Source organism: Pseudomonas sp. MF6394 (assembly GCF_002018845.1).
GTDB lineage: Bacteria > Pseudomonadota > Gammaproteobacteria > Pseudomonadales > Pseudomonadaceae > Aquipseudomonas > Aquipseudomonas lactis.
In genome coordinates, this window is sequence record NZ_MVOJ01000009.1 from 1 (window position 1) to 191,650 (window position 191,650).

The window sequence follows — 191,650 nt, forward strand, 5'->3', positions numbered from 1 at the left end:
GGGCACACCGAGCCTAAGCGAGGTGCCGAGTGGTGGGGCAAGAGCGTTTTGCTTACTTTTGCGCTGTTCAAAAGTGAGCCGCCGTCAGGGCGGAACCCTAAGTGGCCGTTACCTAAATAACGGATATCTACCCGGTCCAACGGTGTTGACTGTTAGGCCGCCTTCGCAGGCAAGCCAGCTCCCACAGTTTGATCGCGGGGTGCCAGGTAGATGGGTGTTGGCTGTGAGGTCGTCACGGGAGCAAGCTCCCTCGCCACAGGTTTAGCGTTGTGCCGAAGTTGTGTAGATACCTCTGCTGCGATGGCCATATACCAGCGCCCGATGGGTAGACTGCCAGGCCGCCTTCGCAGCCAAGCCAGCTCCCACATTTGACCCGTGGCATGTCAGTTAATAATTGTTAAGGCACATGCGCTGAAATGGAGCCGGGATTAACCGGCGCCAGGCAGGTACAATAGTGGCCCCCTTTTGTTACGGCCCTTGTCATGACTGACCCCATACGCCTCTCCAAACGCCTTATCGAACTGGTCGGTTGCTCCCGTCGGGAGGCTGAGCTGTTTATCGAAGGCGGCTGGGTCTCGGTGGACGGCGAAGTGATCGACGAGCCGCAGTTCAAGGTCACTGACGAGAAAGTCGAGCTGGACCCGGAAGCTAAAGCCACCGCGCCAGAGCCGGTGACCATCCTGCTGCACGCCCCCGCAGGCGTGGATGCTGAAACCGCCATGGCCTCGATCAGCGCCGATACCCTCTCTGAAGAACACCGCTTCGGCAAGCGTCCGCTCAAGGGCCACTTCCTGCGCCTGAGCGCCAGCGCCGACCTGCAAGCCAAGGCCAGTGGCTTGCTGGTGTTCACCCAGGACTGGAAGATTCTGCGCAAGTTGACCGCCGATGCCGCCAAGATCGAGCAGGAATACGTGGTGGAAGTCGAAGGCGACATGGTTGCCCACGGCCTCAACCGCCTGAACCACGGCCTGACCTACAAAGGCAAAGAGCTGCCTGCCGTCAAAGCCAGCTGGCAGAACGAAAACCGCCTGCGCTTTGCGATGAAAAACCCGCAACCCGGCGTCATCGCGCTGTTCTGCGAAGCGGTTGGCCTGAAAGTCATCGCCATCCGCCGCATTCGCATCGGCGGTGTGTCCATCGGCAAGGTGCCGGTGGGTCAATGGCGTTACCTGTCCGGCAAAGAGAAGTTTTAAGCCGTTCCCCTTTTCCCGACACCGCCTGATTCCGGCGGTGTCATCCGTTGAATACCAGGATTGCCCACCATGATTCACAACGACGTACTGCGCAGCGTGCGCTACATGCTCGACATCAGCGACAACAAGATGGTCGAGATCATCAAGCTCGGCGGCATGGACGTGACCAAGGACGATCTGCTGACCTACCTCAAGAAAGACGAGGAAGAAGGCTTCGTGTTCTGCCCGGATGACGTCATGGCCCACTTCCTTGATGGCCTGGTGATTTTCAAGCGCGGCAAGGACGAAAGCCGTCCACCACAGCCGATCGAAACCCCGGTGACCAACAACATCATCCTGAAAAAGCTGCGCGTGGCCTTCGAACTGAAGGAAGACGACATGCATGCCATCCTCAAGGCAGCGGAGTTCCCGGTGTCCAAGCCAGAGCTGAGCGCGCTGTTTCGCAAGTTTGGTCATACCAACTACCGCACCTGTGGCGATCAGTTGCTGCGTAACTTCCTCAAGGGCCTGACCTTGCGGGTCCGTGCCTAAGCCATGAGTTACCAGGTCTCGCCCATCGGCTTCGTACGCTCCTGCTTCAAGGAGAAGTTCGCCATCCCGCGCCAACCGCAACTGGCACCGGCTGCCCGTGGCGTGCTGGAGTTGGTGGCGCCGTTCGACCAGGGCGAGGCGGTGCAGGGGCTGGAACAGGTCAGCCATGTGTGGCTGCTGTTTCTGTTTCATCAGGCCCTGGAAGACAAACCACGCCTGAAAGTGCGCCCACCACGCCTGGGCGGCAATACGTCCATGGGTGTGTTTGCTACCCGTGCGACCCATCGTCCCAATGGCATCGGCCAGTCGGTGGTGAAACTGGACAAGGTGGAGCCGGGGCGGCTGTGGATTTCCGGCATAGATTTGCTCGATGGCACGCCGGTGCTGGATATCAAACCGTATGTGCCGTATGCCGATAGCGTTGATGCGGCCACCAACCACATCGCCAGCGATGCGCCCGCGCTGATCGGCGTGCAATGGCTCAAGGCTGCACTGCAACAGGCGCAAGGTCACGCCCAACGCCTTGGTGAACCGTTGGTAGAGTTGATTGATCAGTGCCTGGCGCAAGATCCGCGACCGGCCTACCAAACGCCCGGCCCTGAGCGTGAATACGGTGTGCGCTTCTGGGACGTGGATGTGCGCTGGCACTACCCGGAGCCGGGGATGATTTGTGTGCTGGAAGTGGTTCCGGCGCAGTAAATCGCAGAAACGCAAAAGCCCGCGCTGCCTTCACAGGCAACGCGGGCTTTTCTTTGCAACACATTCAACTGTAGGAGCGAGCTTGCTCGCGAAAAACGAGCAGGCACCGCGTTCAGTCAAGATGCCAGCGTTATCGTTGACGGTCTTCGCGAGCAAGCTCGCTCCTACAAGTGACCCGAAGTCACTTTTCGACGAACGCACGCTCGATCAGGTAGTCACCCGGCTCACGCATCCGTGGCGAAACCTTCAGGCCGAAGCTGTTCAGCACTTCGCTGGTCTCATCCAACATGCTTGGGCTGCCGCACAGCATGGCGCGGTCGTCCTCGGGGTTGATGGGTGGCAGGCCGATGTCGCTGAACAGCTTGCCACTGCGCATCAGGTCGGTCAGGCGGCCTTCGTTCTCGAACGGTTCGCGGGTCACGGTCGGGTAGTAGATCAACTTGTCACGCAGGGCCTCACCGAAGAACTCGTTCTGCGGCAGGTGCTCGGTGATGAATTCGCGGTAAGCGACTTCGTTGACGTAGCGCACGCCGTGGCACAGGATGACTTTTTCGAAACGCTCGTAGGTCTCTGGGTCCTGGATCACGCTCATGAATGGGGCGAGGCCAGTACCGGTGCTGAGCAGGTACAAATGCTTGCCCGGCTTCAAATCGTCAAGCACCAGGGTGCCTGTCGGTTTTTTGCTGATGATGATCTCGTCGCCTTCCTTCAGATGCTGCAACTGGGAAGTCAGCGGGCCATCGGGCACCTTGATGCTGAAGAACTCCAGATGCTCTTCCCAGTTCGGGCTGGCAATGGAGTAAGCGCGCATGAGCGGGCGGCCGTTGGGCTGTTGCAGGCCGATCATCACGAACTGACCGTTCTCGAAGCGCAGGCCCGGATCGCGGGTGCACTTGAAGCTGAACAGAGTGTCGTTCCAGTGATGAACACTGAGGACACGCTCGTGGTTCATGTTGCTCATGTACGGGGGACTCCTGGAAATGGGTCTGCGCCAAAGGTAGGAATGCGCAATTGCACAGCATTCTAATGGCGGCGACAATATCTGTTAACTGGATTATTAAGATAAGGGTTATCGGTTATATCGATATGCGATTTACTCTCCGTCAACTGCAAGTTTTCGTCGCCGTCGCCCAGCAGGAAAGCGTCTCGCGCGCTGCTGGCCTTCTGGCCTTATCTCAATCCGCCGCCAGCACCTCAATTACCGAGCTGGAGCGTCAATCCAGCTGCCAATTATTCGACCGCGCCGGTAAACGCCTAAGCCTCAACGCCCTTGGTCATCAGCTATTGCCCCAGGCTGTGGCATTGCTGGACCAGGCCAAGGAGATCGAAGACCTGCTCAACGGCAAGTCTGGCTTCGGCTCCCTGGCGGTCGGCGCGACGCTGACCATCGGCAATTACCTGGCGACGCTGTTGATTGGCAGCTTCATGCAGCAACACCCCGAGAGCCAGGTAAAGCTGCATGTGCAGAACACTGCGCATATCGTGCACCAGGTGGCGCACTACGAAATTGACCTGGGTCTAATTGAAGGCGACTGCAGCCATCCGGATATCGAGGTGCAAACCTGGGTAGAAGATGAGCTGGTGGTGTTCTGTGCGCCCCAGCATCATTTGGCCAAGCGTGGCGTGGCCACCATGGACGAATTGACCCACGAAGCGTGGATTCTGCGGGAACAGGGCTCGGGCACGCGTCTGACCTTCGACCAGGCCATGCGTCATCACCGCAGCGCACTGAATATCCGCCTGGAGCTGGAGCACACCGAGGCGATCAAACGGGCAGTAGAGTCGGGCTTGGGGATTGGCTGCATTTCGCGGCTGGCGCTGCGCGATGCCTTCCGCCGTGGCAGCCTGGTGCCGGTGGAAACCCCGGACCTGGACCTGGCGCGGCAGTTCTACTTCATCTGGCACAAACAGAAGTACCAGACCTCGGCGATGCGCGAGTTTCTCGAACTGTGCCGCGCCTTCACCGCTGGGGTGCAGCGCAGCGACGAGATCGTGCTGCCGAGTATCGCCTGATCGTCAGATCAGGATCACGGCCCATACCAGGGTGATCATGGTCAGTGCCACGAATTGGGCGGCGCTGCCCATGTCCTTGGCGTTCTTGGACAGCGGGTGACGGTCCAGGGAAATACGATCAATGGCCGCCTCTACCGCTGAGTTGAGCAATTCGACGATCAGCGCCAACAGGCACACTGCAATCAGCAGCGCCCGTTCAACCCGGCTGACCTGCAGGAAAAAGCTCAGGGGGATCAGGATGACGTTCAGCAACACCAATTGGCGGAATGCCGCCTCGCCAGTGAAAGCTGCACGCAGGCCATCCAGGGAATAGCCCCCTGCGTTGAAGATACGTTTGATACCGGTTTGACCCTTGAAAGGCGACATAGATGTAGGCAACTGAACCAAAGAAGTGGGGAAGCTAGATCACGCAAAGTCAAAAAAGCGTGAAGCGGCTGTAACTTAATGTTGCGAGATCGACTCAAGTTGCTGCAACAGCAACGCCGCCTGGGTGCGCGTACGCACGCCCAGCTTACGGAAAATCGCCGTAACGTGGGCCTTGATGGTCGCTTCGGACACACTCAACTCGTAGGCAATCTGCTTGTTCAACAACCCTTCGCAAACCATGGTCAATACCCGGAACTGCTGGGGCGTCAAGCTGGCCAGGCCATCGCGGGCGGCCTTGGCTTCATCGGACACATTGATTTCTTCAAACGCCTGGGGTGGCCAGGACACATCGCCGTCCAACACCGTACGCACGGCTTTCTGGATATCTTCCATCGCGCTGGACTTGGGAATGAAACCGCTGGCGCCAAACTCTTTGGAGCGCACCACCACATCGGCTTCTTCCTGGGCCGAGACCATCACCACCGGTATTTGCGGGTATTGCCCACGCAGCAGCACCAATCCGGAGAAACCGTAGGCGCCCGGCATGTTCAGGTCGAGCAACACCAGGTCCCAGTCGGATTTTTCGGTGAGGCGGGCTTCCAGTTCGGCAATGCTGGCCACTTCGACCAGACGTACATCGGGGCCAAGGCCCAAGGTTACGGCCTGATGCAGTGCGCTGCGAAACAGCGGGTGGTCATCGGCAATCAGGATTTCGTATGTGGCCATTGGTTAAATGATCCTGTTTTTTATGGGAGCCCTGATGGGTTCAGGGTTCACCAATACACGAGGCGACGGCCAGGCAGCGATCGCCACAGGGCCCGTTCAACGTCAAAAACACCTGAAACGACGTCGATAATTCACGGTTGCACCCAATCGGCGCACAGCATGCCCAGCGTAGCCTGGAGGGTCAAGCACTACGCCCGTGGGGATTTTAGCGGGTTGCGGGCTTACAGTGCCATCATGCAAACGTCGTCTGGTTATACCGCCGGGATGTAGGGTGCAAGGCGCGTATGCACGGTGTCCGCTGCATCCAGTGGCAGTTGAAACTTGGCAGCCAGGTAATGGGTGCTGAACACATCAAGGTAGGCATCCAGCACTTCGCTGGCGGCCAAATCATCGGCCAGTTCCAGGCACAGCGCCGCCACCTCGGCGGTGCAGAAATGGTCATCGCGCTTGGAGCGCCGTAGTTTGTAGCGCGACAACTGCTCGGGCGCCAGGCTCAGCACGGGTAAATGTTCCAGATAGGGGCTTTTGCGAAACATCTTGCGCGCTTCGCTCCAGGTACCGTCCAGTAGAATAAACAGCGGGCGCTTGCCCTCCTCCACGCACACTTCACTGACCACCCGTTGCGGCGCCACGAATTCACCGGGGAATACGATGTACGGTTGCCACTGCGGGTCGGCCAGCAACCTGAGCAGCTCGGGGTCGACTTCGGTGCGCGACCAGGCGAACGCGGTGGTGTCGTGTATGACATCGGCGATCAGCCAGCCCGTGTTGCTGGGTTTCATCGGCTCTACGTCATGCATCAACAGGCACATGGCGGACTTGGCTTCTACCTGCGGCCGCCAGGCACATAGGCAGTATTCAGGAATGACCCGACAGCCGGGACAGCGCTCAGCACGCGAACCCCGATTGAGAAACGGCCTGACGGCACGCGCCAGACGCTGGGTACGCAAACGGGAGACGGCGTGGCTCATCGGGCACGCGGCGAAGAAAAGGAAATCGACACGGAACAAACTCGTGAAAAACAGAAGTCCCGCAGTTTACCAGCGATACGCCTGGCTGTAGTGGCAAGGGCTCACCTATAATTGCGCGCCACTGAACGCACAGCCCAGTGGCTGGTCTATGCACCAGTAACCGAATCAGGAGAGTTTCATGCTGCGTTCCATGCTGCGCCTTGTTGCCCCATCCGTCGCCCTTGCGCTGGCCTTGCCTATGGGCGCCCATGCGGCCTCGCTGCTGGAGGCTCAAATGAACAAGAAGCTGCAAAGCGTCGCGGCTGAAAGCAACAAGGACCTGCCCCGGGAAATCGATGAAAAAACCCTGGAAGTCGCCTACACCGTTGAAGGCATGCAGTTGATCGATCACCTCAGCGTGCTGCCTGACCGTGCCGAACAAATGCGCGCCAACCCCAAGGCTGTGTATTTCCAGCTGGGCCGCAGTGTGTGCACCAACCCAGGCTATCGCGAGCTGATGGCCAAGGGCGCAGTGATGCGCTATGAAATCACCGAGAACAAGACCAATCGCCCGGTGGCTTCGGTCAAGTTCGCAGAGTCCGATTGCCCGGCGCCAGCGAAGAAGAAAAAGTAACCTCTGCTTGACCCTCCCGCGCTGCTTCCCAGCGGCGCGCACGCTTGCTCTGCGTTTGCCACCAACGACTAAACTGCGTAATGAGCCACCAATAAGCGGTTGCCAGCCAAGGGTTTTTCGGCCCATGATCAGTTCATCCCAGATGCCCGCCCACCACAGTTTTTAATGCTGTTCTGTCATATTTTCAGGGCAAAAAAGGCCTGCCCTCCTGCGGCATGCCGCGACACAAGCAGTGTCGTGGCCCAGGCGACGTTTTCGTCGACTACCCAGGCCCTGTAAAGAAGGAGAAATTGAATGCCTTATGAATCAGATGATTTGCTGCTTCGTCATTTTGAAGAAAACGGGACCGACCTCACTCAGCAGGTCGACGCACAAATTCAGTTGATCGCCCCCAACAGCCCGAATATCCCTCTTTATCGAGACATGATCCTCACCGTCCTGCGCATGGCCCAGGACGACCGTGATCGCTGGAACGCCAAGATCACCCTGCGCGCCATCCGTGAACTGGACCATGCCTTTCGCGTTCTCGAACAATTCAAGGGCCGGCGCAAAGTCACGGTATTCGGCTCGGCGCGTACACCAGTGGAAAGCCCCCTGTATGCGCTAGCCCGAGAAGTGGGTGCGGCGTTGGCACGTTCCGACCTGATGGTCATCACCGGTGGCGGTGGCGGCATCATGGCTGCTGCCCACGAAGGCGCGGGCCTGGAGCACAGCCTGGGGTTCAATATCACCCTGCCCTTTGAACAGCACGCCAACCCGACCATTGATGGCACCGACAACCTGCTGTCATTCCACTTTTTCTTCACCCGTAAGCTGTTCTTCGTCAAAGAAGCCGACGCGCTGGTGTTGTGCCCTGGCGGTTTCGGCACCCTCGACGAGGCATTGGAAGTGCTGACCCTGATCCAGACCGGCAAAAGCCCGCTGGTGCCGGTAGTGCTACTGGATGCGCCGGGCGGTGGGTTCTGGCAAGGCGCCCTGGACTTCATCCGCAGCCAGTTGGAAGCCAATCGCTATATCCTGCCCACCGACCTCAAACTGGTCCGCCTGGTCTACAGCGCCGAAGAGGCCGTGGACGAAATCAACCAGTTCTACGCCAACTTCCACTCCACCCGCTGGCTTAAGCGTGAGTTTGTGGTGCGCATGAATCATCCCCTGAGTGAGCGCGCCCTGGCCCATATGCAACAAGCATTTGCCAGCCTGCGGCTCAGCGGCGAGTTCCAGCAACTCGCCTACACGGGCGAAGACCATGACGAACCGAGGTTCAGCCATTTGACGCGCCTGGTGTTCAATTTCAACGGTCGCGATCAGGGGCGGCTGCGGGAGTTGGTGGATTACATCAACCTGCCGGAGAACTGGGCGCAGGCTCAGGGCAAGGCGCAGCAACGGATGACGCCAGAGACAGCGTGATTTTTTACAGGCGAAAAAAAAGGCCCACTATTTTCATAGTGGGCCTTTTGTTTTTTGGTGTTCAGTCGTCCATACCCCGACCGCTCAATAAGCGGCTGATCATGTCCATCGAAAACCCGCGATAACTCAAGAAACGACCTTGCTTGGCACGCTCCCTGGCATCAATTGGAAGGTGGCCCGCAAACTTGCGGCGCCAGGTTTCCTCCAACTGCGACTGCCAACTGATACCGCACTCACGTAGCGCGAGGTCGATATCGGCACGTTGCAGGCCACGTTGGCTCAGCTCTTCACGAATCCGCGCAGGGCCGTAACCGGAGCGCGCTCGGTAAGACACAAAGCTTTCAAGGTAACGGGCTTCCGACAACAGCCCTTCTTCCGTCAACCGGTCGAGGGCTGTTTCGATCATCTCAGGCTCTGCACCGCGCTGACGCAGCTTACGTGTCAGCTCGACTCGACCATGCTCGCGGCGAGCGAGCAGGTCCATCGCAGTGCGCCGAACGGCGACGAGTGTATCCAGTACAACAGTCATCGTTTGCTTCAGATGTCAGTGTCGGCTTCTTCCACTTCTTCAACCGGCTCACGGTTGGCAGCCGCTTTTACATCTGGCGCGGCAGTCAGCAGCTTGTCGCGGATCTGCTTCTCAAGCGTGGCAGCGATATCCGGATTGTCCGCCAGGAACTTGGCCGAGTTGGCCTTGCCCTGACCGATCTTGCTGCCGTTGTAGGCATACCAGGCACCGGACTTCTCGACGAAACCGTGCAGCACGCCCAGGTCGATCATCTCGCCGTTCAGGTAAATACCCTTACCGTAGAGAATCTGGAACTCAGCCTGACGGAATGGCGGCGCCACCTTGTTCTTCACAACCTTGACGCGGGTTTCGCTACCAACAACCTCGTCGCCTTCCTTCACCGCGCCGGTACGGCGGATATCCAGACGGACCGAAGCGTAGAACTTCAGCGCGTTACCACCGGTGGTGGTTTCCGGGCTACCGAACATCACGCCGATCTTCATACGGATCTGGTTGATGAAGATCACCAGGCAGTTGGCGTTCTTGATGTTACCGGTGATTTTACGCAGCGCCTGGGACATCAAGCGGGCTTGCAGGCCCACGTGCATGTCGCCCATTTCGCCTTCGATTTCAGCCTTGGGCACCAGGGCCGCCACGGAGTCGACCACGATCACGTCGATGGCGTTGGAGCGCACCAGCATGTCGGTGATTTCCAGGGCTTGCTCGCCGGTGTCTGGCTGGGAAACCAGCAGGTCATCAACGTTGACGCCCAGCTTACCGGCGTATTCAGGATCCAGGGCGTGCTCGGCGTCGACGAACGCACAGGTGGCGCCCATTTTCTGCGCCTGGGCAATCACCGACAGGGTCAGGGTGGTTTTACCGGAAGATTCAGGACCGTAGATTTCAACGATACGGCCTTTTGGCAGGCCGCCAATGCCGAGCGCGATGTCCAGACCCAGAGAGCCAGTGGAAATAGCCGGGATCGCCTGACGGTCGTGATCGCCCATACGCATTACGGCACCCTTGCCGAATTGACGTTCGATCTGACCCAGGGCCGCAGCCAAGGCTTTCTTCTTGTTGTCGTCCATTAAAGTCCTCACGTAATCAATAAGGCCTGACGGCCAACACCTGTATAAGTAGACAGTATTGTTCCACAAAGATCGGTGATCGCCTACCCCTGATTGTCTATTTCTGCTGCAGCTCGTCGCAACAAGCCCTCCAGCGCGGCTTTCACCGTTTGTCGGCGGACCTCGTCGCGGTTGCCGGGGAAGTGCGCAAGCTCGGCGGTCACCTCGTCGCCCACCGCAAAGGCCAGCCAAACGGTGCCCACCGGCTTGTCCGGCGAGCCGCCATCGGGGCCGGCCACACCGCTGACCGCCACGGCAAATCGCGCCAGGCTTTTTTCCTGCGCGCCGCGGGCCATCGCTTCCACCACTTCCTGGCTGACGGCCCCGACTTTGGCAAACAGCTTTTCCGGCACATTCAACTGTCGGGTCTTCTGTCGGTTGGAATAGGTGACATAGCCCGCCTCGAACCAGGCCGAACTGCCCGGGATCCGCGTGATGGCTTCGGCAATACCGCCGCCGGTACAGGACTCGGCAGTGGTGACGTGGGCACTGAGCACCTGCAAACGGCGCCCCAGTTCGGCAGCCAGTTGAGTGATTTCCTTCACGGTCGTCTCCAGGAATGGGCGGGGGTTCGCCTACCCTACAGGAGCCTATCGGCCATGCAAGATACAGAGTGCATCAAGAGGCTAATGCGCGACGGCCTGCACCTGCCACACATGCACCATGCGCCGGCACACACCGACCGAGCGAAACGCACCTAGGAAACGCATAGCACTGCCTTCGCCCGCGCCCACAACTGCAAACGGTCGTCCAGGCCATTGAGGCCGCCATTGATGCGGCGGGTGATGGTGGTGAACTGGTCTTTGTCGGCGAGCTCGTTGAGACCGTTGCTTTGCCAGAACCAGGCGGCGGATTCGCAGGCCCATTGTGGCTGCTCCAGCAACTGCGGTTGTCCAAGCAAGCGATCGTCACCGAACAGCGCTTGGCTGCATGCCATGTAATTGCGGCGCCCGGTGATCTGGATCAGCCCCCTGCCCCGATACATTTGCCCATCTCCGTCCGCTTCGGGGGTGTTGCCCAACCGCGCGGCCAAGCTGCCAGTGTCGTACTTGCTCAGGTATTGATCACTGCCCAATTCGCGCACGTACTGCAACTGGGCAGACTCGTGGCCAACTTGGGCGAGGAAGGCGGCAACGCGACGGGCCGTATTGATCTGGTGTGCAGCGAAGGCCGCATTTAGAAAGGTTAAAAAAAAGCCCGCGCGAAGGCGGGCTCCAGGCATGACACCCAGAAGCTGAGCATGTGTGATGACCATGGGTTTTACTCTAAGGAAGCCTCTACACCGACAAACCGCTGGCCTGGACCGTACTCCGATAGCCACCTTTGCGTTCGCCCCTGGATTTCACCGTTTTAATCGACCAGCGCCCTTGCATGAACCCCGGCCACGACTCATCCAGCAGCAACAGGCCTTCAGCAGCCAACGAAGGATTGCCAGGGCAGACCACATCAATCTGCAACCCTTCACGCCCCACGCGGCGCATCTCTCCCTGCGCCGCTGAGCGCGCTTCGTCCTCGCTCTGGTATCGCTGTGTCACCACTTTGAAGGGAGCGACGCCCACCTGGACGACATGCTGTTTGCCGCCTGCGGCATCCCACCATGAGGTTTGCGCGCCGTTGTATTTGGCACGGCTGGTGTCGGTGAAACTGGCGCTGATGAACGCACGCTCGCCTGGACGATTGTCATGAGTAATCGACAACCGCACATCCGGCATTGCCTTGCCCGACAGTGTCTTGATCTGGCCTTTACGCCCCAGTACATACAGCTCATCGACAGGCTTGGCCACCGCATCGAAGCGCTTGGCCAAGCGCGTGAGAAAAGCCATGTCGCTTTCATTGGTCTGATCGATGTGTGCGATGGGCTCACCGTCGAGTTCAGGCGCCACACGCGGTGAAAAACCGTACCGAGTGGTCAGTTGACGAAACAGCGCACCCAGGGTTATCGGCCCATGGCTGGCGGTGCGGCGCTGTTTGAATTCGTGCTCGTCGAACGGTGCCGCCGTGGCCACCAGCACCAGTCGCAATGGGAACATCGAGGGCGTGCGCTGGGTGATCTTGAACACGCCCTTATCCACCAGGCCCGATTCCAGGTAGCCGATACGCAGGCCAATTTTGCCGCCCAGATCGGGCAGCCCTTCAAGCCCCTCGATATCGAGGGTCAACTTCAGTTGATCAGATACAAACCCCGATGCGTCGGTGTGTTCCCATTCCAATAGCCGCTCGTTAAATAGCGCGGCATTGGTTCCGTAAAGCTCCACTACAGGTGTAAAACCGAGTGCCATAATGGCTCCTTAATCCCAGGCGGAAACCGGTCGACTTGCGACCGGTTGCGCATCCAATTCGGGCACCAGCACACTGACGCCCGCAGGCAGTACTGCGCCCTGTTCGGCCAACTCCGGATTCAAGCGCCACAACGCCTCTTCTGCGGCATCATCACTGCGCCCCAGTTGGCGGTAGAGCAACAGGTTCACCGAGTCGCCGGCAATACTTCGAACCCTACGCATTGACGAACTCCTCCAGTACCAACGACCAATTGATCACCATGGCCGTACCGTCGTCGATCACGCTGGTTTGTTTTTCACTGATCGACTTGATGGTCCATAGCCCCCAGTTACGCCCTAATCCGTCCACCAAAGGCAACGGCGTCCGCAGGGCCTGCAGGGCGCGCAATTCATCCAGGCGCGCCATGCCCTTGGCGCGCGCAGCCTTGCCGCCCAATGCCAGCGTTTCGAGCCCCTGGCCGACCTGGCTGGATTTAGGTTTGCCGGCAATGATGTCGAGACTGACCCAGCCCCCGCTGCTACCACGATCAAGCGTGTCGTAGGCGAATCCACGGGACAGCCCGAAAATAAAAGTACCCAAGACCATCTGTTGTCGCATCACACAGCTCCATCGGTGAGTGCTGCGCCGCGTCGGGTCGCCAGCAGGTTGTCCATCGACAGCGGGGTAAATTGCGCTTCGATCTGTTGCACCACGAGCGCCGCCAGTTGTTGATGGCTGGCTTGCTCAGGCGCGGTGATGGTGATTTGCGGGGCGAAGTTGATTTGGCGGTTGTCGGCTTGAGGGGCGTTGAGGTTTTTGCTGACCTCTGTGGGGGATGGCAGGCGATCGCCCGTCCCCATCACTTTTTCAGCAAGCCACGCACCGACGTCACTGCCCACGAAAGTGCCCACGGCACCACCGACTACCTTACCGATTGCGCCCCCGGCGACGCCGCCCATCACCCCGCCCAACACTGTGCCGGCACCCGGAACGACCGAACCGATAACAGCTCCCGCCAGCGTGCCGACCGCACGACCAATCGCCATCCCCGCCACATCACCAACGACACCGCCGGCAACACCGCCGCCGATAGAGCCCACGCTGGTGCCAACCGCTTGCCCCAGGTTTCCGGTCATCGCGCCTCGCGTCATCTCGACACCGGCCTGGGCCACCACCAAACCCAGGGCCCCCCCTTTGGCCAGCGTGCTCACCTTCGCCGCTTTGCCAGAGATGCCAGGGCCGGAAGCAGGCGGGCGATTACCGCTGTGCTCGTCATTGCTCGGGGCTTTGCGCTGGCTGTCCGGCGGTGTGGTTTTATTCCCTGCTGCCGGCCCCTCTCCGAGCACTTTCCCTGCGACCTTTTCGAAAATCTTGTCCTTCACGGCACCGAAAACACCGGAAACCACCGGGATCAGCACCGCCCCCGCCAGGGTGACGGCTGCGGCAGCCTTGGGCAGGCCTTCCGCGAGCCAAGCCACGCCACTGACCAGGCCGTTCATTGCGGTCAGCGAGGTATCCACAACGGGGGCCAACGCTGTATCAGAGGCGGTGCTCAAGCGTGTGGTACTGGCTTCGTAGGCTTGCCGACGTGCGTAAGTAGAGTCCGCACGAACCGCGGCCGAACGCAGCACCGAACCTTGGTCGCCCAGCGTCGAAGTGGCGTAGGTGGATTTTTCTGCGACCAGCGAAAAGGCCTGTTTCACGCTGTCGATCACCGGTACCAGGCTCAGAATCGTCTGGTTGCCGTCGAACAACTGCGTCGCCAGCACCGCCTGCCTTTCAGCGGGTTGCGACTTGAGCGCCTCCAGCACCGTAAGCACGGCCTGTGGGGCGTCCTGTTTCATGCCCGCTGCGAGTACTTTTGGATCAAGCTTGAGCTCTGCCCAGGCACTGCGTTGCCCTGCAGAGGCGTTGTCGCCTTTAGCCAGGACGGCGCTGATTTTTTCCAGCCCGGCACCAGCAACAGCCTTGCTGTTACCTGCGCTCAACAATGCCGCCGAAAGCGCTGCTGCCTGTTCGGGGCTCATGCCCGCAGCCTTCGCGGCAGCGCCCTGGAGTTGCACAATAGCGCCGATATCCGCCGATTCGGCCTTGAGCGATACCTGAGTGCCCAGCACGTTTGTTGCGTCGGCAAGGTCCAAGGCTTGTGCGCGATCAAGGTGCATGGACTCGCGCCAGCCGCCCATGAGTTCGCCGGCATTTTTGACGTCGATCTTGAACGCGGTCGCCATGATTGCGGCGTCGCGGGTGAACTGCTGCAGGTCTGCCTGGCGCCCAACGGGGTCAATATTGCCTGAAGCGTCCTTACGATCGCTGCCAATACCTGTGCGGGCGGCGGCATACTCGACCTTAGCGAGGTCGACGGCGCTGGCACCACTGGCGGCCACCACCGGCTCAGATGCCATGGCAAGGTTGGCTTCGCGCAATGCCTTGCGCTCATTGCGAGTAAACCTCAACAGTTGATCAAGGTCGGTCATCGCGGCGTCCAGCGCCTGCGAGGGTGTACGCTTGTCGGTAGCCGCGGTGGTCTTCGTACCCTCTGCGTTCCCGGCAGCTTCGGCTTGCCGGGCGTCCATCACCTTGAGCAACGAGACGTTGAACAGCTCCAGCGTATCGACCAACCGTACCTGCCCGTCCGCCAGATGCTTGATCTGCAAGCTGGCATCGGCCAATGCCAATGCCAAATTCGCCGCACTCCCCGGTGCCTCCAGCGGGCTAGCCAGGGTTTGCGCCATAGGCTTGAGGCTGGCTTGTGCCCCTGCCATTGCAAGTGAGCCCTGAGTCATCACGCCTTCCTTGGCAATGGCTGACCCCGCTCCATGGTTACTGTCTGCCATTGCGCTCTACTCCTGTTTAACGCCAAGACGACTGATTGCGATGTCGTAGCGGCGCATTGCTTTGCCGGCTTCCCAGTCGAGGATTTCCGCTTCGCTTACCGAGTAAACCAGCGGCACTACATCGAGGATCACTTCGATGTCGCGGTCCGAAAGAAGTCCGCCGGTTTGTTTAAAAAATCGTCAATGCGCTCCTGCAGTTCGGACCAGTCGGGCACGGTCAGGCCGGCAAGATCGGGAATCATCAGGCCGGTGCAGTGAGCGGTGATGAACTCGGCCCGGTCTTTGTTAGTGGCGAGTTTTTTCATCACCTTGGTAGCGCGCAAGGCGGGCATTTCCAGGGTGACGCTGGTGAGAGTGCGACCGCTCGCGTCCAGCGGCAGCAGCAGGGCAACCTGTTCGCACGTCAACGACTCGCGCGGGCTATCGGTTTGCGCGAGAAAAAACGATGCAGGTCGGGTCGACATTTCGTGTACGTACTGCGCAATGCTCACGTAGTCCGGGCGCTTGAGTTGGTCGAGCTCTTTTTCCGACAGGCCGGTGGCGAGTTTCGCCAGTTCAAAGAACTGGTCGTCCTCGTCATCACCGGCCCGGGCCAGCGCGTCTTTTTGGGCGGCGTAGAACAACGGTTTGAGTTGAACCTGCTCGATCGTCGCGCCGGTGTCGGCGGTGATCGGGGACAGCAGGACGTGCAACGGAGGCATCCAGGCCATGGGGCAATTCCTTGTTGAGCGGTATGGAAAAGTGCGAAAAATCTAAACCTGAGCACGGCCCCTGTGGGAGCTGGCTTGCCTGCGATGGCATCCACTCGATGCTCCAGGGATACCGAGTCGCCTGTATCGCAGGCAAGCCACCACCTTGACCGTGCTCGCTTCAGATTGCGCCGGCCCTTAAGGCATCAGCACAGCGCGGCGGGCATCGCCAAGAATGTCGACGCCGTTGAGCACGAACTTCTGGGTGCGCACGTCGATGTCGATCACTGGAATGCCATTTTCCAGACGGTTGTAGGTACGGCAGGACAATTCCAGAGTGGTGACCGGCTTGGCGTTCATCGTCAGCGCCGTCTCGGCCAGGGACTTCAGCTTGCCGCCCACGGTGTGGTACGTGAAGTAGGTCTTGCCGTCCTGATCCTGACCGGCTTCACGCACGTTCAACAGGATGTCGTCACCCTGGGTGACGCCAAGCGCCAGCAGGACTTGGGCGCCAACACCTTGCAGTACCAGGGTTGCATTCAGCACCTTGGCGCTTTTGGCGACCTCCTCGGCGATGAAGCGTCCGCCAGTCATCGGGTCCATCTCGAACTCGATTTTCGGCGGCGTAAAGGAATCGACGGTTGCCGACAACGGCAGGCCTTGAAGGGTGGCCGCAATGGCCTGTCTGACTCGGTTGGTAAACATTAGAGAACGTCCTCCAGGAACTGCTCGATGATTTCATCGCGGGCGTTGAGTTGATAAACCATGTGTTCGTTCGGCGCGTAGCGGCCGTAGTCGATAACGATGAACCAGGTGCCGTTCTTGTACTTCTCGACGCTGTTCAGCTCCGGGTGCAGGTACACGCTGCCGCCGGGAATGGTTTCGTCGGCCACCAGGGTTTGCAGCCAGTCATTGATGCGCTTGACCTCCTGGTCCATGAAGGACTTGGTGAGGTTCTTGGCCATGGCTTTCTGGCCGGCCTTGACCAGCTTGCGGCTGATGGCATCTTCCAGGCCGACGTAGCTGATGAACTTGCCGGTGATGGAGCGGTTACCCAGCAGCGAGAAACCGCCGAGGATGGTGCGGGCGTAGTAGCTCACGCCGTAGCGGTTGAGCAGGTCGCCTTCGGTGGAGGTGTCGAGGATGTTGTACTCGACCACGCGAGAAACGTCCTCGGCGAAGGTCACCTGGTTACCTGGGCTTTCCCACTGCTTGACCTTGGCCAGTGCGGCGATGGCCAGCGAGGATGGCGACAGGAACACGTTTTTCTTCGCGGCTTTGGAGTACACCGACGGCATGTTGTGCACCAGCAGGCAACGGTCGAAGCCCAGGTCAGCCCCGCCCAGTTCGCCGCTGTAGGTCACTTGGTCGGCAACGGAAGCGTCCTTGCCATCGAGCACCACACGGGCCTTGATGCGTTTGCCGAACGAGGCGAACTCACCGGCTACGGCTTTGGTGCCCGTGAAGCCAGGGGCGCCGATGATGGTGAGGTCTTCAGGGACGCTGCTCAGGGCAGCCAGGCCCAGTTTGCGACCGGTGACCGGGTCGTTGCCGCCGATCACATTGTTGATCGTGTCGGCCGGGGTGGCGCCCTCTTCGACGATGACTACATAGACCGGCACCTTGACCACTTTGAGGATCTGGTACACCGCCTGGAACAAGGTGCCCGACTCAGTACCGGTGGGGTCCAGCAGCGCCTGGGTGGTGAAGCTGTTGATACGAAACGGCGCGTTTTTGGGGATCGACGCATGGGCATTCGGCGCAGTGCCGACCAGGCCAATGACGTTATCACCAAGGCCACCCATGGCCTCGGGGGATTCAGTGGCATTCACAGTGATGCCGTTGTGCTCGAAGTTCAGGACTTCTGCCATGGTTATTCAGCCTTCTTGGGGGTGGAGTTGAGGACGCTGGTCAGTTCCAGGCGGCCGGCGGTGCGCAGGGCGGATGCTTCGACGTCGAGCAGTTCCAGCTCCTCGCCAGCGGTGGACCAATGGCCGTTGCCGATGGGGAATGGGATGAGGACGGTGTAGGTTTGGCGGGTGGGCATGGGTGAAAATCTCCGGGTGGGAAACGCAAAAGCCCCTGCGGGGAGGGGCTTTGGGGAGGCGAAAAAAAACCGCTTTCGCGGTGGGGGTTACTTTTCTTCTGGCAAGGGGTAGCGCGCCTTGATTTCGGCTACTTTGGCTCGCCATTCTTTTTCCTTCTCAGCCGTACCGTCGAATTGCCATTCGAGGTACATCGGGTCAGCTTCGCTGACATAGGCAGAACGGCGGGCAGCAATAGTGCTAGCGAGTGCGGCTGCGGCCGTGGCGTTCTCGATCAGCGTCTGAGCGGCCTCATCGCTAAAGCCCAGACCTTTGAGGGTCTGCGGGCTGGCGGGTACGTTGATCAACGAGTCGCCCGCAGGGGTTACCAACTTTTCGATAAACAAAGTCATTTGATCACTCCTTAAACCTTGGCGGTATAGCGAATGTCGTTATCGTGGGAATAAGCCAAACGCTTCTCTTCGAGGGTTTTACCGAGCGCAACCTCTGCCTGAGCCAAGGAATAAGGTTTCACCGCCCAACGAACTTCCCAATCGGCGTTAACGTCATCCTTCATAGTCACTTCAGTGTCTAACTTGCTGTAATTAACAGGATAATCAAATGTTTTGGTGATGGTATAGCTCAGCCCACCCCTCAGGTACATCCCAGAAAACTGCGGAGCATTCGTTAGTTGTCCAGCGACCAAACCCAAGTACATGGGCTTGAGCCCAGTAACGGCACGTGCTGTACAAACCATGCCAAACGAAACACCTCTCACCGTTTCACGGTAAGTCTGGGAGATGCGCTTGATAGCTAGGAAGTTAGCATCACCGTTCCATATATACCCGACGCCCTCGAGTTGCAAGTTCAAGCCAGCGATGTGATAAATCCCCTCACCGAAGGGTGCTTTGTCACTGTCTCGATAAAATACCCGCGAGACGGTAATTTCTGTTTCACCCGCCTCGTTACCAGGCATAGTCCACCAAACAGGATAAAACACCTCGGTGGACAATCCAGTGAGGTCAATATCCTGTTTATAAAGCGCACGACCATTAATATCCTTAGCCTGCACACTATTACGCCAAGCAGTAAACTGACTCGAAGCGGCCTCTACCCGCGCATCAATCTTCCCAATTTGGTTGGTAACCGTCTCCGTAAGCTTATTACATGCATCCACAACTTTCGTGATAGTCGTTTCAAGTCCCATCATCAACTCCCTGTCAGTTAATCTTTCCAGCACTTTTGTCAGTGCTACTACTTCGCTTCAAGATGCATAACCCGAAACATCAAATCAACGTGGCGGGACATATTGCCAACCGAAGCCGCGGCCATAATCGCGATCTCCTCCGCCAACAACAGATTCAAGTTCTCACTCCCCACCACAATCGTCACGCTATCCGCCGGCAACGGCGAAACATCCAGCGTAAACTTCTGCAGCACTCTTGCCGCCGCCGCTTTATACGTCAGCAACTTCCCCGCCACGGAATACACCGCCAGCAACGTCCCACTGGCGAGGTAAAACCCGAACTCGCCAATCTCATACTCGCCGTCGCCGTCAAACAGCGCAGCCATCCTGAGTTGGCGTTCGCCCAGGTCTTCGTAATCGACGATGGCCACCCGTTGGCGCTCGTCACGCAAGGCCACTTCCGTGCCGTCGGGGTTGTAGCGGCCGGTGCCGGCGCCGATGTGGGTGATTTCGCCTTTGAGGCCCTGGTTCTTTGCCTGCAGCACTTCATCCAAACCTTTGGAGGTGAAGCGCACCAGGCGCGTGATTTCATCTGTCATGGCTGCGCCCTGAGGTCGTAATCGTTAATGGTGTAGTGCTGGGCAACCCCGGCACTGTTGAGCCGAGCCACCAGCGCCAATTCCGGCAACGCGCCGTTCAGATAGAACTCGCCGTCGCTTAAAGGCGCGTCGAGCACTTGCGTGAGCGCGAGTTGGCCTTCGGTCTCATGCACGATGGTGATCGTCGCCTGATCGCGCTCACTTTTTGCCGCGTTGATGCGGCGGATCAGCCGGTTGTGGTCGCCGCTGGACCAACTGCGCCCGATGATCGCCTGCACGTCGAAGGTGTAAGGCACGCCGAGCGGACGTTGCTGGTACCAGGCGCTGATATTGGGCGTGAAGCCCAATGATTCCACCGCATGGCTCAGTGCCTTGGGTGTGCCGGCCTGGCGCTGGATCTGCCAGGACAAGGCTACGGTCAGGCGCTTTTCCGCTTCGCTGGCCTCGGCATCCCATTCGCTGACGCCGCGGTCGGCGGCCAGGTAAGGCAGGAATTCGCTGGGGGCGTACAGCGGGTTCATCAGCGCCGGAAACGGCGGGGTGACGCGCTCAAGCAATCTGCCGAAGCCCAGGTCCAACGCCTTTTCCAGCGGTGAGCTGTTGGCGGGCAGCAAACTCGCCTTGGGTTCACTCATAGCGTGCGCACCTCCACCTCGACGCCCGTGCAATACGGGGCCTGGAACGCGGTACTGACAATCGGCGCCAGCGGTTCGAGGATGTGCAGTTGCGCAGCGCCGGCACTGTGGATGGCGTAGTCGATCCAGCTGGGGTCCACCCGCCCTTCGAGGCGGTGGCAGGACTCTGCGTAGTCTTGCAGCAGTTTCTGCGCCGCCACTTGGGTCAGCCCCGAGTCCGGGCCGGCGTTGATCTTGGCCACCACACGAATTTTATAGGGTTGAATCTGCGCGCCTTGGACGCTGACTAGATCGGTTTCCGGCCTTACATCTGGCCGTGCGAAATGTCGACGTACGCCGTCAAGCAAGTCGATAGATGGCGTGCCGTCGCCTTCCCTGGAAAGCACGGTGACCATGACTTCACCCGGTGCGGTGCGGCGAGCGTTGCCGTCCTTGACCTGGGCTGCGTAGCCGTCGGGGTCGAAGGTGTAGGTGACCGTGACCACACCGGGCGTCGCGCTTTGTACTTTCACTGCTGGGCGCTCGCCCAAGGTGAACACTTCGCGGCGATACTGCATGCGCGAGCCCGCCGCTGGGGCGTGGGGTGCCAGGTAGTAGCGCAGGCGGGCGTCGTCGTCGCTTTCCAAGGTGGGCGGCACCGGCGGGAACGCGGCCGGGTCGCCTGGGTCGAGTACTTGGCGTTCCAGGCCCATATCGGCCAGGCGCGCATCGAGGTTGCTGCCGGTGGCCCACCACGCCAGCATCTGCTTGATGCGGGCGTTGTATTTGCGCTCATGGGTTTGCAGACGCACGCAAAAGGCTTCCAGGGCCAGGGTCAGCAGTTCGCTTTCGTTGTCGAGGCTGACCTGGAGTTTGGCTGCGCTTTGCGGCGCGCGGGTGGCGACATAGTCGATGACAAACGCTTTGAATTCGGCCAGCAACGGTTCGAACTCATCGACCTTAATGATGGCCGGTTCCGCCAGTTGGTTCTGGCCGGGGATCAGCATGCTCATGTCACGACCTCGAAGGATTGTTGGCGGTTTTTCCAGGTGCCGGCAAACCGCAACAGCAGGCCGGCGCCTTGGCGAGTGGCGACGATGACCTGAGGGTCGAAGTCGCCGATACCGTTGTGGGTGTTGTAGAAGGCCTGCGCGGCGTGGCTCTGGGCGAGGATCAACAGGTCGTCGCCGAGGTTCTGGCCGAGCAACTGTGGGATCAGCGAGCCGTACAACGGGCGCTTTTGCCGCGTTCCGATGGGGGTGGTCAGCGCTCGGGTGGCGCGCTGCACAAATTGCAGCCAGTCGTCGACGGCCGCCCCGGTGTTCCTATCGATTCCGAGCATGGGGTGTCCTTATCGGGGGCTGATGACGCGTCCTTGATGGTCCACCACCGGGCCGCTGAAGTGCGCGCCGCCGGCATCCAGCAACAGGCTGGTGCCGCCGACTTGCAGGGTGATGCCCTGGGCGCTGAGGGTCAGGCTGGCGGCGCCGACTTTGACGTCAACCTGTTCGCGGGAACCGCTGAAGGTGGTGGGGCCGTTGACCCAGTTAAAGGTGTGGCTGGCGTCGTCGTATTCGCTTTGGGTGCCGTCTTGATGTCGGCGCCGGGTCAGCGTCGCAACGCTGGAGACCGGCGGGAAGCGATCACTGTTGAGGCCGAACAGAGCCACGGATTGCACACCGCCTTCTCCCCCGCCGTAGTTGAGCAGCAGGCATTGCTCACCCACCGTGGGAATGCGGGTTTCGGTTTGTGCACCGGCACTGGGGTTGAAAAAACGGATCGCCGGGGTGAGCAGGTCACCGTGGCTGACCTTGCAGGTGTTGCTGGCCGCATCGACCTGCTGGCAAATACCGATCCGACAAAAGCTCTCGGCGCGGCGGTAGAGGTCCTCGAGCTGGGACTCCATCTCGGCCAGGCGTTCGACGATCGGTCCCAATTGCATGCGTAACAGCGCGTCGAACATGGGCTACTCCGCCAGTGGCTTGTATTGGGCCGGGTCGTCGATGTTGGAGACGTCCCAGGTGCAGGCAAATAGCGGCTGGCCTGTGGGATCGTCGAGTAACGCCGGCCCCAGATAGAGGGTTTGCGTGAAGGAAACCGTCCAGGTGTCGTAGTCCGTTTGCACGGAAGTGCGCACAGCGGGCGCAGCGACGATATTCGCCGGCAAATCGCACTGTGCCTGGGGTAGGTTCCAACGGTTATCCAGCACCAGGTCCATCAGTTGGCTGGCCAGGTCGCAGGCATCGAACGGCAATGCACCGGGGGCGACCATGGCCCTGAGTGAAATGGCCAGAACGTGGGCCTTGCGCCCTTCACGGGAGCGAATGCCCGGGCCATTGCCTTCGACCGTAACCATTACGCCGGTTTGTTCAGCATCGCCTTGAAAGTCCTGGTGACTGCCAACCTTGATGTCCGGGAAGGCCGCATGCAGCGCCGTGCCGATGGTTTGGGGCAGTTGGGATGGCTTTTCGATAAACGTCATTTTAAGTCGCGTCCTTGCAACGATTAGTGCGGGTCCTGGCCGGAGCCTTGGTTGATCCCGATGCGCTTGGCCGCCCATCGCTCATAAAGGCCGATGGCCACGTCGGCACCGGCCATGGCGGTCAGGCAACCAATGGCGCCGGCGGTCCAGATCGACATGCCGGCGGCGTAGCACAGCATCAAGGCCGACACCCCGCAGACCATGCATGCCCCGGAACGCAGGGCCAGACGGCGGATCAGCGACCAGCCACGTGCGCCCTCTTTATCGGCGCGCCACATTTCACCTGAGACCCCGCCGATCACCGCCAATACGATCACCAGCCAGATAGGCATTTCCGCTAACGCTTGCTGTTCATTTGTCATGTCACGCCTCCTGGCTGAGCAATAAATAGTCCGTATTTCATTTACAAATGCTTGGATAGGTAGGCATTCCAAAAAGCCCGGTCGCCCGGGCTTTTCAGTAATGATGTCCTCGGACTTTCGGCGCTACTGGCGCGGTACGGTCCTTTCCTCAATGTTTTTCCGACCACGATCCCTGTCTGCCGGATAACTGCTTCTGGTGCTTTACGCTGCACACCCGGGTCAGTTGCCAACCCTCTGAACCGTTAAGGCCGGTTCATCGCTGCCTGTTGTTGAAGCGTTGAAACTAAAGAGCGTCGGCATCCTTGCCGGTGTTGCCTGGCATCCCTGCCATCGCTTCGATGGCGTCCTTGCCGATGTTGCGTGCCTTCCTTGTCTTCCTTGGCAGCATCCTTGCTGCCTCCACCAGGCCTTGTTGGCTGGCTTGGGATGAAGAATATGCATGTATGCATATACAGTCAATGCATAGATGCATTTATTTTTGCTATTAAAATGCATTGATGCATTGAAAGCCTTACGGGCTTGGGCTTGGCCGGTTTTCTAGGGGCGAAAAAAAACCCGCACATGGGCGGGTTTCTTCTTACGCGTGGAGGTTAGCGGGCGTACATGCCCCACCAGAAAACATGACCGAGGATACTGATCTGCTCATCCTGGATCTCCTGGAAGCTGTAGTCCTCATCGGGGTGCTCATCACGGTTGAAGCTGCGCAGGCGAATGCCGGAAGGCAGGCGGTAGAGCTGTTTAACCCGCAACTGGCCGTTGTGATTGATGGCATACAGGTCGCCATCCACAATATCGCCAATGCCGCTCTTGCCGGCATTCACCCCCACCGTGGCGCCGTCGCGCAACACCGGCAACATACTGTTGCCGCGCACCGTCACGCACTTGGCCTGGTCGAACTGCACACCGTTATGCCGCAGGCTGCGCTTGCCGAACCGCAGGCTGGCCTTCTCGCTTTCCTCGATGACGAATCTTCCTGATCCAGCAGCCAATTCAACCTCGCGCAGAAAGGGGATCGACACCTCGTCATCATTAACGGGGGTATCGTCGTCCCACAGGCTTATGTCCTTGAGTTCCGAATGCATCGGGTCGCGCCCGTCATCGCGCAAAGCGCCCACTGCTGCGCGCCCGCGCAGGTAATCAGTGCTCACGCGGAAATACTCGGCGATACGGGAGATGTGTTTATCCGACGGATCAACGATCTTGCCGCTGAGGATCCGGGACAGTGTGGATTGAGGCACGCCAGTGCGCCGGTGAAGCTCCGTGGGGGAGATCCGGTCGCGGTCCAGCAGTTCTCTTAAGACGATAGAAACGTTGCGTTTTTGCATAGCGCGGATAGTGACGGGAGTTTTTGGGGTTGGCAAATGCTAATTTGCATATCTATACATAAAACGGATGCATTACGTGACGTTTCGGCCAGTAAAGGAGCTGGAATCGCGTGATAGTCTCTACCTCACCACCGAAACAGATGGGGATGTTTAATGGAACAGACCGCATTTCCCGAAGCAGGGAGGATGACACCGGCAGAGATTGATATTTCAGAAGAAGCACTGCGCTTTGCCCGCTCAAATAAAAAATCAATTGCCAAACGGCTGACAGACAAAGCTATCTATCCATCAGAAGAGTCGCCGGTGTCCGTCTTCATGGCAGGATCACCCGGAGCAGGAAAAACCGAGGCCTCAATCGCTCTCGTGAACCTGTTCGCCGACACCCCCATCCTAAGGATCGACCCCGATGAGCTTCGCAAGGAGTTTGCAGCGTATCAGGGGGCGAACTCGTGGCTGTTTCAACCAAGCGTATCTATTTTGGTCGAAAAAATCGTCGACCTCGCATTGGATCAACGACAATCCTTCCTGCTCGATGGCACCTTTTCGAATCTAAAAATAGCTAGAAGCAATGTGGAACGCTCATTGAAAAAGGGCAGATTCGTACAGATCTTGTATGTGTATCAAAACCCCATGCTTGCTTGGGATTTCGTGAACGCTCGCGAGGAGGCCGAAGGTCGGAGAATTCGTAAAGAGCATTTCATCGAGCAGTACTTTGCGGCACGTGACGTAGTGAACGCCCTTAAGCTAGAGTACGGAGGCGACGTTCACGTGGATTTGCTCATCAAGCATATCGACAACTCTGGACGACTTTACAAAGCAGGTGTCGACAAAATTGACTACCATATTCCCGAGCAGCATACACGGGCCGATCTAGCGGCTAAGCTCGGGCCACCATCAGGAGCGCGTTGATGATATCGATCAAGCTGGGCTTGTCCAAAGGCGCAAAAAGCTCCTTTGCCGACTTTATCCGTGACGCAAAATCCGAGCAGAAAAAGCGCGTCTACAGTGAGGTTCTGACTGAAGCGACCAAGCAGCAGAATCTCGTGATGATGAAGGCAGAAGCGAAAAGAGCTTGATTGCACACCGCCTTTCGAAGCCCGGCCCTGTGCCGGGCTTTTTATTGGGTTAATTTGCGTTTTACCTAGCCGTTTGCAACCTGCGAACCCGCCACCTCGCGTGTTAACCTTGCCGCCATCGCAAAAAATGCTGGGCCAAGCGCCCCCTTTGCCCCATCACTTTCAACGAATTTGCCTATTACCCAATGAGTAAAAACACCTCCGATCTGTCCTCCCACACCCCGATGATGCAGCAGTACTGGCGCCTGAAAAACCAGCACCCTGATCAGTTGATGTTCTATCGCATGGGCGACTTCTACGAGATCTTCTATGAAGACGCGAAGAAGGCCGCCAAGCTGCTGGACATTACCCTGACCGCGCGCGGGCAGTCGGCGGGGCAGTCGATTCCGATGTGTGGGATTCCTTATCACTCGCTGGAAGGCTACCTGGTCAAGCTGGTGAAGCTGGGCGAGTCGGTGGTGATCTGTGAGCAGATCGGCGACCCGGCCACGAGTAAAGGGCCGGTGGAACGTCAGGTGGTGCGCATTATTACGCCGGGTACGGTGAGTGATGAGGCGTTGCTGGATGAGCGTCGCGATAACCTGATTGCGGCGGTGTTGGGCGATGAGCGTTTGTTTGGCCTGTCGGTGCTGGATATCACCAGCGGCAATTTCAGCGTGCTGGAGATCAAGGGCTGGGAGAACCTGCTGGCGGAGCTGGAGCGGATCAATCCGGTGGAGTTGTTGATTCCGGATGATTGGCCCAAGGACTTGCCGGCAGAGAAACGTCGTGGGACCAAGCGTCGTGCGCCGTGGGATTTTGAGCGCGATTCGGCGCTGAAAAGTCTTTGCCAGCAGTTCTCGGTGCAGGACCTTAAAGGCTTTGGTTGCGAGACGCTGACCCTGGCCATCGGCGCCGCAGGCTGCTTGCTCAGCTACGCCAAGGAAACCCAGCGTACTGCCCTGCCACATTTGCGCAGCCTGCGCCATGAGCGTCTGGACGATACCGTGGTGCTCGATGGCGCCAGCCGTCGCAACCTGGAGCTGGATACCAACCTGGCCGGTGGGCGTGATAACACCCTGCAATCGGTGGTGGACCGTTGCCAGACCGCCATGGGCAGCCGTTTGCTGACCCGTTGGTTGAACCGTCCGCTGCGGGATTTAACGGTGCTGCAAGCGCGCCAGTCTTCCATTACCTGCCTGCTGGACGGCTACCGCTTTGAAAAATTGCAGCCGCAACTCAAAGAGATTGGCGATATCGAGCGCATCCTGGCACGGATCGGCCTGCGCAATGCGCGGCCCCGTGACCTGGCGCGCTTGCGTGATGCCCTGAGCGCCCTGCCACAGCTGCAAGTGGCAATGACCGAACTGGACACACCGCACCTGCAACAGCTTGCCGTCACCGCCGGCACTTACCCGGACCTCGCAGCGCTGCTAGAAAAGGCCATCATCGACAACCCACCGGCGATCATTCGTGACGGCGGCGTGTTGAAAACCGGCTATGACAGCGAGCTGGATGAGCTGCAATCGCTGAGCGAAAACGCCGGGCAGTTCCTGATCGACCTGGAAGCCCGCGAAAAAGCCCGCACCGGCCTGGCTAACCTGAAAGTCGGCTACAACCGCGTGCATGGCTACTTTATTGAGCTGCCGAGCAAACAGGCCGAGTCGGCGCCTATCGATTATCAACGTCGCCAGACGCTCAAAGGCGCCGAGCGTTTTATCACCCCCGAGCTCAAAGCGTTCGAAGACAAGGCGCTGTCGGCCAAAAGCCGCGCCCTGGCGCGGGAAAAGATGCTCTACGAAGCCTTGCTGGAGGACTTGATCAGCCGCCTGGCGCCGTTGCAAGACACCGCCGCCGCCCTGGCGGAACTGGATGTACTGAGCAACCTCGCCGAACGTGCGCTGAACCTCGACCTCAATTGCCCACGGTTTGTCAGCGAACCGTGCATGCGCATCGTGCAAGGCCGTCACCCGGTAGTGGAGCAAGTGCTGACCACGCCTTTCGTCGCCAACGACCTGTCACTGGACGACGATACTCGCATGCTGGTGATCACCGGTCCGAACATGGGCGGTAAATCCACCTACATGCGCCAGACCGCGTTGATCGTGTTGTTGGCGCATATCGGCAGCTTCGTACCGGCAGCCAGTTGCGAATTATCCTTGGTGGACCGTATTTTCACACGGATCGGCTCCAGCGATGACCTGGCCGGTGGCCGTTCGACCTTTATGGTGGAAATGAGCGAGACCGCCAACATCCTGCACAACGCCACCGAACGCAGCCTGGTGCTGATGGACGAAGTGGGCCGCGGCACCAGCACCTTCGACGGCCTGTCCCTGGCCTGGGCGGCGGCTGAACGCTTGGCGCATTTGCGTGCGTACACGCTGTTTGCCACGCACTACTTCGAGCTGACGGTGCTGCCGGAAAGCGAGCCGCTGGTGGCCAACGTGCATCTCAATGCCACTGAGCACAACGAGCGCATCGTGTTCCTTCACCATGTGCTGCCAGGGCCGGCAAGCCAGAGCTACGGCCTGGCCGTGGCGCAGTTGGCCGGTGTGCCGAACGAGGTGATCACCCGTGCCCGTGAACACCTAAGCCGCCTGGAAACCACGGCGCTGCCCCATGAAACCGTGGTCACCAGCCCTGCCAAGACCAGCAAGAAACCTGCCGCGCCGCATCAGAGCGATATGTTCGCCAGCCTGCCCCATCCGGTGCTGGATGAGTTGGCAAAGCTTGACCTGGATGACTTGACGCCGCGTAAAGCGCTCGAAATGTTATATGCACTGAAGACTCGGATATAACGCAGACGCTTGCAAGCTGATAGAATCTCGCGCGGTTTGGGATGCTGCGGGCTTTTAGCCTGGTCCGCAGACTATCGCTCTCAAACCTCGCGAACCCCACCATAAGGGGTTTCGCTGCCGCCGCCTGAGGAGAAAATTAGAAATGACCTTCGTCGTCACCGACAACTGCATCAAGTGCAAGTACACCGACTGCGTAGAAGTCTGTCCGGTGGACTGCTTCTACGAAGGCCCGAATTTCCTGGTTATCCACCCGGATGAGTGCATCGACTGCGCCCTGTGTGAACCAGAATGCCCGGCCGTCGCGATTTTCTCCGAGGACGAAGTGCCTGCGGGCATGGAGCAGTTCATTCAATTGAACGTCGAGCTGGCCGAAGTGTGGCCAAACATCACCGAGCGCAAAGATCCGATGCCGGATGCTGCTGAATGGGATGGCAAGCCCAACAAAATTGAGCAACTAGAGCGCTAAAGCGCCGCTGCCCAACAAAAAAAGGCCCCTTGAGGGCCTTTTTTGCGTTCGGGTGCCTGCGTTTACTTTTCTACAGGCAAAAAAAGGGGCGGTATGACCCGCCCACATTTTTTCCCTAGTCCCTGTATTCCTTTTCATCATCCTGATGAATCGCATCCTGCGACGTTCCTTCAAACCATCGTTCCTTGATGGCTGTGCCAATCCGTGGACACAGGGCTGATGTTAGAGCGTTCCGAGGGAAGTTCAACGCGATGCCCTCAGCGGTCTGACAAACTCTACCGCTCTCACTCGCGAAAATAATCGTTATATTTCAATAATATAGATAATAGCTTCGTCATTTCAAGACGTACGCAACCGCCAAAAAAACCAAACACTTACGAAAAAGTAAGCGAATGCTTACACGCGCATTACGCAAAGTAGCAACAAGCCCTATTGGCGCCCCACCTGTAGGAGCGAGCTCGCTCGCGAAAAACCCGAGAGCACCACTGGTCGTCAGACTTTTCGCGTGTATCCGTTACAGCCTAATCAATCGTCGCTCACGGTAATGGTCGGCATCCCCGGCGCCGCCGCTTCCTGCAATACAATCCGCGCACCCACATGACGGGCCAACTCCTGATAGATCATCGCGATCTGCCCATCAGCCTCGGCCGCGACGGTAGGTTTGCCACCATCGGCCTGCTCACGAATCTCCATCGCCAATGGCAAAGATGCCAACAGTTCAACGCCATACTGAGTAGCGAGCTTCTCGCCCCCGCCCTCACCGAACAGATGCTCGGCATGCCCGCAGTTGGAACAGATATGCACCGCCATGTTTTCCACAACGCCCAGCACCGGGATGTTGACCTTGCGGAACATCTCCACACCTTTGCGGGCATCCAGCAGCGCCAAGTCCTGGGGCGTGGTGACAATCACCGCACCGGCCACCGGGACTTTCTGCGCCAGGGTCAGTTGGATATCACCGGTGCCTGGCGGCATGTCGATCACCAGGTAGTCAAGGTCGCCCCACGCCGTTTGTGTGACCAGTTGCAGCAACGCACCCGAGACCATCGGCCCGCGCCAGACCATCGGCGTGTTGTCATCGGTGAGAAACGCCATGGACATCACTTCCACACCCAGCGACTCGATGGGCACAAACCATTTCTGATCCTTGACCTTCGGCCGTGTGCCTTCGGCGATGCCGAACATCACGCCCTGGCTTGGGCCGTAGATATCGGCGTCGAGAATCCCCACCCGCGCGCCTTCACGGGCCAGGGCCAAAGCCAGGTTGGCCGCAGTGGTGGATTTGCCCACGCCGCCCTTTCCAGAGGCTACCGCCACCACGTTCTTGACGTTGGCCAGGCCCGGGATCTGCGCCTGGGCCTTGTGCGGGGCGATCACGCACTGGATCTCGACCTTGGCCGATCCCACGCCATCAATGCCTTCAATGGCCATTTGCAGCATCTGCGCCCAACCGCGCTTGAACAAACCTGCGGCATAACCCAGTTGCATCTGTACCGACACCTGGTCGCCCTGGACCTCGATGTTGCGCACACAACCGGCACTGACCGGGTCCTGGTTCAAATAGGGGTCGGTGTACTGGCGAAGAACGGCTTCCACCGCTGCGCGATTGACGGCGCTCATGGGCTACTCCCGAAAAAAGACTGACTGAAACAGGCGGCTATCCTAACCGTTCCGACGGTTGAACGGCACGCTTTCGAGGTTCCGGAAGATTCTGAAACAGCGTCACGGGGTGAAATAAATTTCCCGGCGCTTTATAGTGGCCGACCTCCGTTTCATCAAGTAGCCGAGCCCCATGTCCGAGCCACGCAAGATCCTCGTCACCAGCGCCCTGCCCTATGCCAATGGTTCCATCCATCTTGGCCATATGCTTGAGTACATCCAGACCGATATGTGGGTGCGCTTCCAGAAGCATCGCGGCAATCAATGCATTTATGTCTGCGCGGACGACGCCCACGGTTCGGCCATCATGCTGCGCGCCGAAAAGGAAGGCATCACCCCGGAACAACTGATCGCCAATGTGCAGGCTGAACACAGCGCCGACTTTGCCGAGTTCCTGGTGGACTTCGACAACTTCCACTCGACTCACTCCGACGAAAACCGCGAGCTGTCGAGCCAGATCTACCTGCGGTTGAAAGAAGCCGGGCACATCGACCAACGTTCGGTGACCCAGTATTTCGACCCGGAAAAGAAAATGTTCCTGGCCGACCGCTTCATCAAGGGCACCTGCCCGAAATGCGGCACCGAAGACCAGTACGGCGACAACTGCGAAAAATGCGGCGCGACCTACGCACCGACTGACTTGAAGGATCCCAAATCAGCGATCTCCGGCGCCACGCCGGTGCTCAAGGACTCGCAGCACTTCTTCTTCAAGCTGCCGGATTTCCAGCAAATGCTGCAAACCTGGACGCGCAGCGGCACCTTGCAGGACGCCGTGGCCAACAAACTCTCCGAATGGCTCGACAGTGGCCTGCAGCAGTGGGACATCTCCCGCGACGCGCCGTACTTCGGCTTCGAAATTCCGGGCGAGCCGGGCAAGTACTTCTATGTGTGGCTGGACGCGCCGATAGGCTACATGGCCAGCTTCAAGAACCTGTGCGATCGCACCCCAGAGTTGGACTTCGACGCGTTCTGGGGCAAGGACTCCACCGCCGAGCTGTACCACTTCATCGGCAAGGACATCGTCAACTTCCACGCGCTGTTCTGGCCGGCAATGCTTGAAGGCTCGGGCTACCGCAAGCCGACAGGCATCGCCGTACACGGCTACCTGACGGTCAACGGCCAGAAAATGTCCAAGTCCCGTGGCACCTTTATCAAGGCGCGCACCTACCTGGACCACCTGTCGCCGGAATACCTGCGCTATTACTACGCGTCCAAGCTGGGCCGTGGTGTGGACGACCTGGACCTGAACCTGGAAGACTTCGTACAGAAGGTCAACTCGGACCTGGTGGGCAAAGTCGTCAACATCGCCAGCCGTTGTGCCGGGTTTATCCACAAGGGCAACGCCGGTGTACTGGTAGCCGAGAACGCCGCACCGGAGTTGACCGACGCCTTCCTGGCCGCCGCACCGAGCATCGCCGACGCTTATGAAGCCCGCGACTTTGCCCGTGCCATGCGCGAGATCATGGGCCTGGCCGACCGTGCCAACGCCTGGATCGCCGACAAGGCACCGTGGTCGCTGAACAAGCAGGAAGGCAAGGAGGCTGAAGTCCAGGCGATCTGCGCCACCGGCGTCAACCTGTTCCGTCAGTTGGTGATCTTCCTCAAGCCGGTGCTGCCGTTGCTGGCCGCCGATGCCGAGGCGTTCCTCAATGTGGCGCCGTTGAGCTGGAACGATCACACCACCTTGCTCGGTAATCATCAGTTGAACGCGTTCAAGCCCTTGATGACCCGTATTGACCCGGTGAAAGTCCAGGCCATGACCGACGCTTCGAAAGAAGATCTGGTGGCCAGCCAGACCGATACCGGCCAATCTGCGCCGGCGGGTAATGGCGAGCTGGCCAAGGACCCGATTTCCCCGGAAATCGATTTCGACGCCTTTGCCGCCGTGGATTTGCGCGTGGCACTGATCATCAAAGCCGAAGCCGTGGAAGGTGCCGACAAGCTGCTGCGCCTGACGCTGGATATCGGCGACGAACAGCGCAACGTGTTTTCCGGCATCAAGAGCGCTTACCCGGACCCGTCCAAGCTCGATGGCCGCCTGACCATGATGATCGCCAACCTCAAGCCACGGAAAATGAAGTTCGGCATTTCCGAAGGCATGGTGATGGCGGCCGGCCCTGGCGGCGAAGAAATCTACCTGCTGAGCCCGGACAGCGGCGCCAAGCCGGGTCAACGCATCAAGTAACCTCTGCAAAATGCCCCGCTGTCGCTACGGCGGGGCCTCTCAGCTTGCCCTTCTCCCTGGGCCGGGCGTCAACGCTATGATCACAGCATGAACCTCATTCAACGTATCGACGCGCTGCTGCCGCAGACTCAATGCGGCAAGTGCGGGCACCCGGGTTGCAAACCTTACGCAGAAGGCATCGCTAAAGGCGAAGCCATCAACAAGTGCCCGCCCGGTGGGCAGGAAACCATTGCCGGGCTTGCGCAACTGCTGCGCCTGCCAGTACTGGACCTGGACACCCGCCGTGGAGAAGCGCCCGCCCAGGTCGCCTATATCCGCGAGGCCGAATGCATTGGTTGCACCAAATGCATCCAGGCTTGCCCGGTGGACGCCATTGTGGGCGCCGCCAAGCTGATGCACACCGTGATTGTCGATGAGTGCACCGGTTGCGACCTGTGTGTTGCGCCCTGCCCTGTTGACTGCATCGAGATGCGTCCGCTCGCTGAGGTTTTGCCTATCGTCGGTGACTTGGCCAGCAATGATGATGAACGGCGTGCACGCGACCTCAAACGCGACAGGGCGCGGCGGCGCTTCGAGCAACGTAACGCCCGCCTGCAACGTGAAGAGGCTTGCAAGCTCGCCGAACGCGTGGCACGAGCCAAGCGCACAGCGCCGATGGAGGTAGCCCCGGTCAATAACCCTCAGGCCGCTCAGGACGCCGCGATCAAGCAGGCCAAAACCAACGTCGCCATGAGTCGCGCTCAGTTGCACAAATCCTTGAAAGCGTTTGGGCATCCGCCGACCTTTGAGCAGCAGTCGCAATTGATTATGCTGCAGCGACAGTTCGAGGCATCCGAGCAGGCGCTTGCCGCACTGGAGGCCAACAGCTCACCACAGCCACCAAAGACGGCCGCTAAAAGCGCCGAGTTCAAGCGCGCAAAGATCCAGTTGGCCATGCGCCGGGCTGCGTTGAAAAAGGCTCAGGATCAGCATGCTGACGCGCATGAAATCGCAACCTTGAAAACCGCCTTGAACGCCGCCGAGCAAACGCTGCAGGATGCCGAGGCCAACGGCTGACCCACTGCACTGTGTATTGCTAACATCACGCCGACCGCCTGCAAGGAAACGTCTGTCCCTATGAATGCCGCAAAACGCCTGGAAATTTTCCGCAGGTTTCACGAAGACAACCCGGAACCGAAAACCGAATTGGCCTACTCCTCACCGTTCGAGTTACTGATTGCGGTGATCCTCTCGGCTCAATCCACGGACGCTGGCGTCAACAAGGCCACGGCCAAGCTGTATCCCGTAGCCAATACACCCGCCGCGATTTACGCCCTGGGTGTGGAAGGCCTGTCCGAATACATCAAGACCATCGGCCTGTATAACAGCAAGGCCAAGAACGTGATCGAGACGTGCCGCCTGTTGCTGGAGCTGCATGGGGGTGAGGTGCCACAAACCCGCGAAGCCCTGGAAGCCTTGCCAGGCGTGGGCCGCAAAACGGCGAACGTGGTGCTCAATACGGCCTTCCGGCAGTTGACCATGGCAGTGGACACGCACATTTTCCGCGTCAGCAACCGAACCGGCATTGCACGGGGCAAGAATGTGGTTGAGGTGGAAAAGCAGTTGATGAAGTTCGTGCCCAAGCCCTATTTGCTCGACTCCCACCATTGGCTGATCCTGCACGGACGCTACGTTTGCCAGGCCCGCAAGCCGCGCTGTGGCAGCTGCCGCATCGAAGATTTGTGCGAATACAAGGACAAGACCTCCGACGATTGAGCGATCATTGGTTTTTATGATCAGGCGATTGAAAAAATCTTTTTTACCCGTTCGCGGATTATCGCTATAAGGGGCCCCAACGGCAGTCTTAGCCTGGAGTTGACCTTATGAGCGCTGGCAGCAAAGAAGACCTGGAAGTGGAAGACGACCTCGTTGCGTCGGATGACGATGAGGTGGTAGAAACACCTGTGCCAGAGGTGGCCAAGACCAATTTGAGCAAACGCCGCACTATCGACAATCTTCTGGAAGAGCGACGCTTGCAAAAACAGCTGGCCGATTACGACTTCGATTTCTGATCGAGCCGTTGACGGCCGGAAGCCTCCCTGACGGAGGCTTTTTTCTGCCGGTTACACGGGTATTCAAGGGGTGCAATATCCTCCTAAACCAGGCCGTTGCGCTGGGCCAGTTCGATCAGGTCCACAAGGGATCGGGCATTGAGCTTAAGCAGCAAGCGCGTCTTGTAGGTACTGACGGTTTTGTTGCTCAGGAACATGCCATCGGCAATCTCCTTGTTGGTTTTGCCACGGGCCAGTTGCTGTAGCACCATCATCTCCCGCCCCGATAAACGTTCGACCATGTCGGCTTCACTGGCATTGCCCATGGTTGAGCGTACCGAATTGAGCGCCTGGTTCGGGAAATAGCTATAGCCGGAAAGCACCGCCTTGATGGCACTGAGCAACTCTGTCAGATCCTGCTGCTTGCACACATAGCCGGCGGCCCCCGCCTGCATGCAGCGCATGGAAAAATGGCCGGGGGCTTGGGACGTCAGCACCAGTACCTTGAACGAGACGGCTTGCTTGGTCGAAGCCAGCCGGCAAATAACTTCCAGGCCGTCGAGCTTGGGGATTCCGATATCCAGTATCACAATATCCGGCATATGTTCCCGTGCAAGTTGCAACGCATCGACACCGTTATCGGTCTCGGCAACGACCTCATAACCATGACGCTCCATTAGCATGCGCACAGCAAGACGAATGACGGGATGATCATCCACGATCAGCACTTTATTCATGAGAAAGTCCAATTTCGCTGTTCGAATTATTTAGAGCAAACACAATAGCCTAGTCGATTACTAGTTGGCATAGCATTCCCCCCCGAACGAGAGCAGGCAGAGACCCAACCCACAAGAAGATAGGAATTAACCTACAAAAAATCGCCAACTTAGATGCATAGAGCTTTATGGTTGCTTTCAGACCTTTCTCGACGCGTACATATTTTGAGTGAAATATCGTGCCCATCAGCCCCTGAAAGTAAACGTGCCGCACAAGACTTTCAGGAAATGCCCCTTGCTTGTCGCCATGACGCGCACAAACCAACCCGGAACAACCGTTCCCATTAGTTCCATTTAACATATTTCAGCACTTCCATAATTCCTACAGAAAATTCAACAATTCACATATCCGTTGCAACTACATGAGTGAATTTTCTGTCAGACATAGTTCCTCCCCAGATGTAAAAAATCATTCAAACTTAAAAACAAATGACAAAAACGGAAAATAATTGCGCAAGTTACGAAAAAATCCTTAAACACAGGCTAAACATTAATAAACAGTTCTGCTTTTAAAGCGCCCATAAAAACCCAGGCAAAAAAAAATGGCCCCTTGCGCAAGGGGCCATTTTTCACAACAGGCGCACGACTCAGAACAACGAGCGGCCCTTGTTGGCAGCAATGCGCATGCGCAGTGCGTTCAACTTGATGAAGCCTGCCGCGTCCGCCTGATTGTAGGCCCCGCCGTCTTCTTCGAAGGTGGCGATGTTGGAGTCGAACAGCGACTCATCGGACTTGCGGCCGGTGACGATCACGTTGCCCTTGTACAGCTTCAGGCGTACGACACCGTTCACGTGAGCCTGGGAGGCGTCGATCATCTGTTGCAGCATCAGACGCTCCGGGCTCCACCAGTAACCGGTGTAGATCAGGCTGGCGTACTTGGGCATCAGCTCGTCTTTGAGGTGAGCGACTTCGCGGTCCAGGGTGATGGATTCGATGGCGCGGTGGGCGCGCAACATGATGGTGCCGCCTGGGGTTTCGTAGCAACCACGGGACTTCATGCCCACGTAACGGTTCTCGACGATGTCGAGACGGCCGATACCATGCTGGCCGCCGATACGGTTCAAGGTCGCCAGTACGGTGGCCGGGGTCATTTCAACGCCGTCCAGCGCGACGATATCGCCGTTGCGGTAAGTCAGTTCCAGGTACTGCGCCTTGTCTGGAGCGTTCTCCGGGGAGACGGTCCATTTCCACATGTCTTCTTCGTGCTCGGTCCAGGTGTCTTCCAGCACGCCGCCTTCATAGGAAATGTGCAGCAGGTTGGCGTCCATCGAGTACGGCGACTTCTTCTTGCCATGACGCTCGATCGGGATGGCGTGCTTTTCAGCGTAATCCATCAGCTTTTCACGGGACAGCAGGTCCCACTCACGCCACGGCGCAATGACTTTCACGCCTGGCTTGAGTGCGTAGGCACCCAGTTCGAAACGGACCTGGTCGTTGCCCTTGCCGGTGGCGCCATGGGAAATGGCGTCGGCGCCGGTTTCGTTGGCGATCTCGATCAGGCGCTTGGCGATCAATGGACGTGCGATGGAGGTACCCAGCAGGTACTCACCTTCGTAGACAGTGTTGGCGCGAAACATCGGGAAGACGAAATCGCGGACGAACTCTTCGCGCAGGTCGTCAATGTAGATCTCTTTCACGCCCATGGCTTGCGCCTTGGCACGTGCAGGTTCGACCTCTTCACCCTGACCCAGGTCAGCGGTGAAGGTCACCACTTCACAGTTATAAGTATCCTGCAGCCACTTGAGGATCACCGAAGTGTCCAGGCCGCCGGAATACGCGAGAACGACCTTGTTTACGTCGGCCATGCCATCACTCCACGGGGTTGTACGGAAAGGCGACGATTCTACCGATCAAAACCGCGAAATTACAGGGGCGCGACAGCAAATGAAGATAAAGCGACAGATTATGTCGAGTGGGCGACCGATGGTCGCCTCGATGGAGCATAGGTATTTACACACCCTAGTAGCGTTCAACGGTAACCACGATGCGAAGCGAGTCGCTCTTGATCTTGATCTGCTTTTGATCTCAGGCGCCCCGTTAAACCACGCTGGCCGAACGCAGGCTTGAATTCGTGGGTAACCCGGCAGGACGCCGGGTTAGCCGCCCCGCGCCATGGATGGCGCGTGGCGGCGGCCCACGGATTCAAGCCTGCGTTCGGGCACACCGAGCCCAAGCGAGGTGCCGAGTGGTGGGGCAAGAGCGCTTTGCTTACTTTCGCGCTTTTCGAAAGTGAGCCGCCGTCAGGGCGGAACCCTAAGTGGCCGTTGCCTAAATAACGGATATGTACCCGGTCCAACTGTGTTGACTGTTAGGCCGCCTTCGCAGGCAAGCCAGCTCCCACAATTGGATCGTAGGGTGTCAGATAGATAGGCGTCGGCTATCCGGTCGTCACGGGAGCAAGCTCCCTCGCCACAGTTTCGGCGTCATACCGAAGTTGTGCGGTTACCCATGCTTATGAGGTAGCCGCCGGGTTGCTCGGCGCAGTGGCCTGGGGCGCAGGTTTCTCAGGCGCGGCCACGCGCTCAAGCTGAATATTCACACGGCGGTTACGCGCACGGTTGGCGGCATTGGTGTTGGGCGCCAAGGGGTAGCTTTCGCCATGGAAGCGCATCGTGATCTGCGATTCCTGGATGCCGTTGGCCTTGAAGTAGTCCATCACCGCCAGGGCGCGACGGCGCGACACGTCGCGGTTGGTCAGACGGTTGCCACTGTTGTCCGAATGGCCATTCAACTCGACATGATTGACCGTGGGATCGGCTTTCATGAAGGCCAGGATCACGGACAACTTCTTCTTGGCCGCCGCGTCCAGCTCAATGCCGCCACCGGGGAAGCCGACTTCGGTCTGTTTGACCTGGTCGTAATTCATGGGCAGCAGCTTGGTGGTGCACAGCTGATAATCGTTATAGGCCTTGTTGAACTTCACCGGCAGCAGGCGAATTTCCGAGTAACCGCCTTCACGCCCGTAATGCCGCACCGTCGGGCTGCGCCCTTCGAGCAAGCCGGTGAACAGGCGACCGGCCTGGGCCTGGGAGCTATTGAACAGCACGTCGCCGCTGCCGACACGCACGGCCCCAAGGTTGATATCACCTCGGCCCGGTTGCCACGGCGCAGCAGCGGCCAACAGGGTTGCCGAGCCGGCGCCGAGGCTGCTGCCATAGGTTTTCAGACGAAACGTCGCCTGTTCGCCGGCCCGGCGTACGAATTCACCGGAACCGAAATCGGTGATCGGCTGGGTCAAGCGGCACTCGAACTGATCGCCCTCTACCTTCCACTCAATATTCTCCAGACGTGTCTGGAACGTGAGGGCCGCCGCAGGCAGGCTAGCGAACACACTGAGCAGGGCTAGATAATACTGGCGCACGGGAGGCTCCATGGGTTTCTACAACACTTCACAGCGTCATACATCGTTAAGGCATACCCGGAGATATCGGTAGCATCCGGCAAAACTTGATAGCGAGTGCCTGCAAGAGTCTTTTCCGGTAGCATTCCCACCAGATTGACCCGCCTGGAATCCCCAATGTCCGACCGCCTGACCCTGCTGCGTCCCGACGACTGGCATATTCATCTTCGCGATGGTGCTGCGTTACCCCAAACCGTGGCCGACGTGGCCCGCACGTTTGGCCGTGCCATCATCATGCCTAACCTGGTACCTCCGGTGCGCAATGCCGCAGAGGCCGACGCCTATCGCCAGCGCATCCTCGCTGCACGACCGGCCGGCAGCCGCTTCGAACCGTTGATGGTGCTCTACCTCACCGACCGCACCCAGCCTGAAGAAATCCGCGAAGCCAAGGCCAGCGGTTATGTGCACGCCGCCAAGCTGTACCCGGCAGGCGCAACCACCAACTCCGATTCCGGTGTAACCAGTATCGACAAGATCCTGCCGGCGATCGAAGCCATGGCGGAAGTCGGCATGCCGTTGCTGATCCACGGGGAAGTCACCCGTGGCGATGTGGACGTGTTCGATCGCGAAAAAATCTTCATCGATGAACACATGCGTCGTGTGGTCGAGCTGTTCCCCACGCTCAAAGTGGTGTTTGAACACATCACCACCGCCGATGCCGTGCAGTTCGTCAGCGAGGCGTCGGCCAACGTTGGCGCGACCATCACCGCCCATCACCTGCTCTACAACCGCAACCACATGCTGGTGGGCGGGATTCGGCCGCATTTCTATTGCCTGCCGATCCTCAAGCGCAACACCCATCAGGTAGCCCTGCTGGATGCCGCCACCAGCGGCAGCCCGAAGTTCTTCCTCGGTACCGACTCGGCGCCCCACGCCCAGCACGCCAAGGAAGCCGCATGCGGCTGCGCCGGCTGCTACACCGCGTTTGCCGCCATCGAGTTGTACGCCGAAGCGTTTGAACAGCGTAACGCGCTGGACAAGCTCGAAGGTTTCGCCAGCCTCAACGGCCCGCGTTTCTACGGCCTGCCGGCGAATACCGACCGCATTACCCTGGTTCGTGAAGACTGGACCGCCCCTGCCAGCCTGCCGTTTGGCGAGCTGACCGTTATCCCGCTGCGCGCCGGTGAAACACTGCGCTGGCGCCTGCTGGAGGAAAGCAAGTGAGTGAAGATCATTACGACGACGAACAAGAGCACGGCGGTGGCGGCTCGCGCCATCCGATGGCCGAGCGTTTTCGCGGCTATCTGCCGGTCGTCATCGACGTAGAAACCGGTGGTTTCAACTGCGCCACCGATGCCTTGCTGGAAATTGCCGCAACCACCATCGGCATGGACGAACAAGGCTTTGTGTACCCGGAGCACACGCATTTCTTTCGCGTAGAGCCCTTCGAAGGCGCCAATATCGAAGCCGCTGCCCTGGAGTTCACCGGGATCAAGCTCGACCACCCCCTGCGCATGGCGGTGAGTGAAGAAGCGGCACTGACCGATATCTTCCGTGGCGTGCGCAAGGCGTTGAAGGCCAATGGCTGCAAACGCGCAATCCTGGTCGGCCACAACAGCAGTTTCGACCTGGGTTTCCTGAACGCCGCCGTGGCGCGGCTGGACATGAAGCGCAACCCATTTCACCCGTTCTCCAGCTTTGACACCGCCACCCTTGCCGGCCTGGCCTACGGTCAGACCGTTCTGGCCAAAGCCTGCCAGGCAGCCGGTATCGACTTTGACGGGCGTGAAGCCCACTCGGCCCGCTACGACACCGAGAAGACTGCCGAGCTGTTTTGCGGCATCGTCAATCGCTGGAAACAGATGGGTGGCTGGGAAGACTTCAACGACTGAGCCCCGATGAGCATAGGTATCTACACAATTCTGTAGGTTGTCGCAGCCCACGGTAACCACGATGCGAAGCGAGCCGCTCTTGATCTTGATCTGCTTGTGATCTTGATCTGGCTTTTGATCTTAGGCGCCCCGTTAAACCACGCTGGCCGAACGCAGGCTTGAATTCGTGGGTAACCCGGCAGGACGCCGGGTTAGCCGCCCCGCGCCATGGATGGCGCGTGGCGGCGGCCCACGGATTCAAGCCTGCGTTCGGGCACACCGAGCCCAAGCGAGGTGCCGAGTGGTGGGGCAAGAGCGTTTTGCTTACTTTTGCGCTCTTTTCAAAAGTGAGCCGCCGTCAGGGCGGAACCCTAAGCGGCCGTTACCGCAGAAATGGATATGCACCCAATCCAACTGTGTTGACTGCCAGGCCGCCTTCGCGAGCAAGCCCGCTCCCACAGTTGGCTTGTGGGGTGTCAGGTAGAGAAGTGTTGGCTGGTAGGCCGCCATCGCAGGCAAGCCAGCTCCCACAGTTGGATTGTGGGTGTCAGGTAGACCCACCAGCGTAGGCTGTCAGGCCGCCACGGGAGCAAGTCCCCACCCATAAAAAAACCGGCCTTCTCAGGCCGGTTTTTTTATACCGTGACGTTGGCTTACAGCTTGCCAGCGTTCTCGGTCAGGTAAGCCGCAACGCCTTCTGGCGAAGCGTTCATGCCTTTGTCGCCTTTTTTCCAGTTGGCAGGGCAGACTTCGCCGTGCTCTTCGTGGAATTGCAGCGCGTCGACCAGGCGGATCAGTTCTTCCATGTTACGGCCCAGCGGCAGGTCGTTGATGATCTGCGAGCGCACAACGCCCTTGTCGTCGATCAGGAACGCGCCACGGAACGCCACGCCGCCTTCGGACTCAACGTCGTAGGCCTTGGCGATGTCGTGCTTCATGTCGGCAGCCATGGTGTATTTGACTTTGCCGATGCCGCCATCATTGATGGCGGTGTTGCGCCAGGCGTTGTGGGTGAAATGGGAGTCGATGGAAACCGCGACCACTTCAACGTTGCGCGCCTTGAAATCGTCCATGCGGTGGTCCAGGGCGATCAGCTCCGAAGGGCAGACGAAGGTGAAGTCCAGCGGGTAGAAGAACACCAGGCCGTATTTGCCTTTGATGGCTTCAGACAGTTTGAAGCTGTCAACGATTTCGCCATTGCCGAGGACAGCTGGTACGTCGAAATCCGGGGCTTGTTTACCGACGAGTACGCTCATTGGATATCTCCTGATGTAGGGGGTGACGATTGAAGTAAAAGGACAGGTCGAGTCTGCCGGTGAAAATCGACAGAAACATGACGCAATCACGCTTCGTAAAGACCGACCATCATACACCGAAAAAACCGTTCGTCAGCGCATGGGCGATGCGCGCTGGATTGTCGATGAAACTATTTTGACAATCATTCTCGTTAACATTAAGATCCATCGCACTTAAGCCATAAACCCGCGACGGTTCTCACTTATGTATGTCTGCCTCTGCACTGGCGTCACCGACGGACAAATCCGCGAAGCAATCTACGAAGGTTGCTGCAGCTACAAGGAAGTACGTGAAACCACCGGCGTAGCCAGCCAGTGTGGCAAATGTGCTTGCCTGGCCAAGCAAGTGGTACGGGAAACCCTGACGCAGCTGCAGACAGCCCAGGCCGCGCTCCCCTACCCAGCAGAATTTAAACACGCCTGAATAGGCCTGTTTTGAAGAACCGGACCTAGTGTCCGGTTTTTTTATGCCATTAATTCAATTAGTTAGCGCTTAGACGCGGAACACAAACATTCTTATTCCGATTAATTTTCATTTATTATTCAATAACTTAGGTTTGACACTAGGATTTTCACCGCTCAGACTCCGCCTTATACACAGCTATTACAGGGCAGGACCCCAGTCATGAAAGGCGACATCTCAGTCATCCAGCAACTCAACAAAATCCTTGCCAATGAACTGGTCGCGATCAATCAGTACTTTCTGCATGCACGCATGTACGACGATTGGGGCCTGGAAAAGCTCGGCAAGCGTGAATACAAAGAATCGATCAAAGCCATGAAGGACGCCGACGCGCTGATCAAGCGCATCCTGTTCCTGGAAGGCCTGCCGAACGTGCAAGACCTGGGCAAGCTGAACATCGGCGAGCACACCCAGGAAATGATCAGCAGCGACCTGGGCTTTGAGCGCAAGAGCCACAGCGACCTGAAAGCCGCGATTGCCCACTGCGAAACCAAGGGCGATTTCGGCAGCCGTGAACTGCTGGAAGATATCCTGGAAGACCAGGAAGAGCATATCGACTGGCTGGAAACTCAACTGGGCCTGATCGACAAGGTCAGCCTGGAGAATTACCTGCAATCGCAGATGGGTGAATAACTGCCCTTGTTATCACTGTAGGAGCGAGCTTGCTCGCGAAGAACGTCAACGATCACGCAGCGCATCTGATTTAACGCGTTGCCTGGGCGACCTTCGCGAGCAAGCTCGCTCCTACAGAAAAGCTCAAAAAAAGCCCCGCTCTCTTGTGAGAAGCGGGGCTTTTTATTGCTCGCCAATTAGGCGTCAGTCTTGGCCGCTGCTTTTTCCGCTGCGCCCTTGATCAGCGCTTGCAGCGAACCATCAGCTGCCATTTCAGTGATGATGTCGCTACCGCCAACCAGCTCACCGGCTACCCACAGCTGCGGGAAAGTCGGCCAGTTGGCGTACTTTGGCAGGTTGGCGCGGATTTCAGGGTTTTGCAGGATATCCACGTAAGCGAACTTCTCGCCGCATTGCATGACAGCCTGGGACGCTTTTGCGGAGAAACCGCACTGAGGCGCGTTAGGTGCGCCCTTCATGTAAAGCAGAATGGTGTTGTTGGCAATCTGCTCTTTGATCGTTTCGATGATATCCATGGAACACCTCTGCAGGAACTTTGCGACTCACGGGTCGGCACGGTGGCGCATTGTAACGCAAAAATCCAGCAGGATGCTCAGGCCGCCGCCACCTTCACCGGCACGCCGTTGAGCGCCGCATTACCCGACAACTCATCCAATTGCCGCTCGTCGGTCAAGTCATTGACACTCGCGCCCGGCTGGCTGTTCGCGATGCTCATCTGCACGCCCGGGCGACCGTGGCCCCAGCCGTGAGGCAGGCTGACCACGCCCGGCATCATGTCCGCACTGGCCACCACTTCCACTTCGATCATGCCGGTGCGCGAACTCACTCGCACCCGCTGGCCATCGCTCAGCTGCCGACGGGTCAGGTCGTCGGGGTGCATCAACAGTTGATGGCGTGGCTTGCCCTTTACCAGCCGGTGATAGTTATGCATCCAGGAATTATTGCTGCGCACGTGCCGTCGGCCAATCAGTAACAGTTCGTCGGCCACCGGCACCGGCTGCGCGGCGAAACGCGCCAGGTCTGCGAGGATCACGGCCGGTGCTGCTTGCACCTTGCCATCCGCGGTTTTCAAACGTGCCGCGAGGTTGGGCTTGAGCGGCCCCAGGTCCATGCCATGGGGATGATCTGCCAACATCGCCACCGATAACTTATGACTGGATGCGTCACCGTAGGCACCCGCGCGCAGCCCGAAGTCGATCATCTGCGCCGGTGGCAGGGTGGGCTTGAGCACCGCGCCAGTGTGCGCCGCAAATGCCTTGGCCAGGCCGACAAAGATCTCCCAGTCATGCAACGCGCCCTCAGGCTTGGGCAGGATGGCGCGATTGAAGCGCGTGACATTGCGCACCGCAAACAGATTAAAGGTGGTGTCGTAGTGATCGTTTTCCAGCGCCGAGGTGGAAGGCAAAATCAGGTCGGCATAACGCGTGGTCTCGTTGATATACAAATCGATGCTGACCATGAACGCCAACCCGTCCAGGGCTTGCTCCAATTGGCGACCGTTAGGCGTGGACAGCACCGGGTTGCCGGCCACCGTCACCAGGGCGCGGACCTGGCCTTCACCCTCGGTGAGCATTTCTTCGGCCAGCGCCGACACCGGCAGTTCTCCGCCGTACTCCGGGAGCCCGGACACGCGGCTCTGCCAGCGATTGAAATGGCCGCCGCTGGTGGAGGCCACCAGGTCCACCGCCGGGCTGGTGCAGAGCGCGCCGCCGACACGGTCCAGGTTGCCGGTCACCAGGTTGATCAGTTGCACCAGCCAATGGCACAGCGTACCGAACGCCTGGGTCGAGACGCCCATGCGGCCATAACAGACAGCCTTATCAGCGCCGGCGAAGTCCCTGGCCAACTGGCGAATCTGTTCGGCAGGCACCGCACACTGGCGGCTCATGGCCTCGGCATCAAAGCCGGCGATCGCCCTGCGCACCTCGTCCAGGCCTTGCACCGGCAAATGGCTGTCGCGTGTCAGCCCTTCAGTGAACAAGGTATTGAGCACGCCGAACAGCAACGCCGCATCGCCGCCCGGACGTACGAACAAGTGCTGGTCGGCGATGGCCGCCGTCTCGCTGCGCCTAGGGTCGACCACCACCACTTTGCCGCCCCGTGCCTGGATGGCCTTGAGGCGTTTCTCGACATCGGGCACGGTCATGATGCTGCCATTGGAGGCCAGCGGGTTGCCGCCGAGGATCACCATAAAATCGGTCTGGTCGATGTCAGGGATGGGCAGCAATAGGCCGTGGCCGTACATCAGGTGACTGGTGAGGTGATGAGGCAACTGGTCTACCGAGGTTGCGGAGAAACGATTGCGCGTCTTCAACAGCCCTAGAAAGTAGTTGCTGTGGGTCATCAAGCCATAGTTATGCACGCTGGGGTTGCCCTGATACACCGCCACCGCGTTCTGGCCGTGCCGCGCCTGAATGCCCGCCAGCCGCTCAGCCACCAGGGCAAAGGCGTCATCCCAGGCAATCGGCTGCCATTGGCTGCCCACGCGCAGCATGGGTTGGTGCAAACGGTCCGGGTCGTTCTGAATGTCCTGCAGGGCCACGGCCTTGGGGCAGATGTGGCCGCGACTGAAACTGTCCAGGGGGTCGCCCTTGATCGAGGTGATCGCCAGGCTACCGTCTTCGGCTTGGGTGGTTTCCAAGGTGAGGCCGCAGATGGCTTCGCACAAGTGGCAGGCACGGTGGTGGAGAGTCTTGGTCATGGCCAGTCTCTTTTATAGGGGCTTTGGCTCAACTATGGGCCGCGCCCCCTTGGCGCGCCAGCAACCTTCGCGTTGTGAATCGACAGGCATAGGCCAGGGCATGGCCAAGCATGAGCAAATGTTTCAGAAACCTTGCCCACAGGCGCTGAAACCGACGCGACCTGGCCCACGCCCGCCCCCGCGCATTGCAAAAGGCCTGGACGCCAGTGTACAAATGGCTCGCTGCTGTCAGGAAATCGTCTTCAAACGCGCGCCAGCGCCCTGCTTGAACACCCCTAAAACCGTAGCCCTATTGGTAAAACGCGACATTTAATGTCAATATCGCGTCTCCCCCTATTTCGTCGCCCCGTGCGGCTTTCGCCGCAGGTCTCGCCCGTTGTCGCAATAAACAAGGCTTTGAGTATCTGCGGTCTGTTGCAAAAGGTAGTTAATGATGAGCGCAAGGCACTTTCTCTCCCTGATGGATTGCACGCCCGAAGAGCTGGTCAGCGTGATCCGTCGAGGCATTGAGCTTAAAGACCTGCGTAACCGCGGCGTACTGTTTGAGCCTTTGAAAAACCGTGTACTGGGGATGATTTTCGAAAAGTCCTCGACCCGCACACGCCTGTCGTTCGAGGCCGGCATGATCCAACTGGGTGGCCAGGCGATCTTCCTGTCACCGCGCGACACCCAATTGGGCCGTGGTGAGCCGATCAGCGATTGCGCCATCGTGATGTCGCGCATGCTCGACGCCGTGATGATCCGTACCTTCGCCCACAGCACCCTGACCGAATTTGCCGCCAACTCCCGTGTGCCCGTGATCAACGGCCTGTCCGATGACCTGCACCCCTGCCAGTTGCTGGCCGACATGCAAACCTTCCTCGAACACCGTGGCTCGATCCAAGGCAAGACCGTGGCCTGGATCGGCGATGGTAACAACATGTGCAACAGCTATATAGAAGCGGCGATTCAGTTTGACTTCCACCTGCGCATCGCCTGCCCTGAAGGCTACGAGCCCAGCGCCGAGTTCATGGCCAAGGCCGATGGCCGTGTGCAACTGCTGCGCGATCCAAAAGACGCAGTGGTCGGCGCTCACCTGGTCAGCACCGACGTCTGGACCTCCATGGGCCAGGAAGACGAAACCGCCAAGCGCCTGGCCCGGTTCGCGCCGTTCCAGGTGACCCGCGCATTGCTCGACCTGGCCGCGCCGGACGTGCTGTTCATGCACTGCCTACCCGCCCACCGGGGCGAAGAAATCAGCCAGGACCTGCTCGACGATCCGCGCTCAGTCGCGTGGGATCAGGCCGAGAACCGCCTGCATGCGCAAAAAGCCTTGCTCGAATTCCTCGTACCACCGTCGTACCACCACGCATGAGCCAGCCATTACTGCTGAACCTGCGCAACCTGGCATGCGGCTATCAAGACCAGCGCGTGGTGCAGAACCTCAACCTGCACCTCAACGCCGGCGATATCGGTTGCCTGCTCGGCTCTTCGGGCTGCGGCAAGACCACCACCCTGCGCGCCATTGCTGGCTTTGAGCCGGTGCATGAAGGCGAAATCAGCCTGGCGGGCGACGTCATCTCCCGTGCCGGTTTCACCCTGGCACCGGAGAAACGTCGTATCGGCATGGTGTTCCAGGACTACGCGTTATTCCCGCACCTGAGCGTGGCTGACAACATCGCCTTCGGCATTCGCAAACACCCGCAAAAAGAGCGCGTGGTCGCCGAGTTGCTCGAACTGGTCAACCTGAAGAACCTGGGCAAGCGTTTTGCCCATGAGCTTTCCGGTGGCCAGCAACAACGTGTCGCCCTCGCTCGCGCCCTGGCGCCGGAGCCGCAACTGCTGTTGCTGGATGAACCCTTTTCCAACCTCGATGGCGAACTGCGCCGCAAGCTCAGCCATGAAGTGCGCGACATCCTCAAAGCGCGCGGCACCAGCGCGATCCTGGTGACCCATGACCAGGAAGAGGCCTTCGCCGTCAGCGATCACGTGGGGGTCTTCAAGGAAGGCCGACTAGAGCAGTGGGACACGCCCTACAACCTCTATCACGAACCGCAAACGCCTTACGTCGCCAGTTTCATCGGCCAGGGGTATTTCATCCGTGGCCGGCTGAACTCGCCGGAATCGGTCAGCACTGAACTGGGCGACCTGCGCGGCAACCGAGCCTATACCTTGCCAACCGGTGCTGCGGTGGATGTACTCCTGCGCCCGGATGACATCGTGTATGCGCCGGACAGCGCGTTGAAAGCCCGGATCGTCGGCAAGACCTTCCTCGGTGCCTCGACCTTGTACCGATTGCAACTGCCGACCGGCGCGCAATTGGAATCGATTTTCCCCAGCCATGCCGATCACCAGGTGGGCGCAGAGGTGGGGATTCGTGTGGCGGCTGAACACCTGGTGTTGTTCCAGGCATCCGGCAGCACAGCGGCGCAGATTCCCGCCGTTGAGTCAGGCGTGCGCCGCCACAGCGTCGCTCACTGATAAAGCCGGATCAAACTGTGGGAGCTCTTGCCTGCGATAGCAGACGGTAACCACGATGCGAAGCGAGCCGCTCTTGATCTTGATCTGCTTTTGATCTCAGGCGCCCCGTTAAACCACGCTGGCCGAACGCAGGCTTGAATTCGTGGGTAACCCGGCAGGACGCCGGGTTAGCCGCCCCGCGCCATGGATGGCGCGTGGCGGCGGCCCACGGATTCAAGCCTGCGTTCGGGCACACCGAGCCCAAGCGAGGTGCCGAGTGGTGGGGCAAGAGCGTTTTGCTTACTTTTGCGCTTTTCAAAAGTGAGCCGCTGTCAGAGCGGAACCCTAAGCGGCCGTTACCGCAGCAATGGATATGTACACAATCCAACTGTGTCGCCTGCCAGGCCGCCTTCGCGAGCAAGCCCGCAGTTTGATCTCTGAGTGTCAGGTAGGTAGGTGTTGGCTGGCCGTCATCGCAGGCAAGCCAGCTCCCACAATTGGATAGCAGTGTGTCAGGTAGGTCAGCGTCGGTTGGCATTCCGTCACGGGAGCAAGCTCCCTCGCCACAGGTTCAGCGTCACTCCAAAGTTATGAAGATACCTATGCCTATCTCTGTCAAACCACGCATTTGAGAGCCACGGCCTTCAAAAAATGATTATCAGGCCCGGCCAATCGGTGCAAATTTGGCCTGGGTGTGTTCCGCTAACACCGCCGCCGGCAATTCAACTTCCAAGCCCCTTCTGCCCGCACTGACAAAAATCGTTGCAAAGGGTTGCGCCGTTTCATCGATAAACGTGCGCAGCCGCTTCTTCTGCCCCAACGGGCTGATGCCGCCCAACAGATAACCCGTGGAGCGCTGCGCCGCTGCCGGGTCAGCCATTTCGACTTTCTTCACACCCGCAGCGTGAGCCAGAGCTTTCAAGTCCAGACTTCCGACGACCGGCACCACCGCCACCAACAACTCACCCTTCTCACTGCTCGCCAGCAGCGTCTTGAACACCTGGGCCGGGTCCAGGCTCAATTTTTCCGCGGCCTCCAGCCCATAGGATGCTGCCTTGGGATCATGTTCATAACTGTGGATGCGATGTTCGGCGCGAACTTTTTTCAACAGGTCCAATGCGGGGGTCATAGCGGCTCCAGGCGGGCAAACTGATGGCCAATTCTAGGCCAAGACCGCCTGAAACGCTCTAGCACAGCCCTATTACCGCTAAAGCGACGCGCCCTGCCGATGATCATTCACCACACCAATAGTTCGGAAATGACCAATGGTTCACTTTCGACCTTTGACAGCGGTCATTCTTGTCTATATTTTTTCGTTTCCGAATACCGTAGGAATAATCCTCTGGTACTCCGCAGTAAGCCGCGATCCAGGATGGGGATCCTTCTCGCGGTGAATATCGCGCAATTGCCCGTTGAGGCGGTGCGCAAGACAAGAACAACAATTGAGGTTTTCCATGACAACTGCTCTTCAACAGCCTTCACTTTCGAGCCAATGCATGGCCGAATTCCTGGGCACCGCGCTGCTGATCTTCTTCGGTACAGGATGCGTCGCCGCGCTCAAGGTCGCGGGTGCGAGCTTTGGCTTGTGGGAAATCAGTATCATCTGGGGGGTCGGCGTGAGCATGGCGATCTACCTGAGTGCCGGTATTTCCGGGGCTCACCTCAACCCGGCGGTCAGTATCGCCCTGTGCATCTTTGCCGATTTTGAAAAGCGCAAACTGCCCTTCTATATTCTTGCCCAGGTCGCCGGCGCCTTCTGCTCCGCCGCCTTGGTGTACACGCTCTACAGCAACCTGTTTTTCGATTACGAACAAACCCACCACATGATCCGCGGCTCTCAAGCCAGCCTGGAATTGGCCTCGGTGTTCTCAACCTACCCCCATGCACTGCTGAGCACGGCCCAGGCATTTCTGGTGGAGATGGTCATCACCGCCATCCTGATGGGCGTGATCATGGCCCTTACCGATGACAACAACGGCCTGCCACGCGGCCCGCTGGCGCCCCTGCTGATCGGCTTGCTGATCGCGGTGATTGGTAGCGCCATGGGCCCGCTGACCGGCTTTGCGATGAACCCGGCTCGGGATTTCGGTCCCAAGCTGATGACCTTTTTCGCCGGTTGGGGTGAAATGGCCTTTACTGGCGGTCGCGATATTCCTTATTTCCTGGTGCCGATTTTCGCCCCGATTGTCGGTGCATGCCTCGGTGCTGCGGCCTACCGCGGGCTGATTGCTCGCCACCTGCCAAGCGCCGCACCGGCTATCGCTGAAGAAACACCTGACACGGCTGTCAACGGCAAGACCCGTATTTCCTGAAAGCGCCAGCCTGGTCCCCTGCCCTTCGCGGCCCAGGCTGATTTCTGACTTCCTTATTTCGTCCAAGGCAATTGACATGACCGACCTTCAGAATAAGAACTACATCATTGCCCTTGATCAGGGCACTACCAGTTCCCGGGCGATCATCTTCGATCGTGACGCCAACGTGGTGTGTACCGCCCAGCGCGAATTCGTCCAGCATTACCCGCAGGCTGGCTGGGTCGAACATGACCCGATGGAAATCTTCGCCACCCAGAGCGCGGTGATGGTCGAAGCGCTGGCCCAGGCCGGCCTGCACCACGACCAAGTGGCCGCCATCGGTATCACCAACCAGCGTGAAACCACCGTGGTCTGGGACAAGATCACCGGCCGCCCGATCTACAATGCCATTGTCTGGCAGTGCCGCCGCAGCACCGAGATCTGCCAGCAACTCAAGCGCGATGGCCACGAGCAATACATCAGCGACACCACGGGTCTTGTGACCGACCCGTACTTTTCCGGCACCAAACTCAAGTGGATCCTCGACAACGTCGAAGGCAGCCGCGAACGTGCGCGCAATGGCGAACTGCTGTTCGGCACCGTCGACAGCTGGCTGATCTGGAAATTTACCGGCGGCAAGACCCACGTCACCGACTACACCAACGCCTCGCGCACCATGCTCTTCAACATCCACACCCTGGAGTGGGATGCGAAGATGCTGGAGATTCTCGACATTCCGCGGGAAATGCTGCCGCAAGTGAAGTCGTCATCGGAAATCTACGGCCGTACCAAGAGCGGTATTGCCATCGGCGGCATTGCCGGTGACCAGCAAGCCGCCCTGTTCGGCCAGATGTGCGTGGAAGCGGGCCAGGCCAAGAACACCTACGGTACCGGCTGCTTCCTGCTGATGAACACCGGCGACAAGGCGGTCAAATCCAAGCACGGCATGCTCACCACCATCGCCTGCGGCCCACGCGGCGAGGTGGCCTACGCATTGGAAGGCGCAGTCTTCAACGGCGGCTCCACCGTGCAATGGCTGCGTGACGAGCTGAAGATCATCAACGATGCCCACGACACCGAATACTTTGCCGGCAAGGTCAAGGACAGCAACGGCGTGTACCTGGTACCCGCCTTCACCGGCCTCGGCGCGCCCTACTGGGACCCGTATGCCCGTGGCGCGCTGTTCGGCCTGACCCGTGGCGTACGCGTGGACCACATTATTCGTGCAGCCCTGGAGTCGATTGCCTACCAGACCCGCGACGTCCTCGACGCCATGCAACAGGACTCGGGCGAACGCCTCAAGGCCCTGCGCGTGGACGGCGGTGCGGTTGCCAACAACTTCCTGATGCAGTTCCAGGCCGACATCCTCGGCACCCAGGTAGAACGCCCGCAAATGCGTGAAACCACTGCCCTCGGCGCGGCCTACCTGGCTGGCCTGGCGTGTGGTTTCTGGGGCAGCCTGGACGAGCTGCGCGGCAAAGCGGTAATCGAGCGCGAGTTCGAGCCACAGCTGGATGAAGCGGCCAAAGAGAAACTCTACGCCGGTTGGCAAAAAGCTGTGAGCCGCACCCGTGACTGGGAGCCGCACGAAGGCGCCGAATAAGCCAAGCGCTGGCTTGCGGTAGGTTGTAACTGGCAGGGAGCGGATTCCTGCGTCATCATGGGCCACTTTTGTATGGCAGCCCAAAGGACGCCCCATGAATCTGCCTCCCCGCCAACAACAAATCCTCGAACTGGTCCGCGAACGCGGCTACGTCAGTATCGAGGAAATGGCGCAGCTATTCGTTGTCACCCCGCAAACCATCCGCCGCGATATCAACCAGTTGGCGGACGCCAACCTGTTGCGCCGCTACCACGGCGGCGCAGCCTATGACTCCAGTGTCGAGAACACCGCGTACGCCATGCGTGCCGACCAGATGCGCGACGAGAAGCAACGCATCGGCGAAGCCATTGCCGCACAGATTCCCGATCACGCCTCGCTGTTCATCAACATCGGCACCACCACCGAATCCATCGCCCGTGCGCTGCTCAATCACAACCACCTGAAAATCATCACCAACAACCTCAACGTCGCCACCATGCTCAGTGCCAAGGACGACTTCGATGTGTTGCTCACCGGCGGCAATGTGCGCCGTGACGGTGGTGTGGTCGGCCAGGCCAGTGTCGACTTCATCAACCAGTTCAAGGTCGACTTTGCCCTGGTGGGCATCAGCGGTATCGACGAGGACGGCAGCCTGCTGGACTTCGATTACCAGGAAGTACGGGTTTCCCAGGCAATCATCGCCAATGCGCGACAAGTGATTCTGGCGGCAGACTCCAGCAAATTCGGGCGCAATGCCATGATTCGCCTGGGGCCGATCAGCCTGGTGGACTGCCTGGTGACTGACCAACAGCCGGTGCCGGCGTTGGTGCAGGTGTTGAATGAGCATAAGGTGCGGCTGGAGGTCGTGTAGCGCCTGTACCGCCGCCTTCGCGAGCAAGCCCGCTCCCACATTTGATCGAGTTCCAACATGGGAATGCGGTCAAATGTGGGAGCGGGCTTGCTCGCGAAAGCGATCTATCCAATAGCCCATACCTCAAGCCTGTCACAGGCTCATGTTCACAAATTTTCCTTTCCCCACCCTTCGATGAGTTTTTTCAATCGAAGTCGGGTGGCTGTGCCCGCAATTATCAGCTACCATTTTCGCAAATGAACATTAATGTTCGAATTCCAAGACGAAAAGATCGCGAGGCCAGCCGATGAACCCTTCCACCTTGCCTGCTCCACCGCTTGCCGAAGTCTATGACGTTGCCGTAATTGGTGGCGGGATCAATGGCGTCGGGATTGCAGCAGACGCAGCCGGTCGCGGTTTGTCGGTATTCCTTTGCGAAAAGGATGACTTGGCCAGCCACACCTCATCGGCCAGCAGCAAGCTGATCCACGGTGGCCTGCGTTACCTGGAACACTACGAATTCCGCCTGGTGCGTGAAGCCCTGGCAGAACGTGAAGTGCTGCTGGGCAAAGCGCCGCACATCGTCAAGCAAATGCGCTTCGTACTGCCGCACCGCCCGCACCTGCGCCCAGCGTGGATGATTCGCGCCGGCCTGTTCCTGTATGACCACTTGGGCAAGCGCGAGAAACTGGCAGGGTCCAAAAGCCTCAAGTTTGGCGCCGACAGCCCGCTGAAAAGTGAAATCACCCGAGGCTTCGAATACTCCGACTGCTGGGTCGATGACGCCCGCCTGGTCGTGCTCAATGCCATGGCAGCCCGCGAGAAAGGCGCGCACATCCACACGCAGACCCGTTGCGTCAGCGCCCATCGCAGCAACGGCCTGTGGGAAATGAACATGGAGCGTGCCGACGGCAGCCTGTTCTCGATCCGCGCCCGCGCGCTGGTGAATGCTGCCGGCCCTTGGGTGGCCAAATTCATCAAGGACGACCTGAAGCTGGATTCGCCCTACGGCATCCGCCTGATTCAAGGCAGCCACCTGATCGTGCCGCGCCTGTACGAAGGCGCCCATGCGCACATCCTGCAGAACGAAGACCAGCGCATCGTCTTCACCATTCCGTACCTGAACCACTTGACCATCATCGGCACCACCGACCGCGAATACACCGGCGACCCGGCTGCAGTGGCGATCACCGAAGGTGAAACCGACTACATGCTCAAGGTGGTCAACGCGCACTTCAAGAAACAACTGAGCCGTGACGATATTGTCCACACCTACTCCGGCGTGCGCCCGCTGTGCAACGACGAGTCGGATAACCCATCGGCCATCACGCGTGATTACACCCTGGCCTTGTCCGGCGGCACCGGCGAAGCGCCGATCCTGTCGGTATTCGGCGGCAAGCTGACCACCTATCGCAAACTGGCTGAGTCGGCCATGGCCCAACTGGCGCCGTACTTCACCCAGATGCGCCCAAGTTGGACTGCCACGGCGAGCCTGCCCGGCGGCGAAAATATGAGCACCCCTGAAGCCCTGGCCGACGCCATCCGCGCCAAGTTCGACTGGGTACCGAGCGAGATCGCCCGCCGCTGGTCCACCACTTACGGCAGCCGCACCTGGCGCTTGCTGGAAGGTGTGCAATCGCTCGCCGACCTGGGTGACCACCTGGGTGGCGGCCTCTATACCCGCGAAGTCGACTACCTGTGCGCCGAAGAGTGGGTGACACAACCGCAGGACGTGCTGTGGCGCCGCACCAAGCTTGGCCTGTTCACCACCGAGCAGGAACAGGAAAACCTGCAACGCTACCTGTCCAAGGTCGAGCAGAGCCGCGGCAAGATCGAAGCCGCCTGACCGCCCTACCGTGTAGGAGCGAGCTTGCTCGCGAAAAACCTGAGAGCGCCGCGTTTATTCAGCATAAACGCGGCGCTTTTGCGTTTTTCGCGCGCAAGCTCGCCCCTACGGACTATTCGGTTTTCCGAACGCGCCCCTCTGCCCTATTCGGTTTGCCGGACTATCGACCGAAAATATCACCGAAACAAAAAGTTAATTTCCATATAAATCATGAAGTTATCCTTTTGTTTTCGGTATGGCACGACTCATGCTCTACACTCTTCAACGATTGCCTGAGGCGCCTTAGGAGCCGTCACGGGCAGTCGCTATACAAGAGAGCCGTTCAGCTGGCTTCATAAAAAAAACAAATGTCGAGGAAGTATTGATGCGCATCGTTCCCCATATCCTGGGCGCAGCTATCGCTGCTGCTCTGATCAGCACTCCAGTTTTTGCCGCCGAACTCACCGGCACACTGAAGAAAATCAACGACTCCGGCACCATCACTCTCGCTCACCGCGACAGCTCCATTCCGTTTTCCTACATCGCGGATGGTTCGGGCAAACCCGTGGGCTACTCCCACGACATCCAGTTGGCCGTCGTCGAGCAGCTGAAAAAAGACCTGAACAAACCCGACCTCAAAGCCAAGTACAACCTGGTGACCTCGCAAACCCGTATCCCGCTGATCCAGAACGGCACCGCGGATCTGGAGTGCGGCTCCACCACCAACAACACAGAACGCGCCCAGCAAGTTGATTTCACCGTCAACATCTTCGAAATCGGCACCCGTTTGCTCGTCAAGAAAGACAAGGAAGGCAAGCCGTCCTACGCTGACTTTGCCGACCTGAAAGGCAAAAACGTGGTGACCACCGCCGGCACCACGTCCGAGCGCATCATCAAAGCGATGAACGCCGACAAGCAGATGGGCATGAACGTCATCTCCGCCAAAGACCACGGCGAATCCTTCCAGATGCTCGAAAGCGGCCGTGCCGTTGCGTTCATGATGGACGACGCCCTGCTGGCCGGTGAAGAAGCCAAGGCCAAGAAGCCTGATGACTGGGTCATTACCGGTACTCCACAGTCCTTCGAGGCCTACGCTTGCATGGTTCGCAAAGGCGATCCGGACTTCAAGAAAGCCGTGGATGACGCCATTGTCGCCCTGTACAAGTCCGGCGAGATCAACAAGATCTACGCCAAATGGTTCGAAAGCCCGATCCCACCGAAAGGCCTGAACCTTAACTTCCCGATGAGCGACAAGGTCAAGGAGCTGATCGCTAACCCTAGCGACAAACCAGCGCCAGAAGTAAAAATCTGATACCTGACTAAGCTTATGTCCTGAGGGAGCCAACCCTCCCTCAGGCGTCTGTAATTACCTGCTGGTTTTAACTTGGAACACTCGACCTGGCGGTTTTCGAGCCGATCGTGTGTGCCTGGCGTTCAACGTCAGGCGGGAACGGATCTTCCCCAAGCGGGTGCTTGTACATCGATCGATCTCGAGGGGAGACCCTAATGAATTACAACTGGGACTGGGGCGTGTTCTTCAAGTCCACCGGCGTGGGCAGCGAGACTTATCTCGACTGGTACCTCTCCGGGCTGGGCTGGACCATCGCCATCGCTATCGTGGCATGGATTATCGCCTTGCTGCTGGGCTCCATTCTGGGGGTCATGCGCACTGTGCCAAACCGCCTCGTATCGGGCATCGCGACCTGCTACGTGGAACTGTTTCGTAACGTGCCGCTGCTGGTTCAGCTGTTCATCTGGTACTTTCTGGTACCGGACATGCTGCCGCAGAACCTGCAGGACTGGTACAAACAAGACCTGAACCCGACTACCTCGGCCTACCTGAGCGTCGTGGTGTGCCTGGGCCTGTTCACCGCCGCCCGTGTGTGTGAGCAAGTGCGTACCGGTATCCAGGCGCTGCCACGCGGCCAGGAATCCGCGGCACGCGCCATGGGCTTCAAGCTGCCGCAGATCTATTGGAACGTGCTGCTGCCCCAGGCTTACCGCATCATCATTCCGCCGCTTACCTCCGAATTTCTCAACGTGTTCAAGAACTCCTCCGTGGCGTCCTTGATCGGCTTGATGGAACTGCTGGCGCAAACCAAACAGACCGCCGAGTTCTCGGCCAACCTGTTTGAAGCCTTCACCCTGGCCACGCTGATCTACTTCACCCTGAACATGAGCCTGATGCTGCTGATGCGCGTGGTCGAGAAGAAAGTCGCAGTGCCCGGCCTGATCTCCGTGGGGGGCAAATAATGGACTTCGATTTCAGCGGCATCATCCCCGCCATTCCAGGCCTGTGGAACGGCATGGTCATGACCTTGAAGCTGATGGTCATGGGCGTGGTCGGCGGCATCATCATCGGGACCATCCTGGCCCTGATGCGCTTGTCGTCCAACAAACTGCTGTCCCGCGTGGCCGGCGCCTACGTGAACTACTTCCGCTCGATCCCGTTGCTGCTGGTGATCACCTGGTTCTACCTGGCGGTGCCGTTCGTGTTGCGCTGGATCACCGGTGAAGACACCCCGATCGGCGCGTTCACCTCCTGCGTCGTGGCGTTCATGATGTTCGAGGCCGCGTACTTCTGCGAAATCGTCCGAGCCGGTGTGCAGTCGATTCCCAAGGGCCAGATGGCGGCGGCACAAGCCATGGGCATGACCTACGGCCAGACCATGCGCCTGATCATCCTGCCCCAGGCGTTTCGCAAGATGACGCCGTTGCTGCTGCAACAGTCGATCATCCTGTTCCAGGACACCTCCCTGGTCTACACCGTGGGCCTGGTGGACTTCCTCAACTCCGCCCGCTCCAACGGCGACATCATCGGCCGCTCCAATGAGTTCCTGATCTTTGCCGGTGTCGTCTACTTCATCATCAGCTTTTCCGCCTCGCTGCTGGTCAAGCGTCTGCAAAAAAGGTTTGCCGTATGATCTCTATCAAGAACATCAACAAGTGGTATGGCGACTTCCAGGTGCTGACCGATTGCAGCACCGAGGTTAAAAAAGGCGAAGTGATCGTGGTGTGCGGGCCATCCGGCTCGGGCAAATCCACCCTGATCAAGTGCGTCAACGCACTGGAACCGTTCCAGAAGGGCGACATCGTGGTCGACGGCACCTCCATCGCCGACCCGAAGACCAACCTGCCAAAACTGCGCTCGCGCGTGGGCATGGTGTTCCAGCACTTCGAGCTGTTCCCGCACCTGACCATCACCGAAAACCTGACCATCGCGCAGATCAAGGTGCTGGGCCGCAGCAAGGAAGAAGCCACCAAGAAGGGCCTTCAACTGCTCGACCGCGTGGGCTTGTCGGCGCACGCCCACAAGCACCCTGGCCAGCTCTCCGGCGGCCAGCAACAACGTGTGGCGATTGCCCGCGCCCTAGCCATGGACCCGATCGTCATGCTGTTCGACGAACCGACCTCGGCGCTGGACCCGGAAATGGTCAACGAAGTGCTCGACGTGATGGTGCAACTGGCCCACGAAGGCATGACCATGATGTGCGTGACCCACGAAATGGGCTTTGCGCGCAAAGTGGCCGACCGTGTGATCTTCATGGACGCCGGCAAGATCATCGAAGACTGCCCCAAAGAAGAGTTCTTCGGCGACATCAGCGCCCGCTCCGAGCGTGCGCAGCACTTCCTTGAGAAAATCCTGCAGCACTAAAAGCAACACATAGCTTGCCCTGTAAAAACTGGACCAATGTGGGAGCGGGCTTGCTCGCGAATGCGGCATGTCAGTCACTGATGCATCAACTGGCAGACTGCATTCGCGAGCAAGCCCGCTCCCACACTGAACCGCGCAGGTTGCACGCTCTGGTTGACCCAAGGCATCTGTGATGAAATGCGACCCCAATCAATATCGCGCCGCGCCGCCATCACTTGCCGTGAAGCCTCGTCTGATACGCCAACTGTTCCTGCCGCCGTTGATCATCGCCCTGATGGTCGGCCTGGGTTATATCGGCTTCTGGGTCAGTGACTACTACGGCATCCGCACCCTCAGCGACAATGGCGAACGCCAGTTGGAGTTGCACGCCCGTACCGTCGAAAGCGAACTGAGCAAGTACACCTACCTGCCCAGCCTGCTGGAACTGGAGTCCAGTGTTTCCCAACTGCTCGCCGACCCGAACCAGGAAACCCGCAAGACGGTCAACGACTACCTCGAAGGCCTGAACCGCCGCAGTCGCAGCCGCGCCATCTATGTGATGGACACCACCGGCCGCGTGCTGGCCACCAGTAACTGGCGCGATGCCGACAGTTACCAAGGTGAAGACCTGTCCTTTCGCGCCTATTTCCAGAATGCCGTACGCGGCCAGCCTGGCCGTTTCTACGGCATCGGCAGCACCAACGGCGAACCCGGCTATTACCTGGCCCATGGCCTGGAAGAGCACGGCAAGATCATCGGCGTCGCCGTGGTCAAGGTGCGCCTCGAAGCCCTTGAAGAGCGCTGGCAACGTGCGCGCCTTGAAGCTTTCGTGAGCGATGAGAACGGCATCATTATTCTTTCCAGCGACCCGGCGCGTCGCCTCAAGGCCGTACGCCCGCTGAGCGATGACACCAAGGACCGCCTGGCCCACAGCCTGCAATATTACTGGGCGACGCTCAATGAACTGCAACCCCTGGCCCGTGAGCGCCTGAACGAAGGCACCGAGAAACTGACCTTCCCGGCCAACACCGAAGTGGTCAACGACCAGCACGCCGTCAGCTACCTGGCGCAGACCCGCCCGCTCAACGACACGCCGTGGAACTTTACCCTGCTCACCCCGCTCAACGACCTGCGCCGCGCCGCGATCAACCAAGGCATCCTGGTGGCCGTCGCCTTTGGCCTGGTCGCCTTCCTGCTGATCGCCTGGAACGAACGGCGCAAGGTCATCGCCACCCGCCTCGCCGCACGGGAAGCCTTGCAGGAAGCCAACCGCCTGCTTGAGCGTCGGATTGCCGAACGCACCGCCGACCTGCGCGCCAGCAACGAACGGCTCAAGGGCCAGATTCGCGAACGACGCCAGGCCGAAGAAACCCTGCCCCCCGCCCAGGACGAACTGGTGCAGGCTGGCAAGCTCGCGGCCAGTGGCCAGATGTCCACCAGCATCGCCCACGAACTGAACCAGCCGCTGGCAGCGTTGCGCACGCTGTCGGGCAACACCGTCCGCTTCCTTGAGCGCGGCGCCCTGGACACCGCCAGCACCAACCTCAAGACCATCAACGAACTGATCGACCGCATGGGCCGCATTACCGCCAGCCTGCGCTCCTTTGCCCGGCGCGGTGACGACCAGGGCGAAGCCAGCCTCGGCAAGGCCGTGGACGCCGCGTTCCAGGTGCTCGGCGCGCGCCTGGACAGCCTGCCGTTGACCGTGCACCGTGACTTTGCCAATGCCCAACTGCAGATCGACCAGACCCGCCTGGAGCAGATCCTGGTCAACCTGATCGGCAACGCCCTCGATGCGATGCAGGACCAAGCGGCGCCGCAGCTGTGGCTGGAAGGCCAGAGCGGCGACGGCAAATACCGCCTGTTGGTGCGTGATAATGGCCACGGTATCGACCCCGAGGCGCGCAAGCATTTGTTCGAACCCTTTTTTACCACCAAGCCCGGCGAACAAGGCCTGGGCCTGGGCCTGACCCTTTCCGCAAGCCTCGCTGCCGCCACCGGCGGCAGCCTGGCCGTGGAACATCCGGCCAATGGTGGTACCGCCTTTGTCCTGAACCTGCCATTGGTGGGCGCTCAACGAGCTGAGTCGACATGAATACACAAGCCCAAGACCTCACCGTCCTGATCGTCGAAGACGACCCCCATGTACTGCTCGGTTGCCAGCAAGCACTGGCGCTCGAAGACATTACCAGCGTCGGCGTGGGCAGCGCCGAAGAAGCGCTCAAGCGCATCGGCGAAAACTTCGCCGGCATCGTCATCAGCGACATTCGCTTGCCGGGCATCGATGGCCTGGAACTGCTGACCCGCCTCAAGGCCTTGGATAAAAGCCTGCCGGTGGTGCTGATCACAGGCCACGGCGATATCTCCATGGCGGTGGGCGCCATGCGTAACGGCGCCTACGACTTCATGGAAAAACCCTTCTCGCCCGAACGCCTGGTTGACGTCGCACGCCGCGCCCTGGAACAACGCGGGCTGGCGCGGGAAGTCTGGTCGCTACGCCGGCAACTGGCCGAGCGCGACTCGCTGGAAGGCCGCATCATCGGCCGCTCGCCAGCGATGCAAAACCTGCGCGAACTGATTGCCAATGTCGCCGACACCTCGGCCAACGTGCTGATCGAAGGCGAGACCGGCACCGGCAAGGAACTGGTCGCGCGCTGCCTGCATGATTTCAGCCGGCGCCATACCCACCAGTTCGTTGCCCTCAACTGCGGTGGCCTGCCGGAAAACCTGTTTGAAAGCGAGATTTTTGGCCACGAGGCCAACGCCTTCACCGGCGCCGGCAAACGTCGCATCGGCAAGATCGAGCATGCCCATCAAGGCACGCTGTTCCTCGATGAAGTAGAGAGCATGCCGATCAACCTGCAGATCAAATTGCTGCGAGTGCTACAAGAACGCACGTTGGAACGCTTGGGTTCGAACCAGAGCGTGGCGGTGGATTGCCGAGTAATCGCTGCCACCAAGTCCGACCTCGACGAATTGAGCCGCGCCAGCCAGTTCCGCAGCGACCTGTACTACCGCCTCAACGTGGTCACCCTGGAACTGCCGCCCCTGCGCGAGCGGCGTGAAGACATCCTGCAACTGTTCGAACATTTCCTGCAGCAATCTTCGCTACGCTTCGACCGCGCCGTGCCGGAGCTGGACAACCAGACCCTGTCCAACCTGATGAGCCACGACTGGCCAGGCAACGTGCGTGAGCTGCGCAACGTCGCCGAACGCTTCGCCCTCGGCCTGCCCGCCTTCAAGAAAAGCGGCGCCGGCAGTGGCAGCCAAGGGGTTGCCTTTACCGAGGCGGTGGAAGCCTTTGAGCGCAACCTGCTCAACGATGCCCTGCAACGCAGCGGCGGCAACCTGACCCAGGCCAGCCAGGAACTGGGGATGGCCAAGACCACCCTGTTCGACAAGGTCAAGAAATACGGGTTGAGTCACTGATGGATCTGTTCTTGAAGGCCGCGCTTGGCGCCGCAGTGGTGCTGATTCTGGCGGCGCTGGCCAAGACCAAAAACTATTACATCGCAGGCTTGGTGCCGCTGTTCCCCACTTTTGCGCTGATCGCCCATTACATCGTCGGCAAAGGCCGAACGGTTGCGGACTTGAAGACCACGATCCTGTTCGGGATGTGGTCGATCATTCCGTATTTTGTGTATTTGGCGACGTTGTATGTGATGGTGGATCGGCTGCGGTTGGAGGCATCGCTGGCAGTCGCCGCCGTGGCCTGGTTGATGGCCGCGACGGTGTTGGTCAGCGTGTGGGTACGCCTGCACACCTGACACAACGCGGTTAAACAGGTGGGAGCTGGCTTGCCTGCGAAAGCGGTGGTTCAGTTAAAGATTCAGTGACTGACACGCCGCCTTCGCGAGCAAGCCCACTCCCACAGGGGATCTGTGCCAGGCGCAGATTTTGTGGGTAGTACATGACCAATGTGGGAACTGGCTTGCCTGCGATAGCCGTAGGTATCTACACAACTTTTGGGCTGTAGCAGCAGACGGTAACCACGATGCGAAGCGAGCCGCTCTTGATCTTGATCTGCTTTTGATCTCAGGCGCCCCGTTAAACCACGCTGGCCGGAATCCGACAGGGATTTGGGGGGTAAACCGGCAGGGATGCCGGTTTAGCCGGCCCCGCGCCATGGATGGCGCGTGGCGGCGGCCCCCCAAATCACTGGCGGATTACGGGCACACCGAGCCTAAGCGAGGTGCCGAGTGGTGGGGCAAGAGCGTTTTGCTTACTTTTGCGCTTTTCAAAAGTGAGCCGCTGTCAGAGCGGAACCCTAGGTGGCCGTTACCTAAATAACGGATATGTACCCTGTCCAACTGTGTTGACTGGCAGGCCGTCTTCGCAGGCAAGCCAGCTCCCACATTTGGATGGTGGTGTGTCAGGTAGATCAGTGTCGGCTGTCAGGCCGCAATCGCAGGCAAGCCAGCTCCCACACTCAGATCAGCGCACGATCTTGTCTACCTGAATCCCCAGCTTCTTCAGGCGATACCAAAAGCTGCGCTCGGAAATCCCGATCCGCTGCGCCGCCGCGGCCTGCACCCCATTGCTCTCCTGCAGCGCCGCCAGAATGTAGGCTTTCTCCACCTCAGCCAGCGCCGCATCCAGATCCCGCGGCACGCCCGGCCCGTCGCTGAGGATCGCGGTCACATCGCCCTCGCTCGGTTTGGAAGCAAACAGATACCCCGGCAAATCAATATCCTCGATCACCGATGAAGCCGCCACGATGGTTGCGCGCTCCACGCAGTTTTGCAGCTCGCGGATGTTGCCCGGCCAGTGATACGCCGCCATGGCCTGCAACGCCTCGGGGCTGAAACCGGTGATGCGTTTGCCGGTGGTCGCGCTCAGGGTATGGGCGAAGTGGCGTGCCAGGGGCGCGATGTCTTCCACGCGTTCGCGCAAGGACGGCAACGGAATCGGGAAAACATTGAGGCGGTAATACAGGTCTTCGCGAAATTCCTTGGCCGCCACCGCATCCAGCAAGTTCTTGTTGGTGGCGGCAATTACCCGTACATCCACCTTGCGCTCGCGGGGGTCGCCTACCGGCTCGATAACCCGTTCCTGCAAGGCGCGCAGAATCTTGGCCTGCAACGCCAAGGGCATATCACCCACCTCATCCAGAAACAGCGTGCCCTTGTCGGCCTGCATGAAGCGCCCTACCCGGTCAGCCACGGCGCCGGTGAACGCGCCTTTGCGATGGCCGAACATTTCGCTTTCCAGCAAGCCTTCAGGGATGGCCGCGCAATTGACCGCCACGAAGGGTTGGTCGGCACGGCTGCCATGCTGGTGGATGGCGCGGGCGACCATCTCCTTGCCAGTGCCGCTTTCGCCGGTCAGCAGGATGGTGGCGTTGCTGTCGCGTACTGAGTCCACCTCCTGGAGCACCTGGCGAAACGCCGGGCTGTCGCCCACCAGGCTGTCGAACTGTGCATGTTCGTCCAGCTCGGCGCGCATGCGCGCGTTGTCGCGCATGATGTCGCGAAATTGCAGGGCCTTGGCCACGGTAATGTCCAGCTCGTCGATATCGAACGGCTTGGCAATGTAGTCATAGGCACCGTTACGCATCGACTGCACGGCATTTTTTACCGTGCTGTAGGCCGTCATCACGATCACCGGCAAGGTCGGATAACGCACCTTGATCTCGGCCAGCAACGCCGGCCCGTCCATGCCCGGCATGCGCCAGTCGCTGATGACCAGGTCGATGTCCTCCTCCCCCAGCACCTTGAGCGCGTGCAGGCCATTGCCCGCGCTGAACACCTGGATGCCGTTCTGGCTCAAGGCCTGGGTCAGCAGATCACAGAGCTTGGGCTCGTCGTCGACCACCAATACGTTATGCGTCATGCCCGTCCTCATCTTCACCGTCGTCTTCACCGTCAGCCGGAATGTACAGGCTGAAGGTCGCGCCGGCATCTTTCTCGCTGGCGCATTCGATGCTGCCGTCGTGACTTTCCATGATCGAATAGACTTTGGCCAGGCCCAGGCCCGTGCCCGAGGCCTTGGTGGTGACGAATGGCGTGAAGATACGCTCCACCATGTCCGCCGGGATGCCCTCGCCGGTATCGGCGATGCTGATCACGGTGTTGTCGCCCACGCTGCGAATGCCCAGGGTCAGGCGCCCGCCGTCGGGCATCGCGTCGATGGCGTTGAGAATCAGGTTGAGACACGCCTGCTTGAGCTGCTTGGCATCGGCGTAGATCGTCGCGCCAGGCGCCTGGTCGTCAATCTGCGCGTCAATGCGATGGCTACTCAGCTCCGGGCCGCAGAAACCGAGGATTTCTTCCACCAGGGCGCGTGCCGGTTGCTGCACGCGTATCGGCGGGTTGGGCTTGGCGAAATCGAGGAACTCAGTAATCAGCTCGTTGATGCGGCTGACCTCGCTGATGACATATTCCAGATGGCGCTTGTCGGTTTCCGCCAGGTCAGCGCGCCGATGCAACAGTTGGGTGGCGGTCTTGATGATGCCCAGCGGGTTGCGAATTTCGTGGGCCAGGCCCATGGCGACTTCCCCCAGGGCGTGCAAGCGGTCACGCCGACGCAGTTGGGCTTCCAGGTGATGCAACTCGCCCAGGCGTTCGGTCATGTGGTTGAAGGTGCTGCTCAATTGCGCCAGTTCGTCACCGCCACTGACCACTACGCGGTGCGCGTAACTGCCCGAGATCACCGCATCCACGCCCTGGGACAAATCGCGCAGGGGCTTGGTCAGACGCCGCGACACCAACAACCCGGCCGCCAGTGACAGCGCCGAGCTGACCAGGAAGATCAGCACGAACAGGTTGCTCTGGTTCACCAGCCCCACCAGGCTGGTATGGCGTAGCAGGCCGCTGAAGATCACGCCTTGCAACTCGCCGGCGTCATTGAAGATCGGCCAATACAAACCGCTGTACTGGTTAGTGAACTGCTCGCTGGGCTGCTTGGTGCTGCGCAGGTAGGCCTCGACATTCTTGGGAATGCGCGAGGGGTGATTGGCGAAGCGCTGGGTGGAAAATATCTCGGAGAAACCGGCAGGGTTGGCCAGGTACAAACGCAGGTCGAGGGAATGCACATCGGCCACGCTGGTGAGGAAACTGCTGTCCAGGTAAGTGGCGACCAGCAACAGGTAATCCACGCCGTCACGGCTGGTTTCGAAGGTGGACACCACCAGGCCCGTGCTCACGCCGGCGACTTGCACGGTCTGCAGCACCGCATTGCTGGTGAGGTTGATCTGCCTGACGATGTCATCGGCGGCCGTGCTGAACATCACTTTACGGTCGCTGGTGCGAATCAGCGCCACCACGTCGATATCGGTGGCATCGGCAATGTCGGCGGTGAGCCGGTCATGCTTCTCGGCATTTTTGGACGACGGCGGGCTGGTGTAGCGCAGGAACAGCTTGGCCATGCGCGCGTTGTCGTGAAGGATGTCGCCGATTTCGTCCTTGACGATCTTGGTCGACTCTTGCAGCCAGATCCGCACGTTGCTGTCGAAAATCTGCGACAGCGTGGTGGCGGCCAGTTCAGCCGCGATCATGGTGGGAATCACGCTGACCAGCCAGAACGCCAGCACCAGCTTGCGCTGGACGCTCCAACGCGAAATGGCAAAGGGGCGGGCTTTCTGGCGGGTCTTGGTAATCATCAGGTTTCGCTTATCGCAGCAGCCATGGCAGGGTCGGAACGATCCGGTCGAATAAACAGTTTTACAAGCTTGAGCAGGCCGTTGACCAGCCGGTTGCGGTGGCGGAAGAACAGGCTGTTGCCCTCGAACTCGCACCCCAGGCGCAGTTTACTGGCATACCCGGCCTGGCCGCACTCGTACAGCGCAATACGGTGTTCAATACAGTAGTCGACATTGGTCAGCCAACTGCGGAAGTACAGGTTGTATTCACGGCTGAACTCAAGGTCATGGCCAAAGAACTTGTCCACCAGCCGATGCTTGTCCAGCAGGATAAGGTTGAACGCCACCAGGCGCTCGTCCACCCAGTACAGAACACAGACCGCCCGCTCGTGCAGGTGTTCGAGCACGCCCGTGAAGTAACCGGCGGGCAGGCGCTCGAACTGCAAGTCTGCGCGCGCAAGCGTGGCTTCATACAGGCGCATGACCTCGGGCAGCACGTCGTCGATATTACGCCGCCACTCGACCCGCGGGCCCGGTGCGCGCAGTTTGCGACGCAGGTCCTTGCGCGTGGATTTGCCCAGCGAGCCGAGGTAGGCATCCACCGAGCCATAAGGCAGCGGCAACACCCCCGTGGGCAAGCTGGGCATGCTTTGAAAACCGGCGGCAAGGCAGCTCTGGGCCCAATGCGGGTCGTTGGTGGGCGCATCCTTGACCGCCAGCAAGCCGATACCGAGCGCATCGGCATCGCTGCGCGCAGCCGCCAGTAACTGCTGCAACAGCAACGCGCGCCGGGATTCGGGCACATGGCTGGCGACCCCAGCATCACAGCGTTCAGCCACCGGCGAACCGATGGCGTACAACGCCAATTGCAGAGCCCCCGGCCACAGCCGCTCCAGGCGCTCGGTCAAGCGCTTGCCAGCCCCCGACACGGTGGTGTCGAGGCGATAATGGGTGATGAACGCGGCCGCCACGGCCACCAGCGTTTGGTCCTCAAAGACCGCCAGGTAACGCCACTGAAAGTCATCGATCGCGGCGTTTTCCACGGCCAGGTAATAGTCCCAATCCTCAAGGGCACCGGGAAAACAATCGTTCCAGGCATCGCGCTGGATAGCCCGGATGGTCGGGTAGGCTTGGGTGGTTATCACAGATTGCCCTTATTTCTATGGCGAACGCCGATCCAATGTGGGAGCTGGCTTGCCTGCGATGCAGGCGCCTCGGTGCGTCAGGCAGACCGCAGTGATGCCATCGCGGGCAAGCCCGCTCCCACATTGACCTGCGTTGGCTTGAAGACTGCGTGCTGCTCGACAAACCTGGCACTCAACTCGATCACCCGCCGGTACTGCAAATCCACGGTGATCATGTGGTAGCAGTTGTCCAACAGGATCTTGGTCACCGGCCCGCCGAGGTGGCGCTCTACGTAATCGGCATTCCAGCGGCTGGTGATGTCGTCCTCGATGGAATGCAGCACCAGCGCCGGCACCTTGATCTGCGGCATGCGTTTCTTGACCACGGCGTTCATGCGGTGCAGCTCGCGCACGGTGATGCCTTCCATGGTCAGCAACCCCGCCTCGCTGCTTTCGCCTTCCTTCATCTGCCGCTCGACGATGGCCCGCAGGCGCTCGTTCTTGATGCCGTAGGGCGGCTTCTCTTCGAAGCTGCAAATGTGCACGCCGAACGGAATCTTCATCAGCAAGGGCGTGAGAAACGCCAGTTTGTTGATGCTCCAACCGTCGTACTTCAAGGTGGTGGAATACATCAGCAACCCGGCAACTTGCCCTGGGTGTTCGGACGCCACATACATCGACATCACCGCGCCCATCGACAAGCCACCGACAAACACCTGGGCGTGGCGCTGCTTGACCTGTACGAAGGTCTTGCGCACGCCTTCGTACCAGTCCTGCCACCCCGTAGCTTGCAAGTCGCTGTTGTCACCGCAGTGCCCGGCCAGCGTGGGCACATACACCGTGCAGTTGCCCGCCTTGGCCAGGCCCTTGGCGACCTGGCGCAATTCGGTCGGTGTGCCGGTCAGGCCGTGGATCAACAGGATCCCGACCGGACCATCACCGAGAACGAAGCCGGCAGTGCCTTCACCGAGGTCGATCCCTTGAGCATTCACCGCGTGGTCGCTCGCACCAGCAGTTGCTCCAGCAACTTGAGGCCCAGGTCGATTTCCGGGTAGCTGATTTCCAGGGACGGCGCCAGGGTGATCACGTTCTTGTAGTAACCGCCCACGTCGAGGATCAACCCAAGTTTCTGGCCGTCTACCACCATGTCGCCTTTCATGCCTTCTTCGACCATGTAGTCCAGGGTCGCCTTGTCCGGGGTGAAGCCATCCGGGCCGCAGATCTCGCAGCGCAGCGCCAGGCCCAGGCCGTCCACATCGCCGATGATCGGGAAGCGTTTTTGCAAGTCTTGCAGGCCTTCCAGGAAGTATTTGCCCTTGGCCATGACCATGGCGCCGTAGTCGACTTCGCTGGTCATCTTGAACATTTCCAGGCCCACCGCGGTACCCAACGGGTTGGAGGCGAAGGTGGAGTGAGTCGAACCTGGCGGGAACACCTTCGGGTTGATCAACTCTTCACGGGCCCAGATACCGCCCAATGGGTTGAGACCATTGGTCAACGCCTTGCCGAACACGATCACGTCCGGTTGTACGTCGAAGTGCTCGATCGACCAGAGCTTGCCGGTGCGGTAGAAGCCCATCTGGATTTCGTCGGACACCATCAGGATGCCGTGCTGGTCCAGGACGTGCTTGAGCTCGCGGTAGAAATTCATCGGCGGGATCACGTAGCCACCGGTGCCCTGGATCGGCTCGACATAGAAAGCTGCGTATTCGCACTGGTTGGTTTTAGGGTCCCAGACACCGTTGTATTCGGTCTCGAACAAGCGGGCGAACTGCTGCACGCAATGGCTGCCGTACTCTTCCTTGGTCATGCCCTTCGGGCCACGGAAGTGGTAAGGGAAGGGGATGAAATTGGCGCGTTCGCCAAAGTGGCCGTAGCGACGACGATAGCGGAAGCTGGAGGTGATCGACGAGGCGCCGAGGGTGCGGCCGTGGTAGCCGCCTTCGAAGGCGAACATCAGGCTTTTGCCGTTGCTCGCGTTGCGCACCACTTTCAGGGAGTCCTCGATGGACTGCGAGCCGCCGACGTTAAAGTGCACGCGACCATCGAGACCGAATTTGTTCTTGGCATCGACCGCGATCATTTCCGACAGCTCGATCTTGCCTTTGTGCAGGTACTGGCTGGCGATTTGCGGCAGCGTATCGATCTGCTTTTTCAGCGCGTTGTTCAGGCGCGGGTTGGCATAGCCGAAGTTGACGGCCGAGTACCACATTTGCAGGTCGAGGTAGGCCTGGTCTTCGGTGTCCCATACATACGAGCCTTCGCAGCGGCTGAAGATACGCGGTGGCTCGATGTAGTGAACGGTGTCGCCGTAGGAGCAGTACTTGGCTTCTTTATCCAGAAGCACCTGGTCTTCGGCGGTAGCGATACGGATATCAGACATGATGGAAGAGTTCCTGATGGTCAGAAGAGGTGTTGAAGGTGGTGGCGTTGGCAGCGAGGCCTTGTGGCAGCTTGGCCAGCAACGCCGGCACTTGCGCAAAGGTGTCGAAGCGCGCGTGAGGGATCTGGTGGGCGACGCAGTAGTCGGCGAGGCTGCCCTTGGCAAACACGAAGTCGGCGGTGGAGGCCACGCACATGTCGGACTTGCCGTCGCCGATCACCAGCACGCGCTTGTTGCGCGGCGTGGATTTGCACTTGCAGTTGCCCGAAGCGGCGCGGCAGGCATCGCTGGCATACGGGAAGTCGATGCGCCAGCTGTCCTGGTCGACCTGGCGCAGGCGGTTGGCGAGGATCGGCAACAAGGTCACGTAGTTGCGCGAAAGGATGCGGGCAATGCCCTGCTCGATGCCGTCGCTGACCACTTCGATGGAGGCACCCAGGCCCATGACGTGATCGACAAAGTCCGGGAAGTCCGGGTCGATCTCGACGCTGTCGAAGTACGCCAGCAGTTCAGCCGGGGTGGCCTTGATCAGCGCCAGTTGGCGGCTCAGGCATTCGCGTGAACCGATATGCCCATCCAGCCATTCCTGCTCAATGGTTTCCCACTCGGGGCCGGCGAAGCGTTGGAGGACGTTGTCGATGACATCGGTGGGGGTAATGGTCCCGTCGAAGTCACACACGATATGCCAGTTGATCATCTGCCTTTCCTTTAGGTAAAGGGCCTTGGAGGAGCGCGCTGTCTGCGCTTGCCAAGGGATAGAGCAGGGACTGTGCCAACTGGCCAAAAGCCCGCAGGGCTGGGGGTTTGGGCGAAATGCGCAGCGCTATATGTCGCAGGAGCTACAATTTTTGTAGCTTGCTACAAACAACATGAGTGCTTGCGCAGGCGCGTCGGTTTGCGCGTTCATGCGCGCCTGCCCACCTTCAGGAAACGTCGCCATGTCCAAGCTCGCTGCTGCTGTATTCACCGGTTTACTTGGAGGGTGGGGCCTTTGCGGGGCCGCATGGGCAGAGGGCATCACGGGCGATGTGGGCGCGGGCCTCAGCTATCAGCCCCACGACCCCACTGGCAGCCGCTACGAAACCCGGCCTGTGCCGTACCTGGACCTGGATTGGGGCAACGTCAGCCTGAGCACCGATGACGGCCTGACCTGGAGCGCCCTGGATACCCACGGCCTTACCGCTGGCCCCTATATCAACTACCTTTCGGGGCGCACCTCCAACGGCGAGTTGCAAGGCCTGCGCAACGTGTCGGACATGGCGGAAGTGGGCGGTTTCGTCCAATACGCCCCGGCCAATTTCTGGCGGGTCTACGCGCAATTGGGCCAGGCCGTGGGCGGCGGGCATTCCCAGAGCGGCACACTGGGTAAAATCGGCGGCGAACTGGGTTACCCCTTGGGTGGTGGGATTATCGGCAGCAGTGGCCTGGTTGCGCATTTTGCCGATGCGCGCCAGACCAATACCTTCTTCGGCGTGGACAACAACGAAGCCGTCGCTTCAGGCCTGCGGCCTTATAACGCGAGTGGCGGCTTTCAGAACGTGACGCTGAGCCAAAGTTTTTCCTTCCCCCTGGCGCCCCATTGGTCACTGCTGACCAGCGCCAGCTGGGTACACCTGGTGGGGTCGGCGGCCAAGAGCAGCATCGTCAAGGAGGCTGGCCAGGTGAATCAGGGCCAGGTGCAGACGGCGATCAGCTACACCTTCGACTGAATCACCTGGGAGCAAAACCGGGAGCAAAATTGTGGGAGCGGGCTTGCTCGCGAAAGCAGTGTGTCAGTCACCCGATACTTCACTGATCCACCGCATTCGCGAGCAAGCCCGCTCCCACATTGGGCCTGTGTTTCATAGCACTATTTTCAGTGTTCTTCGCCTTCAGCCAACAGCGCGATACCACCGATAATCACCACCACGCCCACCCAATGCAGCACGCTGATGTGCTCGCCCAGCCCCAGCCAAGAACCCAGCAATACGGCCACAAACACCAGCGAACTCAGCGGAAACGCCAGGGACAAACTGCTACGCCGCAAAATCAGCATCCACACAAAAAACGCCCCGAGATAGCTGGCAATCGCCGCCAGAATTCCCGGGTTGCGCGCCACGTCCGCCAGCCATTGCCAACTGAAGTCCATCGGCCCCAATTGATCGCCGGCCACCTTGGTGAATAACTGCCCGGCGCTTTCGGTGGCGATCAGCAGTGCCCACAGCACCAGGGTGCCAAGCCGCCCATGCAGCCAGCCGGTATTGATTGTTTGCGTTGTCATGCCTGGTTCCCCGCGATTGCTACCAACATCACACCCAAAGTGATCACCAACGTGCCCAGCCAGCGACGCCGACTGACGGTCTCCTTGAGCACCACCCTGCCTGCCAGTACCACCAGGCAATAGGCCAACGCCGCCAGCGGAAACAGCAGACTCAAGGGCGCACGGGACAGCGCTTCGAGCCAGACAAAAAACTCAATGACATAGGCGCCGACGCCGGCCCACAGCAGCGGCGCATTGAACACCTGGCCCCAGAACGCACGCAGGCGAAACCCGCCATCGAGTTGCGGCAAACGGTCCACGCCCAGTTTGAAACACAGCTGGCCAATCACATCGAGGACGATGGAAAACGCCAGTAACAACACCACGGTCAGGGTCACGGGAACAGCTCCTCAAACAGGTCGATCAAGGCTTCATTGGTTGCGGCGTTACGCTGCAAGTCTTGCGGGCTCCAGCGCTCCGGTGGCGGCTGGTCGGACTTGGCTTCCCAGCGCTTGAACGCGTTGCTGAATGCCGGCGTAGCGAACTCACCGCAAACGTCGATGCCGATGATGCGCTTACCCGCCGCCAATGCCCGCAGGGCCTGGAGCAAATGGGTCAGGCGCATGCCGCCCTGGTCCCAGTTGGTGGCGGCGTCTTCACTGGCGAGCACATCTTTGTCGATGGTGATCCAGATCGCCTCGGTGGGCAGACTGGCAATCATCTGGTCGAGGAAGGCTGCCCAATCCAGGTCCGCCAGGTTGCGCCAGTGCAGGTGGTTTTCCTGTTGCTGGTGGCCGGCGCCGTCACCCACCCGGCCCCAGACCTTGGATGGCGGATGCTGCCAGGGAAACAGCTGCAAACGCCCACGCTTGAGGGCGCCAAGGTTGCCGCCGCGCAGTTGCGGGTTATGCAGGTCATCACTGCACGGGCCGAGGGTGACGATGCGTTGGATCGCCGGCATCTTCAGCGCCCGGTTGACCCACGAACCGCAGTGCCGCTTGGGCGCAAAGCGCACCCAGTCGGGGTGGTTGTCGAAGTGGATCAGGCTGACAGGCTCTTTGAGGTCGGCCAAAAAGGCCGGCGTGAGGTGGTGATAATCGCCGGAGCCGACAAACAGGATTTCCGGGCGCGCGTCACGGGGCCGTGGCCGTTGGGCCAGGCGCTCGACGAAACGCTTCCAGGTTTTTTCGGTGGACCACAAACGCAATTTCGGGCCCAGGTCCAGCAGGTCCAGGCGCGTGGCCCGACCGCTGGCCAACCGCCGGGCAATCGGTGCCTGGCCGGTGAGGCTGTGGTCAAGGTCAAGAATATTCAAGGTAAGTTACACCCCTAATGGCAGCGCCCAACCGCAGGCCGGTTGAGCTTTAGGGGGGTAATGCAAGGGATGGGCCAGCGCTTCTCTTAACGCCGACACAGATCAAATGTGGGAGCTGGCTTGCCTGCGATGGCCATGGGTGTCTACACAACTTTGCGCGTTGTAACAGCAGACGCTAACCACGATGCGAAGCGAGCCGCTCTTGATCTGCTTTTGATCTGCTTTTGATCTTGATCTCAGGCGCCCCGTTAAACCACGCTGGCCGAACGCAGGCTTGAATTCGTGGGTAACCCGGCAGGACGCCGGGTTAGCCGCCCCGCGCCATGGATGGCGCGTGGCGGCGGCCCACGGATTCAAGCCTGCGTTCGGGCACACCGAGCCTAAGCGAGGTGCCGAGTGGTGGGGCAAAGCGTTTTGCTTACTTTTGCGCTTTTCAAAAGTGAGCCGCTGTCAGAGCGGAACCCTAAGTGGCCGTTACCGCAGCAATGGATATGTACACGGTCCAACTGTGTCGCCTGTCAGGCCGCCTTCGCGAGCAAGCCCGCTCCCACAGTTTGATCGCGGGGTGTCAGGTAGATAGGCGTTGGCTGGTAGGCCGCCATCGCAGGCAAGCCAGCTCCCACATTTGAATCGCGGGGTGTCAGGTAGATAGGCGCCGGCTGTCAGGCCGTCACGGGAGCAAGCTCCCTCGCCACAGGCCCAGCGTCACACCAAAGCTGTGTAGATACCTATGCTGCGATGGCGGTGTGTCAGCCACCTCATTTGCAACTGACAGCCAGCTCCCACATTTTGCTCCGTGCTCGGCCTCAGGATTTCGATTCGTTGATGATCTGGCGAATCGCGCCGACGAAGGCTTCAGCCGGCTGCCCACCGCTCACCGCATATTGGTCATTGAAGACAATGGTCGGCACCGAACTCACCCCACGGGAAACCCACAGCTGCTCCTGCTCGCGGACCTCGGCGGCGTATTCATCGCCGGCAAGAATCTGGGCGGCGCGCGCAATGTCCAGCCCGACGCTTTCGGCGATGATCGCCAGGGTCGCGTGGTCGGAAGGGTCCTGGCCATCGCTGAAGTACGCCTTGAACAGCGCTTCCTTGAGGTTGTACTGCAACCCTTCCAACCCGGCCCAATGCAACAGGCGGTGCGCGTCGAAGGTGTTGTAGATGCGGCTCTGGCCATCGGTACGGAGCGCAAAGCCCAACGCGGCGCCCATGTCACGAATACGCGCACGGTTGGCCTGGGACTCTTCAGCGGTGGAGCCGTACTTTTCGGTAATGTGCTCGACGATGTTCTGACCTTCGGCGGGCATGTTCGGGTTCAGTTCGAACGGTTGAAAATGAATCTCGGCCTGCACCTCGCTGCCGAGCTGGTCGAGGGCTTCGGTCAAGCCGCGCAGGCCGATGATGCACCAGGGGCAGGATACGTCGCTGACGAAATCGATTTTCAGGGGAGTACTCATGGTGGGGCAACCTCGCGGGCAGTCATGCGCATAAAGGTTGCACGATACACCACCTTCACAGCACCTTCGAAGGCTCGCTCAAATCGATCTGCGCCCAGTGCGCGGCATCCTGGCGATGGGCTTGCAGGTAAGGCAATACCGCCGCCAGCAAGGGCGCCTTGAACGCTTCCTGAAAACGGTGGGCCAGGCCGGGAATCAATTTCAACTGGCTGCCCTGGATATGCGCGGCCAGGTGCACGCCGTGCATCACCGGCAACAACGGGTCGGCGGTGCCATGCACCACCAGCGCAGGCACGCGCAGTTGGTTGAGCAAGGGCACACGGCTTGGCTCGGCCAGGATCGCCATGATCTGGCGCTTCACGCCTTCGGGGTTGAAGGCGCGGTCATAGGACAGCGCCGCCTGGTGCAGCAACGCCTGGCGATCGTCCTTGATATCCGGGCTGCCCAACGCCGCGAGCAAATCCGCCTGTTGCTCCAGCGCCACCTCACGGTTGGGCGCGCTGCGCCGCGACAGCAATTGCACCAGCGCCGCGTTCGGCGCGGGCAGGCCCTCGGCGCCGGAGCTGGTCATGATCAGGGTCAGGCTTTCCACGCGCTGTGGCGCCATGGCCGCCAGGTGTTGGGCGATCATGCCGCCCATGCTCGCGCCGAGTACGTGAAACTGCTGCACCTGCAACGCATCCATCAACCCCAGGGCGTCGTCGGCCATGTCGGTCAAGGTATAGGGCGCGGCCACCGGCAGGCCGAGCTTGTAGCGCAGCACTTCGAAGGTCAGGTTGGCGCTCGCCGGCGCCTGCCGCCAGGTGGACAGGCCGACATCGCGATTGTCGTAGCGAATCACCCGAAAACCTTGCTCGCACAGGGCAACCACCACTTCATCCGGCCAGTGAATCAACTGTCCGCCCAGGCCCATCACCAGCAGCAACGCAGGGTCGGACGCACGGCCGATACTTTGATAGGCGATGCTCACCTGAGCCAGGTCGACCGTTTGGGTCGGGACATTGACATCACATCGAGAAGCCGCAAAGGACGGCAGGCCGAACAGGAGAGCGGCCACTAAAAACAACGCACGCATGAAAAACACCAAAACGCAGAACCCCAGTAGAGCGCGAGTCTGATGAAGTTTGTTCAAGCGCGCTGCCACAGTTCGATGACAGTTTGATGAAGAGTGCCCAGTGGTCATGGTCGACACGCCCCACAACATGAGACAAAATCACGCAATCCGTTTTTGTCGCAAATTTTCTTCATGGAGCGCCTGTGCTCGAAATCCGTCACTTGAAAACCCTGCACGCCCTGCGCGAAGCCGATAGCCTGGTAGAGGCAGCCGAGCGCCTGCATTTGACTCAGTCCGCCCTCTCCCACCAGTTCAAAGAACTGGAAGAGCGCCTGGGCATGCCGTTGTTCGTGCGCAAGACCAAACCGGTGCGTTTCACCAGCGCCGGCCTGCGCCTGCTGCAATTGGCCGACGCCACCCTGCCGTTGCTGCGCGGTGCCGAGCGCGATATTGCGCGGCTGGCCGGCGGCACCGCCGGGCGCTTGCACATGGCAATCGAATGCCACAGTTGCTTCCAGTGGCTGATGCCGACCATCGACCAGTTCCGCGATGCCTGGCCGGAAGTCGAGTTGGACCTGGCCTCGGGCTTTGCCTTCGCGCCGCTGCCGGCCCTGGCACGTGGCGACCTGGACCTGGTGGTGACTTCCGACCCGCTGGAACTGCCAGGCATCACCTACGTGCCGCTGTTCACTTACGAAGCCATGCTGGCGGTGGCCAACCAACACGCGCTGGCGAACAAGTCTTACATCGTGCCCGAAGACCTGCTGACAGAAACCCTGATCACCTACCCGGTGGAACGTGACCGCCTGGACATCTTCACCCGCTTCCTGGAACCGGCCGACGTTGAACCGGCCCAGGTGCGGACTTCGGAGCTGACGGTGATGATGATGCAACTGGTGGCCAGCGGCCGTGGGGTGTGCGGCATGCCCCACTGGGCGCTGCATGAATACAGCTCACGCGGGTATGTGAAGGCCAAGCGTTTGGGTGAGAAGGGTTTGTTCGCCACCTTGTATGCGGGCATTCGTGCCGACATGCTCGATGCGCCTTATATGCGCGACTTTTTGCTGACGGCCAAGGACACCTCGTTTTCGACCTTGGATGGAGTTAGCGCGGTTCGCTGAGCTGGAGAGAACGTCATCGAGCCAGCAGATCGGGCTTGTGTGGGAGTCGGGCTTGCCCGCGATGCAGGCAACTCGGATCGCTTGTCACACCGCGTTGATGCTGTCGCAGGCAAGCCAGCTCCCACCTTGGGCTTCATTCCACCCGGATTTCGCGCCACATGTGGATCTTGTCGAAGTAATCGACACCTACCCGCACCGCCAATGGCTCGAGACCGTACTGGATGAAACCGCAGCGCTGGTAGAGCGCAAAGGCGGCGTCATTGCCGGCGGTGACGGTCAGTTGGATCAGTTTGAGGCGCGGGTGGCGACGGGCTTCTTCCAGTGCGGCTTGCACCAGTTGCCGCCCAAGCCCCTGCTGTTGATAAGCCTCGGTCACGTACATGCCGAACAAGGTGACCTTGTGCCGGGCCTTCTCCCGTGGCTCGAATGCAAGACCGACAATACCCGCCAACTGATCGCCGTCGAAGGCGCCAAACAGCCGATCCAGGGGGCTGCCGAGGCGTTTTTCCCACCAACTCAAGGGCATCGAAGCACGCTCGGCCACGCTGGAGGTGAACGCCTGGGGATAAGCGCCGTAAGCCTCGAGCATCAGCGCGCGATAGGCCTGCGCATCGTCGGTGCCCAGCGGGCGAATCATCATGCGGTAGCCAGCCCATTGCGATAGAACGGCAGGATCAAATCGTGCGTCAACGGCGCCAGATGCAAGTCACCTTCGGCCATGGGATCGATCCAGCGCACCTCTTCAATCTCGGCAGCGGGGGTGACGGCAACGTCGATCTGCACCTTGAACAGCTCGGCCTGTACGGTGAAGCCCGGCTCGTTGGCCGCGGGCGCCGAGAACTGGCCAAGATAGACGGCTTCGCTCGGGTCAATGCGCAGGTTCAGCTCCTCGCGCAGCTCACGGACGAGCGCCTCGGCTGGTTGCTCGCCAGCGTCGATCTTGCCACCCGGTTGCATGAAAGCCAGGGTATCGCGCTTGCGCACCAGCAAGGTTTGACCGTCGCCACGGATCAACAGCGCGGCTGCAATGCGGATAGTCTTGGACATGGAACGCCCTCTCTGGGATTGAAAAGCGGCCAAGGATCCCACGCGTATTCTGCACACGCAACTCGCGCGCGCAGGGCGATTTTTTCCGACATACATACACCGCAGGGTCCAGTTTCGGCCACCCTAAACTCGCAAACTCATATTCAGCAGGGCTCGCTGCACCTCGGTGCGCCGTGCCCTTTTATAAGAGTTTACTCATGCACAATTCATTGCCTGCCCTCAAAGAATCATCCACTGACGAACCGCAACCGCTGCCGGCCGACAGCACGTCAACCACTACCGTGCAACCGATGACGCTTGCGGTCGTGCCGCCGGCGTCACTTTCTGCCGAAGAACAGCTGGCTCACCACACCCGTGAACTCGACAAACTCAATGCACAGACCTCTGAGCTGGTAGGGCGACAGCCGAGTGTCGGCCGTGTGTACCAGCAACAATTGGCCGACATCTTTCCCGATGTACATCTGCCCATCAATCCCAACCAGATTTTTTTCAGCCGCTATCGCGAAGACCAGGAAGGGCAAAAGCACCTGCTGTCCTGCGAACCACTGGGCTCGCTGCTGGCCACCTTACGCGCGCCTGGCGCAGCGTCTTATCTGACCAAAGAGAGCGGCGCCTTCTACCGCGAATGCAACACCCTGGACGCCGATAAACGCCTCTCTCCCACTGCCTCGATGACAACCCTGGCCGCCAGGCTGGAAATTGCCATCACCTTGAGCCTGAATACATTCTGGGGGGCTGGCGAGCCCTCCCAAGCCGACACGGAGGGGCAATTGGTCGCACTGCGACGACAAGTGCTGGCCCATCAACTGGCATTGCGCTCGGTGGACGGCACGTTGTCGGCGCATGCACAAACGCTGGCGCAGAACGTGCTCAAGTACCCAAGTGCTGCGGCACGTGAACAGGTGTTTACCCTCGACAACAGGCCCACGGTGTACCGGCTGGCACTGGAGGATGGGAGTGAATTCGCCGGCGCATTCATTCTGGCCCCCACGGGCACGAACCCTCTGACGGGCAAAGTGATGCTCTATAGCCCAAGCGAGGAGTTTGAGGAGTTTGAAAACCTGGCGCGCTTGAATCACACCGTCGCAACCCGCATACAAGACGGCTCAGCGGCAGGCAAGCTATTGATCGCAAGCCTGCCGACGGCCGCCCGCGCCGCGCTGAACGGCTTGCCCGTACTGACGACGGCCCCGTCACCGATACACGCTGACGTGATTGCTGACAGTGTCCGCGCATTGCGAGTCAGGCAACATTTCTCTGTCCGCAATAGCTTGCACAGGGAGCCCTTACCCACCACAGGCGAACTCGACCTGGCCGCAGACCTGACGCCACAGTTGGATGTCGCGAATGCCTTTATGGCACGTACCCTACGCTTGTTGACGACCGAACCCGCATGGTTGAAAGCCTCCAACGAGCAAGACCAGGCCCGGTACAGGCAACTGGAGCAGGAACTGATTGACAGCAATGAAGAGCTCTCGCCTCATCTTGAGAAGATCTTGACACTGGAAGCGTTCTCCCAGCAGGAGACCGACCGGGTGCTGAAAAAACAGAAACCTGCGTATGCCAATGTGGATATTGACCCTTATAGAAGCCTGGTTCATCTGCGCGTGACAACGTCCTCCCGGTCCGCCGAGGTGACGGGGTATCGTAACGAGGCGGCCACCCTTGTCTACATCAGCGAAGACCGCAAGATCCATATCCCGCAGTGCCTGCCGGGCCAAAAACTTATGTGGGGCACCTGGCGTACCCAAGCCGTGGTGGATTTGCGCACACTGGGAAATTACACCCAACGTAATGTCGACCCTTGGTCGGTGCATGGCATACACAGAATAATCAGCGCTACCGTCAACATCGTCGACACGGCCGGCAACCATCACGGAAAACTCGGGAACGACGATTTGCGTGCCCTCGCCACAGAGGCTGACATTGGCCAAAAATACGATACGTACCTGCGCTCAGCCTTCTCGCAGAGCAGCGGGACAAGCACCTTCGCAACAGCCTGGCAGCGCGCCAACGCGGCAAGAATGAACAAGGACGCCCTTGAGAGCCGTCTCAACCCTGACGCCGCCAAGCTGTTTACATTCAAGACACCAGGCAGTGGGCTTGACTGGATAAAGGCAGTTACCGAGCACCCCGATTCAACTACCCGGCCCCGGGTCAGCGAGTTCGAGATAGAAGTCAACCTACTGGTATTGGGTGCCGCGCAGGAGAGGGGTCAAGGGGGACAGGTCATGCATCGCGTCCTGGTCATTCATCGAAAAGGCACCAAGCCTGATGGGGTCAGTGTGCTGTATACCCCGGATGCGCCAGATGGCGGGCCCTTCAGGGAACTGGTCAACGGGCTGGCAGAGCTGGACACGCTGAAAGCAAAACCCGAATGGCAGACCTACTTCAGTTCCCAAATGGCCACAAAGGATACGAACGAGATAACGCGGATCCTCAACGATACGCGCAGTGTGTACCGCTACACCTTGACACCGATAACCGGCAATTTCCACGCCTACCTGTATTCGGCGCAACTGGGTTTTCAACTCGCGCACGCCGATTACCGTTCACGGACCAATGCGCAAATTTTCCGCGAGTCGGCGGTGAACGCCTTTATGTTTGGGGTGGACGCAGCCGACTTTCTGCTCGGGCTGATACCCGGCAAAACCGCCCTGTCGTTTTTGCGTCGAGGTATCAACCGTGGATTAGACGTGGCCAAACAGCTTGGGCGGCGCATTCCGGGACTGGCCAGTAAAGTCGGTACGGGCAGGAGCACCGGCATCGTACAGACCAGTGCTTCAGTCCGCCCGCTGGAACCTGCCTGGGTCAATGCGGCCCCGTATCGGCTACCTGAGCAGATAACGCCGCACTTTGACGTAGCTGAGTTTGCCCGCACTCACCGATACCGTCTGTTGCGCCGGTCGGGCAGCGCACCGTGTTTTTTTGATAAACACAATAACCAGTTCATCGCGATGCGCGACGCTACAGGCCGCTATCATTTGTATCAGTCCTATGTAGAGGACGGCGCACGCTATGTAAAAGACCCGGCCGGTAACCATGTGGATTTTATGGTCGTGCCAGGAGACGCAAAGAGCTGGAAGCCCCGTTTCGAGCGAAATGCTGTAGGCGGAGGTTCCGTTCTGGGCGCCCTGCGTTCTCTGACCCCTGAACAGCAAGTGGACGCGGACCTGATCGCGGCCATGCGGCTTTTCGCAACAGAAGGGGAAATGCGCGATTTCGAGCGCGTCATAGAACAAACCGACGCGGCCCTGAAACTCAACTTGATCACTCACGCCCGACAACAGCTCGGCACACTGGATGAAGCTGAATTTCGCCGCTGGGTATCGAACCCGAGAAGCCTGAGCCGAACCAATCAAGAGAGATTGCGCAATAGCGTGTTAAACCTGCGGTCCGAACTGGCCACGCTTGAACATGTACACCTGTCGACCCAACATTTTGCGCAACATCTGTCTGCGCGGGACAAGGAGGAACTGTTTAAGAAAGTCAAAAGGCTCATTGGCAAAAACGACAACTTAGACAAACAAATCAGAACATCGATTGCCGTTCTCGACCCCGATACGGAGGCACAATTTGTCGGGTATGCCATCACGAATAAACATCAGACCGCGATGGATAAATTCGCGGCAAAATATGAACTTTATACTTGGCGAGAGGCGGCACTGACGGTGTTTGCAAACAAGCCCGAACACCTACGACGTATTAATCAACTCGCCTCCGATCAAGGAATTACACACCAGCAGGCGATACGCCGATTCTTGTTGCTGCCTGAGACAAAAAGCACCCTGGATGCTTTCATGAAGGATACCTTCAAGGCGAAAATGGCCAGGCTTCAAGTCACCTCCTTTTCAGAGGATTTCAAAAAATCCGGCGTTCCCTATATCGCCCTGTCCCGAGGCCAGCACGGGGCAGACGCTGGCATAGCCATGGTGGACAGCAAAGACGTCACAGCATTTGAAAAGGCCCTGCCCAAATTCTCTACGCCCTTGGAGTTTGAGCAACCCCGCCCTCCAGCCAGAGGCCAAAGGCCAGAGCCGTCCGTGCCCCCGGCCCCGGATGTCCTGCCCCTACCCACTCGCGATCCGCACATCAACATCGTGAAGCTCGATGATCTGGCGCACACCCAGAAAAAACTCATGCCCGCCCCCGCCACGGCCAAACTTGAGCAAATCACCCAGGATATCCAAGCCGGACGCCTCAGCCGCAAGCGAATAGGCAACTACACCTATGTCGATTTACCCCAAGTACAGGCCGGCTCGGGCCGCGGTCTTTGGCGCGTGGCAATTGAACAGAACGGCAAAGAAGGTGGCAAAGATGTCTACATCATCAGGGGCATCTTTGATTACCACAGCAGCAAGCACGTAGCCTGGGGCGTATAGCTACAGGAGTGGCGCCACCTCATCGGGCGTCTTGATAAACACGCTGTACTTGGCGCCCTCCATGGCTTCGAACGCGATCAGCTTGTCCACCAGCGGCAAGTTCAGCACCTTGCCGGCATTGAGCAGCAGCATGCCGTTATCGGCGTTGAGGTTGCGGGCCAGCACCATACCGGCCTCAAGCTCACGGGTGGTGAGGACTTTGACCGTAGGGTCGCCCAGGGTTACGTCGCTGAGGAAGGTTGCGCAGGCTTGCACAAAATCTTCCACCAACGCCGGGTCATACAGACGCCCGGCGTACTTGCGGATATACAACAGCGCTTCGTCGCTGTTGAGGTGGCGCTCCAGGATCAGGCCTTTTTGCAATTCGATAAAGTCCACCGCCAACTTCAGCAGCCGTGAACCGGGCGGGATCGTATCGCCCTTGAGGTGGTCGGGAAACCCCGTGCCGTCCCAGCGCTCCTGGTGATGACGAATGATCCGCGCCGCGTCCTTCATCGGCTCCAGGGTCATCAGCAGCGACTCGCTTTGCCCCGGATACTCACGGTACAAGCCGCGGTCGGTGCTGTGCAGCTTGTCCGAGGGTGCAACCATCATGCTGTCGGTCCAGCTCAACTTGCCGATGTTGTACAGCGCGGCGGCCATGGTCAGGTCGCGTGTGCTGGCTTCGTCCATGGACTGGGCGGCGCAGTACACGCGGATCAACTCGATCAGCGCGCGGTTGGTCTGTTTGTCCTTGGGCAAGCGCAGGTTGGCCAGCAGCGAAAACACTTCGGTGCCGGTCACGTAGCTGCGCTTGAGCTCGTCGTAGGCCAGGTCGAGCATGTCGGCGGTTTGTTGCAATTCGGCGGTACGCGCCGCCACGCGTTTTTCCAGGGTGGCGTTGAGCAATTTGAGCTGCTCGGTCTGGTCTCGGGCCAGGCGTTCAAGGCGTTGGTGCTCGAGGGTTTGCTGCAACACCAGCTGCAACTCCTCGTCGTTCCAGGGTTTGCTGATGTAGCGGTGGATCTGCCCGTCGTTGATCGCCTTGATGATGGTGGTGAGGTCGGCGTAACCGGTGAGCAGGATACGGCTGGTGGCGGGGTACAGGCGGTGGACCTCGGCCAGCAGCGTGGCGCCGTCCATGCCGGGCATGCGCGCATCACTCATCACCAGATCGATGGGCCGGGTCGCCATGATCTCCAGCGCCTGGGCGCCGCTGGTGGCCAAAACCACCTCATAGGGCTGGCTGCGCAACAGGCGGCGCAGGCTGTTTAGGATCGACTCTTCATCGTCGACCAGCAAAACAGCAGACTTCGTAGCGAGTGGTTCATCCATGGCGACTCTGCCTTCAAATTAAACGAAGTTAAGCTAAATTGAATCTGCGCAATACAAAGCGCGATTGATTTGACGCCAACTGGCCGTCGATATCAAGGGAACTCAACTATGCTGCATTGCATACTCGCGCCCCGTTCAGTTGTGGAACCAGGGAAGGAATTGTCATGCCATCAAGCCTTTTGCATGTGCCGAGTGCGCCATGAAGACGGAATCTGGCCGGGCCAACCGGCGCATCCTGATCGTCGACGACACCGCTTCGATCCACCAGGATTTTCGCAAGATCCTCTGTGCCGACGAGCACGGCGAGCCCTCCCTCGATACTCTGGAGTCCGCCCTGTTCGGCACCACGGCGCCGGTGCGCCAGGCGTTTGACCTGGACTCGGCCTATCAGGGGCAAGAAGCCTTGGCACTGGTCAAGAAAGCCCTGGACGCCCACTCGCCCTACGCCATGGTGTTTATCGACATGCGCATGCCCCCTGGCTGGGACGGCCTGCACACCATCGAACAGCTGTGGGAGGCGGACCCCAACCTGCAAATCGCGCTCTGCACGGCCTATTCTGACTATTCCTTCGAGGCCATCGAAGCACGCCTGAAATACAACGACCAACTGCTGATCCTGAAAAAACCCTTCGACCACCTGGAAATCCGCCAGATGGCCAGCGCCTTGACCTGGAAATGGCAGCTGGCCCAGGACGCGGCCCTCAAGGTGATCAGCCTGGAGCGCACCATCGAGGAACGCGTGCAAGAGCTGCTCAAGGTCTCGCATTTATTGCAATACGACGCACTGACCGAGTTGCCCAACAGCACCTTGCTCGGCGACCGACTGACCCAGGCGATCGCCTTGAGCCGGCGGCACGACACGCAACTGGCGGTGATGTTTCTGGGGCTCGACCGCTTCAAGCGCATCAACAACGCCCTGGGCTATCCGGCAGGCGACGAGGTGCTTGCGCAGGTGAGCCTGAGCCTGGTGGCGGCGATACGGGCCTCGGACTCGGTGTTTCGTTACGGTTCCGACGAGTTCGTGGTGCTGCTCAACGATATCCAGCATCCCCAGCAAACCCAACATATTGCGCAAAAGGTACTCAATGCCGTCAGCGCGACTCGCCATGTCGCGGGGCATGACCTGAGTGTGAGCGCCAGCCTGGGCATCAGTATTTACCCCAATGACAGCGACAACGCCGTGGGCTTGCTCAAGCACGCTGAAACTGCGATGCGCACCAGCAAAGAACGCGGCCCGGGGGATTTCACCTTTTACACAGAAGACATGAACCTGCGCGCCCAGCATCAGCAAAACCTGGAAAGCGCGATCCGCCAGGCGCTGGACCGCGATGAGTTTGTGCTGCATTACCAGCCCAAGCTGGCGCTGGAGTCCGGGCGCATCGTCGGCGCGGAAGCGCTGACACGCTGGTTTCGACCGCAGTCGGGCTGGGTCAGCCCAGCGGATTTTATTCCTGTGGCCGAAGACAGCGGCCTGATCGTACGCCTGACCCAATGGGTACTGCGCCAAGCCTGCGCACAAGCCCAAGCCTGGCGCGAGATGGGCCTGGCGCCTCTGCGCATGTCGGTGAACATCTCGGCGATCGACTTTCGCCAACGGGACTTCGTCGACAACCTGGCCGCCATCCTTGAAGAAACGGGCCTGCCGCCCACCCAATTGGAACTGGAAATCACCGAAAGCGTGCTGATGCAGAACGTCGATGAAACCGTGGAGACCCTGCAAAAGATCAAGGCCATGGGCATCCGCTTGGCCCTGGACGATTTCGGCACCGGCTACTCCAGCCTCAGCTACCTGAGGCGCTTTCCCATCGACGTGCTGAAGATCGACCAATCCTTCGTGCGCGGCCTGCGCATCAATAGCCAGGACGAACAGCTGATCAGCGCTATCATCGGCATGGGCAAGAGCCTGGAGCTGAACATCATTGCCGAAGGCGTGGAAACCATTGACCAACTGAATTTCCTCAAAGCCCAGCAGTGTGAAGAGGGCCAGGGCTTTCTATTCAGCAAGGCGCTGCCTTCGAAAGATTTTGTGCAGTTGCTGCAAACGGATAGCGCGACACTGATGCCCGATCAATAAAATAAATAGCCCTAGGCCTGCAAGGAGTGCTCGCTTGAGCAACGTCGTAAACCACCGTTCTGGCCTGATGTTGGCGTTATGCCTGGGCACCGCACCGCTCGCAGCCGCGCCGCTGAACGAAGCGCTCAAGCCCTTGCCGGCGGTTCCCGTACTGGACCCGGTCAAGGTTGAGTTGGGTCGCCAGCTGTTCAATGAGCCGCGCTTGTCGGTCAACAACACCTTGTCCTGCGCCAGCTGTCACCAACTGACCAGCGGCGGCGCCGACAACAAGCCGTTCTCCATTGGCTTTGACGGCAAGCCGGTGCAGATCAATACCCCTTCTGTGTTCAACGCCAGCCTGAACTTCAAACAATTCTGGAACGGTCGGGTGGACACGCTGGAGGCCCAGGTCGAGCAGGTGGTGATCAGTCCGGTGGAAATGGGCAGCGACTGGAATACCGTGGTGCACAACCTGTCCACCCTGCCCGCTTACCAGAACGCGTTCAAGCAGGCCTACCCCGATGGCGTCACCGCCTCCAATGTGCAAAACGCCCTGGCCACCTACGAGCGCACCCTGCTGACACCCAACTCGCGGTTTGACCAATACTTGCTGGGCGATACCGATATCCTGACCACACAGGAAAAATACGGTTATCAACGCTTCAAGGACTACGGCTGCATCGCCTGCCACCAGGGGGTGAACATTGGCGGCAATATGTTCCAGAAGTTCGGCGTGATGGGCGACTACTTCAAGGCCCGCGGCAACCCGCTGGAATCGGACCTGGGGCGCTACCTGCTGACCCAGGATGAAGAGGACCGCCATGTCTTCAAGGTACCCAGCCTGCGCAATGTGGCCGTCACTGCGCCGTACTTTCACGACGCCTCGGCCAAGACACTTGAAGAGGCGGTTGACGTGATGTTCAAGTACCAGTTGGGGCGCAACCCGTCCCAGGAAGACAAGGACCTGATTATCCAGTTTCTCAAGACCCTGACTGGCGAATGGGCGGGCAAGCCACTATGAGACCCTTGTCACGCCGACGTACCAGCCAAATCCTGCTAGGCCTTATCACCCTGTTCCTGGCCTCCACACTGGTGTTTTTGTACCTCAAATCTTCGCGCGACCAGACAGCCACTTATACCCAGTCGCGTGACTTGATCCGCCAGCTCCAGCAGCTCAATGCCCAGTGGGACAGCGAAGTGCTCAAGGCCCGCATCGCGATTACCCACAACTACGACCCACTGGTCACACCGCTGACCGAAATGACCCGCATCGGGGCTGAACTGCAGAGCCGCAACACCTATCACAGCGCAGCCGACCTGCCCGGTTGGCAAGCCAGCCATGCCGCGTATCTAAAGGCCATCGAAGAAAAAGCCCGGTTGGTCGACCAGTTCAAATCCCACAACGCGGTGTTACGGAACTCATTGGCTTTTTTGCCGACGGCCGAGGACGACATCCAGGCCCAATTCAACAGCATGACCGACGAAAGCCGGCTGCAACTGCAAAGCGTGGCCACCGACACCTACGACCTGCTGCTCAGCAGCCTGGAGTTCGCCCAGGTCACCAGCGACGAACGTGCCGCCGATATCCTGGTGGGCTTGGGCAAACTGGCCATCAACCAACAGAGCCTGCCCAGTGAGTTCCAGGCACCGGTAGAGATTCTCAGCAATCATATTTCGCTGATCCTGCGCGAACAGCCACGGGTCAACAGCCTGCTTGAGCAGATTGCCGCCGTGCCGGTGGCCGAACACCTGGATGACCTGACCACCCACATTAATCAAGACCAGCAAGCCGCTGACCTCATCGACCACCAATACCATCGCTACCTGCTGATCTTCTCGACCTTGCTGGTGGTGCTACTGCTTTACCTGGCGGTGCGCCTGTTGCGCAGTTTTGCCGAGATCAACCGCGTCAACCGCGCGTTGCAGGCCGCCAACGAAACCCTGGAGCAACGGGTGGAGCGGCGCACGCAACAGCTCAAGGATGCCCAGAGCGAGCTGATGGACAGCGCCCGCCAGGCCGGCATGGCAGAGATCGCCACCAACGTGCTGCACAACGTCGGTAACGTGCTCAACAGTGTGAATATCTCTGCCGACCTGGTCAGCCGCAAACTGCGCGCCAGCAAGGCGCTCGGCCTGGGCAAGGCGATGCAGTTGATTAACGCCCACCAGGGCGACCTGGGCACTTTCCTCACTGAAGATGAAAAGGGCAAATTGCTGCCGGGCTATCTGAACCAGTTGGTCGAAGCGATTGCCATCGAACAGCAAGGCATGAGCGATGAGCTGGCGCAGTTGAGCAAAAGCGTGGACCACATCAAGGACATCGTCTCGACCCAGCAATCCTATGCGGGTGCGTCTACCTTGCTGGAGCCGGTCAATATCAGCGCCTTGATGGACGACGCCCTGCGCATGAACGCCGGCGCGCTAAGCCGTCACCATGTCACTGTTGTGAAGGCGTACGCCCCGGTGCCGGAGATCTTGGCGGACAAGCACCGGTTGCTGCTGATCATGGTCAACCTGATCAGCAATGCCAAATACGCCATGGTCAAACTGTCTGAGCGGCCACGGCAAATCACCCTGGCGGTGGAATCGGTCGGCGACGAGACCCTGAAGATCAGTGTGAAGGACGACGGCGAAGGCATACCGCCTGAGAACATGGCACGCATCTTCACCCACGGTTTTACCACCCGCAAGGAAGGCCACGGCTTCGGCCTGCACAGCTGCGCCCTGGCCGCCGTGGAAATGAACGGCCAGCTCAGCGCCCACAGCGACGGGCCGGGCCTTGGCGCCGTCTTCACCTTGACCATCCCCTTGACCCTTGCCGGAAGCAGCTCATGAACCAACCTCCCAACCGGCGCATCCTGCTGATCGATGACACACCGTCCATTCATGAGGATTTTCGCAAGATCCTGATGCCCGACGAAGCCTCAACCGAAGCGCTGGATGAGATGGAGTCGGCACTGTTTGGCGACGCGGCCAAACCTCAAGCCCAGACGTTCGAACTGCACGGCGCGTATGGCGGCGAGGAAGGCCTGGGCTTGCTGACCAGCGCCATGGCGCAACAGCGGCCCTATGCCTTGGCCTTCGTCGACATGCGCATGCCCCAGGGCTGGGACGGTGCCAAGACCATTGAAGAGCTGTGGAAAGTCGCCCCCGATTTGCAAGTGGTGGTGTGCACCGCCTACTCGGACTACTCCTGGGATGACCTGCTGTTTCGCCTGCACGCCCACGACCGCCTGCTGATCCTGAAAAAACCATTCGACAACATCGAAGTCCAGCAAATGGCCAACACCCTGGCCAACAAATGGGACATGGCCCGCCGCGCCTCCCTGCAAACCTCGCAGTTGGAGCGGTTGGTGGAAGAGCGCACCCAAGCGCTGCAACTGGAAATTGAAGAGCGCAAGCACCTGGAAAGCCAACTGGTGCAGTCGGAAAAACTCGCCTCACTGGGGCAACTCGCGGCCGGTGTCGCCCATGAGATCAACAACCCCGTGGGCTTTATTTCCTCCAACCTCAGCACCCTCGACGGCTACTTCAAACAGCTGCAACAGATGCTCGATGCTTACCAGCGCAGCGAAGCGCATATTGCTGAGCCAGAACATCGCGACCCACTCACGGCATTGCGCACCGAGCTGGACCTGGATTTTCTCAAGGACGACATTCCGATCCTGATCCGCGAGTCCAAGGATGGCATCGGCCGTGTGGTGCAGATCGTCAAAGACCTGAAGAACTTCTCACGGGTGGATAACGACCAGACCTGGCAATTTGCCAACCTGCAGCAAGGCATCGACTCGACACTGAACATTGTCGCCAGCGAACTCAAGTACAAGGCCGATGTGATTAAGCACTACGCGCCGCTGCCGGAAATCGAATGCCTGGCCTCGCAACTCAATCAGGTAGTGATGAACTTGGTGATCAACGCCGCACAAGCCATGGGCCCTGAGCGCGGCACCATTACCATCAGCAATGGGGTGGAAGGCGAACACGTGTGGCTGGAAGTCGCAGACAACGGCTGTGGGATTGCCCCCGACACCGTGCAGAAGATTTTCGACCCGTTCTTCACCACCAAGCCGGTGGGCGAAGGTACGGGGTTGGGCTTGTCGTTGTCCTACGGGATCGTCAAGAAACACCGTGGCGATATCAGCGTCAGCAGTGAGCTGGGCAAGGGTACGAAGTTTCGGGTGGTACTGCCGATTCGGCAGACGGCGGCGTAGGACACGCCGCCGACTCATGCTCATTCATCCGCTTTTTTCGGGCTCGATCCAAACGAGGCAAAGCGCTTGTTGAAACCGGCAATCCGGCCTTCGGCCTGGGTCTTGCGCTGCTGGCCGGTATAGACCGGGTGCGAGGCGCTGGAGACGTCCAGCGGGATGTAGGGATAGGTGTTGCCGTCGCTGTGTTTATGGGTGCGATCACTGTCGGCGGTGGAACCGATGAGGAAGAACACGTCGGCGGCAGTATCGTGGAACAGCACGGTGCGGTAGTCGGGGTGGATACCAGCTTTCATGAGGCCTCCGGGGCGTCTGGGTACGGTTGATTTGTTATACAGTAACACAAGATCAAGCAGCCAAACGAGAACCTATTGCAATAAGAATAGATTGCGCAGATCTATGGATATAGGTATCTCCCCCCAGCGATCCAGATGTGGGAGCTGGCTTGCCTGCGATGACGGCCTCCCAGTCGACACCTATCTACCTGATACCCTGCGGTTAAACTTGTGGGAGCGGGCTTGCTCGCGAAGGCGGCCTGACAGTCAACGCAGCTGGATTGTGTACATATCCATTCCTGCGGTAACGACCACTTAGGGTTCCGCCCTGACGGCGGCTCACTTTGCAAAAGCGGCAAAGTAAGCAAAACGCTCTTGCCCCACCACTCGGCACCTCGCTTAGGCTCGGTGTGCCCGTAATCCGCCAGTGATTTGGGGGGCCGCCGCCACGCGCCATCCATGGCGCGGGGCGGCTAAACCGGCATCCCTGCCGGTTTACCCCCCAAATCACTGTCGAATTCCGGCCAGCGTGGTTTGACGGGGCGCCTGAGATCAAGATCAAGAGCAGATCAAGAGCGACTCGCTTCGCATCGTGGTTACCGTTGAGCGCTACAGAGTTGTGTAGATATCTACGGACTTATCGGGCTTGTTGGAAATCAATTTCCAAGAATCAAAGCCATCTGGTTGAACGCCAACGGTTAAGCCCCCTCCGATTTCAGCTGCCCACTTTATTCAACACAGTCTTGACCTGTTCCGGCGTGGCCTCATTTTTGTTCACAGCACTGGCATACCCTTTTACGACACCCCAGATATTTCCCCGCGCAGCACTGGCGAGTGCTTGATCAAAACCATCGACCCGGGTTTTGTCAAAACCATCCTTGGCCCCCTTGAGGGCCCCGACCACCCCCTGGTCTGCATTGCCGATGCCCAGAAGAATATTGCTGAGCCCTGGGATGAACCAGGTTCTCTTTCCAGCTGCGCTGGCAGCCCACTGCAGATTATCTTTGTTGGTGCCGTCGGCCTTCACATGGGTATCGCTGGTGCTATCCAGGCGGTGATCGTCGCGCAAGGCGTAATAACCCTGCTCCGTAAAATCTTTCCACATACCAGCCGGAGTTCCGCGCCGGGCATCACCGCTACGGGTGATTCCTTCAAGGTCGCCATTGCCATGGGCTTTGCCTCGATGTTCGCCGTCAGCCGATAAGGACGTATCAATATAGTTGAGCACCCGTGCAACGTTGAAGGCAGCATCCGCTCGTGCTTCAGGGGCTTTGTTATTGCTCGTCCAATCACCCAGAAGTTTATAGGCCAATGGACGATTAATATCTTTTTGATGACCGAGGTTTTTGAGGATCGGATTGTCATTGATGATTTGTTCCGCAATGCGGTTATCACCCGGTGGACGGCCCGTGGCAAATTCCGGCTTTCGGCTCACATCCTGCTCAGGTTTCTCAATACCTTGCATTTGTTTATGTTCTTGGGCGATCTGCTCGCGCTGCGAGCCGGTTAACTGGCGTTTATCCCAGTCGTGACTGGAAGGCGCAGAACTCCAGACACTGGAAAAAACATTCGCTGCCACAATCGATGCCATCATAGGTAAGTCACTCGCTTATATCGTTATAAATTCCCTCTTGATAAAAGTGTCCTTACTTTCCCAATGCCCGGTCACAACCAGACACCCAATGAGTGGTGTCGGGGGCGTCATACGTTCCTCTATCAAGCTGATAGATATTTTGTCTGTACAAATAAGCCGAAGTATAAAAAAACGACTGGGCGATCAATCCTTGTCCGTGCTTTGACGACAGGTGCAGAATGGGCAATCGACCTGAAGAGTCCGAACCCAAGGAAACCGTATGAGCCTGTCCTTGTTAAGCCGCTACGCCTTCTTCGCTGTGTGTGTCATTTTCACCCTCGCCAGCCTCCCCTTTATCGAACATGAATGGCTGTGGCCGATCACGATAGTCACCGGTGTACTCAGCCTGATCGGCATTTTCGACCTGCTGCAAACGCCCCACGCGGTGCGCCGTAACTACCCGATCCTGGGCAATATCCGCTACCTGGTGGAAACCATTCGCCCGGAAATCCGCCAGTACCTGCTGGAGTCCGACAGCGACGCCCTGCCCTTCTCCCGTGCCCAGCGCTCGCTGGTGTATTCGCGGGCTAAAAACGAAACAGCAGACAAACCTTTCGGCACCCTGATTGACGTGTACCAGTCAGGCTTCGAATTTATCGGTCACTCCATGCGCCCTGCGCCCCTGAGCGACCCCAGCAGCTTTCGCGTGATGGTCGGCGGCCCGCAGTGCACGCAGCCGTACTCGGCGTCGGTGTTCAATATCTCGGCGATGAGCTTCGGCTCGTTGAGCGCCAACGCGATCCGCGCACTCAACCACGGCGCCAAGCTCGGCAACTTTGCCCACGACACCGGCGAAGGCAGCATCAGCCCCTACCACCGAGAAAACGGCGGCGACCTCACCTGGGAACTGGGCAGCGGTTACTTCGGCTGCCGCACCAGCGACGGCCGTTTCGACCCCGAACGCTTCGCCGTGCAGGCCCAGAACCCGCAAGTGCGCATGATCGAAATCAAGATGAGCCAAGGCGCCAAGCCCGGCCATGGCGGAATTCTGCCCAAGCACAAGGTCACCCAGGAAATCGCCGACACCCGCGGCATCATGATGGGTGAAGACTGCATCTCGCCGTCGCGCCACAGCGCGTTCTCCACACCAATCGAGCTGATGCAGTTCATCGCCCAGTTGCGTGAACTGTCCGGTGGCAAACCGGTTGGCTTCAAGTTCTGCCTAGGCCACCCGTGGGAGTTCATGGGCATTGCCAAGGCCATGCTCGAAACCGGCATCCTTCCGGACTTTATCGTGGTCGACGGCAAGGAAGGCGGCACCGGCGCCGCGCCGGTGGAGTTCACCGACCATATCGGCGTGCCGCTGCGCGAGGGCTTGCTGTTTGTGCACAACACCCTGGTGGGCCTGAACCTGCGCGACAAGATCAAGCTCGGCGCCAGCGGCAAGATCGTCAGCGCCTTCGACATCGCCAGCGTCCTGGCCATCGGCGCCGACTGGGCCAACTCGGCACGCGGCTTTATGTTCGCCATTGGCTGCATTCAGTCTCAGTCATGCCACACCAACAAATGCCCGACCGGCGTGGCGACTCAAGACCCGCTGCGTCAACGCGCCCTGGTGGTGCCGGACAAGGCCCAGCGCGTATTCAACTTCCACCGCAACACCCTGCACGCCCTGGCAGAAATGCTCGCCGCCGCAGGGCTGGAGCATCCGTCGCAATTGTCGGCCAAGCACTTGGTACGGCGCATGTCGGCGACTGAGATCAAGCTGTTTTCACAGCTGCATGTGTTCTTGAAGCCCGGCGAGTTGCTCACTGGGGAGGTGAACGGCGAGTTTTATTCGCGGATGTGGCAGATGGCCCGGGCGGATAGTTTTGAGCCCCATGAAATCGCTGCGGCCTAAAGGACACCTAGCATGTTGAAAGTCATCGCTGAAGACTTTATCAAGCCCGAACATCTGGAAACCGTGCGCCCGTGGTACGCCGAACTGGTGGAAAAAACCCGCCAGGAACCGCTGTGCATCGCCTACGAGCTGTTTGTCGATCAAAAAGACCCTGGGCACTTCGTCTTCATCGAACAGTGGCCCGATCAGGCAGCCCTGGATGCGCATTGCCAGACCGAGCACTTCACCCGTTTGGTACCGCAGATCAATGCGTATCAAGCCAAACCGTGCAGGGTCTTGCTGATGGACGCTTTCTGAGAATACCCCGCTTGTCTGAAACGGGTGCGCACTGTCAATTCTGACAGTAGATGATTTTGCTCTGATGCAAAACACTTGAAGGCATCAACCTTACCCATGGACGGGTGAACCATGCCTATACATGTTGCTTCATTGCTGCTCGCCTGCCTCCCACTGCTGGCGCTAGCCCAAGACGATCCGGTTGAACGCTTGCTGGCGCAAATGACCCTTGAAGAAAAAATTGGCCAGCTCAGCCAACTTGGCATCCAGGCTACGCCCACCGGCCCCGCCATTGATCAAGGCACGCAAACACAGATGCCCGTCACCCTGGTGGGGTCGGTACTGGGGGCGAATACCGCGCAACAGACCCGCCAGTTGCAAGAACAGGTGGTCAACGGCTCTCGCCTGCATATCCCCTTGTTATTCGCCTATGACGTACTGCACGGTTTTCGGACGGTGTTTCCAGTGCCATTGGCGCAAGCCTCGGCCTGGGACCCGGACCTGGCACAACGAACCGCACGCGCGGCAGCCGTAGAAGCCACCGCCAGTGGCGTGCATTGGACCTTTGCGCCCATGGTCGATGTTACCCGTGACCCGCGCTGGGGGCGCGTGGTGGAAGGCGCAGGTGAAGATCCGTTTCTGGGTTCTGCACTGGCTGCTGCCCTCGTGCATGGCTTTCAGGGCGCAGGTGCCCCTGATGTCTCTTCGATGCTTGCGACGGCAAAACATTTCGTGGCCTACGGCGCTGCCGAAGGCGGTCGAGACTATAACGTTGCCGACCTGTCGGAACGTACCTTGAGAGAAGTGTACTTACCTCCCTTCCAGGCCGCCGTCGCGGCCGGTGTCGATGCAATCATGCCGTCCTTCAACGAGTTGGCCGGCAGTCCCATGCACAGCCATACCGCCCTGCTGACCGGTCTGTTGCGCAAACAATGGGGGTTTACCGGCTTGCTGGTCAGTGATTTCAATGCTGTCTGGGAACTGGGCCCGCAAGGCATTGCCGCCACGGCGGCCGACACCGCACGGCTGGCGTTCACTGCCGGGGTGGATATCGAGATGGCCAGTCAATCCTATCGCCAACACCTGCCGACGCTGGTGCGCAACGGTCAGGTGTCGCGCAAAAGCGTGGACGACGCCGTGCGTCGGGTACTCAAGACGAAGCAACGCCTGGGGCTGTTCGATGACCCCTATCGGTACAGCGACGAAGCCCGCGAGCGGGCCAGCCAGCTCACGCCACAACACCGCGCCCTGGCTCGAGAAGCGGCGCAAAAATCCATCGTCTTACTGAAAAACAGCGGCGCATTGCTGCCGCTTTACAAACAGCCGGGCAAGGTCTTGGTTGTCGGCAGCCTCGCTTCGGACGCCAGCGCCACGATCGGCCCATGGGCCGGGGCCGGACGCGCCGAAGAGTCCGTCACTGTGCTGCAAGGTCTACGCAATGCAGTCGCACCTGGCAGCGAGATTGTTTACCTGCCCGGCGCCTCGCCCAGCAGCCCGCATGTCCAGGACATCAAGCAGGTCGAACACACGGCGCGTGAAAGCGACCTGATCATCGCCGTGCTCGGAGAAACCGCAGAACAGAGCGGCGAAGCCCATAGTCGCGCCGAACTCGGCCTGCCGGGTGGGCAGAATGCGCTGCTAAGCACATTGCTGAACACAGGAAAGCCGCTGGTCATCGTCCTGATGAACGGCCGCCCGCTGGTGCTCGATGAGTCAATCCAACAAGCGCCTGCCTTGCTCGAAACCTGGTTCCTGGGCAGTGAGACCGGGAATGCCGTGGCCGATGTGCTCTTTGGTGACGTTAACCCCAGCGGCAAGCTGCCAATGACGTTCCCACGTCATGTGGGCCAGATACCGATTTACTACGCGCATAAAAATACCGGCCGCCCACCCAGCGGTGATGGGAGTTACGCATCCGCCTACATTGATGTGCCCTGGACACCCCTGTATCCGTTTGGCTTCGGCTTGAGCTACACCTCCTTCGTCTACTCCTCTCCTCGCCTGAGTAGCCCTCGACTGACCTCCACCCAGACGCTGGAGGTTGAAGTCACCGTCACCAATACCGGCAAACGCGCCGGTGATGAAATCGTCCAGTTGTACCTGCGCGATGATGTTGCCAGCGTCACCCGACCAGTGCGCCGGTTACGGGGTTTTCGCAAAATTCATTTAGCACCGGGCGAAAGCCGCAGCGTCAGCTTTTCCCTGGGCCAACAGGACTTTGCCTTGCTCGACGAGCATTTTTCGCCGAAGGTCGAGGCCGGCAGTTTTACCGTCTTCGTTGGGCCGGATTCGACGACTACCAACCAGGCGCATTTCGAGGTGAGCGATACGCGCGGGTTGCCTATTGCGGGGCAGTCTGCCTCAAGGGCGTTGCCCCACTGAATATACCTACAAGTGCCGATGTGGGTGATGGAGACCAAGCTGTTCACGTAGTCGCCTGTGCTCTTAAAGCTCGGCGACTTACTCACGGGGTGAAGTGAACAGCAAGTTCTATTCGTACATGTGGCAGATGGCGCGGGCGGATAATTTTAGTCAACATGAACAGGCGCCGGAAACGGCACCATTCAAACCCACTCCCCTTAATACTCAACTTCAGGATTAAAGACGTTACAGACAACTATCGGCCACAGGACAGATGGCGACAAGCTGCACTTTATCTTTACCTATCCGTTGGGTACTGAGCAGTTTCCAATGCTTGGGAATTTTAAGTGTCAAGGTACCACCACCGTGCTCATCAACCAACCAGAGTCGACCTGACTCGGTCCTTAAAGACTCGAGATTTTCCACATAAACCTCGTCGGCTTTGTCTTGAAGCAACGTGGAAATTTGATATCCGTTAGGGCGCCCAGAGCTTCCATCCGTATGGGGCGGCGTGTACTCCATGGGCAGGCGCTGTAAACGATTGTAATAGACCATCGATAAATGCATGAAAGACTGCAACACCAACACACCGTCACCCGGCTGCGCAGTGCTATTGACATACTCAGCCAACTCCCCAAGTTGGTTGGTCTCCCAACACTCTTCGCAAAGCTTGTTATACACATGCCACAGGCCGAGCAACTCAACGACCACGAATAGTAGAACACCAACACCAAAAACGATATTGCTTCGCCCCAATAGACGATCAAGCATTACAGCTATCACAAGAGGTAGCGCAAGCATGGCAAAAAACAAATACCGCGGATAAAACATAGGGTGAATCAATGACACCAATGCAATGACAACCACTGGACACCACACATAGACAACTAATAACACGCTATTTCTACCAACACTTTTGTCCATTACCCAAATGGCTATCGACCCCGCCCATACCATTAGCGCCAGACCGTAAATCATCCAATCAGGTAGTGAAGCACCCTCGCTATAATGGAGAAAGAACCCAACTAAATCGACGACTTTATCGACACTCACTTCTGGCACCCAATCGACCGCAGAGTATCTCATTTGATTCAGAAGACTTGGCACCCAAGGCAAAAAACATAATACAATCATAATATTGGCCAGCCACCAACCGCTGTTATTTATATATTTATACCGCCCTGAACGCCACGTGGACTGCAAAACCAAATAAGTCCAATGAGAAAACATACACAAAGCCGCAAAATAATGAGTATAGAGCCCAGCAACCATCAAACCCGTATACACCAGCAATATACGTTTATTTTCTGGCTGCTTTAGCCAATAAACAAACGCAATTGTAGCGCCCAACATCAGCGCACCCAAGAGTGAATACATACGAACTTCCTGACTATAACGAACGGCACCCGGAAAAATCGCCAGAAGCACACCAGCCACTATTACAGCTCGCTGCGACATCAACAATCGAGCTAACCATATACCCAACACAACCGACGCCATACCAAAAAACAAACTTAAACTACGAACTGAAAATACACCTTCACCAAAAATATTGATCCACCCATGCAGTATCAAATAATAAAGTGGCGGATGAACATCTCGTGCAGTATGGAATAAAATCTCAGAAACCGACTTCACGCTCAGCAATACACTAAAGGCTTCATCCAGCCATATACCTGTTGTCGTCAGATTATAGAACCGAGCAATCGCCGCAACAAAAAAAACGACAAACCAAACCAATGAGCTCTTCCACAGTGCACCTTTCATGAGGCTATTATAAATATTACGTCCACTGCTTTCAGATGAGCTCATCAAATACCTCACTTACCTTCACTATTTTTGCAATCACATACCGCGGCCGATGCTTCGCCTCCATATAAATCCGTCCTACGTACTCCCCCAATATCCCGATCCCAATGAGTTGCACCCCTCCCAAAAACAAAATAGCCGTCATCAACGACGGATACCCCGGCACATCATTTCCAAACAACACTTTGTCAACAATCAAAAAACCCGCATACATCAACGCCACCAGCGAAATAAATCCCCCTATATAGCTCCATAACCGCAGCGGCAACGTGCTGAACGACGTGATGCCATCCAGCGCCAGGTTCCACAGTTTCCAACCATTGAACTTGCTCTGCCCCGCCGCTCTGGGCGCGCGGTCGTATTCAACGATGGCAACCGTGAACCCTGCCCAGGACAACACGCCTTTCATGAATAACTGCTGCTCGGGCAGGGTCTTGATCACGTCGACCACCTTGCGGTCCATCAACCGGAAGTCACCGACGTTCTCCTCGATATGGGTGTAGGCGATACGATTGAGCAGGCGATAAAACAGGGATGCGCTGTGGCGCTTGAGGTAGCCGTCGCTGGTTCGATCCCTGCGCTTGGCCAACACCACATCGGCCCCTTTTTGCCATTCGGCGACCAGCTGGGGCACTACCTCGACCGGGTCTTGCAAGTCCACATCCATGGGCACCACCGCGTCGCCCGTGGCATATTCCAGCCCCGCGAACAAGGCAGCTTCCTTGCCGAAATTACGTGAGAAGTTGATCAGCATCACGTCGCTGTCGGCCATGGCAAGCGCCTGGGCATGTTCGGCGGTGCGGTCGGTACTGCCGTCGTTGATAAATACAATTTCGACCGCATGCTCGCGCAACAAGGGCTCATGCCGAATCGCGCGGTAAAACGCGCGCACCGTTTGTTCCTCGTTGAACAGCGGCACCACCAGCGAGATTTTCATTGTCCACGCTCGCGAAACACCACCCAGCGCGACAGCAAAAAACCGCACACCAGGCTGACCAGCGAAAACACCAGCACAGTGATAATCCCTGGCATACGCAGATGGTCGCCCAACCATCCCACAGCCAGGCTCAAGCCACCCATGCATGTCATGAACATCAAGTAGCGGCCCCAGGAAACGGGGCTATCAAACGTAAAGAGGGCATTGATGTAAAACGAGAAGGAGGCTGCCACACAGAACGCCAGCAAATTACTCAGCGCCTGATTCAACTCAAACCCTGCCCGGAACATGAAAAACAGCTGCCAATGGATCACCGTATTGGCGATACCGATCAGCGTGTAGCTGGAAAATCCTTTCCAGAGTCGAGTCATGTTTCAGTCCTGTGCGGCTACGCCAAGCAAGCCACGACCGCCCAACGCCGTCTACTGTCAACCTTGACAGGTACGCCCCAAGCGCAATTGAGACATTCAGCAATACCCAGCCTTTGCAATTGCTTACAAATACCGCCAACCTGCGCCCGCCCGACGTGCGGCGACGCCCGCGCTCACCTATCGTCATTCAACTACTTGTTCAAGAGCCCGCTGCCATGCTGAACGGACGCGACCCGCGCATCGATTTTTTTCGGGGCCTGGCGTTGATCTTCATTTTCTGGGATCACGTGCCCCACAACCCCTTGGCCAATGTCACCGTGCAGAACTTCGGGTTCAGTGACGCCGCGGAAATCTTCGTATTCCTGGCCGGCTATGCAGCCGTGTTGGCCTACGGCAAGATCCTGCAGCGCGATGGCTATTTCATTGCCTGCCTGAAAATCCTGCGCCGGGTGTGGACGCTCTACGTGGTGCACATTTTCCTGCTGGCGCTGTTGATGGGCATCGTGATTTTCGCCAACAGTCATATCGAAACCCGCGACCTGGTGCAGGAGATGGGCCTGGAGTATTTCCTCAACAATACCCAACAGGCCTTGGTCGATGAGTTGCTGCTGCGCTTCAAACCCAACCTGACCGACCCGCTGCCGCTGTATATCGTGCTGATTCTCAGCCTGCCCATTACGCTGCCGTTACTGTTGCGTGCGCCCACGATCACCGTGGCGATCTCGCTGGCCGTATACCTGCTGGCGCCATGGCAGGGCTGGAACCTGCCGGCCAGCAACGGCGGCGTCTGGTACTTCAACCCCATCACCTGGCAGTGCCTGTTTATCCTCGGCGGCGCAGCGGCCTTGCGTTCGACGCCCCCTACCGAACGACGGCCACTGCTTCGTCAACCGTTGTTCATAGCGGCTGCAGCGTATGTGCTGACGACCTGCGTGATCACCCTCTCGTGGCGCTGGCCCGAGTTGCACGACGCCTGGATGCCGCGCGTAATTGGCGAATGGCTGTACCCCATCAGCAAGACCGACCTGTCACCGGTGCGCTTGCTGCACTTTCTGGCCCTGGCCTACGTCACCGCCAAATTGCTCCCCGGTGTCGGCTGGACGCAACACGGGCTGGCGCGACAACTGGTGCGGATGGGACGCTACTCCCTGGAGGTGTTTTGCCTGGGTGTGGTGCTGGCGCCGTTGGCGGACATGGTCAATGCCCTGAACGGCGATACCTTCGCCATGCAGGTATTCACCGCCCTGGTGGGGGCCGCCGTGATGAGCTTGTTTGCCGCGTGGCTGGAGTTCAACAAGCAATTGGACCAGCGGCGAGCCACCTCGCCCCAGTCTCCCGCTACATAATTAGCGCCTGGCCCATCCACCGGGGTGTTTCCATTTCTGTCTATTTAAGCAGTGAAAGGGCAGCCAACAAGCCTGCCCTCCTCGACAGGAAACCCACGGATGACCCCGCTGATTCTGAGCAAAAGCCGGCGCCAGGATGGCGACAAGCTGATGACCACTGCCTTGATCGAACATCTCAAGGCATCCCACTCCACGCCCTCCGAGACACTACCGATCCCCGCACAATGCTCGCTGGGCAACTGGTGGCAGGTGTACCGCCAAGCGTTGGAGCGTCCACGATTTCTGGACTGGGCCCAACGGCAGTCGCTGAACCTGGCCGACCTCACAGTACGCAACGGCACACTGCATACCCAAGGCAAAACCTTCACCCTTGACGACCAGAGTGATTGGTACCGGCTCGCTCCGCCGGTCCTGGCCATTGCCCAGGTGCTCGACCCCGACGCGCTGGGGCTGCCCGTTCCCGGCGAACACCTGGCATTGAGCGTTCGGCACATCCTGCGGTTTTACGGTTACCCACAGCCAAACACCCGTGCCCAACGAGCGACAGTGATAGATGCCCTGAGCCACCTCAAATCGTTTTTCTCGCGTGCTCAATCCCCTCTGTCAGAAGCGTTCCAGCAGTTGGAACAGGACCGTCAGACAGTGGCGCAACAGTTGCTGGCCGGGATCACTGTGCAGGATGAGGACGACCGGCCATTCAGCCTGTTCACTCTATACCGCACCCGATGCTGGCTGACCTCACGCTCGTTCTGGGCGAGGAGCATGGAAGCCGCCGCTGCTTTGCTCCAGGGCATTACCGCACATCCACAGTTCCTGGCCCTGGATCAAACCCTGGACCTGGTCCCAGGGCACTATTTTTTTGATGTCAGCCGACAGTCGATCAAAGGGGCGGGGCCCAGTGGTACGCCGCTCGAAATCCACTACGAGCAACTGGCACAGCTGCCTCTGGAAGGCGCTCTTGAACGTTTGCAAGACCTCGCAAACGCCATGCAACAGTCCATCTCCCTGGATGGAAAATTCAACCTGGCTCAACTGCTCGCCCTGCATGAACTGCCTTTGCCCGATACCCGCGAAGCGGCCTGGGACCTGATAGAACAATTACGCATCCCGTCCCCCATCAACGTTCCGCCGATAGACGACCAGGCCGATTCCGACATTGCCATACAGGTGCATCGGCAATGGTTCACCGCGCAACATGAGCGCGACAACCTGGCTAATGCCCAAGGCACCCAGCCCGAATGGGCCATGCCGGTAAAACCTCGCCTGGGCAATTACTGGGAAGGCTTGGGCCTGCCCCAACCCGGTGCCTTGACGCTTTCGGCCGAGCAACGCCTAACGGTGATGAACATCACCCGCAAGTTTCTGCCACAGCCCAATCAAGGGCTGCTCGAACTGTTGATCACCGACCTGTTACCCGCCCCACCTGATGAACAGTTGCACCAGCTATTGGTCCACCCAACCGCGCAAAAACTGGCTGATCAATTGATCGACGCGCTGCAATGGTACGGTCATGCCCCTGGTCAGTTGGCCAACCGGTCCAGTCGTGACACCTTGCTCCTGAGCGCTCTGATCCTGGATCTCGACCCCCAGGCCGGTCAGAGCCGCTACACCATCGTTGGCCTCAACCTCAATCAGAGTGACTGTTGGGGGCATCGCTATGCGAACCTTCGTCGCACAGTAGAACTGCACCTGATCGAGAGTGGTGTCGCCACTTCGCGCTCCACCGCACTGGCCGCGCACCTGTTGCTGGCAGGTATCGCCCCGGAGTTTCTGGTAGGTCAGCTCCCAGACTCGCTCTACTTCATGACCTCCCATGCCTGGCTGCTTTTAAAACAAGGGGTAATGCTCGCAGAAGCGCTCGTCTGCGGCTCATCACGGCACCTGCGGTTCAGCGATATCGTAGCGCTCGCCACCCAGGAGCTGGACGCCGCCGAACAACCCCTGTGGCGTACTCACTACACCACTAGCACGTTGATTGACTGGGCTGTCGCACAAGGCCAACTGTCACCTGTGAATGAACACAGCACTTACAGCCTTCAGAGCATCAACACGCTTCAAAATACGCTCATAGAACGTGTCGACACGTTGGGGGCCGCGTCCAGCACCTTACGAACCCCCCTCATTACACGCCGCCGTATTGCGCTCAATGACCTGAAAAAAATATTCCGGGGAAACCGGCTACTGAAGAAGAAATGCCTGCGCTGGGCACAAGGGCCACAGCGCAGACCTTCTCACCTTCCAGCCCCCGGCGCACACCTGCAATCGCTGGTGGACCTGCACATGAGTGGCGCATTGCAGCCTTTGGCCGAGCAGTGGAATTCTGTAGACCCGGCGCTGGATTTGGCCGAAATGAAACAGCACTTTCGCCGCCTTGGCGACGTCAACACCTTGTTCAACGAAGCCAGCATCGCTCATGTCGCAAGGCTCAAAGAGGCCTACACCACCGTCATCCGCTACCTGCTCGCACAATTACCCTTGGCGGACCGCGTGCACTTGCAAAAGGCCGCCGTGCAACTGCTGGTGGTGAGGCGACCGGCGAACAAACCCCAGATCGAAGAACAACCGGGGGAGAAAATGGCCCGTACCGGCCGCTTCGGCGTGATCCTGCGCTGTGAGGCCTTGAACGGTCACCATGACTACGAACTGTTCCCGCTGTTGAACCTGGCGTATAAAAACCTCCGCCTTCCACACACTCTGGAGCTGGGAGGCACACCATTTACCATTCAGACTGGCAATGTCCACAGCACACAGCCGACCTCGCAGCTGCATATCGGCAGCTTGCTGGCCCTTGACGAAACAGCCTACCTGACCGGCAGCCCGCCCAGAGCAGATCAGTCTTCAAGCGTAATCATCGATCGGTTGTGGCGTGTCGAGGCCACAGAGGCCACCACTGAGGCGCTGACTTTCGATTCGCCAAGAGCCTTGACCCTGGCGAAGGCCATCGTCAATCAACACTTCTTCCAGGACATCGACACCCTGGTGGCACAAGCCAGAGGCTCAACCCTGCTGGAAGACCGGCAAAAGACTGCTGAAGCGGTGTACCAGGCTTTACTGGGCCTGATCCCGCTGTGGTCATGCACTCGGGACTTGGCCTCGGGCGATACCAAGCGCATGATCGAGGGCGGCTATGGATGCTTCTTCGATGTGTTTGGCCTGCTCGCACCCACCAAAGGTTTATTGCTCTCCAGCATCGCGCGTCTGGGGAAAGGCGCACCCGCCTACATCAAGCTGCTGCAACTGACCAAGCTCGGTGCCACGTACCTAAATGCAGTATTCAATCCTTTCGACAGCTTGCCGTCGTTACTACGCCTGGGCCGCCATGGCCTGGTACACCTGAATCAGGCCGGCATGCGTGCGTTGGAGGGAGCGGTCCGGCATACACGCCTGCGGCTGAACCCAGGCCCCACCGTTGACTACACCCGCCTGCTCAACAGCGCCGACATCGCACCGGCCACCCTGACGCGCGCCGATGGGATGGCGCAGGTGCTGGCGATAAAACGCTCCAGCGCCTGGTACGCCTTCGACCCTTTCAGCGCAAGACCTTACGGGCCGCCGCTTGCAGACCTGCGGCTGGACACGGCGATAACGGTCATCCCGCACCAATCGGTGGATGGCTATAAGGCCAGAATTACCGAACCGCTGTTCAAAAAACCACCGCTGCTGATTCAGCGTGCCCACGCCACAGACCTGCTGGACCAAAATCGTGTATGGCGCTTGCCCCACGAGGCACACACGCACATGGACGAACTCACCTCGCCGGTACATGCCTGGCAAGCAAACACCTTCGATCACCTGTGTGCGATCCGCAGAAAAAAACGCAACCTCATCCCCATCGTTTGCTTCACCAAACGCCTGTATGAGTTTGCACATTCGATTCACTTGCGCCGGGTCCAGGCACTGGACCACGTTCGACTGATACCAGCCCCGGTGATCGACGGACAAAAGCGCCAACTGGTCTATCACCGACGCATCCATGAAGTCACACCGCGCGTTACCGAGTTCGAACTGACACCCTTGCCTGCGTCGACGCCCCTGACCTACAAAACCAACGTCATCGGCAGGCGCATTGATAACGAGCCCCAGTTCGGCCTGCCCGGAGACGATTTTGACAACGTGCTCAGCCGACAGACCCAGGTGGTGGAACTCAACGGCATCGTTGACGGCATCAACGACAGCCGTACCCTCAGAGCGCTGCTGGTCAGTGTGCCGGGTACGGATCATTGGGTGGTCGAAGCCGATGTTGGCGTCTTTTACCGAGCGCCCGCAACAACCACAGGGTCGAGCGTTGTGCACTTTGAACAACTGGATTACAGCGTTGGTGGCGAGCACGTCGTACTGATCGATGCCTTCGGTGAGCGCAAGAATCAGTTTTTGAAGGCAGCACAGCTCATACCTGACCAGCCGTTGGTGGCACTGCCGACGCTGGAAGTCCTGTATCGACAGTTAGCTCACCGTGGCTTCAGCGCCGAAAAAATTGCCCTCTTGCGTCAGCGTGTCAGCGGCCTTCGAACCATCAAGCAACGCGAGTTGCTGCTCAACCTCAGTGATCAAGGGCGCAGCCTGAACATCAACTTCGTATCCCGGCCTGTGCAGCTCGACATCTGGCCACCGCGGCCAGGCACGACGCCGCATCCCAGCCCCGCGCAAATCAATCGCTACCTGGCCGAACAAGCCAACGCCAGCACCGCGGCGCTGGTAGAGAGAACCCAGCTCAAGTCCGCCAATGTCCACGGGGCCACGCTGGATGAGCTGCGCCGGGTTCAAGAGGCACAATCGGTGGTGATGTGGGAGTACAGCAAGATCGGCCAGCCGAACTACACGGAGATCATCCTCAAGACCGGTGCCGGCAATTGCGACCAGATGGCCCATGTTGCCTGTGAAATGATTCGAACCAATGGCGGTACGGCTCAGGTCTGGGTCTGCCAGGTTCATACCTTTGTGGTGGTGGGCACGATCCCCACAGGCTTGAGCCAGACGCTGGACTTCCAGGAGACCGGGTGGGCCGATCTATGGATCAGCGACCCTTGGGCAGCCATCACTTGCCCGGCAAAGGACTACATGAGGACACTGGAGATCAAGATGATTACCTGGGACCTGGAAGATATCCTGGTGTTTTTCTACGACGGGAATGCCTATCGCTGGGAGCGGGCTAATCACCCGGACTGGTTGCGGTTGTTACTCACCACGACTAAAAACCCAAAGCCATAACCGTCGCGAGCAAGCACGCTACCCTGTCTTTGATCCGGTAACCACGATGCGAAGCGAGCCGCTCTTGATCTTGATCTGCTCTGCTTTTGATCTTGATCTCAGGCGCCCCGTTAAACCACGCTGGCCGAACGCAGGCTTGAATTCGTGGGTAACCCGGCAGGACGCCGGGTTAGCCGCCCCGCGCCATGGATGGCGCGTGGCGGCGGCCCACGGATTCAAGCCTGCGTTCGGGCACACCGAGCCTAAGCGAGGTGCCGAGTGGTGGGGCAAGAGCGTTTTGCTTACTTTTGCGCTTTTCAAAAGTGAGCCGCCGTCAGGGCGGAACCCTAAGTGGCCGTTACCTAAATAACGGATATGTACCCTGTCCAACTGTGTTGACTGCCAGGCCGCCTTCGCGAGCAAGCCCGCTCCCACAGTTGGATCGTGGGGTATCAGGTAGATATGGGGCGGCTGTCAGGTCGCCATCGCAGGCAAGCCAGCTCCCACATATGGATCGCGCTGCGTCAGCTAGATCAGCTCCGGCTGTCAGGCCATCGCGGGAGCAAGCTCCCTCGCCACAGGTTCGGCGTCATACCGAAGTTATGTAGATACCGATGCTCAGGAGGCCAGGCCGGCATCAGCCAGCGGAACGCACCGCCGCATCGCTCGGCTGCAACTTGAACGCGTAATACAACACGGTCAACAACACCAGAAACGCCGGCCCTACATACAGCGCCACACGGGTCTCGGGGAAGTACGCCATCAGGCCCACCACCAGCACCAGGAACGCCAGCGCCAGGTAGGAGCTGACCGGGTACAACCACATGCGGTACTTGAGGCCCGCTTGCTCGGCCGGACTCAGGCCTTTGCGGAATTTGAGCTGGGCCAGCAGAATCATCAGCCAGGTCCAGATCGCACCGAAGGTGGCGATGGAGGTCACCCACACGAACACCTGGTCCGGCACCAGGTAGTTGAGCAGTACGCCCAGCAACAAGGCAAAGATCGACAACAGCAACGCCTTGCGTGGCACGCCGTTACTGGAGGTGGTGCCGAACGTCGCCGGCGCCTGGCCGTTCTGCGCCAGGCTGTAGAGCATGCGCCCGGTGCTGAAGATGCCGCCGTTGCAGGACGACAACGCGGCGGTGATCACCACGAAGTTGATAATGCCCGCAGCGGTCTTGATGCCCAGGCGCTCGAAGGTCATCACAAACGGGCTGCCCTGGGTGCCGATTTCATTCCACGGGTAGATCGACAGGATCACGAACAACGCACCCACATAGAACAGCAGGATGCGCCAGAACACCGAGCCGATAGCGCTGGGAATGGTCTTCTGCGGGTTGCGCGCTTCACCAGCGGTGAGGCCGATCATCTCCACGCCCAGGTAGGCGAACATCACCATCTGCAACGACATCAACACGCCCTGCACACCGTTGGGCATGAAGCCGCCGTGGGTCCACAGGTTGGAAATGCCCAGTGCCACACCGTCATTGCCGAAGCCGAAGGCGATGATGCCCACGCCACCGATCACCATCGCAATGATGGTGACGATCTTGATCAACGCGAACCAGAACTCGAACTCACCGAACGCCTTGACTGCGATGAGGTTGATGGTGCCCATGCTGATCAGCGCCGCCAGGGCCCAGATCCAGCGTGGCGTGTCGGGGAACCACACGCCCATGTACACCGCCACGGCGGTGATTTCCGCGACGCAAGTTACCAGCCACAGGAACCAGTAGTTCCAACCGGTGAGAAAGCCTGCCAGGGGGCCCAGGTAGTCCTGGGCATAACGACTGAACGAACCGGCTACGGGGTTGTGCACCGCCATTTCACCGAGGGCGCGCATGATCACCAGGATCGCCAGGCCGCCAATGATGTACGAGAGCATGATGGCCGGGCCGGCCATTTCGATCGCCTTGGCCGAGCCGAGAAACAGGCCGACACCGATACAGGCGCCCAAGGCCATCAAGCGAATGTGGCGCTCGCCCAGTTCACGTTTGAGCGGGCCGCCTTGAGCGGTCTCGCCAGGGGGCAGTGGTTTGCCAACAGGCATAGGGATACAACCTCATTTTGTTATTGGATTTAGCCACCGAGTCTCAGGCGTATCAGCGGGTGGGCTCATACACCGGCCGGACCGGGCCTGCCTCGTGGGCAAACCCGCCTGGCGCAAATGCGCGGCCAGGACAGCGGGGCGTGCAGTATAAAAAGCTACCGATAGGGCTTTTCACTCAATAAACGGCAAAATTTGGCGATAAGCCCCGGAAAAATCGGCTTCGACGGATGGGCTTCCCGCCGTCTAGACCGGCCCTGCCAGGGCAAAACGGCGCAGAGTATTACATAACTTTAAAAAGCCAGGCTTATCCAGCGCGCCTCAGTCCACGCTGAAAAACAGGCGCCGGGCCAGGCGTCGGGAAATGCTCGCGCGCTCGATTTCCAGGGTTTGTCGCACGCGCCCGGTCTGGCCGGTGCGGATGCGCGCGAACGCCTGCGCTTCCAACTCGGCCAGAGATTGGTAAGCCAGCGTGCCGTCGCTGTCGTTGGGAGTGTCGATGTAGATCAGGCCGGCTCGCCATATGCCGGTACCCAGGTGCTGGTCCAAATAACCCTGGGCGCTGTCTTGCGCAACCACTCGCAATGAGAGCGGCTCGCGAAACAGGGTTTCGATTTGCTCGAGGGTGGTTTGGCAGGGTGAGTCCAAGTAGGTCTCGGAGCGGGTCATGAGGGGCTCGATATGCGATTAAATCGCAGACGCTACTGGCTGGCGCAGGACCGGTGGCTGTAAACAGTTAGCTCTACGGGAGATGTGCCAGGCGCTAATTTTGTGGGCAGTACACGACCACTGTGGGCTTGCTAGCGATAGCCATAGGTATCTACACAACGCTAACCACGATGCGAAGCGAGTCGCTCTTGATCTGCTTTTGATCTGCTTTTGATCTTGATCTCAGGCGCCCCGTCAAACCACGCTGGCCGGAATTCGACAGTGATTTGGGGGGTAAACCGGCAGGGATGCCGGTTTAGCCGCCCCGCGCCATGGATGGCGCGTGGCGGCGGCCCCCCAAATCACTGGCGGATTACGGGCACACCGAGCCCAAGCGAGGTGCCGAGTGGTGGGGCAAGAGCGTTTTGCTTACTTTTGCGCTGTTCAAAAGTGAGCCGCCGTCAGGGCGGAACCCTAAGTGGCCGTTACCGCAACAATGGATATGTACACAATCCAACTGTGTTGACTGCTAGGCCGCCTTCGCGAGCAAGCCCGCTCCCACAATTTGATCGCGGCGCGGCAGGTAGATGAGTATCGACTGCCAGGCCGCCTTCGCAGGCAAGCCCGCTCCCACAATTTGATCGCGGGGCGGCAGGTAGATGAGTGTCGACTGCCAGGCCGCCTTCGCAGGCAAGCCAGCTCCCACAATTTGATCGCGGGGCGGCAGGTAGATGAGTGTCGACTGCCAGGCCGCCTTCGCAGGCAAGCCCGCTCCCACAATTTGATCGCGGGGCGGCAGGTAGATGAGTGTCGGCTGGCAGGCCGCCTTCGCGAGCAAGCCCGCTCCCACAATTTGATCGCGGGGCGGCAGGTAGATGAGTGTCGACTGCCAGGCCGCCTTCGCAGGCAAGCCAGCTCCCACAACTTGATCGCGGGGCGGCAGGTAGATGAGTGTCGACTGGCAGGCCGCCTTAGCAGGCAAGCCAGCTCCCACAATTTGATCGCGGCGCGGCAGGTAGATGAGTGTCGACTGCCAGGCCGCCTTCGCAGGCAAGCCAGCTCCCACAATTTGATCGCGGCGCGGCAGGTAGATGAGTGTCGACTGCCAGGCCGCCTTCGCAGGCAAGCCAGCTCCCACAGAAAAATCCTCTGCCCGACAAACCTCGTGACGCAGGCAAACTGCGTCTACGCTTCAGACAAGTCCGATCAATCTGTAGGAATGGATCAATCGACTATGGGCGCTCTGCAGCACACCAATGCCACCCAGGCTGACCTCGACCCCGACAGCCCGTCACCAGCGCCTTTGCCGAAAAAAAACAGACCCTGGCGTCGCGTGGGCTGGCTGATTGTGTTGATGGCCTTGATCGCCCTGGCTTTCGCCGTGCATCGGGAGGTGCAGACCTCACGCTGGCAGGCCCGCGTATTCAGCGAATGGGCGGCGAAGCTGACCTACCAGGTGGCACCCGGCGCCAGCGATGCAATCGTGTACCCAGGCGCAGGCCCCTTCGATCAGCGCCTGGGCTACAGCGCACTGGGCGAGTTCCTGCCGCGTTTGCTCAAGCGCAACTACATGATCGAGTCCCAGGCACGCTTTTCCGAGGCGTTGATGGACTACAGCCGTCACGGCCTGTTTATCCCCTACGCCGAGAAAATCCAGGCCGGCTTGACCCTCACCGATTGCCGCGCAGCACCGCTGTATCAATTCAATTACCCGACCCAGCTTTACGCCCGCTTCGATGACATTCCGCCGCTGATGATCCACAGCCTGCTGTTTATCGAAAACCGTGCACTGCTCGATCCCGAGCCCGCGCAAGCCAACCCGGCCGTGGACTGGCCGCGCTTTGCCAAGGCGGCGTGGTCGCAGGTGGCGCGCCAGTTGCACCTGCCAGGGCAGGCGGCGGGCGGTAGCACCCTGGCCACTCAGCTGGAAAAGTATCGCCACTCGCCCGATGGCCTGACCCTGTCGGGCAGCGAAAAAATCCGCCAGATGCTCTCCGCCAGCGTGCGCGCTTACCAGCATGGCCCCGATACGCTTGCGGCGCGGCGCAACATAGTGCGCGATTACCTCAACAGCGTGCCTCTGTCGGCCGTGCCGGGCCATGGCGAAGTGCATGGCATGGCCGAAGGGTTGCGGGTGTGGTACGGCGCCGATTTCGCCCAGGTCAACCGCGCGCTTCAGGACACCGCCACTACACCCGCCAGCCTGGCGGCACGGGGCTTGGCATTGCGTGAAGTGTTGTCGTTGATGATCGCCCAGCGCCGCCCTTCCCATTACCTGGCCAACGGTCGCGACGAACTCAAGCAACTTACCGACAGCCACCTGCGGCTGCTCGCGCAGAACGCAGTGATCGACCCGCCGCTGCTCAAGGCCGCCCTGGCCGCGCGCGTCACTTATCGCGACTGGCTGCAACAGCCCACACTGCAACCGATCGACAGCAACAAGGGCGTGAGCGTGGCCCGCAGCCGCCTGGCGGCCCTGCTCAACCGGCCCCTGTACGACCTCGACCGCCTTGACCTCGCAGCCACCAGCACCTTGCAGGCCGAGCTGCAAACCCAGGTCACCGCCTACCTCAAGCAACTGGCCGACCCGGTATTCGCGGGCAACATCGGCCTGCTCGGCGAACGCCTGCTGACGCCTGCCAGCACGCCGCAAGTGCGCTACAGCTTTACGCTGTTCGAACGCACCGCCGACGGCTCACGGGTGCGGGTGCAAACCGACAACACCGACCAGCCCTTCGATATCAACGAAGGCAGCAAGCTGGAACTGGGCTCCACCGCCAAGTTGCGGGTGCTCACCACCTACCTGCAAATCATCAGCGAACTGCATGATCGCTATGCCACCCAAACCCCGGCGGCGTTGAAAAAAGCCGACATCGCCGAGCAGGACCGGCTCAGTCGCTGGGCCATCGATTACTTGCTGCAGGCCCCGGATAAATCCCTGGCAGCCATGCTAGAGGCGGCCCTGGACCGCACCTATTCAGCCAGCCCCAACGAAGGTTTTTTCACGGGTGGCGGGATGCATTACTTTCACAACTTTCGCAACGAAGACAACGGCCGCAGCCCCACATTGCGGGACGCGCTGCGCGAGTCGATCAACCTGCCGTTCATTCGCCTCATGCGCGACCTGACGCGCTACGTCACCTACGCGGGCGCCAACAACAGCGCGCAATTGCTCAAGGATGATGGCGACCCACGCCGCCAGGAATACCTGGCCCGATTCGCCGACCGCGAAGGCACCACCTTCCTGCTCAAGTTCTGGAAGAAGTACCAGAAAAAAGACACCCAGGCGCGCCTGGAAACCTTCCTCGACAGCCTGCACCCCACCGCGATCCGCCTGGCGGCGGTACATCGATACCTGTTTCCCGAAGCAAACCCGGACACCTTCAACCGCTTCGTGCGCTCCCACCTGACCGGTGTAAAAACCACCACTGCCCTCAGCGACGAGCGCCTGCAACGCCTGTACAAGGATTACGGCCCCGGCACCTACGACCTGCCCGACCAGGGCTATATCGCCAAGGTCCACCCCCTGGACCTGTGGTTGCTCGGTTACCTGCTCAACCACCCGCAGGCCACCTTCACCGAAGTGGTCAAGGCCAGCCAGTTCGAGCGCCAGGAGGTGTACAGCTGGCTGTTCAAGAGCCGTCATCAAGGCGCGCGTGACAGCCGGATCCGCACCATGCTGGAAGTCGAAGCATTCCTGGATATTCATCAGCGCTGGCAAGCGGTGGGGTACCCTTTCGATCATCTGGTGCCGTCACTGGCCACCGGCATTGGCAGCTCGGGAGACCGCCCCGCCGCGCTTGCCGAACTGATGGGCATCATCCTTAACGACGGGGTGCGCGGCAAAGTGCTGCGCATCGACAGCCTGCATTTTGCCGCCGGCACCCCTTACGAGACCCGCGTGGTCAACACACCCGACCCCGGCAAACGGGTGATGCCGTCCGAAGTCGCCAGTGCCTTGCGCGGGGCGTTGTCACGGGTGGTGGACGCTGGCACGGCCAAGCGCGTGTCGGGCAGTTTCACCCAGGCCGACGGCACGCCAATGGCCATGGGCGGCAAGACCGGCACGGGCGATAACCGCATCCAGGCAATGGGCGCGGGCGGGCGCTTGATCAGTTCCAAGTCGATCAACCGCACCGCTACTTTTGTGTTTTTTATCGGCGACCACCACTTCGGCACGCTCACCGCTTTTGTGCCTGGCAGTTCGGCGCAAGGTTTCAAGTTCACCTCGGCGCTGCCGGTGCAAGTGCTCAAGGGCATGGCGCCGTTGTTGATGCCCTATCTGCAAGGGTCGGGTGGGATGATGTGTCAGTCAAGTCAGTGATTGGCCGGGCGACCGCTTTCGCGGGCAAGCCCGCTCCCACAGGGACCGTGTGCGCCGCCAATCTTAGGCACGACACAAAACCAATGTGGGAGCGGGCTTGCCCGCGAAAGCAATGGATCAGCCACTGCAATTTTGTAATCTAAACCTCGGAATCCCAGATCACCGTCACCACGCCCGTGTAGGTGCTACCGGGCTGCTTGAGCATTTCCTTCACATCCTCTCGCTCCACGGCAAAGTGCAGGCTCGCGGGGCGGTTGTTGACGTAATAGCCGGGTTGGAACAGCTCGGTGCCGCTGCCGTCCAGGCGCAAGGGCAGCTTGTTCACGGCTTGGCCGTACTGGTCTTGCAAGCCATAAGGCAAGGTCACCCCGACCTGCAGCGGCACCTCGTCGCCCGCTCCGTTGCGCAGCCCGCAGGTGTTGCCGATGGCCAGGCTGCATTCGAGCTGCATCTTGAAACGCCCGCTGGAAGAGATCACGAAAGTCTGGTCACGGAACAGCCGCGCCGGTTGCCGCCCACGATTGAGCCAGGCTTGCCAGCCGCCTTCGGGCAGCAGCTCGATGCGGTTGCCTCCGGGGGGCAGGTCCACTTTGAGGGCGTGCTCTACGGACAGATTGAAGTTGAAGGTCAACACGTTGTCGTTGGGTATCATCACATCGCCAAAATCAAAATCCCTACCGGGCCCGATGCTGTAGGACAACGAGCCGCGGTATTCACCACTGGCCATACCCAACGGATTAGGGGTTCTGAGTTCATAGCCATACTCCACCGGCTGGTACCACATTTGCGGAATAGGCGCGCTGGGGACCACACTGCAGGCTCCTCCGTTTTCCGGGACGATCCAGAAGTACAGCAAGTAAGTGCCGGACGACGTGTAGTAGTTGACGCCTCGACAAGAATCCACGCCGTAACGCCAAGGATCCGCCCAGTGCCTTCCTGGGGCGCTCCACACAGTCACCCTGGCGCCCCCGCCCAGGCCCCATCTACCGCCGATACCGGCGATGCGCATCTCTACCGTTTCAACCTGACCCGTGGCGATATGGGTCACCTGCACATCGCGCCAGGAGGACGGTACTTTGAAATACGCGCCCTTGCGCGGGTCTTCATGGTCCGCCTCGATTTGCGCGATCGAGTTGAACACCAATTCGTCGGTACGAATACTGAAGGTGTTGAGTGACTCGCAAAGCGCCGGCACGTGCCAGGCGCAGATGCCACTGTGGGGGGTGGTGTTCTGGAATTTATTGACCATGGGGTTGGTCGGGTCCGGGCGAAACACCGCCGAGATATTTTGTTCCAGCGCCTGCACGGGCAGGCTCGCCCACCCGACGCCTAGCGCCAAAGCCCAAGGCCCCAGCCATTTTTTGGTTGCGGTGATCAACTGCATAAACACTCCGAATCTGCGGCGCTGTGGGTTTCACACACCGAGCTCACGGCGCGGGGAAATCGAACATCAAGTGCACCGTGCCGTAATAATCCCCACCCTTGTAACCGTCCTGCGGCTCAATGGCAGAGATCTCCAGTTCGGCGCGCCGGCCCGCGCGCGCCTCATCGGCGTTGAGTACCTGGGTCGAGTCCAACGTCAACGGCACCCGATTGAACAGCACCTGCAAGTCGATACGGTTGCGCCCACTCAGCAAATACGGCATGTCGCCCAGGCGCGCGGTCACGCCGCCATTGATGTTCTTGACGTCGAAATTCTTGCGCAGGCGGCCTAGACGCGCCGTCGCCAAGTCCCAGGCCAAAACCTGGTCATGGCCCATCCAGTCCGGCTCGGAAGGCAGCACATAGGCCTCTTCGATCGGGATGGTCACCGACACATCGAAGCTGTGGCGTTCCTGGAACGCCTGCGCCGGCTCGCCCAGGAACACAGGGGTCATCAGTACCGCCAGTGCCGTCAGTTGCTTGAACATTGTCATCACCCGTTGCTGTTGACCGTCATCGGTTTTTTGTCGCGGCCTTCGATCAGTTGGAAACTGAACTGGCGCTCGGGCTTTTTCTCGAACACCAGCTGACGGCCGGGCAGGATGTGGTGCTTGGTGGTGGCTTCACAGTCGGTTTTCTTCGCCACCGAACAGTCCCGGAACTCATCGAGCACCACCACGCTGTTGCCGGCATTACGCAAGGTGTACTGGCTGGTGGTCTGGCTGATCTGCGTGTCGAAACGGGTGTTCTGTGGGCGTACGAAGAACACCGTGCCGTAACCGGCCATGACGTTGACCCCGGCCGCCAGCGCGTCCTTGTAATCGGCCCGTTCTTCGTCGGTCACGGCAAAGTCGTCTTCTTTTTCCGGCACCACCGGGATGAAGCGCACGCGGAAATAACGCTCCTTGTCGCGCTGGCCCATGTACAGCAACCGTGTGCCTTGGCGCCCGCCCGCCGGCACGATCAGCCGCGCCGGGCTGGCCATCAGGCCGTCGCGGTTGGTGGCGGCGCCCTTGGCGTCGGTCATCGAGGCAACGGGGACTTCTTGGGACGTGCCATCGGCGTTGTAGACGATCTCCAGCACATTGACCTTGATAAACGCGGTGCTGGTGCCACCGTTGTAGACACGCTTGAGGTAGGAACTGCGATCACCTTCCAGGTAGTCATACACCACGCCGACATTGATTGCCGGCCCCGCCTGAGCGGTCAACGACAGCAGCAACAGCCCGACCGATAACACTGCATGTTTCATGTTTGATTACGCCTCAATGATTGAACCCAGCCCAGGGGCTGATATGCGGTAAGTGCCCGCCTAGACTTCCGAATCCCAGATCACGGTGACCACGCCGTTGTAGGTGCTGCCGGGGTGTTTGAGCATCTCCTTGACGTCGTCGCGCTCCACGGCAAAGTGCAGGCTGGCCGGGCGGTTATTAACGTAGTGGCCGGGCTGGAACAGCTCGGAGCCGCTGCCGTCCAGGCGCAGGGGCAGCTTGTCCACCGCCTGGCCGTACTGATCACGCAGGCCGAAAGGCAGGGTCACGCCGACCTGCAGCGGCACCTCATCCCCTGCGTCATTACGCAGGCCGCAGGTGTTGCCGATGGCCAGGCTGCATTCCAGTTGCATCTTGAAGCGGGTACTGGCGGAGACGACGACGGTCTGGTCGCGAAACAGCCGCGCCGGTTGCCGCCCGCGATTGAGCCACGCCTGCCAGCCCCCTTCGGGCAACAGCTCGACACGGTTGCCCCCCGGTGGCAGGTCCACCTTGAGGTTGTGCTCTACCCGAAGGTCGAAGTTGAAGGTCAACACATCATCGTTTGGCTGGTAAATGTCACCAAAATCGAAATCCTGATGCGGCCCGACTCCGTAAGTAATCGACCCTCTGTATTGCCCAGCGTCCATATCCAGAGGATTAGGCGTCCTCAGTTCATACGTGTACTCAAGCATGCTGAAGCTGGAAGAGGGAACATCGAACGGCGTTACTAAATTGCATGCACCGCCACCTTCCGGTACCAGCCAGAACCACAGCCTCAACGTGGGGGCCGCCGCCCACATGCCGGTGTATTGGCATGGGGAAGGTGGATGCGTCCAGTTGGCGGGCAATGGGCTCCAGGCATAAACGCCCGGAGGGTTGGTTGTATTGAAACGGCTGCCAATACCAGAGATACGCATCTCCACGGTTTTACGGTCGCCCTTGGGTGAGACCACCTCGAAACTGCGCCACTCCGAGGGAACCTTGAACATCAGGCCTTGACGCGGATCCGCATGGTTGGCGGCTATCGGGCCGCTGGCGACAAAGTTGATGTCCCAGGTGCGGATACTGAAAATCCCCAACGCCTCACACCGTGCCGGCATATGCCCGGGGCATACCCCGCTCTGTGGGGTGGTATTGGTGAACCTGTTCACCATGGGATTGCTGGGATCCGGTCGGAATTCAGCGGTGATGTCTTGCGTGGCCGCAAGGCTCAAAGGGATGAACGAACACAACAAAGCGGCCAATACGACAGCGCGCCACGTTGTGTTGCCAGGCTTGTTCATGCTGATCAACTCGTTGCTGCGAACACAGGTTGTTGTGGGTGAAAAATTCATCCGGCCGCCTCTGACGCATGGGCGACTTCGGCCAAGGTATCCGGCGTACAGCGCAGATCACCGATCATCAACACGTCGCTTTCACTTGGCGCGTTGCTCGGGTCCAGGCGGAACTGGCACAGCAACTGGTTCTGGTAGCGCACTTGCAGGGTGGGTGAGCTGGAACTCATTTCCATGGAGAAGAACCCGTCCACTTCGCTGACCCCGCGGCTGGCATGGTTGATCACGTGATGGCCGCGCAAGGGTGCGCCGCGTTCATCCAGCAATCGGCCCAGCACGGTGACGGTTTTCATCACGCTGACCTTGCGATAGTCCACGCCGCCCTTGTTCAGGTGGTAGCTGGAACGTGCCGGCTGGATATTGGCCGCCGGTGGGTGGTTGCCTTCAAAGTCGAACGCCACACTGCTGCTCTTGTAGGCCGAGACCGGCACGTAGTTGCGCCCAGGCCTCAGCAGGGTGCTGCCGCCGCCCATGTCGTCGGCGCGCAGGGCGATCTCGTCGAGGTCGGTTTCTACATCGATGATCATGCCGGCGCCGTTGCCCTGGTACTGGCTGCTCAGCAATACCTTGCCGGCCCCGGCCACCAGGGTGCTGTTGAGGTTCAAGCCGCCGCTGAGGTCGCCGTTGAAGGAACTGCGCTGCACAAAACCGTCACCGCTGACCGCGTCCGTACTGAAACTGGCCATGCCCGACAGGCCGACGCCATAGGTGTCGGTGATCGCCGTGGCCGAGACGCTTTGCAGGAAGTGGTCGGTAAGGTCTTGGCGCAAGGTCACCGAGGCGTTGTTGTCACGCCCGCCGTCACGGGCGGTGCGGGTGCCGATGCTGCCGGAGCTCTGCCGGCCATCGCGGCCCAGGTTCATGCTGACACTTACGTCTACACCACGATTGCGCGCGTCGTTGGTACCCGAGGTACCGGGCCGGTCGAACACCGAGAAACGCCAGTTGGCATCGCTGCCGAACAGGTTGTCGTGGCGGCTCCAGCCCAGGTCGATACCAGCGCCCTCGACATTGCCTTCGCTGTGGGACAGGCGCATGTTCAGGGTGTTTTTCGCATCGAGCCGGTGGTTGACCGACAGCGCCGTGTTGCTGGCCTCACCTACGAAGGTATTGCGGCGCAGGCGGGTGCCGTCCGGCAGGGTTTCGTAGGTGTCGCGGGTGTCGAGCCAACTGCGGTTGTGGCTGAACACCAGGTTGGTGGCGCCCAAGGTGTAGAGCGCTTGCAGGTCCATGCCGGTGCCGTGGTCCTGGGTTTGATAAAGGTTGGTGTAGAGGCTGGTGTTGTTGGCCACCGTCCAGTCCACCGAACCGCCGTACTGCAGTTGTTCACGCACCTGGCGGGCCGACAGGCCGAGGATCACCCGTGGATGCAGCAGGTAGTTGATGGAGGCACCGGCGGTCATTGCGCCAGAGGCTTGTTCGTCCCAGTTACTGAACAGCTTGGTCTCGCGCCCGGCGAACAGGTTGTAGCGCCATGGGTCTTCGGCGTTGCGCCAGTTGCTGGGCTTGTACACCAGCTCCTGGGTGGTGCTGGTGGTCAGGCCGTCTTCTACCAGGCGCACTTCCACTTCATAGATGCCGCCGGGCAATGGCCGGGTGTCCAGGGTTTGCAGGCCGGCTGCCACGGCTTGGGTATTGATCAACAGGCCATTGCGGTAGATCTCCACCGCCGCCTGGCGGTTGGCGGTGACGTAGATCGGGTACACGCTGGGCTTGGCATTGTTGATGGCCAGGCTGTCGGAACTGCCATACATCAGGCCCAGCGCCGTATCGGGGCTGGCGCCGAAGCTGCGCAGTTGACGGGTCAGGCCATCGGAATTGGGGGTGAAATGGCCCAGGCGGAAAAACTGCCCTTCCATTTCTCGTTGGGTGTACAGCTCATGGATCGCGTGGCGCATCTGTTCGTTATCGCCACTCTGTCGCGCCAGTTGCAGGTTGAACACCTGGCTCCAGTTGCCGACGCTGGAACTGGCTTGCAACCCGTAGCGCCCGCCCAGCTTGTTGTCCTGACCACCGTTGAGGTTGAGCTGGTTGTTGACGATCAGCCCGAGGCTGCCGCCTTCCGGTTGCGCGTAGAAGCGCGGTGCATCGTCGTTGAGCTCGACATTCTGGGTGATGATCGCCAACTGGGAGTTTTCTAGGTTGTAGAACGCCGAGAGCATTTTTTCCGGGCAGGACTGGGTACAGGTGCCCAGCGCCACGCCTTTTTCCAACAGCGCTTGCCAGGTGTCGCGGGTAGCGGCGGGCACTTTGCTGTCAGCGGTGTCGGTGAATTCGAGCAAGGTGACGCGATCATCCCGGGTCAACACAATCAGCGCCTCGCCCAGCAACTGCTGGTCAAGGTCTATGCGCACGGCCAGCGGCACGTCGAAAAAGTGATCGGTAAAACCAGCCGGCAGGCCTTGGGCCTGGCTCAGCAGGCTGCCCGTCGTCAAAGCGCCCGAGGCAGCAGGTGCGGCCAGGGCACTCGTACACATCAACAGCGCAAGCGCAGCCGCGATAGGCGTCATCGGAAACATGAACGGAACACTCTGTATGCCAAAAGACTGGAGAGAAAATCAGGCCGGCGGACCGAGGAGGGAAAGTCAGCCGACCTGCAAGCAAATGCCCGTGTTCAACGGGCATTCATTGGCATCAAGGCGTTGGCAATACCGCGTCGAATACCACCGGCATCACCGCGGTGTAGGAACCGCGTTGAGTCGCCGAAGGCTTGGCCGCGATGATGCGCATTTCCGCGCCAATGCCTGGGGTGGAGTCGGCTTCGTTGACCACTTCCTGCGGCGAGCCGGTCAGGGTCACGCCATTGAGGGTGGTGGTCAGCGCGATGTTCTGCGCGGCATCACCGTTGAACAGCACAGCCGGGCCGCCTTCGATGTAGGCGTGAACCGAACCGTTGGTGTTCTTGATGTCGTAGATGGCGCTCAGGGGCGCCAACTCACCGCTGACCAGGTTGTAGGTCATGGTTTCGTCACGGCCCCAGTTCGGGTCACGTGGCTGGGCGTGGAACACGGTGGTGGGGATGTTTGCCTTGAGGTTGACGGTGTGGCTGGTTTCACCGGCAGCGATAGCCGTTACCGAGGAAGACAGCGCGAGTACAGCCAGGGGAACAGCAACAGCAAACTTCTTGAACATGGTCAATACCTGTAGTTGACAACAGTGAGTGGTTCATTGCCAAGGAGGTCCCTAACAAAGAATTAGCAGGCGTGGTTAGTTGAACTACGCACTGCCAGACAATGATCAACCGAAACTAAAAGCAGGTATGCAGGCACATTCGAAAACGCACGTAGCCCTTGTAAACAGGGCTTGAGCGAAAAAGATGGCATTTCGCCAAAACTTTAAAAGTATCCGTAGGAAATAAGCTACACGCTAAAAATACGCTAAAGAAGTTGCTGTAAGAAGCGTACCACAAGACTAAGCAGCGCCTGGCAAACAACAAGTCCAGATATAAATTCGAGCCACAACTCTAATTAAAGTTATAGCTCTAAAATCCAATCAGGTCCAATAGTTGTTAGTTGCTTAGTGGACCAAGCCTGTGCAGCCGCCAACGACCGTTGGTCGCCAGGCACTATCCTTAGCGTTAAGATATATCTTACGTTATATCTAAACCTGCACAGAGGACCTGCCCATGAAACACGAACATCGCGGCGAGTTTGAAAAACGCGGCGGCCGCGGCCCACGGGTGTTCGCCCCTGGCGACCTGAAGCTGCTGCTGTTGTCACTGATCGCTGAGCAACCTTGCCATGGCTACGACCTGATCCGCCGCATCGAGGGCCTGTTCGACGGTGCCTACAGCCCCAGCCCCGGCGTGATCTACCCCACCCTGACCTTCCTTGAAGAGAGCGAGCTGATCAGCGGCGACACCGATGGTGGAAAAAAACGCTACACAATCACCGACCCCGGTCGTCTCTTCTTGAGCGAGCAAGCCGTTGCCCTGGACGGTGTGCGCATGCGCCTGGATGTCAGCAAGCGCTCGCTGCGTGGCCACGACCGCCCACCCGAGATCCATGAGGCGGTGCACAACCTGCGCCACGCCTTGCATTCGCATAACGGGCACTGGAGCCCGGAAGAAATCATTCGTGTCGCGGCGCTGCTCAATCGCACCGCCCAAGCCATTGCCGACGGGACAGACCAATGAACACTCAAACCATTCATCGCGTAACCCACGAAATCAAACGCCGCCGCCTGCAAGTACTGCGGGTAGTCGATATCACCCCACGCATGCGCCGCGTCACCCTGGGCGGCCCTGAGCTCGCGGGGTTTGTCAGCCTGGGCAGCGACGACCACATCAAGCTGTTGTTCCCGCAGAACGCCCAAGAGCAAGCGGCGCTGGAAAGCCCGAGCTTCAGCATCAAGGGCGACGGCCCGCAACCGGCGATGCGCGACTACACGCCACGGCGTTACGACCTGAGCATTGGCGAGTTGGACATCGACTTCGTGCTGCACGGCGATGGCCCTGCCTCCACCTGGGCCGAGCAGGTACAGGTCGGCCAGCACCTGTATATCGGCGGGCCACGTGGCTCGATGATCGTGCCGGATATCTTCGACAGCTACCTGCTGATTGGCGATGAGACGGCGATCCCGGCCATCGCTCGGCGCCTGGAAGAGCTGCCCGCGGGGCGCAAGGTGCTGGCGGTGATTGAAATCGCGGATGCGGCGGAACAGCAGGTGCTCAGCAGCGCAGCCGAGGTGGAAGTGATTTGGGTGCTGCGCGGCCAGGATGACCTGCTCGACGTGGTGCGCAACCTGACCCTGCCCAGCGGCACGCTGTACAGCTTCGTTGCCACCGAAACCAAGCTGTCACGCCAGGTACGGCGGGTGCTGCTGGACACGCACAAGGTCAACGAGCAATACCTCAAGGCCGCGGGTTACTGGCGTGCTGAGGGCAGCGAGGAAGAACAGAGCTGACTCAACTCATACTGTGGGAGCGGGCTTGCTCGCGAAGACGGAGTGTCAGGCAGCAGATGTACTGGTTGACCCACCGCCTTCGCGAGCAAGCCCGCTCCCACATTGACGGCGCTCACTTTAAGACGAGGATGATTTCAGGCGCTTATCCAGCCCCACCATCGCCAAAGCGATCACTATAAACCCTGCCAAAATCCCCCCGGCATTCATGAACACCTGTGGATAACCAAGGCTGTCCACATCCATGAACGGGTACTGATACTGCCCGAGCATATGCCCGCGCAGCAGCACATATCCGAAGTACACCAATGGGTAAATCACCCAGCCGGCAATGTGTTTGAACCGCAAGGTGCCCTTGGGCACACACCGCCACCAATACACCACAAACAGCAACGGCATGACGTCGTGCAGCAACTCATCGGCGATAAATTGAAAGCCTTGCGGGCTCCACAGATGCCGCAGCAGCAGGTTGTAGGCCAGGCTCACCAGCACGATGCTCGCCGCTATCGCGCTACTGATGCGGGGCGCGAGGAAGAATCGCTTGGCGGCTGAGTCGCGCTTGACCAGCGCGTAGCTGAGCACCACGACCACCAGGGTATTGGTCAGTACGGTGAAGAAGCTGAAGAAACTGATCAAGCCGCCCAGCAAGCTCGCGCCACTGGCCCAGCGCGAATAGAGAATCAGGTATTGCTGGATCGCCAACCCCACCCAACCGGCCAAGGCTGCTGCCGCGACAAAGCGCTTCATGCACTCAATCCAGGGGGCGCTTGGTACGCATCAGCTTGACGTACAAGCCTTCGACTTTTTCCCGCGCCCAAGGGGTTTTGCGCAGGAAAGTCAGGCTCGACTTGATGCTCGGGTCGCTCTTGAAGCAGCGGATATCAATGCGCTCGGCCAAGCCGCTCCACTCGTAATGTTCCACCAGGGTGGTGAGCACGTGTTGCAGGGTCACACCGTGGAGCGGGTCGTTGCTTGTCGCGGTCATGCCGGGCCTTTTGCAAAAAGAGGAAACACAGCCGCGCACCTTAGCCGACGGGGCGTGCAGGTGGAAGCATCGGATTGAATATAGCCCGTGAGGAAAAGTTCCCCTTTTTCGCAAAAAAGAGATGTTATATTGTAACTTTACTTAACAACCTTTTTGCCTAGGAATATCCGATGTCGCTGCCTTCTCTCTGGCGCTTGTCGCCCCTCGCCGCCGCCCTGTTGATCAGCTCCCAGGCCCATGCCCTGGAACTGCCACCCCAAGTGGTCACCGGCAATCCGCTGGGCAGCGAACAGCTGGCCTCGCCCACCACCGTGCTGGAAGGCGACGACCTGACCCTGCAACAAAAAGGCAGCCTCGGTGAAACCCTGAACAAGCAGCCGGGCGTGTCGTCTTCGTACTTTGGCCCAGGGGCCAGCCGCCCGATCATTCGTGGCCAGGATGGCGATCGTATTCGCATCCTGCGCAACGGTGTGGGGGCGCTGGACGCCTCGTCGCTGTCCTACGACCACGCGGTGCCGCTGGACCCGATCAACGTTGACCGCATTGAAATCGTGCGGGGCCCGGCCGCCCTGCTGTATGGCGGCAGCGCCATCGGTGGGGTGGTCAATACCTTCGACAATCGCATCCCCACCGAGGCCATCGAGGGCATCCATGGCGCTGGCGAGTTGCGCTACGGCGGCGCCGACACCACCCGCAGCAGCGCAGGCAAGCTGGAAGCCGGCAACGGCACCTTCGCCTTGCATCTGGACGCCAATGCGCGCGAGTTCAACGACCTGAAAATCCCAGGCTATGCGCGCAGCCGGCATGCACCGGAGAGCGAAAATGGCCCCGGCAAAAACGGGCGCCTGGGCAACAGCAATGGGCGTCAGGACGGCGGTGCGGTAGGCGGCTCCTACACCTGGGACGATGGTTATGCCGGGCTGTCCTATAGCAATTACGACAGTAACTACGGCTCACCCGCCGAGCAGGATGTGCGCATCCGCATGAAACAGGACCACTACGCCTTTGCATCCGAGTTCCGCAACCTGCAAGGGCCGTTTACCTCGGTGAAACTCGACGCCGGCTACACCGACTACGAGCATCGCGAAATCGAAGGCGGCGAAACCGGCACCACCTTCAAGAACAAAGGCTATGAAGCGCGGGTAGAAGCGCGTCACCAGCCGATTGGCCCGTTCGATGGCGTGGTCGGCGCCCAAGTGACCCGCAACGAGTTCTCGGCCTTGGGCGAAGAAGCCTTCGTACCGCAGACCGACACCAACGCCGGCGCGCTGTTTGTCCTCGAAGAAATGCAAGCCACCGAGCGCCTCAAACTCAGCCTCGGCGCACGCCTGGAACACACCAGCGTCGACCCGAACGCCAAAGGCAACGAGCGCTTTGCCAATGCCGATAAAAGCAGTAACTTCACCGCCGGCAGCCTGTCATCTGGCGCGGTGTACACCCTCACGCCGATCTGGTCCCTGGCCGCCACCCTGGGCTACACCGAACGTGCGCCGACCTTCTACGAGCTGTACGCCAACGGCGCCCACGTCGCTACCGGTACCTATGAGTTGGGCGATGCCAACCTGAAGAAGGAAAAGGCCGTGTCCAGCGACCTGGCCCTGCGCTTTGACAACGGCACCCACAAGGGCAGCTTCGGCGTGTTCTATAGCCACTTCTCCAATTACATCGGCTTGTTGGGCACGGGTCGTACCCTGAACGATGAAGGCGAAGAGGACGCGGGCGGTATTCCCGAGTATGAATATTCTGGCGTGCGCGCACGTTTCGCCGGCTTCGAAGCCCAGGATCACTGGACGCTCGGCGAAGGCGCCTACGGCAAGTTTGCGCTGGAACTGTCGGGCGACTACACCCGCGCCACCAACCTGGACACCGGCGAAGCCTTGCCGCGCATTGCGCCCCTGCGCATGAGCAGCGGCCTGTTGTGGGAACTGGATCGCTGGCAGGCGCGTATCGACGTGGAACATGCCGCAGGCCAAGGGCGTGTGCCGGATAACGAAAGCGGCACCGACGGCTACACCACCCTCGGCGCCAGCGCGGGGTATCGCTTCAATGTGGGCGGCAGCCAGTGGCTGGCGTTCGTCAACGGTGAAAACCTGACCAACCAGACCGTGCGCTATGCCAGCTCGATTCTGCGCGACATCGCGCCGGCGCCGGGGCGCAGTGTGCAGTTCGGCATCCGCACCACTTTCTAACCGTCACCTCACCCCCCTGTAGGAGCGAGCTTGCTCGCGAAAAACGCCAACGATAACGCGCGCTTCCTGAATAAACGCGGCGCCTGTGAGTTTTTCGCGAGCAAGCTCGCTCCTACAGAGATAGAGCCTGCCATCAGGCTATTTTTGCAGCGACTATCTGTCACTGTTACCAAAACTGAAATGATGCATCTTGCGATTCACCCTTTCTCAAAACGCCCCGCCGCATTATCCTTCGCAACAATCTGAAACGCTTCACCTCCGGGTCGATCCCATTTGCCGAATTTCCCTGCACGCAAAGACAGCGCTGTCTTAAACCGACCTGCGCTGGGGAATCTGTTGCCCGCCTGTGGATAACCCGGTTATCCACAGAAAAACCCGAAAATAACGATGAACCAAGCCCGTGCCGAATCGTCATCTACAGTGAAGCACGGGGTTACATAATTATTCCAACGTCACGGAGAAACACACTATGAGCACTGATGGTGCTTCAAGCCCAAGCCGCCTGCTGCCCAGGCTGCTAGGCGTCTTGCTGCTGATCATGGGGCTGGCCTTGCTGGCTGGCGGCGTCAAGCTGAGCATGCTCGGCGGGTCGCTGTACTACCTGCTCGCCGGTATCGGCATCACCCTGACCGGCGTGTTGCTGCTGGCCACCCGCCGCGCTGCGCTGGGCTTGTACGCACTGGTGTTGTTCGCAAGCACCGTGTGGGCACTGTGGGAAGTCGGCCTGGACTGGTGGCAGTTGGTACCGCGCCTGGCCCTGCTGTTCGCCCTGGGCATCGTCATGTTGCTGCCATGGTTTCGTCGTCCGTTGCTGCGTGGCCAGGCCGCGCCGCTGGGCACTGGCGCGCTGAGCGTGGCCGTGGTGCTGGCGGGCGCTACTGCCCTGGCCAGCCAATTCACCAACCCAGGTGAAATGGTCAAGACCGGCCAACTGGACCGCGACGCGGTACCGGGCATGGCCAGTGCTGCGCCGACTCAAGCCGATGGCGACTGGAATTCCTATGGCCGTTCGGCCTTCGGTGACCGTTACTCGCCACTGGCACAGATCACCCCGGAAAACGCCCACAAGCTGGTGCCGGCGTGGACCTATCGCACTGGCGACATCCCTGGCCCAGGCGACCCCGGTGAAACCACTGCGGAAAACACCCCGCTGAAAGTCAACGGCATGCTGTATGTGTGCACACCGCACAGCCAAGTGATTGCCCTGGACCCGGACACCGGCAAGGAAATCTGGCGTTTCGACCCGAAGATCACCACCCAGGGTGCTGAGAGCTTCAAAGGTTGGGCGCACATGACCTGCCGTGGCGTGTCGTACCACGATGACGCTGCCTACGCTTCCGAGCAAAGCCCGACTGGCACAGCCAGCCCGGCCGCCGCACCGAACGCGTGCCCGAAACGCATCTTCGTGCCGACCGCAGACACCCGTCTGATCGCCCTGAACGCCGACACCGGCAAGATGTGCGAAGACTTCGGTGACAAAGGCCAGGTCGACCTGCGTGCCAACATCGGCAGCTTCGCCCCAGGCGGTTACTACTCCACCTCGCCACCGGCCGTGACCAAGAACCTGGTCGTGATCGGCGGTCACGTGACCGACAACGTTTCCATCGACGAGCCAAGCGGCGTGATCCGCGCGTTCGACGTGCACACCGGCAAGCTGGTGTGGAACTGGGACAGCGGCAACCCGGACGACACCACCCCGTTGGCCGAAGGCAAGACCTACACCCGCAACTCGCCGAACATGTGGTCCATGTTCGCCGTGGATGAAAAACTCGGCATGCTCTACCTGCCGATGGGCAACCAGATGCCCGACCAGTACGGCGGCGACCGTACCGATGATTCCGAGAAGTACGCCGCGGGCCTGACCGCCCTGGACATCGACACCGGCCACGTGAAGTGGACCTTCCAGTTCACCCACCACGACCTGTGGGACATGGACGTGGGCGGCCAGCCTTCGCTGATCGACATCAAGACCGCTGCGGGCGTGAAGCAGGCCGTGATGGCGTCGACCAAGCAAGGCAGCATCTACGTGCTCGACCGTGCCACTGGCCAGCCCGTGGTGCCGGTCAATGAAATCCCGGTGCCACAGGGCGCAGTGGCGGGCGACCGCACCTCCCCTACCCAACCCAAGTCCGACCTGAACTTCATGCCGCCGCCGTTGAAAGAACGCGACATGTGGGGCGTGACACCGTTCGACCAGATGCTGTGCCGGATCGACTTCAAATCCATGCGCTACGACGGCCCGTTCACGCCGCCGTCCCTGCAAGGTTCGATCGTGTACCCAGGCAACTTCGGCGTGTTCGACTGGGGCGGCATCTCGGTTGACCCAGTGCGCCAGATCGCCTTCGTGAACCCAAGCTACATGGCGTTCAAATCCAAGCTGATCCCGGCGGCCGACATCGCCAAGCAAGGCCCACGCGTCAGCGAAACCGAAGGCGTGCAGCCGAACAAAGGCGCGCCGTATGGTGTGATCCTTGAGGCGTTGCTGTCGCCGATGGGCCTGCCGTGCCAGGCACCGGCCTGGGGCTACGTAGCCGCGGTCGACCTGACCACCCACCAGACCATCTGGATGCACAAGAACGGCACCGTGCGTGACAGCTCGCCGGTTCCAATCCCACTGACCATGGGCGTGCCTAGCCTGGGCGGTACGTTCACCACCGCCGGTGGCGTCGCGTTCCTCAGCGGCACCCTGGACCAGTACCTGCGTGCCTATGACGTGAAAAACGGCAAGCAACTGTGGGAAGGCCGCCTGCCTGCAGGCGCGCAAACCACCCCGATGACCTACACCGGCAAGGACGGCAAGCAATACGTGCTGGTCATGGCGGGCGGTCACGGTTCCCTGGGCACCAAGCAGGGTGATTATGTTATGGCGTTCAAACTGCCGGATTAAGTAGCACTGGCGGTATAAAAGGCGGCTGCCCCGAATGGGCAGCCGCTTTTTTTTGCCTGTCGAAAATGCCCCGGCGGTTTCCCCTCTGCCCTTTAAAGCTAATTTAGTGCGCACGCCCCGCGTAATACAAAAGGCGTACGGATAAAACTTTAAAGGGAGCTTCACTGCATGACGGACCATGTCGCTACAAAACCGATTCTTTCCACCCCCACAAAAATCCTGGAACTTGAACACCTCACTACTGCAAGTTTGAAAAAACTCATCAGTGGCGAAGTGCTTGCCATTCGGGTACCTGAATTTGCCAACGCAACCACCCGCGCACGGTTGATTCAGGCCATCGACGACACCGCCACCCTGGAACACTACGGCCATGAAACCTACGAGGAGGGCCGCGTCGTTCAGCACTTCTATGGTGTGCATCGCTGGGGCACCCCGTTCAACTCCACGTACGGCAAGGCCGCCGGCAGTGATGCCCAAGAAAAGTATTATGCTGACGCGGCGCGTATGCGCGGCCTTATTGACAGCCTCTGTGCGCCGCAAAAGCCGCCCATTCAACAGCTGATGGAACAATTCCAGGCGCTCTGGCCGCAAGGTGCAACAGCCGCTGCGTTCCAGGGCCAACCGATGTTTTGCGGGATCATCCGCGTCATGTTCCCAGAGACGGCGCACCTCTCGGAAACGGTGCCCCATGTGGATTGCCTGCCCCGCACAATCGCTGAACTGCAGCATCAATTCAGCGCCAATATCTATCTTGAAACGCCGCCTTCGGGAGGCGAGTTGATCATCTGGGATACCCAAGCCTTTAGCTATGACCAGGTCCAGCGCTTCGAGGGTGCCCAACTGCCGGAACAGTGTTTACAAAAACCGCTGCGCATCCGCCCACGCCAGAACGAACTGGTGCTGATCAATACCCGCCGCCCCCATGCCATCTGCGGGTTCGATTCGGGAAAACGCGTCAGCATGCAGTCGTTTATCGGCTATACCCCCGGTGAACCGTTTTACTTCTGGTGCTAATACTTTTATTGCTCGTGCACATGGACGTTTATCTATGACCCCCGAAGAATTCCGCCAACATGGCTATGCCATGATCGACCTGATTGCAGATTACCGACAGAACATCGAACAACGCGGCGTGCAGCCCACCACCCAACCTGGCGAGATCAAAGCCGCCCTGCCGGTCAGCCCGCCTGACACCGCCGAACCCTTCGAACAGATCATGGGCGACGTCGAAAAACTGATCATGCCCGGCTTGCTGCATTGGCAGCATCCCAGTTTCTTCGGGTTCTTCCCTTCCAATGTGGAACTGTCCTCAGTGCTGGGCGATTGCCTAAGCACCGGCCTGGGTGTGATTGGGTTGTCCTGGCAATCCAGCCCGGCCCTCACCGAAATCGAGGAAGTCACCACCGACTGGCTGCGCGACATGCTCGGCCTGGGCAGCTCATGGAGCGGTGTGATCCAGGACTCTGCGTCCACCTCCACGCTGGTGGCGCTTATCAGCGCCCGGGAACGCAGCTCCGATTACGCGCTGATGCACAACGGCCTGCAAAACAGCGGCGCGCCCCTGATCGTCTACACCTCAGCCCATGCCCACAGCTCAGTCAACAAAGCGGCGATCCTGGCCGGGTTCGGCCAGAACCATATCCGCACCATCGCTACCGATGCACACAATGCAATGTCGCCCCAGGCACTGGCGCAGGCCATCGAACAGGACCTGGCCGCCGGCAACACGCCCTGCGTGGTGATCGCCACCACCGGTACCACGGCCGCCATGGCGATCGACCCGCTGGCAGCCATTGGCGACCTCACCCAACGCTACGGCCTGTGGCTGCACGTGGACTCGGCCATGGCTGGCGCGGCAATGATCCTGCCGGAATGCCGGGCCCTGTGGGATGGCATCGAAAAGGCCGACTCGCTGGTGCTCAACCCGCACAAATGGCTGGGCGCGGCTTTCGATTGCTCGGTGTACTTCGTGCGCGACCCCGAGCATTTGATTCGCATCATGACCACCAACCCGAGCTACCTGCAGTCCAGCGCAGACGGCCAAGTGCGAAACTACCGTGACTGGCGGATCTCCCTGGGCAGCCGCTTTCGCGCCTTGAAGTTGTGGTTTCTGATACGCGAGCAAGGCGTCAGCGGCCTGCAAGCGCGGCTGCGGCGAGACCTGGCCAATGCGCGCTGGCTGGCAGAGCAGATCGAAGCCACTGAGCACTGGACACTGGTGGCCACGCCCGCCTTGCAAACCCTGTGCATTCGCCATGAACCGCCGGGGTTGGAAGGCCAGGCGCTGGATACTCACACCCGAGCCTGGGCAGAAAAACTCAACCAGTCAGGCGATGCCTACGTCACCCCCGCGATCCTCGATGAGCGCTGGATGGTGCGGGTGTCTATCGGTGCACTGGGCACCGAACGCCAGCATGTCGAACGGTTGTGGGCGCGATTGCAAACCCTGGTTTAAGTGGGCACCCGTTCACGCCGCATCCACCGCTCGAACGCCATGGCATTGAGCGGACGGCTGATCAGGTAGCCTTGGGCGGTGTCGCAGTTCCAGCGTTTGAGCAAGGTGAGGCTGTGCTCGAACTCCACGCCCTCGGCCACCACCTTGAGCCCCAGGCTATGGCTCATCTCGATGGTGGAACGCACGATCACGCCGTCGCCGCTGGTGCTGTCGAGGTTGCGTATAAAGGACTGGTCGATCTTCAGTTCTTGCACCGGCAGGCGCTGCAATTGCGCAAGGGAGGAGTAACCGGTGCCGAAATCATCCACCGACAGGCTGATCCCGCAGTTGCGCAACTGCTCCAGCACGCTGAGGGCCTGCTGCGGGTTGTGCATGATGGCGCTCTCGGTGATTTCAAAAATCAAATGCTCGGCGCCCACGTGGTATTGGGCCAATAGCGCGGTAACGCGAATGGCCAAGTCGTCATCGGCCAAGTCGTTCACCGAGATATTCACCGACAGTTGGATAACCAGCCCACGCTGCGCCCATTCGGCAATCTGGCGGATGGCTTCCTCGATCACCCACAGCGTCAGCGCGCCCATGCTGCCGGTGCGTTCGGCCAGGGGAATGAACTCTGCGGGGGACACTTGCCCCAGCGTCGGGTGTTGCCAGCGCAGCAAGGCTTCGGCCTGGCTCACGTTCCCGTGCCGCAGGTCGAGCTTGGGCTGGTAGCACAGGAACAACTCGCCTTCGATCACGGCGCGGCGCAGGTCGCGAATCAGGGTGATCTGGCGTTGGTAGGCGAGGTCGCGGTCCGGTTGGTAGATTTGCAAATGCCCCGGGAGGTTGGCCGCGTCGTGCCGGGCGATGGCCGCGCGGTTGATCAATTCTTCCACCTGCTGCCCGTCAGCAGGGTACGCGGCGATGCCGATGCTCACCTCATGGCGCACTTCGTCATTGCCGATGCGCAGGGGTTCGGTCAACGCCCCATGCAGTTGGTCGGCGCGGGCCACGGCGCAGTCGATCTCGGTGTTTTCCAGCAACAACAGAAACTCACTGCCGGCGATGCGCGCCGCGGTGTCGCTGGCCAACAGGCTGCTGGACAAGCAGCGGCTGGCCTCGCACAACATGTGCTCGACACCTTCGGGGCCAAACCCTTCGTTGATGAGCCGATAGTTTTCAATGCCTACGTACAGCAATACCACCGGCCGCCTCGCGCTGATCGCACTGCCCAGGCGCTCCATGGCCAGGGCGCGGTTGGGCAGGCCGGTGAGCGGATCATGCAAGGCATTGTGGGCCAGTTGCCGCTCACGCAGGGCGATGCCGCTTTGCATGGCATTGAACGCACGCGCCAGCAGGCCGAACTCGTCGTGGCTACGCACCCGCACCGGGGTGCGGTAGTCACCGGCCCCGATCCGTTCAGCGGCTTGCACCAGCGCATTGAGCGGGCGTGACACGCGCCGCGCCAGGAATAACGCCACCGCCAGGGACACCAGCAGCACCGCCAGGGCAATCCCCATGAACTGCCGGTCCAGCGGCGCGAAGGATTCCAGCGCATGGTCCAGCGGGCTTTGCAGCAATACGCGCACTTCATCGCCTTCGCCGCTGTTGGCCAACGGCAACACCTGGCTGAGCACACGCTGGCCATGAAACAGCTGGATCTTCGCCTCGGGATCGACCTGCGTGCCATGCAAGAGGCTGATGATGCTTGGGCGCCAATTGCCAGGGTGGGTGGTGAACAGCTGACCGAGATGGCCGTCCTGCACGCTGAGAAACGACACCTCCAGGTTGCTCATGGAACGCAGTTCATGGGCAAATTGCGTGTCCATGGGAAAGCCCATGACCACGCGGGCGATAGGCACAGGCCCGAGCACATCCTTTTGCACCAGCAAATAGGGGCGCCCGGCCATGGCGACGATCAACATTTGCTGGCCGCTGCGCCGCGCCTTGCGCAAGGCATTGGCATACGGGAACAGCTGGCCGCGCGTCTGCACTAGCAGAGTACTGACCATGACCCGGTCATCCAGGCCCAGCACCACCACTTCGCTGGAACTGACCCCGGTACCATGGGTGCCCAGCGCCTCCAGGATAGGCACCGTGCGGCCACCGGCCACCGCCTGCTTGAACGGCCCATCGGCGGTGAGCCAGTCCAACCCGTACTGCAAGCGCCGCCCGCGCAGGTCCAGCAGGCGCTCGAACACCTGCCGCCCCGTGTTCAGCTGCACGTCGGCCTGGTTCTCCACCGCGCGCGTGGTGGCGGCCTTCACGGCAAAATAGGTGGCGGCCACGACCACCAGCAACAACAGCGCCAGCACCCCGGCGATGCGGGTCTGAAACGTGTGGCGCCAGCGCATGGCCGCACCCTCGGGCCGTGCTCGTCGCTCTTGGCCGTGCTTTTCTGATGTCATACGCGTCCCTGCCGACTGCTAACCGGCGTCAAAAAAACATCCTTTTTTATGGGGGATTTTATTACAGCAGGTTAGCTGGGACTGGGGATAAGTAAACCCAATAAAAGCTGGGCTTCGCTGTCACATTATTGACGATCATTTCGAAAAGCAGAGGCATAAAGCACATTGACCGCGCCTCTCCCGTTATTTCATGCAAATTGTTGCTAACGACGCCGCCCCATTGAAACCACCGCAACCCCGCCCCATCTAACCTGCATACTTACTGATGCAGGTGCCCCATGAGCGACCAGCAAGAATTTCCAGATTACGACCTCAACGATTACGCCGACCCCGAAAACGCTGAAACCCCCTCGTCCAATACTGGCCTGGCGCTGCCTGGGCAAAACCTGCCGGACAAGGTCTACATCATCCCGATCCACAACCGGCCGTTTTTCCCGGCCCAAGTGTTGCCGGTGATCGTCAATGAAGAACCCTGGGCCGAAACCCTGGAGTTGGTGAGCAAATCCGACCACCATTCCCTTGCGCTGTTTTTCATGGACACACCGCCCGAAGACCCACGGCACTTCGACACCTCGGCCCTGCCGCTGTACGGCACCCTGGTGAAGGTGCACCACGCCAGCCGCGAGAACGGCAAGCTGCAGTTCGTGGCCCAGGGCCTGACCCGCGTGCGCATCAAGACCTGGCTCAAGCACCACCGCCCACCGTACCTGGTGGAAGTCGAATACCCGCACCAGCCCAGCGAGCCGACCGATGAGGTCAAGGCCTACGGCATGGCGCTGATCAATGCGATCAAGGAACTGCTGCCCCTCAACCCGCTGTACAGCGAAGAGTTGAAGAACTACCTCAACCGCTTCAGCCCCAACGACCCGTCGCCGCTCACCGACTTCGCCGCCGCCCTCACCTCGGCCACCGGTAACGAGCTGCAGGAAGTGCTGGACTGCGTGCCCATGCTCAAGCGCATGGAAAAAGTGCTGCCGATGCTGCGCAAAGAGGTGGAAGTCGCGCGCCTGCAAAAAGAACTCTCCGCCGAAGTGAACCGCAAGATCGGCGAGCACCAGCGTGAATTCTTCCTCAAGGAACAACTCAAGGTCATCCAGCAGGAGCTGGGCCTGACCAAGGACGACCGCAGCGCCGACGTCGAACAGTTCGAACAGCGCCTGCAAGGCAAGGTGTTGCCGGCCCAGGCACAGAAGCGCATTGATGAAGAACTGAACAAACTGTCGATCCTGGAAACCGGTTCGCCGGAATATGCCGTCACGCGCAATTATCTGGACTGGGCCACCTCGGTGCCGTGGGGCGTGTACGGCGCAGACAAGCTCGACCTCAAGCACGCGCGCAAGGTGCTGGACAAGCACCATGCGGGCCTGGATGACATCAAGAGCCGCATCCTCGAATTCCTCGCCGTGGGCGCCTACAAGGGCGAAGTCGCCGGTTCCATCGTGCTGCTGGTGGGCCCGCCGGGCGTGGGCAAGACCAGTGTGGGCAAGTCCATCGCCGAATCCCTGGGGCGGCCGTTCTATCGCTTCAGTGTCGGCGGCATGCGCGACGAGGCCGAGATCAAGGGCCACCGCCGCACCTACATCGGCGCCCTACCCGGCAAGCTGGTGCAGGCGCTGAAAGACGTGGAAGTGATGAACCCGGTGATCATGCTCGACGAGATCGACAAGATGGGCCAGAGCTTCCAGGGCGACCCGGCGTCGGCGCTGCTGGAAACCCTGGACCCGGAGCAGAACGTCGAATTCCTCGACCACTATCTGGACCTGCGCCTGGACCTGTCCAAAGTGCTATTCGTGTGCACCGCCAACACCCTGGACTCGATCCCGGGCCCATTGCTGGACCGCATGGAAGTGATTCGCCTGTCGGGCTATATCACCGAAGAAAAAGTCGCCATCGCCAAGCGTCACCTGTGGCCCAAGCAATTGGAAAAAGCTGGCGTGGCCAAAAACAGCCTGACCATCAGCGACGGCGCCTTGCGCGCCTTGATCGACGGTTATGCGCGAGAGGCCGGCGTGCGGCAGTTGGAGAAGCAACTGGGCAAGCTGGTGCGCAAGGCGGTGGTCAAGCTGCTGGATGAGCCGGACTCGGTGATCAAGATCGGCAACAAAGATTTGGAAAGCTCCCTGGGCACGCCCGTGTTCCGTAACGAGCAAGTGCTGTCCGGCACCGGCGTGATTACCGGCCTGGCCTGGACCAGCATGGGCGGCGCCACCTTGCCGATTGAAGCGACGCGCATCCACACGCTCAACCGTGGCTTCAAGCTCACCGGGCAGTTGGGTGAGGTAATGAAAGAGTCCGCCGAAATCGCCTACAGCTACATCAGTTCAAACCTGAAGTCGTTTGGCGGCGATGCGAAGTTCTTCGATGAAGCCTTCGTGCACTTGCACGTACCAGAAGGCGCCACCCCCAAAGACGGCCCGAGTGCCGGCGTGACCATGGCCAGTGCGTTGCTGTCCCTGGCCCGCAACCAACCGCCGAAAAAAGGCGTGGCGATGACTGGCGAACTGACGTTGACCGGGCATGTACTGCCGATTGGCGGGGTGCGCGAGAAGGTGATTGCCGCGCGGCGCCAGAAGATCCACGAGTTGATCTTGCCGGAGCCCAACCGTGGCAGCTTTGAGGAGTTGCCGGATTATTTGAAGGAAGGGATGACGGTGCACTTTGCCAAGCGGTTTGCGGATGTGGCGAAGGTGCTCTTCTGACGGTTATGTAGTGCCTGAGCTGGCCCTTTCGCGAGCAAGCCCGCTCCCACATTTGGTCGCATTCCAAATGTGGGAGCGGGCTTGCTCGCGAAGAGGCCAGCCGGATCAACGCAAAACCCCGCCTTGTCACACCTTGTCTCATCTTCGGTTATGCTCCCCCTTCGTCGTGTATTAACGGAGCCTTCATGACCGCTGCCCGCCTGTTTCTCCCCTTGAGCCTTGCCCTGCTGGCCGGATGCGCCAGTGCCCCTAAGCAAAACGTCAGCGTGGACAACCAGAGCGCCTGCCCGCTCCAGCTTAAAAACGGGCAAAACCTGATCCTCACTCTGCCCAGCAACCCCACCACCGGCTATCGCTGGGCCATCCAGGACTCCGCGGGCGGCGTGTTGCGCGCCTTGAGCCCCGAGGTCTACAGCAGCACCGAATCCGGCGTGATTGGCGGTGGTGGCCAGTCCACCTGGCGCTTCCAGGCGTTTGCTCCAGGGCAAGGGCGGTTGCGCCTGACGTCCCAGCAACCCTGGGAGCCAGAAGCCGAACCTGTCGAAACCTTTGACTGCGCCATTACGGTGAACTGATATGCCCTGGCTGATCCTTGCGTTGATGGGCGCCGGCACCTTTGTCTACGGCCTGGCGACCCATGCGACGCTGCTGTGCCTGCTGGTCAAGCCGCTGCCGGTGCTGGCGCTGCTGGGATGGCTGCATGACGCGCCGCCCACCGAGTATCGACGCTGGATCAGCCTGGGGTTGATTTTCTCCGTGGTGGGCGACGTGTTGCTCGCCTGGCCAGGCGACCTGTTTATCTTTGGCCTGGGCGCGTTCCTGTTCGCGCATCTGGCCTATCTCAAAGCCTATTTCAGTGACTGTCGGCGCTTAGCCTTGCTGCCGCTGGTGCTGGCCCTCGGCGTTGGCGCAATCTTGCTGAGCATCCTGATCGCCCATGGCCTCGGTGAATTGCTGATACCGGTGGTGGTTTACGCACTGGTGATCAGCGCCATGCTTTGGCGTGCGTTGGCGCGACTGGGCAGCCAGGTGCCCAAACGTTCGGCGTGGCTGGCGGCGGCGGGTGCGGTGTCGTTTGTGGTATCCGATGCGCTGATCGGCATCAACCGGTTCGTGCTGGCGTTCGAGGCGGCGCCGTATTTACTGATCGCCACGTACTGGCTCGGGCAGTGGGGCATCACCGCCTCGGCTTTCCATCAGACAACCCGCGCATCCGAGGAGCAACTTGGCTAAAATGCCGGCCTTTCCCCCATCGTCGCCGGAACAGCCGTGAGCAAAGAACCCGATCGCCTATTCGCCCAGCCCCTGCCCCAGGTGCCGGACTTCGCCTTTAACGAGGATGTGGTGCGGGTGTTCCCGGACATGATCAAGCGCTCGGTGCCGGGTTACCCCACTATCGTCGAAAACCTCGGCGTGCTGGCCGCGCAATTTGCCCAGCCGGATAGCGTGCTGTATGACCTGGGCTCTTCCCTGGGCGCCGTGACCCAAGCCCTGCGTCGCCATGTGCGCACCGAGGGTTGCCGGGTAATCGCTGTGGATAACTCGGCCGCGATGGTCGAGCGCTGCCGCGAATACCTCAATGGCCAGGACTCGATGTTCCAGGAGTTGCTGCCCGTGGAGGTGATCGAGGGCGATATCCTCGCCCTGCAATTCAAGCCTGCCTCGGTGGTGGCGCTGAACTTTACCCTGCAATTTATCGCCCCCCAGGAGCGCCTGGCGTTGCTGGGGCGCATTCGCCAGGCGCTGCTGCCGGGCGGGGCGTTGATCCTGTCGGAAAAGCTGCGCTTTAACGATGTTGAAGAACACGCACTGCTGACCGACCTGCATATCGCCTTCAAGCGCGCTAACGGCTACAGCGAACTGGAAATCGCCCAGAAGCGCAGCGCCATCGAAAACGTCATGAAGCCCGACAGCCTCGAAGAACACCGCGAACGCCTGCTGGCGGCCGGGTTCTCGAAAGTCGTGCCGTGGTTCCAGTGTCTTAACTTTGCCTCGTTGATTGCCTTGCCATGATTGATTTGTCCCCCCTCGCCCGCCACTTGGTCGGCACCCCCCTGGCCGTCTGGGCCCAGGGCCTGCAAGCGCAGCTCGATAGCAAGATGGAAAAGGGTCATGGCGACCTGGAGCGCTGGCAGAGTGCGTTGGATGCACTGCCGAAGATCCAGCCCAGTGAAGTCGACTTGTTGAACGGCCTGGTGCTGGACACTGATTGCGACGACGCCACCCGTGAGCAAATGCACACCGCCTTGATGGGCCTGAGCCCCTGGCGCAAAGGCCCGTTCCATCTGTTCGGTGTGCATGTGGACACCGAGTGGCGTTCGGACTGGAAGTGGTCGCGAGTGGCGCCGCACCTGAACCTCAAAGGCAAGCGCATCCTCGACGTGGGCTGCGGCAACGGCTACTACATGTGGCGCATGCTCGGCGCCGGGGCCGACAGCGTGATTGGCGTGGACCCCAACTGGCTGTTCTTCTGCCAGTTCCAGGCGGTGCAGCGTTACCTGTCCGAACCCAAGGCCTGGCACCTGCCGTTCCCGTTCGAAGACTTGCCGGCCAATCTGGAAGGCTTCGACACGGTGTTCTCCATGGGCGTGTTCTACCATCGCCGCTCGCCCATCGAGCATTTGCTGGCGTTGAAGGACACCCTGGTCAAGGGCGGCGAGCTGGTGTTGGAAACATTGGTGGTGGAAGGCGATCAGCAACAAGTACTGGTGCCGGAAGACCGTTACGCCCAGATGCGCAACGTGTGGTTCCTACCGTCGGTGCCGGCGTTGATGCTATGGCTGCGCCGCGCCGGTTTCAGTGATGTGCGGTGCGTGGATGTGAGCGTGACCACGATTGAGGAACAGCGTGGGACGCAGTGGATGAAATATCAGTCGCTGAGCGACTTCCTGGATCCTGAAGATCACAGCAAGACCATTGAAGGGCTGCCGGCACCGATGCGAGCGGTGATCATCGCGCGTAAATGACACCACCCTTTTCCTGAAAAAATGGAGATTAACTGTGGGAGCTGGCTTGCCTGCGATAGCGGTGGGTCAGTCAATATTGGGCTGACTGACAGATAGCTATCGCAGGCAAGCCAGCTCCCACATTGATACTTCAGTGTTCTTCAGAGTGGTGGCTTGGCTCGGCGGGCTTTGAAGAACTCGCTGAGGACAGCCCCACACTCCTCGGCCAACACCCCACCTTCAAACAACACCCGATGGTTAAGAAAACCCTGGGTAAAAAACTGCCCCTGGCTTTGCACGATTCCCGCCTTCGGCTCCAAAGCGCCATACACCACCCGCGCCACCCGCGAATGCACGATCAGCCCCGCACACATGCTGCACGGTTCCAGCGTCACGTACAGCGTGCTGCCCACCAGCCGATAGTTGCTGATCGCTTGCGCAGCGGCGCGGATCGCGACCATTTCGGCATGGGCGCTGGGGTCGTTGCCGCTGATGGGGCAGTTGAAGCCGCGGCCGATGATTTCACCGTCCTGCACCAGCACGGCGCCCACCGGCACCTCGCCCAATGCCGCGCCTTGGGCGGCGCGCGCCAGGGCTTCGCGCATAAAGTCCTGGTCGCGGCTGCGGTCGATAATCGCGGCGGGGCGAATCTGGCGCATCACGCCACCTCGATGGCGGCCATCAGGCCGGTTTCCATGTGGTCGATCACATGGCAATGGAACATCCACACCCCGGGGTTATCCGCCACCAAAGCCACGCGGGCGCGTTCGTTCTTGCCCAGCAGGTAGGTGTCGGTGAAATACGGGATCACCTTGTGGCGGTTGGACGCGAGCACCTTGAAACTCATGCCGTGCAGGTGGATCGGGTGCTGGTACTGGGTCATGTTCTTCAATTCGAAAATATAGCTCTTACCCTTTTCCAGCTTGGCAATCGGGCGGTCGGCGCAGGTCTTGTCGGTGATGTCCCAGGCCTGGCCGTTGATCTGCCACAGGCTCGGCGGCTTGCCGTTCTCGACATTGACCGACACCGAGCCGACCCATTCGAAATTAAAGTTGAGCTTCTCCGCGTTGGCCAGGTCTGGCTCGGCGACCGGGTTGGCCGGCAATGCCTTTGGCCACGCGGTAGGCGCGTCGGTATTGGCCACCGAGCGGAAGGTGCCAAGGCGCACCGGGCCGTGGCGCAGCGACAGTTCTTCGCCCGCCGGTGGCGCCTTGATCGCCAGGCAAATGCGCATGCCCGGGCCCAGCCAATATTCCTTGCCCAACGGGCGCGGCTCGATGGGGTTGCCGTCCAACGCGTAGATCTGCGCTTCGACGCCAGGAATATTGAGACGATAAGTCAGGGTGTTGTCGAGGTTGAGCAGGCGCACGCGGGTGATTTGCCCAGCCGGCAGGTCGATCACCGCCTGGGGCACGCCGTTGATAGTCGAGAGACGCCCGGCCGTGCCGCCACGCGCCGCTTCACGGGGGATGCTGAACTCGACGAACGCACCCTCCTCGTCGATGTGCCAGTTCTTCAGGCTCAAGGTGCGTTCGTACTTGAAGCCGGTGGGTTCGCGCTCTTCCACGATCAACGGGCCGACCAGGCCACGGCCGAGCTCTTCGCTGCTGCTGACATGGGGGTGGTACCAGTAACTGCCGGCATCGGGCACGCGGAATTTGTAGTCGAAGTATTCGCCAGGCAGCACGGGCAATTGTGAGACGTAGGGCACGCCGTCCATTTCCAGCGGCAGGCGGATGCCGTGCCAGTGGATGGTGGTGGCAACCGGCAGATGGTTGATAAAGCGCACCCGCAGCCACTCGCCTTGGCGCACCCGCAACTCGGTGCCCGGCGCCGATGGGCCGAACGCCCAGGCTTGAGTCTTGTGCCCCGGCACCAACTCTACGTCCAGGGGTGCGGCGATCAGCTCGTAATCGTGCCCGGCCTCGGACTCAGCGACTTTCCCCAGCCAGTAGCGGTAACCACCGCCGGCTCCGACGCCTACTACGGCCAGGCCAGCAAGACCACCCAGGATTTGTCGACGGGAAAAGGATCGGGACACAACAACCTCGCGTATCTGCCGCAGACCAAGGGCCCGCAAAGGGCTGATACGATACACCTGCGCCGGCTAAACAGTAAGGCTTCGCATTGCCGCACAGATGAAACATGGCTCAAACCTGTAGGAGCGAGCTTGCTCGCGAAAGACCTGAGAACAACGCAGGGAGCCAGACTCCCCGCGTCATCGTTAACGACCTTCGCGAGCAAGCTCGCTCCTACAGGTTAATGTGCGATCAGGCCTTGGCAGCAGCCAAAATCAGGGCTTTCATCTCGGCCACCGCGCCTTTGAAACCGACGAACAACGCGTGGGCCACCAGCGCATGGCCGATGTTCAGTTCGTTGATACCTTTGATCGCGGCCACGGCTTCGACGTTGTGATAGTGCAGGCCATGGCCGGCATTGACGATCAAGCCTTCGTTGAGCCCGCAGTTCACGCCGTCGATGATACGTTGCAGTTCGTCGGCCACTTCAGTCGGCGTGGTGGCATCGGCATAACGGCCAGTGTGCAGCTCGATGGCCGGGGCGCCGACACGGCGGGAGGCTTCGATCTGGCGTTCGTCGGCGTCGATAAACAGCGAGACTTCACTGCCGATCCGCGACAGGCGCTCCACCGCAGCCTTGATCCGCGCTTCCTGGCCGGCGACGTCGAGCCCGCCTTCGGTGGTCAACTCCTGGCGGGTTTCCGGTACCAGGCAGATATGCGCCGGGCGGATGCGCTCGGCGAACGCCATCATTTCTTCAGTGACGCCCATTTCGAAGTTCATGCGGGTTTGCAGCACGTCCTTGAGCAGCAGCACGTCGCGCTCCTGGATGTGGCGGCGGTCTTCGCGCAGGTGCACGGTGATGCCGTCGGCGCCCGCTTCTTCGGCGTCCAGCGCGGCCTTGACCGGGTCAGGGTAACGGGTGCCCCGGGCCTGGCGCAGGGTGGCGACGTGGTCGATGTTGACGCCAAGAAGAATGCGATTGCTGGTGGTCACGGAAGCGCTCCTGAAAAGGGAAAGAATCGGTGCACAGCATACACGGGGATGTCAGGGCTTTCGAAACAACTCGCGACTGACCAGCGGCCGCCCGCCCAGATGCACGGCCAAGGCCTGGCGCATCAGGCGCTTGGCCGCGGACAGCGCACCAGGCGCGTGCCAGTCGGCTTCGCTCATGGCCAGCAGCTCGGTGCCCTGGAACAGGCCGGGCTGCAGCAGGTACACACGCTCAAGCCCTGCATCGACTTGCAGGCGATACATGCCGTCGGCGGCGATGGGCTCGCCGTGCAGGTCGTTGGCCAGTTCGAAGCCGTAGCCCAGGTCGTCGAGCAGGCGCCATTCGAAGGCGCGCAGCAGCGGTTCCAACGGACCGCCTTCAGCGAGGGCAAGCAAAGTGGCAGCGTAGTGATCGAAGACTGCCGGGTGCGGGTCTTCGGCGGGCAACAGGCGAATCAGCAGCTCATTGAGGTAAAGGCCGCTGAACAGCGCATCGCCGTTAAGCCAGGCCGAGGTGCCAACGCTTTCCAGGCGGCCGACGGTTTTCAGCTCGCCCTTGCCGCGAAACTCCACGTCCAGCGCCACGAACGGCCGCGCCAAGGTGCCCGCCTTGCCCCGCGCGCTGCGCAAGACTGCGCGCAGGCGGCCTTGGGGCGTGAGGAAGTCCACCAGCGCGCTGGTTTCGCGGTAGGCGCGGCTGTGCAGGACATAGGCGAGTTGGCTGGGGGGTTGAGTTGAGGACATAGGCTCTCGCTGCTGGAATGCGATTGTGACAACAACATAAACCTAATGTGGGAGCGGGCTTGCTCGCGAAAGCGGTGGGTCAGCCAATACATGTACCGACTGAAGAACCGTCTTCGCGAGCAAGCCCGCTCCCACATTTTTCGTCCTGCTGTGTGACTGGAGGCCGATTACAGGTCGCCGTAGCCCAGGGAGCGCAACGCACGCTCATCATCGGACCAGCCACCCTTCACCTTCACCCACAGGTTGAGCATGATCTTGGAGTCGAACAGCAGCTCCATGTCCTTGCGCGCTTCGGTGCCGATGCGCTTGATGCGCTCGCCCTTGTCGCCAATGATGATCTTCTTCTGGCCGTCACGTTCGACGAGGATCAGCGCATGAATGTGCAAGGTCTTGCCCTGCTGCTTGAACTCTTCGATTTCGACGGTGATCTGGTACGGCAGTTCGGCGCCCATCTGGCGCATGATTTTCTCACGCACCAGCTCGGCGGCAAGGAAGCGGCTGCTGCGGTCGGTGATCTGGTCTTCCGGGAAGAAGTGCTCGTTCTCCGGCAGGTGCTCGGCGATCACGCGCTCCAGGGCTTCAAGGTTGTGGCCGTGCTGGGCCGAGATCGGGATGATCTGGGCGTTCGGCAGTTGTTCCTGCAGCCAGCTCAGGTGCGGCATCAGCTCGGCTTTGTCTTCGATACGGTCGGTCTTGTTCAGCGCGACGATCAACGGGCCGGTCACATATTGCACACGCTCAAGGACCATCTGGTCTTCGTCGGTCCACTTGGTGCGGTCGACTACAAAGATCACCACGTCGACGTCTTTCAACGCGGCCGAGGCGGTCTTGTTCATGTAGCGGTTCAGGGCTTTCTCGCCGCCTTTGTGCATGCCAGGGGTATCAACATACACAGCTTGCACGTTGCCTTCGGTCTTGATGCCCAGCATGTTGTGGCGGGTGGTCTGGGGCTTGCGCGAGGTGATCGCGAGCTTCTGGCCGAGAATGTGGTTGAGCAGCGTGGACTTGCCCACGTTCGGGCGGCCGACGATGGCAACATAGCCACAGCGTGTTGCGGTTGAATCAGTCATGGCCATTCTCCACGCCCAGGGCAATCAGTGCTGCAGCGGCCGCTACCTGTTCGGCAATACGACGGCTCACACCCTGACCTCGGCTTTTTTCGTTCAATAAGGTGATTTCACATTCCACGAAGAACACCCGGCAATGGGGCTCTCCCTGGATATCCACCACTTCGTAGCGTGGCAGTTCGCAACCGCGCGACTGCAGGTACTCTTGCAGGCGGGTCTTGGGATCCTTGTTGGTATCTACCAGCGTCAGGCTTTCGATTTCCGAGGCCAGCCAGGCGACAACGCGCTCCTTGGCCGTCTCCATGCCTGCATCAAGGTAGATCGCACCGATCAAGGCTTCCAGGGCATCAGCCAGGATTGACTCGCGACGGAAACCGCCGCTTTTCAACTCACCGGAACCCAGCCGCAGGTACTCGCCCAGGCCGAAGCCTCGGGCCAGCACGGCCAGGGTCTCGCCTTTTACAAGGCGTGCGCGCAGGCGCGAAAGCTGGCCTTCTCGCGCTTGGGGGAAACGCTCGAACAGCGCCTCGCCGGCGGCGAAATTGAGGATAGCGTCACCGAGGAATTCCAGGCGCTCGTTATTGCGCCCTGCAAAGCTGCGGTGTGTGAGGGCAAGGACCATCAATTCCTGGTCCTTGAAGGTGTAGCCGAGCTGGCGCTCGAGACGACTGAGAGAAACGGTCACGGTTTATCCATATCTAGTTGATGGCACCGGCGGCCATCGACGATTGACGCAGTGTTCAAATTCAAATCCTGATGGGTACCGGGCATCGGAAAATGTCCAAGCCCCAGAAAAGCATTCGGCGCTGTGTTCACAGCGCCGCTTGTATTACTTGATCAGCCCGACCCGCGAGAAGTTCGGCAGGTGGCTGAGCTTGGGTTCCGGCCAACTCATCCAGACCGCGAAGGCTTTGCCGACAATGTTCTCGTCGGGCACCATGCCCAGCAGGTCCTTGGGAATGTTGGGGTCATCCCAATAGCGGCTGTCGTTGGAGTTGTCGCGGTTGTCGCCCATCATGAAATAGTGCCCGGCAGGCACTTTCCACTGGCCATCCGGCATCGCACGGTAGCGGCTCATTTCCTTGCGGATCTGGTGCTCCACCGCGCCGAGTTTTTCCTGGTACAGCTCGGCGCTGCCCAAGGTGTTCGGCTCGGCGCCCAACAGTTTCTCGGCCACCGACTCACCGTTGATGAACAGGCGCTTGTCGCTGGTGTAGCGCACCACGTCGCCCGGCAGGCCGACCACACGCTTGATGTAGTTGACGTTCGGGTCGCTTGGGTAGCGGAACACCATCACATCGCCGCGCTGCGGGTCACCCACGGGGATGACTTTCTTGTCGATCACCGGCAGGCGAATGCCGTAGGAAAACTTGTTCACCAGGATGAAGTCGCCCACGTCCAGGGTCGGTTTCATCGACCCCGAAGGGATCTGGAACGGCTCTACCAGAAACGAGCGCAGCACCAGCACGATGAACAACACTGGGAAGAACGACTTGCCGTACTCAACCAGCAAGGGCTCTTTGTTCAGCTTCTCGACCACCACCGCATCGGGCTGGCTGACGCTGCCCTGATAGGAAGCGATGGCCGCCCGACGACGCGGGGCGAAGAACACCAGATCGAGCAACGCCAGGAGACCACAGACGGCAACGGCAATGACCAGCAACAGCGGGAAATTTAGTGACATAGGACCTAACTATCCAACCTGAGCACCGCAAGGAAGGCTTCTTGTGGAACTTCCACGTTGCCTACTTGCTTCATGCGTTTTTTACCGGCCTTTTGCTTCTCAAGCAGCTTGCGCTTACGGCTTACGTCACCGCCGTAGCATTTGGCCAGTACGTTCTTTCTGAGAGCCTTGACGGAAGTCCGTGCAATGATCTGCCCGCCAATGGCGGCCTGGATCGCGACGTCGAACATCTGGCGCGGAATCAGTTCTTTCATCTTCTCGGTCAGTTGGCGACCTTTGTAGTGCGCGTTGTCCTTGTGCACGATCAGTGCCAAGGCATCTACCTTGTCGCCGTTGATCAGCACGTCCAGTTTCACCAGATTAGCCGATTGGTAACGATCGAAATGGTAGTCCAGCGAAGCATAGCCGCGACTGGTGGACTTGAGACGGTCGAAGAAGTCCAGGACCACTTCGTTCATCGGCATATCGTAGGTCACTTGTACCTGGGTACCGAGGAACAGCATGTCGCGCTGCACGCCACGCTTTTCGATGCACAGGGTAATGACGTTGCCCAAGTGTTCCTGCGGTACCAGGATATTGGCCCGCACGATCGGCTCGCGCATGTCTTCGATGGCCGACAGGTCCGGGAGCTTGGACGGGTTGTCGACGTAAATCGTTTCACCGGTTTTGAGCAGCAACTCAAAAATAACGGTTGGCGCGGTGGTGATCAGGTCCAGGTCGTATTCGCGCTCAAGGCGCTCCTGGATGATCTCCATGTGCAGCATGCCCAGGAACCCGCAACGGAAGCCGAAGCCCAGGGCGTCGGAACTTTCCGGGGTGTACTGCAACGACGAGTCGTTGAGGGTCAGTTTTTGCAGGGCTTCGCGGAAGTCTTCGAAGTCATCGGAGCTGACCGGGAACAGGCCGGCGTAGACCTGTGGCTGGATGCGTTTGAAGCCGGGCAGCACGTCGACGTCTGGCGTGGAGCTCAGGGTCAGGGTGTCACCCACTGGCGCACCGTGAATGTCCTTGATGCCGGCGATGATGAAGCCTACTTCACCGGCTTTCAGATCAACGGTAGCGGTGTGTTTCGGGTTGAATACACCGACGCTGTCCACCAGGTGGATCTTGCCGGTGGACTTGACCAGGATCTTGTCGCCCTTCTTCACACGGCCATGGCGCACGCGAACCAGGGAAACAACGCCCAGGTAGTTGTCGAACCAGGAGTCGATGATCAACGCTTGCAGCGGATCTTCGTAGTTGCCGGTCGGCGCAGGAATGGTGTGCACTAGGCGCTCGAGCACTTCGTCCACACCCAGGCCTGTCTTGGCGCTGCAGGTAACGGCGTCGGTGGCGTCGATGCCGATGATCTTCTCGATCTCTTCCTTGACGCGCTCAGGCTCGGCCTGGGGCAGGTCGATCTTGTTGAGCACGGGCATGACTTCCAGGCCCTGCTCGATCGCGGTGTAGCAGTTGGCAACCGACTGTGCCTCGACGCCCTGGCCGGCATCGACCACCAGCAACGCACCTTCACAGGCCGCCAGCGAGCGGCTGACTTCGTAGGTGAAGTCAACGTGGCCAGGGGTGTCAATGAAGTTCAGTTGGTAAGTGATGCCGTCTTTGGCCTTGTAGTACAGCGTGACGCTGTGGGCCTTGATGGTGATCCCGCGCTCGCGTTCGAGGTCCATGGAATCCAGTACCTGGGCTTCCATTTCACGCTCGGCAAGGCCGCCGCACATCTGGATAAATCGATCGGCCAGCGTCGACTTGCCATGGTCAATGTGGGCGATGATGGAGAAATTGCGGATATGACTCAAATCACTCACGGATCAACACTCAAAAAGGCTGCAGGCAGATTGCCCGCTGAAAAATAGCCGGGAATTGTACCTGATGCTCAGGCCAGACGTCATCTTTGCTGACCAATACAAAAAAGCCCCGTTTCCACGGGGCTTGTTACTGTAGGAGCGAGCTTGCTCGCGAAGATCACCAACGATAACGCGCTTATGCTGGATAAACGCGGCGTTTCGTAGATTTTCGCGAGCAAGCTCGCTCCTACAGGGAGGGGCATTATGCGAGCGCGGCTTCAACCGGCCCGGCGCAGCAGCCAGAACCCGGCCACGGCACAAATGGCCGTGGGCACCAGCACCGCAAACAGCGGCGAGAAGCCAAATACCAAGCTTGAAGGCCCGAGCAAATCCTGGGCGATGCGGAAGGTGAAGCCCACCAGCACACCGGTAAATACCCGCTGGCCCAGGGTCACGGAGCGCAACGGCCCGAAAATGAAGGAGATCGCCATCAACACCAAGGCGGCGGTAACCACTGGCTGCAAGACTTTCACCCAGAACGCCAGCCAGTAACGGCCATTGTTCAAACCCTGATCCTTGAGATAGTGGATATAGCTCCACAAACCGGAGATAGGCAGGGCTTCCGGCACCATCACCACGGTATTGAGCAATTCCGGCTTGAGGGCGATATCCCACTGTTCGGTCGGCACATTCACCACTTCGGTGCTGGACTGGGTGCCCTGGCCCACGTTACGAAAGTGCGTGGTGGTGACGTCGCTCAGTTGCCATTGCTCGCCACTGTACTGCGCGCGCTTGGCGAAGCTGGACGACAACATGTGGCGCTCTTTATCGAAGGTGTAGCGGGTCACCCCGATCAACAGGCCACCCGGTTGCACGGCGTTGATGTGGATGAACTCGTCACCCTGGCGGTGCCACAGGCCGTGCTTGGCGCTTTGCGCATCGCCCGAACCCTGGGCCAGGGCGCGATTGGCCTGGGCGGTGGCTTCGGCCGGTGGCGCGACGTATTCACCGATCAGCACGCTGCACGCCATCAGCAGCAGCATCGGTTTCATCACCGCCCAGACGATACGGCCAATGGACACCCCGGCGGCGCGCATGATGGTCAGCTCGCTGTTGCTGGCCAGGGTGCCCAGGCCGATCAGGCAGCCAATCAGCGCGGCCATTGGCATCATGTCGTAAAGACGACGCGGCGCGGTCAGTGCCACGTAGCTCAGCACGTCCGTGACCGTGTAGGTGTCGGTGACGTTGCCCACTTCATCAATGAAGGCGAACAGCAAGGCCAGGCCAAGGATGATGCCCAGTACCGCCAGGATGGCGATCAGTACGCTAATGCCGATGTAGCGATCAAGCTTAGCCACGAGCCAACTCCTTCAGGCCACGACGGCTCTTCATTTTCAAACGGATAGGTTCCCAATAGAGCAGCCCCAGACCGATCATCAGGAAAACCCCGTGCACCCACCACAGGCCCAGGGCCGGCGGCAGCTTGCCCTTCTCCAGGGAACCACGGGCAGAAATCAGGATGGTCAGGTAGGCCATGTACAGCAGGATCGCCGGCAGCAACTTGAGGAAGCGCCCCTGGCGCGGGTTGACGCGCGACAGCGGCACGGCCATCAGGGTCACGATAAACACCAGCAGCGGCAGGGACAGGCGCCATTGCAACTCGGCGATGGAGCGCAATTCCGGGCTGCCGAACAGCGATGAGGTGGGCAGCGCGTCGCGGTCGGTCACCTCGTCACTGATCTCGGCCTTGGGCAGCATGACGCCATACGTGTCGTACTTGATCGCGCGATAGTCCGCCAGGCCTGGGCTGCCGTCGTAGCGGTAGCCGTTTTCCAGGATCAGGTAGCGGTTGCCATCGGGGCGGATTTCCTGGCGCCCGCTGTCGGCCACCAGAATGGTAATGCCACGGTCTTTCTGGTTCTGGCCGAGGTTCTTCTGGGAAATGAACACGCCGCCCAGGTTGGAGCGGTCGTCGGTCATGGTTTCGGTGTAGGTCACCCGTGAACCGTCGCTGAGCGCCTGGAAGCGACCGGGCTCGAGGGTGTCGAACTCCGTCATCGCATCCTGCTTGTTCAGCAGCAACTGGAATTGCATGGCCCCCTGGGGCGCCAGGCTCATGCTCAACCAGGCCACCACCAGGGCGACACCGGCGGCAGGCACCATGGTCATGGCCAGCAGGCGCTGCTGGCTCATGCCGGTGGCCGACAGCACAGTCATCTCACTTTCCAGGTACAGCCGGCCATAGGCCAGCAATATGCCGAGGAACAGGCCCAGCGGCAGGATCAACTGGAGCATGCCGGGCATCCGGTAGCCCATGATCAGGAACAGTGAGCCCGGATCCAGGGCGCCAGCGGCGGCTTGGGCCAGGAACTTGACGAAACGACCACTCATGATGATGACCAGCAACACCGCACTCACGGCACTCAGGGTCAACAGGACTTCGCGGGACAGATAACGGAAGACAATCAAACCAGACACTCCAGGGTTGTCAGGCTAAGGCGGCCAAACAAGCAAGCATACCGAGTCGACCCGTTTACCACGGGCCGGCTAAAAAGATGGCGCATTATCCTGTGATTGACCGCGCCTGTCACGGAGCTTACTCATGCGCACGCACAAAGCGTGCGCCAAGGGTTGTCAGGCTCCGCTGGCGAGGTTCAAACTGCGGCCTTTGTCGCTGGCGGTTTACAACGCTGCCGAGCTTTAAAGCCGGAGTACAAGCTCCCGGCTCACAGACCTTGATAAGGGACCCGAAAATGGAATTGGTTGTAAAAAGCGTTAGCCCCGAAACGTTGAAAACCGCCACCCTCGTGGTCGCTGTCGGCGAAGGCCGCACACTCGGCGTCGCCGCCAAGCAACTGGATGAACTGAGCGGCGGCGCTATCAGCGCCGTGCTCAAGCGCGGCGACCTGGCCGGCAAAGTCGGCCAGAGCCTGCTGCTGCAGAGCCTGCCCAACCTTAAGGCCGAGCGCGTTTTGCTGGTGGGCGTGGGCAAGGATGCCGAACTGGGCGACCGTCCGTTTCGCAAGATCGTCAGCGGCATCCTCACCACCCTCAAGGGCCTGGGCGGCAGCGATGCGGTGCTGGCACTCGATGAAATCGTGGTCAAGGGCCGCGACAGCTACGGCAAGACCCGCCTGCTGGCCGAGTCGCTGGTAGACGGCGGCTATATTTTCGACCAGTTCAAGAGCCAGAAAGCCGAACCCCGCGCCCTGAAGAAAATCACCCTGCTGACCATCAAGGCTGCCCAGGCTGAAGTCCAGCGCGCCGTCACCCACGCCCAGGCCATCGCTAACGGCATGTCGTTCACTCGCGACCTGGGCAACCTGCCGCCGAACATCTGCCACCCGACATTCCTGGGCGAACAGGCCAAGGCATTGGGCAAAGAGTTCAAGGGCTTGAAGGTTGAAGTGCTGGACGAGAAGAAGATCAAGGACCTTGGCATGGGCTCGTTCTATGCCGTGGGCCAGGGCAGCGACCAACCGCCACGCCTGATCGTGATGCAATACAACGGCGGCAAGAAGTCCGAGAAGCCTTACGCCTTGGTGGGTAAAGGCATCACTTTCGACACCGGCGGCATCAGCCTCAAGCCGGGCGCCGGCATGGACGAAATGAAGTACGACATGGGCGGCGCCGCCAGCGTGTTCGGTACCTTGCGTGCGGTGCTTGAGCTCAAGCTGCCGATCAACCTGGTGTGCATTTTGGCCTGTGCCGAGAATATGCCGAGCGGCGGTGCTGCGCGCCCGGGCGATATCGTCACCACCATGAGCGGCCAGACTGTGGAGATCCTCAACACCGACGCCGAAGGCCGCCTGGTGCTGTGCGACGCCCTGACCTACGCCGAGCGCTTCAAGCCCCAGGCCGTGATCGACATCGCCACTCTGACCGGTGCCTGCATCGTGGCCCTGGGCTCCCACACCTCAGGCCTACTGGGCAACAACGACGAACTGATCGAGCAACTGCTCAGCGCTGGCAAGGCTGCCGACGACCGCGCCTGGCAACTGCCGCTGTTCGATGAGTACCAGGAACAGCTCGACAGCCCGTTCGCCGACATCGCCAACATCGGTGGCCCGAAAGCCGGCACCATCACCGCAGCCTGCTTCCTGTCGCGCTTTGCCAAGAACTTCAACTGGGCTCACCTGGACATCGCCGGCACGGCCTGGACCAGCGGCGGCAAGGACAAGGGCGCCACTGGCCGTCCGGTACCCCTGCTGACCCAATACCTGCTGGATCGCGCCAAAGCTTAAGCGGCCCCGGCCCTTCTGTAGGAGCGAGCTTGCTCGCGAAGATCGCCTTTGATAACGCGTTCATTCTGGATGAACGCGGTGTCCTCTGGTTTTTCGCGAGCAAGCTCGCTCCTACAGCGGGTAATCAGGTCAGCCCCAGGATTTCCAATGCCCCAAGTCGACTTCTATATATTGCCCAGCGCCGATCCCCTCGCCCGTCTGGACTTTGCCTGCAAACTCACCGAAAAGGCCTGGCGCATGGGCCACCGCATCTACCTGCATTGCAGCGATGCCGCCCAACGTGACGAACTCGATGCCCGCCTGTGGCGCTTCAAGGGCGAGAGCTTCGTGCCCCACGGCCCCGCCGAATCCGAACCCGAAAGCCTGGTTGTGCTGGGTTTGGGGGATAATTGCGGCGATCACCATGATTTGCTGGTCAACCTCGACCTGAAAGTACCGGCCTTTGCCCAAGCGTTCGCCCGTGTGGCGGAAGTGGTGGTCGAAGACCCGGCTATTCGTCAGGCCGCGCGGGAGAGTTTCCGTTTCTACCGTGAACAGGGCTATCCTCTGCAAGATCACCGGCTACAACGACTTTGAGTACATGATGGACACTCCCAACCCGCTGAAAAAAGACGACCACCTGCTGGATGACCTGGAGTCGATCCGTCAGTTGCTGGGTGATGACAACCTGCAACCGCCGCTGCTGACCGACACGGTCGAGGACGAGGTACAGATTCCGCTGTTGTTCGACATGGTCGGCGGCAAGCCTGCCGCCCCGGAACCTGTGGTTGCAGAACCCGCTCCCGCCGCCGAAAAAGCCCCGGACGCGCTGTTGCTGCACCTGGACAACGAACTGCGCGCCGCCGCGCAATTGATCATGCAGGATGTGATCGATGACTTTGCGCCGCATATCGAGGCTGAGATCAAGCGTCGGATGGATGCGCGGATGGAGCGGTTGCTCAGCCAATACCAGAACTGAACCAGTCAAATATCCCTTGTGGGAGCGGGCTTGCTCGCGAAAGCGGTGTGACAGTCAACAAAAGTACTGGCTGACATACCGCTTTCGCGAGCAAGCCCGCTCCCACATTTGTCATGTGTATGACTCAAGCCCAGTCTTCACCTCGCCCTACGCCCTATCCCCCGTTATACTTGCCGGCTTTCCTGAATAAATGCCAACTAGGGTCCCGCCGCGCATGGATAAGACCTATCAGCCCCACGCTATCGAAACTTCCTGGTACAACACCTGGGAGTCCGAGAACTATTTCGCCCCACAAGGTGCGGGCGACTCGTACACCATCATGATTCCGCCACCGAACGTCACTGGCAGCCTGCACATGGGCCATGGCTTCAACAATGCGATCATGGATGCGTTGATCCGCTTCCGCCGCATGCAGGGTCGCGACACCCTGTGGCAACCGGGCACCGACCACGCCGGTATCGCCACCCAGATGCTGGTGGAACGCCAACTGGAAGCCACCGGCCAGAACCGTCACGACCTGGGTCGCGAGAAATTCCTGGAGAAAGTCTGGGAATGGAAGGACCAGTCCGGCGGTAATATCAGCCGTCAGATCCGTCGCCTGGGTTCGTCCGTAGACTGGAGCCGCGAGCGCTTCACCATGGACGACGGCCTGTCCGAAGCCGTAAAAGAAGCCTTCGTGCGCCTGCACGAAGACGGCCTGATCTACCGCGGCAAGCGCCTGGTCAACTGGGACACCAAGTTGCACACGGCGATTTCCGACCTTGAAGTGGAAAACCACGACGAGAAAGGCTTCCTGTGGAACCTCAAGTACCCGCTGGCCGACGGCGCCAAGACCGCTGAAGGCAACGATTACCTGATCGTTGCCACCACCCGTCCGGAAACCATGCTCGGCGATGCCGCCGTCGCCGTTAACCCGAACGACGAGCGCTACCAGGCGCTGATCGGCAAGTTCGTCGAACTGCCCTTGGTTGGCCGCCGTATCCCGATCATCGCGGACGACTATTGCGACCCTGAATTCGGCACCGGCTGCGTGAAAATCACCCCGGCCCACGATTTCAACGACTATGAAGTCGGCAAGCGCCACAACCTGCCGCTGCTGAACATCTTCGACAAAAATGCCGCCGTATTGCCGGCCTGCCAGGTGTTCAACCTGGACGGCTCGCTCAACGACAGCATCGACGGCAAGATCCCGGCTGAATACGCAGGCCTCGACCGTTTTGAAGCGCGCAAGCAGATCGTTGCCGCCTTCGACGCCGCCGGCTTGCTGGTCAGCGTCGACGACCACGGCCTGAAAGTACCCAAGGGCGACCGCTCCGGCACCGTGATCGAGCCGTGGCTGACCGACCAGTGGTACGTGTCCACCAAGCCGCTGGCCGAGCCTGCGATTGCTGCCGTCGAAGATGGCCGCATCCAGTTCGTGCCTAAACAGTACGAAAACATGTACTTCTCGTGGATGCGTGACATCCAGGACTGGTGCATCAGCCGTCAGCTGTGGTGGGGCCACCGTATTCCGGCCTGGTACGACGAATCGGGCAAGGTCTATGTAGGCCGCGACGAAGCCGAGGTGCGCGCCAAGCACAACCTCGGCGCGGACATCGCGCTGCAACAGGACAACGACGTACTGGACACCTGGTTCAGTTCGGGCCTGTGGACCTTCTCTACCCTGGGCTGGCCGCAGCAGACCGAGTTCCTGAAGAAATTCCACTCCACCGACGTGCTGGTCACCGGCTTCGACATCATTTTCTTCTGGGTTGCCCGGATGATCATGCTCACCATGCACCTGGTGAAGAACGAAGACGGCACCCCGCAGGTACCGTTCAAGACCGTGTACGTACACGGCCTGGTACGCGACGGCCAGGGCCAGAAGATGTCCAAGTCCAAGGGCAACGTTTTGGACCCGCTGGATATCATCGACGGCATCGACCTGGAAACCCTGGTGCAGAAACGCACCTCGGGCCTGATGCAGCCGAAACTGGCGAAAAAGATCGAGAAGCAGACCCGCGATGAGTTCGCCGACGGCATCGCCAGCTACGGCACCGACGCCCTGCGCTTCACCTTCTGCTCGCTGGCCTCCACCGGTCGCGACATCAAGTTCGACATGGGTCGCGTCGAAGGCTATCGCAACTTCTGCAACAAGATCTGGAACGCGGCGCGCTACGTGCTGGACAAAGGCGAAGACTGCGGCCAGAACGGCGAAGCCGTTGAACTGAGCCTGGCGGATCGCTGGATCATCTCGCAGTTGCAGCGCACCGAAGCCGAAGTGACCCGCCAGCTCGACCAGTTCCGTTTCGACCTGGCCGCACAGGCCCTGTACGAGTTCATCTGGAACCAGTATTGCGACTGGTACCTGGAACTGTCCAAGCCGGTACTGTGGGACGAAAACGCGCCGGTCGAGCGCCAGCGCGGCACCCGTCGCACCCTGGTGCGTGTGCTGGAAGTGGCGTTGCGCCTGGCGCACCCGTTCATGCCGTTCATCACCGAAGAAATCTGGCAGCGCCTGGCGCCGCTGGCCGGTATCGAAGGCAAGACCATCATGCTGCAACCTTGGCCGGTGGCCAACGAAGCGCGCATCGATGAGGCCGCCGAAAGCGATATCGAATGGCTCAAGACCCTGATGCTCGGCACGCGCAACATCCGCGCCGAGATGAACATCGGGCCGGGCAAGCCGTTGGCCGTGTTCGTCAAGAACGCCAGTGCCGAAGATCAGCGTCGCCTCAGCGAGAACGACGCGCTGCTCAAGAAGCTGGCCAAGCTGGAGTCGATCACCGTATTGGCTGCCGGTGCCGAAGCCCCGCTGTCCGCCACTGCGTTGGTGGGTGAAATGGAAGTGCTGGTGCCAATGGCCGGCCTGATCGACAAGGGTGCGGAACTTGCTCGTCTCGACAAGGAAATCGCGCGTCTGCAAGGCGAAGTGCAACGAGTGGGCGGCAAGCTGTCCAACGCGGCGTTCGTCGACAAGGCGCCGGCTGAAGTGATCGAGAAAGAACGCGCCAAGTTGGCCGAGGCAGAACAGGCCTTGGGCAAGCTGGCGGAGCAACATGCGCGGATTTCCAGCCTGTAAGGGGAAGCCGTGTAGAGAAAGAGGCCTTCGGGCCTCTTTTTTTGTCCAGAAAAACGACACCATTTGCGACTCTGAACCCTATCCCTGTGGGAGCTGGCTTGCCTGCGATAGCATCACCTCGGTCTGCCTGATACACCCAGTCGCCTGCATCGCAGGCAAGCCAGCTCCCACATTTGACCGAGTTGTCCTCGGGAATGTGTGACAATGCCCACCACATTGAGCCAACACCAGAATCATCATGACCGCCCCCACTACGCCCAAACCACCGCGCAAGAAGCCTAAAACCGCCGCCACGGCCAAACCCGTCGCGCCGCGCAAAGAGGCCACCCTGCACCCGCGCAACCGCCACACGGGCCGTTACGACTTCCCGGCGCTGATCAAGACCACGCCTGAACTGGCCAAATTCGTGATCATCAATCCCTACGGCAAAGAGAGCATCGACTTCGCCAGCCCGGATGCGGTGCGGGTGTTCAACCGGGCGTTGCTCAAGTCGTTCTATGGCATCCAGCATTGGGATATCCCGGCCGATTACCTGTGCCCGCCCGTGCCGGGGCGTGCTGACTACGTGCATTTCCTCGCCGACCTGCTGGCCAGCGTCAACGACGGCAAGATCCCGCGGGGCTCGATCGTCAAGGTGCTGGACATCGGCATGGGCGCCAACTGCGTGTATCCGCTGATTGGCTATATGGAGTACCGCTGGAACTTCCTCGGCTCGGAGGTCGACCCGATCGCCGTGTCCGCCGCCAAGGCCATCGTGCAATCCAACGACCTGAGCAAGGTCATCCAGCTGCGCCAGCAACCCAACCCCAAGCAGATCCTGTTGGGCCTGCTGGAGCCGGGTGAGCGCTTTGACCTTACGATGTGCAACCCGCCCTTCCATGCGTCCATGGACGAAGCCACCAAAGGCAGCGAGCGCAAGTGGCGCGCCTTGGGCAAGGCCGACCCGAAACGCAAGTTGCCGGTGCTTAACTTTGGTGGTCAATCGGCCGAACTGTGGTGTGAGGGCGGCGAGGCGCGGTTTGTGACGCAGTTGATCGCCGAAAGCGCGCACTTTGCGCATAAAGTGCTGTGGTTCAGCACCCTGGTGTCCAAAGCCTCCAACTTGCCGGCGATCGAAACGGCGCTGAAAAAAGCCGGTGTTCTGGAAAGCCAGGTGGTGGAGATGTCCCAGGGGCAGAAGCAGAGCCGCTTTGTGGCCTGGACGTTCCAGACCAAGAACGAGCAGCAGATCTGGCGCCAGCGCTGGATTCGATAAGCCCGCCACACAATAAAATCGCAGGCAATAAAAAACCGTGCCCGGATCACTCCGAAGCACGGTTTTTTTTTGCTGCGTCTTACTTGTTAACAGCGTCGGTCAGGCCTTTAGCCACAACCAGCTTGATAACTTTCTTGGCAGCGATTTCGATGGCAGCGCCAGTCGAAGGGTTACGGCCAGTACGGGCAGGACGCTCGGTCACTTTCAGTTTGCCAACGCCTGGCAGAGTGATTTCGCCGCCATTTTCCAGCTGATCAGCAACAACTTGGCTCAGTTGGTCCAGCAGAGCACGCACGGTAGTTTTCGGTGCGTCTACTGCTTCAGCCAGGTCAGCGATCAGTTGGTCTTTAGTAATAGCCATTGTGGTGTTCCTTCCCTATCAAATTCATATGGATTGCAGAGTGCAGTGTCAGCCGTCGAGCCCGACCGTCATGGCCTGGCATCCCCGGCCATAACCACGGAGATCGGGGTTATAGATGCTTGAAACGGGGATTGGTTCGACCTGACAAATGCTGAATGCACGCTTAACGCCGAGACTTGGCGTAAGACGGGGCAAAACTAGCACAGAGACGGGGAAATATCCGCCTCAACATACCCATTTGGTCAGCTTTATCGCTCTAAACCGTGAAAAAAAGGCATATGGCCAGTCGGAGGGCGTGCAAAATGCCGTTCGAGGCACGTCTTGACCAATGGGTGCGGTACACTGGGCGACTTTTCGGGGAGGCCAACCGCTCCCCCTTCAACCAGCCGAGAAGCCTATGCCGATCCGTCATTGCATCGTCCACCTGATCGACAAAAAACCCGACGGCACACCCGCAGTTCTTCACGCCCGCGACACGGAACTGGCCGAGTCCGCCGCCATCGAGAACATGCTTGCCGACCTCAACGAGAGCTACAACGCCAAACAAGGCAAGGCCTGGGGTTTCTTCCATGCCGAGTCCGGCGCGCACCCGTTCAGTGGCTGGTTGAAGGACTACTTTGACGGTGGCCAGGACTTCACCACCTTCAGCCGCACGGCGGTTGAGCACCTGCAAAAGCTGATGGAGGAATCCAACCTCTCCACCGGCGGCCACGTGCTGTTTGCCCACTATCAGCAAGGCATGACCGACTACCTGGCCATCGCCCTGCTGCACCACAGCGAAGGCGTGGCGGTGACCGACGAGCTGGACGTGACGCCCTCACGCCACCTGGACCTGGGCCAGTTGCACCTGGCGGCGCGTATCAACGTCTCCGAGTGGCAGAACAACAAGCAGTCCAAGCAGTACATCTCCTTCATCAAAGGCAAGAACGGCAAGAAGGTCTCGGAGTATTTCCGCGACTTTATCGGCTGCCAGGAAGGCGTCGACGGCCCAGGCGAAACCCGCACCCTGCTCAAGGCGTTCAGTGACTTCGTCGAAAGCGAAGACCTGCCCGACGAGTCCGCCCGCGAGAAAACCAAGACCCTGGTGGACTACGCCAGCAGCCAGGCCAAGCTCGGCGAACCCATGGGCCTGGAAGAGCTCTCCGGGCTGATCGATGAAGACCGGCCAAAAGCCTTCTACGACCACATCCGCAACAAGGATTACGGCCTGTCGCCGGAGATTCCGGCCGATAAACGCACCCTCAACCAGTTCCGCCGCTTCACCGGGCGTGCTGAGGGCTTGTCCATCAGCTTTGAAGCGCACCTGCTGGGCGACAAGATCGAGTATGACGAAGCCGCCGGCACCTTGATCATCAAGGGCCTGCCGACCCAACTGACCGACCAGCTCAAGCGCCGTAACTGATGCTGGGCGGGGTGCTCAAGAAAGTCCTGCTGGTGTTGCTGGTGGTGGTTGCGATCCAGAACTGGGGCAAGGTGGAGCGGCTGTTCAACCCGTCCCAGGTGGCACCGGAGCAGGTACGCGCCTCTGCACGGGTGGTGCTCTACGCCACCGAGTGGTGTGGGTACTGCAAGCAGATCCGGCGTTTTCTGGACCAGAAAGGTATCCCGTACCAGGCCGTCGATATCGAGAAGGACGCCCAGGCGCGCAAGGCGTATGAGGCGCTGGGCGGTGGTGGGATTCCGTTTGTGGATGTAAACGGCACCTTGATTCGCGACTACAACCCTGAAGCGATCATGGCCGCCCTGAAGTAACACAATCAAATGTGGGAGCTGGCTTGCCTGCGATGACGGCCTTCCAGCCGACACAGCTATACCGAGTACATATCCATTCCTGCGGTAACGGCCACTTAGGGTTCCGCCCGACGGCGGCTCACTTTTGAAAAGCGCAAAAGTAAGCAAAACGCTCTTGCCCCACCACTCGGCACCTCGCCTAGGCTCGGTGTGCCCGTAATCCGCCAGTGATTTGGGGGGCCGCCGCCACGCGCCATCCATGGCGCGGGGCGGCTAAACCGGCATCCCTGCCGGTTTACCCCCCAAATCCCTGTCGAATTCCGGCCAGCGTGGTTTGACGGGGCGCTTGAGATCAAAAGCAGATCAAGATCAAGAGCGGCTCGCTTCGCATCGTGGTTACCGTTGGCTGCTGCAACCTACAAAATTGTGTAGATACCTATGGCTATCGCAGGCAAGCCAGCTCCCACACAAGTCAGCGCTACACATTGGGCTTTGGGGTGGGCTTAGAAGTTGGCCTCCAGCGACACCATCGCCGTACGCTCTTCACCCACGTTGTAGTACGCCGTGCTCGCCCCCAACCCGTTCACCGGGGCCGAGTTGAACGCCACGGTACGCGCCGAGCTCAAGTACTCCTTGTCGAACACGTTGAGCATCGAAAACCGCAGCGCGGCCGACTTGATGACCTTCTTATCCACCGGCAAATAAATACCCGCGTTCAAGTCGAACACCGTGCGGCCTTCGATCTTCTCCTTGTTGGTCAAATCGCCGTAGAAGCTGCCGACATACTTGCCTGCAATGTTGCCGTAGAACCGCGAATCGTCATACCCGAACACCAGGTTGAACATGTTTTCCGGCACGTTGGCCAATTGCTTGCCCGAGGTCGGCAACAGGACATTCTTGCTGAGCAAATCGTCCTTCTGTTCGGATTGGGTGTAGGTATAGGACGCGTAGTAGTTGAAGTTGTGCGGCAGCAGGCCGCTCCATTCCAATTCCAGGCCTTTGTTATCGACAGTGCCGACGTTGAGCACCATGTAGTCACCGCTGGCATCGGTGGTCGAGACCTGGCGATCCTTGAAGCTGATGTAGAACAGGGTCGCGCTCAGCGCCATGTCGTCTTCGGTGTAGCGCCAGCCCAACTCCTGGTTCCAGCTCAGCTCGGACTTGAGGCTGACGGAGTCGCCCTTGTTGTACAGCACGTAGTTGGGCGGCGTGCGCATATTGCGGGTGACGTTGTAGAACGCCTGGTTGCTGTCGTCGAGCTGATACTTGGCGCTGAAGTTGGGCAGGAACTGGTGGTAACGGGTGTTACGTTTTTCCGGCGTGTCGTACAGGCTGCCGAGATTGTTGCCGTCACGCTCGACATATTGGTAGGCCACGCCACCAACAAAACTCAGGTCCGGTGTGGCTTGCCAGTTGTCCTGTACCCAGAGTTTCTGCGCCGGGGTGACGGTGTAGTAGTGGCGGCCCTGGACCGTAGCGCCGTTTTTGTCGACCACCTGGCCGCCGCTGTTGTAGTCGCCCCACACATCGTCAGGGGCACCTTCGTTGTTGATGCCGATAAACGGCTGAGTCTGGCGCTGGCGTGCGCGTTCGTACCAGTAGCCGTAGTCCAGGCTGTGTTCTTCGTTGATGTCCCACTTCATTTTCGCCGTAAATCCGGGGCGCCAGGTTTCGGTCCACGAAGGGCGGTAATAGTTGGCCGATTGCAGGTTACTCAGGTCGTAATTGCCGGCCTTGTCGGACTTTGGCCCCAGGTTGGAGGCGGTCTGGCCGCTGAAGCTGCCACCGTTGGCCCAGTAGTAGTACGGCGTGAGCGTCAACGACAAGTTGTCCTGCAGTTGCCAGCGCTGGGTCAGCGTGGCGTTGACGCTTTCGAACGGGTTGCGGTTGAGCTTGTAGGACGCCGACAGCAAACCGGCCTTGTACACCGGGCTTTGCGCGTAATCCTTGCGCCGCCCTTCGGTGTCGAACTGCGCTTTGCTCAGGCTGTTGTAGTTGTAGTTTTCCTGCTTGTTGTACTTGATCGTAGCCAGTGTGGAATTGCCGTTATCCCCTTCAAACAGGCTGCTCCACTCGATCTTGTCGCTGCGCAGAGTGCCCTTGCCGCGCCACTTGTCACCTTCCAGGTGCGACGCCGATACCCAGGTTTTCAGGCCACCCAAGTCACCGGTGTTCGCTCGCACGAAGGTCTTGCGCAGGGCGTTGGCACCGACGATCTGTTTGGCGAACACCCCGGCGTCCTTGGTCGGGCGAATGGTGATCATGCCGATGTTGCCGCCGCTGGAGCCGATGTGCGGGCCGTCGGCCTCGGAGGAACCCTGGGTGGCGAACACTTCGGCCAGGTTTTCCGGGTCGCCCAATTGGTTGGAGTACACACTGTAGTTGCCCGAGTCGTTGATCGGCACGCCGTCCACCGAGACGCCGACCTGGTCGGAACTCATGCCGCGCATGGTGAAGTTGGTGCCACTGGTGCCGCTGGCATCATCGCTGGAAACGTTGATGCCCGGCGTGTACTTGAGCTTGTCGATGGCGTTGGCGGTGGCCGACATTTCGTCCATGGCTTGCTTGGTCACCGTCGAGCGCGCCTTGGCACTTTCTTCGAGAATCATGTGACCACTGCCAAGGGTTTGCTTGCCGGCGATGTTCACCGAGCCGACATCCTGGGCATCATCGGCCAAAACCAGCGGCGCAAAGCCGCCCAGGCCCGATGCCAGAAGCAGGGCATAAAGAGTGTTGTCGTTCACGTGTAGATCCCTTACTGACATTGTTGTGTTGTATGGGGCAGATGCGAGCTTCCTGACCACTTGTTCAGGAACCAGGGATGATCCACGGCACGTGTAACCGTTTGGTGACAGGTTTTGGTGATTGCGATGAAGGTTCGATGAAGGCGCTGCGGGCTTAGCGCAGTACAATCATGCGACCTAAGAGTATGTGCTGTTCAAAACCCAGCACCGCTTGCAAGGCGTTCAAGACCGCGACTGGGTCCTGACTCGGAAAGCTGCCGCTGACGCGTCTGGCGGCCATGTCTTGGTTAAGCAGAAGTATGCGGCCGGGGTAATAACGCCGCAGGTCCTCAACCACCTCGGCCAGGGGTGCCTTGTAGTAGTTGAGCCAACCTTCGCGCCAGGCCAGGCGTGAGTCGCTGTCGACGCCATGCAAGGGCGCGGCAATACCATCGGCGTAGGCCACTTGCTGGCCCGCGGTCAGCACCTGTTGCTGGCCGTGTTTGGAGGGCGTCACGCACACACGGCCGGACAGCACAGTGACCTCGGCGCCGTCAGGTTGCAGGCGCACTTCAAACTGCGTTCCCAGTACCCGCGTTTCACCGCCGCTCGCCTCCACCACGAAGGGGTCGCCGGTGTGGGTCACGCTGAAAAAACCTGCACCACGGCGCAGTTGGATGTGCCGTTCGCCCTGGCTGAAATCCACCGCAATGACGCTGTCGGCGTCGAGGGTGACCTTGGATTGATCGGCCAGGGTGAAGGTCTTCACCTGCCCCGGCGCCGTCACATAATCGGCGCCCCACTCATCGACCCAGCGTGACGGCTGCCAACCGGCGCCCATCGATACCAGCAGCAGCAGGCAGGCGGCGATGGCCAAGGCACCGGACCAACGCGCTACCCGGGAGCGTTTGGAGGCGTTGATCGTATTGAGGTAGCCCTGCAAGGCGAGTGCGTCCTCGTCGGCCAGTTGGCGCGCTGGCACTTCGCTCAATTCCCAGAGCACCTGGGCTTGGGAGTAGGCCTCGACGTGTGCGGGATCTGCGCGTAACCAGCGGCTGAACGTGGCCTGGTCGCCGCTGCTGGGCTGGTCATGCAGCAGGCTCAGCCAGTCGAGCGCGGCCTGTTCCTGGGCGGGCGTGGGCGTGACGTTCACGGGGCTTTCCCTGGCGTGCGTGGCGGCGAGGGTTCGCGAAGGCTGGCCTTGCAGGCTTCGAGGGCGCGCATCATATGTTTTTCCACGGCGCTTTGGGACAGGCCCATGGCCTTGGCGATTTCGGCGTACTTGCGCCCGTGAATGCGGTTTAGCAGGAAAATCTGGCGGGTGCGCTCGGGCAAGCTGCGCAAGGCGGCTTCCACATGGCGCAGATCATTGCCCGCCTCCAGCGCCGCCTGGGGTTCGCAGCCTTGATTGTCTGACTGCTCGGGCAGCCAGCCTTCGCTGCTGCGTGCCCGAGCACCTTCGCTGCGCAAGTGGTCGATGGCAATGTTGCCAGCGCAGCGCAGCAGGTAGGTGCTCAGCTCTTCGACCTGCACCAGCGGGCGACGCCAAAAGCGCAGGAACAAATCCTGCACCAAGTCGGCTGCCGTGGCGCGGCAACCGACACGGCGGCTGACCAACGCCTCCATTTGCGAACGCTGGGACAAAAACACCTGCAAAAAGTGCGCACGCCCACCGGCCGCCTCCGCATGCGGATTGTCCTGGGGTTGCGGCGGTGGGTTGATCCTCATGGCCGACTCAAGATAGGGCGAACGCCGCAACAGGGCTGGCCAACAGGCCGAGGCCCGCCAGGATCAAGGCCAGCCTTGGCCGATACGGCAGCAGCAACACCAGCAGCAAGGCGCTGAGCATCAACACCGCGCACCACTCCACCAGGCCCTGGCCCCAACCGGCGCCAAGCACGGCCGGCCAGATCGACACGGCCAACAGCAACCAGCCGCCCACCCGCAGCGCCAGGCGCCGCGTGGGCGTGGGTTTGCTGTGCAGCAATTCGCCGTGGTGACGGTCGGTGGCCAAACACAGCGCCGTGAACCCGGCGTAGCACATCAATAGCGCGAGGAGCATCAGTGGGCCTGCTGCTTGAGTGTCAACCCGCGGGCACGTTCAGCCTTGGGTTGCGGCGCGGTGCGGTGGTGCATCTTCCACGCCGCCCACGCCAGGAACATGCCGCTGGCCAGGCAGGTGAGGTCGAAGCCGGCCATGGCCCAATCGCCGTTTGGCAGGGAGACGCCCAAGTGGTGCGAGGTGGTGATGGCGTTAAGCAGTGGAATGGCGGCAAACAACAGCGCGCCGAGGCTCAGTTGCTCAACCCAACCCTGGCGACCGCGCCGCAGCAAGGCGTGCAACAGGCTCAGGCCCCAGGCGATAAAGAACGCCTGCACTTCCCAGTCGGAACGCGCAGCGAAGCTTACCGGCAACAGGCGGTTGGCCCAGAAAAACGCCGCAATGGCGATCATCAATCCGGACATGCTGGCAATATTCAGCACCTCCACCAGGCGCAGTTCAAAGGGCATGACCGCGGCCTTGGCGTGTTTGAGCTGGCGTTTGCCCAGCCAGATCACCAAGCCCGTGCCGATCATCGCCGTGCCCGCCAGGCCGCAGATAAAGTACAGCCAGCGCAGCACCGGGCCGGCGAAATGGCCCATGTGCAAACCGTAGAAACTGCCACCGATGGCCGTCGCCAAAGACGGCTCGGCACTGCCTCGCAACAGCTCGCCAGTGGTGCCGTTGAACGACAGGGTACTGCCGGAGGCATGCACCACGCTGTCGGAGCCGGCGCGAGACACATTGACCGAGGCGTTGGCATCGCCGGGGTTGTTGACCGCCACACGCCCCACATGCCCGCCCGCCCACTGTTCCCGCGCCTGCTGGTACATCGGCATCAACGGCAGCAGTTTGCCCGGCTGGCCGAGGGCTGGCGGATTGTCGGTAGCGGGGAACAACTCGCTGAAGAACGCCCGGCTGTCGTCGCCATAGGACGCCACGATGGGCGCAGGCATGACCATGCTCATGAAAATCACCAGGCTGCTGTAGGTGATCATCAGGTGAAACGGCAATACCAGCACACCCACCGCGTTGTGCCCGTCCAGCCAGGAGCGCTGGCCTTTGCGCGGGCGGAAGGTGAAGAAGTCCTTGAAGATTTTCTTGTGGGTAATGATGCCGGTGATCAGCGCGACGAACATCACCATGGCGGCGATGGTCGACAGCCAGCGGCCCCAGGGGTAAGGCATTTGCAGCTGGAAGTGGAAACGATAGAAGAACTCGCCGCCCTTGCTTTCGCGCGCCTGCACCGGTTGGCCGGTGACGGGGTCGAGGACTTTCTGGATGAAGGTGCCGCGCTTGCCGGGCTCGAGCTTGTCTTGCCACATCACCGATAGGCCGGGGTCGCGGCGGGTCGGCAAGGTAATGAACCAGCGCGCGGCGGTGGGTGCCTGCTGTTGCAGGTAGCTTTGCGCCACGGCGAGGCTGCGCCCATCGTCCAGGGGATGGGCCTGCACTTCGGGCTGCATCCAATGGGTAATTTCGTCTTTGAAATAGGCCAGGGTGCCGGTCAGGAAAATCGCGAACAGCAGCCAACCGAAGATCAAGCCTGCCCAGGTGTGCAACCAGGCCATGGCCTGGCGAAAGCCCTCTTTCATGTGCGAGCCATCCAGAAGCCAATGCCGGCCAGGGTGGCAAACAGCGCACTCGGCACCATCACCCCTGCCCAGGCGCGCCATGCCGTGCGGCAGGCAAAACACCAGAGCACCGCCAGCAGGTAGAACACAAAGGAACTCATCATGCCGGTGACCACCGCATCGGCACGGGACGTGGGCAGCCACAGCGCCAGGCAGATGGCAGCCAGGGAGGCCATCAGGTAACCGCCAATCACTGCCGCCAGCACGCGCGAGGTGACGGCGAGGCGGTAGGAAGCGGGCAATGAGGTTTTGCTTTTCATGCGGCAGGCGCCTGATTCATCAGCGTGCAATATTAATGATAAATATTCTCATATGCAAAAGAGAACGGATGAATCACCTCCCTTCGCCGATTGCCGAACCTGGTCACGCGCCCTACAATGCGAACAATTCTTGTTCTCTAAAGCATATCGAATGCTTGCGGAGTGATCGCGTTGCAGCCGTCCAATCCCGTCGAAGTGTTGTACAACGACCATCACCACTGGCTCACCGGCTGGTTGCGACGCAAGCTCGGCTGCCCGGACAACGCGGCCGACCTGGCGCAGGACACCTTTATCCGCGTGCTCAGTGCCCGGGAAGCGCCCACGCTGATCGAGCCGCGCGCCTTCCTCACCACCGTGGCCAAGCGTGTGCTGTTCAACTTCTACCGCCGCCAGGACCTGGAACGCGCCTACCTTGAGGCCTTGGCGCAGATGCCCGAACACGTGGCGCCGTCGGAAGAAGACCGCGCGATCATCCTGCAAACCTTGCTGGAACTGGACCAACTGCTCGACGGCTTGCCCAAGCAAGTCAAACGCGCCTTCCTGTTGGCCCAACTCGACGGCCTGACCTACGCGCAAATCGGCGCACAACTGGGCATCTCCATCGCCACCGTCAAACGCCACCTGACCAAAGCGGCCATGCGCTGCTACTTCGCCCTATGAACGTCTCCAGCCAAGTCGCCGAACAAGCCGTGCACTGGTTGCTGGAAATGCAGCAAGGCGCGCTCAACCCACGCCAGCAGGCGGCCTGGCAGCAATGGTTGAATGCCCACAGCGAACACCAACGCGCGTGGGAGCAGATCCAGCGCGTCAACCAACGCCTGCGCGGCGTGCCCTCGCCCCTCGCTCACGCCGCGTTGAATGCCCCCACCTCCGGCAGCCGGCGTCAGGCGCTTAAATTGCTGCTGATTCTGGGTGCCGGTTCAGCCGCTGCCTGGAGCCTGCGCCAGCAACATATCCTGCCGCCGCTGACGGCTGACTATCGCAGCCCGGTGGGCCAGCGCCGCACGGTGCAATTGGCCGACGGCAGCCAGTTGCAGCTCAACACCGGCAGCGCCGTGGATGTGCATTTCGACGGCCAACAGCGCCTGGTGCGCCTGCTTGAAGGTGAAATCCTGCTCACCGCCCGCGCAGGCCAGGCGCCGTTGCACGTGCTGACCGGCCAGGGCCTGCTCAGCAGCCAGGCGGCGCGCTTGAATGTGCGCCAGTTCAACAACCACACCCAACTGGCGGTGCTGGCCGGCCAGGTCGAGGTAATGCCCAACCGCTACAACGGCTTGGCGCTGAGCGTCGACGCCGCGCACCAGGTCAATTTCACCCGCAAAGGCTGGGACACCCCGCGCGCCACCGACGCCAACAGCGGCGCCTGGGCCGACGGCATGCTGGTGGCCGCACATATGCGCCTGGAAGACTTCTTGGGTGAACTGGGGCGCTATCGTCGCGGCCAGCTCCATTGCGATCCACAAGTGGCCAACCTGCTGCTGTCCGGCAGTTACCCATTGGATGACAGCGAACGCATCCTCGACCTGCTGGAAATCAGCCTGCCGGTGAAAGTGCGGCGTTTTACGCGTTATTGGGTGACCGTGCAGGCACGTGCGTGATGCATAGCGCGTTTTTGTAGGAGCGAGCTTGCTCGCGAAAAACCTCAACCCTCCGCGTTAAACCAGACAACCCGTGTGATCGTTGACGACCTTCGCGAGCAAGCTCGCTCCTACAGTGGGCGGTGAGCTCGAAATATTTTTTGCAGCTGTGAGCCGTTTTCCGCACCTGGCGTGACAGAGAAGGAAAGCCCCCCTTGATCCTTCCTTCTCAGGACCGCCCTTCATGCCCCAGCAACCGACGCTTCTCGCCCGTACCCTACGCCAACTCCTGCTCGGTGCCAGCCTCAGCCTGACCGCACTGCCGGCGGTGATGGCAGCCGACGCCAAGGCGTACCACATTGCGCCGACCACCCTGGAAGCGGCCCTGAATCAATTCGGGCGTGAAGCCGGCGTGCTGGTGTCCTTCGGTTCGGCAGTGACGGCAGGTATGCAAAGCCCTGGGCTGTCGGGCAGTTACAGCGCTGCCGATGGTTTGCAAAAACTGCTGGAAGGCACTGGCCTGCAAGCCCGCGCCGAGGGTGATAACGCCTACAGCCTGCAACCGGCTGGCGCCCCCGCGCCCCTGGAGCTGCAGACCTCCAACGTGGTCGGCGACTGGCTCGGTGATGCGGCGCAAACCAACGTGTTCGAGCACCCCGGCGCCCGTGATGTGATCCGCCGCGAAGAATTCGAACGCCAGGGCGCCACCCAGGCCCGCGATGTGCTCAACCGCATCCCCGGCGTCAACGCCCCGGACAACAACGGCACCGGTAGCCACGACATGGCGCTGAACTTCGGCATTCGCGGGCTCAACCCACGCTTGGCGTCGCGCTCCACGGTGCTGATGGATGGCATCCCGGTGCCCTTCGCGCCCTACGGCCAGCCACAACTCTCCTTTGCGCCGATCAGCATGGGCAACATGGACGCTGTGGATGTGGTACGTGGCGGCGGCGCGGTGCGCTACGGCCCGCAAAACGTGGGAGGCATCGTCAACTTCGTCACCCGGGCTATCCCGGATGCGCCGACGGTCAAAGGTGGCTTGCAGACCGAGACCAGCCCTTCCTCCAGCCACGACGGTTTCAAGACCACCGGCAACCTGCTGGCCGGCGGCACCGCCGACAATGGCCTGGGCGGCGCGCTCTTGTACTCCGGCACCCGCGGCGGCGACTGGCGTGAAAACAGCAACACGCGTATCGACGACCTGATCCTCAAGGGCAAATACCAGCTGGACGACGCCAACAGCTTCAACGCCATGGCGCAGTACTATGAAGGCCAGGCCGATATGCCAGGCGGTTTGAACGTCAAGGACTACAAGGCCGACCCGTACCAGTCCACTCGCCCTTACGACAAGTTCTGGGGCCGCCGCACCATGTTCAACGTCGGCTATCGCTACGAGCAGGACCGCCGCGAATTCACGGTCAACAGTTTCTTCACCAAGACCCTGCGCAGCGGTTACCTGGACCAGGGCAGTTTCCTGTCACTGTCGCCACGGGAATATTGGGTACGCGGCGTGGAAACCCGCTTCGCCCAAGGCTTCGACCTTGGCCCTACCAGCCATGAAGTCGGCGTGGGCTACCGCTACATCAATGAAGCCGGCCATGAGCTGCGCTACCGCACGCCGATCGCCGCCAACCAGCAGATCCCCACCACCAACAGCCGCAACGACCGCGACACACGCGGCGGCACCGAAGCCAATGCGTTCTTCATCGACGACCGCATCGACATCGGCAAGTGGACCATCACCCCAGGCATTCGCTACGAGATGATCGAGTCCCAGCAGACCAACAACCTGAGCAACGTCAAATACAAGGGCGACTACAACACCGCACTCCCGGCGCTGAACGTGCTCTACCACCTCACCGACGACTGGAACCTGTACGCCAACACCGAAGGCTCGTTCGGCAGCGTGCAATACAGCCAGATGCCCAACCGTGTGAACAGCGGCGAAGTAAAACCGGAAAAAGCCCGCACCTGGGAACTCGGCACGCGCTATGACAACGGCAACCTGCGCGCAGAAATCGGTGCGTTCCTGATCAACTTCGACAACCAGTACGACAGCAACCAGACCAACGACACCGTGATCGCCCGGGGTGAAACGCGCCACCAGGGCATCGAGTCGAGCATCAACTACGCCCTCGACGGCCTGAGCCCGGCGCTGGCCGGGTTTGATGTGTACGCCACCTACGCCTATGTCGACGCGACCATCCGCGAAGACGGCCCGAACAAAGGCAACCGCGTGCCCTTCTCCTCCAAGCACAAAGGTACCCTCGGCGTGGGTTACACCGAAGGCCCATGGAAGCTGAATGTGGACAGCAGCTACCAGAGCAGCCAGTTTGCCGACAACGCCAACACCCAGGCCGAAAGCGCCGACGGTGCCAATGGACGCATCCCCGGCTACATGCTGTTCAGCAGCCGCGCAGCCTATGACTTCGGCCCGCAGCTGTCGGATTTGAACGTGGCGGTTGGAGTGAAGAACATCTTCAACAAGCAGTACTACACCCGCTCGTTTGACGACAACAACAAGGGCAAGTACGTGGGTGAGCCGCGCACGGTGTATGTGCAAACCTCTATCGCGTTCTGACCGCATTTTGTAGGAGCGAGCTTGCTCGCGAAAAACTCACAGGCGCCGCGTTCATATAGCAAGCACGCGTTATCGTTGATGTTTTTCGCGAGCAAGCTCGCTCCTACAGATGATTTTCAGTGTGTTCAGGATCTAACTGCCCGCCAGGCAACTCGGGGTGGCGGCCACCAACGCGTCAATCGCACACCGCGTCTTGGCCGGCATATGCGCCGCCGTCGGCCAGATCACATGGATCGGCGCAGGTTGCTCACGGTAGCTGGGCAGCACGGCTTGCAACTGCCCGCGCAGCGCGTAGTGGGCAATCAACCAACTCGGCAACCAGGCCAGGCCCACGCCCGCGATGGCGGCATCGGCTACGGCCTGGAGGTCGTCCAGGATCAGGGGAGAGACCAGGCGCGAGCGCTGCGCGGTGTTGCTGCGGTAGGCAATGCCACGATGAGCGGCCAGGTCTTCGATACTTTCAATGGCGCCCTTGCGCTGCAAATACGCCGGTGACGCCGCCAGCCCCATGACCTGCTGCCCCAGGCGCCTTGCACTCAGGCGGTCGGTGTCGGGCAACGGGCCGATGCGCACGGCAATATCGAAGCCCTCCTGCACCAGATCGATCATGCGGTCGGAAAAACAAAGGTCGATTTCCAGTTCCGGATAGCTGTCCATCAGGGCCCACAACGCTGGCGCGGCATAGTGATGACCAAACGCCAGGGGTACGCTCACTCGCAAACGCCCGCGGGGTTGCTGACGGCCGCTTTCCAGCACCGACTCGGCCGCCTCCAACTCTGCCAATGCGCGCAGGCAATGCTCGTAGTACGCCTGCCCGTCCTCGGTCAACCGCTGGCGCCGAGTGGAACGCTGTAACAGGCACGTGCCCAAGCGTGCCTCCAGGCGCGCCAGGCCCTTGCCTACCGCCGAGCGGGTGAGGTTCAGGCGTTCGGCGGCTTCGGTGAGGTTGCCGCTTTCGACAACCTGCAGAAAGAGTTCAACACCATCAAAACGAGGAGTAGCCATGCTTAATTGTCGCCCTTTGTTCCCTTATCGATGGAAAAGTTGTCGCCAATAAAGAACCTTATTCCCGAGAGAATAGCCCCTCCCGCTCTCGAAAGGAATGTCGTATGCCCCGCGCCGCCGCACTCTCGGCCCTCACTCCCCCGCGTACCGCCAGGAACGGCCTGGCCCTCACCGCCGTCTGCCTGGTGGCCCTGATGTTCGGCCTGGAAATCTCCAGCGTGCCGGTCATCCTGCCGACGCTGGAACAGGAACTGGGCACGGGCTTTCAAGACGCCCAATGGATCATGAATGCCTACACCCTGGCCTGTACCAGCGTGCTGATGGCGGCGGGCACCTTGGCGGATCGCTTTGGTCGTCGGCGCGTATTGGTGGTGTGCCTATGGCTGTTCGGGCTAGCTTCATTGGCCTGTGGGCTGGCCGACAGTGCCGCCACGCTGATCGTCGCGCGGTTTGTTCAAGGTATCGGCGCCGGGGCAATGATGATTTGCCAGTTCGCGATCTTGTCCCACCAATTCCGCGAACCCGCGACGCGTGCGCGGGCCTTCGCGATATGGGGCGTGATCGCTGGCGTGGGCCTGGGTTTCGGGCCGATGGTGGGGGCTTTGATCCTGGCCGTGGCGGACTGGCGCTGGGTGTTCCTGGTGCACATGCCGCTGACCCTGTTCACCTTGGCGTTGTTGCACATCAGCGTGCAGGAATCCCGCGACCCAGCCAGCCATCGCCTCGACATTGCCGGCATGCTGACCATGACACTCACGGTGTTTGCGCTGGTCTATTTCATCACCCAGGGCAGCGAAATCGGCTTTGGTACCCCGGCGATGCTCGGCTGGGCCGGCCTGTCGGTCTTCGGGCTGCTGCTGTTTATCTGGATTGAGCGGCGCAGTGCCCACCCAATGTTCGACTTCTCGGTGTTGCGCATCCAGCGTTTCAATGGCGCGTTGATGGGCTCGATCGGCATGAACTTCAGCTTCTGGCCGTTCATGATCTACCTGCCGTTGTACTTCCAAGCGGGCCTGGGTTACGACACCTTGACCACCGGCGCCGCCTTGCTCGCGTACACCTTGCCCACTTTGCTGGTGCCGCCGCTGGCCGAACGCCTGGCCCTGCGTTTTGGCGCCGAACGCATCATTCCCCTGGGCCTGGGTACAATGGGCGCAGGGTTCATGGGGATGGCCGCCGTTAATTACGCCGAACAGCCCAGCACCGCGATGGTGCTGCTCAGTTGCGTGATCGCGGGTATCGGACTGGCGTTGACCAATTCGCCGACCACCAATACCACCACCGGCGCCGTCTCGAATGACCGCGCCGGCATGGCCTCGGGCATTGACTTCAGCGCACGGCTGATCACCCTGGCGCTCAATATCGCGCTGATGGGCCTGGTGCTGCTGTGGGGGATCAGCCATCACCTGGCCCATGTACTGCCTGCCAGCACGGCACTGGAGTGGGCAAGCCTCAGCCAGCATATTGCCGCAGGCAAGTTGGATGCGCCGGGGCTGACCGTTCTGGATGCGCAAACAGCCCTACGCAGCGGCGGCGGCTGGGCCATGCTGTTTGCGGGCTTGGGCGCTAGCGGGTTGGCGGTGTTGAGCCGGTATTTCTTCCGGCGCGAGCGCTGAACGAAAAACGGGCCTGCAAATGCAGGCCCGTTTTCAGTGGGGAATGGAAAAAAATCAGCCGTTAATGGCAGCGTTTTCGTTTTCCAGGAATTCCTCTTCCAACGCGTCTTCGTTCACTTTGTTGATTGGCTGGTTTTTACCGGCAGCGCGCGGCTTGCCTTGCAGTTTGCCAAACAGATGTTCCAGTGCGTGGTCGAGCTTGACTGCGGCGCCATCGATCGCCTGTTCCAGCGTATCGGCTTTATGGCACACGGAAACTGGTTGATGGCCCTTTGGCCGTGCTTCCAGACGGCAACTCAAATCGTGGGGGCCGGGCTTGTCGCCGTTCTCGTCCCGCAGGTAGACCTCAACACGGGTCAGGTCTTCTTCGTAGCGTTCGAGCGTGCTCTCAATGGTAGTACGTACCCACTCCTCCAGTCGGATGCTGCTTTCAATATGGTTATCGCTATTGACTTGGATTTGCATAGTTCTTCCCTTATTTCAGCTAGCTCGCCAGAGGTCACAAACTGCAACACCGGGGTGGTGAAACCATGACCTCTTGATTACACAATTGAGCACCTGCTGAAACAATTCAAGTCCTTTGCAAAGATAAATCCTACATTACAAATTAACCCTGACGACGAGCAAAAACGCTGTTAGGGTGGGGAGTTAGTTACATCTTCTTACGCCCTGCCAAACTCACAATTGCCCCTCTCCCAACGGGTGCAATCCGCGAAAAATCCCCGCTTCCTCCACCAGCCAGTCATGCACCGCGCGCACGCCCGGATGGTTCAACGCGCCCGGCGCATACAGCAGCACGTAGCGTTTATGGTTGGGCACCGCCAGGCCGAACGGCACGATCAAGGTGCCGCGCTCCAGTTCATCGTTGAGCAACGTGCGCCGGGCAATCGCCACGCCCATGCCGGCGATGGCGGCTTCGATGGTCAGGTGGTTGCGGTTGAAGGTGTGCCCGCGCCGCACGTCGGCGCCGTGGTAGCCGATAGCATTGAGGTAAAACTCCCACTCGGCATATTCATAACTCCCACGCCAGGCCGTGATGTCGTGCAGCAGCGGGAAATGCGCCAGGTCCGCCGGGCCATGCAAGGGCGGGCGGCCGCGCAGCAGGCTGGGGGCGCACACCGGGAATATCTGTTCATCCAACAGGGCTGTGGATAACAACCCCGGGTAGCTGCCGTCGTTGAGGTCGATGGCCAGGTCGAAGTCGCCTTCATGCAGGGCGATGCTGCTGTCTTCAGCGACCATGCGCAGTTGAATGTCCGGAAAACGCTGCTGAAAGCGCGGCAGACGCGGGGTCAGCCACTTGCCAAGAAACGAGGGGATCGAACGCAGGCGCAAGGTGCCGCTGATCATCCCGGCGTCCAGGCGCTGCAATTCGGCATCAATGCTGCCGTAAGCCTCCCCCACCACGGCCGCCAGGCGCTGCCCCTCGGCGCTGAGTTCCACCCCCCGCGCGCGCCGATGAAACAGCCGAAAGCCCAGGCGCTCCTCCAACTGGCGAATCTGCTGGCTCACCGCTCCTGGCGTGATGTGCAGTTCTTCGGCGCAGCGAGTGAACGACAGATGCCGTGCGGCGCAGGAAAACACATGCAGCCAGACATAGGTCTGGCCGTGGAGGGGGCGAGTCATAGCGTTTAGTCCTGCTAAAGGGTGTCTTAGGATAATTCGTTGGTCAGTGCCGAGCCAGAGGCTCAGTATCGCGCCAATTCCGCCTGCTCTACAAAACATGGCAGCGATTTCTACTCCATTGCTTGTAAGGCTTTAGCATGGCTATCAGTGTTTTCGATCTATTCAAGGTGGGCATCGGCCCTTCCAGCTCCCACACCGTCGGCCCGATGCGCGCTGCCGCGACGTTTGCCCAAGCCCTGACCGACCAGCAGGTGCTCAGCCAAACCCGTCGCGTCGAAGTGCGCCTGTATGGCTCGCTGTCCGCCACCGGCGTCGGCCATGCCACCGACCGCGCCTGTGTCATGGGCTTGATGGGCGAATGGCCAGACCGCGTCGACCCCACCTCGATCAACGGGCGTATCCAGCAACTGCGCGAGTCCGGCCGGCTGTTGCTGGCCGGCCAACAGGAGATTGCCTTCAACTGGCACACCGACCTGTTGCTGCTGGACGAAAGCCTGCCCTACCACCCCAATGCCATGTCCCTGCACGCCTATGGCGACACCGGCCTGCTGAGCGAACAAACCTATTACTCGGTGGGCGGTGGTTTCATCATCGAAGCCGCCGAAGCCGCATCAGGCATTGCGCCCACCAGCGACGTGCAATTGCCCTATGATTTTTCCAGCGCGGTCGAACTGCTGGCCTTGTGCAACAAGCACGGCCTGCGCGTATCCGAGCTGATGATGGCCAATGAACGGGCGTGGCGCAGCGACGAAGAAATCCGCAGCGGCTTGCTGCATATCTGGTCGGTGATGCGCGAATGCGTGGAGCAGGGCCTGCGTGATGAAGGCATCCTGCCAGGTGGCCTGGATGTGCCGCGTCGCGCCGCGAAATTGCATCGCAGCCTGTTGGAAATCGGCAAGCCCAACGTGATCACCTCGACCTTGTCGGCGATGGAATGGGTCAACCTGTTCGCCCTCGCCGTCAACGAAGAAAACGCCGCCGGCGGGCGCATGGTCACCGCGCCGACCAATGGCGCGGCCGGGATCATCCCCGCCGTGCTGCACTACTACATGAAGTTCAACGCCGACGCGTCTGACGACGATGTGGTCAATTTCTTCCTCGCCGCCGCCGCCGTCGGCATCCTCTGCAAGAAAAACGCCTCCATCTCCGGCGCCGAAGTCGGCTGCCAGGGCGAAGTGGGCTCGGCCTGCGCCATGGCCGCTGCCGGCTTGGCCGATATCCTCGGTGCCACCCCGGAGCAACTGGAAAACGCCGCCGAAATTGGCCTGGAACACAACCTCGGCCTGACCTGCGACCCGGTCGGTGGCCTGGTGCAGGTGCCATGCATCGAGCGCAATGCCATCGCGGCAGTCAAGGCGATCAACGCCACGCAGATGGCCCTGCGCGGCGACGGCAAACACTTCATCTCCCTCGACCGGGTCATCCGCACCATGCGCGATACCGGCGCCGATATGCATGACAAATACAAAGAAACTTCACGGGGCGGCCTGGCGGTCAGCTGGGTGGAGTGCTGATCGGAGCACTGCTACCCGCCCCAACGTGAGCCCGCGCAAAAATAATAACGAGGCAATACCGATGACTGATGTACGTACACCTGCTGCCGAAAATCCCGATGTCAGAGAAAGCACAGTAACCACCGGCTGGACCAAACACGACACCACCTGGATGCTCGGCCTCTATGGCACCGCCATCGGCGCGGGCACCCTGTTCCTGCCGATCAATGCCGGCGTCGGTGGCTTCTGGCCGCTGATCGTGCTGGCACTGCTGGCCTTCCCGATGACTTTCTTCGCCCACCGTGGGCTGACGCGCTTTGTGCTTTCGGGCAAATCCGGCGACATCACCGAAGTGGTCGAGGAACACTTTGGTGTCGGCGCCGGCAAGCTGATCACCCTGCTCTACTTCTTTGCGATCTTCCCGATCCTCCTGGTGTACAGCGTGGCGCTGACCAACACCCTGGGCAGTTTCATGGAGCACCAATTGCACATGGCGCCGCCGCCCCGGGCGATTCTGTCGCTGGTGCTGATCCTCGGCCTGATGGCCATTGTGCGTTGCGGCCAGGGCGTGATCGTCAAGGCCATGAGCGTGCTGGTGTACCCCTTCGTGGCCGCCTTGCTGCTGCTGGCGTTCAGCCTGATCCCCAACTGGAACGGTGCGTTCTTCGCCTCGGCCAGCGAGGGCATGCCGCTGCCGCTGTTCTTCAAGACGTTGTGGCTGGCGATCCCGGTGATGGTGTTCTCGTTCAACCATTCGCCGATCATCTCCGCCTTTGCCGTGGACCAAAAGCGCGTCTACGGCGCCCAGGCCGAGCGCAAAAGCAGCGGCATTCTGGCCACCGCCCACGGCATGATGGTGCTGACCGTGATGTTCTTCTGCTTCAGCTGCGTGCTGGCGCTGTCACCGGCTGACCTGGCCGCGGCCAAGGCGCAGAACATCTCGATCCTGTCGTACCTGGCGAACCACTTCCAGACGCCGGTGATTGCCTACGCCGCGCCGTTGATCGCGCTGGTGGCGATCACCAAATCCTTCCTGGGCCACTACATTGGTGCCAGCGAAGGCTTCCAAGGCTTGATCGTCAAATCCCTGCGCGGGCGCAATCGCTCGATGTCGGCGAAATGGCTGGAGCGTTGCACCGCGTTGTTCATGGTGCTGACCTGCTGGGCCGTGGCCACCTTCAACCCGAGCATCCTGGGCATGATCGAAACCATGGGCGGGCCGATCATCGCGTGCCTGCTGTTCCTGATGCCGATGTACGCGATCCGCCGAGTGCCATCTTTGCGCCAGTATTCAGGCCAGGTGTCGAATGTATTTGTGGTGGTCATCGGGCTGATTGCGCTGTCTGCGATCGTTTTTTCCGTGATGCCCTGAATTAGCTCACTGATCTCAAAAACAGCCCCAAATAATGTGGGAGCGGGCTTGCTCGCGCATGCGGTGTATCAGCCAACAAATACTTGGCTGAAGGACCGCATTCGCGAGCAAGCCCGCTCCCACATTTGGATTTCTGTGCCGGGTAAATCGCTGTACGGCACGGCCCTTGCTGTAGAGCTTTTGAGGAAAACGGAATTTGGCCAGTGGTCAGGCAATGCGAACTAATCCCGACACCGGCCGTCAATGACTGCATGTTCTTATCAGGCGGTAACGCACCATGGACAATCCTTTTCAGATCATCACCGACACGTTCAGCCCCCAATACCGCGTCAACCTGAGTATCCAAAGGCTGGACGGCAGCATCATGCTCACCCTCTCTGACGAGACCGGTGTAGTGGCCAAGCGCATGATCAGCGCCGAACAACGCAACGACCCGCAACGCCTCAAGCGCCTGGTGCAAAGCATCCAGTTCGGCATTGCCATCGAACAGGGCCACAGCGCCGTGCAAATCCTGGAGCTGATGACGGACGGCGACAGCCACAAACTCCTGCAGCGACCGCCCGCCCGTACCCTGCCCTTCAGCGTCGGGCTTTAAAGCTCGCCCTTCTCGGTCTCCAGGCTCGCCTCGCCCTTGCGACGCGGGCTTTCGACCTTCACCGAAGGAAAGGCCGACGACGCGTAGCGCACTACCAGGATCGCAAACGCCAACAGCAAAATGCCGCCGCACAGGTAGATGATGCCCAGGTCTGGCGGGTTGTGATGGGACACGTTGGAGATCAGCAAACGCGTGAGCGCGGTGATCGCCACGTAGATCAAAAAGCGCACCGGCATGTGGTTGGTCTTGAAGTAAATCCCGACCATCGCCCCCAATTCCAGGTAGATGAACAGCAGCAAGATGTCATCAATCTTGATGTGCCCGTTCTCCAGCATCCCCAGGAACTCCATCACCGCCGCCCAGGCGGTCACCGCACCAATGGCGAACAGCGCCAGGTAATGGAACGACTCGACAAACAGATTACCCAGCGACTCGGCCAGCCCATGTACTTGCTGACGCAGCCTTTCGGCCCAGTTGATTTTCACGATGATGCTTCCTTAGGTCGGCTCGACCGGATAATGCGGGGTGGACGTGACGGATGTTCTGCATGCAGAAAAAAGGCCAAGGGGGCAGGCATGAGATGATGGCTAGGTAGCATGAGGCACGCAGAAGGATGAGCAGAGTAGATCTTTTGCTCATTCGAAAAACGAAAACTTCAAGGATATCGCTGGCGTGCGTGTAAAACCGAGAGAATCCGAATATTGTCTGTCACTTTGTATACAACCAGATAATTCGGATGTACCACCATCTCTCGTGTTCCGCCGATTCTGCCTGGGCGGTAAAGATGGGGTCTGCGCGAGAGGGCAAGCACCGAAGCTTCGATTGATCGCTTAAGCTGAAGCGCTGCTGCTGGATTACGATGACTGAGGTAGTCAATAATTTGCCGGAGTTCTACCCGCGCTGCGGGCGACCACTCAATCAGCATCGCCTTTCTTGAGTTTAGATTCGATCAGCGCTTGCATCTCGGCCATCACCTCGTCGTGAGGAATGCCAGGGCTTGGGTCATCAAGAGCGGCCTGCACTCTCGCGCGAAACCAGCGGTCGTAGCTGTCAGCCTGCTCTTCGATATCTGCTTGGATACCTGAGGAAAAGGAAGTGTCCATAAAAGCCTCCGTTGTTGATGTAAAAGGAGTCTAGTCGCTAGCGTTTTCGCTGTCGTGCTCCCGGCGATGAAGTGAGTAACAGAAAAAATCCGTGTTCACCAATCACTTTTTAGACCGTCCCCACAGGCGTGGGAACGATCAGATCATGGCATCAAGCTGGTGCAATTTTCTCCAGCGCTCGATCGACCAGCAGACCGCCCATTTCAATCAGTTGATGAATCGCCAGGACCAAGCTTCGCTGTGGACCATCAAGGTCGAATGCCAGGGTACTGGCCATCTCACGGGCGCTGTTCAAGGTTTCGCTGGCGTTTGCCAGCAAGGTTTCTGTATCAGCTTCAGGAGTGACACTGAAAAGCACTGACTCGGTAGACGGGGGGTTGGGTGTGTGTTTCTTCATCGACTAGTTCCTTAGTTAAGAAACCATCACCGTCTGCCGCCAAGCAGATTGGGTGACGGATTGCACAAGGTTGGCGGACCGGTAAGGAACAACCCGGCACCCCGAAGGGTCCATGCGCAACCCGCCATAAAAACAAGAGTGCCGTGTAAAAACCCAGCAATCTCATAGGGGGTCGTTGCGCTTCCTTGGTGGGCCGCCAAGCCCGCTCGCTGCAAATGCAGCGCACAAGGAAGGTAAGCCACCGGACAATTCCAGCGCAACCCCGGCAAGTTGTCAGAAATTTCCGGTGTAGCAAACCCCCATTTCCCAACTACATTAAAAACCTACTATCCAAACCCCGACGTTTGGCTTATCCTTTTCGCTGTATATAAATACAGTAGTCGCAAAAGACAACTATCGTGAAGGCATGTGAGGTGGTGAATGGCCGTCGAAGTGGTATACCGCAGCAGCCGAGATCTGGAGCGTTTGTTCATGGATAAAGCCGAAGCTGACCGTCATGACAAGATGCTTGAACTCGCTGAGTTGCTGGCAGAGGTGTTGCAAAAAGCCGTGCCGTCGTTGAGCGAGCAGCAGGTGGAAGAAGCCGGGATCTACATGGCGAAGAACCGCGATGTGTTTGCCAAGGCGTTCAAGAGCCAACCGGACGCATTGTCCGAGTTGCTGAACCCGGCGGCGGAGTAAAGCCCGAATTGAACAGGCCCTGAATCATGGATTCAGGGCCTTTTTAATGCCTGGCCTATTTGTACAGCAGGCGTTCGGCCAGCTCATCGGCCACCCGTGCGGGGGAGCGTTTTTCGGCTTGGGCGTGGGCGAAGATTTCGGTCAGGCGGCTGCCGATGTTCGACAGGTGCGCGGTGATGCCGGGCAGGTCGGTGCCGGCGTGTTTGAGGGCGACGTAGATCAGCCCGCCAGAGTTGATCACATAGTCCGGTGCGTAGAGGATGCCGCGGCCTTCCAATTGGTCGGCGATGTCCAGGTTGGTCAGTTGTGCGCTGGCCGAGCCCGCCACGGCGGCGCAACGTAGCTGACCGACGCTGTTACGGTTGAACACGGCGCCGACGCCGCAGGGCGCAAGAATGTCGCACGGGGTGCTGAGCAAGGCGTCGTTGGCAATCGGGTGCGCGCCCAGTTGCTGCATGGCCAATTGCACCTTGCCGTGGTCGATGTCGCTGACCAGCAGTTCGGCACCGGCAGCGTGCAGTTGTTCGGCCAGTGCGTAACCGACATTGCCCAGGCCCTGGACCGCCACGCGCAGGCCCTCGAGGTTGTCGCTGCCCAGGCGCGCCATGGCGGTGGTGCGGATACCGGCGAACACGCCCATGGCGGCATGGGGTGCGGGGTCGCCGGCGGCGGTGGTGCTGGTGACAAAGCGGGTGTTCTGGGCGATGCAGTCCATGTCGGCGACCGAGGTGCCGCTGTCGATCGAGGTGATGAAGCGGCCGTCGAGTTTTTCCACACAACGGCCAAACGCCTCGAACAGCGCCGCACGGCTTTCCACGTGCACGGGGCGGATGATCACCGCCGTGCCGCCGCCCACCGGCAGCCCGGCCAGTGCGGCTTTGTAGCTCATGCCTTGCGCCAGGCGCGCAGCATCGGCCACGGCGGTTTCATCATTAGGGTAGGCCAGGTAACGACAGCCACCCAACGCTGGGCCCAGGCGACTGTTGTGGATGGCGATGATCGCCTTCAAGCCGGTCACCGGATCAACGCTCAGGTGCAGCGATTCAAGGCGGGTGCTGTGCATGAGCGCAAACATCAATGAGCTCCCGAATCACTTCTGGTAGTGGGCCAAGTATAGGCTTGCGGCAGAAAACTGCTGGATTGCGCTGGAATAAGCCGCGCGTTTTCGTGGGATCTACGACATAAGCGCGTGGGATATCTCTCAAGATACTGGACGAAAATTCGCAGCAAGGCTAAAACGGGGCATACGCCGGAGAACTCGATGAACCCCCGCACAGCTTTTTTCGCCTGCCTGGACCGTTCACCCCCCGCGCTGTTCGAAGCCGCGCTGTGGATTGCTGCCGAGCATGACACCAGCGTGCAACCTGCGTTGATCCTGCAGGACCTTGGCGCACTGCAACAACAGGTCAGCCTGGGCATGCCCCTGCTGCCAGCGGATGAACTCGGCCAGCCGCTGCTGCGACGCCTGAATGACCTTGGGTTTGCCCAGGATGACCATACGCCGTTGCGCCCCGCCGCCGCGCTGTTGAACAAAGTGCTGCAACGCAAACGCGGGCAACCCTTGGCCATGGGCCTGATCGCACTGGAGATGGCACGGCGCCTGGATATCCCCATGGTCGGCGTGAACTTCCCCGGGCACTTCCTGCTGCGGGTACCGGGTGCCGATCACCTGCTGGACCCTTGCGGCGGCCGGCGCCTGTACCCTAATGACTGTCGCGAGTTGCTGGCGCGCCAATACGGGGAGAAGCTGAAATTGCAGGCCGACCACCTGCTGACCGCCGAGCCACGGGCGATCCTGCAACGGCTGTCGCGCAACCTGCGCCAACTCTACCTTGCCAACGACGAACCGTTGGCGGCCCTGGTGGACGCCGAGCGCGTACTGGAACTGGGCAACGCCAGCGCCTCCGACTACCTGGCGCGCGCCAGCCTGTATCAACGCCTGGACTGCCCGAGCGCCGAACGCTTTGACCTGGAACACGCTCTGCTGCTCAGTGACGACCCGATCCAGCGTCTGCGCCTGACCGAGCGACTCGGGCACCTGCCACCCAACGCAGTAATGCACTGACCCAACTCCCAACTGTAGGAGCGAGCTTGCTCGCGAAGAACGCAAGGGCACCGCGTTAAACCAGGATGCCCGCGTTATCGTTGACGTGCTTCGCGAGCAAGCTCGCTCCTACAGTGAGGGTTTGAGAACGTCGCTGTGCAGCGTGTTAGCTCCCGGCGCCCGCACTTGAATAATCAACAGCGCCGCAATTACCGCCGGAATCGCGCAGAAGAAGAAAATCTGCTCGACCGGGATATGCATCGCCAGCAATAGGCTGCCAAACAGCGGCCCCAGAATCGACCCGAACCGCCCCACCCCCAGCGCCCAGCCCGTGCCGGTGGCGCGCACGTGCGCCGGGTAGAAGTTGCTCGCGAAGGCATTGAGGGTCAGTTGCCCGCCGATGATGCAGAACCCTGCGGCAAACACGCAGGCCACCAGGTAGCGTGGGTTGTCGTGGTTCAAACCCAGCAGGATGGTGCACAACGCTGCCGCCGCCAGCACGCCGGACAGCAGCCGCACTTTGCTCTTCAAGCGATCGGCAAACCAAGCCATGAGAATGGCGCCCAAGGTGCCGGCGAACAGGAACATGGAGGTGACCAGGTTGGCTTCGTTCAATGCCAGGCCGCTTTCGAGCAATAGCGAAGGCAGCCAGCTGATCATGAAATACAGCAGGATCAGGCTGACAAAAAAGGTCGCCCAGATCAGCAATGTCGGGCGTGCATAGCCGTTGCGAAACAGCTCCACCACGGTCAGCTTGCTGCCCTGCTCCTGGCGGTTCTCGGCTTCGCTGGCGGACGGTGGCTGCCAGTCGGGCAGCATCCGCGCCGTGACCTTGCGCAAGCGCAGGTAAGGCGGTGCATCGCGCAGCAAACGCGGCAGGGATTCAGGCAACAGCCATACCAGAAACGGGAACAACAGCAACGGCGTCACACCGCCCGCCAGGAACACCGCCTGCCAGCCAAAACTGTCGATAAACCCGGCCGCCACAAAGCCACCCGCCGCGCCACCGAACGAAAAGCCGCACGCCGCCAGGGTCACCATCAAGGTGCGCAGGCGTGGCGGCGAATACTCGGACATCAACGCCATGGCACTGGGCATCGCACCGCCCATGCCGATCCCGCAGATAAACCGCGCCGCCATCAACGTGGTCAGGGAATTGGCGAACACCATCAATACCGTGAGGCTGGCGTAGATCAGCACACACGCCAGCAGAATGCGTCGCACACCAAACCGATCCGCCAGCGGCGTCACCAGCAGCGAACCCAGGGTGAGGCCCAGCAGGTTGGCACTGAACACGGGCCCGAACGCGGATTTTTCCAGGCCCCAATCCTGGGCCAGCGCCGGCACTACATAGCCCAGCACCTGGGCGTCATAGCCATCGGTGACCAGTAGCAGAGCCAGCAGCAGGAGAATCAACCATTGATAGCGCGACACCGGACGGGCGTCGAGTGCCGCGCGAAAGCTGGCAATCTGATTGTGCATCGCAAGGTACCTTTATTTTTTTATTAGGTTGGCGCGATCAAATGTGGGAGGGGGCTTACCTTAATGCCAGTCAGTTAAGCGCGAACCCCCTCTGGGAGCGGGCTTGCCCGCGAAGGCGGTGTGTCAGTCACCGCATCTGCCACTGCACTAACGCTTTCGCAGGCAAGCCCGCTCCCACATTTGATCTTCATGGCTGTGAACATTGCGTTCGCTTAACTGAACGGCATTGGGGCTTTTCCCCCTCCCACAGGGGCCTAGGGGGTGTCAGGTTGATTGGCGGGGTGTGCCTGCATGAAGGCCGGATGTTGGGCCGCCAATGCCGCCACCCGCCCGATGCGTGGGTATGCCGCCAAGGGCACCTTGAAACGCTCGGCCGCGTACAACTGCGGGATCAGAAACGCATCGGCCAGGCCCGGTTGTTCGCCAAAGCAAAACCCGGTGTCGCCAATCAACTGCTCCACCGCGCCCAGGCCCTGGCTGATCCAATGCCCGATCCACTCCAGCAATTGCGCCTCGTCGTGCCCCCACTTGCGCAGCAAGTTCTGGGTGCTGGAGTTATGCAACGGGTGGATATCACAGGCGATGATCGATGCCACCGCCCGCTCGTGAGCCCTGGCGACCAAATCCTTGGCGAGCAGCGGCGCCTGTGGATAACGCTCTTCCAGGTACTCGATGATCGCCTGTGACTGGATCAACAACGCCCCTTCATCGCTACGCAACGCCGGCACGCGCCCTTGGGGGTTGATCGCCAGGTAGTCAGGTTGGCGGTTGGCGCCGCCGGCCGGCACCAGCAGGTTGACCGGCAGCGCGGTGAAATCCAGGCCTTTGAGGGCCAGGGCAATACGTACTCGATACGACGCGGTGGAACGGTAGTAGGTATAGAGTTCCATGGCCCTGCCCTCTCAGCGCGCCGCGACCACGGTACCGCGGCATTCGCCGAAGCCGATGGAGGTAAAGCCCTCGCGGCTGCAACGGGCACGCAAGATGATTTCGTCGCCATCCTCGAGGAATTTACGCACCTCACCGGAAGCCAATTCAATCGGCTTTTTACCGCCTTCGGTAATCTCCAGCAGGCTGCCGAACTGTCCCGGCTGCGGGCCAGACAAGGTGCCCGACCCAAACAGGTCACCGGCCTGCAACTGGCAGCCGTTGACGCTGTGGTGCGCCACCATTTGTGCCACGGTCCAGTACATATGCTCGGTGTTGCTCAGGGTCAGGCGATGGGCGGGCAGGTTTTGTTCACGCATCGAAGCCGTGGTGAGCAGCACTTCCAGCTCGATATCAAAGGCGCCCGCGCTCTGATCGCGCTTGTCCAGCAGGTAGGGCAGCGGTTGAGGATCACCCTCTGGACGTGCCGGCTGGGACTTGCGGAAAGGTTCCAAAGCTTCGGCAGTCACCACCCACGGCGAGATGCTGGTAATAAAGCTTTTCGACAAAAACGGCCCCAGCGGCTGGTACTCCCAGGCCTGGATATCCCGCGCCGACCAGTCGTTGAGCAGGCAGAAACCAGCGATATGCTCGGCGGCATCGCCAATGGCAATCGCCTCGCCTATGGCATTGCCCTGGCCGATCCAGATGCCCAGCTCCAACTCATAGTCCAGGCGCGCGCATGGGCCAAAGGTCGGCTCGGTCTGGCCGGCCGGCAGGGTCTGGCCTTTAGGGCGTCGCACCTCTGTACCCGAGGGGCGAATGGTCGAGGCACGGCCGTGGTAGCCAATGGGCACGTACTTGTAGTTCGGCAGCAACGGGTTATCGGGGCGGAACAATTTGCCGACGTTTTGCGCATGCTCGATGCCGACGTAGAAGTCGGTGTAGTCATTGATCTTGGCCGGCAGGTGCATCTGGCAATCGGCGGCACGGTGCAGCACTTGCGCCTCGCGGGTTTGCAGCTTGCTGCCTTCGGCCAGCAGTTCCAGCAGGCGCTCGCGCAGGGCAACGCGGGGGCCACGGCCCAGCTCAAAAAACGTGTTCAACTGCCCACCCGCAGTGGCTTCGACGGCGCGCCGGGCTTCACCTTCAAACGCGTCCAGCGCGGCATGCAAGTCGAGAATCGCATCGCCAATCGCCACGCCACTGCGCGGTGCCGAGCCATTGATACTGAACACGCCCAGGGGCAAGTTCTGCAGCGGGAAATCCGCGTGACCATTGGCCGAGGATACCCAGCTGCGGGTCTGCGTTGGTTGAGTCATGGGTTATCTCCGGTTCGGGTTGAAGGTGGCGGGCAGCGCGGCCCAGCACGCGTCGTAAGCAGGTTGCAGTTGCGGGCACTCCAGGGCGAACTGGGTCGGGCGCAGCACTTGGCTGGTCTCGAACATGAACGCCATGGTGTTATCGATCTTGTGCGGCGCCAGGTCGGCGTTGATGGCCTTGGTGCAGGTCTCGCCATCCGGGCCGTGGGCGCTCATGCAACTGTGCAGCGATGCGCCGCCCGGCAGGAAGCCTTCGGCCTTGGCGTCGTAGGCGCCCTGGATCAGGCCCATGTATTCGTTCATCAGATTGCGGTGAAACCATGGCGGACGGAAGGTGTTCTCGGCCACCATCCAGCGTGGCGGGAAAATCACGAAGTCGAGGTTGGCCAGGCCGTGCACGCTGGTAGGCGAGGTCAATACCGTGAAGATCGACGGGTCCGGGTGATCGAAACTCACCGTGCCAATGGTGTTGAAACGGCGCAGGTCGTATTTGTACGGCACATTGTTGCCGTGCCAGGCGACCACGTTGAGCGGTGAGTGGTCCAGCTCGCAGGCCCATAGTTCACCGAGGAATTTCTGTACCAGCGTGGTCGGTTGCTTGAGGTCTTCGTAGTGAGCAATCGGCGTAAGAAAGTCGCGTGGGTTGGCCAGGCCATTGCTGCCGATAGGGCCCAGGTCGGGCAGGCGCAGCGGGGCGCCGTGGTTCTCAGCGACGTAGCCGCGAGCTTGCGCGTCCAGCAGTTCGACACGGAACTTGAGACCACGGGGCAGCACCACGATTTCCAGCGGCTCGACGTCCAGCACCCCCAACTCGGTGGCGATGCGCAGGCGGCCCTGCTCGGGGACGATCAGCAGTTCGCCGTCGGCATTGAAGAACACGCGCTCCATGGAGCGGTTGGCGCGGTAGTTATAGATGCTGATGCCCGCAGGGTTCTCCGCCCCCGAATTGGCAACCATGCCCACCAGGCCGTCGATAAAGTCCGTCGGCTCACTCGGGATATCCAGCGGGTTCCAGCGCAAGCGGTTCGGCGTCACCGCGCCCAGCGGGCCACCGGCCAATTGCCGCGCAAGCTTGGCGAATGCCGGGTGGTTGGCCGACGGCTGGATGCGGTACAGCCAAGTGCGACGGGCTTCGCTGCGAGCCATGGTGAAGGCGGTGCCGGAAAACAGCTCGGTGTAGAGCCCGTAAGGGGCTTTTTGCGGCGAGTTCTGGCCGACCGGCAGCGCGCCGGGCAAGGCTTCGCTGGCGAATTCATTGCCGAAGCCCGACAGGTATTCGAGGTTCATGGATCGTCCTCTGAGGGTCAGTTGTATTTATCGTAATCCAGTTACGCATAACGTAATTTGATCACTCTCGACCGTCAAGCTATAAAGACGCCCATTCATCTCTCGGATTCTCGCCCTTCCATGGAAAAGCCCCGCGACACCAGTAAACAGAAAGTCCGCTCGGCGGAAGTCGGCACCGATATCCTCAAGGCCCTGGCCGAACTGTCGCCGGCCACCTCGTTGTCACGCCTGGCCGAACATGTGCAGATGCCGGCGAGCAAGGTGCACCGCTATTTGCAGGCCCTGATCGCTTCGGGTTTTGCCGAACAGAACAGCGCCACCAACCATTACGGCCTGGGCCGCGAAGCGTTGCGTGTAGGGTTGGCGGCACTGGGCAGCCTGGATGTGTTGAAGGTCGGCGCCCTGCCCCTGGCCGAGCTGCGCGATGAATTGAATGAAACCTGCTTTCTGGCAGTGTGGGGTAACCAGGGCGCGACGGTGGTGCACATCGAGCCAGCGGTGCGTGCCGTCACCGTGGTGACGCAATTGGGCTCGGTATTACCGCTGCTCAGTTCGTCCACCGGGCTGGTGTTCAGCGCCTACCTGCCGTCGCGGGAAACCGTGGAGCTGCGCGAGCGCGAGGTTCGAGCCGGCACCGCCCACGCCTTGGCGGACGATCAGGCCTATGCCAGCGTGTGCGAGCAAATCCGCAGCCGCGGCCTGCACTTTGTGCATGGGCTGTTGATGCCTGGCGTGGATGCATTATCAGCGCCGGTGTTCAATGCGGTCGGGCACGTCGCGGCGGTGATGACCGTGGTCGGCCCGACCTCACTGTTCCATGCCGATGAAGATGGCCCGGCGGCGCAGCGCTTGCTGGCGGCGACCCGGGCCGTGAGTTGGCGCATGGGCTATCAGCCCTGAATCAATCGTCGCTACGGGACAGGGCAACGGCGACGCGGTTTTCCACGGCTTTTACCTGCGCGCCAGCGACCACATAGTTGTTGGTCAACATCGCGAACACCAGCTTGCGCCCGTGAGCATCGGTGATGTAACCACTCAATGACGACACGCCGGCCATGGAGCCGGTCTTGGCATGCAGGTTATTTTCCGCAGCCGTGCCGCGCAGGCGGTAACCCAGGCTGCCGCCGGTCATGCGGTCGGCATTGCCGGCAACCGGCAGCGCGTTGTACCAGGCCTCGAACCACGGCTGTTTGCTGGCCGCCAGCAGCAGGTCGGTGAGGGTTTGCGACGACACCAAGTTACGCCGCGACAGGCCGGAGCCGTCCACTTGGCTCAAAGTGCTGGTGTCCAACCCCTGGCGCTGGAGGAAGCCGGCCACCGCCACGGCGCCCGCCGCCGCCGTGCCATTGTTGGCTGTCTGGCGACCCATGGCCTTGAGCAAGGCTTCGGACATGGCGTTGTTCGAGAGCTTGAGCAGCGGCACGATCAGTTCCTGCAACGGCGCCGATTGGTGTTCGGCCAACACCGTCATCCCAGCGGGACTCGCCCCGCCCATCACCCGACGCCCCAACACCTTGATGCCCTGTTGCGCCAAGGCTTGCTCAAACAGGTTGGCCACCAGTTGCGTCGGCTCCCACACGCTGAGCAGTTGCTGGCTCTGCCGGCCCGGTGCCACCGCGCCGCTGAGTTGCAGCAGGTTGGTGCCATGGCGACGGTTGATCCCATAGCTGTTACCCGGCCCGCTGACGGCGCGGTTACTCAGTTGCAGGTAATCGGTGGGCGGGTAGATCTCCACGCCGACCGGCGAGCCGACGCGCAACGGCGCCTTGGCGGTGACCAGCACGCTGCCGGCATCAAAGTCGGTATTGGGCGCCACGGTCAACGCTGAAATCTGCGCGCCGTAGTAGGTGGTTTCATCATCATGGGACCAGTCCACGCCCAGCCGCTCGGCATCGAACCAGGTGTCGTCGAACACCAGGTCACCCTGCACCTGGCGCACGCCCTGGCTGGCCAATTGCGCGGCGAGGGCCTGGTAGTCGGCAAACTGAATGCTCGGGTCACCCAGGCCACGCAGGTACAGGTTGCCAGTCAGCCGGTCGCCCTGGCGCATGCCATTGCTCAGCAGTTGGGTGGCGAAGCGGTAGTGCGGCCCCAGTACATCCATGGCTGCCGCCGTGGTCAACAGCTTGAGGTTGGACGCGGGCACCAGCCGACTGCGTGGGTTGTGCTGATACAGCGTGGTGCCTGTGCGGGCATCACGCACCATCAGCGAGACGGTGGCGCCTTGCAGCGCCGGGTCACTCAACAGCTTATCCAGGGTTGCCGGAGTGGAGTTCTGGGAGACGCTGGCGCAGCCGCCCAGCAAAAAACTCAAGCCGACCAGCAGGGTGCTGGTGTGAAACCATTTTCCAAAGTGCATCAGTAGCGTTTTCCGTAAGCCTGCAATGGCGGCAACGCTAACAGCTCGCTATCAATGTGGCGAGGGCACTGAATGCTATCCGCTTTCCTGTGGGAACTGGCTTGCCTGCGATGGCGGCCTGCCAGCCGACGCCTACTACCTGACACCCCACGGTCCAACTGTGGGAGCGGGCTTGCTCGCGAAGACGGCCTGGCAGCTAACACAGTTGGATCGGGTATATATCCGTTATTTAGGTAACGGCTACTTAGGGTTCCGCTCTGACAGCGGCTCACTTTTGAAAAGCGCAAAAGTAAGCAAAACGCTCTTGCCCCACCACTCGGCACCTCGCCTAGGCTCGGTGTGCCCGTAATCCGCCAGTGATTTGGGGGGCCGCCGCCACGCGCCATCCATGGCGCGGGGCGGCTAAACCGGCATCCCTGCCGGTTTACCCCCCAAATCCCTGTCGAATTCCGGCCAGCGTGGTTTAACGGGGCGCCTAAGATCAAGATCACAAGCAGATCAAGATCAAGAGCGGCTCGCTTCGCATCGTGGTTACCGTCGATAGCTTCAGAGTTGTTAAATCCCTATGACCATCGCAGGCAAGCCAGCTCCCACTTAAGAATGCCAGCAACAAGGAATCAGAAGGTCAACGTGCTTGAAACCGACACCTGCCGTGCATCGCCAATGGACACGAACTGCGTATTCACCGAAGAGGTGTAATAGGTGCGGTCGAACAGGTTCTTCACATTGAGCTGAAACTTGACCTTCTGCCCATCAAGTTGCGTGTCGTAGCTGGCAAATACATCCGCCACGGTATAGCTCGGCAGTTCAAAGCTGTTGGCCGCATCCCCAGCGCGCTCGCCCACATAGCGCGCACCGGCGCCGACCCGCAGTTGATCGCCACCCAGAAGAGTGCCGAAGTCATACACCGCCGACAGCGAACCGGTGTTTTTCGCCACGTTCTGCAGGCGCTTGCCTTTGAGCGTCGGGTCGTCGGTGACCTCGGCATCGGTGTAGGCATAGCTGCCGATCAGGCTCCACTTGTCGGTCAACTGGCCGCTGGCATCCAGCTCCAGGCCACGGGAGCGCACCTTGCCCGCCACGCTGTAGACCGAGGTTAGCCCCTCGCCCACCTGGACCAGCACGTTGCGTTTGTCGATGTTGAACAACGCCGCACTGGCGGTGATACGCCCCGGCAGGTCGAACTTGGTGCCCAGCTCCCAGGCCTTGGATTCTTCAGGGTCGAGGCTACCATCCAGCACGGTTTTGTTGGCCAGTGGCGCGATGGTGGAGTTGGGTTTGAACGACTCGGTGTAACTGCCGTAGAACGACAGTTCATCGGTGTAGCGGTACACCAGCCCGGCCCGCGGCACCCACTTCTGGCCGTTGCCATCGGTGTTGGCGGTGAACGGCACGCCTTTGCCGGCGTATTGATCGTACATCTGATAGCGCGCCCCACCGACCAGAATCCACTGGTCGTTGAGATGAATCGCATCCTGGAAGAACAGCGAGTCGCTGCGCAGCAGGTCCGTCTGGTTGCTGTCCGGCGCGCTGACGTTGGAGCCCGCCACTTCGTTGCCGTACACCGGGTTGTTGTAATTGAAGACACCGCGCGGTGCCTGGCGGATCAGGTCGGCGCGGTAGATCTTGCGGTACTCGTCGTCCAGGCCGAATACCAGGTCGTGTTGCATACCCGCCACATTCAGCTTGCCTTCAAGGCTTGCGGTTGCGAAACGGTCGGTGGTCAGTGCGCCCTGGGTGCCATCCATGCTGCGGGTCAGGGTGCCGTTGGGGTTGACCTTGACCACGCGCACCTGGCTGGCGTCGTAGGTTTCGCGGTTCCAGCTGTAGCCGAAGTGGGCCTTCCAGTCGTCGTTCAGATCGTGGTCGACGGTCAGGCGATACAGGTCGGAGCGCCCTTCCATATTGTTGAACGGCTCATCCAGGCGGCGGGTCGCGGGGATGTTCAGCGGATGGCGGGTCTTGGGGTCGATGGCCGTGCCACGGTCAAAGGGCGAGAGAAACTCGCGGTGTTCATAGGCGACAACCACCTGGGTGGTATCGCCGTACCAGGCCAGAGACGGCGCCACCAGCGTCTCGCGATGGGTACCGTAGTTGCGCCAGTAGTCTTCGTCTTCATGATCCACAATCAGGCGATAGGCCAAGCCGCTATCACCGAGGGGCCCGGTGGTGTCGAGGTTGCCGCCGCTACCGTTTTTGCCGCTGCCGAAGGTTGAACCACGCGCGGTCAGAGCCGTGGACTGCACCAGCTCAGGCTTTTTGCTGACGATATTGACCACGCCACCCGGGTCCTGGATGCCGTACAGCAGCGAAGACGGCCCCTTGAGCACTTCGACACGATCAGCGGTGGCGTTCAACGCCCGCCCCTGCACCACCGGCATGCCGTCTTTCATGATCGAACCATTACGGTTGTCGCCAAAGCCACGCAGCATCACCGCGTCCTGGGTGCTGCCGAGGGTGTTGGACTGGGTAATACCACTGATATTGCCCAGGGCGTCATCCAGGTTACGCGGCTGTTGATCGCGCAATACTTGGGCAGGCACCACATTCACGGTTTGCGGGGTTTCCAGCAGCAAGCCACGGGAGCGCATCACCGAACTGGTGGGCGGTGGCTGGTAGCTGGTGCTGGCTTGGGTCAAGTCGATGCCGCTGATGGTGGTAGCGCCCAGATTGACCGCGCCATCGGTGGGCACCGGTTCCAGCGCCAGAGTACGGGCGTCGATCTGGCGAAAGGTGAAACCGGAACGGCCCAGCAGACGTTGCAGGGCCTGGGTCGCGCTCATCTGCCCACTGACCGCCGGGGCGTTGATGCCGTAGGGCGCTTCATCGGTGTAGATCACACTGAGCCCGGTAACCCGGCTGAAATCACTCAACGCCTGGGGCAACGGCTTGGCCGCCAGGGCAAAATTGAACTGGGCGCTGTGCTGCTCCTGCGCCTGCGCAATCGCCAGGGGCAGCAAGGCCAACCCAGACACCGTGAATACCGAGGCTCCCAGCCACTGTTTGACCCAACCGCCCGCCGTCGATTTCATGCTGTGAGCATCCGTGTAGAAAACGCTGTTAATGCGAATTGATCGCAGTTTCATGCACTACACGGATGGGCCGGCGATTTACCTCACCTCTGCTGGCAATTATTTTTTATTTACGGCATCTGGGTGCCACCGTTATCACAGCATAGGTATCTACATCACTTTCTGGGCTGTAGGAGCAGACGGTAACCACGATGCGAAGCGAGCCGCTCTTGATCTTGATCTGCTTTTGATCTTAAGCGCCCCGTCAAACCACGCTGGCCGGAATTCGACAGGGATTTGGGGGGTAAACCGGCAGGGATGCCGGTTTAGCCGCCCCGCGCCATGGATGGCGCGTGGCGGCGGCCCCCCAAATCACTGGCGGATTACGGGCACACCGAGCCTAAGCGAGGTGCCGAGTGGTGGGGCAAGAGCGTTTTGCTTACTTTTGCGCTTTTCAAA

The 191,650-nt window shown here is 60.1% G+C and carries 171 protein-coding genes; 74 read left to right on the plus strand and 97 right to left on the minus strand.

Going from position 1 to position 191,650, the window contains the following annotated elements; all coding sequences use genetic code 11:
• Positions 1-482 precede the first annotated feature (482 nt).
• The 3 genes from MF6394_RS11495 to tsaA all read left to right on the plus strand — a co-directional run bounded on the left by MF6394_RS11495 (position 483) and on the right by tsaA (position 2,423).
• A complete protein-coding gene (locus MF6394_RS11495) occupies positions 483-1,193 on the plus strand; it encodes an rRNA pseudouridine synthase (protein WP_003189059.1) in 711 nt (236 codons plus the stop codon).
• A gap of 69 nt (positions 1,194-1,262) precedes the next feature.
• Entirely contained in the window at positions 1,263-1,724 is a 462-nt protein-coding gene (locus MF6394_RS11500; RefSeq protein WP_017529765.1) for a DUF1456 family protein, read from the plus strand.
• Positions 1,725-1,727: 3 nt separating this feature from the next.
• On the plus strand, positions 1,728-2,423 hold the full coding sequence (tsaA, locus tag MF6394_RS11505) for a tRNA (N6-threonylcarbamoyladenosine(37)-N6)-methyltransferase TrmO (protein WP_047712715.1): 696 nt from the start codon (positions 1,728-1,730) through the stop codon (positions 2,421-2,423).
• Between the two features lie 181 nt (positions 2,424-2,604).
• On the opposite strand, the gene fpr is transcribed toward tsaA, so the two are convergent.
• A complete protein-coding gene (fpr, locus tag MF6394_RS11510; protein WP_003189055.1) occupies positions 2,605-3,384 on the minus strand; it encodes a ferredoxin-NADP reductase in 780 nt (259 codons plus the stop codon).
• 125 nt (positions 3,385-3,509) lie between these two features.
• Here fpr and MF6394_RS11515 point away from each other — a divergent pair, with 125 nt between their 5' ends.
• Positions 3,510-4,436 carry a LysR family transcriptional regulator gene (locus tag MF6394_RS11515; protein WP_003189054.1) on the plus strand — a complete coding sequence of 309 codons (927 nt, stop codon included), beginning with the start codon at positions 3,510-3,512 and terminating at the stop codon, positions 4,434-4,436.
• 3 nt (positions 4,437-4,439) lie between these two features.
• On the opposite strand, the gene MF6394_RS11520 is transcribed toward MF6394_RS11515, so the two are convergent.
• The 3 genes from MF6394_RS11520 to MF6394_RS11530 form a co-directional block, all read right to left on the minus strand.
• Positions 4,440-4,802, minus strand: coding sequence for a diacylglycerol kinase (locus tag MF6394_RS11520; protein ID WP_003189051.1), 363 nt, complete (start codon positions 4,800-4,802; stop codon positions 4,440-4,442).
• Positions 4,803-4,877: 75 nt separating this feature from the next.
• Positions 4,878-5,528, minus strand: a complete 651-nt coding sequence (erdR, locus tag MF6394_RS11525; protein WP_003189050.1) for a response regulator transcription factor ErdR — start codon at positions 5,526-5,528, stop codon at positions 4,878-4,880.
• Positions 5,529-5,779: 251 nt separating this feature from the next.
• Positions 5,780-6,499 (minus strand): tRNA-uridine aminocarboxypropyltransferase, encoded by a 720-nt coding sequence (locus MF6394_RS11530; RefSeq protein WP_078466707.1) that lies wholly within the window; start codon positions 6,497-6,499, stop codon positions 5,780-5,782.
• A gap of 178 nt (positions 6,500-6,677) precedes the next feature.
• Between MF6394_RS11530 and MF6394_RS11535 the strand changes: the two genes are divergently transcribed.
• Both MF6394_RS11535 and MF6394_RS11540 read left to right on the plus strand, forming a co-directional pair.
• Complete coding sequence (locus MF6394_RS11535) at positions 6,678-7,112, plus strand: PA3611 family quorum-sensing-regulated virulence factor (protein ID WP_044272210.1); 435 nt, start codon at positions 6,678-6,680, stop codon at positions 7,110-7,112.
• A 294-nt stretch (positions 7,113-7,406) separates the two neighbouring features.
• Positions 7,407-8,519 carry a TIGR00730 family Rossman fold protein gene (locus MF6394_RS11540; protein WP_047712713.1) on the plus strand — a complete coding sequence of 371 codons (1,113 nt, stop codon included), beginning with the start codon at positions 7,407-7,409 and terminating at the stop codon, positions 8,517-8,519.
• A gap of 61 nt (positions 8,520-8,580) precedes the next feature.
• On the opposite strand, the gene recX is transcribed toward MF6394_RS11540, so the two are convergent.
• From recX to MF6394_RS11645, 23 genes are all read right to left on the minus strand, one after another.
• Positions 8,581-9,048 carry a recombination regulator RecX gene (gene recX / locus MF6394_RS11545; RefSeq protein ID WP_044272206.1) on the minus strand — a complete coding sequence of 156 codons (468 nt, stop codon included), beginning with the start codon at positions 9,046-9,048 and terminating at the stop codon, positions 8,581-8,583.
• Between the two features lie 8 nt (positions 9,049-9,056).
• Positions 9,057-10,115 carry a recombinase RecA gene (gene recA, locus MF6394_RS11550; protein ID WP_003189042.1) on the minus strand — a complete coding sequence of 353 codons (1,059 nt, stop codon included), beginning with the start codon at positions 10,113-10,115 and terminating at the stop codon, positions 9,057-9,059.
• Between the two features lie 83 nt (positions 10,116-10,198).
• Complete coding sequence (locus MF6394_RS11555) at positions 10,199-10,699, minus strand: CinA family protein (RefSeq protein WP_020301157.1); 501 nt, start codon at positions 10,697-10,699, stop codon at positions 10,199-10,201.
• A gap of 152 nt (positions 10,700-10,851) precedes the next feature.
• Positions 10,852-11,409, minus strand: a complete 558-nt coding sequence (locus tag MF6394_RS11560) for a glycoside hydrolase family 19 protein (RefSeq protein WP_044272204.1) — start codon at positions 11,407-11,409, stop codon at positions 10,852-10,854.
• Between the two features lie 22 nt (positions 11,410-11,431).
• A complete protein-coding gene (locus tag MF6394_RS11565) occupies positions 11,432-12,433 on the minus strand; it encodes a contractile injection system protein, VgrG/Pvc8 family (RefSeq protein WP_078466708.1) in 1,002 nt (333 codons plus the stop codon).
• Between the two features lie 9 nt (positions 12,434-12,442).
• Entirely contained in the window at positions 12,443-12,655 is a 213-nt protein-coding gene (locus tag MF6394_RS11570; protein WP_044272200.1) for a tail protein X, read from the minus strand.
• Complete coding sequence (locus MF6394_RS11575) at positions 12,648-13,031, minus strand: phage tail protein (RefSeq protein WP_044272198.1); 384 nt, start codon at positions 13,029-13,031, stop codon at positions 12,648-12,650. Before MF6394_RS11575 ends, MF6394_RS11570 begins: the two co-directional genes overlap by 8 nt.
• The gene (locus MF6394_RS11580; RefSeq protein ID WP_044272196.1) at positions 13,031-15,250 is read right to left on the minus strand and encodes a phage tail tape measure protein; all 2,220 of its coding nucleotides are present in this window, start codon (positions 15,248-15,250) and stop codon (positions 13,031-13,033) included. Before MF6394_RS11580 ends, MF6394_RS11575 begins: the two co-directional genes overlap by 1 nt.
• 6 nt (positions 15,251-15,256) lie before the next feature.
• Positions 15,257-15,382: a hypothetical protein gene (locus MF6394_RS34935; protein ID WP_020301160.1), complete on the minus strand. Its 126-nt coding sequence runs from the start codon at positions 15,380-15,382 to the stop codon at positions 15,257-15,259.
• Positions 15,379-15,960 (minus strand): phage tail assembly protein, encoded by a 582-nt coding sequence (locus MF6394_RS11585; protein ID WP_044272194.1) that lies wholly within the window; start codon positions 15,958-15,960, stop codon positions 15,379-15,381. The genes MF6394_RS34935 and MF6394_RS11585 overlap by 4 nt, the downstream gene beginning before the upstream one ends.
• A 177-nt stretch (positions 15,961-16,137) precedes the next feature.
• A complete protein-coding gene (locus tag MF6394_RS11590) occupies positions 16,138-16,644 on the minus strand; it encodes a phage major tail tube protein (RefSeq protein ID WP_044272192.1) in 507 nt (168 codons plus the stop codon).
• Positions 16,644-17,810, minus strand: coding sequence for a tail protein (locus MF6394_RS11595; RefSeq protein ID WP_032877508.1), 1,167 nt, complete (start codon positions 17,808-17,810; stop codon positions 16,644-16,646). Before MF6394_RS11595 ends, MF6394_RS11590 begins: the two co-directional genes overlap by 1 nt.
• A gap of 2 nt (positions 17,811-17,812) precedes the next feature.
• On the minus strand, positions 17,813-17,986 hold the full coding sequence (locus tag MF6394_RS34270) for a hypothetical protein (RefSeq protein WP_003189022.1): 174 nt from the start codon (positions 17,984-17,986) through the stop codon (positions 17,813-17,815).
• Positions 17,987-18,073: 87 nt separating this feature from the next.
• Positions 18,074-18,376 carry a hypothetical protein gene (locus tag MF6394_RS11600; RefSeq protein WP_078466709.1) on the minus strand — a complete coding sequence of 101 codons (303 nt, stop codon included), beginning with the start codon at positions 18,374-18,376 and terminating at the stop codon, positions 18,074-18,076.
• An 11-nt stretch (positions 18,377-18,387) separates the two neighbouring features.
• Entirely contained in the window at positions 18,388-19,170 is a 783-nt protein-coding gene (locus tag MF6394_RS11605; RefSeq protein WP_069557386.1) for a phage tail protein, read from the minus strand.
• A gap of 47 nt (positions 19,171-19,217) precedes the next feature.
• Positions 19,218-19,748, minus strand: a complete 531-nt coding sequence (locus MF6394_RS11610) for a tail fiber protein (RefSeq protein WP_044272189.1) — start codon at positions 19,746-19,748, stop codon at positions 19,218-19,220.
• Positions 19,745-20,383, minus strand: coding sequence for a phage tail protein I (locus tag MF6394_RS11615; RefSeq protein ID WP_078466711.1), 639 nt, complete (start codon positions 20,381-20,383; stop codon positions 19,745-19,747). Before MF6394_RS11615 ends, MF6394_RS11610 begins: the two co-directional genes overlap by 4 nt.
• Positions 20,380-21,375 carry a baseplate J/gp47 family protein gene (locus MF6394_RS11620; RefSeq protein ID WP_047712706.1) on the minus strand — a complete coding sequence of 332 codons (996 nt, stop codon included), beginning with the start codon at positions 21,373-21,375 and terminating at the stop codon, positions 20,380-20,382. Before MF6394_RS11620 ends, MF6394_RS11615 begins: the two co-directional genes overlap by 4 nt.
• Positions 21,372-21,704 carry a phage baseplate protein gene (locus tag MF6394_RS11625; RefSeq protein WP_044272184.1) on the minus strand — a complete coding sequence of 111 codons (333 nt, stop codon included), beginning with the start codon at positions 21,702-21,704 and terminating at the stop codon, positions 21,372-21,374. The genes MF6394_RS11620 and MF6394_RS11625 overlap by 4 nt, the downstream gene beginning before the upstream one ends.
• 9 nt (positions 21,705-21,713) lie before the next feature.
• Positions 21,714-22,325, minus strand: coding sequence for a phage baseplate assembly protein V (locus MF6394_RS11630; protein ID WP_078466712.1), 612 nt, complete (start codon positions 22,323-22,325; stop codon positions 21,714-21,716).
• A gap of 3 nt (positions 22,326-22,328) precedes the next feature.
• On the minus strand, positions 22,329-22,844 hold the full coding sequence (locus MF6394_RS11635) for a hypothetical protein (RefSeq protein WP_078466713.1): 516 nt from the start codon (positions 22,842-22,844) through the stop codon (positions 22,329-22,331).
• 23 nt (positions 22,845-22,867) lie between these two features.
• Complete coding sequence (locus MF6394_RS11640; protein WP_003189007.1) at positions 22,868-23,206, minus strand: phage holin family protein; 339 nt, start codon at positions 23,204-23,206, stop codon at positions 22,868-22,870.
• Positions 23,207-23,796: 590 nt separating this feature from the next.
• Positions 23,797-24,540, minus strand: a complete 744-nt coding sequence (locus tag MF6394_RS11645) for a LexA family transcriptional regulator (protein ID WP_169855582.1) — start codon at positions 24,538-24,540, stop codon at positions 23,797-23,799.
• Positions 24,541-24,717: 177 nt separating this feature from the next.
• On the opposite strand from MF6394_RS11645, the gene MF6394_RS11650 reads away from it, so the two are divergent.
• From MF6394_RS11650 to fdxA, 4 genes are all read left to right on the plus strand, one after another.
• A complete protein-coding gene (locus tag MF6394_RS11650; RefSeq protein ID WP_078466762.1) occupies positions 24,718-25,440 on the plus strand; it encodes a zeta toxin family protein in 723 nt (240 codons plus the stop codon).
• Complete coding sequence (locus tag MF6394_RS34275; protein ID WP_005785379.1) at positions 25,440-25,607, plus strand: hypothetical protein; 168 nt, start codon at positions 25,440-25,442, stop codon at positions 25,605-25,607. The genes MF6394_RS11650 and MF6394_RS34275 overlap by 1 nt, the downstream gene beginning before the upstream one ends.
• Positions 25,608-25,792: 185 nt before the next feature.
• Positions 25,793-28,384, plus strand: a complete 2,592-nt coding sequence (gene mutS, locus MF6394_RS11655) for a DNA mismatch repair protein MutS (RefSeq protein ID WP_078466714.1) — start codon at positions 25,793-25,795, stop codon at positions 28,382-28,384.
• A 142-nt stretch (positions 28,385-28,526) separates the two neighbouring features.
• Positions 28,527-28,850: a ferredoxin FdxA gene (gene fdxA / locus MF6394_RS11660; RefSeq protein ID WP_003172109.1), complete on the plus strand. Its 324-nt coding sequence runs from the start codon at positions 28,527-28,529 to the stop codon at positions 28,848-28,850.
• A 525-nt stretch (positions 28,851-29,375) separates the two neighbouring features.
• Here fdxA and apbC read toward each other — a convergent pair.
• Complete coding sequence (gene apbC / locus MF6394_RS11665; protein WP_044272168.1) at positions 29,376-30,470, minus strand: iron-sulfur cluster carrier protein ApbC; 1,095 nt, start codon at positions 30,468-30,470, stop codon at positions 29,376-29,378.
• 172 nt (positions 30,471-30,642) lie between these two features.
• Between apbC and metG the strand changes: the two genes are divergently transcribed.
• From metG to MF6394_RS11685, 4 genes are all read left to right on the plus strand, one after another.
• Positions 30,643-32,694 (plus strand): methionine--tRNA ligase, encoded by a 2,052-nt coding sequence (gene metG, locus MF6394_RS11670; RefSeq protein ID WP_032893312.1) that lies wholly within the window; start codon positions 30,643-30,645, stop codon positions 32,692-32,694.
• 87 nt (positions 32,695-32,781) lie between these two features.
• The gene (gene rsxB / locus MF6394_RS11675; protein WP_078466715.1) at positions 32,782-33,750 is read left to right on the plus strand and encodes an electron transport complex subunit RsxB; all 969 of its coding nucleotides are present in this window, start codon (positions 32,782-32,784) and stop codon (positions 33,748-33,750) included.
• 60 nt (positions 33,751-33,810) lie between these two features.
• Positions 33,811-34,449 carry an endonuclease III gene (gene nth, locus MF6394_RS11680; protein WP_078466716.1) on the plus strand — a complete coding sequence of 213 codons (639 nt, stop codon included), beginning with the start codon at positions 33,811-33,813 and terminating at the stop codon, positions 34,447-34,449.
• Positions 34,450-34,556: 107 nt separating this feature from the next.
• A complete protein-coding gene (locus MF6394_RS11685) occupies positions 34,557-34,745 on the plus strand; it encodes a PA3496 family putative envelope integrity protein (RefSeq protein WP_044272159.1) in 189 nt (62 codons plus the stop codon).
• An 83-nt stretch (positions 34,746-34,828) separates the two neighbouring features.
• On the opposite strand, the gene MF6394_RS11690 is transcribed toward MF6394_RS11685, so the two are convergent.
• From MF6394_RS11690 to MF6394_RS11710, 3 genes are all read right to left on the minus strand, one after another.
• Positions 34,829-35,461, minus strand: coding sequence for a response regulator transcription factor (locus MF6394_RS11690; protein WP_003188986.1), 633 nt, complete (start codon positions 35,459-35,461; stop codon positions 34,829-34,831).
• A 626-nt stretch (positions 35,462-36,087) separates the two neighbouring features.
• A complete protein-coding gene (locus MF6394_RS11695; RefSeq protein ID WP_003188984.1) occupies positions 36,088-37,305 on the minus strand; it encodes an argininosuccinate synthase in 1,218 nt (405 codons plus the stop codon).
• A 647-nt stretch (positions 37,306-37,952) separates the two neighbouring features.
• Positions 37,953-38,861: a flagellar protein MotY gene (locus MF6394_RS11710; protein WP_044272152.1), complete on the minus strand. Its 909-nt coding sequence runs from the start codon at positions 38,859-38,861 to the stop codon at positions 37,953-37,955.
• Between the two features lie 156 nt (positions 38,862-39,017).
• On the opposite strand from MF6394_RS11710, the gene pyrC reads away from it, so the two are divergent.
• Positions 39,018-40,064, plus strand: a complete 1,047-nt coding sequence (pyrC, locus tag MF6394_RS11715; RefSeq protein WP_032893318.1) for a dihydroorotase — start codon at positions 39,018-39,020, stop codon at positions 40,062-40,064.
• Positions 40,061-40,732, plus strand: coding sequence for a ribonuclease T (rnt, locus tag MF6394_RS11720; RefSeq protein ID WP_003188980.1), 672 nt, complete (start codon positions 40,061-40,063; stop codon positions 40,730-40,732). Before pyrC ends, rnt begins: the two co-directional genes overlap by 4 nt.
• Before the next feature lie 632 nt (positions 40,733-41,364).
• On the opposite strand, the gene MF6394_RS11735 is transcribed toward rnt, so the two are convergent.
• Complete coding sequence (locus MF6394_RS11735; protein ID WP_003172097.1) at positions 41,365-41,967, minus strand: peroxiredoxin; 603 nt, start codon at positions 41,965-41,967, stop codon at positions 41,365-41,367.
• 22 nt (positions 41,968-41,989) lie between these two features.
• On the opposite strand from MF6394_RS11735, the gene MF6394_RS33785 reads away from it, so the two are divergent.
• From MF6394_RS33785 to bfr, 3 genes are all read left to right on the plus strand, one after another.
• The gene (locus MF6394_RS33785) at positions 41,990-42,184 is read left to right on the plus strand and encodes a hypothetical protein (protein WP_125969605.1); all 195 of its coding nucleotides are present in this window, start codon (positions 41,990-41,992) and stop codon (positions 42,182-42,184) included.
• A gap of 27 nt (positions 42,185-42,211) precedes the next feature.
• Positions 42,212-42,430: a bacterioferritin-associated ferredoxin gene (locus MF6394_RS11740; RefSeq protein ID WP_003188977.1), complete on the plus strand. Its 219-nt coding sequence runs from the start codon at positions 42,212-42,214 to the stop codon at positions 42,428-42,430.
• Positions 42,431-42,631: 201 nt separating this feature from the next.
• Positions 42,632-43,102, plus strand: coding sequence for a bacterioferritin (gene bfr, locus MF6394_RS11745; RefSeq protein ID WP_012722487.1), 471 nt, complete (start codon positions 42,632-42,634; stop codon positions 43,100-43,102).
• A 176-nt stretch (positions 43,103-43,278) separates the two neighbouring features.
• On the opposite strand, the gene grxD is transcribed toward bfr, so the two are convergent.
• Both grxD and MF6394_RS11755 read right to left on the minus strand, forming a co-directional pair.
• The gene (grxD, locus tag MF6394_RS11750) at positions 43,279-43,617 is read right to left on the minus strand and encodes a Grx4 family monothiol glutaredoxin (RefSeq protein WP_078466719.1); all 339 of its coding nucleotides are present in this window, start codon (positions 43,615-43,617) and stop codon (positions 43,279-43,281) included.
• A 77-nt stretch (positions 43,618-43,694) separates the two neighbouring features.
• A complete protein-coding gene (locus MF6394_RS11755) occupies positions 43,695-45,803 on the minus strand; it encodes a molybdopterin oxidoreductase family protein (protein ID WP_078466720.1) in 2,109 nt (702 codons plus the stop codon).
• A 433-nt stretch (positions 45,804-46,236) separates the two neighbouring features.
• Here MF6394_RS11755 and argF point away from each other — a divergent pair, with 433 nt between their 5' ends.
• A complete protein-coding gene (gene argF / locus MF6394_RS11765; RefSeq protein ID WP_014717139.1) occupies positions 46,237-47,157 on the plus strand; it encodes an ornithine carbamoyltransferase in 921 nt (306 codons plus the stop codon).
• Positions 47,154-48,263, plus strand: coding sequence for an ABC transporter ATP-binding protein (locus tag MF6394_RS11770; RefSeq protein ID WP_032893324.1), 1,110 nt, complete (start codon positions 47,154-47,156; stop codon positions 48,261-48,263). The genes argF and MF6394_RS11770 overlap by 4 nt, the downstream gene beginning before the upstream one ends.
• 637 nt (positions 48,264-48,900) lie before the next feature.
• On the opposite strand, the gene ybaK is transcribed toward MF6394_RS11770, so the two are convergent.
• Complete coding sequence (ybaK, locus tag MF6394_RS11785) at positions 48,901-49,371, minus strand: Cys-tRNA(Pro) deacylase (protein ID WP_032893325.1); 471 nt, start codon at positions 49,369-49,371, stop codon at positions 48,901-48,903.
• A 325-nt stretch (positions 49,372-49,696) separates the two neighbouring features.
• On the opposite strand from ybaK, the gene MF6394_RS11790 reads away from it, so the two are divergent.
• The 11 genes from MF6394_RS11790 to MF6394_RS11840 all read left to right on the plus strand — a co-directional run bounded on the left by MF6394_RS11790 (position 49,697) and on the right by MF6394_RS11840 (position 62,191).
• Positions 49,697-50,554, plus strand: coding sequence for an MIP/aquaporin family protein (locus MF6394_RS11790; protein WP_078466723.1), 858 nt, complete (start codon positions 49,697-49,699; stop codon positions 50,552-50,554).
• 76 nt (positions 50,555-50,630) lie between these two features.
• Positions 50,631-52,136, plus strand: coding sequence for a glycerol kinase GlpK (glpK, locus tag MF6394_RS11795; protein WP_044270497.1), 1,506 nt, complete (start codon positions 50,631-50,633; stop codon positions 52,134-52,136).
• 94 nt (positions 52,137-52,230) lie between these two features.
• Positions 52,231-52,986 (plus strand): DeoR/GlpR family transcriptional regulator, encoded by a 756-nt coding sequence (locus MF6394_RS11800; protein WP_014717134.1) that lies wholly within the window; start codon positions 52,231-52,233, stop codon positions 52,984-52,986.
• Positions 52,987-53,272: 286 nt separating this feature from the next.
• Positions 53,273-54,811, plus strand: a complete 1,539-nt coding sequence (gene glpD, locus MF6394_RS11805) for a glycerol-3-phosphate dehydrogenase (RefSeq protein ID WP_044270500.1) — start codon at positions 53,273-53,275, stop codon at positions 54,809-54,811.
• 364 nt (positions 54,812-55,175) lie between these two features.
• On the plus strand, positions 55,176-56,102 hold the full coding sequence (locus MF6394_RS11810) for a glutamate/aspartate ABC transporter substrate-binding protein (RefSeq protein WP_003188957.1): 927 nt from the start codon (positions 55,176-55,178) through the stop codon (positions 56,100-56,102).
• A 194-nt stretch (positions 56,103-56,296) separates the two neighbouring features.
• Positions 56,297-57,043, plus strand: coding sequence for an amino acid ABC transporter permease (locus MF6394_RS11815; RefSeq protein WP_003188956.1), 747 nt, complete (start codon positions 56,297-56,299; stop codon positions 57,041-57,043).
• On the plus strand, positions 57,043-57,714 hold the full coding sequence (locus MF6394_RS11820) for an amino acid ABC transporter permease (protein ID WP_003188954.1): 672 nt from the start codon (positions 57,043-57,045) through the stop codon (positions 57,712-57,714). The genes MF6394_RS11815 and MF6394_RS11820 overlap by 1 nt, the downstream gene beginning before the upstream one ends.
• The gene (locus tag MF6394_RS11825; protein ID WP_003188952.1) at positions 57,711-58,445 is read left to right on the plus strand and encodes an amino acid ABC transporter ATP-binding protein; all 735 of its coding nucleotides are present in this window, start codon (positions 57,711-57,713) and stop codon (positions 58,443-58,445) included. Before MF6394_RS11820 ends, MF6394_RS11825 begins: the two co-directional genes overlap by 4 nt.
• Positions 58,446-58,617: 172 nt before the next feature.
• A complete protein-coding gene (locus tag MF6394_RS11830) occupies positions 58,618-60,519 on the plus strand; it encodes a sensor histidine kinase (RefSeq protein ID WP_078466724.1) in 1,902 nt (633 codons plus the stop codon).
• Entirely contained in the window at positions 60,516-61,853 is a 1,338-nt protein-coding gene (locus MF6394_RS11835; protein WP_044270507.1) for a sigma-54-dependent transcriptional regulator, read from the plus strand. The genes MF6394_RS11830 and MF6394_RS11835 overlap by 4 nt, the downstream gene beginning before the upstream one ends.
• Positions 61,853-62,191 carry a GlpM family protein gene (locus MF6394_RS11840; protein ID WP_032893333.1) on the plus strand — a complete coding sequence of 113 codons (339 nt, stop codon included), beginning with the start codon at positions 61,853-61,855 and terminating at the stop codon, positions 62,189-62,191. The genes MF6394_RS11835 and MF6394_RS11840 overlap by 1 nt, the downstream gene beginning before the upstream one ends.
• A gap of 667 nt (positions 62,192-62,858) precedes the next feature.
• Here MF6394_RS11840 and MF6394_RS11845 read toward each other — a convergent pair.
• From MF6394_RS11845 to MF6394_RS11870, 6 genes are all read right to left on the minus strand, one after another.
• Positions 62,859-64,256 carry a sigma-54-dependent transcriptional regulator gene (locus MF6394_RS11845; protein ID WP_078466725.1) on the minus strand — a complete coding sequence of 466 codons (1,398 nt, stop codon included), beginning with the start codon at positions 64,254-64,256 and terminating at the stop codon, positions 62,859-62,861.
• The gene (locus MF6394_RS11850) at positions 64,246-66,024 is read right to left on the minus strand and encodes a sensor histidine kinase (RefSeq protein WP_032893334.1); all 1,779 of its coding nucleotides are present in this window, start codon (positions 66,022-66,024) and stop codon (positions 64,246-64,248) included. Before MF6394_RS11850 ends, MF6394_RS11845 begins: the two co-directional genes overlap by 11 nt.
• Positions 66,024-67,148, minus strand: coding sequence for a GNAT family N-acetyltransferase (locus MF6394_RS11855; protein WP_078466726.1), 1,125 nt, complete (start codon positions 67,146-67,148; stop codon positions 66,024-66,026). The genes MF6394_RS11850 and MF6394_RS11855 overlap by 1 nt, the downstream gene beginning before the upstream one ends.
• 77 nt (positions 67,149-67,225) lie before the next feature.
• Entirely contained in the window at positions 67,226-68,119 is an 894-nt protein-coding gene (locus MF6394_RS11860; RefSeq protein WP_069558419.1) for an alpha/beta hydrolase, read from the minus strand.
• Positions 68,116-69,510: an aspartate aminotransferase family protein gene (locus MF6394_RS11865; protein WP_032893337.1), complete on the minus strand. Its 1,395-nt coding sequence runs from the start codon at positions 69,508-69,510 to the stop codon at positions 68,116-68,118. The genes MF6394_RS11860 and MF6394_RS11865 overlap by 4 nt, the downstream gene beginning before the upstream one ends.
• Entirely contained in the window at positions 69,503-70,207 is a 705-nt protein-coding gene (locus MF6394_RS11870) for an MtnX-like HAD-IB family phosphatase (RefSeq protein ID WP_044272140.1), read from the minus strand. Before MF6394_RS11870 ends, MF6394_RS11865 begins: the two co-directional genes overlap by 8 nt.
• A gap of 241 nt (positions 70,208-70,448) precedes the next feature.
• Here MF6394_RS11870 and MF6394_RS11875 point away from each other — a divergent pair, with 241 nt between their 5' ends.
• Positions 70,449-71,219: a MipA/OmpV family protein gene (locus MF6394_RS11875; RefSeq protein ID WP_078466727.1), complete on the plus strand. Its 771-nt coding sequence runs from the start codon at positions 70,449-70,451 to the stop codon at positions 71,217-71,219.
• Positions 71,220-71,365: 146 nt separating this feature from the next.
• On the opposite strand, the gene MF6394_RS11880 is transcribed toward MF6394_RS11875, so the two are convergent.
• The 5 genes from MF6394_RS11880 to MF6394_RS11905 form a co-directional block, all read right to left on the minus strand.
• Positions 71,366-71,770, minus strand: a complete 405-nt coding sequence (locus tag MF6394_RS11880) for an EamA family transporter (protein WP_014717122.1) — start codon at positions 71,768-71,770, stop codon at positions 71,366-71,368.
• On the minus strand, positions 71,767-72,147 hold the full coding sequence (locus MF6394_RS11885) for an EamA family transporter (RefSeq protein WP_003188930.1): 381 nt from the start codon (positions 72,145-72,147) through the stop codon (positions 71,767-71,769). Before MF6394_RS11885 ends, MF6394_RS11880 begins: the two co-directional genes overlap by 4 nt.
• The gene (locus tag MF6394_RS11890) at positions 72,144-73,064 is read right to left on the minus strand and encodes an arginase (protein WP_032893339.1); all 921 of its coding nucleotides are present in this window, start codon (positions 73,062-73,064) and stop codon (positions 72,144-72,146) included. The genes MF6394_RS11885 and MF6394_RS11890 overlap by 4 nt, the downstream gene beginning before the upstream one ends.
• Before the next feature lie 806 nt (positions 73,065-73,870).
• On the minus strand, positions 73,871-74,524 hold the full coding sequence (locus MF6394_RS11900; protein WP_078466728.1) for a DsbA family oxidoreductase: 654 nt from the start codon (positions 74,522-74,524) through the stop codon (positions 73,871-73,873).
• A gap of 55 nt (positions 74,525-74,579) precedes the next feature.
• Entirely contained in the window at positions 74,580-75,599 is a 1,020-nt protein-coding gene (locus MF6394_RS11905; protein ID WP_034126527.1) for an alpha/beta fold hydrolase, read from the minus strand.
• A 182-nt stretch (positions 75,600-75,781) separates the two neighbouring features.
• Here MF6394_RS11905 and metR point away from each other — a divergent pair, with 182 nt between their 5' ends.
• Positions 75,782-76,699 carry a transcriptional regulator MetR gene (gene metR, locus MF6394_RS11910; RefSeq protein ID WP_003188924.1) on the plus strand — a complete coding sequence of 306 codons (918 nt, stop codon included), beginning with the start codon at positions 75,782-75,784 and terminating at the stop codon, positions 76,697-76,699.
• A gap of 133 nt (positions 76,700-76,832) precedes the next feature.
• Here the strand turns inward: metR and MF6394_RS11915 are convergent, their stop codons facing one another.
• Both MF6394_RS11915 and MF6394_RS11920 read right to left on the minus strand, forming a co-directional pair.
• Positions 76,833-77,339, minus strand: coding sequence for a GNAT family N-acetyltransferase (locus tag MF6394_RS11915; protein WP_047712689.1), 507 nt, complete (start codon positions 77,337-77,339; stop codon positions 76,833-76,835).
• Positions 77,336-77,746, minus strand: coding sequence for an NUDIX hydrolase (locus MF6394_RS11920; RefSeq protein ID WP_078466729.1), 411 nt, complete (start codon positions 77,744-77,746; stop codon positions 77,336-77,338). Before MF6394_RS11920 ends, MF6394_RS11915 begins: the two co-directional genes overlap by 4 nt.
• A 197-nt stretch (positions 77,747-77,943) precedes the next feature.
• Here MF6394_RS11920 and MF6394_RS11925 point away from each other — a divergent pair, with 197 nt between their 5' ends.
• A complete protein-coding gene (locus MF6394_RS11925) occupies positions 77,944-82,128 on the plus strand; it encodes a dermonecrotic toxin domain-containing protein (protein ID WP_078466730.1) in 4,185 nt (1,394 codons plus the stop codon).
• Here MF6394_RS11925 and MF6394_RS11930 read toward each other — a convergent pair whose 3' ends face one another.
• Positions 82,129-83,442, minus strand: a complete 1,314-nt coding sequence (locus tag MF6394_RS11930) for an HD domain-containing phosphohydrolase (protein WP_044274722.1) — start codon at positions 83,440-83,442, stop codon at positions 82,129-82,131.
• A 199-nt stretch (positions 83,443-83,641) separates the two neighbouring features.
• On the opposite strand from MF6394_RS11930, the gene MF6394_RS11935 reads away from it, so the two are divergent.
• The 4 genes from MF6394_RS11935 to MF6394_RS11950 are packed head-to-tail and all read left to right on the plus strand — an operon-like array spanning position 83,642 to position 89,706.
• Positions 83,642-85,516: a putative bifunctional diguanylate cyclase/phosphodiesterase gene (locus tag MF6394_RS11935; protein ID WP_044274723.1), complete on the plus strand. Its 1,875-nt coding sequence runs from the start codon at positions 83,642-83,644 to the stop codon at positions 85,514-85,516.
• Positions 85,517-85,550: 34 nt separating this feature from the next.
• A complete protein-coding gene (locus tag MF6394_RS11940; protein WP_044274724.1) occupies positions 85,551-86,516 on the plus strand; it encodes a cytochrome-c peroxidase in 966 nt (321 codons plus the stop codon).
• Positions 86,513-88,330, plus strand: coding sequence for a DAHL domain-containing protein (locus MF6394_RS11945; RefSeq protein ID WP_078466763.1), 1,818 nt, complete (start codon positions 86,513-86,515; stop codon positions 88,328-88,330). The genes MF6394_RS11940 and MF6394_RS11945 overlap by 4 nt, the downstream gene beginning before the upstream one ends.
• Positions 88,327-89,706, plus strand: coding sequence for an ATP-binding protein (locus MF6394_RS11950; RefSeq protein ID WP_078466731.1), 1,380 nt, complete (start codon positions 88,327-88,329; stop codon positions 89,704-89,706). The genes MF6394_RS11945 and MF6394_RS11950 overlap by 4 nt, the downstream gene beginning before the upstream one ends.
• Positions 89,707-89,726: 20 nt before the next feature.
• Here the strand turns inward: MF6394_RS11950 and MF6394_RS11955 are convergent, their stop codons facing one another.
• Positions 89,727-89,999: a type B 50S ribosomal protein L31 gene (locus tag MF6394_RS11955; protein WP_003188912.1), complete on the minus strand. Its 273-nt coding sequence runs from the start codon at positions 89,997-89,999 to the stop codon at positions 89,727-89,729.
• 694 nt (positions 90,000-90,693) lie between these two features.
• Positions 90,694-91,572 (minus strand): hypothetical protein, encoded by an 879-nt coding sequence (locus MF6394_RS11965; RefSeq protein WP_238597287.1) that lies wholly within the window; start codon positions 91,570-91,572, stop codon positions 90,694-90,696.
• A 259-nt stretch (positions 91,573-91,831) separates the two neighbouring features.
• Here MF6394_RS11965 and MF6394_RS11970 point away from each other — a divergent pair, with 259 nt between their 5' ends.
• From MF6394_RS11970 to MF6394_RS11980, 3 genes are all read left to right on the plus strand, one after another.
• On the plus strand, positions 91,832-93,451 hold the full coding sequence (locus tag MF6394_RS11970; protein ID WP_044274709.1) for an FMN-binding glutamate synthase family protein: 1,620 nt from the start codon (positions 91,832-91,834) through the stop codon (positions 93,449-93,451).
• A 12-nt stretch (positions 93,452-93,463) separates the two neighbouring features.
• Entirely contained in the window at positions 93,464-93,748 is a 285-nt protein-coding gene (locus tag MF6394_RS11975; RefSeq protein ID WP_044274710.1) for a putative quinol monooxygenase, read from the plus strand.
• Between the two features lie 111 nt (positions 93,749-93,859).
• On the plus strand, positions 93,860-96,109 hold the full coding sequence (locus tag MF6394_RS11980) for a glycoside hydrolase family 3 N-terminal domain-containing protein (protein ID WP_069558773.1): 2,250 nt from the start codon (positions 93,860-93,862) through the stop codon (positions 96,107-96,109).
• Between the two features lie 225 nt (positions 96,110-96,334).
• Here MF6394_RS11980 and MF6394_RS11985 read toward each other — a convergent pair whose 3' ends face one another.
• The 3 genes from MF6394_RS11985 to MF6394_RS11995 are packed head-to-tail and all read right to left on the minus strand — an operon-like array spanning position 96,335 to position 99,205.
• Positions 96,335-97,900 carry a glycosyltransferase family 39 protein gene (locus tag MF6394_RS11985; RefSeq protein WP_078466733.1) on the minus strand — a complete coding sequence of 522 codons (1,566 nt, stop codon included), beginning with the start codon at positions 97,898-97,900 and terminating at the stop codon, positions 96,335-96,337.
• Complete coding sequence (locus tag MF6394_RS11990; RefSeq protein WP_044274713.1) at positions 97,887-98,834, minus strand: glycosyltransferase family 2 protein; 948 nt, start codon at positions 98,832-98,834, stop codon at positions 97,887-97,889. Before MF6394_RS11990 ends, MF6394_RS11985 begins: the two co-directional genes overlap by 14 nt.
• Positions 98,831-99,205: a GtrA family protein gene (locus tag MF6394_RS11995; protein WP_047712684.1), complete on the minus strand. Its 375-nt coding sequence runs from the start codon at positions 99,203-99,205 to the stop codon at positions 98,831-98,833. Before MF6394_RS11995 ends, MF6394_RS11990 begins: the two co-directional genes overlap by 4 nt.
• A 215-nt stretch (positions 99,206-99,420) precedes the next feature.
• On the opposite strand from MF6394_RS11995, the gene MF6394_RS12000 reads away from it, so the two are divergent.
• Both MF6394_RS12000 and MF6394_RS12005 read left to right on the plus strand, forming a co-directional pair.
• Positions 99,421-100,551 carry an OpgC family protein gene (locus MF6394_RS12000; protein ID WP_078466734.1) on the plus strand — a complete coding sequence of 377 codons (1,131 nt, stop codon included), beginning with the start codon at positions 99,421-99,423 and terminating at the stop codon, positions 100,549-100,551.
• Positions 100,552-100,650: 99 nt separating this feature from the next.
• A complete protein-coding gene (locus tag MF6394_RS12005) occupies positions 100,651-105,759 on the plus strand; it encodes a hypothetical protein (protein ID WP_078466735.1) in 5,109 nt (1,702 codons plus the stop codon).
• A gap of 616 nt (positions 105,760-106,375) precedes the next feature.
• On the opposite strand, the gene MF6394_RS12015 is transcribed toward MF6394_RS12005, so the two are convergent.
• From MF6394_RS12015 to MF6394_RS34220, 3 genes are all read right to left on the minus strand, one after another.
• Entirely contained in the window at positions 106,376-107,788 is a 1,413-nt protein-coding gene (locus tag MF6394_RS12015; RefSeq protein ID WP_044272099.1) for an amino acid permease, read from the minus strand.
• Between the two features lie 318 nt (positions 107,789-108,106).
• On the minus strand, positions 108,107-108,454 hold the full coding sequence (locus tag MF6394_RS34280) for a hypothetical protein (RefSeq protein WP_047712682.1): 348 nt from the start codon (positions 108,452-108,454) through the stop codon (positions 108,107-108,109).
• A gap of 508 nt (positions 108,455-108,962) precedes the next feature.
• On the minus strand, positions 108,963-109,559 hold the full coding sequence (locus MF6394_RS34220; protein WP_162552013.1) for a hypothetical protein: 597 nt from the start codon (positions 109,557-109,559) through the stop codon (positions 108,963-108,965).
• Positions 109,560-109,667: 108 nt separating this feature from the next.
• On the opposite strand from MF6394_RS34220, the gene MF6394_RS12035 reads away from it, so the two are divergent.
• Entirely contained in the window at positions 109,668-112,757 is a 3,090-nt protein-coding gene (locus tag MF6394_RS12035; RefSeq protein ID WP_078466737.1) for a transglycosylase domain-containing protein, read from the plus strand.
• A gap of 139 nt (positions 112,758-112,896) precedes the next feature.
• Here MF6394_RS12035 and MF6394_RS12040 read toward each other — a convergent pair whose 3' ends face one another.
• The 6 genes from MF6394_RS12040 to MF6394_RS12065 form a co-directional block, all read right to left on the minus strand.
• Positions 112,897-114,141: a hypothetical protein gene (locus MF6394_RS12040; RefSeq protein ID WP_078466738.1), complete on the minus strand. Its 1,245-nt coding sequence runs from the start codon at positions 114,139-114,141 to the stop codon at positions 112,897-112,899.
• Positions 114,142-114,184: 43 nt separating this feature from the next.
• Positions 114,185-114,667: a CS1 type fimbrial major subunit gene (locus MF6394_RS12045; RefSeq protein WP_047712679.1), complete on the minus strand. Its 483-nt coding sequence runs from the start codon at positions 114,665-114,667 to the stop codon at positions 114,185-114,187.
• Positions 114,668-114,672: 5 nt separating this feature from the next.
• Positions 114,673-115,431 (minus strand): pilus assembly protein, encoded by a 759-nt coding sequence (locus tag MF6394_RS12050; RefSeq protein ID WP_044272090.1) that lies wholly within the window; start codon positions 115,429-115,431, stop codon positions 114,673-114,675.
• 60 nt (positions 115,432-115,491) lie between these two features.
• Positions 115,492-116,586 (minus strand): hypothetical protein, encoded by a 1,095-nt coding sequence (locus MF6394_RS12055; RefSeq protein WP_078466764.1) that lies wholly within the window; start codon positions 116,584-116,586, stop codon positions 115,492-115,494.
• Between the two features lie 176 nt (positions 116,587-116,762).
• Positions 116,763-119,285: a CS1-pili formation C-terminal domain-containing protein gene (locus tag MF6394_RS12060; RefSeq protein ID WP_078466739.1), complete on the minus strand. Its 2,523-nt coding sequence runs from the start codon at positions 119,283-119,285 to the stop codon at positions 116,763-116,765.
• 115 nt (positions 119,286-119,400) lie between these two features.
• Positions 119,401-119,898 carry a CS1 type fimbrial major subunit gene (locus tag MF6394_RS12065; protein ID WP_078466740.1) on the minus strand — a complete coding sequence of 166 codons (498 nt, stop codon included), beginning with the start codon at positions 119,896-119,898 and terminating at the stop codon, positions 119,401-119,403.
• A gap of 493 nt (positions 119,899-120,391) precedes the next feature.
• Between MF6394_RS12065 and MF6394_RS12070 the strand changes: the two genes are divergently transcribed.
• Together MF6394_RS12070 and MF6394_RS12075 are read left to right on the plus strand one after the other, a co-directional pair.
• A complete protein-coding gene (locus tag MF6394_RS12070) occupies positions 120,392-120,901 on the plus strand; it encodes a PadR family transcriptional regulator (protein WP_069558863.1) in 510 nt (169 codons plus the stop codon).
• Positions 120,898-121,671 (plus strand): siderophore-interacting protein, encoded by a 774-nt coding sequence (locus MF6394_RS12075; protein WP_078466741.1) that lies wholly within the window; start codon positions 120,898-120,900, stop codon positions 121,669-121,671. The genes MF6394_RS12070 and MF6394_RS12075 overlap by 4 nt, the downstream gene beginning before the upstream one ends.
• Before the next feature lie 117 nt (positions 121,672-121,788).
• On the opposite strand, the gene MF6394_RS12080 is transcribed toward MF6394_RS12075, so the two are convergent.
• Together MF6394_RS12080 and MF6394_RS12085 are read right to left on the minus strand one after the other, a co-directional pair.
• Positions 121,789-122,415: a Pr6Pr family membrane protein gene (locus tag MF6394_RS12080; RefSeq protein ID WP_078466742.1), complete on the minus strand. Its 627-nt coding sequence runs from the start codon at positions 122,413-122,415 to the stop codon at positions 121,789-121,791.
• A gap of 4 nt (positions 122,416-122,419) precedes the next feature.
• Positions 122,420-122,653 (minus strand): VF530 family DNA-binding protein, encoded by a 234-nt coding sequence (locus MF6394_RS12085; RefSeq protein ID WP_003188882.1) that lies wholly within the window; start codon positions 122,651-122,653, stop codon positions 122,420-122,422.
• A 170-nt stretch (positions 122,654-122,823) separates the two neighbouring features.
• Between MF6394_RS12085 and MF6394_RS12090 the strand changes: the two genes are divergently transcribed.
• From MF6394_RS12090 to MF6394_RS12110, 5 genes are all read left to right on the plus strand, one after another.
• Complete coding sequence (locus MF6394_RS12090; protein ID WP_078466743.1) at positions 122,824-124,842, plus strand: TonB-dependent receptor; 2,019 nt, start codon at positions 122,824-122,826, stop codon at positions 124,840-124,842.
• Between the two features lie 30 nt (positions 124,843-124,872).
• Positions 124,873-125,088: a hypothetical protein gene (locus MF6394_RS34135; RefSeq protein ID WP_034127998.1), complete on the plus strand. Its 216-nt coding sequence runs from the start codon at positions 124,873-124,875 to the stop codon at positions 125,086-125,088.
• Between the two features lie 223 nt (positions 125,089-125,311).
• Positions 125,312-127,729, plus strand: coding sequence for a glucose/quinate/shikimate family membrane-bound PQQ-dependent dehydrogenase (locus MF6394_RS12100; protein WP_044272077.1), 2,418 nt, complete (start codon positions 125,312-125,314; stop codon positions 127,727-127,729).
• A 168-nt stretch (positions 127,730-127,897) separates the two neighbouring features.
• Entirely contained in the window at positions 127,898-128,743 is an 846-nt protein-coding gene (locus MF6394_RS12105) for a 2OG-Fe(II) oxygenase (RefSeq protein ID WP_078466744.1), read from the plus strand.
• A gap of 34 nt (positions 128,744-128,777) precedes the next feature.
• Positions 128,778-130,184: a pyridoxal phosphate-dependent decarboxylase family protein gene (locus tag MF6394_RS12110; RefSeq protein WP_078466745.1), complete on the plus strand. Its 1,407-nt coding sequence runs from the start codon at positions 128,778-128,780 to the stop codon at positions 130,182-130,184.
• Here the strand turns inward: MF6394_RS12110 and MF6394_RS12115 are convergent.
• Positions 130,181-132,517, minus strand: a complete 2,337-nt coding sequence (locus tag MF6394_RS12115) for a putative bifunctional diguanylate cyclase/phosphodiesterase (protein ID WP_047712671.1) — start codon at positions 132,515-132,517, stop codon at positions 130,181-130,183. The genes MF6394_RS12110 and MF6394_RS12115 overlap by 4 nt on opposite strands.
• A 332-nt stretch (positions 132,518-132,849) precedes the next feature.
• On the opposite strand from MF6394_RS12115, the gene lon reads away from it, so the two are divergent.
• From lon to cmoB, 5 genes are all read left to right on the plus strand, one after another.
• The gene (gene lon / locus MF6394_RS12120) at positions 132,850-135,270 is read left to right on the plus strand and encodes an endopeptidase La (RefSeq protein WP_047712670.1); all 2,421 of its coding nucleotides are present in this window, start codon (positions 132,850-132,852) and stop codon (positions 135,268-135,270) included.
• Positions 135,271-135,455: 185 nt separating this feature from the next.
• Complete coding sequence (locus MF6394_RS12125; protein WP_032893399.1) at positions 135,456-135,845, plus strand: protease inhibitor I42 family protein; 390 nt, start codon at positions 135,456-135,458, stop codon at positions 135,843-135,845.
• Position 135,846: 1 nt separating this feature from the next.
• Entirely contained in the window at positions 135,847-136,503 is a 657-nt protein-coding gene (locus tag MF6394_RS12130; protein ID WP_044272069.1) for a lysoplasmalogenase, read from the plus strand.
• Positions 136,504-136,539: 36 nt separating this feature from the next.
• Positions 136,540-137,283 (plus strand): carboxy-S-adenosyl-L-methionine synthase CmoA, encoded by a 744-nt coding sequence (gene cmoA, locus MF6394_RS12135; protein WP_044272068.1) that lies wholly within the window; start codon positions 136,540-136,542, stop codon positions 137,281-137,283.
• On the plus strand, positions 137,280-138,236 hold the full coding sequence (cmoB, locus tag MF6394_RS12140; RefSeq protein ID WP_044272067.1) for a tRNA 5-methoxyuridine(34)/uridine 5-oxyacetic acid(34) synthase CmoB: 957 nt from the start codon (positions 137,280-137,282) through the stop codon (positions 138,234-138,236). Before cmoA ends, cmoB begins: the two co-directional genes overlap by 4 nt.
• 140 nt (positions 138,237-138,376) lie before the next feature.
• On the opposite strand, the gene tadA is transcribed toward cmoB, so the two are convergent.
• The 10 genes from tadA to lptF form a co-directional block, all read right to left on the minus strand.
• Complete coding sequence (tadA, locus tag MF6394_RS12145) at positions 138,377-138,874, minus strand: tRNA adenosine(34) deaminase TadA (protein ID WP_078466746.1); 498 nt, start codon at positions 138,872-138,874, stop codon at positions 138,377-138,379.
• On the minus strand, positions 138,874-140,256 hold the full coding sequence (locus MF6394_RS12150) for a multicopper oxidase family protein (protein WP_078466747.1): 1,383 nt from the start codon (positions 140,254-140,256) through the stop codon (positions 138,874-138,876). The genes tadA and MF6394_RS12150 overlap by 1 nt, the downstream gene beginning before the upstream one ends.
• 229 nt (positions 140,257-140,485) lie before the next feature.
• Complete coding sequence (pdxJ, locus tag MF6394_RS12160; RefSeq protein WP_069558075.1) at positions 140,486-141,229, minus strand: pyridoxine 5'-phosphate synthase; 744 nt, start codon at positions 141,227-141,229, stop codon at positions 140,486-140,488.
• A 51-nt stretch (positions 141,230-141,280) separates the two neighbouring features.
• A complete protein-coding gene (recO, locus tag MF6394_RS12165) occupies positions 141,281-141,970 on the minus strand; it encodes a DNA repair protein RecO (RefSeq protein ID WP_078466749.1) in 690 nt (229 codons plus the stop codon).
• Between the two features lie 167 nt (positions 141,971-142,137).
• Positions 142,138-143,040: a GTPase Era gene (gene era, locus MF6394_RS12170; protein ID WP_028618988.1), complete on the minus strand. Its 903-nt coding sequence runs from the start codon at positions 143,038-143,040 to the stop codon at positions 142,138-142,140.
• Positions 143,033-143,722 (minus strand): ribonuclease III, encoded by a 690-nt coding sequence (rnc, locus tag MF6394_RS12175; RefSeq protein WP_003188856.1) that lies wholly within the window; start codon positions 143,720-143,722, stop codon positions 143,033-143,035. Before rnc ends, era begins: the two co-directional genes overlap by 8 nt.
• Before the next feature lie 144 nt (positions 143,723-143,866).
• Entirely contained in the window at positions 143,867-144,721 is an 855-nt protein-coding gene (lepB, locus tag MF6394_RS12180) for a signal peptidase I (RefSeq protein WP_003188855.1), read from the minus strand.
• A 5-nt stretch (positions 144,722-144,726) separates the two neighbouring features.
• Positions 144,727-146,526: a translation elongation factor 4 gene (gene lepA / locus MF6394_RS12185; protein WP_003188853.1), complete on the minus strand. Its 1,800-nt coding sequence runs from the start codon at positions 146,524-146,526 to the stop codon at positions 144,727-144,729.
• A 257-nt stretch (positions 146,527-146,783) separates the two neighbouring features.
• A complete protein-coding gene (lptG, locus tag MF6394_RS12190; protein ID WP_044272060.1) occupies positions 146,784-147,863 on the minus strand; it encodes an LPS export ABC transporter permease LptG in 1,080 nt (359 codons plus the stop codon).
• Complete coding sequence (gene lptF / locus MF6394_RS12195; protein ID WP_003188848.1) at positions 147,856-148,974, minus strand: LPS export ABC transporter permease LptF; 1,119 nt, start codon at positions 148,972-148,974, stop codon at positions 147,856-147,858. The genes lptG and lptF overlap by 8 nt, the downstream gene beginning before the upstream one ends.
• Before the next feature lie 284 nt (positions 148,975-149,258).
• Here lptF and MF6394_RS12200 point away from each other — a divergent pair, with 284 nt between their 5' ends.
• The 5 genes from MF6394_RS12200 (at position 149,259) to rlmF (ending at position 156,023) form a co-directional block, all read left to right on the plus strand.
• Positions 149,259-150,749, plus strand: coding sequence for a leucyl aminopeptidase (locus tag MF6394_RS12200; RefSeq protein ID WP_034128658.1), 1,491 nt, complete (start codon positions 149,259-149,261; stop codon positions 150,747-150,749).
• A 147-nt stretch (positions 150,750-150,896) separates the two neighbouring features.
• A complete protein-coding gene (locus tag MF6394_RS12205; protein ID WP_003188845.1) occupies positions 150,897-151,325 on the plus strand; it encodes a DNA polymerase III subunit chi in 429 nt (142 codons plus the stop codon).
• Between the two features lie 7 nt (positions 151,326-151,332).
• A complete protein-coding gene (locus MF6394_RS12210; RefSeq protein ID WP_078466750.1) occupies positions 151,333-151,707 on the plus strand; it encodes a DNA polymerase III subunit chi in 375 nt (124 codons plus the stop codon).
• A gap of 214 nt (positions 151,708-151,921) precedes the next feature.
• Complete coding sequence (locus tag MF6394_RS12215) at positions 151,922-154,768, plus strand: valine--tRNA ligase (RefSeq protein ID WP_032893408.1); 2,847 nt, start codon at positions 151,922-151,924, stop codon at positions 154,766-154,768.
• Positions 154,769-155,006: 238 nt separating this feature from the next.
• Entirely contained in the window at positions 155,007-156,023 is a 1,017-nt protein-coding gene (rlmF, locus tag MF6394_RS12220; protein ID WP_078466751.1) for a 23S rRNA (adenine(1618)-N(6))-methyltransferase RlmF, read from the plus strand.
• A gap of 79 nt (positions 156,024-156,102) precedes the next feature.
• On the opposite strand, the gene MF6394_RS12225 is transcribed toward rlmF, so the two are convergent.
• On the minus strand, positions 156,103-156,384 hold the full coding sequence (locus MF6394_RS12225; protein ID WP_003188840.1) for an HU family DNA-binding protein: 282 nt from the start codon (positions 156,382-156,384) through the stop codon (positions 156,103-156,105).
• A gap of 397 nt (positions 156,385-156,781) precedes the next feature.
• Here MF6394_RS12225 and yejK point away from each other — a divergent pair, with 397 nt between their 5' ends.
• On the plus strand, positions 156,782-157,786 hold the full coding sequence (gene yejK / locus MF6394_RS12230; RefSeq protein ID WP_032893412.1) for a nucleoid-associated protein YejK: 1,005 nt from the start codon (positions 156,782-156,784) through the stop codon (positions 157,784-157,786).
• Positions 157,786-158,136 carry a glutaredoxin family protein gene (locus MF6394_RS12235; protein ID WP_069558070.1) on the plus strand — a complete coding sequence of 117 codons (351 nt, stop codon included), beginning with the start codon at positions 157,786-157,788 and terminating at the stop codon, positions 158,134-158,136. The genes yejK and MF6394_RS12235 overlap by 1 nt, the downstream gene beginning before the upstream one ends.
• A gap of 482 nt (positions 158,137-158,618) precedes the next feature.
• On the opposite strand, the gene MF6394_RS12245 is transcribed toward MF6394_RS12235, so the two are convergent.
• From MF6394_RS12245 to MF6394_RS12270, 6 genes are all read right to left on the minus strand, one after another.
• Complete coding sequence (locus MF6394_RS12245; RefSeq protein ID WP_102047775.1) at positions 158,619-160,859, minus strand: TonB-dependent receptor; 2,241 nt, start codon at positions 160,857-160,859, stop codon at positions 158,619-158,621.
• A 154-nt stretch (positions 160,860-161,013) separates the two neighbouring features.
• Positions 161,014-161,991, minus strand: coding sequence for a FecR family protein (locus MF6394_RS12250; RefSeq protein WP_078466752.1), 978 nt, complete (start codon positions 161,989-161,991; stop codon positions 161,014-161,016).
• On the minus strand, positions 161,988-162,566 hold the full coding sequence (locus MF6394_RS12255; RefSeq protein WP_003188829.1) for an RNA polymerase sigma factor: 579 nt from the start codon (positions 162,564-162,566) through the stop codon (positions 161,988-161,990). Before MF6394_RS12255 ends, MF6394_RS12250 begins: the two co-directional genes overlap by 4 nt.
• A gap of 7 nt (positions 162,567-162,573) precedes the next feature.
• Positions 162,574-162,900, minus strand: coding sequence for a DUF3325 domain-containing protein (locus tag MF6394_RS12260; protein WP_044272042.1), 327 nt, complete (start codon positions 162,898-162,900; stop codon positions 162,574-162,576).
• Positions 162,900-164,474 (minus strand): PepSY-associated TM helix domain-containing protein, encoded by a 1,575-nt coding sequence (locus MF6394_RS12265; RefSeq protein WP_078466753.1) that lies wholly within the window; start codon positions 164,472-164,474, stop codon positions 162,900-162,902. Before MF6394_RS12265 ends, MF6394_RS12260 begins: the two co-directional genes overlap by 1 nt.
• Positions 164,471-164,773 (minus strand): DUF3649 domain-containing protein, encoded by a 303-nt coding sequence (locus MF6394_RS12270; protein WP_047712658.1) that lies wholly within the window; start codon positions 164,771-164,773, stop codon positions 164,471-164,473. Before MF6394_RS12270 ends, MF6394_RS12265 begins: the two co-directional genes overlap by 4 nt.
• Before the next feature lie 171 nt (positions 164,774-164,944).
• On the opposite strand from MF6394_RS12270, the gene MF6394_RS12275 reads away from it, so the two are divergent.
• The 3 genes from MF6394_RS12275 (at position 164,945) to fecA (ending at position 168,931) form a co-directional block, all read left to right on the plus strand.
• A complete protein-coding gene (locus tag MF6394_RS12275; protein ID WP_003188822.1) occupies positions 164,945-165,433 on the plus strand; it encodes a sigma-70 family RNA polymerase sigma factor in 489 nt (162 codons plus the stop codon).
• The gene (locus MF6394_RS12280; protein WP_069558341.1) at positions 165,430-166,371 is read left to right on the plus strand and encodes a FecR domain-containing protein; all 942 of its coding nucleotides are present in this window, start codon (positions 165,430-165,432) and stop codon (positions 166,369-166,371) included. The genes MF6394_RS12275 and MF6394_RS12280 overlap by 4 nt, the downstream gene beginning before the upstream one ends.
• 223 nt (positions 166,372-166,594) lie before the next feature.
• Positions 166,595-168,931 carry a TonB-dependent Fe(3+) dicitrate receptor FecA gene (gene fecA / locus MF6394_RS12285; protein WP_069558340.1) on the plus strand — a complete coding sequence of 779 codons (2,337 nt, stop codon included), beginning with the start codon at positions 166,595-166,597 and terminating at the stop codon, positions 168,929-168,931.
• 132 nt (positions 168,932-169,063) lie between these two features.
• Here fecA and MF6394_RS12290 read toward each other — a convergent pair whose 3' ends face one another.
• On the minus strand, positions 169,064-169,936 hold the full coding sequence (locus MF6394_RS12290; protein WP_034134807.1) for a LysR family transcriptional regulator: 873 nt from the start codon (positions 169,934-169,936) through the stop codon (positions 169,064-169,066).
• A gap of 104 nt (positions 169,937-170,040) precedes the next feature.
• Here MF6394_RS12290 and MF6394_RS12295 point away from each other — a divergent pair, with 104 nt between their 5' ends.
• Positions 170,041-171,552 (plus strand): MFS transporter, encoded by a 1,512-nt coding sequence (locus MF6394_RS12295; protein ID WP_069558339.1) that lies wholly within the window; start codon positions 170,041-170,043, stop codon positions 171,550-171,552.
• A gap of 54 nt (positions 171,553-171,606) precedes the next feature.
• Here the strand turns inward: MF6394_RS12295 and MF6394_RS12300 are convergent, their stop codons facing one another.
• Positions 171,607-172,017: an HPF/RaiA family ribosome-associated protein gene (locus tag MF6394_RS12300; RefSeq protein ID WP_003188815.1), complete on the minus strand. Its 411-nt coding sequence runs from the start codon at positions 172,015-172,017 to the stop codon at positions 171,607-171,609.
• 213 nt (positions 172,018-172,230) lie between these two features.
• Positions 172,231-173,178, minus strand: a complete 948-nt coding sequence (locus MF6394_RS12305) for a LysR substrate-binding domain-containing protein (protein WP_032893426.1) — start codon at positions 173,176-173,178, stop codon at positions 172,231-172,233.
• 137 nt (positions 173,179-173,315) lie between these two features.
• Between MF6394_RS12305 and MF6394_RS12310 the strand changes: the two genes are divergently transcribed.
• The 3 genes from MF6394_RS12310 (at position 173,316) to MF6394_RS12320 (ending at position 176,638) form a co-directional block, all read left to right on the plus strand.
• Positions 173,316-174,692 carry an L-serine ammonia-lyase gene (locus tag MF6394_RS12310; RefSeq protein WP_069558338.1) on the plus strand — a complete coding sequence of 459 codons (1,377 nt, stop codon included), beginning with the start codon at positions 173,316-173,318 and terminating at the stop codon, positions 174,690-174,692.
• Positions 174,693-174,753: 61 nt separating this feature from the next.
• On the plus strand, positions 174,754-176,043 hold the full coding sequence (locus MF6394_RS12315) for a serine/threonine transporter (RefSeq protein WP_014717054.1): 1,290 nt from the start codon (positions 174,754-174,756) through the stop codon (positions 176,041-176,043).
• A 277-nt stretch (positions 176,044-176,320) separates the two neighbouring features.
• Positions 176,321-176,638, plus strand: a complete 318-nt coding sequence (locus tag MF6394_RS12320; RefSeq protein WP_078466754.1) for a DUF3509 domain-containing protein — start codon at positions 176,321-176,323, stop codon at positions 176,636-176,638.
• Here MF6394_RS12320 and MF6394_RS12325 read toward each other — a convergent pair.
• From MF6394_RS12325 to MF6394_RS12340, 4 genes are all read right to left on the minus strand, one after another.
• Complete coding sequence (locus MF6394_RS12325; RefSeq protein ID WP_014717052.1) at positions 176,635-177,123, minus strand: phosphate-starvation-inducible protein PsiE; 489 nt, start codon at positions 177,121-177,123, stop codon at positions 176,635-176,637. The two genes, MF6394_RS12320 and MF6394_RS12325, sit on opposite strands and share 4 nt — an antisense overlap.
• Positions 177,124-177,293: 170 nt before the next feature.
• Positions 177,294-177,563, minus strand: coding sequence for a type II toxin-antitoxin system RelE/ParE family toxin (locus tag MF6394_RS12330; protein WP_078466755.1), 270 nt, complete (start codon positions 177,561-177,563; stop codon positions 177,294-177,296).
• Positions 177,553-177,741, minus strand: a complete 189-nt coding sequence (gene relB / locus MF6394_RS12335; RefSeq protein WP_014717050.1) for a type II toxin-antitoxin system RelB family antitoxin — start codon at positions 177,739-177,741, stop codon at positions 177,553-177,555. Before relB ends, MF6394_RS12330 begins: the two co-directional genes overlap by 11 nt.
• A 151-nt stretch (positions 177,742-177,892) precedes the next feature.
• The gene (locus MF6394_RS12340; RefSeq protein ID WP_078466756.1) at positions 177,893-178,138 is read right to left on the minus strand and encodes a DUF6124 family protein; all 246 of its coding nucleotides are present in this window, start codon (positions 178,136-178,138) and stop codon (positions 177,893-177,895) included.
• Between the two features lie 420 nt (positions 178,139-178,558).
• Between MF6394_RS12340 and MF6394_RS12345 the strand changes: the two genes are divergently transcribed.
• A complete protein-coding gene (locus MF6394_RS12345) occupies positions 178,559-178,819 on the plus strand; it encodes a YebG family protein (RefSeq protein WP_003188807.1) in 261 nt (86 codons plus the stop codon).
• Positions 178,820-178,874: 55 nt separating this feature from the next.
• Here MF6394_RS12345 and MF6394_RS12350 read toward each other — a convergent pair whose 3' ends face one another.
• On the minus strand, positions 178,875-179,894 hold the full coding sequence (locus MF6394_RS12350) for a Glu/Leu/Phe/Val dehydrogenase family protein (RefSeq protein WP_044272022.1): 1,020 nt from the start codon (positions 179,892-179,894) through the stop codon (positions 178,875-178,877).
• 186 nt (positions 179,895-180,080) lie between these two features.
• On the opposite strand from MF6394_RS12350, the gene MF6394_RS12355 reads away from it, so the two are divergent.
• Positions 180,081-180,884, plus strand: coding sequence for a SirB1 family protein (locus tag MF6394_RS12355; RefSeq protein WP_078466757.1), 804 nt, complete (start codon positions 180,081-180,083; stop codon positions 180,882-180,884).
• Between the two features lie 108 nt (positions 180,885-180,992).
• Here MF6394_RS12355 and MF6394_RS12360 read toward each other — a convergent pair whose 3' ends face one another.
• From MF6394_RS12360 to hmgA, 4 genes are all read right to left on the minus strand, one after another.
• Positions 180,993-182,345: an MFS transporter gene (locus tag MF6394_RS12360; protein ID WP_044272018.1), complete on the minus strand. Its 1,353-nt coding sequence runs from the start codon at positions 182,343-182,345 to the stop codon at positions 180,993-180,995.
• A gap of 254 nt (positions 182,346-182,599) precedes the next feature.
• Complete coding sequence (maiA, locus tag MF6394_RS12365; protein WP_032893438.1) at positions 182,600-183,235, minus strand: maleylacetoacetate isomerase; 636 nt, start codon at positions 183,233-183,235, stop codon at positions 182,600-182,602.
• A gap of 12 nt (positions 183,236-183,247) precedes the next feature.
• Positions 183,248-184,534: a fumarylacetoacetase gene (gene fahA, locus MF6394_RS12370; RefSeq protein ID WP_078466758.1), complete on the minus strand. Its 1,287-nt coding sequence runs from the start codon at positions 184,532-184,534 to the stop codon at positions 183,248-183,250.
• 3 nt (positions 184,535-184,537) lie between these two features.
• The gene (gene hmgA / locus MF6394_RS12375; protein WP_047712651.1) at positions 184,538-185,821 is read right to left on the minus strand and encodes a homogentisate 1,2-dioxygenase; all 1,284 of its coding nucleotides are present in this window, start codon (positions 185,819-185,821) and stop codon (positions 184,538-184,540) included.
• Positions 185,822-185,941: 120 nt separating this feature from the next.
• On the opposite strand from hmgA, the gene MF6394_RS12380 reads away from it, so the two are divergent.
• Positions 185,942-186,721: an IclR family transcriptional regulator gene (locus MF6394_RS12380; RefSeq protein WP_078466759.1), complete on the plus strand. Its 780-nt coding sequence runs from the start codon at positions 185,942-185,944 to the stop codon at positions 186,719-186,721.
• 1 nt (position 186,722) lies between these two features.
• Here MF6394_RS12380 and dacB read toward each other — a convergent pair whose 3' ends face one another.
• Both dacB and MF6394_RS12390 read right to left on the minus strand, forming a co-directional pair.
• Positions 186,723-188,180, minus strand: a complete 1,458-nt coding sequence (dacB, locus tag MF6394_RS12385) for a D-alanyl-D-alanine carboxypeptidase/D-alanyl-D-alanine endopeptidase (protein ID WP_078466760.1) — start codon at positions 188,178-188,180, stop codon at positions 186,723-186,725.
• A gap of 617 nt (positions 188,181-188,797) precedes the next feature.
• Entirely contained in the window at positions 188,798-191,212 is a 2,415-nt protein-coding gene (locus MF6394_RS12390) for a TonB-dependent siderophore receptor (RefSeq protein WP_069559017.1), read from the minus strand.
• Positions 191,213-191,650: the final 438 nt, after the last annotated feature.

Coding starts and splice junctions, on each gene's coding strand:
- MF6394_RS11800 (WP_014717134.1), top strand. CDS start 52,231: ATGAATCTGCCTCCCCGCCAACAACAAATCCTCGAACTGGTCCGCGAA.
- MF6394_RS12295 (WP_069558339.1), top strand. CDS start 170,041: ATGCCCCGCGCCGCCGCACTCTCGGCCCTCACTCCCCCGCGTACCGCC.
- MF6394_RS11515 (WP_003189054.1), top strand. CDS start 3,510: ATGCGATTTACTCTCCGTCAACTGCAAGTTTTCGTCGCCGTCGCCCAG.
- era (WP_028618988.1), bottom strand. CDS start 143,040: ATGACTGATTCAACCGCAACACGCTGTGGCTATGTTGCCATCGTCGGC.
- MF6394_RS11590 (WP_044272192.1), bottom strand. CDS start 16,644: ATGTTTACCAACCGAGTCAGACAGGCCATTGCGGCCACCCTTCAAGGC.
- fahA (WP_078466758.1), bottom strand. CDS start 184,534: ATGACTCAACCAACGCAGACCCGCAGCTGGGTATCCTCGGCCAATGGT.
- MF6394_RS11845 (WP_078466725.1), bottom strand. CDS start 64,256: ATGACGCATAACGTATTGGTGGTCGACGACGAGCCCAAGCTCTGTGAT.
- MF6394_RS12045 (WP_047712679.1), bottom strand. CDS start 114,667: ATGTTCAAGCAACTGACGGCACTGGCGGTACTGATGACCCCTGTGTTC.
- MF6394_RS34275 (WP_005785379.1), top strand. CDS start 25,440: ATGATATCGATCAAGCTGGGCTTGTCCAAAGGCGCAAAAAGCTCCTTT.
- MF6394_RS12290 (WP_034134807.1), bottom strand. CDS start 169,936: ATGGCTACTCCTCGTTTTGATGGTGTTGAACTCTTTCTGCAGGTTGTC.
- MF6394_RS12085 (WP_003188882.1), bottom strand. CDS start 122,653: ATGACCGCGACAAGCAACGACCCGCTCCACGGTGTGACCCTGCAACAC.
- MF6394_RS11535 (WP_044272210.1), top strand. CDS start 6,678: ATGCTGCGTTCCATGCTGCGCCTTGTTGCCCCATCCGTCGCCCTTGCG.
- MF6394_RS12350 (WP_044272022.1), bottom strand. CDS start 179,894: ATGTTTGCGCTCATGCACAGCACCCGCCTTGAATCGCTGCACCTGAGC.
- MF6394_RS12235 (WP_069558070.1), top strand. CDS start 157,786: ATGCTGGGCGGGGTGCTCAAGAAAGTCCTGCTGGTGTTGCTGGTGGTG.
- bfr (WP_012722487.1), top strand. CDS start 42,632: ATGAAAGGCGACATCTCAGTCATCCAGCAACTCAACAAAATCCTTGCC.
- MF6394_RS11770 (WP_032893324.1), top strand. CDS start 47,154: ATGAGCCAGCCATTACTGCTGAACCTGCGCAACCTGGCATGCGGCTAT.
- MF6394_RS11830 (WP_078466724.1), top strand. CDS start 58,618: ATGAAATGCGACCCCAATCAATATCGCGCCGCGCCGCCATCACTTGCC.
- MF6394_RS12125 (WP_032893399.1), top strand. CDS start 135,456: ATGACCGCTGCCCGCCTGTTTCTCCCCTTGAGCCTTGCCCTGCTGGCC.
- MF6394_RS11925 (WP_078466730.1), top strand. CDS start 77,944: ATGCACAATTCATTGCCTGCCCTCAAAGAATCATCCACTGACGAACCG.
- MF6394_RS12215 (WP_032893408.1), top strand. CDS start 151,922: ATGGATAAGACCTATCAGCCCCACGCTATCGAAACTTCCTGGTACAAC.
- MF6394_RS12360 (WP_044272018.1), bottom strand. CDS start 182,345: ATGCACAATCAGATTGCCAGCTTTCGCGCGGCACTCGACGCCCGTCCG.
- MF6394_RS12050 (WP_044272090.1), bottom strand. CDS start 115,431: ATGAAACATGCAGTGTTATCGGTCGGGCTGTTGCTGCTGTCGTTGACC.
- MF6394_RS11735 (WP_003172097.1), bottom strand. CDS start 41,967: ATGAGCGTACTCGTCGGTAAACAAGCCCCGGATTTCGACGTACCAGCT.
- MF6394_RS11945 (WP_078466763.1), top strand. CDS start 86,513: ATGAGACCCTTGTCACGCCGACGTACCAGCCAAATCCTGCTAGGCCTT.
- MF6394_RS11930 (WP_044274722.1), bottom strand. CDS start 83,442: ATGGATGAACCACTCGCTACGAAGTCTGCTGTTTTGCTGGTCGACGAT.
- MF6394_RS11580 (WP_044272196.1), bottom strand. CDS start 15,250: ATGGCAGACAGTAACCATGGAGCGGGGTCAGCCATTGCCAAGGAAGGC.
- MF6394_RS11595 (WP_032877508.1), bottom strand. CDS start 17,810: ATGGCAGAAGTCCTGAACTTCGAGCACAACGGCATCACTGTGAATGCC.
- MF6394_RS12115 (WP_047712671.1), bottom strand. CDS start 132,517: ATGCGCTGGCGCCACACGTTTCAGACCCGCATCGCCGGGGTGCTGGCG.
- MF6394_RS11955 (WP_003188912.1), bottom strand. CDS start 89,999: ATGAAAGCTGGTATCCACCCCGACTACCGCACCGTGCTGTTCCACGAT.
- MF6394_RS34280 (WP_047712682.1), bottom strand. CDS start 108,454: ATGACCCGCTCCGAGACCTACTTGGACTCACCCTGCCAAACCACCCTC.
- MF6394_RS12110 (WP_078466745.1), top strand. CDS start 128,778: ATGACCCCCGAAGAATTCCGCCAACATGGCTATGCCATGATCGACCTG.
- MF6394_RS11615 (WP_078466711.1), bottom strand. CDS start 20,383: ATGAGTGAACCCAAGGCGAGTTTGCTGCCCGCCAACAGCTCACCGCTG.
- MF6394_RS11850 (WP_032893334.1), bottom strand. CDS start 66,024: ATGATTACCAAGACCCGCCAGAAAGCCCGCCCCTTTGCCATTTCGCGT.
- MF6394_RS12280 (WP_069558341.1), top strand. CDS start 165,430: ATGAACGTCTCCAGCCAAGTCGCCGAACAAGCCGTGCACTGGTTGCTG.
- MF6394_RS11995 (WP_047712684.1), bottom strand. CDS start 99,205: ATGACTCGACTCTGGAAAGGATTTTCCAGCTACACGCTGATCGGTATC.
- MF6394_RS12005 (WP_078466735.1), top strand. CDS start 100,651: ATGACCCCGCTGATTCTGAGCAAAAGCCGGCGCCAGGATGGCGACAAG.
- MF6394_RS12315 (WP_014717054.1), top strand. CDS start 174,754: ATGACTGATGTACGTACACCTGCTGCCGAAAATCCCGATGTCAGAGAA.
- MF6394_RS11970 (WP_044274709.1), top strand. CDS start 91,832: ATGAGCCTGTCCTTGTTAAGCCGCTACGCCTTCTTCGCTGTGTGTGTC.
- MF6394_RS12355 (WP_078466757.1), top strand. CDS start 180,081: ATGAACCCCCGCACAGCTTTTTTCGCCTGCCTGGACCGTTCACCCCCC.
- erdR (WP_003189050.1), bottom strand. CDS start 5,528: ATGGCCACATACGAAATCCTGATTGCCGATGACCACCCGCTGTTTCGC.
- recX (WP_044272206.1), bottom strand. CDS start 9,048: ATGACTGTTGTACTGGATACACTCGTCGCCGTTCGGCGCACTGCGATG.
- MF6394_RS11825 (WP_003188952.1), top strand. CDS start 57,711: ATGATCTCTATCAAGAACATCAACAAGTGGTATGGCGACTTCCAGGTG.
- MF6394_RS11520 (WP_003189051.1), bottom strand. CDS start 4,802: ATGTCGCCTTTCAAGGGTCAAACCGGTATCAAACGTATCTTCAACGCA.
- MF6394_RS11575 (WP_044272198.1), bottom strand. CDS start 13,031: ATGCGACAACAGATGGTCTTGGGTACTTTTATTTTCGGGCTGTCCCGT.
- MF6394_RS11605 (WP_069557386.1), bottom strand. CDS start 19,170: ATGGGACTTGAAACGACTATCACGAAAGTTGTGGATGCATGTAATAAG.
- MF6394_RS12055 (WP_078466764.1), bottom strand. CDS start 116,586: ATGGTGAACAGGTTCACCAATACCACCCCACAGAGCGGGGTATGCCCC.
- MF6394_RS11495 (WP_003189059.1), top strand. CDS start 483: ATGACTGACCCCATACGCCTCTCCAAACGCCTTATCGAACTGGTCGGT.
- MF6394_RS11630 (WP_078466712.1), bottom strand. CDS start 22,325: ATGTTCGACGCGCTGTTACGCATGCAATTGGGACCGATCGTCGAACGC.
- grxD (WP_078466719.1), bottom strand. CDS start 43,617: ATGGATATCATCGAAACGATCAAAGAGCAGATTGCCAACAACACCATT.
- MF6394_RS11905 (WP_034126527.1), bottom strand. CDS start 75,599: ATGCGTGCGTTGTTTTTAGTGGCCGCTCTCCTGTTCGGCCTGCCGTCC.
- MF6394_RS11835 (WP_044270507.1), top strand. CDS start 60,516: ATGAATACACAAGCCCAAGACCTCACCGTCCTGATCGTCGAAGACGAC.
- MF6394_RS12390 (WP_069559017.1), bottom strand. CDS start 191,212: ATGAAATCGACGGCGGGCGGTTGGGTCAAACAGTGGCTGGGAGCCTCG.
- pyrC (WP_032893318.1), top strand. CDS start 39,018: ATGTCCGACCGCCTGACCCTGCTGCGTCCCGACGACTGGCATATTCAT.
- MF6394_RS12070 (WP_069558863.1), top strand. CDS start 120,392: ATGAAACACGAACATCGCGGCGAGTTTGAAAAACGCGGCGGCCGCGGC.
- MF6394_RS11635 (WP_078466713.1), bottom strand. CDS start 22,844: ATGACGTTTATCGAAAAGCCATCCCAACTGCCCCAAACCATCGGCACG.
- MF6394_RS11560 (WP_044272204.1), bottom strand. CDS start 11,409: ATGGTCATCACACATGCTCAGCTTCTGGGTGTCATGCCTGGAGCCCGC.
- yejK (WP_032893412.1), top strand. CDS start 156,782: ATGCCGATCCGTCATTGCATCGTCCACCTGATCGACAAAAAACCCGAC.
- MF6394_RS12100 (WP_044272077.1), top strand. CDS start 125,312: ATGAGCACTGATGGTGCTTCAAGCCCAAGCCGCCTGCTGCCCAGGCTG.
- tadA (WP_078466746.1), bottom strand. CDS start 138,874: ATGCGCCAGATTCGCCCCGCCGCGATTATCGACCGCAGCCGCGACCAG.
- cmoB (WP_044272067.1), top strand. CDS start 137,280: ATGATTGATTTGTCCCCCCTCGCCCGCCACTTGGTCGGCACCCCCCTG.
- MF6394_RS12345 (WP_003188807.1), top strand. CDS start 178,559: ATGGCCGTCGAAGTGGTATACCGCAGCAGCCGAGATCTGGAGCGTTTG.
- MF6394_RS11965 (WP_238597287.1), bottom strand. CDS start 91,572: ATGATGGCATCGATTGTGGCAGCGAATGTTTTTTCCAGTGTCTGGAGT.
- dacB (WP_078466760.1), bottom strand. CDS start 188,180: ATGCACTTTGGAAAATGGTTTCACACCAGCACCCTGCTGGTCGGCTTG.
- MF6394_RS12015 (WP_044272099.1), bottom strand. CDS start 107,788: ATGCCTGTTGGCAAACCACTGCCCCCTGGCGAGACCGCTCAAGGCGGC.
- MF6394_RS11815 (WP_003188956.1), top strand. CDS start 56,297: ATGAATTACAACTGGGACTGGGGCGTGTTCTTCAAGTCCACCGGCGTG.
- hmgA (WP_047712651.1), bottom strand. CDS start 185,821: ATGAACCTCGAATACCTGTCGGGCTTCGGCAATGAATTCGCCAGCGAA.
- MF6394_RS11790 (WP_078466723.1), top strand. CDS start 49,697: ATGACAACTGCTCTTCAACAGCCTTCACTTTCGAGCCAATGCATGGCC.
- MF6394_RS12205 (WP_003188845.1), top strand. CDS start 150,897: ATGCCCCAAGTCGACTTCTATATATTGCCCAGCGCCGATCCCCTCGCC.
- glpD (WP_044270500.1), top strand. CDS start 53,273: ATGAACCCTTCCACCTTGCCTGCTCCACCGCTTGCCGAAGTCTATGAC.
- MF6394_RS11820 (WP_003188954.1), top strand. CDS start 57,043: ATGGACTTCGATTTCAGCGGCATCATCCCCGCCATTCCAGGCCTGTGG.
- MF6394_RS12200 (WP_034128658.1), top strand. CDS start 149,259: ATGGAATTGGTTGTAAAAAGCGTTAGCCCCGAAACGTTGAAAACCGCC.
- ybaK (WP_032893325.1), bottom strand. CDS start 49,371: ATGACCCCCGCATTGGACCTGTTGAAAAAAGTTCGCGCCGAACATCGC.
- mutS (WP_078466714.1), top strand. CDS start 25,793: ATGAGTAAAAACACCTCCGATCTGTCCTCCCACACCCCGATGATGCAG.
- MF6394_RS11880 (WP_014717122.1), bottom strand. CDS start 71,770: ATGACAACGCAAACAATCAATACCGGCTGGCTGCATGGGCGGCTTGGC.
- MF6394_RS11990 (WP_044274713.1), bottom strand. CDS start 98,834: ATGAAAATCTCGCTGGTGGTGCCGCTGTTCAACGAGGAACAAACGGTG.
- metG (WP_032893312.1), top strand. CDS start 30,643: ATGTCCGAGCCACGCAAGATCCTCGTCACCAGCGCCCTGCCCTATGCC.
- MF6394_RS34270 (WP_003189022.1), bottom strand. CDS start 17,986: ATGCCCACCCGCCAAACCTACACCGTCCTCATCCCATTCCCCATCGGC.
- MF6394_RS12210 (WP_078466750.1), top strand. CDS start 151,333: ATGGACACTCCCAACCCGCTGAAAAAAGACGACCACCTGCTGGATGAC.
- MF6394_RS12310 (WP_069558338.1), top strand. CDS start 173,316: ATGGCTATCAGTGTTTTCGATCTATTCAAGGTGGGCATCGGCCCTTCC.
- MF6394_RS12260 (WP_044272042.1), bottom strand. CDS start 162,900: ATGCTCCTCGCGCTATTGATGTGCTACGCCGGGTTCACGGCGCTGTGT.
- MF6394_RS12320 (WP_078466754.1), top strand. CDS start 176,321: ATGGACAATCCTTTTCAGATCATCACCGACACGTTCAGCCCCCAATAC.
- MF6394_RS12060 (WP_078466739.1), bottom strand. CDS start 119,285: ATGTTTCCGATGACGCCTATCGCGGCTGCGCTTGCGCTGTTGATGTGT.
- MF6394_RS11980 (WP_069558773.1), top strand. CDS start 93,860: ATGCCTATACATGTTGCTTCATTGCTGCTCGCCTGCCTCCCACTGCTG.
- MF6394_RS11685 (WP_044272159.1), top strand. CDS start 34,557: ATGAGCGCTGGCAGCAAAGAAGACCTGGAAGTGGAAGACGACCTCGTT.
- argF (WP_014717139.1), top strand. CDS start 46,237: ATGAGCGCAAGGCACTTTCTCTCCCTGATGGATTGCACGCCCGAAGAG.
- MF6394_RS11585 (WP_044272194.1), bottom strand. CDS start 15,960: ATGGCCTGGATGCCTCCGTTGCACGTCCTGCTGTCCCCGATCACCGCC.
- MF6394_RS11690 (WP_003188986.1), bottom strand. CDS start 35,461: ATGAATAAAGTGCTGATCGTGGATGATCATCCCGTCATTCGTCTTGCT.
- glpK (WP_044270497.1), top strand. CDS start 50,631: ATGACCGACCTTCAGAATAAGAACTACATCATTGCCCTTGATCAGGGC.
- MF6394_RS12270 (WP_047712658.1), bottom strand. CDS start 164,773: ATGAAAAGCAAAACCTCATTGCCCGCTTCCTACCGCCTCGCCGTCACC.
- MF6394_RS11600 (WP_078466709.1), bottom strand. CDS start 18,376: ATGACTTTGTTTATCGAAAAGTTGGTAACCCCTGCGGGCGACTCGTTG.
- MF6394_RS11500 (WP_017529765.1), top strand. CDS start 1,263: ATGATTCACAACGACGTACTGCGCAGCGTGCGCTACATGCTCGACATC.
- MF6394_RS12065 (WP_078466740.1), bottom strand. CDS start 119,898: ATGTTCAAGAAGTTTGCTGTTGCTGTTCCCCTGGCTGTACTCGCGCTG.
- MF6394_RS12130 (WP_044272069.1), top strand. CDS start 135,847: ATGCCCTGGCTGATCCTTGCGTTGATGGGCGCCGGCACCTTTGTCTAC.
- MF6394_RS11755 (WP_078466720.1), bottom strand. CDS start 45,803: ATGACCAAGACTCTCCACCACCGTGCCTGCCACTTGTGCGAAGCCATC.
- MF6394_RS12305 (WP_032893426.1), bottom strand. CDS start 173,178: ATGACTCGCCCCCTCCACGGCCAGACCTATGTCTGGCTGCATGTGTTT.
- rlmF (WP_078466751.1), top strand. CDS start 155,007: ATGACCGCCCCCACTACGCCCAAACCACCGCGCAAGAAGCCTAAAACC.
- MF6394_RS11650 (WP_078466762.1), top strand. CDS start 24,718: ATGACACCGGCAGAGATTGATATTTCAGAAGAAGCACTGCGCTTTGCC.
- MF6394_RS11530 (WP_078466707.1), bottom strand. CDS start 6,499: ATGAGCCACGCCGTCTCCCGTTTGCGTACCCAGCGTCTGGCGCGTGCC.
- MF6394_RS11740 (WP_003188977.1), top strand. CDS start 42,212: ATGTATGTCTGCCTCTGCACTGGCGTCACCGACGGACAAATCCGCGAA.
- MF6394_RS11915 (WP_047712689.1), bottom strand. CDS start 77,339: ATGATGATTCGCCCGCTGGGCACCGACGATGCGCAGGCCTATCGCGCG.
- MF6394_RS11625 (WP_044272184.1), bottom strand. CDS start 21,704: ATGCTCGGAATCGATAGGAACACCGGGGCGGCCGTCGACGACTGGCTG.
- MF6394_RS11865 (WP_032893337.1), bottom strand. CDS start 69,510: ATGTCTGATATCCGTATCGCTACCGCCGAAGACCAGGTGCTTCTGGAT.
- MF6394_RS12380 (WP_078466759.1), top strand. CDS start 185,942: ATGGAAAAGCCCCGCGACACCAGTAAACAGAAAGTCCGCTCGGCGGAA.
- MF6394_RS11540 (WP_047712713.1), top strand. CDS start 7,407: ATGCCTTATGAATCAGATGATTTGCTGCTTCGTCATTTTGAAGAAAAC.
- MF6394_RS12000 (WP_078466734.1), top strand. CDS start 99,421: ATGCTGAACGGACGCGACCCGCGCATCGATTTTTTTCGGGGCCTGGCG.
- MF6394_RS12225 (WP_003188840.1), bottom strand. CDS start 156,384: ATGGCTATTACTAAAGACCAACTGATCGCTGACCTGGCTGAAGCAGTA.
- MF6394_RS11640 (WP_003189007.1), bottom strand. CDS start 23,206: ATGACAAATGAACAGCAAGCGTTAGCGGAAATGCCTATCTGGCTGGTG.
- MF6394_RS11610 (WP_044272189.1), bottom strand. CDS start 19,748: ATGACAGATGAAATCACGCGCCTGGTGCGCTTCACCTCCAAAGGTTTG.
- MF6394_RS12300 (WP_003188815.1), bottom strand. CDS start 172,017: ATGCAAATCCAAGTCAATAGCGATAACCATATTGAAAGCAGCATCCGA.
- lepB (WP_003188855.1), bottom strand. CDS start 144,721: ATGTCACTAAATTTCCCGCTGTTGCTGGTCATTGCCGTTGCCGTCTGT.
- MF6394_RS11900 (WP_078466728.1), bottom strand. CDS start 74,524: ATGAGTACTCCCCTGAAAATCGATTTCGTCAGCGACGTATCCTGCCCC.
- MF6394_RS11975 (WP_044274710.1), top strand. CDS start 93,464: ATGTTGAAAGTCATCGCTGAAGACTTTATCAAGCCCGAACATCTGGAA.
- MF6394_RS11920 (WP_078466729.1), bottom strand. CDS start 77,746: ATGTCCAAGACTATCCGCATTGCAGCCGCGCTGTTGATCCGTGGCGAC.
- MF6394_RS12265 (WP_078466753.1), bottom strand. CDS start 164,474: ATGAAAGAGGGCTTTCGCCAGGCCATGGCCTGGTTGCACACCTGGGCA.
- nth (WP_078466716.1), top strand. CDS start 33,811: ATGAATGCCGCAAAACGCCTGGAAATTTTCCGCAGGTTTCACGAAGAC.
- MF6394_RS12075 (WP_078466741.1), top strand. CDS start 120,898: ATGAACACTCAAACCATTCATCGCGTAACCCACGAAATCAAACGCCGC.
- MF6394_RS11565 (WP_078466708.1), bottom strand. CDS start 12,433: ATGGCACTCGGTTTTACACCTGTAGTGGAGCTTTACGGAACCAATGCC.
- recO (WP_078466749.1), bottom strand. CDS start 141,970: ATGTCCTCAACTCAACCCCCCAGCCAACTCGCCTATGTCCTGCACAGC.
- MF6394_RS11810 (WP_003188957.1), top strand. CDS start 55,176: ATGCGCATCGTTCCCCATATCCTGGGCGCAGCTATCGCTGCTGCTCTG.
- MF6394_RS11950 (WP_078466731.1), top strand. CDS start 88,327: ATGAACCAACCTCCCAACCGGCGCATCCTGCTGATCGATGACACACCG.
- MF6394_RS11695 (WP_003188984.1), bottom strand. CDS start 37,305: ATGGCCGACGTAAACAAGGTCGTTCTCGCGTATTCCGGCGGCCTGGAC.
- MF6394_RS12340 (WP_078466756.1), bottom strand. CDS start 178,138: ATGAAGAAACACACACCCAACCCCCCGTCTACCGAGTCAGTGCTTTTC.
- MF6394_RS11875 (WP_078466727.1), top strand. CDS start 70,449: ATGTCCAAGCTCGCTGCTGCTGTATTCACCGGTTTACTTGGAGGGTGG.
- maiA (WP_032893438.1), bottom strand. CDS start 183,235: ATGGAACTCTATACCTACTACCGTTCCACCGCGTCGTATCGAGTACGT.
- MF6394_RS12035 (WP_078466737.1), top strand. CDS start 109,668: ATGGGCGCTCTGCAGCACACCAATGCCACCCAGGCTGACCTCGACCCC.
- MF6394_RS12105 (WP_078466744.1), top strand. CDS start 127,898: ATGACGGACCATGTCGCTACAAAACCGATTCTTTCCACCCCCACAAAA.
- fpr (WP_003189055.1), bottom strand. CDS start 3,384: ATGAGCAACATGAACCACGAGCGTGTCCTCAGTGTTCATCACTGGAAC.
- lon (WP_047712670.1), top strand. CDS start 132,850: ATGAGCGACCAGCAAGAATTTCCAGATTACGACCTCAACGATTACGCC.
- tsaA (WP_047712715.1), top strand. CDS start 1,728: ATGAGTTACCAGGTCTCGCCCATCGGCTTCGTACGCTCCTGCTTCAAG.
- MF6394_RS11840 (WP_032893333.1), top strand. CDS start 61,853: ATGGATCTGTTCTTGAAGGCCGCGCTTGGCGCCGCAGTGGTGCTGATT.
- MF6394_RS12040 (WP_078466738.1), bottom strand. CDS start 114,141: ATGCAGTTGATCACCGCAACCAAAAAATGGCTGGGGCCTTGGGCTTTG.
- fecA (WP_069558340.1), top strand. CDS start 166,595: ATGCCCCAGCAACCGACGCTTCTCGCCCGTACCCTACGCCAACTCCTG.
- fdxA (WP_003172109.1), top strand. CDS start 28,527: ATGACCTTCGTCGTCACCGACAACTGCATCAAGTGCAAGTACACCGAC.
- MF6394_RS11570 (WP_044272200.1), bottom strand. CDS start 12,655: ATGCGTAGGGTTCGAAGTATTGCCGGCGACTCGGTGAACCTGTTGCTC.
- MF6394_RS12090 (WP_078466743.1), top strand. CDS start 122,824: ATGTCGCTGCCTTCTCTCTGGCGCTTGTCGCCCCTCGCCGCCGCCCTG.
- rsxB (WP_078466715.1), top strand. CDS start 32,782: ATGAACCTCATTCAACGTATCGACGCGCTGCTGCCGCAGACTCAATGC.
- MF6394_RS11620 (WP_047712706.1), bottom strand. CDS start 21,375: ATGAGCATGCTGATCCCCGGCCAGAACCAACTGGCGGAACCGGCCATC.
- MF6394_RS11935 (WP_044274723.1), top strand. CDS start 83,642: ATGAAGACGGAATCTGGCCGGGCCAACCGGCGCATCCTGATCGTCGAC.
- MF6394_RS12080 (WP_078466742.1), bottom strand. CDS start 122,415: ATGAAGCGCTTTGTCGCGGCAGCAGCCTTGGCCGGTTGGGTGGGGTTG.
- MF6394_RS12255 (WP_003188829.1), bottom strand. CDS start 162,566: ATGAGGATCAACCCACCGCCGCAACCCCAGGACAATCCGCATGCGGAG.
- MF6394_RS11870 (WP_044272140.1), bottom strand. CDS start 70,207: ATGATCAACTGGCATATCGTGTGTGACTTCGACGGGACCATTACCCCC.
- recA (WP_003189042.1), bottom strand. CDS start 10,115: ATGGACGACAACAAGAAGAAAGCCTTGGCTGCGGCCCTGGGTCAGATC.
- MF6394_RS11985 (WP_078466733.1), bottom strand. CDS start 97,900: ATGAGCTCATCTGAAAGCAGTGGACGTAATATTTATAATAGCCTCATG.
- MF6394_RS12330 (WP_078466755.1), bottom strand. CDS start 177,563: ATGCTGATTGAGTGGTCGCCCGCAGCGCGGGTAGAACTCCGGCAAATT.
- relB (WP_014717050.1), bottom strand. CDS start 177,741: ATGGACACTTCCTTTTCCTCAGGTATCCAAGCAGATATCGAAGAGCAG.
- apbC (WP_044272168.1), bottom strand. CDS start 30,470: ATGAGCGCCGTCAATCGCGCAGCGGTGGAAGCCGTTCTTCGCCAGTAC.